The sequence below is a fragment of the Mucisphaera sp. genome, assembly GCF_965279675.1.
Lineage (GTDB): Bacteria > Planctomycetota > Phycisphaerae > Phycisphaerales > Phycisphaeraceae > Mucisphaera.
Map to the genome: position 1 here is coordinate 2,117,241 of NZ_CBDIIJ010000002.1, position 230,686 is coordinate 2,347,926.

Annotated in this window: 184 protein-coding genes, 3 tRNA genes and 1 riboswitch (2 of these 188 only partly in view); of the genes, 88 read left to right on the forward strand and 99 right to left on the reverse strand. The window is 62.5% G+C overall.

Translation table 11 applies throughout. The features are described 5' to 3' along the window. Positions 1 to 1,437: the 5' portion of an RNA polymerase factor sigma-54 gene (gene rpoN / locus ACQZAB_RS09165; protein ID WP_428389131.1), read on the reverse strand. Its footprint begins 117 nt before the window's first position; only the first 1,437 of its 1,554 coding nucleotides appear in the window; the start codon lies at positions 1,435 to 1,437; its stop codon lies off the left edge, out of view. 144 nt (positions 1,438 to 1,581) lie between these two features. Beyond that, positions 1,582 to 2,193 (reverse strand): recombination mediator RecR, encoded by a 612-nt coding sequence (gene recR / locus ACQZAB_RS09170; protein ID WP_428389133.1) that lies wholly within the window; start codon positions 2,191 to 2,193, stop codon positions 1,582 to 1,584. A gap of 40 nt (positions 2,194 to 2,233) precedes the next feature. On the opposite strand from recR, the gene ACQZAB_RS09175 reads away from it, so the two are divergent. Beyond that, complete coding sequence (locus ACQZAB_RS09175) at positions 2,234 to 2,524, forward strand: (2Fe-2S)-binding protein (RefSeq protein ID WP_428389135.1); 291 nt, start codon at positions 2,234 to 2,236, stop codon at positions 2,522 to 2,524. Positions 2,525 to 2,532: 8 nt separating this feature from the next. Here ACQZAB_RS09175 and ACQZAB_RS09180 read toward each other — a convergent pair whose 3' ends face one another. Together ACQZAB_RS09180 and ACQZAB_RS09185 are read right to left on the reverse strand one after the other, a co-directional pair. After that, positions 2,533 to 4,176, reverse strand: a complete 1,644-nt coding sequence (locus ACQZAB_RS09180; protein ID WP_428389137.1) for a methyl-accepting chemotaxis protein — start codon at positions 4,174 to 4,176, stop codon at positions 2,533 to 2,535. Between the two features lie 106 nt (positions 4,177 to 4,282). Beyond that, entirely contained in the window at positions 4,283 to 5,068 is a 786-nt protein-coding gene (locus ACQZAB_RS09185; protein WP_428389139.1) for a phosphoribosylformylglycinamidine synthase subunit PurQ, read from the reverse strand. A gap of 290 nt (positions 5,069 to 5,358) precedes the next feature. Here ACQZAB_RS09185 and ACQZAB_RS09190 point away from each other — a divergent pair, with 290 nt between their 5' ends. Together ACQZAB_RS09190 and ACQZAB_RS09195 are read left to right on the forward strand one after the other, a co-directional pair. Continuing rightward, positions 5,359 to 7,164: a 30S ribosomal protein S1 gene (locus ACQZAB_RS09190; protein ID WP_428389141.1), complete on the forward strand. Its 1,806-nt coding sequence runs from the start codon at positions 5,359 to 5,361 to the stop codon at positions 7,162 to 7,164. Between the two features lie 208 nt (positions 7,165 to 7,372). Continuing rightward, the gene (locus ACQZAB_RS09195; protein WP_428389143.1) at positions 7,373 to 8,368 is read left to right on the forward strand and encodes a PEP-CTERM sorting domain-containing protein; all 996 of its coding nucleotides are present in this window, start codon (positions 7,373 to 7,375) and stop codon (positions 8,366 to 8,368) included. Between the two features lie 107 nt (positions 8,369 to 8,475). On the opposite strand, the gene ACQZAB_RS09200 is transcribed toward ACQZAB_RS09195, so the two are convergent. From ACQZAB_RS09200 to ACQZAB_RS09230, 7 genes are all read right to left on the reverse strand, one after another. Beyond that, entirely contained in the window at positions 8,476 to 8,733 is a 258-nt protein-coding gene (locus ACQZAB_RS09200; RefSeq protein ID WP_428389145.1) for a zinc ribbon domain-containing protein, read from the reverse strand. 33 nt (positions 8,734 to 8,766) lie between these two features. Beyond that, positions 8,767 to 9,852, reverse strand: coding sequence for a chorismate synthase (gene aroC / locus ACQZAB_RS09205; RefSeq protein WP_428389147.1), 1,086 nt, complete (start codon positions 9,850 to 9,852; stop codon positions 8,767 to 8,769). 59 nt (positions 9,853 to 9,911) lie between these two features. Next, positions 9,912 to 12,104, reverse strand: a complete 2,193-nt coding sequence (locus ACQZAB_RS09210; RefSeq protein WP_428389149.1) for a S41 family peptidase — start codon at positions 12,102 to 12,104, stop codon at positions 9,912 to 9,914. A 23-nt stretch (positions 12,105 to 12,127) separates the two neighbouring features. After that, the gene (gene clpX, locus ACQZAB_RS09215) at positions 12,128 to 13,456 is read right to left on the reverse strand and encodes an ATP-dependent Clp protease ATP-binding subunit ClpX (RefSeq protein WP_428389151.1); all 1,329 of its coding nucleotides are present in this window, start codon (positions 13,454 to 13,456) and stop codon (positions 12,128 to 12,130) included. Positions 13,457 to 13,727: 271 nt separating this feature from the next. Beyond that, positions 13,728 to 14,066, reverse strand: a complete 339-nt coding sequence (locus ACQZAB_RS09220) for an SHOCT domain-containing protein (RefSeq protein WP_428389153.1) — start codon at positions 14,064 to 14,066, stop codon at positions 13,728 to 13,730. 98 nt (positions 14,067 to 14,164) lie between these two features. After that, positions 14,165 to 15,637, reverse strand: a complete 1,473-nt coding sequence (gene tig / locus ACQZAB_RS09225; RefSeq protein ID WP_428389155.1) for a trigger factor — start codon at positions 15,635 to 15,637, stop codon at positions 14,165 to 14,167. 183 nt (positions 15,638 to 15,820) lie between these two features. Further along, entirely contained in the window at positions 15,821 to 16,771 is a 951-nt protein-coding gene (locus tag ACQZAB_RS09230) for a putative 2-dehydropantoate 2-reductase (RefSeq protein ID WP_428389157.1), read from the reverse strand. 150 nt (positions 16,772 to 16,921) lie between these two features. Here ACQZAB_RS09230 and ACQZAB_RS09235 point away from each other — a divergent pair, with 150 nt between their 5' ends. The 4 genes from ACQZAB_RS09235 (at position 16,922) to ACQZAB_RS09250 (ending at position 22,057) form a co-directional block, all read left to right on the forward strand. Next, positions 16,922 to 18,121 carry a porin gene (locus ACQZAB_RS09235; RefSeq protein ID WP_428389159.1) on the forward strand — a complete coding sequence of 400 codons (1,200 nt, stop codon included), beginning with the start codon at positions 16,922 to 16,924 and terminating at the stop codon, positions 18,119 to 18,121. 180 nt (positions 18,122 to 18,301) lie between these two features. Next, on the forward strand, positions 18,302 to 19,789 hold the full coding sequence (locus ACQZAB_RS09240) for a hypothetical protein (protein WP_428389161.1): 1,488 nt from the start codon (positions 18,302 to 18,304) through the stop codon (positions 19,787 to 19,789). A gap of 442 nt (positions 19,790 to 20,231) precedes the next feature. Continuing rightward, positions 20,232 to 20,543, forward strand: a complete 312-nt coding sequence (locus tag ACQZAB_RS09245; protein ID WP_428389163.1) for a ComEA family DNA-binding protein — start codon at positions 20,232 to 20,234, stop codon at positions 20,541 to 20,543. 182 nt (positions 20,544 to 20,725) lie between these two features. Further along, entirely contained in the window at positions 20,726 to 22,057 is a 1,332-nt protein-coding gene (locus ACQZAB_RS09250; RefSeq protein WP_428389165.1) for a hypothetical protein, read from the forward strand. Between the two features lie 4 nt (positions 22,058 to 22,061). Here ACQZAB_RS09250 and ACQZAB_RS09255 read toward each other — a convergent pair whose 3' ends face one another. Further along, positions 22,062 to 22,595, reverse strand: coding sequence for a polymer-forming cytoskeletal protein (locus tag ACQZAB_RS09255; protein WP_428389167.1), 534 nt, complete (start codon positions 22,593 to 22,595; stop codon positions 22,062 to 22,064). Between the two features lie 3 nt (positions 22,596 to 22,598). Next, on the reverse strand, positions 22,599 to 23,126 hold the full coding sequence (locus ACQZAB_RS09260) for a bactofilin family protein (protein WP_428389169.1): 528 nt from the start codon (positions 23,124 to 23,126) through the stop codon (positions 22,599 to 22,601). Positions 23,127 to 23,310: 184 nt separating this feature from the next. Here ACQZAB_RS09260 and ACQZAB_RS09265 point away from each other — a divergent pair, with 184 nt between their 5' ends. Beyond that, a complete protein-coding gene (locus ACQZAB_RS09265; protein WP_428389171.1) occupies positions 23,311 to 24,156 on the forward strand; it encodes a uracil-DNA glycosylase in 846 nt (281 codons plus the stop codon). Positions 24,157 to 24,158: 2 nt separating this feature from the next. Here the strand turns inward: ACQZAB_RS09265 and ACQZAB_RS09270 are convergent, their stop codons facing one another. Continuing rightward, the gene (locus ACQZAB_RS09270; protein WP_428389172.1) at positions 24,159 to 25,049 is read right to left on the reverse strand and encodes a hypothetical protein; all 891 of its coding nucleotides are present in this window, start codon (positions 25,047 to 25,049) and stop codon (positions 24,159 to 24,161) included. Positions 25,050 to 25,164: 115 nt separating this feature from the next. On the opposite strand from ACQZAB_RS09270, the gene fliD reads away from it, so the two are divergent. Both fliD and fliS read left to right on the forward strand, forming a co-directional pair. Further along, positions 25,165 to 28,344, forward strand: a complete 3,180-nt coding sequence (gene fliD, locus ACQZAB_RS09275; protein ID WP_428389174.1) for a flagellar filament capping protein FliD — start codon at positions 25,165 to 25,167, stop codon at positions 28,342 to 28,344. Positions 28,345 to 28,460: 116 nt separating this feature from the next. Next, positions 28,461 to 28,913, forward strand: coding sequence for a flagellar export chaperone FliS (gene fliS / locus ACQZAB_RS09280; RefSeq protein ID WP_428389176.1), 453 nt, complete (start codon positions 28,461 to 28,463; stop codon positions 28,911 to 28,913). Between the two features lie 148 nt (positions 28,914 to 29,061). Here the strand turns inward: fliS and trpS are convergent, their stop codons facing one another. The 4 genes from trpS to ACQZAB_RS09300 form a co-directional block, all read right to left on the reverse strand. Beyond that, positions 29,062 to 30,048 carry a tryptophan--tRNA ligase gene (gene trpS, locus ACQZAB_RS09285; protein WP_428389178.1) on the reverse strand — a complete coding sequence of 329 codons (987 nt, stop codon included), beginning with the start codon at positions 30,046 to 30,048 and terminating at the stop codon, positions 29,062 to 29,064. 12 nt (positions 30,049 to 30,060) lie between these two features. Next, entirely contained in the window at positions 30,061 to 30,726 is a 666-nt protein-coding gene (locus ACQZAB_RS09290) for a phosphoribosylanthranilate isomerase (RefSeq protein ID WP_428389180.1), read from the reverse strand. A gap of 26 nt (positions 30,727 to 30,752) precedes the next feature. Then, positions 30,753 to 33,008, reverse strand: a complete 2,256-nt coding sequence (locus tag ACQZAB_RS09295; RefSeq protein ID WP_428389181.1) for an ATP-dependent helicase — start codon at positions 33,006 to 33,008, stop codon at positions 30,753 to 30,755. Between the two features lie 288 nt (positions 33,009 to 33,296). Next, complete coding sequence (locus ACQZAB_RS09300) at positions 33,297 to 34,193, reverse strand: NAD-dependent epimerase/dehydratase family protein (protein ID WP_428389183.1); 897 nt, start codon at positions 34,191 to 34,193, stop codon at positions 33,297 to 33,299. 150 nt (positions 34,194 to 34,343) lie between these two features. Here ACQZAB_RS09300 and ACQZAB_RS09305 point away from each other — a divergent pair, with 150 nt between their 5' ends. Then, entirely contained in the window at positions 34,344 to 34,643 is a 300-nt protein-coding gene (locus tag ACQZAB_RS09305) for a hypothetical protein (protein WP_428389184.1), read from the forward strand. A 287-nt stretch (positions 34,644 to 34,930) separates the two neighbouring features. On the opposite strand, the gene ACQZAB_RS09310 is transcribed toward ACQZAB_RS09305, so the two are convergent. Beyond that, the gene (locus tag ACQZAB_RS09310) at positions 34,931 to 35,833 is read right to left on the reverse strand and encodes a hypothetical protein (protein WP_428389186.1); all 903 of its coding nucleotides are present in this window, start codon (positions 35,831 to 35,833) and stop codon (positions 34,931 to 34,933) included. A gap of 121 nt (positions 35,834 to 35,954) precedes the next feature. Beyond that, a complete protein-coding gene (locus tag ACQZAB_RS09315) occupies positions 35,955 to 36,521 on the reverse strand; it encodes a YceI family protein (RefSeq protein WP_428389188.1) in 567 nt (188 codons plus the stop codon). Between the two features lie 151 nt (positions 36,522 to 36,672). Here ACQZAB_RS09315 and ACQZAB_RS09320 point away from each other — a divergent pair, with 151 nt between their 5' ends. Further along, complete coding sequence (locus ACQZAB_RS09320) at positions 36,673 to 37,350, forward strand: DUF4328 domain-containing protein (RefSeq protein WP_428389190.1); 678 nt, start codon at positions 36,673 to 36,675, stop codon at positions 37,348 to 37,350. Positions 37,351 to 37,408: 58 nt separating this feature from the next. Here the strand turns inward: ACQZAB_RS09320 and metH are convergent, their stop codons facing one another. Next, a complete protein-coding gene (metH, locus tag ACQZAB_RS09325; RefSeq protein WP_428389192.1) occupies positions 37,409 to 40,969 on the reverse strand; it encodes a methionine synthase in 3,561 nt (1,186 codons plus the stop codon). A 158-nt stretch (positions 40,970 to 41,127) separates the two neighbouring features. On the opposite strand from metH, the gene ACQZAB_RS09330 reads away from it, so the two are divergent. Together ACQZAB_RS09330 and ACQZAB_RS09335 are read left to right on the forward strand one after the other, a co-directional pair. After that, positions 41,128 to 41,979 (forward strand): undecaprenyl-diphosphate phosphatase, encoded by an 852-nt coding sequence (locus ACQZAB_RS09330; RefSeq protein WP_428389193.1) that lies wholly within the window; start codon positions 41,128 to 41,130, stop codon positions 41,977 to 41,979. 90 nt (positions 41,980 to 42,069) lie between these two features. Next, complete coding sequence (locus tag ACQZAB_RS09335; RefSeq protein WP_428389195.1) at positions 42,070 to 42,459, forward strand: hypothetical protein; 390 nt, start codon at positions 42,070 to 42,072, stop codon at positions 42,457 to 42,459. Between the two features lie 9 nt (positions 42,460 to 42,468). On the opposite strand, the gene ACQZAB_RS09340 is transcribed toward ACQZAB_RS09335, so the two are convergent. Next, positions 42,469 to 43,113 (reverse strand): hypothetical protein, encoded by a 645-nt coding sequence (locus ACQZAB_RS09340; RefSeq protein ID WP_428389197.1) that lies wholly within the window; start codon positions 43,111 to 43,113, stop codon positions 42,469 to 42,471. A gap of 271 nt (positions 43,114 to 43,384) precedes the next feature. Here ACQZAB_RS09340 and ACQZAB_RS09345 point away from each other — a divergent pair, with 271 nt between their 5' ends. Beyond that, positions 43,385 to 44,206, forward strand: a complete 822-nt coding sequence (locus ACQZAB_RS09345; protein ID WP_428389199.1) for a hypothetical protein — start codon at positions 43,385 to 43,387, stop codon at positions 44,204 to 44,206. Between the two features lie 12 nt (positions 44,207 to 44,218). Here the strand turns inward: ACQZAB_RS09345 and ACQZAB_RS09350 are convergent, their stop codons facing one another. Then, entirely contained in the window at positions 44,219 to 45,199 is a 981-nt protein-coding gene (locus tag ACQZAB_RS09350; protein ID WP_428389201.1) for an MDR/zinc-dependent alcohol dehydrogenase-like family protein, read from the reverse strand. Between the two features lie 80 nt (positions 45,200 to 45,279). On the opposite strand from ACQZAB_RS09350, the gene ACQZAB_RS09355 reads away from it, so the two are divergent. The 3 genes from ACQZAB_RS09355 to ACQZAB_RS09365 all read left to right on the forward strand — a co-directional run bounded on the left by ACQZAB_RS09355 (position 45,280) and on the right by ACQZAB_RS09365 (position 47,945). Further along, positions 45,280 to 46,245 (forward strand): NAD(+)/NADH kinase, encoded by a 966-nt coding sequence (locus tag ACQZAB_RS09355; protein WP_428389203.1) that lies wholly within the window; start codon positions 45,280 to 45,282, stop codon positions 46,243 to 46,245. A gap of 78 nt (positions 46,246 to 46,323) precedes the next feature. Continuing rightward, positions 46,324 to 47,097 (forward strand): hypothetical protein, encoded by a 774-nt coding sequence (locus ACQZAB_RS09360; protein ID WP_428389205.1) that lies wholly within the window; start codon positions 46,324 to 46,326, stop codon positions 47,095 to 47,097. 194 nt (positions 47,098 to 47,291) lie between these two features. Then, positions 47,292 to 47,945, forward strand: coding sequence for a hypothetical protein (locus ACQZAB_RS09365; protein WP_428389207.1), 654 nt, complete (start codon positions 47,292 to 47,294; stop codon positions 47,943 to 47,945). Between the two features lie 142 nt (positions 47,946 to 48,087). Here the strand turns inward: ACQZAB_RS09365 and ACQZAB_RS09370 are convergent, their stop codons facing one another. Then, the gene (locus ACQZAB_RS09370) at positions 48,088 to 48,894 is read right to left on the reverse strand and encodes a hypothetical protein (RefSeq protein ID WP_428389209.1); all 807 of its coding nucleotides are present in this window, start codon (positions 48,892 to 48,894) and stop codon (positions 48,088 to 48,090) included. A gap of 82 nt (positions 48,895 to 48,976) precedes the next feature. Between ACQZAB_RS09370 and sppA (ACQZAB_RS09375) the strand changes: the two genes are divergently transcribed. Together sppA (ACQZAB_RS09375) and ACQZAB_RS09380 are read left to right on the forward strand one after the other, a co-directional pair. Further along, the gene (gene sppA / locus ACQZAB_RS09375; RefSeq protein ID WP_428389210.1) at positions 48,977 to 50,761 is read left to right on the forward strand and encodes a signal peptide peptidase SppA; all 1,785 of its coding nucleotides are present in this window, start codon (positions 48,977 to 48,979) and stop codon (positions 50,759 to 50,761) included. Positions 50,762 to 50,772: 11 nt separating this feature from the next. Beyond that, positions 50,773 to 51,489, forward strand: a complete 717-nt coding sequence (locus ACQZAB_RS09380) for an IspD/TarI family cytidylyltransferase (RefSeq protein WP_428390153.1) — start codon at positions 50,773 to 50,775, stop codon at positions 51,487 to 51,489. A 57-nt stretch (positions 51,490 to 51,546) separates the two neighbouring features. On the opposite strand, the gene ACQZAB_RS09385 is transcribed toward ACQZAB_RS09380, so the two are convergent. Then, positions 51,547 to 52,362 carry a histone H1-like repetitive region-containing protein gene (locus ACQZAB_RS09385; RefSeq protein ID WP_428389212.1) on the reverse strand — a complete coding sequence of 272 codons (816 nt, stop codon included), beginning with the start codon at positions 52,360 to 52,362 and terminating at the stop codon, positions 51,547 to 51,549. A gap of 233 nt (positions 52,363 to 52,595) precedes the next feature. On the opposite strand from ACQZAB_RS09385, the gene ACQZAB_RS09390 reads away from it, so the two are divergent. Beyond that, positions 52,596 to 53,741, forward strand: a complete 1,146-nt coding sequence (locus tag ACQZAB_RS09390; protein ID WP_428389214.1) for an aminotransferase class V-fold PLP-dependent enzyme — start codon at positions 52,596 to 52,598, stop codon at positions 53,739 to 53,741. Here the strand turns inward: ACQZAB_RS09390 and ACQZAB_RS09395 are convergent. From ACQZAB_RS09395 to ACQZAB_RS09405, 3 genes are all read right to left on the reverse strand, one after another. Further along, positions 53,738 to 54,514, reverse strand: coding sequence for a LolA family protein (locus ACQZAB_RS09395; protein WP_428389216.1), 777 nt, complete (start codon positions 54,512 to 54,514; stop codon positions 53,738 to 53,740). The genes ACQZAB_RS09390 and ACQZAB_RS09395 overlap by 4 nt on opposite strands. A 45-nt stretch (positions 54,515 to 54,559) precedes the next feature. After that, entirely contained in the window at positions 54,560 to 55,336 is a 777-nt protein-coding gene (locus tag ACQZAB_RS09400) for a hypothetical protein (RefSeq protein WP_428389218.1), read from the reverse strand. Positions 55,337 to 55,510: 174 nt separating this feature from the next. Next, positions 55,511 to 55,816 (reverse strand): hypothetical protein, encoded by a 306-nt coding sequence (locus tag ACQZAB_RS09405; RefSeq protein WP_428389220.1) that lies wholly within the window; start codon positions 55,814 to 55,816, stop codon positions 55,511 to 55,513. A 309-nt stretch (positions 55,817 to 56,125) separates the two neighbouring features. Between ACQZAB_RS09405 and ACQZAB_RS09410 the strand changes: the two genes are divergently transcribed. Further along, positions 56,126 to 56,893: a type II secretion system protein gene (locus ACQZAB_RS09410; RefSeq protein ID WP_428389222.1), complete on the forward strand. Its 768-nt coding sequence runs from the start codon at positions 56,126 to 56,128 to the stop codon at positions 56,891 to 56,893. 35 nt (positions 56,894 to 56,928) lie between these two features. Here the strand turns inward: ACQZAB_RS09410 and sdhB are convergent, their stop codons facing one another. From sdhB to ACQZAB_RS09430, 4 genes are all read right to left on the reverse strand, one after another. Further along, on the reverse strand, positions 56,929 to 57,705 hold the full coding sequence (gene sdhB, locus ACQZAB_RS09415; RefSeq protein WP_428389224.1) for a succinate dehydrogenase iron-sulfur subunit: 777 nt from the start codon (positions 57,703 to 57,705) through the stop codon (positions 56,929 to 56,931). Positions 57,706 to 57,756: 51 nt separating this feature from the next. Further along, positions 57,757 to 59,688, reverse strand: coding sequence for an FAD-binding protein (locus tag ACQZAB_RS09420; protein WP_428389226.1), 1,932 nt, complete (start codon positions 59,686 to 59,688; stop codon positions 57,757 to 57,759). A 119-nt stretch (positions 59,689 to 59,807) separates the two neighbouring features. Next, positions 59,808 to 60,659 carry a hypothetical protein gene (locus tag ACQZAB_RS09425; RefSeq protein WP_428389227.1) on the reverse strand — a complete coding sequence of 284 codons (852 nt, stop codon included), beginning with the start codon at positions 60,657 to 60,659 and terminating at the stop codon, positions 59,808 to 59,810. A gap of 101 nt (positions 60,660 to 60,760) precedes the next feature. Next, entirely contained in the window at positions 60,761 to 61,264 is a 504-nt protein-coding gene (locus ACQZAB_RS09430; protein ID WP_428389229.1) for a DUF1844 domain-containing protein, read from the reverse strand. A gap of 138 nt (positions 61,265 to 61,402) precedes the next feature. Here ACQZAB_RS09430 and hisI point away from each other — a divergent pair, with 138 nt between their 5' ends. From hisI to ACQZAB_RS09455, 5 genes are all read left to right on the forward strand, one after another. Further along, positions 61,403 to 61,807: a phosphoribosyl-AMP cyclohydrolase gene (gene hisI, locus ACQZAB_RS09435; protein ID WP_428389231.1), complete on the forward strand. Its 405-nt coding sequence runs from the start codon at positions 61,403 to 61,405 to the stop codon at positions 61,805 to 61,807. Positions 61,808 to 61,815: 8 nt separating this feature from the next. Continuing rightward, positions 61,816 to 62,925: a M24 family metallopeptidase gene (locus tag ACQZAB_RS09440; RefSeq protein ID WP_428389233.1), complete on the forward strand. Its 1,110-nt coding sequence runs from the start codon at positions 61,816 to 61,818 to the stop codon at positions 62,923 to 62,925. 58 nt (positions 62,926 to 62,983) lie between these two features. Next, complete coding sequence (gene accB / locus ACQZAB_RS09445; RefSeq protein WP_428389235.1) at positions 62,984 to 63,463, forward strand: acetyl-CoA carboxylase biotin carboxyl carrier protein; 480 nt, start codon at positions 62,984 to 62,986, stop codon at positions 63,461 to 63,463. Between the two features lie 98 nt (positions 63,464 to 63,561). Further along, entirely contained in the window at positions 63,562 to 64,905 is a 1,344-nt protein-coding gene (accC, locus tag ACQZAB_RS09450; protein WP_428389237.1) for an acetyl-CoA carboxylase biotin carboxylase subunit, read from the forward strand. Between the two features lie 17 nt (positions 64,906 to 64,922). After that, positions 64,923 to 65,786: an alpha/beta hydrolase gene (locus tag ACQZAB_RS09455; RefSeq protein WP_428389239.1), complete on the forward strand. Its 864-nt coding sequence runs from the start codon at positions 64,923 to 64,925 to the stop codon at positions 65,784 to 65,786. Here the strand turns inward: ACQZAB_RS09455 and ACQZAB_RS09460 are convergent. The 4 genes from ACQZAB_RS09460 to ACQZAB_RS09475 form a co-directional block, all read right to left on the reverse strand. After that, complete coding sequence (locus ACQZAB_RS09460; protein WP_428389241.1) at positions 65,769 to 66,194, reverse strand: hypothetical protein; 426 nt, start codon at positions 66,192 to 66,194, stop codon at positions 65,769 to 65,771. The two genes, ACQZAB_RS09455 and ACQZAB_RS09460, sit on opposite strands and share 18 nt — an antisense overlap. A 125-nt stretch (positions 66,195 to 66,319) precedes the next feature. Continuing rightward, entirely contained in the window at positions 66,320 to 67,201 is an 882-nt protein-coding gene (gene dapF / locus ACQZAB_RS09465) for a diaminopimelate epimerase (RefSeq protein WP_428389243.1), read from the reverse strand. Between the two features lie 154 nt (positions 67,202 to 67,355). Further along, on the reverse strand, positions 67,356 to 68,759 hold the full coding sequence (locus tag ACQZAB_RS09470) for a M48 family metallopeptidase (RefSeq protein WP_428389245.1): 1,404 nt from the start codon (positions 68,757 to 68,759) through the stop codon (positions 67,356 to 67,358). A 21-nt stretch (positions 68,760 to 68,780) separates the two neighbouring features. Further along, positions 68,781 to 69,644, reverse strand: coding sequence for a LarC family nickel insertion protein (locus ACQZAB_RS09475; protein WP_428389247.1), 864 nt, complete (start codon positions 69,642 to 69,644; stop codon positions 68,781 to 68,783). A 74-nt stretch (positions 69,645 to 69,718) separates the two neighbouring features. Here ACQZAB_RS09475 and sppA (ACQZAB_RS09480) point away from each other — a divergent pair, with 74 nt between their 5' ends. Continuing rightward, positions 69,719 to 70,795, forward strand: a complete 1,077-nt coding sequence (sppA, locus tag ACQZAB_RS09480) for a signal peptide peptidase SppA (RefSeq protein WP_428389248.1) — start codon at positions 69,719 to 69,721, stop codon at positions 70,793 to 70,795. Positions 70,796 to 70,807: 12 nt separating this feature from the next. On the opposite strand, the gene ACQZAB_RS09485 is transcribed toward sppA (ACQZAB_RS09480), so the two are convergent. Further along, entirely contained in the window at positions 70,808 to 71,863 is a 1,056-nt protein-coding gene (locus ACQZAB_RS09485) for a hypothetical protein (protein WP_428389250.1), read from the reverse strand. Positions 71,864 to 71,970: 107 nt separating this feature from the next. On the opposite strand from ACQZAB_RS09485, the gene ACQZAB_RS09490 reads away from it, so the two are divergent. Continuing rightward, a complete protein-coding gene (locus tag ACQZAB_RS09490) occupies positions 71,971 to 72,888 on the forward strand; it encodes a lysylphosphatidylglycerol synthase domain-containing protein (protein ID WP_428389252.1) in 918 nt (305 codons plus the stop codon). Here the strand turns inward: ACQZAB_RS09490 and ACQZAB_RS09495 are convergent. Both ACQZAB_RS09495 and ACQZAB_RS09500 read right to left on the reverse strand, forming a co-directional pair. After that, a complete protein-coding gene (locus tag ACQZAB_RS09495) occupies positions 72,853 to 73,518 on the reverse strand; it encodes a ribonuclease HI family protein (RefSeq protein WP_428389254.1) in 666 nt (221 codons plus the stop codon). The two genes, ACQZAB_RS09490 and ACQZAB_RS09495, sit on opposite strands and share 36 nt — an antisense overlap. A gap of 55 nt (positions 73,519 to 73,573) precedes the next feature. Next, entirely contained in the window at positions 73,574 to 74,329 is a 756-nt protein-coding gene (locus ACQZAB_RS09500) for a zinc ribbon domain-containing protein (protein ID WP_428389256.1), read from the reverse strand. A 204-nt stretch (positions 74,330 to 74,533) separates the two neighbouring features. On the opposite strand from ACQZAB_RS09500, the gene ACQZAB_RS09505 reads away from it, so the two are divergent. After that, positions 74,534 to 74,606 (forward strand) — tRNA-Ala (locus ACQZAB_RS09505). A gap of 14 nt (positions 74,607 to 74,620) precedes the next feature. Here ACQZAB_RS09505 and ACQZAB_RS09510 read toward each other — a convergent pair. Further along, entirely contained in the window at positions 74,621 to 75,895 is a 1,275-nt protein-coding gene (locus ACQZAB_RS09510; RefSeq protein ID WP_428389258.1) for a DNA polymerase Y family protein, read from the reverse strand. Between the two features lie 121 nt (positions 75,896 to 76,016). Here ACQZAB_RS09510 and ACQZAB_RS09515 point away from each other — a divergent pair, with 121 nt between their 5' ends. Further along, entirely contained in the window at positions 76,017 to 77,228 is a 1,212-nt protein-coding gene (locus tag ACQZAB_RS09515) for a hypothetical protein (protein WP_428389260.1), read from the forward strand. A gap of 24 nt (positions 77,229 to 77,252) precedes the next feature. On the opposite strand, the gene ACQZAB_RS09520 is transcribed toward ACQZAB_RS09515, so the two are convergent. Continuing rightward, positions 77,253 to 78,323, reverse strand: a complete 1,071-nt coding sequence (locus tag ACQZAB_RS09520) for a phosphotransferase (protein WP_428389262.1) — start codon at positions 78,321 to 78,323, stop codon at positions 77,253 to 77,255. Positions 78,324 to 78,443: 120 nt separating this feature from the next. Between ACQZAB_RS09520 and ACQZAB_RS09525 the strand changes: the two genes are divergently transcribed. Together ACQZAB_RS09525 and ACQZAB_RS09530 are read left to right on the forward strand one after the other, a co-directional pair. Further along, entirely contained in the window at positions 78,444 to 80,762 is a 2,319-nt protein-coding gene (locus tag ACQZAB_RS09525) for a thioredoxin domain-containing protein (RefSeq protein WP_428389264.1), read from the forward strand. Then, positions 80,759 to 81,553, forward strand: a complete 795-nt coding sequence (locus ACQZAB_RS09530) for a TatD family hydrolase (RefSeq protein WP_428389266.1) — start codon at positions 80,759 to 80,761, stop codon at positions 81,551 to 81,553. The genes ACQZAB_RS09525 and ACQZAB_RS09530 overlap by 4 nt, the downstream gene beginning before the upstream one ends. On the opposite strand, the gene ACQZAB_RS09535 is transcribed toward ACQZAB_RS09530, so the two are convergent. From ACQZAB_RS09535 to ACQZAB_RS09545, 3 genes are all read right to left on the reverse strand, one after another. Continuing rightward, positions 81,546 to 82,100, reverse strand: a complete 555-nt coding sequence (locus ACQZAB_RS09535; protein WP_428389268.1) for a YqgE/AlgH family protein — start codon at positions 82,098 to 82,100, stop codon at positions 81,546 to 81,548. The genes ACQZAB_RS09530 and ACQZAB_RS09535 overlap by 8 nt on opposite strands. Positions 82,101 to 82,185: 85 nt before the next feature. Beyond that, entirely contained in the window at positions 82,186 to 82,995 is an 810-nt protein-coding gene (locus ACQZAB_RS09540; protein ID WP_428389270.1) for a GNAT family N-acetyltransferase, read from the reverse strand. A gap of 136 nt (positions 82,996 to 83,131) precedes the next feature. Next, positions 83,132 to 83,533: a PilZ domain-containing protein gene (locus tag ACQZAB_RS09545; RefSeq protein WP_428389272.1), complete on the reverse strand. Its 402-nt coding sequence runs from the start codon at positions 83,531 to 83,533 to the stop codon at positions 83,132 to 83,134. A 210-nt stretch (positions 83,534 to 83,743) separates the two neighbouring features. Here ACQZAB_RS09545 and ACQZAB_RS09550 point away from each other — a divergent pair, with 210 nt between their 5' ends. Then, complete coding sequence (locus ACQZAB_RS09550) at positions 83,744 to 85,165, forward strand: polysaccharide biosynthesis protein (protein WP_428389274.1); 1,422 nt, start codon at positions 83,744 to 83,746, stop codon at positions 85,163 to 85,165. A gap of 107 nt (positions 85,166 to 85,272) precedes the next feature. On the opposite strand, the gene ACQZAB_RS09555 is transcribed toward ACQZAB_RS09550, so the two are convergent. Continuing rightward, complete coding sequence (locus ACQZAB_RS09555; protein WP_428389276.1) at positions 85,273 to 87,555, reverse strand: methyl-accepting chemotaxis protein; 2,283 nt, start codon at positions 87,553 to 87,555, stop codon at positions 85,273 to 85,275. Between the two features lie 597 nt (positions 87,556 to 88,152). On the opposite strand from ACQZAB_RS09555, the gene ACQZAB_RS09560 reads away from it, so the two are divergent. The 3 genes from ACQZAB_RS09560 (at position 88,153) to rho (ending at position 91,876) form a co-directional block, all read left to right on the forward strand. Next, complete coding sequence (locus ACQZAB_RS09560) at positions 88,153 to 89,502, forward strand: hypothetical protein (RefSeq protein WP_428389278.1); 1,350 nt, start codon at positions 88,153 to 88,155, stop codon at positions 89,500 to 89,502. After that, on the forward strand, positions 89,499 to 90,134 hold the full coding sequence (gene coaE / locus ACQZAB_RS09565; protein ID WP_428389280.1) for a dephospho-CoA kinase: 636 nt from the start codon (positions 89,499 to 89,501) through the stop codon (positions 90,132 to 90,134). The genes ACQZAB_RS09560 and coaE overlap by 4 nt, the downstream gene beginning before the upstream one ends. A gap of 188 nt (positions 90,135 to 90,322) precedes the next feature. Beyond that, a complete protein-coding gene (gene rho, locus ACQZAB_RS09570) occupies positions 90,323 to 91,876 on the forward strand; it encodes a transcription termination factor Rho (RefSeq protein WP_428389282.1) in 1,554 nt (517 codons plus the stop codon). Here the strand turns inward: rho and ACQZAB_RS09575 are convergent. The 5 genes from ACQZAB_RS09575 to cdaA all read right to left on the reverse strand — a co-directional run bounded on the left by ACQZAB_RS09575 (position 91,873) and on the right by cdaA (position 96,660). Further along, positions 91,873 to 92,730 (reverse strand): hypothetical protein, encoded by an 858-nt coding sequence (locus ACQZAB_RS09575; RefSeq protein ID WP_428389284.1) that lies wholly within the window; start codon positions 92,728 to 92,730, stop codon positions 91,873 to 91,875. The two genes, rho and ACQZAB_RS09575, sit on opposite strands and share 4 nt — an antisense overlap. Positions 92,731 to 92,762: 32 nt before the next feature. Then, positions 92,763 to 93,392, reverse strand: a complete 630-nt coding sequence (locus tag ACQZAB_RS09580) for a hypothetical protein (RefSeq protein WP_428389286.1) — start codon at positions 93,390 to 93,392, stop codon at positions 92,763 to 92,765. Beyond that, the gene (locus ACQZAB_RS09585) at positions 93,389 to 94,669 is read right to left on the reverse strand and encodes a glutamate-5-semialdehyde dehydrogenase (protein ID WP_428389288.1); all 1,281 of its coding nucleotides are present in this window, start codon (positions 94,667 to 94,669) and stop codon (positions 93,389 to 93,391) included. Before ACQZAB_RS09585 ends, ACQZAB_RS09580 begins: the two co-directional genes overlap by 4 nt. 96 nt (positions 94,670 to 94,765) lie before the next feature. Next, positions 94,766 to 95,773: a hypothetical protein gene (locus ACQZAB_RS09590; RefSeq protein ID WP_428389289.1), complete on the reverse strand. Its 1,008-nt coding sequence runs from the start codon at positions 95,771 to 95,773 to the stop codon at positions 94,766 to 94,768. Positions 95,774 to 95,790: 17 nt separating this feature from the next. After that, complete coding sequence (gene cdaA, locus ACQZAB_RS09595; RefSeq protein ID WP_428389291.1) at positions 95,791 to 96,660, reverse strand: diadenylate cyclase CdaA; 870 nt, start codon at positions 96,658 to 96,660, stop codon at positions 95,791 to 95,793. Between the two features lie 151 nt (positions 96,661 to 96,811). On the opposite strand from cdaA, the gene ACQZAB_RS09600 reads away from it, so the two are divergent. Together ACQZAB_RS09600 and ACQZAB_RS09605 are read left to right on the forward strand one after the other, a co-directional pair. Then, entirely contained in the window at positions 96,812 to 97,762 is a 951-nt protein-coding gene (locus tag ACQZAB_RS09600; RefSeq protein WP_428389293.1) for an AAA family ATPase, read from the forward strand. 56 nt (positions 97,763 to 97,818) lie between these two features. Beyond that, positions 97,819 to 98,517 (forward strand): ABC transporter ATP-binding protein, encoded by a 699-nt coding sequence (locus ACQZAB_RS09605; protein ID WP_428390154.1) that lies wholly within the window; start codon positions 97,819 to 97,821, stop codon positions 98,515 to 98,517. On the opposite strand, the gene pgsA is transcribed toward ACQZAB_RS09605, so the two are convergent. The 7 genes from pgsA to ACQZAB_RS09640 form a co-directional block, all read right to left on the reverse strand. Next, positions 98,506 to 99,117, reverse strand: a complete 612-nt coding sequence (gene pgsA, locus ACQZAB_RS09610) for a CDP-diacylglycerol--glycerol-3-phosphate 3-phosphatidyltransferase (protein ID WP_428389295.1) — start codon at positions 99,115 to 99,117, stop codon at positions 98,506 to 98,508. The genes ACQZAB_RS09605 and pgsA overlap by 12 nt on opposite strands. Beyond that, positions 99,114 to 100,424, reverse strand: a complete 1,311-nt coding sequence (locus ACQZAB_RS09615) for an NAD(P)/FAD-dependent oxidoreductase (protein ID WP_428389297.1) — start codon at positions 100,422 to 100,424, stop codon at positions 99,114 to 99,116. Before ACQZAB_RS09615 ends, pgsA begins: the two co-directional genes overlap by 4 nt. 13 nt (positions 100,425 to 100,437) lie before the next feature. After that, positions 100,438 to 102,117: a S1 RNA-binding domain-containing protein gene (locus tag ACQZAB_RS09620; RefSeq protein WP_428389299.1), complete on the reverse strand. Its 1,680-nt coding sequence runs from the start codon at positions 102,115 to 102,117 to the stop codon at positions 100,438 to 100,440. 102 nt (positions 102,118 to 102,219) lie between these two features. Next, positions 102,220 to 102,972 carry a hypothetical protein gene (locus ACQZAB_RS09625; protein WP_428389300.1) on the reverse strand — a complete coding sequence of 251 codons (753 nt, stop codon included), beginning with the start codon at positions 102,970 to 102,972 and terminating at the stop codon, positions 102,220 to 102,222. Between the two features lie 4 nt (positions 102,973 to 102,976). Continuing rightward, on the reverse strand, positions 102,977 to 103,579 hold the full coding sequence (locus ACQZAB_RS09630) for a DNA-3-methyladenine glycosylase (protein ID WP_428389301.1): 603 nt from the start codon (positions 103,577 to 103,579) through the stop codon (positions 102,977 to 102,979). After that, positions 103,572 to 105,392 carry a cytochrome c biogenesis protein gene (locus tag ACQZAB_RS09635; RefSeq protein ID WP_428389302.1) on the reverse strand — a complete coding sequence of 607 codons (1,821 nt, stop codon included), beginning with the start codon at positions 105,390 to 105,392 and terminating at the stop codon, positions 103,572 to 103,574. The genes ACQZAB_RS09630 and ACQZAB_RS09635 overlap by 8 nt, the downstream gene beginning before the upstream one ends. 6 nt (positions 105,393 to 105,398) lie before the next feature. After that, entirely contained in the window at positions 105,399 to 107,738 is a 2,340-nt protein-coding gene (locus ACQZAB_RS09640) for a hypothetical protein (protein ID WP_428389303.1), read from the reverse strand. Positions 107,739 to 107,961: 223 nt separating this feature from the next. Between ACQZAB_RS09640 and ACQZAB_RS09645 the strand changes: the two genes are divergently transcribed. The 6 genes from ACQZAB_RS09645 (at position 107,962) to pgl (ending at position 115,888) form a co-directional block, all read left to right on the forward strand. Next, positions 107,962 to 108,366, forward strand: coding sequence for a fluoride efflux transporter FluC (locus ACQZAB_RS09645; RefSeq protein ID WP_428389304.1), 405 nt, complete (start codon positions 107,962 to 107,964; stop codon positions 108,364 to 108,366). 150 nt (positions 108,367 to 108,516) lie between these two features. After that, positions 108,517 to 110,460, forward strand: a complete 1,944-nt coding sequence (locus ACQZAB_RS09650) for a 2-oxoacid:acceptor oxidoreductase subunit alpha (protein WP_428389305.1) — start codon at positions 108,517 to 108,519, stop codon at positions 110,458 to 110,460. Between the two features lie 54 nt (positions 110,461 to 110,514). After that, entirely contained in the window at positions 110,515 to 111,552 is a 1,038-nt protein-coding gene (locus ACQZAB_RS09655; RefSeq protein WP_428389306.1) for a 2-oxoacid:ferredoxin oxidoreductase subunit beta, read from the forward strand. Between the two features lie 16 nt (positions 111,553 to 111,568). Continuing rightward, positions 111,569 to 113,506 (forward strand): tRNA uridine-5-carboxymethylaminomethyl(34) synthesis enzyme MnmG, encoded by a 1,938-nt coding sequence (gene mnmG, locus ACQZAB_RS09660; RefSeq protein WP_428389307.1) that lies wholly within the window; start codon positions 111,569 to 111,571, stop codon positions 113,504 to 113,506. 41 nt (positions 113,507 to 113,547) lie between these two features. Beyond that, positions 113,548 to 115,065 (forward strand): glucose-6-phosphate dehydrogenase, encoded by a 1,518-nt coding sequence (zwf, locus tag ACQZAB_RS09665; protein WP_428389308.1) that lies wholly within the window; start codon positions 113,548 to 113,550, stop codon positions 115,063 to 115,065. 19 nt (positions 115,066 to 115,084) lie between these two features. After that, complete coding sequence (pgl, locus tag ACQZAB_RS09670; RefSeq protein ID WP_428389309.1) at positions 115,085 to 115,888, forward strand: 6-phosphogluconolactonase; 804 nt, start codon at positions 115,085 to 115,087, stop codon at positions 115,886 to 115,888. Between the two features lie 9 nt (positions 115,889 to 115,897). Here pgl and glnA read toward each other — a convergent pair whose 3' ends face one another. Next, entirely contained in the window at positions 115,898 to 117,310 is a 1,413-nt protein-coding gene (glnA, locus tag ACQZAB_RS09675) for a type I glutamate--ammonia ligase (RefSeq protein ID WP_428389310.1), read from the reverse strand. A 47-nt stretch (positions 117,311 to 117,357) separates the two neighbouring features. Beyond that, the gene (locus ACQZAB_RS09680; RefSeq protein WP_428389311.1) at positions 117,358 to 118,770 is read right to left on the reverse strand and encodes a phosphomannomutase/phosphoglucomutase; all 1,413 of its coding nucleotides are present in this window, start codon (positions 118,768 to 118,770) and stop codon (positions 117,358 to 117,360) included. 65 nt (positions 118,771 to 118,835) lie between these two features. Between ACQZAB_RS09680 and ACQZAB_RS09685 the strand changes: the two genes are divergently transcribed. Next, a complete protein-coding gene (locus ACQZAB_RS09685) occupies positions 118,836 to 121,871 on the forward strand; it encodes a hypothetical protein (RefSeq protein ID WP_428389312.1) in 3,036 nt (1,011 codons plus the stop codon). Positions 121,872 to 121,875: 4 nt separating this feature from the next. On the opposite strand, the gene ACQZAB_RS09690 is transcribed toward ACQZAB_RS09685, so the two are convergent. Continuing rightward, the gene (locus tag ACQZAB_RS09690; RefSeq protein ID WP_428389313.1) at positions 121,876 to 123,267 is read right to left on the reverse strand and encodes a M20/M25/M40 family metallo-hydrolase; all 1,392 of its coding nucleotides are present in this window, start codon (positions 123,265 to 123,267) and stop codon (positions 121,876 to 121,878) included. A 69-nt stretch (positions 123,268 to 123,336) separates the two neighbouring features. Further along, complete coding sequence (locus ACQZAB_RS09695) at positions 123,337 to 123,666, reverse strand: Rieske (2Fe-2S) protein (RefSeq protein ID WP_428389314.1); 330 nt, start codon at positions 123,664 to 123,666, stop codon at positions 123,337 to 123,339. A 27-nt stretch (positions 123,667 to 123,693) separates the two neighbouring features. Between ACQZAB_RS09695 and ACQZAB_RS09700 the strand changes: the two genes are divergently transcribed. From ACQZAB_RS09700 to ACQZAB_RS09720, 5 genes are all read left to right on the forward strand, one after another. Beyond that, positions 123,694 to 124,512: a hypothetical protein gene (locus ACQZAB_RS09700; protein ID WP_428389315.1), complete on the forward strand. Its 819-nt coding sequence runs from the start codon at positions 123,694 to 123,696 to the stop codon at positions 124,510 to 124,512. 122 nt (positions 124,513 to 124,634) lie between these two features. Next, complete coding sequence (locus ACQZAB_RS09705; RefSeq protein WP_428389316.1) at positions 124,635 to 125,744, forward strand: hypothetical protein; 1,110 nt, start codon at positions 124,635 to 124,637, stop codon at positions 125,742 to 125,744. A gap of 168 nt (positions 125,745 to 125,912) precedes the next feature. Beyond that, entirely contained in the window at positions 125,913 to 127,751 is a 1,839-nt protein-coding gene (locus ACQZAB_RS09710; RefSeq protein ID WP_428389317.1) for a phosphoenolpyruvate carboxykinase (GTP), read from the forward strand. 115 nt (positions 127,752 to 127,866) lie between these two features. Then, a complete protein-coding gene (locus ACQZAB_RS09715; RefSeq protein WP_428389318.1) occupies positions 127,867 to 129,936 on the forward strand; it encodes a M3 family metallopeptidase in 2,070 nt (689 codons plus the stop codon). A 131-nt stretch (positions 129,937 to 130,067) separates the two neighbouring features. Further along, positions 130,068 to 130,967: a DUF1559 domain-containing protein gene (locus tag ACQZAB_RS09720; protein ID WP_428389319.1), complete on the forward strand. Its 900-nt coding sequence runs from the start codon at positions 130,068 to 130,070 to the stop codon at positions 130,965 to 130,967. A 17-nt stretch (positions 130,968 to 130,984) separates the two neighbouring features. Here ACQZAB_RS09720 and ACQZAB_RS09725 read toward each other — a convergent pair whose 3' ends face one another. The 3 genes from ACQZAB_RS09725 to ACQZAB_RS09735 form a co-directional block, all read right to left on the reverse strand. Beyond that, the gene (locus tag ACQZAB_RS09725) at positions 130,985 to 132,265 is read right to left on the reverse strand and encodes a serine hydrolase (RefSeq protein WP_428389320.1); all 1,281 of its coding nucleotides are present in this window, start codon (positions 132,263 to 132,265) and stop codon (positions 130,985 to 130,987) included. Positions 132,266 to 132,349: 84 nt separating this feature from the next. Then, positions 132,350 to 133,738: a hypothetical protein gene (locus tag ACQZAB_RS09730; RefSeq protein ID WP_428389321.1), complete on the reverse strand. Its 1,389-nt coding sequence runs from the start codon at positions 133,736 to 133,738 to the stop codon at positions 132,350 to 132,352. A 110-nt stretch (positions 133,739 to 133,848) separates the two neighbouring features. Then, complete coding sequence (locus ACQZAB_RS09735; protein ID WP_428389322.1) at positions 133,849 to 134,502, reverse strand: Fe(2+)-trafficking protein; 654 nt, start codon at positions 134,500 to 134,502, stop codon at positions 133,849 to 133,851. Positions 134,503 to 134,592: 90 nt separating this feature from the next. On the opposite strand from ACQZAB_RS09735, the gene ACQZAB_RS09740 reads away from it, so the two are divergent. Together ACQZAB_RS09740 and ACQZAB_RS09745 are read left to right on the forward strand one after the other, a co-directional pair. Continuing rightward, positions 134,593 to 137,412, forward strand: coding sequence for a PD-(D/E)XK nuclease family protein (locus ACQZAB_RS09740; protein WP_428389323.1), 2,820 nt, complete (start codon positions 134,593 to 134,595; stop codon positions 137,410 to 137,412). Next, positions 137,405 to 140,692, forward strand: a complete 3,288-nt coding sequence (locus ACQZAB_RS09745; RefSeq protein WP_428389324.1) for a UvrD-helicase domain-containing protein — start codon at positions 137,405 to 137,407, stop codon at positions 140,690 to 140,692. Before ACQZAB_RS09740 ends, ACQZAB_RS09745 begins: the two co-directional genes overlap by 8 nt. A 63-nt stretch (positions 140,693 to 140,755) precedes the next feature. On the opposite strand, the gene phoU is transcribed toward ACQZAB_RS09745, so the two are convergent. The 4 genes from phoU to ACQZAB_RS09765 all read right to left on the reverse strand — a co-directional run bounded on the left by phoU (position 140,756) and on the right by ACQZAB_RS09765 (position 144,094). After that, on the reverse strand, positions 140,756 to 141,439 hold the full coding sequence (gene phoU / locus ACQZAB_RS09750) for a phosphate signaling complex protein PhoU (RefSeq protein ID WP_428389325.1): 684 nt from the start codon (positions 141,437 to 141,439) through the stop codon (positions 140,756 to 140,758). A gap of 71 nt (positions 141,440 to 141,510) precedes the next feature. Next, positions 141,511 to 142,875, reverse strand: coding sequence for a sensor histidine kinase (locus ACQZAB_RS09755; RefSeq protein WP_428389326.1), 1,365 nt, complete (start codon positions 142,873 to 142,875; stop codon positions 141,511 to 141,513). A 35-nt stretch (positions 142,876 to 142,910) separates the two neighbouring features. Beyond that, a complete protein-coding gene (locus ACQZAB_RS09760) occupies positions 142,911 to 143,639 on the reverse strand; it encodes a response regulator (protein WP_428389327.1) in 729 nt (242 codons plus the stop codon). 83 nt (positions 143,640 to 143,722) lie between these two features. Next, positions 143,723 to 144,094: a gamma-butyrobetaine hydroxylase-like domain-containing protein gene (locus ACQZAB_RS09765; protein WP_428389328.1), complete on the reverse strand. Its 372-nt coding sequence runs from the start codon at positions 144,092 to 144,094 to the stop codon at positions 143,723 to 143,725. 82 nt (positions 144,095 to 144,176) lie between these two features. On the opposite strand from ACQZAB_RS09765, the gene ACQZAB_RS09770 reads away from it, so the two are divergent. Both ACQZAB_RS09770 and ACQZAB_RS09775 read left to right on the forward strand, forming a co-directional pair. Beyond that, on the forward strand, positions 144,177 to 145,757 hold the full coding sequence (locus ACQZAB_RS09770) for an ArnT family glycosyltransferase (protein ID WP_428389329.1): 1,581 nt from the start codon (positions 144,177 to 144,179) through the stop codon (positions 145,755 to 145,757). After that, positions 145,754 to 146,473: a phosphatase PAP2 family protein gene (locus tag ACQZAB_RS09775; protein ID WP_428389330.1), complete on the forward strand. Its 720-nt coding sequence runs from the start codon at positions 145,754 to 145,756 to the stop codon at positions 146,471 to 146,473. The genes ACQZAB_RS09770 and ACQZAB_RS09775 overlap by 4 nt, the downstream gene beginning before the upstream one ends. Here the strand turns inward: ACQZAB_RS09775 and ACQZAB_RS09780 are convergent. Continuing rightward, positions 146,470 to 146,877 carry a PEGA domain-containing protein gene (locus ACQZAB_RS09780; protein WP_428389331.1) on the reverse strand — a complete coding sequence of 136 codons (408 nt, stop codon included), beginning with the start codon at positions 146,875 to 146,877 and terminating at the stop codon, positions 146,470 to 146,472. The genes ACQZAB_RS09775 and ACQZAB_RS09780 overlap by 4 nt on opposite strands. 40 nt (positions 146,878 to 146,917) lie before the next feature. Then, positions 146,918 to 147,574 carry a regulatory protein RecX gene (locus ACQZAB_RS09785; RefSeq protein WP_428389332.1) on the reverse strand — a complete coding sequence of 219 codons (657 nt, stop codon included), beginning with the start codon at positions 147,572 to 147,574 and terminating at the stop codon, positions 146,918 to 146,920. Positions 147,575 to 147,633: 59 nt separating this feature from the next. Here ACQZAB_RS09785 and ACQZAB_RS09790 point away from each other — a divergent pair, with 59 nt between their 5' ends. The 3 genes from ACQZAB_RS09790 to ACQZAB_RS09800 all read left to right on the forward strand — a co-directional run bounded on the left by ACQZAB_RS09790 (position 147,634) and on the right by ACQZAB_RS09800 (position 149,873). After that, positions 147,634 to 148,407 carry an alpha/beta hydrolase gene (locus ACQZAB_RS09790; protein ID WP_428389333.1) on the forward strand — a complete coding sequence of 258 codons (774 nt, stop codon included), beginning with the start codon at positions 147,634 to 147,636 and terminating at the stop codon, positions 148,405 to 148,407. Positions 148,408 to 148,468: 61 nt separating this feature from the next. Further along, entirely contained in the window at positions 148,469 to 149,011 is a 543-nt protein-coding gene (locus ACQZAB_RS09795; RefSeq protein WP_428389334.1) for a DUF1572 family protein, read from the forward strand. A gap of 82 nt (positions 149,012 to 149,093) precedes the next feature. Continuing rightward, the gene (locus ACQZAB_RS09800) at positions 149,094 to 149,873 is read left to right on the forward strand and encodes a sugar phosphate isomerase/epimerase family protein (protein WP_428389335.1); all 780 of its coding nucleotides are present in this window, start codon (positions 149,094 to 149,096) and stop codon (positions 149,871 to 149,873) included. Positions 149,874 to 149,880: 7 nt separating this feature from the next. Here ACQZAB_RS09800 and ACQZAB_RS09805 read toward each other — a convergent pair whose 3' ends face one another. After that, the gene (locus ACQZAB_RS09805) at positions 149,881 to 150,378 is read right to left on the reverse strand and encodes a prepilin-type N-terminal cleavage/methylation domain-containing protein (protein ID WP_428389336.1); all 498 of its coding nucleotides are present in this window, start codon (positions 150,376 to 150,378) and stop codon (positions 149,881 to 149,883) included. 137 nt (positions 150,379 to 150,515) lie between these two features. After that, positions 150,516 to 150,613: riboswitch (TPP riboswitch) on the forward strand. Positions 150,614 to 150,717: 104 nt separating this feature from the next. Here ACQZAB_RS09805 and thiC point away from each other — a divergent pair. From thiC to ACQZAB_RS09820, 3 genes are all read left to right on the forward strand, one after another. After that, positions 150,718 to 152,613: a phosphomethylpyrimidine synthase ThiC gene (thiC, locus tag ACQZAB_RS09810; protein WP_428389337.1), complete on the forward strand. Its 1,896-nt coding sequence runs from the start codon at positions 150,718 to 150,720 to the stop codon at positions 152,611 to 152,613. 302 nt (positions 152,614 to 152,915) lie between these two features. Continuing rightward, the gene (locus ACQZAB_RS09815) at positions 152,916 to 155,789 is read left to right on the forward strand and encodes a beta strand repeat-containing protein (protein WP_428389338.1); all 2,874 of its coding nucleotides are present in this window, start codon (positions 152,916 to 152,918) and stop codon (positions 155,787 to 155,789) included. Positions 155,790 to 155,801: 12 nt separating this feature from the next. Further along, positions 155,802 to 157,115, forward strand: coding sequence for an AGE family epimerase/isomerase (locus tag ACQZAB_RS09820; RefSeq protein ID WP_428389339.1), 1,314 nt, complete (start codon positions 155,802 to 155,804; stop codon positions 157,113 to 157,115). 110 nt (positions 157,116 to 157,225) lie between these two features. Here the strand turns inward: ACQZAB_RS09820 and ACQZAB_RS09825 are convergent, their stop codons facing one another. After that, positions 157,226 to 157,564 carry a hypothetical protein gene (locus ACQZAB_RS09825; RefSeq protein WP_428389340.1) on the reverse strand — a complete coding sequence of 113 codons (339 nt, stop codon included), beginning with the start codon at positions 157,562 to 157,564 and terminating at the stop codon, positions 157,226 to 157,228. A 288-nt stretch (positions 157,565 to 157,852) separates the two neighbouring features. Between ACQZAB_RS09825 and rpoB the strand changes: the two genes are divergently transcribed. Then, positions 157,853 to 161,650, forward strand: a complete 3,798-nt coding sequence (gene rpoB, locus ACQZAB_RS09830; RefSeq protein WP_428389341.1) for a DNA-directed RNA polymerase subunit beta — start codon at positions 157,853 to 157,855, stop codon at positions 161,648 to 161,650. A gap of 72 nt (positions 161,651 to 161,722) precedes the next feature. Then, positions 161,723 to 166,189: a DNA-directed RNA polymerase subunit beta' gene (gene rpoC, locus ACQZAB_RS09835; protein WP_428389342.1), complete on the forward strand. Its 4,467-nt coding sequence runs from the start codon at positions 161,723 to 161,725 to the stop codon at positions 166,187 to 166,189. 87 nt (positions 166,190 to 166,276) lie between these two features. On the opposite strand, the gene ACQZAB_RS09840 is transcribed toward rpoC, so the two are convergent. The 4 genes from ACQZAB_RS09840 to rlmN all read right to left on the reverse strand — a co-directional run bounded on the left by ACQZAB_RS09840 (position 166,277) and on the right by rlmN (position 169,617). Next, positions 166,277 to 167,224, reverse strand: a complete 948-nt coding sequence (locus ACQZAB_RS09840; protein ID WP_428389343.1) for a D-2-hydroxyacid dehydrogenase — start codon at positions 167,222 to 167,224, stop codon at positions 166,277 to 166,279. A 43-nt stretch (positions 167,225 to 167,267) separates the two neighbouring features. Beyond that, positions 167,268 to 168,308 (reverse strand): serine hydrolase domain-containing protein, encoded by a 1,041-nt coding sequence (locus ACQZAB_RS09845; RefSeq protein ID WP_428389344.1) that lies wholly within the window; start codon positions 168,306 to 168,308, stop codon positions 167,268 to 167,270. A gap of 32 nt (positions 168,309 to 168,340) precedes the next feature. Beyond that, positions 168,341 to 168,414 (reverse strand) — tRNA-Arg (locus tag ACQZAB_RS09850). Between the two features lie 54 nt (positions 168,415 to 168,468). After that, the gene (gene rlmN / locus ACQZAB_RS09855) at positions 168,469 to 169,617 is read right to left on the reverse strand and encodes a 23S rRNA (adenine(2503)-C(2))-methyltransferase RlmN (protein ID WP_428389345.1); all 1,149 of its coding nucleotides are present in this window, start codon (positions 169,615 to 169,617) and stop codon (positions 168,469 to 168,471) included. Positions 169,618 to 169,675: 58 nt separating this feature from the next. Here rlmN and ACQZAB_RS09860 point away from each other — a divergent pair, with 58 nt between their 5' ends. Next, positions 169,676 to 170,095 (forward strand): metallopeptidase family protein, encoded by a 420-nt coding sequence (locus tag ACQZAB_RS09860; RefSeq protein ID WP_428389346.1) that lies wholly within the window; start codon positions 169,676 to 169,678, stop codon positions 170,093 to 170,095. Positions 170,096 to 170,252: 157 nt separating this feature from the next. After that, positions 170,253 to 171,905 carry a hypothetical protein gene (locus tag ACQZAB_RS09865; RefSeq protein ID WP_428389347.1) on the forward strand — a complete coding sequence of 551 codons (1,653 nt, stop codon included), beginning with the start codon at positions 170,253 to 170,255 and terminating at the stop codon, positions 171,903 to 171,905. A gap of 249 nt (positions 171,906 to 172,154) precedes the next feature. Here the strand turns inward: ACQZAB_RS09865 and polA are convergent, their stop codons facing one another. From polA to ACQZAB_RS09895, 6 genes are all read right to left on the reverse strand, one after another. Then, complete coding sequence (polA, locus tag ACQZAB_RS09870) at positions 172,155 to 175,064, reverse strand: DNA polymerase I (RefSeq protein WP_428389348.1); 2,910 nt, start codon at positions 175,062 to 175,064, stop codon at positions 172,155 to 172,157. Positions 175,065 to 175,119: 55 nt separating this feature from the next. Then, positions 175,120 to 178,209 (reverse strand): phosphoribosylformylglycinamidine synthase subunit PurS, encoded by a 3,090-nt coding sequence (locus ACQZAB_RS09875; protein WP_428389349.1) that lies wholly within the window; start codon positions 178,207 to 178,209, stop codon positions 175,120 to 175,122. Positions 178,210 to 178,487: 278 nt separating this feature from the next. Continuing rightward, positions 178,488 to 181,451 carry a hypothetical protein gene (locus tag ACQZAB_RS09880; protein WP_428389350.1) on the reverse strand — a complete coding sequence of 988 codons (2,964 nt, stop codon included), beginning with the start codon at positions 181,449 to 181,451 and terminating at the stop codon, positions 178,488 to 178,490. Between the two features lie 141 nt (positions 181,452 to 181,592). Beyond that, positions 181,593 to 183,887: a hypothetical protein gene (locus tag ACQZAB_RS09885; protein WP_428389351.1), complete on the reverse strand. Its 2,295-nt coding sequence runs from the start codon at positions 183,885 to 183,887 to the stop codon at positions 181,593 to 181,595. A 371-nt stretch (positions 183,888 to 184,258) separates the two neighbouring features. Then, positions 184,259 to 185,044, reverse strand: coding sequence for an SDR family oxidoreductase (locus ACQZAB_RS09890; protein ID WP_428389352.1), 786 nt, complete (start codon positions 185,042 to 185,044; stop codon positions 184,259 to 184,261). Further along, a complete protein-coding gene (locus tag ACQZAB_RS09895) occupies positions 185,037 to 186,059 on the reverse strand; it encodes a zinc-binding alcohol dehydrogenase family protein (RefSeq protein ID WP_428389353.1) in 1,023 nt (340 codons plus the stop codon). Before ACQZAB_RS09895 ends, ACQZAB_RS09890 begins: the two co-directional genes overlap by 8 nt. A 165-nt stretch (positions 186,060 to 186,224) precedes the next feature. Between ACQZAB_RS09895 and ACQZAB_RS09900 the strand changes: the two genes are divergently transcribed. After that, positions 186,225 to 187,073 carry a DUF1559 domain-containing protein gene (locus ACQZAB_RS09900; protein WP_428389354.1) on the forward strand — a complete coding sequence of 283 codons (849 nt, stop codon included), beginning with the start codon at positions 186,225 to 186,227 and terminating at the stop codon, positions 187,071 to 187,073. A 50-nt stretch (positions 187,074 to 187,123) separates the two neighbouring features. Here ACQZAB_RS09900 and ACQZAB_RS09905 read toward each other — a convergent pair whose 3' ends face one another. Continuing rightward, positions 187,124 to 188,149 (reverse strand): amidohydrolase family protein, encoded by a 1,026-nt coding sequence (locus ACQZAB_RS09905; RefSeq protein WP_428389355.1) that lies wholly within the window; start codon positions 188,147 to 188,149, stop codon positions 187,124 to 187,126. A gap of 43 nt (positions 188,150 to 188,192) precedes the next feature. Here ACQZAB_RS09905 and ACQZAB_RS09910 point away from each other — a divergent pair, with 43 nt between their 5' ends. After that, entirely contained in the window at positions 188,193 to 188,999 is an 807-nt protein-coding gene (locus ACQZAB_RS09910) for a Cof-type HAD-IIB family hydrolase (RefSeq protein WP_428389356.1), read from the forward strand. 408 nt (positions 189,000 to 189,407) lie between these two features. On the opposite strand, the gene ACQZAB_RS09915 is transcribed toward ACQZAB_RS09910, so the two are convergent. Next, the gene (locus ACQZAB_RS09915; protein WP_428389357.1) at positions 189,408 to 189,887 is read right to left on the reverse strand and encodes an Hsp20/alpha crystallin family protein; all 480 of its coding nucleotides are present in this window, start codon (positions 189,885 to 189,887) and stop codon (positions 189,408 to 189,410) included. A 232-nt stretch (positions 189,888 to 190,119) separates the two neighbouring features. Here ACQZAB_RS09915 and argC point away from each other — a divergent pair, with 232 nt between their 5' ends. From argC to ACQZAB_RS09930, 3 genes are all read left to right on the forward strand, one after another. Further along, positions 190,120 to 191,166 carry an N-acetyl-gamma-glutamyl-phosphate reductase gene (gene argC / locus ACQZAB_RS09920; RefSeq protein WP_428389358.1) on the forward strand — a complete coding sequence of 349 codons (1,047 nt, stop codon included), beginning with the start codon at positions 190,120 to 190,122 and terminating at the stop codon, positions 191,164 to 191,166. Positions 191,167 to 191,256: 90 nt separating this feature from the next. Then, positions 191,257 to 191,496 (forward strand): type II toxin-antitoxin system Phd/YefM family antitoxin, encoded by a 240-nt coding sequence (locus ACQZAB_RS09925; RefSeq protein WP_428389359.1) that lies wholly within the window; start codon positions 191,257 to 191,259, stop codon positions 191,494 to 191,496. Next, positions 191,493 to 191,909, forward strand: a complete 417-nt coding sequence (locus tag ACQZAB_RS09930) for a type II toxin-antitoxin system VapC family toxin (RefSeq protein ID WP_428389360.1) — start codon at positions 191,493 to 191,495, stop codon at positions 191,907 to 191,909. The genes ACQZAB_RS09925 and ACQZAB_RS09930 overlap by 4 nt, the downstream gene beginning before the upstream one ends. Here ACQZAB_RS09930 and nth read toward each other — a convergent pair whose 3' ends face one another. The 3 genes from nth to mutS are packed head-to-tail and all read right to left on the reverse strand — an operon-like array spanning position 191,910 to position 195,922. Continuing rightward, positions 191,910 to 192,593 (reverse strand): endonuclease III, encoded by a 684-nt coding sequence (gene nth, locus ACQZAB_RS09935; RefSeq protein WP_428389361.1) that lies wholly within the window; start codon positions 192,591 to 192,593, stop codon positions 191,910 to 191,912. Then, positions 192,590 to 193,186: a hypothetical protein gene (locus ACQZAB_RS09940; protein ID WP_428389362.1), complete on the reverse strand. Its 597-nt coding sequence runs from the start codon at positions 193,184 to 193,186 to the stop codon at positions 192,590 to 192,592. The genes nth and ACQZAB_RS09940 overlap by 4 nt, the downstream gene beginning before the upstream one ends. Positions 193,187 to 193,195: 9 nt before the next feature. Further along, positions 193,196 to 195,922, reverse strand: coding sequence for a DNA mismatch repair protein MutS (gene mutS, locus ACQZAB_RS09945; RefSeq protein ID WP_428389363.1), 2,727 nt, complete (start codon positions 195,920 to 195,922; stop codon positions 193,196 to 193,198). A gap of 84 nt (positions 195,923 to 196,006) precedes the next feature. On the opposite strand from mutS, the gene priA reads away from it, so the two are divergent. After that, positions 196,007 to 198,343, forward strand: coding sequence for a replication restart helicase PriA (gene priA / locus ACQZAB_RS09950; protein WP_428389364.1), 2,337 nt, complete (start codon positions 196,007 to 196,009; stop codon positions 198,341 to 198,343). 15 nt (positions 198,344 to 198,358) lie between these two features. Here the strand turns inward: priA and ACQZAB_RS09955 are convergent, their stop codons facing one another. The 3 genes from ACQZAB_RS09955 to ACQZAB_RS09965 all read right to left on the reverse strand — a co-directional run bounded on the left by ACQZAB_RS09955 (position 198,359) and on the right by ACQZAB_RS09965 (position 201,224). Continuing rightward, positions 198,359 to 199,165 (reverse strand): YggS family pyridoxal phosphate-dependent enzyme, encoded by an 807-nt coding sequence (locus tag ACQZAB_RS09955; RefSeq protein ID WP_428389365.1) that lies wholly within the window; start codon positions 199,163 to 199,165, stop codon positions 198,359 to 198,361. Between the two features lie 84 nt (positions 199,166 to 199,249). Then, complete coding sequence (locus ACQZAB_RS09960; protein WP_428389366.1) at positions 199,250 to 199,870, reverse strand: DedA family protein; 621 nt, start codon at positions 199,868 to 199,870, stop codon at positions 199,250 to 199,252. Positions 199,871 to 199,931: 61 nt separating this feature from the next. Continuing rightward, a complete protein-coding gene (locus tag ACQZAB_RS09965; RefSeq protein WP_428389367.1) occupies positions 199,932 to 201,224 on the reverse strand; it encodes a CCA tRNA nucleotidyltransferase in 1,293 nt (430 codons plus the stop codon). Positions 201,225 to 201,280: 56 nt separating this feature from the next. Here ACQZAB_RS09965 and ACQZAB_RS09970 point away from each other — a divergent pair, with 56 nt between their 5' ends. The 4 genes from ACQZAB_RS09970 (at position 201,281) to ACQZAB_RS09985 (ending at position 205,882) form a co-directional block, all read left to right on the forward strand. Then, positions 201,281 to 201,517: a hypothetical protein gene (locus tag ACQZAB_RS09970; protein WP_428389368.1), complete on the forward strand. Its 237-nt coding sequence runs from the start codon at positions 201,281 to 201,283 to the stop codon at positions 201,515 to 201,517. Between the two features lie 162 nt (positions 201,518 to 201,679). Next, positions 201,680 to 202,312 (forward strand): peptidoglycan recognition protein family protein, encoded by a 633-nt coding sequence (locus ACQZAB_RS09975; RefSeq protein WP_428389369.1) that lies wholly within the window; start codon positions 201,680 to 201,682, stop codon positions 202,310 to 202,312. Between the two features lie 211 nt (positions 202,313 to 202,523). Continuing rightward, positions 202,524 to 203,366 (forward strand): serine/threonine-protein kinase, encoded by an 843-nt coding sequence (locus ACQZAB_RS09980; RefSeq protein WP_428389370.1) that lies wholly within the window; start codon positions 202,524 to 202,526, stop codon positions 203,364 to 203,366. Positions 203,367 to 203,422: 56 nt separating this feature from the next. Beyond that, the gene (locus ACQZAB_RS09985) at positions 203,423 to 205,882 is read left to right on the forward strand and encodes a ComEC/Rec2 family competence protein (protein ID WP_428389371.1); all 2,460 of its coding nucleotides are present in this window, start codon (positions 203,423 to 203,425) and stop codon (positions 205,880 to 205,882) included. Between the two features lie 258 nt (positions 205,883 to 206,140). Here the strand turns inward: ACQZAB_RS09985 and ACQZAB_RS09990 are convergent, their stop codons facing one another. Next, the gene (locus ACQZAB_RS09990; RefSeq protein WP_428389372.1) at positions 206,141 to 207,523 is read right to left on the reverse strand and encodes a hypothetical protein; all 1,383 of its coding nucleotides are present in this window, start codon (positions 207,521 to 207,523) and stop codon (positions 206,141 to 206,143) included. Next, the gene (locus ACQZAB_RS09995; RefSeq protein ID WP_428389373.1) at positions 207,516 to 208,112 is read right to left on the reverse strand and encodes a sigma-70 family RNA polymerase sigma factor; all 597 of its coding nucleotides are present in this window, start codon (positions 208,110 to 208,112) and stop codon (positions 207,516 to 207,518) included. Before ACQZAB_RS09995 ends, ACQZAB_RS09990 begins: the two co-directional genes overlap by 8 nt. Positions 208,113 to 208,230: 118 nt before the next feature. On the opposite strand from ACQZAB_RS09995, the gene purB reads away from it, so the two are divergent. Further along, positions 208,231 to 209,691, forward strand: coding sequence for an adenylosuccinate lyase (gene purB, locus ACQZAB_RS10000; RefSeq protein ID WP_428389374.1), 1,461 nt, complete (start codon positions 208,231 to 208,233; stop codon positions 209,689 to 209,691). 6 nt (positions 209,692 to 209,697) lie between these two features. On the opposite strand, the gene lpxA is transcribed toward purB, so the two are convergent. Next, positions 209,698 to 210,495, reverse strand: coding sequence for an acyl-ACP--UDP-N-acetylglucosamine O-acyltransferase (lpxA, locus tag ACQZAB_RS10005; RefSeq protein ID WP_428389375.1), 798 nt, complete (start codon positions 210,493 to 210,495; stop codon positions 209,698 to 209,700). Positions 210,496 to 210,548: 53 nt separating this feature from the next. Between lpxA and lipB the strand changes: the two genes are divergently transcribed. Together lipB and ACQZAB_RS10015 are read left to right on the forward strand one after the other, a co-directional pair. Further along, a complete protein-coding gene (gene lipB, locus ACQZAB_RS10010; protein ID WP_428389376.1) occupies positions 210,549 to 211,238 on the forward strand; it encodes a lipoyl(octanoyl) transferase LipB in 690 nt (229 codons plus the stop codon). Beyond that, complete coding sequence (locus tag ACQZAB_RS10015; protein WP_428389377.1) at positions 211,195 to 212,628, forward strand: hypothetical protein; 1,434 nt, start codon at positions 211,195 to 211,197, stop codon at positions 212,626 to 212,628. Before lipB ends, ACQZAB_RS10015 begins: the two co-directional genes overlap by 44 nt. A 15-nt stretch (positions 212,629 to 212,643) precedes the next feature. Here ACQZAB_RS10015 and ACQZAB_RS10020 read toward each other — a convergent pair whose 3' ends face one another. After that, entirely contained in the window at positions 212,644 to 213,447 is an 804-nt protein-coding gene (locus ACQZAB_RS10020) for a hypothetical protein (protein WP_428389378.1), read from the reverse strand. A 143-nt stretch (positions 213,448 to 213,590) separates the two neighbouring features. On the opposite strand from ACQZAB_RS10020, the gene ACQZAB_RS10025 reads away from it, so the two are divergent. Continuing rightward, positions 213,591 to 214,538: an ArsR/SmtB family transcription factor gene (locus tag ACQZAB_RS10025; protein WP_428389379.1), complete on the forward strand. Its 948-nt coding sequence runs from the start codon at positions 213,591 to 213,593 to the stop codon at positions 214,536 to 214,538. A 96-nt stretch (positions 214,539 to 214,634) separates the two neighbouring features. Beyond that, positions 214,635 to 216,122 (forward strand): adenosylhomocysteinase, encoded by a 1,488-nt coding sequence (ahcY, locus tag ACQZAB_RS10030; RefSeq protein ID WP_428389380.1) that lies wholly within the window; start codon positions 214,635 to 214,637, stop codon positions 216,120 to 216,122. Between the two features lie 40 nt (positions 216,123 to 216,162). On the opposite strand, the gene ACQZAB_RS10035 is transcribed toward ahcY, so the two are convergent. From ACQZAB_RS10035 to ACQZAB_RS10045, 3 genes are all read right to left on the reverse strand, one after another. Further along, the gene (locus ACQZAB_RS10035; RefSeq protein WP_428389381.1) at positions 216,163 to 217,539 is read right to left on the reverse strand and encodes an HD domain-containing phosphohydrolase; all 1,377 of its coding nucleotides are present in this window, start codon (positions 217,537 to 217,539) and stop codon (positions 216,163 to 216,165) included. A 65-nt stretch (positions 217,540 to 217,604) separates the two neighbouring features. After that, a complete protein-coding gene (gene infC, locus ACQZAB_RS10040; RefSeq protein WP_428390155.1) occupies positions 217,605 to 218,318 on the reverse strand; it encodes a translation initiation factor IF-3 in 714 nt (237 codons plus the stop codon). 124 nt (positions 218,319 to 218,442) lie between these two features. Next, positions 218,443 to 219,423 (reverse strand): phosphatidate cytidylyltransferase, encoded by a 981-nt coding sequence (locus ACQZAB_RS10045; protein ID WP_428389382.1) that lies wholly within the window; start codon positions 219,421 to 219,423, stop codon positions 218,443 to 218,445. A gap of 65 nt (positions 219,424 to 219,488) precedes the next feature. Here ACQZAB_RS10045 and ACQZAB_RS10050 point away from each other — a divergent pair, with 65 nt between their 5' ends. From ACQZAB_RS10050 to ACQZAB_RS10075, 6 genes are all read left to right on the forward strand, one after another. Next, positions 219,489 to 221,279 carry an RDD family protein gene (locus ACQZAB_RS10050; protein ID WP_428389383.1) on the forward strand — a complete coding sequence of 597 codons (1,791 nt, stop codon included), beginning with the start codon at positions 219,489 to 219,491 and terminating at the stop codon, positions 221,277 to 221,279. Then, complete coding sequence (gene queC, locus ACQZAB_RS10055; protein ID WP_428389384.1) at positions 221,266 to 221,988, forward strand: 7-cyano-7-deazaguanine synthase QueC; 723 nt, start codon at positions 221,266 to 221,268, stop codon at positions 221,986 to 221,988. Before ACQZAB_RS10050 ends, queC begins: the two co-directional genes overlap by 14 nt. A 64-nt stretch (positions 221,989 to 222,052) precedes the next feature. Then, on the forward strand, positions 222,053 to 223,606 hold the full coding sequence (gene gatB / locus ACQZAB_RS10060; protein WP_428389385.1) for an Asp-tRNA(Asn)/Glu-tRNA(Gln) amidotransferase subunit GatB: 1,554 nt from the start codon (positions 222,053 to 222,055) through the stop codon (positions 223,604 to 223,606). A 185-nt stretch (positions 223,607 to 223,791) separates the two neighbouring features. Then, on the forward strand, positions 223,792 to 225,243 hold the full coding sequence (locus tag ACQZAB_RS10065) for a PEP-CTERM sorting domain-containing protein (RefSeq protein ID WP_428389386.1): 1,452 nt from the start codon (positions 223,792 to 223,794) through the stop codon (positions 225,241 to 225,243). 222 nt (positions 225,244 to 225,465) lie between these two features. Beyond that, positions 225,466 to 227,421 carry a translational GTPase TypA gene (gene typA / locus ACQZAB_RS10070; protein ID WP_428389387.1) on the forward strand — a complete coding sequence of 652 codons (1,956 nt, stop codon included), beginning with the start codon at positions 225,466 to 225,468 and terminating at the stop codon, positions 227,419 to 227,421. Positions 227,422 to 227,566: 145 nt separating this feature from the next. After that, positions 227,567 to 228,109 carry a PEP-CTERM sorting domain-containing protein gene (locus ACQZAB_RS10075; RefSeq protein ID WP_428389388.1) on the forward strand — a complete coding sequence of 181 codons (543 nt, stop codon included), beginning with the start codon at positions 227,567 to 227,569 and terminating at the stop codon, positions 228,107 to 228,109. 16 nt (positions 228,110 to 228,125) lie between these two features. Here the strand turns inward: ACQZAB_RS10075 and ACQZAB_RS10080 are convergent, their stop codons facing one another. Beyond that, complete coding sequence (locus ACQZAB_RS10080) at positions 228,126 to 228,956, reverse strand: glycoside hydrolase family 16 protein (RefSeq protein WP_428389389.1); 831 nt, start codon at positions 228,954 to 228,956, stop codon at positions 228,126 to 228,128. 278 nt (positions 228,957 to 229,234) lie between these two features. Then, positions 229,235 to 229,307 (reverse strand) — tRNA-Lys (locus ACQZAB_RS10085). A gap of 189 nt (positions 229,308 to 229,496) precedes the next feature. Here ACQZAB_RS10085 and bamD point away from each other — a divergent pair. Next, complete coding sequence (gene bamD, locus ACQZAB_RS10090; protein ID WP_428389390.1) at positions 229,497 to 230,390, forward strand: outer membrane protein assembly factor BamD; 894 nt, start codon at positions 229,497 to 229,499, stop codon at positions 230,388 to 230,390. Between the two features lie 32 nt (positions 230,391 to 230,422). Further along, positions 230,423 to 230,686, forward strand: the 5' portion of a protein-coding gene (lptE, locus tag ACQZAB_RS10095; protein WP_428389391.1) for an LPS assembly lipoprotein LptE. The gene runs 213 nt beyond the window's last position; the window shows 264 of its 477 coding nt (coding positions 1-264); the start codon lies at positions 230,423 to 230,425; its stop codon lies off the right edge, out of view.

Sequence of the window (230,686 nt, forward strand, 5' to 3'; positions counted from 1 at the left end):
CGACAGCGGCTTCGCCTTGTCCTCCCCATCCACCACCTCCTTGAGCTTCGCCTGCACCGCCGTCCAGCTCATCGCCTCCCCCTCCTCCGTCTCCGTCCCACCCGAGAAGAACATCCGTAACGGAAAAATCCCCCGAGGCGTCTGCAGGTATTTCTCCGACACCGCACGACTCACCGTCGCCACGTGAATCCCCAACTGATCCGCCACCAGCGTCATCGGCAGCGGCTTCAACCCCGCCTCTCCCTGCTCAAAGAAGTCCGCCTGCGCCAACACCACCACATTGATCACCCGCAGCAACGTGTTCTGCCGCTGCTGAATCGCATCCAGCAACCACGACGCCTCACGCAGATTGTTCCCCACAAAATCCCGCGTCCGCTTCTCAACCGACCTGTCCTTCGCCAGATCCTGATAACTCGGACTGATCTGCAGCGCCGGCAGCCGGCTGTTCGTCAGCGTCGCCGTGTACGTATCCGTTTCCTCGTCGTATTCAATCACCGCATCAGGCGTGATCGATCGCGGACCATCATCCGCCAGTTGACGACCCGGATGCGGATGAAAATGACGAAGCGCCGCCAACCCCTCCTTGATCTCATCAAGCGTCAACCCCGATTCCTTCGCGATCTTCGGCAGCCGATTCCCCTCAATATCCTCTAAGTGCTCATCCACCAGCACCTCCGCATGATCCAGCGCCGTCGCACCCCCCGGATCATCACGCTCCTGATTCACCCGAAACGCCTCGATCTGTAGCAACAAACACTCCCGCAGATCACGCGCCCCCAAACCCGCCGGATCAAGCGTCCGCTGCAACAACAACAGCGTCTTCCGCAGCAACGCCTCACTCCGCTCCTCAGGCGACTGCTCCACCAGCTCCGGCAGGGGGGTACGCAGATACCCGTCCGCATCGATATGGCTGATCAGATACTCACCCGCCGAAAACACCTCCGGATCCGCCTCCACCAATCGCCACTGATCCATCAACTGCTCATACAACGACAAGCCACGCGACGCCGTGTTCGCCATCGCGTCCATCTTCGCGTCCCGCTCCCCCGTGTTGAACGGCCGACGCGGCGCCCAGTCATCATTCCCCTGCGTATTCGCCGCCCACGACTCCGAGTACTCACTGCTCAGACTCTCCAGCCGCTCAAAATCACTCCCCGCCTCCGCCGTCGCCGAACCCTCAGCCCCCGGCTCATTCACCACCAGCTCCCGCTCGCCCTCCCGATCCTCACGCTCCCGCTCCACCCGATCCCGCTCCACATCAAACTCCGCCACCCCCGGCTCCGCCAGCTCCAGCGTCGGATTCGACGCCAGCTCCTGCTCGATCCGCTCCTCCAACGCCGCCAACGGCATCTGCAGGATCTCCATCGACTGGATCATCCGCGGTGCCAGCTTCATCCGCTGGTCAATCCGCATGTGCTGGCCGGTCGAAATCCTCATACCACCATTATCGGCCCCAAACCCCCTCCAGGTCACACAGACACCACCTTTGGCACGAGATTTGTAGCCACCGAATCCCCCAAAAACCCAAAAATCTATCTAAGTATATGCCAAAAATAGTGTTACGAGAAAAGCCGCGGGCCCTCACCCACCCATCGTCGTCCGCCCCTGAATCGCATCCGACAACACCGCCTTCGACACATTCGCAAAGTTCGACCCCGTCGGCATCCCCCGAGCCAGCCGAGTCACCCTCACCCCCAGCTTCTCAAGCCCCTCCATGAGATACAACGCCGTCCCGTCACCCTCCAGCGTCGGCGTCGTCGCCAGCACCACCTCCTGGATCTCACCAGCCTTCACCCGCTCCAGCAAAGGCGTCGCATTGATCTCACCCGCACCCACCCCATCCAACGGCGCCAACCGCCCCAGCAGCACGTGATACCTCCCTCGATACGTCCCCAGCTGCTCGATCGCCACAATGTCCGAAGGCCGCTCCACCACCATCACCACCGACCCATCCCGTCGCGGATTCGCACAGATCCCACAAGGATCCGATTCCGTCAGGTTCCCGCACACACCGCAGATCTTCAGGTCCGTCACCAACGCCCGCAACGCCGCCGCCAGCTCCTCTGTCTCCGAAGCCGGCTGCCGAATCAGGTGAAACGCCATCCGCTCCGCCGACCGCTTGCCAACCCCAGGCAGCCGCGTCAGCCGATCAATCAGTCGGGCCCAGGCAGAATCCGGTTCGTTCGATCTCATCCCCCCATGCTATTCCCTCAGAACCCGCTAGGCTGACACCATGGACCCCGACGACCACGTCTGCCTCTGCTTCCGCGTCTCCCAACGCAAAATCGTCAACTACTGCAAACGTGAAAAGCCCCCCGTCGCCTCACTCATCTCCGAGTGCCTATCGGCCGGAACCGGCTGCGGATGGTGCGTCCCCTTCCTCAAATCCCTCCACAAACAAGCCGTCCGAGGCGACGAAAACCCCGACCTTCCCTTCTCACCCGAAGAATACGCCCGCCGAAGAACCGTCTACCGCGCCACCGGCGAAAGAGACGAAACCCCGTCCGAAGAAACCGACGCCTAACCTCAGCCCTACACCGCCTCAGCCTTCACCGTTCCACCCGTCCGAAGGTTGAACTTCTCAATCAGCGTCTTCAACTCACTCGTCTTCTCCGCCACCGCAGCGATCCCCTCCGCCGTCGTTTCCGCCGCCGTGATCGACTCCGTCAGCACCGTCGAAATACTCGTGATGCTCTGGCTCACGCTGTCGCTCGCCACCCGCTGCTCACTGCTCGCCTGCGCAATACCCGCCACCAGCTCATCCACTTCCTGGTTCGCCTCCAGAATGCTCGCCAGGCTCTCATCCGCGTTCGACGCGCGACCCACGCCCTGCTGCACCAACTGCTTACCCTGATTCATCTCCGTCACCGCGAGCCCCGTGCCCTGTCGGATCGACTCGATCGACCCACCAATCTCCTCGGTGGCCTTCGTCGTCCGATCCGCGAGCTTCCGCACCTCGTCCGCCACCACCGCAAAACCCCGGCCGTGCTCACCAGCACGCGCCGCCTCAATAGCCGCATTCAGCGCCAGCAGGTTCGTCTGATCAGCGATCTCATTGATCACCGTGATGACCTCACCAATCTGCGTCCCAAGCTCACCCAGCCGCTCAACGCTCTCCGAAGAACGACCCACCGTCTCCGCAATCTGCGTCATGTCGTTGATGGTTTCCGATACCACAGCTCGACCCTTCTCCGCCTCGCTGCCCGCCTGCGAAGCCGCCTGCTGAGCCGTCGCCGACTTGTCCGCCACCTCATGCCCAGACGCACTCATCTCCTCCGCCGCCGCCGCAATCTGCGATGTCTGCGAACCCTGTTGCTTCAGATTCTCAACAACCGAATACGTCTGCGCCACAAGCTGACTGCTCGTCGTGTACGTATCCCCCGCCGCCTGCTCGATCGCTTCCACCAGATGCTCAATCTTGTCGATCAGCACGTTGAACGACTGGCTCAGTTCCCCAACCTCATCCTTAGATGTCACAGCGATCCGTTTCGTCAGATCCCCATCACCCTCGCTGATCCGGATCACCTCATTCCGGATCCGCTGAATCGGACGAATCAGCGACACCCGCGTGTACCAGAACGAAAATCCGAAGATCACCAGCCCCACACTGATCGCCGCGATGTCCATGTACTCAAGCAGATGAATCCCCGCCGTCGCTCGCTTCTGCAGCTTCACCGTCGCCTCATTCATCAGCTTCAGCAAAGCCAGATTCTCGGCCTGAAGCGCTTCCAAGGCCTCACGCTCCGCATCAGAGCCAGCCACCAACGCAGGATCGAGCAGCGCCTCAATCGCAGGCGTCAAGCCCACCCACAACGACCGACCCGCCTCCAGCTTCTCAAGCGCCCCCGCATCATCAATCGCCTCGAACAACACCGGTTGCCCCGCGATCTCCAACTCCCCACCCTCGAGCAACACGCCCAACGAACGATCAAACAAATCCGTCGTCCCGGCCAACGACGCGCGATGAGCCGACCGACGAACCTCATCCGTCTCGATCGCCAGCAGCAATGCCTCCTTGGTCATCCGCTGACTCAGCATCCGCTGACGACCCGCCACGTTGATCAACGGGGCGTTCGATTCCTGCTGATAAAGCACCACCCCATTGATCCCGAGCACCGTGACCAGCGTCAGCGTCACGAGCAGCAACGGAAACATCATCTTGTACGTATAGCTCACGGTTCATCTGCCTTTCAGGAAAAACCCCTAGAAGACATCGGACCGTTACAACCTCGTCTGAGCCACACCCCGAACGAGCATCTCAAATCAAGGCCGGGCTAGCCATCTAACCCGTCACCGCACCCACCCGGGCCCGCTCCACCGCATTCTCAAGCATCCGAAGACCTTCAGGCACCTCCGATAAAAACCCCTCTCCCATCCGCGTCCAGTACGGATGCTGGAGCGCATCCGTGAACCGCTCCGGATGAGGCATCAGCCCCAGCACCAGACCCGTTGGATCACACAAACCCGCCACCCGCCCCGCCGAACCATTCACATCCTCCGCATACCGAAGCGGGACCTGCCCGCCAGCCTCCAACGCCCCCAACAGCCCCTCATCCGATAACGCCAGCCGGCCCTCGCCATGCGCAATGGGCAGCAAAAACCGCTCCGTCAGCCCCGCCGTCCACACACACACCGACGACGGCTCAGGCTCCATCTCCACCCACCGATCCACAAACCGCCCCGACGTGTTCTCCGATAGTGTCACCGACTGACCCCCGCCATGCGGGTCAGGCAGCAAGCCCGCCTTCACCAGCACCTGAAACCCATTGCAGATCCCGATCACCGGCACCCCACGATCAATCGCCGCCGTCAGCGGGCCATGCAGATGCCGCCGCAACCGATCCGCAAACACACGCCCCGCCGCGATGTCATCCCCATAGCTAAAGCCCCCCGGAAACCCGATCAGGTCCGCCTCGGCCAGACGCTCCGGCTCCCCGATCAACGCATCCAGATGCACAAACCCCGGCTCAGCCCCCGCCAGCCGGAAACCCTCAGCCAACTCACGATCACAATTCGTACCCGGAGCACGCAAGATCAAAGCAGCAGGGCGGTCAGAAGACGTCATCATCCCCCCAGTCTACGAACTTACCGGCCCAAACGACCACCCGCAGCACGCCCGCAACCCCGACCACCCGATCAACCGACAACACCCCCGGACAACCCCCACCCCGTTTGACACAACCACCCCAGACTGGGTTACACTGTTCGGTTCGAGACGGCTCGAACTGAACGCGGATCGATGGACGGTCCATCACCGCGATCAACCTTCACCAGGCGTCCCAAACTGATCTACAACAGCCTTGGGCGCGACCCCGCAAAACGCAGGGTAAGACACCGGTATCGGGAAACACACACAACATGGTCGATCGCAATCTGATCGCATCACTGGGCCTAGAAGACGACATGGCGCAGGAGATGATCACAGAGGCCCTGGGCGCTGACGTCGCACAGGGAAACATGGAAGGACTCCTGGAGGACACCATCGGCGACTTCAAGCCGGGAACCATCCTCAAGGGCAAAATCATCGGACACGCCGGCGACGACTTCCTCGTCGAACTCGGACTCAAGTCCGAAGGCATCCTCGATAAAACCGAATTCGAATCGCCCGCCGATGTCGAAATCGGCGACGTCGTCGAAGTCCTCCTCGAAGAAGTCGAAACCGACGACGGTCACGTCTCCATCTCCAAGAGAAAAGCCGACCGCATCCGCGGCTGGGAACGCATCATCTCCGAGAACGACGAAGGCGACACCATCGAAGGCCGCGTCATGCGGAAGATCAAAGGCGGGCTCCTCGTCGACATCGGCGTCCCCGTCTTCCTCCCAGCGTCCCAGGTCGACATCCGCCGGCCTCCAGACATCGGCATCTTCATCGGCCAGACCATCGAAGCCCAGATCCTCAAGATCGACACCGAGCGGCGAAACATCGTCATCTCACGTCGCAAACTCATCGAGGACCGACGCTCCGAGCAACGCTCCAAGCTCCTTGAGAAAATCAAGGAAGGCGACATGGTCAACGGCACCGTCAAGAACATCGCCGACTTCGGCGCGTTCGTCGACCTCGGCGGCATCGACGGCCTCCTCCACATCACCGACATGTCATGGGGCAGGGTCAATCACCCCTCCGATATGCTCAAGATCGATCAGAAGGTCGAAGTCAAGATCCTCAACATCGATTACGAAAAAGAGAAGATCGCCCTCGGTCTCAAGCAGCTCGAGGACTCCCCCTGGAAGGACATCGAGCAGAAGTACCCGCCGCACACCCGCGTGTCCGGCGAAGTCACCAACATCATGTCCTACGGAGCCTTCGTGAAGCTCGAAGAAGGCGTCGAAGGCCTCGTCCACATCTCCGAGATGTCCTGGACCAAACGCATCAACCATCCCTCCGAGATGGTCTCCGTCGGCGACGAAGTCGATGTCGTCATCCTCGACTTCAACAAGGACAAGCAGGAAATCTCGCTCGGCATGAAGCAGGTCGAGGTCAACCCCTGGGAACTCGTCGCCGAGAAATACCCCCCCGGCACCGTCATCGAAGGCGATGTCCGCAACCTCGCCTCCTACGGCGCCTTCATCGAGATCGAGCCCGGCATCGATGGCCTCCTTCACGTCTCGGACCTCTCCTGGACCAAGAAGATCAGCCACCCCAACGAGCTCCTCAAGAAGGGCGACCCCGTCAAGTGCGTCGTCCTCGAAGTCGACCAGTCCAAGCAAAGGGTCGCCCTCGGCCTCAAGCAGATGACCGAAGACCCCTGGCACGAAGCCATCCCCGGCGCCTACCAGCCCGGCATGATCGTCCAGGGCAAGGTCACCAAGATCACCAACTTCGGCGTCTTCGTCGAACTCGAAGACGACCTCGAAGGCCTCCTCCACATCTCCGAGCTCTCCGATCACAAGATCGAGAACCCACAGGAAGTCGTCCAGCCCGACCAGGAAATCGAAGTCAAGATCCTCCGCGTCGACCTCGACGACCGCAAGATCGGCCTCTCCCTCAAGAGAGCCCAGTGGACCGCCGACCAGGAACAGGCCGCGGCCAAGGCCGAAGGCGCATCCTCCGGCGGCTCAGGCACTACCCCAGCCGGCGGCGGACTCGGCGGCCTCGGCGGCGGCGACCACCTCGGCACCGACAAAATCACCTTCGGCCAGGGCGGAGCAAAAACCCAGGACTAAACCCCAGGGTTACAACCCAAAACTCAAACGGCTCCGGCACCACGCCGGGGCCGTTTTTCTTTGGATGGGTAGTGTCTCGTGGTTTGACACTAAATGATATCGTTTTATCATTCTCATAAAGGCGCGGTAGAGCGTCAGGAAGAAGCAAGACAGCCCGCTAGTCAGAAAACCTGGCTCATTCACAGACTAATGCAATCCGGAGAAACAAATGCAGCTTGCTCAATACGATCGAGGATTGAAACTATTTCTCATGTCTAGACGCACACGAAGCACACTCATAGCTGCGGTTTCATGCCTGCTTCTGCCGTTTTCTGCACAAGCCATTGAGATTCTGGAGACAATCGACTTTCCCGAAGCCTCAGTCGTCCAGGTGCGTGACGTCAACAGTGATGGCGATATCGTTGGCTACAGAACGGTCAATGGGCTCACAGAGTCGTTTATCAGGACAGAAGGGGGGACAGAGTTCTTCCAGATTGATGGCGCCAACACACTCGCGATCGCAATCAACGACGCAGGGGATACCGTCGGTGGCGTGAATACCGATATCCCCGGACAGGATGCCTTCGCGCGTCTGGCAGATACCACCGTGCTCCGCTTCAATCCAAACGGGAACACGGACGCCAGTGCAAACGGCATCAACAACCTGGGTGTCATCGTCGGTTCTGGAAATGCCTTCGGCACAGGCGGTTTTCTCCGACAATCAGATGGCACCGTCACAGACATCAACTATCCCGGTGCCGTCGGAGAAGCCATCCTCAAAACGAACGCCACGGATATCAACGAAGCCGGTCTCATTGTCGGCCACACAATCGGACAAAGCACCGACATCTTCGCCCGCGGTTGGTATACGGATAACGCTGGCCTGACCTTTACCGATGTCAGCGCACCCGGCCAACAGATCACCTATGTCTGGGCAGCGAACAACAACGGACTGCTCGTTGGCGACTACAGCAGCAGCCTGGTGGGCGAGCGCCTTGGGTTCGTTTTTGAGATTGCCTCAGGAAACTTCTCGCCATTCTCCGTGCCAAACGCAGACTGGACGGTCCCTACTGGCATCAACGACGCTGGCCAAATCGTCGGTTTCTCTCGCGACGCTGCCTCTGGACGAATCACTGGATTTGTTGCCGTCGTTCCCGAGCCAACGTCATTGGGACTCATGGTCATGACGGCCGCCGGGCTACTTTCAAGAAGAAGCTCACGCTAAACACAGAGACTCTGTGATCAAACCAGCACCGACGGCCTCGGCATCAGCCGGGGCCGTTTTTAATGCGCTATCAACTTGTAAAGTGCCCCGTCAACCCTCTCCCAACCTCAGTGCTGGCAACCACCCGCCGGATGCCCACACCCGCAAGACCCACCCCCCGAAAACGGCAGCGACACCGAATCCTTCGACGCCTTGATCTGGCTCGTCGTCAGCCCACGCTCAACAGGCGTATCCGCAGGTGTCTCCCCCAGATCCGCCTCATTCAACGTACACAGCTCGCCCCACGTCGTCACCGTGTGAGACATCGGGTGCATCACCTCAACCGTCCGACCGTTACTGGGGCAGTGATATTCGTAAAGTGGCATACCCAAATCCTAGCATCACCCCGCCCAAACGGCTCAACCCAGCGCCCGATGCCGAAGCATGTGATCCGCCAGCGTGATCGCCATCATCGCCTCACCCATCGGCACGAACCGTGGTAGCAGACATGGATCATGACGCCCCTTGGTCGCGATCGTCGTCGCCTCCCCATCCCGCGTCACCGTCCGCTGCTCCTGACTCAAGCTCGACGTCGGCTTGATCGCACAACGCATCACAATCGGCATCCCCGACGAAATCCCCCCCAGCATCCCCCCATGCCGATTCGACTCCGTCACGATCCGACCCTCCCCATCCGTCGTCAGCACGTCGTTGTTCTCCGTGCCCCGCATCCGAGCCACCCCAAACCCCGCCCCATACTCCACCCCCAGCACCGCCGGCAGCGAGAACATCGCCTTCCCCAGATCCGCCTTCAGCTTGTCAAACACCGGCTCCCCCCAACCCGCCGGCACACCCGTCGCCACCAGCTCCGACACCCCACCAATCGAATCCTGATCCCGCCGCACCTCATCAATCAATTCAATCATCCGCTCCGCCATCGCCGGATCCGGACACCGCACCGCCGTCGCCTCCACCTGCTCCAGAGTCACCCCCTCTGGCTCCGCCACCTCCGCCACCAGGTCTCCAATCTGCTTCACGTACCCCAGCACCCGAATCCCGTGACGCTCCGCCAGCAGCTTCTTCGCAATCGCCCCCGCCGCCACCCGCGCTGTCGTCTCCCGCGCCGATGACCGCCCCCCACCCCGGTAATCCCGAAACCCATACTTCGCATCAAACGTGTGGTCCGCATGTCCCGGCCGATACTTGTCCTTGATGTCGTTGTAATCCCGCGAACGCTGATCCTCATTCCGAATCAGAATCGCAATCGACGTCCCCGTCGTCTTCCCCTCAAACACCCCCGACAGAATCTCAGGCCTGTCCGATTCCTTCCGCTGCGTCACGATCTTCGACTGCCCCGGCCGCCGACGATTCAGATCCGGCTGCAAGTCATCCACCGACAACGCCAGCCCCGACGGCACCCCATCCACAATCACCACGTTCCCCGGACCGTGGCTCTCGCCAGCCGTCGTGATCCGAAATGCCTGTCCGTAGGTATTACCAGCCATCAGCGAAGATTAAGCGAGAACCCGCCCTTTGTGGAACAGCCAGACCGAAAACCCCGCACTCACTGACGACTCGCCACCGTCAGCTGGTCCGCCAGCTGATGCGTCCGCAGCCAGAATAACGCCGCCTCCAGCTGAGGATCAAGACCTTCCTCCAGAATGCGAGCCGCCGTCGCCGCCTCCTCGCCCTCAGCCGACGCCTCCTCCGGATCACGAAGCACATCCGCCGCCTGACGAGCCAGCAGCGACTCGCTCACCTCAGCGTCCGTCATCACGATCTCCAGATCCGGCTCAATCCCCCACGTCTCCGCATCCGGCAGCCGGTGAATGATCCGACCCGAAGGAATCACGTAGTACTGCGTCGTCAGCTTCAAAAACGCCCGACCGCGCGACAACGGGAACAGGTCCTGAACCGACCCCTTACCAAAACTCCGCGTCCCCACAATCAGCGCCCGGTCATACGACTGCAACGCACCCGCCACAATCTCCGAAGCCGACGCCGAACCCTGATTCACCAGCACCACCACTGGGAAGTTGTCATACGTCCGCCGACGCTTGGCCTTCGCCTCGCCCGACTGATCCCCATCGCCATCCACCGTCCAGACCAGCTTACCCTCCTCGATAAACCGGTCCGACACCTCAATCGCCGCCGTCAGCAGACCACCCGGATTAAACCGCAGGTCCAGGATCAACCCGCCCACATCGCCCGAAGCCGAAATCTGCTGCACCGCCGCATCCAGATCCGCCGCCGTATCCGGGATGAAACTCGACATCCGCACATACCCGATCCGGGCCTCCGGATCGATCATGTAATCCCAGCCGCCACCCGGCCGATGCTCCCAACCCTTGATCGACTCGATCGCAATCCGCGAACGACGAAGCACAAAGTCCAGATCCTCCGCCTCGCCCTCACGGGCGATCGTCAGCTCAACGTTCGATCCCTCCGGTCCCGTGATCTCATCAACCGCACGCGTCAGCGTCCACGCCGTCGTCGGCTTCCCATCCACACGAATGATCCGATCGCCCGCCTTGATCCCCGCCCGCTGAGCAGGGGTGTTCTCCAGCGGACTCACCACCACCAGCTCGTTCTCCTGACGGCTGATCTGAATACCCACCCCAGAGAACGTCCCCTGCGTGCTCCGCATCAGAGCCGGCACATCCGAAGGCCAGATCACCGACGAATAATCATCAAGACGACCCGTGATCCCCTCCGTCAACTCATACAACACCACACGACGCGGCAACCGCACCGTCTGATCGTTCATCCCGATGATCCGGTCAGCCAGCGAGATCGCGTCCACAAACGCCATCTCGTAGTTCTGCCGGTCAAGCGTCGCCCCAAGGTCCTTTAGATAGGCGATATAAGCCTCACGCTTCTGCGAATCCGCCATCCCCTCAAACGTCGCCGTCAGATCGTCCGTCTCCAACAGACGCAGCATCCCCACCACCGCATCCTGCATCAGCTCCCGATACCCAAGCGACGCCACATGATCAAAAGCTGCCTGCCGAAGCGTCTGCCTCAGCATCGCCAGATCAATCCCATCCACCCGCTCCTCCCACTTATCAAACTCAACGCCACTCTCTTCTTCAGGCTCCTCACCCAGCGCAATCGCACGCTCACGCGTCATCTCACGCAAACGCTCAGGCGCATAAATCTGCACCAGACGAATGTGCGCCGCCGCCGCCTTCGCCTCTTCCCGATAAAGACCCCGATCCTCATAAAGAAGCTTCAGCCGGTGATAAAGCGTCAACGCCTCCAGCCAGTCCTGCTCCGCCACCGCCCGCTCAGCATCAGCCACCACCCGCCCGATCAGTTCCACATGCTCCGGCTCGGCGAGCAACGCCTCCGGGTCCGTCGCCAGGCCATGAGCCTCAATCAGCGACGCCATCGCCTTGTCCAGACGATCCTTCGCCAGCCACTCACGCTTCTCAGCAAGCGCCGCTTCCAACGCCTCCGCACGTGCCGCCAGCCGCTGCGTCTCCAACGCATGCCGCTGCTCAAGCTGATCGATCAGCGTCGCCGCCCGATCATTGGCTTGATAAGGCACCAGCGCATTCCGCAACGCGTCATAACGACCGTCCGCCGCCAGACCCGTTAACTGCTGAACCAGACGGTTGTCAGAAACCGGAGCCGCCGCCGTCACCGACCTCGGGCCAAGCGACGCCGCCGCGATCAGCAAACCCGCTCCCACCGCCGCCACGGCGAGCCACGCCGGAATCGTCCCGCGCAGGCGACCACGTACTGACTCACTCATCTCTGGCACCCCTTCGTGCTGGCTCAGGCCGATTCCTTATGCGCTACTCGCAGCTCACCAAGGCTCTTGCCACGGTTCACCGCATCGGCGTCAATCACATAACGCCCGCCCTTGTGCGCAGGTTCGGGCAATTCGTACATCAACTCCAACATGATCTCTTCAAGCACACCGCGAAGGGCACGAGCACCCGTGTCACGAGAGATCGCCTTGTCCGCAATCGCGAACAACGCATCGTCCGTGAACTCCAGCTCCGCATCCTCCATCCGGAAGAAGTGCTGATACTGACGGATCAACGCGTTCTTCGGCTCCGTCAGGATCTTCACCAAAGTCTCAGGCGTCAGCGGCATCAGAGGCGTCACGATCGGCAAACGACCAATCAGCTCCGGAATCATCCCGAACTCAAGGATGTCCTCAGGCGTCACCTGAGCCAGAATACGCTCACGCTCGTTCGTGTCGTCAACCATGTTCTGCTCAGAGGCAAAACCGATCGCCTTCCGACCCAGACGCTTGCGAATGATGTCCTCAAGACCCACGAACGTCCCCGCACAGATAAACAGAATGTTCGACGTATCAATCTGAATGTACTGCTGCTCCGGATGCTTGCGACCACCCTGAGGCGGAACGTTTGCCACCGTGCCTTCAAGCATCTTCAACAGCGCCTGCTGCACGCCCTCACCCGAAACATCACGCGTGATGCTCACGTTCTGAGAAGTCTTGCCGATCTTGTCGATCTCATCGATATAAACAATCCCGCGCTGAGCCGCCTCCAGATCGTAGTCCGCCGCTTGCAGCAGCTTCAGCATAAGGTTCTCAACGTCCTCACCCACATACCCCGCCTCCGTCAATGTCGTCGCATCGCCGATCGCAAACGGCACGTTCAGCGTCCGCGCCAGCGTCTTCGCCAACAGCGTCTTGCCCGAACCCGTCGGACCGATCAGCAGCACGTTCGACTTATCCAGCTCAACCTGCGGCTCCTTCTCCACCGCGTTCAGCCGCTTGTAATGATTGTGCACCGTCACAGCCAGCGCCCGCTTCGCCATCTGCTGATCGATCACATACTGATCCAGGAACTCCTTCAGCTGCCGCGGACTCGGAATCGCCGTCAACGCAGGACGACCTGCCGAAACCCGCTTCCGCTCCTGCTTGAAGATGTTCTGACACAACTCCGTGCAGTTCGCGCAGATGTAAACATCCCCGGGACCCTCGACCATCGGCCCAACCTCACGCGAACTCTTCCCGCAGAAAGAGCACGTTGTCACCCGACGCCCCTTGAAGCCGGAGTCGTTCCCGTCTCCACCGTCGCCGCCGCCAGTGCCGGTCGGTCCGTTCTTACCCTTGGTCGTGTTGGCCATAAGTCAATGTCGTCCAGATAGTTTGGGAACCTCATGGTCCGGCAGCCATGCCGATGAGGTATGGATCGTCGGTTCGATGGCCCGCCGTTAGCCGTTCCTGGCTCTGGCAGCCCTTCGCGTCAGTCGCGCACGCAAACTCACGCTGTTTTCACTATACGCCCCGCCCTGCCCATTGCCTACGTCCGAAGCACGGTTATCGATCGACCTTTTTTTGCAGACGTTGCCCCCAGAATCCCCCCAGAAAAAGCGGTCGCACGCGACAGAGCCCCCCTCAGCCCCGATCCTGTGAATCTGGGGGGCTTGGCAGGTTCGAATCCCCCTCCTCCCCCCCATCAACAGCCCCCGCTCCCCCCTCAGGCTCCGCCCCCAGCCCGCCATCCAGCCGGATCCCCGTCAGACCCGTGTACATCGCGTTGAACTCCTCATCCGAAATCTCTCCCCGCTCATGCAACGCCCGCAGCTCCCGGAGCGTGAACCCGCCCGCAGGACCCCTCGGCCCCGATCTCGGCTTCCGACTCAGATAAACCCGCAGCACCGCCAGCACCACACCCAGCAGCAGAAAACTACCCGCCAGCACCACAAACGCTCGGATCAGATCTGACGAATTCATAACCGCGGCCCGACCTCAAATCAGGTGAGCAGAAAAACAGCAGAGGTCTGCACCGACGGCCGCGGGGCGGAGGGGGGTGGAGCGGGGGGGTAGGGGGGTTACTCGCCCTTGTCCTCAGCCTTCTTCTTGGTCGTCTTCTTCTTCGAGGACTTCTTCTTCGGCTTGTCAGCCGCCTCGTCCTTCGCCTCGACCTCGGTCACCTGAGCCTGCTCGATGATCTTCTCTAGCGTCTTCTGCTCCCGGATCTGCAGGAACAGCTGCTCGATCTCACCCCGCTGCTGCATCTCCGCACGCAGCTTCTCCGGACGTCGACCCTGCTGCATCGCCAGCATCGCGATCCGGCCATTCAGCTCCTGATCGCTCACATCGATGTCCAGGTCCTTCGACGCCTTGTCAATCAGGAAGAACTGCTTCAGCTGATGCTTCGACTCCGCATCCGAAGCCTCACGAAGCTCCGCCAGCCGACCCTGGATCTCCTCCTGCGGGACACCCCGGTAAGCCAGCTCCATCGCCCGACGCTGCAGCAAACGCACCGCCTGACGACCACTGATCTTCTCAGGCAGAGCCATCTCCACCTGCTCATGCAGCTGATCCAGAATCTGCTGGTTCTGCGCCTGCTGCGCCTCAGCCGCAATCCGCTGCTCCGCCGCCTGACGCACCTTCGCACGCAGATCAGCCTCATCCGTCGCCCCCGCCTGCATCATCACCGTCTCAACCGGAGCCGGCTGCATCTGCTCCACACGCTCGATCTTCAGATCAATCGTGATCGGCTTCTCGCGGATCTTCTCATCCTCGTGAGACGCAGGCCCCGTCATCTCGATCCGCTCAGCGTCACCCGTCTTCTTGCCCGCCAGACGCTTGCCCAGATCCTGCACCACGATCCCCGCCACATGCCCCTTATATTCCTGCTTCTCGCCATTGACCATCACATAGGTCCCGGGCAGATGCTGAACCGGCTCGGCGTCCTCCGCAGGACCATGCCCCTCAAACACCTTCGCCTCCACCCACGCAAAGTCGCCCGGCTCAAGCTCCTTACCCGAAGGCACCATCTGACCAAAACGCTGCTGGAGACTCTCGATCTCCTGAGTCACATCCTCATCAGTCACCTCACGCTTCACCTTCTCAACCTTCAGCGAGTCAAACGCCGGCAGCGTGATGTCAGGCGTCACCTCCACCTCAGCCGTGAACGTCAGCGGCCCCGCCTCCGGAATCTCCAAATCCTCAATCCCCGGAACCTCAGGATCACCCAGCACATCCAGCTCGTTGTCAGCAATCGCCTGCTGATAAGCCTGCGCCAGCAACTGATTCTTCACATCCCCCTTGATGTCACTCGCAAACCGACGCTCGATTAGCTTCCGCGGAGCCTTGCCCTTACGGAAACCAGGCAGCACCGCCTCCTCCGTCAACTGATCGAACGATGTCTGAATCCGATCCTTGATCGCCTCCTCAGGGATCTCGATCGTCAGCTTCTTCAGCGCCGGACCCGCGTCTTCACACGTGACCTTCTGCTCGAGGCGGTTCTCAGTGTCGAGCTCTTCAGTCGCGGTCGCAGTCTGCTGTTCGTCGGACATCGTCATCTTCCTTTGAAGGCGGTCAGGGAGCCTCAAACCAGAGGCAGTCGTAAGCACAAGCGGGAATCACCCGCAAAAGTGGCGAGCCACGTAGTATCGCGGAGGGGCCCGCGGCCGTCAAAAGACCCAAGCTACAACCCATCCCTGCCTCTATCTCGGCTCAACAACCCCTCCCCAACACTCTCACGACGCCCCAATCCGCATCCCGTCCGCAATCAGCCGCAACTGAGCCGTTAACAAGGCCAGCCCAGCCGTGTCACACCCCGCCGCCACCGCCTCAGCCAGCGGAGCCTCGAAAATCGCCCCCACCTCCAACGGCCGACCCGCCTCAAAATCCACCAGCATGCTCGGCCGGTAAGGACGCATCCGATCCGTCCGATCCAGCATCTCCTCAATGAACGAACGCTCAATCACCCGCCCGCTCGCCGCATGAGCCGCCGCCGCCACCTCATCCATCAACGATGCCACCGCCCCCCGCATCGCCGGATGACCCATCAGCCGATCCGTCGTCGCCCGCATCACCACCGACAACCCGTTGTAAGGCACATTCCAAACCAGCTTCTGCCACCGAGCCAGCGTCAAGTCCTCCACCAGATTCGCCGTGATCCCCGCCGCCTCAAAATCCGCCGCAATCCCCCTCATCTCTTCATCCACCCCGCCCGCCGACCCATCCGCCCGATACCGCCCCAGCCGGATGTCCCCGTAATCCAGATGATGAATCTCCGCCGGCCCCGTCTTCGTCGAACACAGAAAACAAAGCGCCCCCAGCAGCCGCTCCGCCCCGATCACCGCCGCCGCCTGCGCCTCCACCCCCAGCCCGTTCTGCATCACCACCGCCGTCGTCCCCTCCCGAACCGCAGCCGGCAGCAACTCCCCAAACCGATCATTCGAAGTCGACTTGAAACACACCAGCGCCACATCGCAGTCAGGCAGGTCCGCCGGATCCTCATACACATGCGCCGGCTCAACCCTGAACCTGCCATGCGACGCCGAGTCCACCAGCAACCCCCGCTCCCGCGCCGCCGCCGCATCCGACCGCATCAGAAAATGAACCTCGAAACCCGCCTTCGCCAGGCACCCCCCATAAAACCCGCCCAACGCCCCCGTCCCAAGGACCGCATAACGACGACGCATCTACATCCTCCTAACCTGTTTGGTAGCCAATAACCACGCTTATATCCGGAAGCCAAAAATCTCATCACGCCAGCGGTCTTTTTCCGTCGATCCTCTCTGCCGAAACGTTCGAAACGTTAAGGCTCACGCACGAGCACGAGAGGAATCGATATGAAAACCCTAAAAATCGCCACCTGCGTCGCACTCGCCGCTTCCCTCACCAGCCAGACCCTCCTCGCCGAAACCACCCAGGCCGAACTCGAAGAGCGCGTCACCATCCTCGAGGAAATGCTCGCCGAGAGACAGGCCGCAGACGACAACGCCCCCGACGGCAGCGTCAACCTCCTCACCGGCTACGACAAGGGCTTCTTCATCGCCACCCCCGATGACGACTTCAAACTCAAGCTCAACGGCATGACCCAGCTCCGCTACACCTTCGGGTCACGCGATACCACCACCACCGCCAAGGAAGAAGTCTCCGAGTTCGACCTCCACCGAACCCGACTCGGCGTCTCCGGAAACGTCTACGACCCCAAACTCTTCTTCAAAGTCGAAGGCGACTTCGGACGCAGCGGCGGAACCTTCAAACTCACCGACGCTTACGTCGGCTACAAAGTCAACGACAACGTCAAAGTCCGCGTCGGCCAGTTCAAGGAACAACTCCAACGAGAAACCCTCCTCAGCATCAAGAAGCTCAGCGCCGTCGACAAGTCACTCGTCAACGGCGGCATCTTCCCCGCCAGCCTCGGACGCGTGCAGGGCGCCGACGTCGAATACAAACTCGACGAACACCGCTTCGTCATCACCCTCTCCGAGGGCTACCAAAGCCGCAACACCGGCATTGGCGACGAGAACGCCGACGCCGCCATCGCCGGCCGCTACGAGTTCAAGCCCTTCGGCGACTGGAAGAAACTTGCCGACTTCACCTCCTCGCCCGGCGACCCCAACGGACTGCTCTTCGGCATCGCCGGACACGCCGAGGAAGGCAAGGCCTTCTTCGCCACCACCGACCTAACCATCCAGCTCGACACCGGCACCAACATCTTCATCTCCTTCGACTGGCAGGAGATCGACGACATGGAAGCCCACGGGCTCGTCATCCAACTCGCTCAGTTCATTGCCGAGAAGGTCGAGCCCTTCCTTCGCTACGAGTACGGCGGCTCCGACGCCTCCACCGCCGACCTCAACCTCCTCACCGCCGGTGCCAACTATTACATCAAGGGCCACGACATCAAACTCACCGGCGACGTCGGTATCGCCTTCGACTCCATCGACGGCACCTTCGACAAATCCTCCATCGGCTGGCAACAGGACGAGGCCGGGCAGGACGGCCAGATCGTCGCCCGCATCCAGCTCCAACTCGCTTTCTAAGTTCAACCACCCGGCAACCCCCCACCAAAACCCCCTGCCTGCCCTTCACAATGGGCAAGCAGGGGGTTTTTCCGTCCAATATTTGACCGCCGTCAACCTTGCTTAGAGCCTTTGAGGGATTAGACTTGTGAAACGGATATCAGTCCGCCACTATCAAACCATCCTGGTTGGAGAAGAAAGATGAATCGCTCGACGCACGCCCTCTGTACCGCCGCATGCCTCGCCCTCGCCACCTCCGCCCAGGCCCAGACCAGCGTCGACCTCAACACCTGGACCCAGCAGGGCCCCTCAGGCAACGGCAACTGGCTCGTCGAAAACGCCGGCGACTCGGTCTTCCAGACCATCAACGGCCAGCCCACCTACTTCGTCAGCCCCAACGACTTCTTCAACACCACCATCCAGGGCTCCTTCCTCCGCAACCGCAACCGCCAGGCCGGATTCAACGACAACGACTTCATCGGCTTCGTCTTCGGCTTCAACTCCCCCCCAGGTGAGTTCAACACCGATGCCACCTTCTACCTCCTCGACTGGAAACGCGGAAACCAGTCCGGCACCGAAGAAGGCTTCCGGCTCTCACGCGTCAACGGCACCGACACCCCGCCCTTCGGCAACGCAGAAAACGACAACCTCCCCAACTACGACGTCCTCGCCACCAACACCGGCTCAACCCTCGGCTGGGAAAACAACATCGTCTACGACTTCGAACTCCTCTACACCGCCGACCGCATCAAGATCGATATCACCGGCGGCACCGGCGACTTCGAAAACGGCCTCACCGTCTTCGACCTCTCCAAGGAAGTCATCGGCGTCCCCGCCTTCGAAACCGGACGGTTCGGCTTCTACAACCACTCCCAGCAAGGCGTCGAATACCGCTCCTTCACCCTCACCGAACCCGTCCTCGGAACCACTCCAGGCGACACCGGCACCCTCGAGTTCCTCGCCCGCGTCGGCACCACCGATACCCAGGACATCCTGGTAACCAACGCCGGTGGCCCGGGAACCCTTATCACCGGCAACGCAGGACTACCCGCTGTCGCCGAGTTCGCCGGCCCCGTCGATACCGCCTTCTCCCTCACCGACGGACAGGAACAGGGCTTTAGCTACACCTTCTCACCCGCCGCACGAACCGCAGGCACCCCTGTCACCGACAGCGTCGATATCGCCTCCAACCAAGACGGCACCCACCTCATCAACCTCTCCGGAACCGCCGTCGGCCCCGTCGCCGAGTTCGAATTCGAAAGCGAGCCCCTCCTCGCCGGAGACACCCTCGACTTCGGCTCCATCGTCGCCGACGAAACCACCACCATCGACCTAAACATCCTCAACACATCGACCGACGCCGTCGGCCGCAACCTCGCGCTCAGCAACCTCACGATCCTCGATATCACTATCACCGGCGACGACGCCGACCACTTCGAATTGGTCAACGACCTCATCGGAAACGAGTTATTCAGAGGCAGCAGCCAGGATCTCACCCTCCTCTTCGACCCCGCTCTCATCGTCGGCGATTTCAACGCCACCCTCACCATCTTCACCGACGAAGACGCACCCCTCGCCGGCGACGGCACCACCTTCACCTTCAACCTCGTCGGCAACGCCACCGAAATCCCCGAGCCCGCCCTCAGCGGCCTCCTCGGCCTCGCCCTCCTCGCCCGTCGACGCAAATAACCAAACTCCCAACAAGCAAACACCATCTCCACCACGAGCCCTCGACGGAAGTCGAGGGGCCTCTCCCTCAATAACCCGGTCGCGACGCGGCCGGGCTCTGACGCAAAAAAAACACCCCTCCCCTACGGCTGCCACGCCCTTTCCAGGGGCGTACCGACCACCAACAACCACGGGTGGCTGTGGGCACGTGGTACATCCGCCGAAGGAGGGCCGCATGCCCACAGAACCAGAAACCACGACCGACGAGCCCCCGGCGCAACCCGAAGGCCCCCTCCAAGCCGGGCCGCGACGCGGCCTCGGTCTTCCACCTCTAACCCCCAACCCAACCGCGACGCGGCCGGGCTCTCAGACATAAGACACCCCCGTCACCCCACGCAACCACACCCCTCACGAACCCCAATCCCAGCTACCACAAGAATCCACCATCATCTACAATCCGCCCATGCCCCGCCTCCCCCTCATCCTCCTCCTCCTCACCGCCAACCTCGCCATCGCTCTCCACTGGCACCACCACCCCCAACCCCTCGCCACCCTCGACCCCATCCCCGCCGGCCTCCGCCTCAACCCCAACACCGCCACCCACGCCGACCTCCAGCTCCTCCCAGGCGTCGGCCCCACCCTCGCCACCTACATCACCAACCACCGCCAACAACACGGCCCCTTCACCCACCTCACCCAACTCGACAACGTCCCCAGAATCGGCCCCAAAACCCTCCAAAACCTCACCCCCTGGCTCACCCTGAAAGACGAATAAAAAAACCACCTCACCCCATCACCCGCACCACGAGCCCCGGACGGAAGTCCGGGGTGCCGCCCCAACCACCTTGCCCTGTTCGAGCCGCGGTGTGTCACCGCGGCAGTGCAAAAGGCCACCAACTTGCCAAAGCCTGACCATCGATAACATGAGTCCCACGAACACCACAACGAGAAACACCCATGCCCACGACCCAAAGAAAACAACGCAGAATACTTCTTAGCACGGTCTTAGGGCTATTAGTGTTTCTGCCATTAAGCGCTTACTTCGTCAACAGCTTCCTGATCGCAAGAGCACTCGAAGAAGCAAAACAACGAGCCATCGCATCAGGCGACCCGATTACAGCCGCAGACCTCAACAACCGGCAATTGCTGCCAGACGATCAGAACAGCGCACTCGGATTCGCCGAAGTCTACACATTGCTGGAGAACCAACGAGAGACTCAACCCGAGTTCGAGAAGGCCAATGACGAGTTTCAGATACTCTTGCACGAGCACGATGCAGCCAGGCAACTAGGCCAAACGTATCCAGCGGATGTTTACCAAGAAATACAAACCCACCTCACCAGGAACCAGCAGATCATTCAGGCCGCGCTCGATGTGTCGATTACCGAATCAGGCCGCATGCCGGTTGACTACACCTCGGAGTTTCCGGTCAATGCAGTACTAATGCCCTGGCTCGGACAGGCCAGAGACCTAGCACGCCTGCTCGGCTTACAGGCAATCGCAAATGCCCAGACAAACCAAAGAGAAAAAGCTGTCGACACCTTGATCGCACAGCAGAACCTCGCGCGCAGCCTACGGAACGATCCCAGTCTGCTTAGTCAACTCATTGGCATCAGCATCGATGCAGAAGCAAAGCAAGCCATCGAGGAGGTGCTGGCAACGTTGCCTCTGGATAGCCAGGCTTTATCGAGAATCCGAGAAAACGTGATCGGTGGCGATCCCGTACGCAGAATGACACGAGCAATAACCGCAGAGAGGGTCTTTAGCCTTCAGGCCATCGATATGCATCCGAACACCTGGGACGCTCTCTTAAATGAGCCATTTACGAGAACGGCTTATTTTCTGCTCGGTGGTCACAATAAATCTCGCTTAGACATACACGAGAAATACGAAACACTGAAGGCCATGGACCCTATGAACTTTCATCAGGTAATCGAAAGCTCTTCAAAGCACCTGAGTATCGGGCCCAGTGCTGTCGCAGAAATGCTCGACAGCTCATACGTCGGAGCCATGAAGATTGCCGTTGCCATCCACCATTCCTACACCATCACCGACACAGCCCTCGCGATCCATCTCTACATCAATGACAACGGGTCACTGCCGAAATCACTGGAATCGCTAGTGCCGGATTACCTCCCAGAGATCCCGCCGGATCACCTCAACCCCGGCAGCAATCTCCTGATGGAAACCACCGACAGCGGCCTCCGACTTCACTCAGCGGGTAACCCCGAGATCTATACCAGTGAAGATCAGTCCCCCATCGAGTTCCACATCATCTACCCCCGCTAACGACTCACCCCGCCACCTTCAAAACCCCACGCCTTCTCAGCCGCGTCGGCACCACCGCCCGCGTCATCACCCGGTTCGCCGGCTCGCTCTCGACCTCCCCATAGGTTGCCGGGTCGTCCTCCAGCATCGCCCCGATATGCGCCCGCCCCACGAAACAGGTGCCCTCCGGCACCATCAGGCTCCGCGCCCGAACCACGCCTCGACAATCCCCCTCTTCCGCCAGAATGGCTTCCCCAAACACCGTCGCGTCGCCGTCGTAACGGCCCGCGATACTTAGCATCCCGCACACGACCCGCCCAATCATCCCGCTCCCCGGCTCGACCCGCACATGCCCCATCGTCGACACGTCACGATGCGTGTCACGACGAATCAGCACGTCGTCGAACGTGAAGTGGCGGGTGCACGTCGGGCACGTCGCCGAGATCGCACGACCCGACACCTCGAACCCACGCCCACACGTCGGGCAGCTCACCCATCGACGCGAGCGCGGCTCGGGCTGCCGGGTCGTCGATCGACCCAGGGCCGGCTTGATCGGCATGACTTACGCCGCCTGGGCGTCGCCCGCCGCTTCTTGCTGCTGCTGTTGCTGACGACGACGCTCGAGCAACGTCGCCACCGCCGAAGGCATCGTCCGCACGCCACCCTCGTCACCGCCCGACTCACGCATCGAAGCACGCGGAGCCGACGCCGGCTGCTTTCGACCATTCATAAACGCCTCGGCCGATTCCATCGCCGTCGGGCTCACGCAGAGATCGCCATCGAAGATCGCGCCCTCTTCCACCTGAAGCTGCGGCGCGAAAATCCGGCCCTTCACACGGCAACCCGGCAGCAGGTGCACGGCGTGCTCAGCCACGATCACCGCTTCGACCTCTCCGGCCATCAGCACGGTCCCCGCCACCACGGTCCCGCGAACCCGTGCGCTCTCACCAACCTCGATCGAGCGAGTCACCCGCAACTCGCCCTCGAACTGACCGAGGAGGGTCGCGTCGTTATCAATCGTCAGGTCGCCGGCGATATGACAGTCGGCTCCAAGCACGGTACGGCTCTGGTTCTGGGCATCAGAAGGCATCAGATCACACTCCAAAAGGACAAACGATCCGGAGCGCCACGGCTCCGGCGACTCCCCACGTATCGGACACCCCCCAACCCGCACACCCCTCACAAACCCACCCCCACTTCTCGGACCTTCGCGTTGTCAGGCGCACAATCCGACCCAGAACCCCGCGCACACCACAACCCTCTATCCTGTGCGCATGGACCCGCGCACCCGACGCACGCTCCGACAGCATCTGCACACCGATGCCCTCCTCGGCGTCGACGCCGTGCCGATCGCGATCACGGGTGATCCCGCAGACCCCACACCCGAATCGCCCCTTGAGCGGCCAAAATCACCGGTCCAAAATGCGCCCAAACGGCCTCAAACCGAGTCAAAACAGCCGAATCTGCTCGAAAACGAGCCCGCAACCCTGCTTAAAGAACAGGCAGTCAAACCCCTGAAAACCGACGCCAAGCTACGTATTCTCAACGACTTAAGTGCCAAAGTCGCCGGCTGCACAGATTGTGGGCTCGCCGCCGGCCGGACCCAGACCGTCTTCGGCGAAGGCAACCCCGACGCCGAGATCATGTTCATCGGCGAGGGCCCCGGCCAGAACGAAGATGAGCAGGGGCGCCCGTTCGTCGGCCGGGCAGGGGGGTTGCTCGATAAACAAATTGCTGCCATGGGCTTAGAGCGATCCGACGTCTACATCGCCAACGTCGTTAAATGCCGCCCGCCCGGCAACCGCAACCCCGCCGCCGATGAGGTTGCCGCTTGTTCCAAGTATCTTCAGGAACAGATCTTAACGATCCAGCCCAAGGTCATCATCACCCTTGGCGGGCCCGCCGCCAAGCTCGTGCTGGAGACCTCCGAGGGCATCACCCGGCTCCGCGGGACCTGGCACGAATACCGGGGCGTCAACCCGCCCGTCCCGGTGATGCCGACTTTCCACCCGGCGTATCTCCTGCGTGCATATACAGTCGAGAACCGCAAGCTCGTCTGGAGCGACCTCCTCGCCGCCCTCGAACGCGTCGGACGGACCCCGCCGACGTCCAAGAAATAGCGTTACTCAATGCCCCGTGCGCGGAGGGAGCGTTCGAGCCAACTCACGGTCTCGTTGTGGTTGCTGAGCCGACTGTGAACGAAGACTCGGGTCGGCCAGGGGCGATCGGGGAGAGTTTCGTGCTCGTCGCCAAGTAACTTGTAATCAAGCTCTTGCGCTTGCATCGCCGTGATCATGCCGACGTTCGCAGCGGCTAAGTGGTTGGTGAAGATGCTGAAGAGACGGTGCTCTTCGGGGTCTTCTGCGGCCCAGTCGATGAAGGTGTCCCACTCGCCGTAGCTGGCGTCGAGGAGGTGGACTTCATCGATGTGCTCACGCACTCCGCCAAAGGCGAGGCATCGTCCGATCGCCCGAAATGCTCCCGAGTGGCCCGAGAGCACGACCTTTCCAAGTGCAGGTGCAGCCTGATCTTGTGTGCTGATTGATTGGCGGACCTCATCCAGCAGATCGCGCAGCCCATTTTGATCTGCGAGTTTGCCGCAGCCGGAATCAGGGGCGTTGTAGGGGCCCTGAGGGAAGACGAGCACGAGCGGTCGGCCGCTTGCTTCGAGCTGTTCGCGGATCCTGAATTCATCGACGGCTTTTCGGACGTGGTTCCGATGGCCGTGGAAGTAGACCAGCACATCAATCGTGTCGCTGATGGAGACGCTCGCGGGGATGTAGATGAGGACGGTGTTGTCCTCGTAGTGGTCTTCGGCTGGATAGAGGATGTTGTTGCGGGTGTAGCCGGCTTGGCGGCTGGCGTGGGGATAGGGGGCCGAATCGAGGTTCAGCCAGAGGGTTCTGCCGGGCAGCGGCAGGGGTGCTTCAGCGGGTGTGTTGGCGTGTGTTGCCGATAACCCGGTGATCAGGCATAGCCATACGCTTAACAGGTGTAATTGACTGATTGGCATGGTTTTACACTCTCATATCGATTGTTGAGTGGAAGGTTGGGGGAGCGGTTCAAGCCGGGGTTTTGCGCGACCCGATCTATAGAGGTACGGCTCGTTGCGCCGCGAGAGGTATGCCATGGGACAGATCACATCCAGCGTTGGCCTGATCAGCGGGATCGATACGGGCAGTCTGATCGATCAGCTGATCGATATCCAGACGGGCCCGCGGCGTCAGCTGGAGCAGCGGAACGCGGTGTTGCAGGCGCAGCAGGTGGCGTTTCAGGATATCAACGCGCGGTTGCTGAACTTCAAGCTCAATGCGTCGTCGCTGTCGCGGTCGACGATCTTCCGGAACACGACGGGGAGTTCGAGCAACGAGAGTGTGGCGACGGTATCGACGACGGCGGGGGCGGCACAGGGGTCGTACAGCTTCACGGTGTCGCGGCTGGTTCGGTCGCAGCAGACGATCACAGAGGGCTTTCGGGATGCGGATCAGACGCCTTTGCAGGGCGGCACGATCAGTTTCGATCGGGCGGAGTCGCGGCTGACGACCTCGACGCGGCTGAGTGTGCTTAATGGCGGGGAGGGTGTGCAGCGAGGGACGTTGACGCTGACGGACCGGGCGGGTCGGACGGCGGATATCGATCTGAGCACGGCGGTGCAGCTGGAGGATGTGGTTGAGGCCATCAACAGCACGACGAGTATCGGGGTGCGGGCATCGATCGAGGGGGACGGGCTGACGCTAACAGATATCTCGGGTGGGGCGGGCACGCTGTCGGCGCTGGAGTCGGATACGGCGGCGAGTCTGGGGTTGTCGACGGCTGGGGGTGTGGATGACAGCACGGTGGGGGTGCTGGTGTCGTCGCGGCTGAATGAGCTTGGGGGTGGGACGTCGCTGAGCGACATCAACGATGGCAACGGCGTGCGTGTGAGCAACGGCGGGCCGGACCTGGTGATCACGGCGCGGGATGGCTCGTCGTTCAACGTCGTGCTGGAAGAGGCGCAGACGCTTGACGATGTGATTGACGCGATCAACAGCGCGTCTGGCGGCAGTGTGACGGCTCGGATCTCGAACGGCGGGGTGCGGGATGGGTCGAGCCTGACGCTTGAGGACAACACCGGTGGGGGCGGGAATCTGACGATTGCGAATGGTTCGGGCAGTCAAGCGGCGACCGATCTCGGTTTGGTGGCGGATGTCGCGAGCGATGAATTGGTTGGGGGGCGGATCTTGGCGGAGTTGGGGTCGAAGCTGGTGAAGAACCTGCGTGGCGGGCAGGGGCTGTCGGTCGGTGACACGCTCGAGGTGACGAATTCGCTGGGCAGCACGGCGTCGTTCAGTCTGGCGGGTGCGGAGTCGATCACCGATCTGGTGGAGCAGTTCAACGCGGGTGCGGCGGGCATCGGGGTGGTGGCGTCGATCAACAACACGGGCAACGGGATCAGCCTGCGGGATCATTCGGGCGGGTCGGGCAGCCTGACGGTGGCGACGATTGATGGGGGGACTTTGTCGGAAGAGTTGGGGATCGATGGGTCGTTCAGCACGGGTCGGACCGACGGCACGAATCTGCAGCTTCGTTATCTGTCGGAGGCGACGCGTCTGGACAAGCTGGGGATCACGCGGGGTCAGTTCACGATCACGGATGCGTTGGGGGACTCGGCGGTGGTGGACCTGACGCAGGGGAACGAGGAGACGCTGGCCGATGTGATTGGCGAGATCAACTCGAAGGGGTTGAACATCAACGCGCGGATCAACGACACGGGGGACGGGATTCTGCTGGAGGACACGACGCCTGACGGCACGGCGGCGATCCAGGCGATCACGGTGGAGGAGCGAGGTTCGAGCACGGCGGGCGATCTGGGGATTCTCGGATCGGCGGCTGATCCGGGTGCGGATCTCGACGGCTCGTTCGAGACGCGGATCAGTTTTTCGAGTGAGTCGCTGACTCTTGGTACGGATGTGTCGACGCTGAATGACGGCGAGGGGCTGGGCAGTGTGGCGGGTCAGAATGATCTGCGGATCACGCTGAAGGACGGGACGGAGATCGAGCTGGATTATTCGGATGTGGACGCGTCGTTTGATGGCGATGCGAGCACGACGAGTCTGCGGGACGTGATCGAGTTCATTGAGGCGGGTGTGGAGGCGGTGACGGGGAATCGTGACGTGACGATCGCGATCAACGACGCGGAGACGGGGCTGGTGGTGACCGATGGGACCGGCGGTCTGGGGGCGTTTCGGATTGAGGGGATCAACGATTCGACGCTGGCCGAGGACCTGGGGATTGAAGGTTCGACCGATCCGGCGCTGAACGAGATCAACGGTGAGACGATTGTCGATGTGACGACGCTTCAGGACCTGTCAACGCGGATCAATGACGCGGGGGCTCCGGCGATCGCGACGATTATCAATGACGGGAATCCGAACGGGGGTTTCCGTTTGAATATGACGGCGCGTGGTCCTGGTGAGGCTGGGGCGTTTGTGTTTGATGATGGCGGGCTGGGGTTCAATGCTCGGACGCTGACCGAGGCGCAGGACGCGGCGGTGTTTCTGGGGGACTCGAAGGATTTGTTGATCACGTCGAGCACGAACTCGCTTGATTCGCTGATTCCCGGGGCGTCGATCAGCCTGACGGGTGTGAGTGACAACCCCGTGACGATCAGCATCAACGAGGACCTGGGTCAGGTGACGACGACGATCGAGTCGTTCGTGACGAGTTTCAACGATGTGATTTCGACGATTGATCAGTACGACGCGTTTGATGCGGAGACGGAGACGCGCGGGCTGCTGCTGGGTGACAGCACGGTGGCGCAGATACGGAGTCGGCTATTCAACTCGGTGACTTCGGCGAGCAGTGAACTGAGCGGGACGTTTCGGACGTTGTCTCAGGTTGGGATTCGGATCGAGGCGGGGGGCGTGCTGGGGTTTGACGCGGAGCGTTTCAACGAGGCACTGGAGCGGGATCGGCAGGGGGTGATCAACCTGTTCACGCAGCGTCGGACGGAGACGGTCGAGGGCGAGTTCGGTGCGGAGGACGAGACGAATGTGATCGCGGTGGGGATCATGGCGGAGGTGGATGATCTGCTGGCGAACCTGACGGATTCGTTCGACGGGACGATCAAGCGGCGGGACGACCTGTTCAATGAGCAGGTGGAGAACAACAACGATCGGATTGCTCAGCTCAATGAGAATCTGGATCGTGAGCGGGCGAAGCTGGAGGCGGAGTTCATCGCGATGGAGCGGGCGTTAGCGCAGCTGCAGGGTCAGAGTTCGGCCCTGGCTCAGATCCAGCAAATTGCACCGCTTAGCTTCGGGAACTGATGATGGGTGAAGCGTTATCGGTCCTGAGCGAGTCGGTGTCTGGTGTGAGCGGGCAGATGCCCCCGATAGGTGTGAGGTCGGAATTGTTGTTTTTGACCTTGGGGAGCGTTTAAGTGATGCAGCAGGCCCAGCCCAGTACCAACCCGTACCTTCGGACGAAGGTGATGACCGCGAGCAAGGACGAGCTTCGTCTGATGCTTTACGACGGTTGTGTGCGTTTTTGTCATCAGGCGAAGGCTGGCATCGAGGCGAAGAACTTCGAGCAGAGCTACGAAAATCTGGTGAAGGCGCAGAAGATCGTGCTGGAGTTGTCGACGAGTCTGAATCGTGAGGCGGCTCCGGACATCTGCGACAAGCTGACGGCGCTCTACAACTACGTGTTCAAGCTGCTGGTGGATGCGAGCATGAACCGTGACGCGGCAAAGATTGATGAGGCGGTTCGTCTGGTGACCTACGAGCGCGAGACGTGGCAGCTGCTGATCGAGAAGAACGCGGGGTTGGATGGGGATGGCCCGGCGAGCGACCAGGCTCAGCAGACGATGCTGAGTGGGCTTTCGAAGAGTGCGTGAGGGTGGGGGCTCACATTGATCTTCGATCTTTGTGGCTTCGCAACACAACGAAAAATCAGGGCGTGAAAGCGTCTGGTTCTGTGGACACGCGGTCCTCCTTCGGCGGATGTACCACGTGCCCACAGCCACCCACAATTATTGGTAGGGGTTAGAGGCCGACGGCATGTCGGGCTTTGTCGAGGACTTTGCGGGCTTCGGCGCGGGCTTTTTTGGCGCCGTCGGTGAGGATGGCTTCGACCTGGCCGGGGTCTTTCATGAGTTCGGCGCGTCTTTGTCGTGCGGGGGCGAAGGTTTCGAGGATGAGCTCGAAGAGTTCCTGTTTGGCGTGGCCGTAGCCGAGGCCGCCGGCGCGGTAGCGGTTGGCGAGGTCGGTGGTGGCGGGGTGGTTTTCGCCGGCGATGGCCTGGAAGATCTGGAAGGTGGTGTCGGTTTCGGGGTCTTTGGGTTCTTCGAGGGTTTTGGTGTCGGAGACGATCTTCATGATGCGTTTGCGGAGCGGCTTCTCGTCCATGAAGGGGTCGATGGTGTTGTCGTAGCTCTTGCTCATCTTCTGACCGTCGACGCCTGGGAGGAGGGCGGCGTCGGCACGGACGCGGTAGTCGGGGAGTCGGAAGACGGTCTGGTCGTCGGGAGTGAAGTGGTGGTTGAACTTTTGGGCGAGGTCGCGGGTGATCTCGCAGTGCTGGACCTGGTCTTTGCCGACGGGGACGAGGTCGGGGTCGACGGAGAGGATGTCGGCGGCCTGGAGGACGGGATAGGTGTAGAGGCCGATGGAGGCGGAGAGGCCTTTGGCGGTTTTGTCCTTGAAGCTGGTGGCCTTGTCCATCATGTGTTTGGGGCAGACGCAGGCGAGCAGCCAGGCGAGCTCGGTGACTTCGGGGACATCCTGTTGGCGGTAGAGGTTGACGTGGGGGGAGCTGGGGTCGAGTCCGAAGGCGATGTAATCGATGGCGACCTGGCGGATGTTGTCGCGGAGGGCCTGGGGGTCGCGGACGGAGGTGAGGGCGTGGTAGGAGGCGATGAAGATGAACATCTCGTGGTCGGCCTGGAGCTCGACGAACTGCTTGATGGCTCCGGCGTAGTTGCCGAGGTGGAGCTGACCCGAGGGTTGGATGCCTGAGAGAACGCGTTTCATGGGATGGGGAGTTTAGCGGGTTGTGTCGGCTTTGCGGACGGCTCGGCAGAAGGCGACGATGCGTTGGATGTCTTTGACGCCTCGGTTGGCTTCGACGCCTGTGGAGACATCGACGGCGTAGGGTTTGGTGGTGCGGATGGCCTCGGCGACGTTGGCGGGGTTGAGCCCGCCGGCGAGGATGGGCAGTGGCCAGCCGGCGGCGGCCGGCGCGTGGATGGTGAGGGAGAAGGGTTCCCAGGGGAAGGATTTGCCGGTTCCGCCCCAGGTGTTGTTGGCATCGGGTGGGGTGTCCCAGAGGATGGCGCGGGTGCGCGGGTGGTAAAGCCAGTCGGTGTATCGGGTGGCGGCGTCGGGTATGAAGGGGAGGGCTTTGATGATGGGTAGGTTGGGGAGGTTGTCGATGAGCTGGGTGGGCTCGCTGCCGTGGAGTTGGAGGGTGCGGATGCCGGTGATTACGACGATCTGGTGGATCTGCTCGGCGGTGTGGTCGGCGAAGAGGCCGACGATATCGATGAAGGCGGGGATGGCCTGGACGATCTCGTGGGCCTGCTCGGGGGTGACGTGGCGGGGGGACTGCTCGGCGAAGACGAGGCCGATGGCGTCGGCGCCGGCGGCGACGGCGGCGCGGGCATGGTCGGGTTCGCGGATGCCGCAGATTTTGATGCGGGTGCGGAGCATGGGGTGAGTGTAGCGGGCGGTGGGGGTTAGATATCTTCGACGCGTTCGAGGCGGGCGTACTGGAGGATGAGGGTGCGGGTGCCGGCGGTGTTGAACTCGACGCGGGCCTTGGTGTGCGCACCGGAGGGGGCGATGTCGAGGACGCGGCCGAGGCCGAACTGGGGGTGGCGGACGAGGGTGCCTTCGGGGAACTCGTGGGCCTGTTTGGCGGCGGAGCGTCGTTGGAGTCGGGCGGAGGCGGCGGAGAGGAAGTCGTCGATCTCGATGGATTCGGGTTCGACCTGGATGAGGTCGTCGGCGGGGAGTTCCTGGAGGAAGCGGCTGGGGATGGTCGCGATGGCCTGGCCGTAGGTGGTTCGGTGGCGGGCGTGGGTGAGGAAGAGGCGTTTCATGGCTCGGGTGATGCCGACGAAGCAGAGGCGTCGTTCTTCTTCGACTTCGCGGTCGGAGGCCTGGGAGCGGTCGTGGGGGAGGAGGCCGTCTTCGAGTCCGACGATGGCGACGACGGGGTATTCGAGGCCTTTGGCGGCGTGGAGGGTCATCATGGTGACGGCACCCTGGTCGGAGGCGACGGCGTCGACGTCGGAGACGAGGGCGATGCGTTCGAGGAGGGCGAGGAGTCGGGTGCCGAGGTCGGGGGTGGGCTGGCCGAGTTCTTCGACGGTTTCGAGGATGAACTGGTCTTCGAACTGCTGTGCGAAGGTGACGAGTTCGGCGAGGTTGGCGAGGCGTTCGCGATCGGGGTCGGACTTGTCTTCGGCGTAGTGTCGGTGGAGGCCGGACTCGCGGAGGATCTGGTCGACGAGGTCGCGGAGGCTGGCGGGTCGTTGTTCGTCGGTGTTGTTGGGGGCGATCCATTGCCGCCAGCGGGTGAGGAGTTTGCTGAAGTCTTCGACGGAGCCTACGGCACGTGTGCCGAGTTCGGGGGCGTCTCTGGGTCGTTTGAGGAGGTCGGCTAGGGGGGCGTCGGCTTGGGTGGCGGCGGCCTGCAGGGCTTTGACGGTTTTGTCGGAGATGCCGCGGGTGGGTGTATTGATGATGCGGAGGAGGGCGACTTCGTCGGCGGGGTTGACGATGGCCTGGAGGTAGCCGACGGCGTTTTTGATTTCGGCGCGGTCGTAGAAGGCGGTTCCGCGGGCGATCTGATAGGGGACACCGGCTTCTCGGAGAGCTTCTTCGAGGACGCGGGAGAGGGCGTTCATGCGGTAGAAGATGGCCATCTGTCCCCAGGGGGTGCCTTCTTCGTTGAGTTCCCTGAAGCGGTCGATGATCCACTTGGCTTCGTGGTGTTCGTCGCGGGTTTTGGCGATGGTGACGGGTTCGCCCTGGTTGTTGTCTGTCCAGAGGGCTTTGTGTTTGCGGGCGCGGTTGTTCTGGATGAGGGCATCGGCGACGCGGAGGATGGCGGCGGTGGAGCGGTAGTTTTGTTCGAGCCGGACGGTGGTGGCGTTGGGGAAGTGGGATTCGAAGTCGAGGATGTTCTGGATGTTGGCGCCGCGCCAGCCGTAGATGGACTGGTCGGGGTCGCCGGTGACGCAGAGGTTCTTGTGGGCTTCTGCGAGTCGTTCGGCGATGCGGAACTGGGCGCTGTTGGTGTCCTGGTATTCGTCGACGAGGATGTACTGGTAGCGCTGCTGGAGTTCGGCGGCGACTTCGGGTTCGCCTTCGAGGAGGTCGACGGCGCGCATGAGCAGGTCGTCGAAGTCGAGGGCATGGTTTCGTTTGAGGATGCGGGTGTAGCTGGTGTAGACGCGGGCGACGGTTTTTTTGTAGAAGTCGGTGGCCTGTTTGCTGAAGGCTTCGGCGTCGAGGAGGTTGTTTTTGGCGTCGGAGATGGCGGCGAGCATGGAGGCGGGCGGGAAGTTTTTGGTGCTGATTTCGAGGTTGCTCAGGGCTTCTTTGATGGCGCGTTTCTGGTCGGCGGTGTCGTAGATGGAGTAGGCGGGGGGGAGGCCGAGTTTGTCGGCGTAGATGCGGATGAGTCGGGCGCAGAGGCTGTGGAAAGTGGCGATGGTGACGGCGCGGGACTGTTTTTCGGTGAGGATTTGGGCAACGCGTTCGCGCATTTCGCCGGCGGCTTTGTTGGTGAAGGTGATGGCGAGGATGTTCCAGGGGGCGATGCCGATGCGGTCGACGAGGTGGGCGACGCGTCGGGTGATGACGCGGGTTTTGCCGGAGCCGGGGCCGGCGAGGACGAGGAGGGGGCCGTCGACGTGGGTGACGGCTTCTTTCTGGGGTTCGGTGAGGCCGTCGAGGAGGGGGTCTAGATCGGTGTGGGGCATGAGGTGAGTTTACGCGGAGCGGCGGGGGGTTTGGGGAGGGCCGGGATTGTTGCGATTGGGTTCCTGGGTGTTTCGTTCCTGGTTCTGTGCAGCAGCTGCCCACAGCCAGCCGTGTTTGATGGAGGTCGGCACACCTTGTCCTGCGGAACAAGGTGTGGCACCTGGAAGGGTGTCGTTTTGTGAAGACCGGGGCCGCGTCGCGGCCCGGCTCGGGTACGCGATGGATTTTCAGGGGGGTTTGTGGGCTGGGTTTTGGGTGTTTTAGAGCCCGGCTGTGTCACAGCCGGGTTATTGGGCGAGGGCGTGGTCGAGGCCGGCTTTGTAGGTGGGGTACTGGGGTTGCCAGCCGGTGCGGTTGATGGTGTCGGAGGGGTCGATGTGTTTGGAGCCGGCGCGGCGGAGGGCTTTGGGGTTGATGTTGAGTTCGGCTTGGGCTTGTTCGGGGGAGAGGATACGGGGTGGCGGGGAGCCTAGACGGTTGGCGAGGTGGGTGTAGTAGTCGATGCGGGTTGGGGGGTGGCCGTCGGCGGCGAGGTCGGTGGCGGGGGGGAGGCTCTTGTTGGTGAGGAGGGTTTGGAGGAGGGCGGCGGCGTCATCGACGTGGATGAGGTTGAGGAGGGCGTTGGGGTCGCCCAGGAGGGGGGCTGCGGTGCGGATGGCGTCGAGGCCGATGATGCGGTCGGGTCCGTAGAGTCCGGCGAGGCGGAGGATGGCGTGGGCGTTGGGGTTGGCTGATTGCCAGATGTGTTCGCCTTCGAGGAGGAGCTTGCCTCGGTCGTGGGCGGGGTTGGCTGGGGTGGCGGCGGTGATGCGGCTGTTGTCGGTCTGTCCGTAGACGGCGGTGGAGGAGGTGAGGATGGCGCGGGTGATGGTTGTGTTGCGCAGGGCGCGGGCGGTGTTGGCGATGCCTTCGCGGACGGTGGTTTCGGGTCCGGGGTGGGCGCGGCCTGGCGGGACGAGGTAGGCGACGGCGAGTTCGGGGAGGTCGAGGGCGGGCTGTATGGCGGTGAGGGTGAGGGGCTGGGTGACGTTGGTGATGCAGGGGTGGAGGCCGAGGCGGGCGAGCTCGCGGGCTTTGGCTTCGGTGCGGGCGGTGGCGTAGACGGTGTGTCCGGCGTCTCGGAGTCGGGCGGCGAGACGGCGGCCGAGGTATCCGCAGCCGATGATGAGGACGGGGGTTGGCATGGGGCTAGGGTAGGGGTTTTTGGTGGTGGTGCGGGTGTGGCGAGTCTTTCATCTCATGGTGGTCATCGCGACTTATCCGCATGTGGCGGACAAAGTCGTGGCGCTCGACGAGAATGGAAGAGAATTGGCGTCATTGAGAGAGGATATGCCATGGCGTTCGATGATCTTTATTACCTGATGCGGATCCGAGACGACTTGCTGTCCATCGAGCCTATGGATGCATCAACTTCCAAGCTCGTTCATGACGTCTTGGCTTGCCGGAGCGAGCTGGGCTTCGATGACAAGAGCTGGTTTGGTGAACTCACATCACATCTTGTGACGATCGAATCATCGTGTATTGACAGTGGATGGAGCGAGCAAGAGAGAGAACTAGTCAGGCAGGCGGTGATTCATGCAGTGCAATCGATTCAGAAGCTCATTGATGACAAGATCGAGCAGTTGTATCGGTAGCTCTGGATTTTTTGGTTCTGTGGCCAGCGTAGCTGACCACAGCCACCCGAGTTGGTTGCAGGTTCCGGTGAGGGTTTGGGTGTCGTTTGTTTGCGAGCCCGGCCGTGTCACGGCCGGGTTAGGGGGTGTTGATCGATACACGACTGGTGCGTATCGGGCCGGGGCCGTGTCACGGCCCGGCTCAGTCAGGTGTTGGATTTTCGGTGGGTGTTGGTGGGCTGGATTTTGGGCGTTATAGAGCCCGGCCGTGTCACGGCCGGGTTGGGGGTTGGTGGTACTTGGTCGGGTTAGTTGGTGTAGGTGTCGTCGTATTCGGTGATGAAGGTGATGGCGGCTTCGGTGACGGGCCAGGCGAGGAGGGCGAGGAGGGCCGTCCAGCGGGTGAGGAGGGTGGTGAGGGGGTGGTTGTTGAGGACGGGGATGAGGGGGATGGCGGTCCAGGCGGTGTAGGCGAGGGCGAGGGTGAGGGCGTGTCGGGGTTGGAGGCCGGCGAAGTGGAGGGCGGAGAGGGTGAGGAGTGCGAGGAGGGGGAGGGTGAGGTCTTCGAGTTGGAGCTGGCGTTTGGTGGAGCGTATGAGGAGGGAGGCGACGGCGACAGCGGTGAGGATGCCGGTGAGAGCGATGGCGAGTTGGCCGACGCCTGCTGCTTCGGAGAAGAGGCCGAGGAGGCCGGTGGCGAGGGCGGTGGTGGCGAGGACGGCGGCGCGGTGTCGGGGGGTGTCGGTCTGGGTGCGGAAGGCGGTGAGGATGCGGGGGATGAAGATGAGGGCGGCGGGGAGGGCGAGGTAGAGCAGCTGGCCGGCGGTGTCCCAGGCGCGCGAGGATTCGGGGTTGAGGAAGGGGCTGCCCCAGACGGCGAGGAGGGGGACGGCGATGGCGAGCGCGAGTCGGGCGGGCCAGAGGAGGAGGGGGAGCTTGAAGAAGGTGCCGAGGAGGGCGATGGCGGTGGCGGCGGGGAGGATGGTGATGAGGAGGTGGTCGCGTTCGACTTTGGGGGGAAGGTTGGGGAGGCCGAAGAGGATGAGGAAGGAGGTGGTGAAGGCGGCGGTGATGATGAGTGTGACGGCGGCGGAGGTGGGCCTGGGGGCGAGGCGGCACAGATAGCGGGCGGAGACAAGGGCGATGAGGCCGGTGAGGATGGCCTGGGGGAGGACGGCGAGGAGGATCCATTGGGGGTTGTCGGGTGACATGGGCGAGCTCGTGGGGCACAGGCGTTTGTTGGCGTGAGGTGATGGTCCCCGGGCTTGCGCCCGGGGCTCGTGAAGGCATCACCGTTGATGGTTCGTGCGTCGTGTACGGGTGAGCTATGTGTTAGCGGGCGCCTTCGAAGCTGACGTGGAGGTTGACGTCGTCGCCTATGCCGGCGAGGCCGTAGGTCATACCGAAGTCGGATCGTTGGATGGTGAGTTGGGTGTCGTAGCCGACGTAGAACTGCCCGCGTTGCTCGCCTTCGCCCATTTTGGTGAGGTCGAAGGTGACTTCGCGGGTTTCGCCGAGGAGGGTGAGGTCGGCGGTGACGCGGAGGCCGTCTTCGATGGGTTCGACGGCGGTGGAGTTGAGGGTGATTTCGGGGAAGCGGTTGACGTTGAAGAAGTCGGCGGAGCGGAGGTGTCCGTCGCGTCGGCGGTTGTTGGTGTCGATGGATTCGGCCTGGACGGTGAAGGAGAAGGAGGAGTTTTCGGGGTTTTCCTCGTCGATGGTAAACTCGCCGGCGATGTCGTTGAAGCGTCCCCAGGTGAAGCTGCGGCCGGCGTGGTCGACGTTGAAGACGATGGCGGTGTGGGCGGTGTCGAGCTCGTAGGTGTCGGCGGCGAGGGCGGGGGTGGTGAAGGTGGCGAGTGCGAGGGCGGCGGCGGTGGTGAAGAGGGTGCGGTGCATGGGTCGGTCTCCTATGGGGTTGATGGAGGTTAGGGGTTGTGGGTGTAACGGGCTGGGTGGCGGGGGTATTCCTTGTTGGAACGAGTTTTTTTGAGGTCAGCGGGGATGAATCGATCCTGTTATCTTTCGATTGTTTCTTGAGGAGCGGTTCATGGCGCGTGTGTACGGGATTGAGGATTACAAATCGCCCGTGCGGCTGGCGGAGAAGGTGATCTGGTCGACACAGGTTTACTTCTGGACGTTGTGCATTATTTTTGTGGTGCAGGTTTGGTTTTTGTCGGGCGGATCACCTTCTGGTAATCATCCGTTCTTCACGCCCATGGTTATGACGGTTGGCTTCGTGCATCTTCTTGCGTCGCTGGTGTCGGGTTGGTTCTACCTGGCATGGTTCCGGCGTGGGATTATTAACGTGCGGGCACTAGGTGTTCGTGGTGTGAGAGCGAGCGCGACGGGTGCCTGGCTTTGGCACTTCGTGCCGTTAGCGAATCTTGTGATGCCCTTTAGGGTCATGAAGCAGATTGCGATTGGCAGTCAGCCCGGTGTGTGGGAGATGGACCATGTGAAGAAGCACCCCAACCCGAAGGGCCTGGGCTGGTGGTGGGGGCTCCTGTTATTGGGGAGCTTGGGGGTCGAAGTGGATGCCCTCAACTTGTCGGCGCAGACCTTGGACTACCTTCGGTGGGTCTGGGTGTTTCAGATGAGTTTGCAGGGTGCTTCTTCGTGGATTTGTATGAGCCTGATCCAGAGTTACTCGTACCTTCAGGATGAGAAGGCGGAAGAGATTCTGGATGTCATGGATGAGGTTGGTGAAGAGCCAAGCCCGGGCTGACACAGCCCGGCTCACCAGAGCGTTTGGGGAGGATGCTTTAGCAAAGCGAAGTCTGTTCTTAGATATTGAAGTACTTGGCTTCGGGGTGGTGGACGATGATGGCGGAGGTGGATTGTTCGGGGTCGATCTGCCAGTTTTCGGTGAGTTCGCAGCCGATTCGCTGGGGTTCTAGGAGTCGGAAGAGTTTTTCCTGGTCGGACATTTCCGGGCAGGCGGGGTATCCGAAGGAGTAGCGTGAGCCGCGGTACTTCTGGGTGAAGAGGTCGCGGATTTTGGAGGAGTCGTCGTTGCCGATGCCGAGTTCGGCGCGCATGCGTTTGTGCCAGAGTTCGGCGAGGGCTTCGGCGGTTTCGACGCCGAAGCCGTGGAGGTAGAGGTATTGCTGGTAGTCGTCGGCCTCGAAGTATTTGCGGGCGATGTTGGAGGCTTCGTGTCCGACGGTGACGCAGTGGAGGCCGAGGACGTCTTTTTCGCCTGAGTCGACCGAGCGGAAAAAATCGGCGATGCAGAGGCGTTTGCGCGAGGGCTGGCGTGGGAAGGAGAAGCGTTCGATCTCGCGGTCGTGGTCTTCGGGGTCGAAGACGATGAGGTCGTCGCCATCTGACTGGACGGGGTAGAAGCCGTAGACGACTTTGGGTGTGAGGAAGCCTTCGTCCTTGGCTCGCTGGCGGAGGTCCTGGAAGATGGGTTCGACTTCGTTGTCGAGCTGATCCTGGAACTGTTCGTCGGTGAGCTTGCCCTTTTTGAATTGCCATTGGCCGCGGTAGAGGGCGACCTTGTTGACGTAGGGGAGGACTTGGTCGAGGGGGAGGTCTTCGACGATGCGGGAGCCGTAGAAGGGGGCGGTGGGCACGGCGACATCGGTGGCGACGTCGGAGCGTGCGGGTGCGGTGAGGGTGGCAGTCGCGGTGCCGTTGGCTTCGGACTCGGCGGCTTTGCGTTCGGCCATGGCGGCGAGTTTTTCGTCGGTGTCGGCGCGTTTAGCGAGTCGGTTTTCGATCTCTTCGTCGAGTTCGTTGGCGCGGCCGGTGGTGAGGCGGTCCATGAGTCGGAGGCCTTCGAAGGCGTCGGTGCCGTGGTAGACGTTGCCGTTGTAGACGGAGCGGAGGTGTGACTCGCAGTAGTGTCGTGAGAGGGCTGCGCCGCCGAGGATCATGGGGACGTCGATGCCGTTGGCGTTGAGTTCCTTGAGGTTCTCCTCCATGACGTTGACGGATTTGACCAGGAGGCCGGAGAGGCCGATGGCGTCGGCGTTGGTTTCGCGGTACTTGGCGATGATCTCGTTGACGGGGACCTTGATGCCGATGTTGTGGACGGTGTATCCGTTGTTGGTGAGGATGATGTCGACGAGGTTCTTGCCGATGTCATGGACGTCGCCACGGACGGTGGCGAGGACCATGGTGCCTTTGGTCTGTCCTTCGACGCGTTCCATGTGGGGTTCGAGGTGTGCGACGGCTTTTTTCATGACCTGCGCGGACTGGAGGACGAAGGGGAGCTGCATCTGTCCTGAACCGAAGAGGTCGCCGACGACGCGCATGCCGTCGAGGAGGTGGTCGTTGATGATGTCGAGGGGCGGGTATTTTTTCATGGCCTCGTCGAGGGATTCGTCGAGGTGTTTCTGTTCGCCATCGATGATGTGCTGGCGGAGTCGTTCTTCGATGGTGAGGTCGGCCAGGTCGACCTTGGTGGTCTGGACGGAGGCATCGGCGAAGAGGTCGATGAAGATCTGAAGGGGGTCGGTGGTAGCAGAGCCGTCGGCGAGTTCGACGGGGGATTCGGCGGGTCGGTCGTAGAGGACGTTGAGGGCAGCGTCCCACTGGTCTTCGGGGATGCGGTTCTTGGGGAGAATTTTGGAGACGTGGAGGATGGCGGAGGTCATGCCGGCTTCGACGAGTTCGAAGAGGAAGACGGAGTTGAGGACCTGGCGCGCGGCGGGGTTGAGGCCGAAGCTGATGTTGCTGAGGCCGCAGGTGATCTGGCAGTCGGGGAAGCGCTGGCTGATGAGGCGTGTGCCTTCGATGGTTTCGAGGCCGGAGCGCTTGTCCTGTTCCATGCCGGTTGAGACGGGCAGGACCAGGGGGTCGAACATCAGGTCTTCGGATTTGAGGCCGTACTTGTTGACGGCGAGGTCGTGCATGCGTTCGGCGATGGCGAGTTTGCGTTCTCGGGTTCGCGCCATGGCGTTTTCGGGGTCTTCGTCGATGGTTCCGAGGACGAGTCCGGCGCCGTAGGTTTTGGCGAGCTGGCACATGTGGGCGAATTTTTCTTCACCGTCCTCGAGGTTGGCGGAGTTGATGAGGCACTTGCCGCCTGCGACTTTGAGTCCGGCCTCGATGGTGGCGGGCTGGGTGGAGTCGAGCATGAGCGGGGCGTTGACCTGGTTGACGAGCTTGCCGACGATGGTCTGCATGTCTGAGGCGTTGTCGCGGCCGGCGTAGTCGACGTTGACGTCGATGACGTGCGAGCCTTCGCGGACCATCTCTTTGGCGAGGGACATGATTTCGTCCCAGTTTTCCTCTTCGAGGAGGCGTTTGAACTTTCGGGAGCCGGAGGCGTTGGTACGCTCGCCGATGTTGAGGATGGTGTTGTCCTGGCGGTAGTCGACGGAGCCCATGAGTGAGGAGACGGCGGGCTTCCAGGGGTCTTTCTTGACGTTGGCGGGTGCGTGGTCGGTGCCGATGGCGTCGACGAGGGCGGTGATGTGTGCGGGGGTGGTTCCGCAGCAGCCGCCGACGATGTTGAGGCCGATGGTGTCGACGTACTCGGCCATTTTTTCGGCGAAGGGTTCGGGCTGGAGGGGGAAGACGGTTTTGCCGGCGACGAGGGTGGGGAGTCCGGCGTTGGGGAGGAGTGAGAGTTGGCCGCGCCAGTTTTTGCCGAGGTACTGGAGGTGTTCTCCCATCTCGACCGGTCCGGTGGCGCAGTTCATGCCGAGGGAGTAGATGGGGAAGTCGGCGAGGGCTGCGGCGACGCCCTGGATATCGGTTCCGATGAGGGTGGTGCCGAACTGTTCGATGGTGACCTGGACCATGATGGGGATGTCGCCATCGTTGGAACCGGTGTCGGGTTTGAGTCCGGCTTCGTCGAGTGCGGCGAGGGCTGCGTTGATGACGCACTTGACCTGAAGGATGTCCTGGGCGGTTTCGATGAGGAGGACGTCGGCGCCGCCGGCGAGGAGGCCTCGGACCTGTTCCTTGTAGGAGGCGAACATGGTGTCCCAGTCGATCTGGCCGAGGGTGATGAGCTTGGTGCCGGGTCCCATGGAGCCGATGACGAATCGGGGTCGTTCGGGTGTGGCGAATTTTTCGCAGGCGGCTCGGGCGACTTCGGCTGAGGACTTGTTGAGTTCGAAGACGCGGTCCTGGAGGTCCTGGTCTTCCATGGTGTGGACGGAGGCGTTGAAGGAGTCGGTTTCGACGGCGTCGGCGCCGGCCTGGAGGAAGGACTCGTGGATGTTCTGGATGAGCTCAGGTCGGGTGAGGAGGAGGGCCTCGGTGCAGTTCTCGCGGCCGAGGTAGTCGCGATCGATGTCGAGGTCTTCGATGTTGTGGATGGAGGTGCCCATGGCTCCGTCGAAGAAGAGGACGCGTCGGGCGGCATGGTCTGCAAATCGGCTCATGGGTGTTATTCCACGGTCTTTGTTGTTGAATGGTCGATGTCGTTGTTGTGTGATGATATATCGGCGAGCGGCATTTATCCATTCATCCGGATGAAAGGATGAATTGAGGGCCGACGGGTCGATTTGGCTGTAAATTCATACTGATAAAGGTTTTGTGTATGGAATGGTGGCAGGCTGTGATTCTGGGGATTGTTGAAGGGCTGACGGAGTACCTGCCGGTGAGCTCGACGGGGCACCTGATTCTGGCCCAGCGGGCGATGGGGCTGGATGGCGAGGCGGCGAACGCATATGCGATCTGTATTCAGGCAGGGGCGATTATCGCGGTGCTGGGGCTGTATGCGGCGCGGGTGCGGCAGGGGGTGCTTGGGTCGTTGGGCGCGGTGGGGGTGCTGAAGGCGAAGGATCCGGCGGGGGCTCGGCTGACGATGAATTTGGTGGTGGCTTTTCTGCCGGCGGCGGTGCTGGGGCTGCTGTTTGATGATCTGATCGAGAGCTATCTGTTTGGTTTGTGGCCGATCGTGGCGGCGTGGCTGGTGGGAGGGGTGGCGATTTTGGCGGTGGACTTGTGGCGTCGGCGGCGGGCGACGGGCGAGGAGCGCGTGGGGCTGGGGATCGATGACATGACGTGGCGGATGGCTTTGGCGATCGGGTTGCTGCAGTGCGTGGCGATGTGGCCGGGGACGAGTCGGTCGCTGATGACCATCGTGGCGGGGGTGCTGGTGGGGATGACGCTGGTGGCGGCGGTGGAGTTTTCTTTTCTGATCGGGGTGGTGACGCTTCTGGCGGCGACGGTCTACAAGGCGATCGATGCGGGGCCGGTGATGCTGGAGGCTTATGGGTGGACGGCGATGCTGATTGGGGCGCTGGCGGCGTGGGTGTCGGCGGTGATCGCGGTGAAGTGGATGGTGGATTATCTGAAGAAGCACGGGCTGGCGGTGTTTGGCTGGTATCGGGTGGCGTTGGCGGTGGTGGTGGGGGCTTTGATTCTGGGGGGGATGTTGGAGGGGTGAGTTTATGAGTGAGTGGGTGTTGTAGGTGGGAACTCTCCGCGTGCTTCTGCGTCAGATGACATAGCCGTGGTGGCTAGAAGGCGTCTGGCGATGCGATATCTGTGGATGCTGGTGGTGGCGGGGGTGCTGGTTGGGTGTGGGGAGCGGTCGGACGACGGAGCGGTGGTGCCGGTACCCGAGGCGGTCATCGTGGAGCCGGCGTGGCGGTGGATTGCGAATGACGGGCAGGGGGCGTTGACGGAGGAGCAGGAGCTTGTGTTGGCGGCGGTGCGGCGGTTGGTTGAGGAGCGGCGGGAGGCGAACTGGCGGCCGGTGGATTATCTGTATGAGCTTGAGCGGGGTGAGGATGGGAATTACCGGGTGTTTCTGAGGCACCTGGTGGCGTATCGGCATGGGGTGGGGTTGCAGACGCCTGGTGGGCACGAGATGTATTGGATGGATGCGGAGGGATCGCTGGTGGATTACATCCCCGGGCGATGAGTTAGCGGTTCAGCGGGTGCGGCGGCGGAGCAGGACCATACCGAGGAGGGGCAGGGCGGCCGTGGCGGCGGTGGGCAGGGGGATGATGGGCATGGGTGGGCCGGAGGTGATGTTGGTGACGGTGCCCATGAGTGACGCACCGGAGAGGGTGAAGGAGAGGTTGCGGTTGGTGTAGGTGGGGTCGATGGTGAGTGGGTCGGGGAAGTCGGTGATGGCGAGGGTGTCGGGTGGGAAGCTGTCGTTGGGCAGGAGGGTGTCGGCGGCTGCGAGGTCGATGTTGAGGATGTTGTCGGGGCCGCGGTCGGACTCGAAGGTGATGCGGTCGAGGGTGGCGGTGCCGGTGTTGAAGTTGTTGCGGACGACGAGTTCGAGGCTGCCCTGGATGAAGGGTGAGAGGTCGCTGTTGTTGGCGGAGAAGCTGGCGACGTCGACGGTGTAGCGGCCGATGGCGTTATCGGGGTTGGTGTCGATGGGGGTGTTGGTGAATTCGGCGATGAGTTCCCAGGTGCTGCCGACGGGAACTGCGGTGGCGAAGAAGCTGGTGCTTGTATCGACGACACCTGTCCAGGTGACGATGACGGCCTCGGCGCTCGCTGCGGGCGCAGCCAGGGCGACGGTGAGGAGGCATGCTGTTTTGGGTATCCACCGACCCATGTGAGGTCTCCCGGTCCCTGAGCGCGGGCGATGGTGCTCGCGCTGCATTTGCCTAGTGGCTATCGGCATTTGGGGGTGTTGGTTTAGTTGGGGTGGGGTGGCTGATAATTCGTGGTATCAGCGCTTGGGAGTGGGGTTTTCACGTGCCAGGACTCATGCGCTTTGCGACTCTATCGGGACTTTTGGCTGGTCAGGATTCGACTGGTCTGTTGGCTGTGCTAGTCTTTTGTGCGGGTTGTCTGGTTTGATCATTTGCAGAGAGGACGTGGGCATGTCCGTGAGACCTGATTGGTTAATGATGTCGGTGGTGGTGTTGCTCGGCGGTGTATTGATGTCTCAGAGAGGGTCTGCGATGGATGAGGTGGGCGTGGTCGATCAGTGGCATGATTTCCCGACGGGTCGGACGATTGAATTCAGCGGGTATACCTGGCGGGTGAAGGGGCTGGACGCGGAGACGACGTATGGGCCGGGCGGGTTTCCATTCGGGCCGACGGAGGAGAGTGTGTGGGTTGATGAGCAGGGGCGGTTGCATCTTCAGGTGGTGGAGATTGACGGGGTGTGGTACTCGGCGGAGGTGCGGCTGACGGAGGCGCTGGGTTATGGGGATTACCGGTTTACGACGCGTGGCCGTGTGGATGACCTGGACCCGAATCTGATTTTTGGGTTGTTCATCTGGGAGTATCAGGCGAGCTATGAAGGGATCGAGGACTCGAACGTTGCCAATGAGTTTGATATCGAGTTTGGGACGTGGAAGGACCCTGATCGCGCGCCGGCTCAGTTTGTGTGTCAGCCGTGGCAGCGGAAGGAGAATCTGCATCCTTACTGGTTCAGTTTGAAGGATGATGAGGCATTGAGCACGCATGCTTTTCGCTGGCGGCCGGATGGCGTGGACTGCCGGTCGTGGCGGGGTGGTGCTGAGTCAGAGACGGATGCGGAGGCGCGGCTGACGACGTGGACGTATGAGGGGCCGGATATTCCGACGGGTTCCCCGCAGGTGCACCTGAATCTCTGGTGTCTGAATGAGCCGCCGGCGCGGGGTGCGTCTCAGACGGTCGTGATTGAGCGTTTTGAGTTTGTGCCCTACGAGAAGTAAGTGGGTTGAGCTTCAGGGTTGGACGAGGACTTTGAGGGTGTTGGGTTGTTTGGCGGCGGTGAGGATGTCGGGTCCGGCGGCGAGTTTCATGCGTTTGGAGATGAGGGGTGTGACGTCGATGGCGGAGCGGGCGAGGGCGTCGAGGGCGGTGGCGAAGGGCCCGCAGCGGCTGCCGACGAGGGTGATCTCGTCGACGACGATCCTGGCGAGGTCGGGGTGGGCTTGTTGGTTGGGTGCGGGTGCGGTGGTGGTTTTGAGGGCGATGGTTCCGCGGGGTCGGACCATGCCGAGGGCGGTGGTGATGCCAGAGGGTGAGCCGGTGGCATCGACGACGATGTCCTGATCCTGACGGAGTCCGACGTCTTCGAGGAGTCGGTGTTTGATGCCCCATTTTTCGGCGACTGCGAGTTTATCGGGGTGCTTGCCGACGATGCGGACGGTGGCGTTGAGTTGGGCGAGGACCTGGGCGCAGAGGAGTCCGAGTCGGCCGTCGCCTAAGACGGTGACATAGGGGCGGCCTTCGAAGGTGAGTTGGCGGACGAGTTGGAAGGCTGCGGCGAGGGGTTCGGTGAAGACGGCCTGGTCGTCGTCGACGTGGTTGGGTACTTCGTGGAGGTTGGCGACGGGGAGGGTGAATCGGTCGGCGAAGACGCCATCGCGGTTGAGGATGCCGAGGACGGTTCGTTGGCGGCAGTGTTCGCGGAGGCCTTTGAGGCAGAGATCGCAGGCTCCGCAGACGGCGTTGATTTCGCCGACGACGCGTTTGCCGATGAGGTGGTTGTCTTTGGTGTCGGCCGTTTGGGTGACGGTGCCGACGAATTCGTGGCCGAGGACGCCCTGGAAGTGCATGTAGCCGTTGGCGAGCTGGATATCAGTGGAGCAGACGCCTGTGAGGGTGGGTTGGATGAGTGCTTCGCCTGGGCGGAGGTGGGGTTCGGGGTGGTCCTGGCGGAGGCTGAGTTGGGTGTTTTCATCGAGGACGAGTGCTTGCATGGGGTGAGTATCGGCTTGGCGTGGGTGCGGGCTGTGCGATCGGCGCGGGACGGGCTGGTTTGAATCCGTACACTGTGGGCATGAATCAGGTGCAGGACCCGATGAGTGACACGGAAGAGAGCCGGCGGCTGCCGGAGCGTCCGCGTGTGCTGATTCTGGCGAATCTGGCGAAGGAAGAGGTGGTTGAGGCGCTGGCGGACTTTCGGCCGTGGCTGGTTGAGCGTGCGGAGATTGTGGCAGAGCCCGATATCTGTGAGCTGACTTCGGAGCGAGCGGCGGAGCTGCCTGAGGCGGATCTGGCGATTGTTTTGGGGGGTGACGGGACGATGCTGGCGCAGGCGAGGAAGATGGTGGCTTTGGGTGTTCCGTTGTTGGGGATCAATTTCGGGAAGCTAGGTTTTCTGGCTGAGTTCACGATCGATGACGTGAAGCTGCACTGGGACGAGGTGTTGTGCGGTGGTTGTCGGGTGAGTGAGCGTTTGATGCTGGAGGCGATGGTGTTTCCTGCGGGGGCGCCGCGGTGGGGAGAGGGGGCGGGCGATGATTTGTCGGGGATGCCTGAGCCGGTGTTCCGGTCGATCGCGATGAACGATGCGGTGATCACGGCGGGGCCGCCTTACCGGATGATTGATCTGGATCTGGCGATCGAGCCGCGGCGGTCGTTGCACTCGTCGGTGCAGTTTGCGGGTGATGGGGTGATTATTGCGACGCCTTCGGGTTCGACGGCTTACAACCTGTCGGCGGGCGGGCCGATTCTGTCGCCTGGAATTGATGGCGTGGTGATTTCTGCATTGGCTCCGCAGTCGCTGGCGTTTCGTCCGATTGTGTTTCATGCACGATGCGAGGCGTGGCTGACGGTTCTGCGGGCGAATGCGGGGACGACGCTGGTGATTGATGGTCAGGATTCGGCGACGATTGCGGAGGGTCAGCAGTTGCTGGTTCGTCAGCACGGATCACGGGTGCGTTTGATCCACAACCCGGATCACAATTATTGGACGATGCTGTCGTACAAGATGCGTTGGGCGGCTCAGCCGAGACGGCGGTAAAGGGGCGGGTTTGGTCGGTCGATCTTCTCAGGGGACCTGTGCGTTTTCGCGCGGTGGTTCCGAGGAAGGCTGGCCGTTATGGCAACGGGTGGATGGCAATGTGCGGCGGTGGGGGTGTTGGCGGCTTTCGGTCTGCTCGCCGGCGAGGCAGGTGCGCGGACGGTGGCGATTTATGCGCCGCCCAGTGTGTCGGAAGCAGAGGTGTTGGCGTCGCCTGTGAGTCAGCTGCTGGCTGGGGCGGGTGACGAGCTGGTTGTGTTTGACAGTCTTTCGGCGGAGGTGTTGGGGCTGGTGTTGGGGGAGGCGGACCTGCTGGTGCTGGATCAGCACGCGGGCGGGCGTTTGATTACGAGCATTTCGGGGTCGGCGGTGGAGACTGTTCGGGGTTACGTGGATGAGGGTGGGGGTTTGCTGGCGATCGGTAATCGGCTGGGTCGGGGCGCGACGGCGATCAATCTGTTTTTTGGTAGTGGCCTGCGGAACGTGGCGGATACGGGGATCGATCAGACGGAGCTTCGATATCCCTTTGGGGTTTTTGAGGGTGGGCCGGAGACGGTTCTGAATGATACTGGAGCGCTGGTGAATCCGGGGACACTGGCTGCGAATGAGCTGACGATTTACGGGGTGGATGGGGCGTCGAGTGTGGTGGGTGGTTTCTTTGGTGCGGGTGCGTATATGTATCTGGGGATCGATGGCCAGTCGCCTTTGGCTCTGGATGCGCCGGTGTCGGATGTGATTCTTCGGTCGGCGGACTTTGCGGTGGATGCGACGGTGATTCCGTTGCCGGTTTCGGCGTGGGCGGGGTTGTGTCTGCTCAGCGGGATGGTGTATCTGCGTCGGACGCGCGGCTAGCGGCGGGGTTGTGTATCGATGCTGGGGGCTGTTGCCTGGATGTGTTTATCGCTGCGCTGTCCGGGTGGTTGTCGGCATCGATCGTGGTGTTGTTTTTAAGGTTTTTATGGGCTTTGTGAATTAGGGCGGGTTGGATGAATTGTGGGTTGTGGATGGTCGATGCTGGTTGTGTCAGCGTGACAGGAGAAAGACGCATGATTAGAGAGATGGTGAAGACAACGGGGGTTGCTGCGGCTCGTTACGCGGTGGGTGCGGGTCTGGAAGATTTTCGGTCGTGGTGGTGGTGGATGCAGAAGGGTCAGCGGAACCCGCCACCTGCGATCGTGAAGTGGATGGTGATTCGTGAGTATGCGAATCGGTTTGGCTTGAAGGAACTGATCGAGACGGGGACTCATGAGGGGAACACGCTGGCTGCGGTGGCTGAGCAGTTTGAGCGGCTGACGTCGATCGAGTTGAGCGATCACTACTACGACCTTGCGTGTCGCCGGTTTGATGGTGATGCGAAGGTGCGGCTGCTGCATGGTGATTCGGGGAAGGTGCTGCCTGAGGTGGTGCGTTTGCTGGATCGGCCGGCGCTGTTCTGGCTGGACGGGCATTACTCGCAGGGCCTGACGGCTCGGGGCGAGTTGGATACGCCGATTAGTGCCGAGCTGGAAGCGGTGCTTGGGGATGAGCGGTTTGAGCACGTGGCGTTGATCGATGATGCGCGGCTGTTTGTGGGCAAGGATGGGTATCCGACGCTTGATGCGTTGTACGAGCGGATTCGGGCGTTGCGGCCTGGGTACACGATGTCGGTCCGTGAGGATGTGATTCGGGTGCATCGTGAGTTGCCGGTTTATTTGCGTTAGCAGACGCGAGCCTGTTGAAACTCTGGAGGCCGTGGCTCTTTTGAGCTGCGGCCTTTCTTTTGTGTCATCGCCTGGTTCTGTGGGCTCCCGTTCGGGTACCCACAGCCCACCCGGGTTTTTTGAGTGATCGCGTCGTAGCTTCTCAGGTATCGGTGGTGGGCCAGGTGGTCAGGAAGGTTTCCTGGTGGGCTTCCTGGTTGATGACTTTGACCATCTGGAGGTCGAGGGGGTCCTGGTTGGGGAGGGCTTCGAGGATGCCGTCGTGGATGGCCCAGCTTCTTCCTCTGGGGCTGCGGGCGAAGCGGGTGTGTCGGAAGGTGGTGTTGTCGAGGGCTTTGTAGAGGGCTCCATCGCGTGCGAAGGCGCGGTCGATTTCGAGCATGCGTTTGCGGCCGGAGATGTAGGCGAAGCCGTGGTTTTCGTACCAGATAGCGTTGTGGTAGGTGAGTGGCTCGAGGATGATCCCGTAGTAGGCGTTGGCTTTGGCAAAGGTTTCGAGTCGGGGGAGGAGTTCGGCGAAGAGGCCGAGTCCTTTTCGGACCTGGGAGGGGCCGAGTCCGGCTTTGAGGGCTGCTGTTTCCTGTTCGAGGTTGCGGCCGGCGGTGCCGAGGAGGGTCATTCTTCCTTCGGGGTCGTTGTCGATGTTGAAGCGTGGGGCGGTGAGGTCGTTGATGACGAGGAAGCCGATTTCGAGCTGTCCGCCGCCTGCGTCGGCGAGGTCGAGGCTGAGGAGGTGGTCGCCATCGATGCGGTGGGCGGGGATGCGGAGGCGGGCCTCGTAGGAGCCGGGTCGGGCGTCGAGGAGGAAGGATTCTTCGTTGATGTCGGGGGTTGGGAAGCGGTCGGGGTGGGCGTCGGTGAGGTGCTGAAAGGTGCGTGGGGGGATGATGGAGGCGTAGAGCCGCCTTTTCTCGGCGTCGGAGCAATGATTGAGTTTCTGGATCGACATACCCGAAAGATCTTTGGTCGGGGCGGGTTTTTGGTCTGTCAGTGCTATCCTAAGAGGCAAGTCCTTTGAGGGGTTATCGACCATGGCAAGTTCGCGGATTCTGATGTGTGTGTTGTTTGTTCTGGGACTTAGCGTGCTGCCGGCGGTGGCTCAGCCTGCGGATGATTCGTCGCGGGTGGCCTGGCTGGAGTTGACGGGGACGCTTCGTGAGGGGCCGGTGCCTTTTGCGTGGGTGACGGAGGCGGAGGCGGGGCCGTCGCTATCGGGTGTGGTGGAGGCGCTGGATGACGTGGCGGCCTCGGAGAAGCATTTGGGGGTGGTGCTGTATCTGAACGCGCCGCGGCTGGGTCTCTCGCAGATTGAGGTGCTGGGGCAGGCGATCGATCGTGTGAAGGCTGCTGGCAAGCGGGTGATTGCGTTTTCGGAGTCTTACGAGACGGGGACGTATCTGCTGGCGGGTTATGCGGACACGGTGGTGCTGCAGCGGAACGGGATGTTCATGCTGCGTGGGCTTCTGGTGGAGGAGATGTATCTGGCGGGGCTGATGGAGAAGCTGGGTCTGGAGGCTGACTTCATGCAGGTGGGTCGGTTCAAGGGTGCGGATGAGGCGCTGACGCGGGAGCATCCGACGCCTTTCTGGGACGAGAACATCGGCGCGTTGCTGGATGATCTGTATGCGCAGATCGTTGGGCGGATCGGCGAGCATCGGGAGATGTCGGTCGAGCAGGTCGAGGCGGTGATGCGTGACAGCTGGCTGCTGAGTGATGAACAGTTGCTGCGTCGGGGTGTGGTGGACGCGGTGACGGATCGGGGGATGACGGCGTTGTTTGAGGAGGCATTTGGCGGGGATTTTGTTTGGGAGGATCTGGCGGATCGGGGTCGGATGCAGACGCCTAACAATCCGTTTGCGTTGTTCCAGATGCTGTTTCGGCCGCCTGCCCCGCGAGCGGATGGTCCGAGTATCGCGGTGATCCATGCGCGTGGGCCGATCTACATGGGTGAGTCGACGGTGGGTGACGGGGCGTTCACGGATGACAGCATCGGGCATCGGACGATGATTGATGCGCTTCGGGATTCGGCGTCGGATGAGGACATCAAGGGTGTGGTGGTGCGGATTGATTCGCCTGGCGGTTCGGCGCTGGCGAGTGAGGTGATCTGGCAGGCGGTTCGGGAGACGGCGGAGACGAAGCCGGTCTACATGAGCGTGGGTCGGATGGCGGCGTCGGGTGGGTATTACATCGCGTGTGCGGGTGATGAGATCTTTGTTGAGGGGCCGTCGGTGGTGGGTTCGATCGGGGTGGTGTCGGGCAAGATTCATCTGGAGGGGCTTTATGAGAAGCTGGATCTGGGTGTGACGGTGCGGACGCGTGGCCCGATGTCGGACATGTTTGCGAGCGACCGGCCGTTCACGCCTGCTCAGCGGCACACGATGCTGGCGTTCATGGAGCGGATTTACGACCAGTTTGTGGATCGGATTCGGGAGGGGCGGGGTGATCGTCTACCGCGTGTGGATGAGGTGGCGGAGGGGCGTTTGTTCACGGGTCGTCAGGCGGTTGCGAACGGTATGGCGGATGAGATTGGTGGTTTGGAGGAGGCGGTGGCGTCGCTGGCGGAGGCGCTTGATCTGGAGGAGGGTGCCTACGAGGTGATTGATCTGCCTGAGCCGATGTCGTTCCAGGATTTCATGCAGGATGCGTTTGGGGTGCGGTCGGCGGGGATGGGTGTGTCGCTTGGCATGATCGCGAAGCCGGTTCTGGGTGATCGGTGGGAGGTTTTGCGGCCGGTGGTGGAGGGGGCGTTGCAGCTGCGTCGGGAGCCGGCGCTGGTGCTGATGCCAGTGGTGCTTGATATCCGTGTGAGTCCGTGAGCGGGGGCGTGATGCGGCTAGGTTTGATTCTGCTGGCGGCGGGTCGTGGGACGCGGTTCGGGCGGAGCAAGGTTGATCTGCCGATTCTGGGGCGGCCTGTGATCGCGCATGCGTTGGACTGTTTTGCGGGTGTGGCGGGGCTTGAGCAGCGGCTGGTGGTGGTAGCGCCTGATGATGTGGAGGCGGCGAGGGAGCGGTGGGCGGAGGTACTGGAAGCCTCCGGGGCTCAGGTGTGTGCTGGGGGTCTGGAGGATCGTTGGGCGTCGGTGGTGGCTGCGTTGGAGGCGTTGGATGAGGGGATCACGCATGTGCTGATTCACGATGCGGCGCGGCCTTGCGTGTCGACAGAGACGGTGGGACGGGTGGTTTCGGCGTTGGGTCAGGATGGGGCGGTGATTCCTGGTGTGGCGGTATCGAGCACGCTGAAGCGGGTGGGTGATGCGGTGCGTGAGGGGGTGCGCGTGATGGGCGAGGGTGTGGAGCGGGATGGGCTGATTGAGGTGCAGACGCCTCAGGGGTTTGAGGTGGCATTGCTGCGGCGCGGGTTTGTGGGGGTGCTAGAGGATTTGAGGTCGGGGCGTGCGCACGTGACGGATGATGCGTCGGTGGTGGAGCGGTTGGGCGAGCGGGTGGTGGTGGTTGAGGGTGATACAGGGAACGTGAAGATCACGCGTCCTGGCGATGAGTTGGTGGCGGAGGCGATTCTCAGGGCACGCGGGGTTGAATGAAGAACGGCGACCCTCTTTCGAGGATCGCCGTCGAGTTAATCAGCATTTGACCGTTGTTTAGGCGGCCTTGCGGATGGTGCGGCCGGTGGCCTTGCCGATCCGACGGATGACGCCTGACCGGGTGCCGGTCTTGCGTGCGGTGGTCTTGCGAGCGGTGCTCTTGGCTGTGGTCTTGCGGGCGACGGGCTTGCGCGCGGTCGTCTTGCGTGCCGTGGTCTTGCGAGCGGTGCTCTTCGCTGCGGTCTTGCGGGCGACAGGCTTGCGCGCGGTCGTCTTGCGTGCCGTGGTCTTGCGAGCGGTGCTCTTCGCTGCGGTCTTGCGGGCGACAGGCTTGCGTGCGGTCGTCTTACGTGCCGTGGTCTTGCGAGCGGTGCTCTTGGCTGCGGTCTTGCGGGCGACAGGCTTGCGCGCGGTCGTCTTGCGTGCCGTGGTCTTGCGAGCGGTGCTCTTCGCTGCGGTCTTGCGGGCGACAGGCTTGCGTGCGGTCGTCTTGCGTGCCGTGGTCTTGCGAGCGGTGCTCTTGGCTGCGGTCTTGCGGGCGACAGGCTTACGCGCGGTCGTCTTGCGTGCCGTGGTCTTGCGAGCGGTGCTCTTGGCTGCGGTCTTGCGGGCGACAGGCTTGCGTGCGGTCGTCTTACGTGCCGTGGTCTTGCGTACTGTGGTCTTACGCGTCGTGCTCTTAGCTGTTGTCTTCCGAGCAGCGGTCTTGCGAGCCGGGCTCTTGGTCGCGTTGGACTTGCGAGCGGTCGTCTTGCGAGTCTTGGTGGCGGTGGTCTTGCGAGCGACCGAGGTGGTCTTGCGCTTCGAGGCGGTGGTGGCGGTCTTACGCGCCTTGGGTTTGGCCTTCGAGGCTGTGGTCTTGCGTGCGGGCATGATTCTGCTCCATGTCTAGGGTTGCCCATCGTTGGGCGTAGCGGGTGGCGCTACCGATGCGCAGCACCCATGAATGAACGTTGTGCGATTTTGGTATCGGCCCTGACATCGGGGTCCATCATCTCGTGATGAAGAAATATGCTTATGGGACGTTAAGTCGGTCGGTTGTTGGGCAGGGGCTGGTTTGGCCGGTGGTTTGTGACCGGGTGTGCGGGTGTGGGTAGGCTTTGGGGATGGATGCAGCTAAGGGATTACCTGGTGCGGACGCGTTCCCGGCGCTTGAGGGCATGATTCATCTGAATCATGCGGGGGTGGCACCGATCTGCGGGGCGGCGGCGCGGGCGCTTGAGGCTTATGCGGCCGAGTCGACGAGCCGGGCGTATACGCAGACGGGCTGGTATCGGAAGGTGAATGAGCTGCGGGGGATGCTGGCTTCGCTCATTGGGGCGCGGGGCGGTCATGAGATTGCGATGATGCCGAACACGTCGACGGGGCTGGCGACGGTGGCACGTGGGCTGGACTGGCGTCGGGGCGACAGTGTTGTGATTACGGATGTGGAGTATCCGGCGAACCGGTATCCGTGGGAGGATCTGCAGCGGTTTGGGGTGAAGCTGATCGAGGTGAAGCAGGGGCGTGATGGTCGTGTAGCGGCGGAGGATGTGTGTGCGGCGGTGGAGGATCGGACGCGGGTGGTGGCGATTTCGCACGTGCAGTATGCGTCGGGGTATAGGATTGACCTTGTGCCGATCGCGGAGACGGTGCATCGAGCGGGTGGGTATCTGTGTGTGGATGGGATTCAGTCGGTGGGGATGTTGCCGGTGGATGTGCGAGCGATGGGTGTGGATTTTCTGGCGGCGGATGGTCACAAGTGGTTGCTGGGGCCAGAGGGAGCGGGGTTTTTGTATGTGAAGGAGGATTTGTGTGAGGTGTTGCACCCGCCTGTCGTGGGGTGGCTGAACATGGTGAATGCGGAGGATTATGGGCGGTACGAGTATCGGTTTCAGAAGGATGCTCGGCGGTTTGAGCCGGGGTCTTACAATATCCCGGGTTTGCTGGCGCTGCGGGGTGCCGTGGGGATGCTGATGGAGGTGGGGATCGAGGAGGTTTGGCGGCGGGTGGAGGCGTTGACGGGGTTTGCGGAGACGGGGCTGCGGGAGCGGGGGTTTCGGGTGTTTTCGCCTCGGCGGCTGGCGGGGGAGCGGAGCGGGATTGTGATGTTTGAGCCCAAAGAGGGGCAGGAGGCTGGGAAGGTGGTGCGGGGGTTGGCGGAGCGGGGGATGCACCTGGCGGTCAGGAGTGGGCGGCTGCGGATGAGCCCGCACTTCTACAACACGGAAGGGCAGATTGAGGCGGTGCTTGGGGCGCTTGCCGAGGCTTAGTCGTTGTTGTCGGGGAGGGGGTGTTCTTCGACGCGGTATCCGCGGGCTGGGGGCTCGGTGCTGTAGTCGCGGTCGCGGACGGGGACGCTGGTTTCGGGGCGGAGGAGGTCGATGATGGATTCGTTCTCGGAGCTATCGAGTGTTCGGACGCGTCGGGGGAGGGCGGTGTCGTTGTCGTACCAGAGTTCGATGAGGGTCTGTTCGATGTCGAGGTGTTCGCGGGGCGTGAGGCGGAGGAGGAAGGTGTTTTCGGGGTCGTCGTTGGAGGTGGGGGCGGTTTCGACGTGGAAGCGGGTGAGGACTTCGTTTTTCCTGAGGTTGAGGGGGAGGCTAAAGGGGCCGGAGCCGAAGCGGAGGGGGTCGGCTTCGGCGACGTTCTGGTTTTCGTCGATGATTTCGCGTCGGATGAAAAGCTGTTCGTCTTCGAGTTTCTCGGCGAGGTAGCGGCCATCGAAGATGTACCAGCGGTTCTGGTTGTCGCGGCGTCCGTCGACGATGAGGTATTCGAAGTGGACGGCGAAGCGGGCGGGTGGTCCGGCGGCGTAGCGGAGTTCGCCGAAGCGTCGTTGTTCGTCGCCGAGGAGGCCCTGGATGCGGTCGTAGCGGAGGCGTGCGCGGAGGGAGGTGAGGTTATCGGAGGCCTGCTCGACGCGTTCGAGGAGCGCGACGGCCTCGGCGGAGGCTTCCGGGTCGGCGGGAGCCTCTTCCTGAGCGATTGCCAGGGCGGTGAGGGTGAGGAGCAGGATGCAGGCGAGGAGGGGGGTTCGGCTCATACCGCTGTTATACGTTTTGGGCGCGGGTTGGGTTTGGCGATTGTGTCAGGCGGCCCAGGTGTTGGCGGGTTGGCGGATGATCTGGTGGGTGGGGTCGAGGCGTGTGAGCTGCTGGGCGATGGTGTCTGAGAGGTCGCCTAAGTGTCCAACGTACCAGCCGGCGAGGCAGGGGTGTCCGGCGATGCGGTCGATCTGCTGGCGGATGGTGTCTTCGACACGGGCTTCGGCGTCGAGTGGGATGGACTGGAGGAGGAGGATGCCGGCGCGGTCGGCGGCTTCGTAGAGCAGTTCGGTGCCGAAGTGGTCGCGGACAAAGAGCAGGGACTGGCCGGTGGCGGGTAGGAGTTTCTGCTCGGCGATGCGGTCGATGGTCAGGACGTTATCGAAATGGAAGGGTTTGCCGTTGACGAGGAAGCTTGGGGAGCCGGCGGTGTTCTGCTCGGGTTCCTGGCGGACGGAGGTGAGGCCGATGGTTGTGGTTTGTTCGTCGAGGGGTTCGTCGTTTTCGAGGAGGGTGAGCTTGAGTTCGTAGAGATTCTGATGGCCCATGCCTGCGGGCCACCACCGCTCGGGTTCGACGAGGTCGAAGCGGATGCGGCCGTTGTGGTTTTCATCGAGCGGGGTTCGGGTCTGGCCTTCGTCGTGGAAGCCGTCGAGGCTGTTGATCTCGACGTAGACGTCGACGGCGGCGGGAGGTGTGAGGTTGACGCCATCGGTGGGTACGGGTGGCAGGGTCTGGAACTGTGTGTCGATGACGGCCTGGTGCTGGTCGACGTAGCGGATGAGTGGGCGTATGGATCCGAGTCGGAGTCTGCTGGACATGTTTTGGGCCTCCCGTAAGGGCGGATGGGACGACAGGCGTTCTTCATCCATACCTCATTTAGGCACAAAGTCCAGATCGGATCTGCATAGGGCGGGAAGTTGATAAATGGGGAGGACCCAAACATGCGTGTTTGGGGCGTTGGGGGAGGGTCTTATATATGACTTCGGGTTAGATCAGGCGTCAGCTGTTTGCGGGCAGGTGGCTTCGATGAGATGGACGATCTGGTCGTAGCCCGGGATGAGCCGGTCGATTTTGGCGTAGCCGTTGGCCTGGCAGGTGACGAGGCAGGTGTCGTGGTTGATGATCCAGCGGGCGGCGAGCTTGGGCTTCTCGAACTCGAACCAGACGTTGACGGATTCGGGTTCGGGGATGCGTTGTTCAGCTGCCAATTGGTAGAGGCCCTCTGCGACGTCCTGGATCGCCTGGATGCTGCGTGTGACTTCCTGGATGCGTTGGACTTCTGTCTGGAGGGGTGTCATGGTTTGCTTTCTGATCGCGGCCTGGCGATCACGTGGCTGACTACTTCTTTTATTCTGTCTTTGGAAGGGTGGTCGGCAAGGGCTGCTTGTGGTGGTGTCAACCCCCTGAACAGGTTGTTTAAGGGGTTTGGAGCCGATGAGGCGTGATTCTGCCCATTTATTTTTTAGGATTCTTTTGGGATTTGATCGTTTATTGGGTTGATCTGATCCCGTTTGGTGTCGATTGAGTGTTGTTGCGTCTTGGTGGCGGGCTTGAGGGGTATGGGGCTTTCGATTGGCTTTGGGTCTTTGGAGGGCTACTCTTTGTTTATGCGTGAGAAGCGAAGGTCAGGCTTTACGCTGATCGAGTTGCTGGTGGTGTTGAGCATCGTGGCGCTGCTGATGGGGCTGCTTCTGCCGGTGTTGAGTCGGGCGCGGCCGGCGGCTCAGGCGGTGCAGTGCATGAGTCATCTGCGGCAGCTGGCGGTGGCTCAGCAGGCTTATCACATCGAGCACGATCGGTTCGCGCGGTTGTGGGCGGGTTCGATGAGCGATGGCGAGGCGGTGAATGTGACGGTGATCACGCCGTTGCAGGAGATGCTGGGGCTGGATGTGGATGGGGCGCGTCGGCTGACGGAGGCGGGGTCGGTTATGCATTGTCCGACGGTGCAGGCGGAGGACTTCGATGAGCTGAGGGGTAAGGGCTTGAGGCCTTTTCCGGGCGAGCAGTTTTCGTCGTATGGGATTAACGGGGCGATGTACTTTGATCGGTGGGGTTTTTCGGCGTCGGTGATTCCTTCGCCTAGTTCGATCATCATTCTGGGCGAGCAGGCTCTGGAGCCGTTCGAGCGGATGGTGACCTCGGACGGGATATATGTGACGCCTGGGTTTGTGAGGTGGACGCCTCTAGCAAACCATGATCCGGACCGCGGGTATCGGCATGATGCTCGGGGCGGGAACATGGCTTATGCGGACGGGCACGTGGCCATGACGATGCACGAGGCGTTGCCGCTTGATGGTGGGCGGTGGCACTGGTGGGATGCGTCGGGGGATCCATTCGACATGAACGAGCCCGAACGGTGCGGGTGCGACGAGTAGCTTGATGCGAGTGCGAAGTCCGGGAGGCTGTCAGCTTATTTCTTGCCCATGAAGAACTTCTTGACCGAGTGGACGGTGATCTGCCGGCCGATACGCGCGATGGCTTCGGTGAGGGGCACGCCTTTGGGGCAGACCTTGACGCAGTTCTGGGCGTTGCCGCAGTCGCTGACGCCACCTGGGCCCATGAGGGCTTCGAGGCGGTCGGCTTTGAGCTGCTTGCCGGTCTCGTGCTCGTTGAAGTAGAGGGCCTGTGCGATGGCCTGCGGGCCGATGAACTCGTTGTCTTTTTCGAACTGCGGGCAGGCTTCGAGGCAGCATCCGCAGGTCATGCAGCGGGAGAGGGCGTAGCGGAACTCCTGGGATTCCTGGGATTCCTGCGGGCCTTCGCCGAGGTCGTGGGTGCCGTCGATGGGGACCCAGCCCTTGACCTTCTTGAGGTTGTCGAACATGCGCTGGCGGTCGACGAAGAGGTCGCGGACGACGGGGAACTTGGTCATGGGCTCGACGGTGATGGTGTCGCCTTCGGGCAGCATCTCGTCGACAAGGGTCGAGCAGGACTGCTTGACCTTGCCGTTGATGTTCATGGTGCAGGAGCCGCAGACTTCTTCTAGGCAGCCGGAGTCCCAGACGGGTGAGGTGGTTGGCTTGCCCTCAACGGTCACCGGGTTGGCGGCGACGTACTGGAGGACGGAGATGATGTTCTGTCCGGGCCGGTAGGGGACTTCGAAGGTCTCGTAGTAAGCGGGCTGGGAGGGAGCGTCCTGGCGCTTGATCCTGACCTTGTATTTTTCGGGCTTGTTTTGGGCGATCATGTTTGGCTCGCTGGTTGCTGCGATGTTTACCTGATAGTGCGGCGGGGCGGATTACTTGGCGGCCGCGGCTTCTTTCTTCTCGTCTTGTTTCTTATCGACGGAGCCGTAGGTACGGGCTCGGGGCTCAACCATGGGCTGTGGCACGTCTTCGTACCAGACCTCGCATTTATCGAGGTTGGCGTCGTACTTGACCATGGAGGTCTTGAGGAACGGATCGTCGATGCGTTCGGGGTAGTCGGGTCGGTAGTGGGAGCCGCGGGATTCCTTGCGGAGGATGGCGGATTCGATGACGGCGTCGGCGTAGATGAGCATGTCCCCTACGGCCCGGGTGAAGAGCAGGTTCTGGTTGGTCCAGTGTCCTGTGTCGGAGAGCTTGAGGGAGCTGAACTGCTCCTTGAGTTCGGCGACCTTCTCGCGGGCCTGGATCATGCGCTGCTCTTCGCGGATGACGGTGCAGGCGTCGGTCATTTCTTCGCCAAGTACGCGGTGGATCTCGTAGGGGTTGTGCTGGCCGTCGTTGGCCTCGAACTTGGCGATGAGGTCTTTTTCCTGCTGAATCTGATCGTTGATGAGGTTCTCAGAGAGGTCGGCGGCTCGGGTGCCGGTGTGGTCCTTGGCGTGGTTGGCGACGGAGAGGCCGCAATAGAGGCCGTCGAAGATGCAGGAGAGGAGTGCGTTGGCGCCGAGGCGTGTCCCGCCGTGGTACTGGTAGTTGACTTCACCGAAGGCGTAGAGGCCTTCGAGGTTGGTCATCATGTTTTTGGGGTCGCCGTATTTGAGCCCGCAGATCTTGCCATCGGGGGCGATGGTTTTGCGGTCGTTGGGGTCGGCGTCGTCGTCGGCTTCGCGCCATTCTTCGGTGTAGGTGGTCCAGAGCCCGCCCATGGAGTAGTGGACGGCGGGGAAGATCTTCATGGGGACTTCGGTCGGGTCGTCGCCGGTGAACTTCTCGTAGATCTCGAGGATGGATTTGAGCTTGTTCTTGGTGGTTTGTGGGAGGTGTGAGACGTCGAGGTAGACCATGCGTCCGCCGCCGATGCCATAGCCTTCCTGGCACTTCCAGAAGATCTCGCGAGTGGCGATGTCACGGGGGACGAGGTTGCCGTAGGCGGGGTATTTTTCTTCGAGGAAGTACATGCGTTCTTCCTCGGGGATATCGAGTGGGTGGCGGTTATCGCCTTTTTTGCGGGGGACCCAGACCCGGCCGCCTTCGCCACGGGCGGACTCGGACATGAGTCGGCATTTGTCTTCGCCTGGGATGGCGGTGGGGTGGACCTGGATGAACTCGGGGTTGCCGAGGTACGCGCCGTGTCGATAGGCACGCGCAGCGGCGGCGCCGGTGCAGATGACGGACATGGTGGACTTGCCGAAGAGCAGTCCGTTGCCGCCTGTGGCCAGGACGACGGCGTCGGCGGGGAAGGCCTTGATTTCCATGGTTCGGACGTCCTGGGCGATGATGCCCTTGACGTCGCCGGCCTCGTCCTTGAGTGGTCGGAGGAACTCCCAGAACTCGTACTTGGTGACTTTGCCTTCGGCTTCGTAGCGTCGGGTTTGTTCGTCGAGGGCGTAGAGTAGTTGCTGTCCGGTGGAGGCTCCTGCGAAGTGGGTTCGCTTGAAGAGGGATCCGCCGAAGAGCCGGAGATCGCGTTCGCCTTCGAAGGTTCGGTTGAAGGGAACGCCCATGCGGTCGAGTAGGTCGATGACCTTGGGTGCCCAGTGGGCCATTTCGTAGACGGGCGGCTGGTGGTTGAGGAAGTCGCCGCCGTAGAGCGTCTCATCCATGTGCTGCCACTCGGAGTAGCCCTGCTGGCGGGCGACCTTGTTGCAGGCGTTGATGCCGCCTTGTGCGCAGACGGAGTGTGAGCGTTTGACGGGTACGACGGAGAAGAGGTCGACGGGCGTACCGGCTTCGGCGACGCGGACGGCGGCTGCGAGTCCGGCGAGTCCTCCGCCTACGACGATGACTCGGGGTTGGGTGCTCACGGGTTGCTTCCTTTGCTGCCAGTGCTTGTGATTTCGGTTCCGGCCGAGACTAAGGGTTTGCCCTAAGTTTATGCATCGGCTGGTTCGGGAGCGACCTTTTCAGGTCATTTTCTGAGGTTTTATGGGTTGTAGACGGCGGGTTCGGCGACGGGTGTCGCTGACTCGACGAGTGCGGGATCGGTGCCTTCGATGAGGATCTGCATGGCTTCGAGTTCGGCGGGGGAGAGTTCGTACGCCCAGGAGCCCCAGAGGGCAAAGGCCGTGAAGATGCTCAGGCTGACACCGACGGCGGCACAGACGTATCCCCAGCGTCTCATGGACTGGACGCTGGTGGTGACACCCCAGGTGATGGCTGAGGTCCAGAGGCCGTTGGCCCAGTGGAAGACGGCGGAGTAGGCCCCGAGGATGTAGAGGATGGAGACGAGGATGGCGAGGGTGAGGTTCTGCTGGAGGCCGCCTTGGAGGGCCAGGGCGAGGCTGGCGGAGGAGAGGGGGACTTCGGTGCCGTCGGCGGTGTGGCCGTAGACGTAGAAGGGGGTGTACCAGCCGAAGATGTCCCATCCCCAGCGGAGGGTGGCGACGTGTAGGAAGACGAAGATGAGGGCGATGATGCCGGTGACGCGTTGGGCGACGTAGCGGACGTTGCCGTAGTAGCGGTAGGACTTGACGTTGTTCTTGCCGGTGAAGGTGTAGAGGATGCCGAGTCCGGCGTGGAAGGCGATGGGCAGCCAGAGGCCGAAGATCTCGACGAAGATCATGGCGGGGATGGTGCCGTGGATCCATTCGACTTCGTGCTGGAAGGCGTCTTCCATGCCGAGAGGCTTGGCGGCCATCTGCATGTTGGTGAAGAGGTGGAACATCAGGAACATGCCGATGGGCACGATGCCTGTGAGGGAGTGGAGCCTCCTCAGGAGGAAGTGGTGTTTGTCGAGGAATCCCTGAGGTTCGGGTGAGGCGGTAGCAGTCGACACTGGGAGTTTCCTTGGATCGGGTTCGCCGGGGTGTTGCGTGGTTCCGGGGCTATCAGGATACAGATAAGTCTCTTGTGTGGCCAGTGGTCCGTTTCATCGGATCAGAGGGCGTGCTCGGTTCCGGGCGGAATGGGCGGGGTGCCCGGTGCGCCGGGTTGACCGGGTGGGGTCTGGGCCTGGGGGGAGGCCATGTAGACGAATTGTGTTCTCAATTCCTGAAGGGTGAGTTTGATGGTTTGGGCCTCTTCGTCTGAGAGGTTGCCGCGGGTTTTCTCTTCGAGGACGCCGAGGAGATCGATGTGGAACTTGGCGAGTTCGAGGTCGGGCGGGATGGGCTGGCCGGTGCGTCGGTCGGCGAAGGCGCCGAGTGACATGAGGGCCTGGGTGGCGATGGAGGAGAGGAGGGTTTCGAAGGAGGCGGCGGGGATGCCGTTGGGGCCTGGGGTTCCGGCTTCGCCTGCGGGGCCTGCTTTGGCGGCGGCTTCGGCTTCGCGGGCTTTGGCCTGTTCGGCGAGCTTCTGTTTTTCGGCCTGAGCCTGTGATTTCCAGTCGGAGTCGACGATGATCTTGGGCGGGTCCTGGGGGGCGTCTTCGCCTGGGGGCATGGGGAGGGCCTTTCGGGGAGTGAGGTGTCTGGAGTATAGCCCGGAATTGGGCGGCGTTTGGTGGTGGTGGGGGTGTGGAATCGGCTATGGTGCGGGGCTTGAGATATGAGGCGTATGGACGCCAGAAAGTGAATGGTGATGTCGGATAGCGATCGCGAGACGGGCACGGTGCTGGACGTGAAGATGAATGATCAGGGGCTGGTGCCAGCGATTGTTCAGGATTACGAGACGGGGGAGGTGCTGATGATGGCGTGGATGAATGAGGCGGCGCTTAAGGCAACGCTAGAGAACAAGAAGGCGACGTTCTATTCGCGGTCGCGTGACAAGATGTGGGTGAAGGGCGAGTCTTCGGGGCATGTGCAGGAGGTGGTGGAGGCGCGGGTCGATTGCGATCAGGACACGGTGCTGCTTCGGTGTCGGTCGCAAGGGCCGGCGTGTCACGTGGGGTATCGGAGCTGCTTCTACCGGTCGGTCGAGGGTTCTGAGGGGTTGAAGACGGTGGAGGAGCGGGTTTTCGATCCGAAGAGCGTTTACGGAAAGTGAGCTGACGGATGGCTGCAAGGAAGCAGGGCGTCGATCTGTTCAAGCCGAGGGTGGCGGCGCTTCGGCGGCGGTTGAAGGCGAAGCAGCTGGATGCGTTGCTGCTGACGCGTGCGGTGGATGTGCGTTATCTGACGGGGTTTTGCGGGGAGGACTCGTGGGTACTGGTGCCGATGAGCCGTGGCAGGGTGGTGGTGATTTCGGACAAGCGGTTTGAGGAGGAGATCGCGGAGACGGCGCCGGGTGTGACGGCGGTGATGCGGGAGGGAGCGATCGGGCCGGCGGCGGGTGGCGTGATCGCGAAGCGTGGGTTTGAGCGGGTGGGTTTTGATGCGGCGGAGCTGACGGTGGCGGAGAAGGCGTCGCTGGCCAAGGCTTGCAGGCCGGCGAAGCTGGTGTCGGTGCCGGTTGACATGACGGGGCAGCGGTCGGTCAAGGATGAGCATGAGCTCAAGATGATTCGGCGGGCGGTTGCGATTCAGCAGAAGGCGTTTGTGGACACGGTGGGCTGGATGTCGGCGGGGATGACCGAGGTGGAGGTGGCTGCTTACCTGGAGTACCGGATTCGTGCGCATGGTGGGGAGGGTGTGAGCTTTCCGACGATTGTGGCGGCGGGGGAGCGGTCGAGTTTGCCGCATGCGATGCCGACGTCGAAGAAGCTGAAGCGGAACGGGGTGGTGTTGTTTGACTGGGGGGCGAAGTATGGCGGGTATTGTTCGGACATGACGAGGGTGGTGTCGCTGGGGCGGATGCCGAAGCAGATGGCGGAGGTTTATGAGGTGGTGTTGCAGGCGCAGCTGGCGGGGATTGCGGCGATCGCTCCGGGCGTGCGGCTGAGCGATGTGGATGGGGCGTCGCGGGCGGTGATTGAGAAGGCGGGGTATGGGGATCGGTTTATTCACAGCCTTGGTCATGGGATTGGCCTGGAGATTCATGAGGAACCGCGTTTGTGGGGCAAGGCGAAGGGGGTTCTGGAGCCGGGGCAGGTGGTGACGGTGGAGCCTGGGGTGTATCTGCCGGGCGTGGGTGGGGTTCGGATTGAGGATGATGTGCTGGTGACCGGAAGAGGTCACGAGGTGTTGTGCGACTTGCCCAAAGACCTGGCATCCGCGAGTCTGTAGGGTCTTAATTTCGTGTATCAGGCTGGACGGTGGGGCTGGCCGCTGGAACTTAATCAACATGACTGATCTGAAAACGCTGAAACAGCTCATCAAGATGATGGTCGACAACGACCTGACCGAGGTCGATCTCGAGGGTGAGGATGGCAAGGTGAAACTCAAGCGTGGGGCGGGTGAAGGGGCTGCTCCGGCGATGGTGTATGCCCCGCCGGCTGCTCCGGCGTCCCCTGCGGCTCCGGCTGCTGCAGCGGCTCCCGCGGCTGCGTCGGGTGGTGATGCTCCGGCGACGGAAGAGGCGGGCCTGATTACGGTCAAGAGTCCGATGGTGGGGACGTACTACGCTTCGTCGAGTCCGGATGCGGCGCCTTATGTGCAGGTGGGCGACAAGGTGACGGCGGACTCGGTGGTCTGCCTGATCGAGGCGATGAAGGTGTTCAACGAGATCAAGGCCGAGGCGAGCGGGACGGTCGCTGAGGTGCTGGTGAACAACGGCGACACGGTGGAGTTTGGCCAGCCGCTGGTGAAGATCCGTCCGGCTTAGGTCGGTTGTGCGGGCGGGTGTGTGTTGTTTGATCCAGACTGATCCTTGTCGCTTGGGCCTTTTGATGGGTCGTGCGGCGATTTGCTGAGAGTGCCTGCATGTTTTCGAGGATTCTGATTGCGAACCGGGGTGAGATCGCGCTACGGATTATCCGGGCTGCCCGCGAGTTGGGTGTGGAGACGGTGGCGGTCTATTCGGAAGTAGATCGTGACTCGATGCACGTGAAGCTGGCGGATCACTCGGTTTGTATTGGTCCGGCGGCGGCGGGTGAGTCGTATTTGAATATCCCGAGGATCATTGCGGCGGCGGAGGTGATGAACGTTGACGCGATTCATCCGGGGTATGGGTTTCTGGCGGAGAACTCGCACTTTGCAGAGGTGTGTCGGAGCTGCAACATCGAGTTTATTGGCCCGCCGGTGGATGCGATGCAGACGCTTGGCGACAAGGTGAAGTGCAAGCAGCTGGCGATCAAGAACAAGGTGCCGACGTCGCCTGGCTCGAAGGGGAAGATCGAGGATGAGGCGACGGCGCTGAAGGTGGCCAAGGAGATTGGCTACCCGGTCATGATCAAGGCGGCGGCGGGCGGTGGCGGCCGGGGGATGCGGGTGGCGAATAACGATATTTCGTTGCAGAGTGGGCTGAAGGCGGCGCGGGCCGAGGCAGAGGCTGCGTTTGGGGATGGGACGGTGTACATCGAGAAGTTCATCGATCGGGCGCGGCACGTTGAGGTGCAGGTGATCGGGGACACGCATGGGAATGTGGTGCACCTGTGGGAGCGCGACTGCACGATGCAGCGGCGGAAGCAGAAGCTGATCGAGGAGGCGCCGTGTCCGGTGCTGGATCGGCCGGCGGCGGACAAGCTGTGCAAGGCGGCGGCCCGGCTGGTGGCGGCGGCGGGTTATTACTCGGCGGCGACGGTTGAGTTTCTCATGGACTCGAAGGGCGAGTTCTATCTGATGGAGGTGAACACGCGGGTGCAGGTGGAGCATCCGGTGACGGAGATGATCACCGGGATCGATATCGTGAAGACGCAGATCCGGGTGGCGGCGGGTGAGAAGCTGGGGTTCAACCAGAAGGACGTGAAGGTGAACGGGCACGCGATCGAGGCGCGGATCAATGCGGAGGATCCGGATCGCGGGTTTGCGCCGTGTGCCGGGCCGATCGATGAGCTGTTTCTGCCGGGCGGGCCTGGGGTGCGGGTGGATACGCACGTGCAGGCTGGGTATCGGGTCCCGCCTAATTACGATTCGATGATCGCGAAGTTGATTGTGCACGCGGAGGATCGGTCGGCGGCGATCACGCGGCTAAGCCGGGCGTTGGTGGAGTTTCAGGTGTCGCCTATTGCGACGACGGTGGGGCTGCACAGCCGGCTGATGAAGAACGGGAACTTCCGGAAGTCGGATGTGGACATCAACTTTGTGGAGCGGTTGCTGGGGATGTAGGCGGGTATGCTGGGGGGATGGTTTTCCGGAACTTGCTTGTGGCGCTGCTGGTGGTGGGGGGGCTGTGTCTGAGTGGGTGTGGGATCGGGCGGATCGGGATTTATCCGGGGGTGGGTCGGGTGGTGGACTGGGCGGCGGTGCCAGCGGATGCGCGGGAGGTGTGGCTGGAGATTGAGGGGGGTGATCGGGTGCCGGGGTGGTTGTTGCTGGGTGAGGGGCGAACGGCGGAGACGCCGGGTGCGGCGGTGGTTTACATGCATGGGAATGCGGAGGTGATCGGGGATTGTGTGGAGCGTGTGCGGCCTTACCGGGAGATGGGGGTGTCGGTGTTGCTGGTGGAGTATCGGGGGTTTGGGAGGGCGGGTGGGTCGCCCAGCCAGGCGGGGATCGGGGCGGATATGGATCGGTTTGTGGATTGGCTGGTTGAGCAGCCGGAGGTGGACCCGGCGCGGATGATTTATCACGGGCGGTCGCTCGGGGGCGGGGTGGCGTTGGATCTGACGCTACGGAAGCCGCCAGCGGCGTTGGTGTTGTCGGCGACGTTCACGTCGATGCCGGACATGTTCGAGCGGATGGGGTGGCCGGGGTGGCTGGCGACGGATCGGTACGACAACCTGGCGGCGATCAGGCAGTACGACGGGCCGGTGCTGATTCTGCACGGGGATGCGGATGCGCTAATTCCGTTAGCGCAGGGGTATGCGCTGGCGGAGGCGGCGGAGCGGGGGTCGATCGTGGTGGTGCCGGGGGTGGGGCATCACGGGATCGGGCGTGAGGCGGGCGGGGTGTTTTGGCGGGGGGTGGGAGCGTTTATACAGCTGATCGTTCTGAACCAATCACAGACGCATCCCGTCGAGACGAGTAGTTCAAAGATTTTCTTGTGAATTACTCTTATTAATATATAAAATATATACCAAGAAAATAAATAGATTTAATGCAGACAATGTAACTATGGGAAATCGGCCACCATTTAGTATTTGATCCCATGCAATTATCAATACTGTTGAATTCCCGGAGAAAGCCATGATAATTAGAGGTGCAATCATGGGAGCGTTCTTTGATTTATCTGAGCCTAATTTAGTGGGAATTGCGAGTAATTCGTTATCTTCTTGCTTAAATCGTTCTGTAGGCTTGGCTAGATATGTATAAGAAGCTATTGATATCCAAGATACGATTAACGAGATGTTTATTACTATAATGGTCTTATTGTAATTTTCTAATAATCCACTGACGATAAAAAAATAGCTTGCTATCATTAGGGGTATTATTGCTGATAGGTAGCTGTCATGCATGGCATTTTGCCATGTTGACTTACTGCGGCCAGTGCTAGTATTAGGAAATTCGTTCTTCGAAAACATTATGGGCTATGTCATTTGCCATGATTGTGATATTTGATATCTGAAAGTGAGGGGCCATCTCATGTATTTGGGGTGAGGTAGCTGCCAGTGAATGATAGAACAGCTTCCCCAGTCATCTTCGCACTGCCTGATTTCCATTCGATTTGGAGGGGGCCGCCGGGGAGTTTGGTGGTGACTTTGGTTTCGGTGAGGTTGAGGTGGATGGCGGCGACGGCGGCGGCGGTGGCGCCGGTGCCGCAGGCCTGGGTGGGGCCGGAGCCGCGTTCCCAGTGGATGACTTTGAGGGTGTGGCGGTCGAGGACCTGGGCCCAGTGGATGTTGGCTCGGGCGGGGAAGGCGGGGTGGTGTTCGAGTTGGGGGCCGAGTCGGCGGAGGTCGATGGCGGTGAGGTCGTCGGTGAAGATAACGGCGTGGGGGTTGCCGGTGTTGACGGCGACGAAGGTGATGGGCTCGCCGTCGAGGTCGAGGGTCCAGGTAGCGGGGTGGTCGGTGGGCTGGGCGTGGTCGAGGTTGAGGGGGACGGCTTCGGCCTCGAAGCGGGGCGGTCCCATGTCGACGGTGGCGGTGCTTAGTTGGCCGTGGGTGTCGGTCGTGTAGTCGACGGTGAGGACGCCGTTGCCGGTCTCGATGAGGAGGGGTTTGGCGCGGGCGATCTTCTGGTCGTGGACGAGTTTGGCGAGGCAGCGGAGGCCGTTGCCGCACATGTCGCCTTCGGAGCCGTCGACGTTGAACATGCGCATGCGGGCGTGGGCCTGGGGGGCGGCGGGTGTGGGCGGGACGGCGAGGATGAGGCCGTCGGAGCCGATGCCGCGGTGGCGGTCGGAGAGGTTCCGGGCGAGCTGGTGGAGGTCGAGGTCGTCGGGAAGGGGGTGGGCGATGGCGTTGATGTAGACGTAGTCGTTGCCTAGGCCGTGCATCTTGGTGAAGGGGAGGGTGGGCATGGGGGTGTTTTAGCTTGTTGTGGGATTGGAGGTTCTGGGCATGTCCTTGAGGGGGTTGGTACTCGATTTTGGATGCTTGGTTCTGTGGGCACGCAACGTGCCCACAGCCACCCTTGGTCTTTGGTGATCGGGGCCAGAATCCCTTGAGAAAGGTCTACCAGAGGTCGAAGGCGAACCAGGTGGCGGTGGTGATGGCGGCGGTGAGGAGGATGAGGAGGCGGAGGGTTTGGACGCGTTGGTCGATGGGGAAGCGGTTGAGGGGGGTGTGGATGAGGGAGCGGAGGTGGTCCTGGCGTTCGCGGATGGAGCCGTGTCGCCACATGAATCGGGTGGTGCTCATGTTGTTGAGTTCGGCGACGGCGTTGAGGGCGGCGTTCATGTCGTTGGCGGCCTGCTCGGAGGCGGTGTTGGCTTGCGGGTCGTTGTGGAGGGAGAGGGCGCGGACGGCGGCGGCGTCGGCCTGGCGTTCGAAGCGGCGGGATAGGTAGCCCATGGCGAGGAGCCAGGGGATGGCGACGGCGGCGGTGGCGAGGGAGAGGGTGACGACGGCGGTGGTTTCGTCGGTCTGGCCGTAGGCGGCGGCGGTGAGGAGGTCGGCCCAGGGTGAGAGTCGGAGGGCGGTTTCGCCGGCCCAGGCGACGGCGAGGGTGCCGAGTCCGAGCCAGAGGGCGTGTCGCTGGCGGACGTGGGCGACTTCGTGGGCGAGGACGCCGAGGATCTGGGGTTTGGGGAGGTGGTCGAGGAGGGTGTCGGTGATGAGGACGTAGCGGAAGGGCCAGAGGATGCCGAGGACGGCGGCGTTGGCGAGTCGTCCTTCGGTGATCCAGAGGCGGAAGTGTCCGGGTCGGACGCGCTGGGTTTGGCAAAGGCCGGTGAGATCGTCGCGGAGTTCGCCGGGTGGGACGGAGCGGGTGCGCCAGCTGGCGATGATGAGGGGGGCGCTGAGGGCAAGGATGGCGATGAGGCCGGCGAAGAGGAGGAGGCCTTTGTTGGTGGTGGTTGTGTCGATGAGGTTGAGGGTTTCGAGCCATGCGACGATGAGGAGCATCGGCATGAGGACGGGGGCGAGCTGGTGCCGGGTCTGATCGAGGACGTAGGTGGCGAGGGTGGTGGGGGGGTAGACGGGTTTGCCTTCCATCATGCGGCGCATGGTTCCGGCTTCGCGGGCCCAGCGGTCGATGGGGAAGTAGGGGACCCAGCGCCAGGTCAGGAGGAGGAAGGTGGGGAGGAGGGTGATGAGTTCGTCGAGGAGGATGGGGTCGCCGAGGGTGCTGCGGACCGAGGCGAGGGTGCCGAGGTAGAGGTCGAGGGCGAAGAGGATGAGGGCGAGGGGGCCGTAGTTGTCGGCGAAGCGGTAGAGGGTGGGTAGTTTTCGGTGGGCGGTGCTTGAGGACCAGCTGCGTGAGACGCGGAGGCAGGTCATCGACCAGGCGAGGGCGAGGACGGCTTTGGCGAGGAGGCTGAGGGCCCAGTCGGTGGCGTCGGCGGGAGGTGTATCGAGGGCGAGGCTGTCGTAGCCCAGCAGCAGGGCGAAGAGTGCCATGGCGTAGATGGGCATGGTTGGATCGCTCTGTTTGGGTCAGGTGGTGCCGAGGTAGATGCGTAGGAGGTTGGGGACTTTGGGGTCTTCGCGGTCGCCGGCTCCGTAGCCGACGGCGGTGACGGTCATGGGCGGGGTGGGGCCGAAGTGGGTGCAGAGGGCGGCGGCGATGGCGGCGCCGGTGGGCGTGATGAGTTCGCCGGTGCGGTCGACGCCCAGAGTGGGTAGTCCTTCGAGGAGGTAGGCGGTGGCGGGTGCGGGGACGGGCATGAGGCCGTGGGCGCAGCGGACGTAGCCGCGGGAGATCGGGAGGGGCCCGCAGGAGAGGGTGTCGATATCGAGGGCTTCGAGGGCGAGTGCGACGCCGAGCATATCGACGATGGAGTCGACGGCTCCGACTTCGTGGAAGTGGACGTCTTCGGGTGTCATGCCGTGGACGCGGGCTTCGGCTTCGGCGAGTTTTCGGGTGATGGCGCGAGCGCGGTCTTTGGCGCGGTTGGGGGCGTCGAGGTGGTCGATGAGGTGGAGGATGTCTTTGGCGGTGCGGTGGTGGTGTTCGTGTGTGTGGCTATGGCTGTGTTGGTGGTCGTGATCGTGCGCATGAGTGTGGTCGTGGCTGTGCGAATGGCCGTGGCTGTGGCTGTGGGCGTGTTCGTGCGTGTGCGTGTGTTCGTGTTTGTGCTCGTGGGCAGCGGCGGTTTGCTCGATGTGGACCTTGAGGTCGATGGCTCCAATGCCGTGGCGGCTGACGGTCTGGGTGGTGAGCTTGTAACCGGGCTCGAATCCGAGTTTCTGTAGGGGTTCGTCGATGACTTTGGGATCGACGCCAAGGTGGATGAGGGCGCCGAGGGCCATGTCGCCTGCGATGCCGGAGAAGGGGTCGAGGTGGAGGTGTTTGGGCATGGAGGAGATGATAGACCGATCGAACGGTTAGTATTGGGGGCGAACCGTGGGGCGATTTCAGGAGTAATCATCGCATGACAGATCATCCAGCCAGTTCGGGTCCTGCCCAGCGTCCGCCTCTGCCGCCTCGTCGTCCGGCCCCGCCTGCGGGTGGGTATGCCCCGGAGCCTCGGCGTGGGAGTGGTATTTTTGCGAAGGTGCTGACGTCGCTGGCGGCGTCGATCCTGATTCTGTCGGTGATCCTGAACTTCTATCTCGGGGCGATTGTGTACTCGGTTTACAGCGGGCCGAGTGAAGAGGTTTACGCTGCGGGTGATCCGATGCATCGGATCGTGGTGGTGCCGATTGATGGAGCGATCGGTGAGGACACGGCGCGGTCGTTTCGGAACAGCATGAATGCGTTAGAAGGCAATCTGCCCAAGGCGATTGTGCTGCGGGTCAACTCGCCCGGCGGGGGGATCACGGCGTCGGACCAGGTGTGGTACCGGCTCTCGCAGTTCAAGGAGGAGCACCCTGATGTTCCGGTGATTGCGAGTTTTGGTTCGGTGGCGGCGAGCGGGGGGTATTACATTTCGGCCCCGGCTGATTTCATCATGGCTGAGACGACGACGATCACGGGCAGCATCGGTGTGATCGCGACGGGGTTCACGATTTCGGACATGCTGGAGAAGATCGGTGTGACGCCTGAGGTGATTACCTCCACGGACTCTGTGAACAAGGATACTGGGAGCATGTACCGGCCGTGGACGGAGCAGGATCGTGAGGTGATCAAGGGGCTGCTCGATAGCGGCTACGAGCGGTTTGTGACAGTGGTCAAGGAGGGGCGCAGAGCTGTGCTTACGGAAGAAGAGGTGCGTGGGGTGGCGACGGGCGAGATCTTCACGGCGGCCGAGGCTCAGGAGGCCGGTTTGATCGATGGCATCGGTTATCTCGATGATGCTTTGGACAAGGCGGTTGAGTTGGCGGGGATTCCGGCGGATGTGACGCCTCATATCACGGTGATCCGCGAGCCCGAGCCCTTCAACCCTTTTGCGCTGGTCTCATCGGGTGTGGGCGGGATGGAAGCTTTGACCGCGCAGCGGCTGCGCGCGTTGGCGCTGGAGTTGGGCTTGCCGGCCGTGAGTTACCGGGCACCGATTTCGATGCCTTGAGGCTTGTCTAAATCAGACGGAACGGGCGGCGGCGGCGAGTTGGGCCTGTGAGCGTTCGCGGAGGACGTCGAGCATGCCGCGGACTTCGTCGGCCATTCGGCTGTTGGGGAATTCCTGGATGATCTGCTCACCGACCTGGGTAGCTCGGACCCATTCGCGGTCCTGGACGGCCATCTTGAACTGGACGCCGAGGTTGTCACGTTTCTTGCCGATGACGCCTCGTGCGGTTTCACGGTAGGGCTCGGCTTCGTGTTCAGTGAAGTGCTTATCGATTTCCTTGAGGAGTTCCATCGCGCGGTCGTTGTCGTCATTGCCGGCAGCTTCGAGGAAGCGGCGTTCGAGGTCGCGTTTGTACTGGTCTTTTGCCTGTGAGAGGCGGCGGGGCAGCCCTTTGATGCGCTGGGATTCGGGGTAGAGACGCTGGAGCTTGGCGGCTTCTTTCTGAGCGGCGTCGAAGTCGTGGCGGGCGACGGTCTCGTCGAGTTTGGCGAGGGCGCGGGTGATCTTGGCTTCGGTTTCGGCGTTTCGGGCGGCGTGGATCTGGTCGCGGTATTCCTCGGCTTCCTCGCGGTAGCCGTAGACCTTGGCGAGGTCTTCAACGAGGACGACGGCGGCCCCAAACTCGCCTTCGGTGATGTCGGTTTTGATGGTTTCGCGGAGGAGTTGGATGTCGGCGTCGCGGTAGGCCACGCGTTTGGCGGTTTCACTGATGAGCAGGCGATCGTTGATGGAGCGCAGGAGTTCGAGCGACTCGGCGAGGCTGGCGGTTCCGCCGATGCCTTTGCCTGAGAGGCCGTGGAGGGCCCAGCGGATGGAGCCTGCGGTGATCATGGCGACGCTGAGAAGTCCCATGAGGACGGAGGGCAGGTAGGCGAGGTAGCTGACAAAGACGCGGGTCTGTTCGGCGAGGATTTCTTCGGGGTCGAAGGCTGTTCTGGCGACGGCAGCGAGCACGATGGAGAGGACCATCAGCAGGAGTCCGAGGGCGATCATCAGCAGGGGGCTTGTGCCTCTGCGGGGTGCGGCTGGTGTGGTGTTGGGGTTTTCGTTGCTGGTGTCTTGAGCCATGCATCGGTCCTAGGAGATGAAGGGAAAGGATGATACCTGTGGCGGCCTGGCCATCTGCCCGGGCTCTTCGTGTTGAGATCAGTTTAACCGGCCCTTAGGCTGCGCGCATGGATCGCTTGTGGAAGCTGGTGCGAGGCGTTGGGGTTTGGCTGCTGGCCGTTGGGCTGTTGGCATGGGTGGTGGTGCTGGCCTGGCCGACGCTGACGGAGGCGTTGGCGCGGGCGGATGCGCCGTGGTGGCTGTGGGCGGTGGGCGGCTTGATGGTGCTCGGGAATCTGGTTTTGACGGGGGTTTTGTGGTGGCTGATCCATCTGCCGTTGCCTGCGGAACCGAGGTTGGGTTGTGTACGGATGACGGGGCTGATGGCGGCGAGCGGCCTGCTGAACATGATTCCTGGTCCGCGGTTGGGTCTGGTGGGTCGGTCGCTTTATCTCAAGCGTGTGCATGGGATTCTGCTCAGGGATTCAAGCCTGATCATCCTTTGTATGGTGGTGGCAACGGCGGTGGTTTTTCCCTTGGCCGTGCTGCCGCTTTGGCTGGGAGGGGTGCTGGGTGGTTTGGGGTGGGGTGTGATTCTGCTGTTGGTGGCTTATCCGGCGTCGCGGTGGGTTACGTATCTGCATGTGCCGGCGAGTTTCTCGGGCATGTATGTGGTGCTGGTGTTGCGGAGTCTGGAGGTGGTGGTTCAGGCGTTACGGCTGGTGGTGGCGGGGCGGCTGATGGGTTTGGAGGTTGATCTGCGGATGGGTTTGGCTTTGGGGGTGGTGGGGATGCTTGGGCGGTTGGTGGCGCTGACGCCTAATGGTTTGGGGATCACTGAAGCGGCGATGGCTGCGGCGGGCGTGTGGCTGAAGTCGCTGGATGCGTCGAGTGCGGCGGCGTTGTCGCTGATTGATCGCGCGATCGAGACGGTGGTGGTGATGGTGGTGGGGGGGCTGAGTCTGATTCCGCTTCGGACGGCGTGGCGGGAAGCGGGTGGGGCCGAGCGGTTAGCTGAGGAGACGGATACGGGCCCCGCAGCGTGAGCAGGTGGCTGAGGTGGTGGCGTCGGTGTGGTTTAGGATGGCGCTTAAGGCATCGGGGCACCAGCCGGCGGCGGTCAGCGGGGCGATGCGGAGTGATGCGCCGGCGGTTTGTCCCGCGGGACAGGCGGGGCCATCGGGATCGATTTCGCCAGCGAGTTCGGCTGGGTGATCGGGTTGCATTTGGGACGCGGGTGTCGGTTTGGGGTCGCTGTTGGCTTCGGGATGGACATCGGCTCTGTGGTCCATGGCCATGTTGGCGAGTTGATCGGCGCGTTCGTTGGCTTCGCGGCGGACGTGTTCGGCGGCCCAGGTGTTGAAGCGTTCGAGCAGCTGTGAGGCTTCGAGGTAGAGGGGTTTGAGGTCGGGTGATTTGACCCGGTATTCCCGGCGGAGCTGTTTGACGATGAGTTCGGAGTCGAGGCGGATGAGGAGATCGGTAACGCCTAGTTTGCTGGCGGTTTCGAGGCCGTGGATCAGTCCGCGGTACTCGGCGACGTTGTTCGTACAGCGGCCGAGGTAGTAGCCGGCTTCGGCGATGACCTGGTTGTTCTCATCGGTGAGGAAGATCCCGGCGCCGGCTGGGCCGGGGTTGCCACGCGATCCGCCGTCGGTCTGGAGGGTGGCTCGCATCGGCTGGCCTCGGGGGGTAGGTGACTGCGGTTCTCGGCGGGCTGGTAGGGGTGGGTTAGCCCTTGGCGCCGATGGCTTCCTTGAGGTCCTGGTGGATGTAGAGGATGCGGCGGCAGCTCGGGCAGGTGATGACTTCGTCGCGACGCATGATCAAGCCGTTGACGGTCTCGACGGGCAGGGACATGTAGCAGCCGCCACAGGTGTATTCCATGCGGCGGCGGTCCTGTTCTTCGATCGAGGCAACGGGTTCGCCGTCGTAGCTGTCGCTGAGCCGGTCGAACATGCGGAGGACATCGGGGGCGATGCCTTCGGCGGCTTTTTCGCGTTCGGCGATGGCCTCATCGAGTTTTTCGCCGACTTCCTCGCGGGCGGCGTTGACGTCGGCGTCGGCCTGATCGACCAGTTTCTTCTGGTTGGTGACCTGTTCGTCGAGTTCGGCAAGTTGGGCTTTGAGTTCTTCGAGGCGTTCCATCTCGGTGATGATCTGCTCTTCGATCTTGGCTTTTTCGACTTTGAGCGTGTTCATCTCGACGAGGAGGGCGGAGTATTCCTTGTTGCTGGTGACCGTGTTCATCTGGTTGCGGTGCTGTTCGACCTTCTGATCGATTTCGGCGACCTGTTTTTCGAGCCCGCTGGTGGTGGCCTGGTGCCGGCGGTGTTCGTCGGCGACTTCGGTCTGCTGCAGGGCGAAGCGATCGAGCTTCTTCTGCTGGGCGTCGCGGCGGCGTTGGTTGGCTTCGAGCCGTCCGCTGAGCCCTTGGACGGCGAGGTCGGCCTGATAAAGATCTCGGATGCGGTCCTGTAGCGACAAGCTGTGTGTCTCCGGTAACAGGGTGATGAGATAGTTTAGCAGAAGCGGCCGTTGGGCCCTATTCGGGTCTGGTGGTGTTTGGCAGGGGGTTTATGGCTGTGTTGGACGTGGTTTTTGGTGATCCGGGCTGGTCCGGGTGATCGGTTTTGCCGATAAAGCGGAGACGGCTATACTGCTGGGCTCCGGCGTGCCGGAGGACAATTTGGGGCAGTAGCTCAGTTGGGAGAGCGTCGCCATGGCATGGCGAAGGTCAGGAGTTCGAGCCTCCTCTGCTCCACTTGGAAGCCCGCTTTAACGAGCGGGCTTTTTTTGTGGGCGTTTGGTGAGTTTGGGGCGGTCTTCGTCGCGGCAGTCGATGAGGTCGGGGATCTGGGTGAAGGCGATGCGTAGGGGGGCGCTGTCCATGGCACCGAGCATGGCTCCGGGGAAGACGGCGTTGTTGCCGAAGCGTTGCTCGATGCGGTCCATGGCGTTGGCGAGGTGGTTGAGTTCCTGTTGCTCGGGGAAGAGCGAGGCGGTGGCGGCGGCGTCGGGGGTGAGGTCGGAGAGGGTGACGGAGACCTTGAGGGGATCGGCGTAGGCCTGCTCTGGCCAGGCTTCGGAACAGAGGCGGACGAGGGTGAGGGTGTCGCGGATGGCGGGCAGTCGGACCTGGTGGTGCCAGCGGGTGCGGTCGATGAAGCGGACGGCGAGGTCCATGCGTCCGGCGTGGTAGCCGAGTCGGCGGAGTCGGCGGGCGGCTTTGTGGATCATGTGGGTCATGACGCGTCGGGCTTTATCGAGGCTGCGGTACTCGGGGGCGAGGACGTGGGAGTGGCCGACGGTTCGGCGGTGGGTGGGGGTTTCGTGGACGTGGTGCCCGCGTAGCTGGTGGTACCAGACGGAGCCGATGAGTTTGCTGGCCCAGATGGTCTGTAGGGCGGATTCGGAGAGTTGGCAGAGTTGTTCGATGGTGGTGACGCCTGCCTGGGCGAGACGGGCGTGCATGCGTCGGCCGATCCCTGGTAGGTCGTCGAGGTCGAGGCTGTAGAGGCGGGTGGGGAGGTCTTCGGGGCGGAGGACGACGAGTCCATCGGGTTTCTGGAGGTCGGTGGCGACCTTGGCGAGCCATTTGTTGGGTCCGACGCCAACGGAGCAGCGGATGTACTGGCCGACGTCGTCGTAGATGGCCTGCTTGACGTTGCGGGCGATACAGGTGGCGCGGTCGTGATCGCGTTCGTTGGCCATGAGCCTGGCGGCCATCTCGTCGATGGAGCAGACCTCGTCGACGTGGATGCAGCGCTCGACGGCTTTGATGATGTCGTGGTGGACGCGGACGTAGAGTTCGTGGCGGGCGAGGACGAAGCGGATGTCGGGGCAGAGGCGCCGGGCCTCGGGGATGGGGGTGCCGGTTTTGATGCCTTTGGCCTTGGCCTCGTAACTGGAGGCGATGCAGCAGGTGGCTTCGGTGTTGACGGGAACAATGGCGACAGGCTTGTGGCGGAGGCGTGGCTGCATCTGCTGTTCGACGGAGGCGAAGTAGCCGTTGATGTCGACGTAGAGGTGTCTGAGGAAGTTAGGCGGCATACCTAATATTATACTAACAGAATTGCGGATGACCAGAGGTTCTGCCGATGTTGGTGGGGAGTGGGGCAGGGATCGCTATAAGTCGTTTTTCTTCATCGTGGTGTAATTGAGGTTATTGAGCATGGTCGCAGGGTCGAAGTGGATCGGGTCTGGTTTACTGCTGGTGTCGGTGCTGTTGTGTGGGTGTCATCCGCATCGGCAGTACAACACCGAGCCGGAGCAGTACCTGCAGGTGTTGTCGGTGCCGGGGCAAGCGGGGGTGTCGTTTGATCTGGGGATTGTGGAGTTCGATGACCATGGCCAGTTCTGGGATGAATCCCAGTTAGATGCGGTGCTGGGCCGTATTGCGGAGCGGAATGCCGAGTCGGAGCGGGGGATTCTGGTGCTGCCGTTTGTGCATGGTTGGAAAAACAATGCGGATCCATCGAAGGCATCTGGCGATCTGGTGGATTTCAAACAGACGCTGGGGGAGATTGCGGTTGATTTGCAGGCGGGAGGGGAGGCGACACCTGAGGCGGTGATAGGGGTTTATCTGGGTTGGCGCGGGGATACATCGATGGTGCCGTTGCAGAAGCAGGCGACTTTCTGGGGGCGTCGTTTTGCGGCGGAGCGGATTGCTTCACTGAATATGCGTGAGACCCTCTTTCGGTTGATGCGGGCGACCAATAAGGATCCGCGATCGAAGGTGTATGTGGTGGGTCATTCGATGGGTGGTCTGATTGTGGGACAGACTCTGTCGCAGGCTCTGACAACGCTGTTGATGGCCAGCGGTGAGGAGGGGCTGCGGGTCCCGGCGAATTTCACGGTGTTGATGAATCCTGCGTTGGACGCCTTGAAGTCCTGGCAGGTGATTGACTACCTCAAGCGAGCGAATGTCCGGCTTGAGCTGCGGCGGCCGGATGGGAGCGTTGAACTGGCACCCGGTCCGATCATCGCTTCGATTACTTCGGAGGCCGACAGGGCTACGGGGATTGCGTATCCCTTCGGTCGGTCTTTCTCAACGGTCTTTACGGAGTTCCGAAACGATCATGAAGAGGGCGAGCCGAGTCAGCGCCATTTATCTTTGCATGCCGAGGGACACGTGGACTATCTCGTCAGCCATCGCGCTTATGTCGAGAATGGCGAAGTGGTTCTTGAGCGTGTCGAGGGGGCGTATAACGACACGCCATTTTGGGTGATACGTGTGACCAAGGATATCTGTGCGGATCACAACGACACACGTAACCCGATGCTTGGCAGGTTGATCGAGCAGGTTTCGGGCCTGAACAGTCTTTACGAGAGTGATGTGAGCACCTGGCTGGTAGCTGATTACGATCTGATTTCGGGTCGGTGAAGTTGGTGCCGGGACGGCTTGGCTTCAGGCCCAGAGGGCTTCGTAGCGGCCGGTGGTGGCTGCGGCTCGGGCGGCGAGGAGGAGGTCGGCGCGGCTGCCGTGGCTGGGGGTGGGCAGTGGGAGTTGGGCGACGCCGATGATGCGGCGGATGGTTTCACAGGCGGCGTAGCGGGCGAGGAGGATGGGATCGACTTCGGGGGCGTTGTCGGTGGCGAGGTAGGCGTCGAGGAAGACTTCTGCGGTGTACTGGGGCTGGCTGGCCAGGGCGAGGTGGGCGACGAACACGGCGAGGTCGAAAGAGGGGTCGCCCAGGAAGCCGAATTCGGGGTCGATGACGAAGATGCCACGGTCCGGGGTTCGGAGGAAGCTGCCCGGGAAGTAGTCGCCATGGACGAGTCGGGGGCCGTCAGCGAGGTATCGGTCGCCGGTTCTCAGGGCGATGTCGAGCAACTTGTCGTCGGCCTGGGTGAGGGCGGCTGCGGCGGCGAGGCCGGGTTCGAGGGCGTCGAGATCGAGTCCCATGCCGGCGACGGCCCCCGGCTGTAGCGGGATGATGAAGATGTGCTGGTGGTTGAGCCGTCTCATCTCGCGGTTGGCGAACGCGTCGGTGTCGCTGGGTGGGTCCTGAGCGTGGAGGCTGGCGGCGAAGGTGCCGAGTTGGCGGAGTTCGTCGTCGTCGATGGGGATGCCGTGGTAGACATCGGTGAGGTCGGTGGCTTCGGGGATATCTTCGAGGACGAGGATGCGGGCTTCTGCGTCGGCGGCGAGGAGGTCGGGCATGCGCTGGTGGACGCCTGGGATGTGGGCGGCGGTGGTGTAGAAGCGTTGTTCGGCGAGGGCGCGATCCCAGGGGGCTTCGATCTGGGGGTACTTCTCGACCCAGGGGCGTGATTGTTTGAGGATGACCGAGTCGTTGTCGGTTGTGACGCGGAGGGTGAGATTCATGTTGCCTTCGCCGGCTTTCTCGACGGATAGCAGGCTGGCGTCGCGGTCGATGACGTCGAGCCGGGAGAGGATGCGCGCGATGAACTCGGGATCCGAGGCGGAGAGCCAGGGGAAGTCGGGATGGGAGGTTCGCCAGGGTTCGGGGATCATTGCTGGATGATAACGATCCTTGAAGGTGTGCTTTTCTACGTCGCATATAACGGGGCCGGCCGGGGCCTAGGATGTGATTCCCGGATCGCTTGCTTGTCCTTTTATTGAGAGTTGATGCTTATGAGTTCTTCGCAGCCCAATCGCCTGGCCGAGGCGACGAGCCCGTATTTGCTTCAGCATGCTTACAACCCGGTGGACTGGTATCCGTGGGGTGAGGAGGCGTTTGAGGCAGCGCGGGCATCGGGGCGGCCGATTTTCCTGTCGGTGGGGTATTCGACGTGTTACTGGTGTCACGTGATGGAGCGGGAGATTTTTGAGAAGCCGGTGATGGCTGCTTTGATGAACGAGCTGTTTATCAACGTGAAGGTGGATCGTGAGGAACTGCCGGATGTCGACGATGTGTATATGACGGCGGTGCAGGCGATGACGCGTCGGGGTGGGTGGCCGATGAGTGTGTTCCTGACCCCGCCCGGTGCTGAAGGCGAGGATGATCCGGGGTTGAGGCCGTTCTGGGCGGCGACGTATCTCCCGCCAGAGCCGGCTCACGGGATGCCGAGTTTTCCGCAGGTGCTGCAGTCTTTGGCCAAGGCCTGGCGGGAGCAGCGTCAGGAGGTTTTGGATCAGGCGCGTCAGCTAGCGGAGGTCGTGAAGGGGCAGCTCGAGCATCGGGAGGAGTCGGGCGAGCCGGGTGAATCGGTGGTTCAGGAGGCGACGGATCAGCTGGTTCGGCAGGCGGATGGTCGTCATGGCGGGTATGGCGGAGCGCCGAAGTTCCCGCAGGTATCCATGTTGAGTTTCGAGCTCACGGTGGCGGCGGCGACCGAGAACGAAGAACTGCTGAGACACCTCCATCAGACGCTGGATCGGATGGCAAGGGGCGGGATTTATGACCAGATTGGTGGTGGTTTTCACCGATACAGCGTGGATGAGCGCTGGCTGGTTCCGCACTTCGAGAAGATGCTGTACGACAATGGGCAGTTGCTGGCCTTGTACGCCGATGCGGTGCTGCTGCAGCCTGAGCATCCCTCGGCGGAGCATTACCGGCTGGTGCTCCGAGAGACGGCGGAGTATCTGCGACGGGAGATGCTGGATGAGACGGGGGCTTTCTGGTCGGCGCAGGATGCGGAGGTGGATTCGCGTGAGGGGAAGAACTATCTCTGGCGATCGGAAGAGCTGCCGGGGGTGATTGAGGATGTGGCATTGCGGGGGCTGGCTGAACGGATGTTTGGCCTGGACATCGGGACGAATTTTCAGGACCCGCATCATTCGGAGGATCCTCCGGCGAATGTTCTGTTTCTGCCGGTTTCTCTCGACGAACTCGCGCAGCGTGAGGGGGTTCCCATGGCGGGTTTATTGGAGCGGCGAGATTCGGCGCGCGCGTTGATGCTCGCTGCGCGGCAGCGGCGGGAGCAGCCATCGACCGATGACAAGGTGCTGGTGGCCTGGAATGGGATGGCGATTGCCGGCCTGGCGCGAGCGGGGCGAGCACTGGAAGATGCGGGGATGGTCGACCTGGCTGCGGGTGCTGCCGATGCGATACTGATGCATCTGTCGCGAGAGGGTGGTGGTCTTTGGCGGACGATGCGTCGGGGGCAGAAGCAGATTGCGGGCTATCTGGATGATTACGCGTTCTTTGTTGCCGGGTTGATTGAGTTGGCTCGGTCGCTGGAGGGAGATCGGGCGCGTCGTTATCTGGATGAGGCGTTGCGGCTGATGGCTTATGTGGCCACGAAGTTTTCTGCACCGGGCGGCGGCTATCTTGACTCTGAGGAGGGAGCAAGCGTGTTGTTTGTCCGCACACGCTCTCGGCATGATGGCGCGGTGGCATCGGGTAATGCTCAGATGGCTCACAATCTGCTGGATCTCTACGAATTGACTGGTGAGTCACGCTGGCTGGCTGCCGCGGAGGCTTTGTTCAATGGCTTCGCGGAGTCGCTGGCTGCATTAGGTGCGGCGATGGTGCATATGCAGCATGCGTTGCTGCGTTTGATGGGGCATCGGGCTGGTCTGCAGCAACGGGAGCGGGTGTCCTCGGAGGCGTCTTCCGGGCCCATTCGGGTGTTGGTTGAGCGTGTGCGGGTCGATGAGGGTGCTGTCAGGGTTTCCGGGCTGTTGGTGCTTGAGATTGAGGATGGCTATCACGTAAACGCCCCGGGTGCGGTGGAAGGCTTGACGGGACTGGCGTTGTCTACTGATCGTGGACGACTTGACGCAGAGTGGCCGGAGCCGATGACGCGGAAGCTGGCGTTTTCGGAAGAGAAGCTGGCTTTGTACGAGGGTCGGCTGGAGCTACCGTTTGTGCTTGAGATGGATGGTGATTTGGAGGCGGGGGTAAACCTGCTGGTCAGGGTTCAGGCCTGTGGTGAGACGGCCTGCCTGTCACCGGTTGAGCTGCGGGTGTCGGTTCTGGCGAGCACGGATTCGGGAGTGCATGGATGATCGATACCCACTGTCATCTGACCTATCGCGGGCTGGCGGAGCGCGTGGATGAGGTTCTGGAAGGGGCTCGGGAGGCCGGTGTTGATCGGATGGTGTCGATCGGTACGGGGATTGCAGATAGCGAGAAAGCGGCGGTCTTGGCAGGCGAGCGTGAAGGGGTCTATGCGACGGTGGGGCTGCATCCGCATCACGCCGGGGAGTTGGTGGATGAGTCGAGCTTTAGTCAATCGGTTTGGCGTCTGGCTGGGTTGCCGGGTGTGGTGGGGCTGGGTGAGATGGGTCTCGACGATCACTACGACGACCCGCCCGGTGTTGTGCAGGAGCGGGCATTTGCCGTTCAGCTCGGTTTGGCGGGTGAGGCGGGCTTAGCGCATCTGCCGGTCGTTGTGCACAACCGGGAGGCGACTGAGCGGACGGTTGGGATGGTTCGTGAGAGTGGTTTGGACGTCGGACGTTTTGTTTTTCACTGCTTTACGGGGACGGCGGATGAGCTTGACGTGATTCTTGATCTCGGTGTGTGGGTTGGGCTGACGGGGATCGTGACGTTCAACTCGGCGCGGGATGTAGCCGAGGCATCGGACCGGATCCCGATCGACCGGTTGCTGGTGGAGACGGATGCGCCTTACCTGACGCCTGCCCCGCATCGGAAAGTGCGTCCCAATGAGCCGAAGTACGTGGTGGAGGTGGCACGGTTTCTGGCTGAGCGCAGGGGGATGTCATACGAGGCTCTTGTGGAGCGGGTCGACCGGAATGCGGAGCGGTTTTACGGGCTGGATGCGGTGGCTAGTTGACCGAGGGGTCTGCGGGGAGGTGATCGGTGGGCACGGGGATCTGCCCGGAACGCGAGAGGGCGATCTGGTGGTGCAGGCGGAGCCAGTGGCGTTCGTCTTCGAGGAAGACGTGGTCGGCGTTGGCGGCGGCGTGCAGCCAGGAGCCGGCGGCGAGTTCGCGTTCAAGCTGTCCGGGCGACCAGCCGGCGTAGCCGACGAAGTAGCGGCTACGGCCGGAGGGGGAGGTGACGAGGCTGGTAACGGCTTCTTCTTCGGTGGTGAAGTAGATGCCGGGCAGCACGTTCTGTTCGGCCAGCGCGGGCTGGGTGTGAAGGACCATCAGCGGGCCGTCGCAGGGGCCGCCTTGGTAGAGCACGTCGTTGATCCCGCAGGGGGTGTCGGAGACCTGTTCCCAGACATCGCAGAGTTCGGTTTCGGTGGGGCGGTTGAGAGTGATGCCCATGGCTCCGTCTTCGTTGTGTTCGATCATGAGGGTGATCGTGCGCACGAAGTGAGGGTCCCGGAGGTCGGATGAAGCGACGAGAAGAGCGCCTTTGAGTGAAGTCATGGTTCCCCTTCCAGTTGCCGGATGGTAACCGGAACAGGTGCCCCTAGCTAGCGACTTATGAACCTGATTCGAGTTGTTTTCTTGCTCAGGCTGTGATTGGGTTTTGCTGTGCGATGGTTTCGAAATGATCGTGCTGCGCGGCGCCGTAGACTCTGAGTTCGTAGGGCTGTTCTTCGGTGAGTCCGACCTTGTGTGAAAGCTGACGAAGGCTGGCATTCTGGGTGTAGCAGGTGGTGTAGGTATCCAGTCCGCGTTCTTCGCAGAGTTCGATCAGGTGCCGTGCGGTCAGCAGGCCATAGCCTTTCCCACGGTGTTCGGGCTGGGTGACGACCCCGATTTCGGCTTTCCCGGCTCCCCAGAAGCACATGTAGGCCTCGCTGAGGATTTCGTCTTCTTTGACAAGGCAGACGCCCAAGCCATAGGTCAGGAAGCGATCCACGGAACCCATCGCGCGGACCACCTGCTCGTGCCATTGGCATCTGGGGACGAGGCCGGAATCCATCGGTGTCAGCATGCAGCCGGGCGGCACACGGATTTCGTTGAGTGGGGATGCCGAGATATCGAAGCCGTAGAGGGCAACGCGGTCCAGCAGTCGGTCGGCGGGCGGTGGGACAATGGGCTGGTCACGGGCTGGCCAGACGAGCATGACCGGCCCATCGGCTAGCAGGCTGGTCACGGCGGCCTCGAGAAAGCCCTGCTGGACCGCGTGACTGGCGAAGGTGAAGCCATAGTAGTCGGCCTGGACGAGGGCGCAGGTGGGCTGTTCGGGATGATCAACGATCACTCTGCCTGGCACCCTGCGGTCGAGGGTGGCGAAGAGCATGGCTGCATTGGGGCTCTCTTCGAGGAACAGCGTCGCGATATCCGCGAAGCGATTGGGGGGTAACGCGTCCATTTGAGCAGCGAGGGAACTTCTGTTTGGAGACGGTGAATCTTGGCGTGCGACGTCAGGCTGGATGCAGCATAGCGATCCGGGTCGCTGGCATGAGCGGTTCAGGGAAATCTCACACTTCAATCTTCAGGCGTGGGTCTCAGGCGGCGGCGCGGGCGGTGGCCTTGCGGTCGAGATATTCGGCGAGACGACGCCTGTCGATCTGGGATTCGAAGTTCTCGAAGGCGATCGCCATACGAGCTGGTCCCGGCTCGTTGTCCTCGGCACCGTGGAGCCGGACGACCTTGCCAGCGGCCCTGAACGTCGTGTGGTGCTCGCCTGGCAGCATGCCACGGATTTCGAGCTGCTGGCCGTGGGGGAGGGGGCTGTCGAGTTCGAATCTCATGCCTGAGATGCTGATGTCGTAGATGTGTCCGGTCCAGCGGTAGCGTTTCTCACCGGTGGTACGAGCCCGCAGCAGGGTATACATGGCGGGGACTTCGAAGCGAGGTTCCCGGCGTGCTTCATTCTGGTGGGTTCCGGCGATGCTGGGGTTGGACACGTGGGTACCTCTCGACGCGGGCTTGGTGAAAATGAAGAACCTTGACAGAGTGTTTATCGACCGGGTTCGGGTGCCTGCTTAACGGGCCTTGAGCGGGCTGGCGGGCAGGCGTGCAGCCTGAAGCGTGGCTGAGCCGATAAGTTGTGGGTGACGGTGAATCAGCGGCAAAAACAGGGTTTTTCCAGTCAGCGAACTCTGATCGCGGGGTCCTTGCTGGCTGTTCGTCAGACTTTGGCGTCGCTGGCGTTATCGGGTCCTGAGGCGGGGTTCCGGGTGGTTGGGGCGCTCCTTAGTGGCGTGGAAGAACCGGGTCTGGATATCGAGGTGCCCGTGCTGGGCGGGCTCGATAACCTCGCCGATGTGGCTCGGCGTCATGACATCGAGCAACTTCTGGTGGTTCTGCCTGCTTCGATGCGTGGCCGGACGTCCGAGATCGGTGTGATGGCTGATCGCATTGGCCTGGCCTGGCGGTCGCTGCCGACGCTCAATGACCAACTGCTTCACAGGTCGGCAACGGCTTCTGGTGGTTCGGCGGGCCTGGATCTGCAGGCTCTGATTGGGCGGGAAGTGCGTCCGCTGGACGAAGGGTCGCTGCGCTCGACGCTTACTGACAAGGTGGTGCTGGTGACGGGCGCCGCGGGGTCGATTGGATCGGAGTTGGCTCGTCTGGCGGCGGGCTACGGTCCTTCGATGCTGGTGCTGGCCGACCGATCTGAGAATGGTCTGTTTCAGATCGACGGGGAGTTGGCTCGTTCGCATCCGGGGGTTCTGCGTCGGGCGCAGATCCACGATGTCACGCATCGGACGGCGACACGGACCTTGTTTGGTACTTATCAGCCCGATGTGGTTCTTCACGCGGCGGCGCACAAGCACGTCCCCTTGATGGAAGATCATCCCAGTGCGGCTGTCGAGAACAATTTCTACGGGACGCGTTGGGTGGTGGATGCCGCGATCGACGCCGGTGTTGACCGGATGGTGATGATCTCGACGGACAAAGCGGTCAATCCCTCCTCGGTGATGGGCGCGAGCAAGCGTTTGGCCGAACTCTACATCCAGCATCGCTCTGCTGATTCGCCGACCACGCTCGCCATGGTGCGATTTGGCAACGTGCTTGGATCGGCGTGCTCGGTGTTGCCGATCTGGGCGGAGCAGTTGTCTCGTGGTGGGCCTCTGACCGTGACGCATCCCGAGATGACGCGTTACTTCATGACGATTCCAGAGGCTGCCGGACTGGTGCTACAGGCGGCGGGTTATGCGCAGGGGGGTGAAGTGTTTCTACTGGACATGGGCGAGCCGATCAGGGTGCTCGATCTCGCCAAACGCTACCTTCAGCAGCAGGGTCTTGAGGCTGACGTGGATGTGCCAATTCGGATCACGGGTCCGCGTCCTGGTGAGAAGCTATTCGAGGAACTGGCTTACGACAGCGAGGCCATGACGCCTACGGAGCACGAGCGGATCAGGATCTGGCAGACGACGCCACCTGATGCGGCATCGATGTCTCAGGTTTTTCGCACCTTCGACAGGCTGCGTGACGGTTCCGGGGCAGGGCCCTGGGACGGCACCTCGCAGGAGGCTGTAGCGACGGCGTTGCGGCAGGCGATTCCTGAGATGGTTCGAGCGATCGCAGGGTAGTTGGAAAGCCTAGGTTGCGGGGGTGATCTAAGACCTAAGAGAACCGCCCGATCGGTCGTCTTGGACGTCTCGGGCGGTCAGCGGGTTGTTTATCTGTTGTCTTCGGTCTAGATCTTGAACTGGCCCACGAGCTGCTGCAGTTGATCGGCTTTGCCGGCGAGGCTGGTGGAGACTTCGGCCGAGCCTCTCGCGGCCTCGGTTGATTCCTGGCCGATGACGGTGATGGCTTCGACGTTGCGTGAAACCTCTTCGCTGGCCGTGGACTGCTCCCGGCTGGCAGCGGCGATGGACTGGATCATGGAGCCGACCTGGAGGGTGTTGTCGACGATCTGGCGTAGGCTTTCGCCGGCTTCTTCGGCCTGGCTCACGCCCCGGCTCACGCGTTCGTTGCCGACATTCATGCCGCGGACGGCTTCGTCTGTCTCGGACTGGATGGCACGTATTGATTCGGCGATCTCTTCGGTGGCCTTGGTCGTTCGGTCGGCCAGCTTGCGGACCTCGTCGGCGACGACGGCGAAGCCTCGTCCGTGTTCGCCGGCCCGTGCGGCTTCGATGGCGGCGTTGAGGGCGAGGAGGTTGGTCTGATCGGCGATGTCGTTGATGACCGCGATGACCTCACCGATCTGCTCACCCCGCTGGCCGAGTGCCTGGACGCGTTGCGAGCCGGCGGCGACGACTTCGCTGATTTCACGCATGGCCGTGACCATCTCGTTAACGGTCTTTCCGCCGGTTTCTGCGACTTCGCCGGCCTGCTTGGAAGAGGAGGTGGCTTCTTCGGCTTTGCGTGCGACTTCGATGATGGAGGCAGACATCTCTTCCGCTGCGGCGCTGATCTGAGCAGCCTGATCGTTCTGGTTCTTGAAGCCGGTGGCGAGCTCTTCGCTGGCGGCGGCGATCTGTGCGGCAGAGGATGCCACTTCGTGGCTGGCTCCGGCGATCTCGGTGATGATGCCGTGGACACGGGCAACGAATTTGTTGAAGCCCTTGCCGAGTTGGGCGAGTTCGTCGGACCCCTGTTCGTTGACACGCACGGTCAGATCGCCTTCGCCTTCGGCGATATCGTTGACCCGCTCGACCAGCTTGCGGATCGGTGCGGTGAGCATACTTCCGAAGATGAGGGCCGCGAGCATGGTCAGTGCGAGGATGACCCCGGCGGTCAACATCAACTGGCCTTGCAGTGTGGTGGCTTGTGAGGTGGCTTCATCCAGGTCGATCTCGGCGACCATGGCCCATTTGGTGTCAAGGACAGAGACGGGACCGTAGCTGACGAGTTTCTGCACGCCATTACTGTCGGTCAGGATGGTTGTCAGGCGCTCGCCTTGAATAGCTTCGGGGATAAAGTCCCATTCAGACTTTGCGGTCAGGATGGTGTTGTCTTCGACCAGGCGGTTCTGGCTGCGGAGTGTGCCGTCGGCCGCGACCAGGTAGCCGATGCCTGATTCGCCTAGCCCGATCGGATTGCTGGCAATCGTGTTGATGCGATCGACCGGCATCTGGAAGACGGCGACGCCTACTTTCTCATCGCCATCGAAGACCGGACTGGCGATAAAGCTGGCCGGTGCGCCGTAGCTGGGTTCGTAGGCCTTGAAATCGACGAAGGCGTAAGCGTTCGGACTAGCGAGGCCTCTGGCCTGTCGGTAGGCATCGGCAAAGTTGGTGTTGCGATAGGGTCCACTCAGGAAGTTGGTGGCATAGTCCGTTTCCTTGAAGACCGAGTAGACGAGGTTGCCATCGAGATCGAAGAGGAAGATGTCGTAGTAGCCGAAGGCTTCCAGGTATTGCTTGATGACGGGGTGGTGCTTGGCGTGGATCTCGTGATAGCGGGCTGCCCCCTCGGCCCTGGTCAGTTCGTGCTTCGAGCCGACGGGGTTTGGGTTGTCTGACAGGTACGCGGCCTGGAGGATTCGTCCAGCAGGAGAGGCGGGGATGTAGGTGGAGGCTCCACGGAAATTGACGCCTGCTTCTTCCAGTCTGGGTTGGAATTCACCGGTGTAATAGGCCGTTAGTGAGTTCAGGTGGTCATTGGCCTGTGTTTCGCTTTCTGCTGCGATCCGGTCGAAAGCCTCAGTGAAGGCAACGGTGGCCTCGATGATCTCGTGGTTGTTCGAGAACGTGAGCATCTGGTTTTCGATGAACTGGAAGTAGTGCTGGATTTCGGCGGTGTGGAGTTCCTGCAGTGACGCGAGTTTGTCCTGGCTGGCAAGGATGAGTGCCTGGCGGCTCTTCTGGACGGCCAGGAAGCCCACGGCCAGCGTGCTGGTGAGCCCGATGGCTGCGGCCAGTGCGATGATCCGATGCCGGATGGTCAGGCGGTTTCTGTAGAGCCAGAGCAGGAAGATCAGGCCGACAGCAGTTGCGATGATGGCTACGAACATGAGCGAGTTGAGCATGACAGCCTTCCGTTGGTTGCGATGGCCGCGCTGGCAGGCGGCCTAACCCAAGGGTCGGATGATTTCATGTCGAAGATAAATGCGTCTCTTTGAATCGTTCAAATCAGTCGGCAGAAAGTGGAGCACCTCATCGTTGTCTCCGAACTCACGAGCAAGATGAACGCTTTGGACGTTTGCTCCCTTTGACGAAACGATGGCATCGTCCATGGCCTTCCGCGACTGATCGGTCATCCGTGGCTTTGGTTTTCTGGCTCCTGAGGCCGGCCGGGATAGTCGGGGTGAACGTGGGGCTAGTGTAGGAGGAGCATCCGAACATCTGAAGGCAGCCCTTGGCGGGCTCCGTGTCCAGACGTCAGAGAAGCACGTGGTCCGTAGGTTTGGTATGGCCCCGAGGCGGATGTTCAAGAACTCATCGGGACGGGTGGCTCTGCTGCTTCTATCTATCCGTGCCTGCGAATCGGGAGCCGTCGCTGGGCCGCTGGCGACCCGATCGATTCTCGGGTTCTGTTTATGGCCAAGCTCTTTGCGCAGCTTCTCGCGGGCAGGCTTGTTGCTGCTTAGGATGTAGCTTGTTGGGGTTGAGGCCGGGAGTTCATTTTGAGTCGACGGACCAGTCACTTTCTGATCACCGCTTGCTGGACGGCGTTCTTCCTGCTGGTTGTCGACATGCCCGCGCGTGCTCAGTGGGTGGAGGTTGACCCGCCCCGATCGCTGGCGGTGCAACTGCAGGGTGGTGAGCGGCTTAGAGGCCGGATGGTGGGATATGACGAGCAACATTTCAGGTTGCAGCTGGGTGGAGATGAGGTCAGAGAGATCCGCTGGGATGCGTTGTCAGCTGCCAAGGTCTTGACGATTCATCGGAGTCTGCTCAGGGATGTCGGTGCCGAGCCCTGGCTGCGTCTCGGGGCGTTGCTGGGTTCGATGGAGGACGGGGCGGCTTCGATGGAAACGGCGCTGGCTCGTGCTGAGAGGCTTGATGAATCGGTGGCTGATCGGGCTCAGGCCATCCGCGAGGGGGAGGGTTACGAGCCGCCCGGGGATCTGACTGAGGGTGATGAGCGCACTGGCGTGGGAGGAGGCCACGAACACGGGCAGCAGGGCCCGGTCATGGTTGGTGGTACCGAGGCCAGCTTCTGGGGCAATTTGTCTCCTGAGTTGATGGCGGCCTCAGTCGATGAATTGAAAGCCTACGGCGAGGCGGTTTCCACTCAGCTTTCGAAGCCTCTGGCTTTGCAGGAGACGGAGTACTTTCTGTTCTACTCCGACCTTCCAGCGGCCGAAGCCCGTCGATGGGCCAGTCTGCTGGATCGGATGTATCGACGGCTGTGCGGTTTGTTTGAGGTGCCTCGGAATCAGAATGTGTTCCGTGGCAAGGCGTTCATCGTGGTGTTCAGTCAGCCGGAGGATTACTACCGGTATCACGCTGAGCTTTATGGCTTCAATGCTACGCAGACCGCTGGGCTGTGCCGGGCATTCGGCAACGGTTACGCCAAGGTGTCGTTCTATCGACAGCGGGATATGGATGACTTTGCCTACATTCTGGTGCACGAGACGGTGCACGCCTTTCTCCACCGGTTTGAATCGCCAGAGCGGATCCCGAGTTGGGTCAACGAAGGCCTGGCAGAGTTGATTGCGTCTGAGATGGTTGAGAAGAGCAGGCTTGACGACATCCGCTGGGTGCGTAGCAGCCTCCCCGGTTTGCGTCAGCTTCGGGGGATGGGCGGGATGACGTACTCGGAGCCGATTGCCGGCTGGCAGTATGGCGTCGCGCACCGGTTGACCGCATTCATGATCGAACAGGATCGTGGACGGTATCGTGCTTTCGTGATGGGCATCAAGGAGGGACTCTCCTGGCAGGAGGCTCTGGAGGATCGCTACGGCATTTCGCTTGAGCGTCTGGTGGCCGCGTGGGGGGAGACGCTTGGGATTCAGGGGATGCGGCCGTGAAGTCTGAGACGCGTGGTCGGCCTCCTGTGGTCATCGGCCTGATGGGTGGTCCGGGTTCCGGCAAGAGTCTGGTGGCGTCCATCTTTGCCGAGCTGGGCTGCCGTGTGATTGATGCCGATCGGCTTGCTCGTGAGGCGATCGAGGACGCTGAGGTCAAGGAGCGGTTGCGGGATTGGTGGGGAACTGACGTGATCGACGATGATGGGCGGGTCAACAGAAAACGCGTGGGTGAGATTGTCTTCGCTGACAGCCGTGCGAAGGCGCAGCTCGAGCAGTTGATTCATCCCCGAGTTCATGCCGAGCGCGCTCGCCTGCGGGCACTGGCCACACAAGACTCAGACGTGCAGGCTGTGGTCGAGGACTGCCCGCTGCTCCTGGAGGTGGGCCTTGATCGAGACTGCGATGTCCTGATTTTCGTAGATGCCCCCCTGAGCCTGCGGCAGGAGCGTGTGGCCGCGGGTCGGGGCTGGTCGGCCGAGGAGCTATCCCGCAGGGATGCCAGCCAGTTGCCGCTTGACAGCAAGCGGGATCGTGCCGACTATATTCTCATCAATGACGCGGATCCCGATCATGCTCGGGTCCAATCAAGCCGCGTTCTTTCCCTGATCCTTAAGCAGCATGCCGATCGGTAGCTGGTCTCCGGCCCTTCCGATCCACGCCTTTTGCTTCGATGCGAAGTAAAAGGCCTCCCGGGAGCCTGCCCGGTGTGCTGAAGTCGGATCGTTTCCCACGATGCCGGTTGAATTCTGGCACGTATCACGTTTTGTTTTCCCCCAGCAACATCAGCGTGCGTTACATCGCGCCCCGAGGACTCAGACCGATGGCCAGTCAAGACAGTTCGGTAGAAGAGAAGAAAAAGAAGCAGGACGCGGGCCCCGAGGACGAAACAGCCCCGAAGACGTCCGGGCAGGGGGGTGGCGGACAGCGGAAGAAGCGAACCGCTCGCCGGACCAAGAGCAAGAGCGGCGGATCGAGCGGCGGCAACGGAGGCAGCGGCGGTGGACGGCGCCCCCGCAAGAGCGAGCATCCACAGGGTCCGGATGGCCACAAGACCGATGAGTTGCTCGAAGCGGAAACCCAGGCTCGCTACGACGACGCCAAACAATCCGGGATCACCGTCTCGGATCTTCAGGCGTTGACCGCAGAAGAACTTCACGAACTGGCTAAGAAAGAAGAGATTCCTGACCACGCGAAACGCACCCGTCAGGAGCTGATCTTTGAGATCCTCCGGAAGAAGATCTCTGGTCAGGGGCTGATGTATGGCGAGGGCGTCCTGGAAATCCTGCCGGATGGCTTTGGATTCCTGCGAAGCCCGGAATACTCCTACCTCGCCTGCCCAGACGATATCTACGTCAGTCCCTCGCAGATCAGGCGGTTCGGGCTGAAGGTCGGGCATGTGGTCCAGGGGACGATCCGGCCGCCGAAGGAGTCGGAACGCTACTTTGCCCTGTTGCGGGTTGATGCCATCAACGGCCACTCGCCCGACAAGCTCAACGACATCGTTCCCTACGAAGACCTGACGCCTCTGCATCCCTACGAGCGCCTCGTGATGGAGACGCCCAGCAATCCCGACAACGTCGAGATGCGGATCGTCGATCTGGTGGCACCGGTTGGCCGTGGTCAGCGCGGATTGATTGTCGCCCCGCCACGTACCGGTAAGACGGTGCTCCTGCAGAAGATGGCGAACTCGGTCATCAAAAACTTCCCGGAAGTTCGTGTGTTTGTGCTTCTGATCGATGAGCGGCCTGAGGAAGTGACCGACTTCAAGAACAACACCCCCAAGGATGTCGAGGTGATCGCTTCGACGTTCGATGAGAACACGACCCGTCACGTGCAGGTCTGCGAGATGGTGATGGAGAAGGCACGCCGTATGGTCGAGTATGGCGAGCACGTCGTGATCCTGATGGATTCGATCACCCGAATGGCTCGTGCTTACAACGCCGAGATGCCGCACTCCGGGAAGATCCTGACGGGTGGTCTGGATTCGAATGCGCTGCAGCGTCCGAAGAAGTTCTTTGGCTCGGCCCGAGCCATTGAGGGTGGCGGTTCGCTCACGATCCTGGCGACCGCACTGGTGGACACGGGTTCCAAGATGGATGACATCATCTTCGAGGAGTTCAAAGGCACCGGTAACTCCGAGTTGCACCTCGATCGGCGTCTCGTCGAGAAGCGTGTTTACCCTGCCATCGACATCGCGGCTTCGGGCACCCGGCGTGAAGAGCTGCTGATGGACGAGAACGAACTGAAGCTGGTCTACCGGCTTCGCAAGGTGCTCGCCGACATGAACGTCGTGGAGGCGATGGAACTGCTCAAGGGCCGACTCAAGAAGGTGGCGACGAACGCGGAGTTCCTGCTGACGATGTCGCTGGACTAATCGCTCACGGTCCAGTTGAGGGTTTCGTGAAGTTCACGAACATCGCCAGGAATCCGGCCGACCTGGCCCGGGAAGACAAACCAGGCCGGTGGTCGCTCGGGGTTGATGAGGTCAGCACGTTCCACCGAGGCCGCTGGGTCACGAAAGCGGAAGATAGATTTGTAGAGGGGGTATACCCGAACGCCTTCGGCCAGCTCAGGTGCCGGTGGCAGCCAGAGTACCAGGGAGGTATCCACGGTGTCCTGCTTAACCCGATCAAAGGTGAGCAGGAGCGGCGAGGTGGGTGTGCCCTCGTATCTCGGCTGGACCAGCACAGCGGGGGCTTCTGAGAGCGCCCGCTCGAGTTGCTGCTGGTCCTTGCTCCATACGGCGAGCAGATAGCGGGTATAGAAATGCTCGCCGTACTGATTGGTCAGTGCCTGAAGAGCCTCGATATCGGCTGGCGTCGGGTTGCGAACTTCGGCGTAGGGTTGCTGAGCGATCTTCGCGGCGGCTCGTACCAGTAGTTCTTCTTCGGTCGGGATATCGAAGGGGATCGGTTTGAAGATCTCGTTGTTGCGAGCGGACGAAACCGTCCCGCGTCTGAGCGTCGTCTCGCGCACGTTGAGTGCGGTCTGCTGCCAGACCCTCAGTCGTTCGTCGAAAGTAATGGTGGTATCACCGTCGGCCTGGGGTTGCGTGTTGAGCAGCTGATCGGTGGGCGACCAGGTGGCAATCATGATGCGATAGCTGAGAATGGTGATCGCGGGCACGAGGATGAACAGCGATAAGGTGGCGAGGACGGCGATCTTGCCAGCCGTGAGTCCTTTCGGCGCTGGTGCGTCGAGTTCAGTTTGAGCTCTTTCATCGGTCATGGCGGATCGTAGGTGGTTTGCTCTCGCCTGTGTCAGCCCTGTCGGCCTTCGATGGCACATAGCAGGATCGCGGCGGCGATACCCAATCGGCGATCCAGTCGTACCTGGTCATCGGCGGTGAAATCGAGATCGATCTTGGCGATGAAGGGGTTGAACCGCTGTTTGAAAATGGCGACCGTAACGTTGTCGATCGTGGCGTGAAAGGCCTGGGGCATGAAGAAGCTGACATCGACGATGCGCCTGACGATGGCTTTGAGCGCCGAGTCTTCCTGGATGATGCCGTACTCGTTGCCGTCGGGATCGAGGATGGCCCACTCGTCTCGAAAAAAACTCGTGAAGCCTTTACGGCGCAGGGCCCCGATAGGCTCGCCGGAGACAGAGTCGGTGACGTCATAGGTTGTGCCAAAATCCAGCACGGTGCGTGCCTTGATCGACATGAGCTCGCGCGTCTGTTCCCGATCGGCGAAGATGCGGATGTCCTCTCGGAGGCGAAGGGCTTTGAGCCGGGCGTAGAAGGCGAGATCGCCCTCTGGATCAAAGATCGAGAAGTCGTCGCCAAAGACACGCAGCACCTTCTTGCGGAGGAGGTACTGCGTGTGCGCGAATCGATCGAGGTCTGCCTCCTGCTGGGTTGTCGAAGCGTCGATCGCCTGGCTGTTCAAGGTCGTATCTGTCCTTGTCCGTAGGCCACCCACTGGGTGGTGGTCAGGTCATCGGCGCCCATCGGGCCCCGCGCGTGGAGTTTGTCGGTCGAGATGCCGATCTCGGCTCCCAGACCGTACTGGAAGCCATCTGAGAAACGGGTCGAGCAGTTCACAAAGGCGTTCGCCGTATCGACCTCGTTGGTAAACCGATCGGCCGCTTGAAGGTCTGAAGTGACGATGGCGTCGGTGTGCCTGGAGCCGTAGCGATTGATGTGATCGATCGCCTGATCGAGGTCCTCCACCACCCGCACGGCCAGGATTCTATCGAGATACTCGGTTGCCCAGTCCAGATCGGTGGCGGGCTTGACCGAATCCGCGAGTGACTGGATCGGGACATCGCCGCGGATCTCCACCTGCTCGGCCAGCAGGGCTTCGATGATGCGTTTGCCGATCCCACGATCGAAGGCCTGCTGATGGATCAGGAGGGTCTCCGTCGCATTGCAGACACCTGTTCGGTGGGTTTTAGCGTTGATCGCGATCTCGACAGCCATGTCCGGGTCGGCGGATGCGTCGATGTAGAGGTGGCAGTTGCCGGTGTAGTGCTTGATGACAGGAATCCGTGACTGCTCGACGACGGCTCGGATGAGCGATTCGCCGCCACGGGGTATGCAGACGTCGATCAGCCCTTCCTTCGACAGGAGCTCGCCGACGGCCGCACGGTCGCTGACTTCGACGAGCTGGACGGCATCTATGGGAAGGCCTGCGGCTGTCAGTCCCTGTCGGACACAGCTGGCGATGATGGCGTTCGAATGGCGTGCTTCCTTGCCGCCTCGCAGAATGGCAGCGTTGCCGGCTTTCAGACACAGGGAAGCAGCGTCAGAGGTCACGTTCGGTCGGGACTCAAAAATAATGAGCACCACGCCGATCGGCACCCTGCGTTTCTGGAGGCGGATGCCATTGGGCAGGACTTTACCAGACTCGATTCTGCCGACCGGATCAGGTTGACTGGCGACTTGACGCAGCGATTCGGCAATGAGATCGATGCGGGCATCGGTCAGCGCCAGTCGATCCAGCATGGCTGATGAGAGTTGGTTCTCTTGGCCGGCTTCGAGGTCGAGGGCGTTTTCTGCCTGCAGCTGCTTGCGGTGGTCAAGAATGGCCTGGGCCATCTCGCGCAGGGCCTGATCGCGCTCGGCACCCGTGTGCCGGGTCAGCGCGCGTGAGGCGGCCTGGGCTTTGGAGGCAAGCTGATCGCAGTAGAGGGCCAGTTCGGTATCGGGATTAGCTGTGGTCATGGGCTGTTTTCGTGGGATCTGATGGATAAATACACATTCTAGCCCGCCCGCTCGATCAAGCGGGTAGCGGCCAGTCGTCTCAAGATGGATCGCCGGCTACCGGGGGAGGGCGGTGGTGCGGCGGGAAACCGTGATCGTGACGGGGAGCAGACTCTCAGCATCCGCCGTGAGGTTCTCCGGGGCCACAAGCACCGGCATGAGAACGAGGATCGGCGGCTGCGCGTCTGCCGCGGCCTCTAACTGATCTCTGGTGGGCCGTAACTCCACGTAGACCGACTGCTCCCCCGCTCTGGCTTCGGCGATGGCGTCGATCGGACCAGTCAGCGTGATGCTGGGCAGGAACCGATCGCTTTCGGGCACCGACAGGGCAAAATCTTCGGCCAGCCCTATTGGCAGACTGAGCCGGAGGGGTACGGCGGTCAGTTGCAATGAATCATTGGCCTGTCGATAACTGAAGGTCACACGGGCATTCTGGGGTTCGATCGCCGTGAACCGGGATGCCGTAGCAGGGGATGGGAGCAGTCGAACAGTCTGGGTGCGCTCCTCGCCCTCAGCCAGCCCGGCGATGTCGGCCGCTCCCAGTTCGGCTAAGGCATAGGCCTGATCTTCGGTGATAGAAAGCGACACGGGATAGGTCAGCGTGGCACTAGCGGGCTCTACGATGGTGGCGCTGCTCAGTTCGAAATCCAGTGTCGTGACCCGTATCGGCACCGTGATGGTTTCAAGGCGGATCACCTCGATATCTGCGGTCGCGGGATTGCTGTCCTGGATGGCGATACCGAGATCGAACAGTTCAGTTCTTGCCAGTTCCTCATCGAGGAGCAGCACCTGACTGTCTCGAAAACCGGGAACAGTGTCGTCGATGGTCAAAACCAGCGGTTGCTCCGCTAGTTGATCAAACTCGCGCTTGATGGCTGGCGAGGCCTTGAAGCTGACAGAAATCCGATCAGGTCCCTGGTAGTCAATAGGGGCGCCGGAACGCGTCTCGAACCGGATGCCGATCTGCTGATCGGTATAGACCGAAACAACCCGCCCCTCGGCGTAAAGCCAGACCAGCACTGTAACCAGAATGACGGTCAGGATGGTTTCGATACGTTCGCGCACGCTGTCGCAGCCTTCCGTTACTTGCCTGAGAGGGTTGTTCGCGTTGCGGTCCCGTTCGACCCGTTGTCGCTGGCAGAGAGGCTTAGCTCACCAAAGACCTTGTTCAACTCGGGACGGATGTCATCTGCCGTCAGGTTTCGTCTGAGAACGCCCCGCTCTGCGATCGAGATGATCCCGGTTTCCTCAGAGACAACGATGATGAGCGCGTCGGCTTCTTCCGAGAGCCCGATCGCGGCTCGGTGTCGGGACCCCAGTTCCTTGGGCAGGTCTTCTCGCTCGGAAAGCGGGAACTGAGCCCCAGCGGCCACGATCCGATCCCCTTGAACAACGACGCCGAGGTCGTGGAGGGCCGAGCCCGGCCAGAAGATGGTGTTGAGCAGTTCCTTGCTGATTTCGGCATCCAGCCGGGTGCCGACTTCGACGATCCCGCGAAGCCCAACCTGGCGTTCAATCGCGATCAGGGCACCGATCTTGTTGCGAGCCAGATACTGGATGGAGGAGGCGATCTCTTCAACAACCCGTGCTCGACGCACGCCGCCCTGGGTGAAGAAGCTGGCTTCACCCAGACGCATGAAGGCTCTGCGCAGTTCGGGCGCGAAGACAACCACGAGCATGACCGAGACGAGTGTCAGAAAACTGTCGTAGAGTAGTTTGAGGCGGCTAAGACTCTCGTCGCCTGCAAGCAGTTGGATCCCGACCGTCCCGACCACCAGCACCAGAGCCAGCCCCTTCACGACACGCGCGCCACGTGTGCCTCGCAGGAAGCGCAGAATCAGTGTGACGACGAAGGCGATCACCAGAAGTTCGAAGCCAACCTGCAACGGCTCGGTTTCTAGGTAACCGAGTAACCTGCGTAGTAGATTGAGCAGTCCGAAATCTGTGTCCACAGCTGAGGGTCGTCTGAGTGATGAAGATGGGTGACAGTGCTTCTCTCTATTCTATCGACACTTACAGTCCAGAAGGTCCAGATAACAGCCGGCTTGCTTCCGCCGGGACGAGCGGCTACCCGGGCTGAGGCAAGCTGTATACTCGCCGGCAATGCCTGAGCTCCCCGACCACGTCATGCCCGCCATTGAAAGGCTCCGCGGGAACATACGCGAGTGCTTTCTGGGCCACTCAGAAGCGATTGATCGGGTGCTCGTCTGCCTGCTGGCAAGGGGGCACGTATTGATAGAGGACGTGCCGGGCGTCGGAAAAACCACGCTCGCCACGGCCGTGGCCAGGAGCATCGATGGCTCGGTGGTCCGGCTTCAGATGACCCCTGACATGGTCCCGAGTGACATCCTTGGCGTCACGCTCTGGGATCAGCACAAGGGCGAGTTCACCTTCAAACCTGGCCCCATTTTCTGCAACGTGCTAGTCGCTGATGAGATAAACCGCACGACGCCAAGGACACAATCCGCGCTACTCGAGGCCATGAGCGAGTACCAGGTCTCTATCGATGGGCAGACCCGCAAGCTCCTGGAGCCTTTTCTGGTGGTCGCGACCCAGAACCCCTATGAGTTCGAGGGAACGTATTTCCTGCCAGAGTCGCAGCTCGACCGATTCCTGATGCGCATCCGTTTGGGTTATCCGCAGCCCGAGGACGAAGCCCGTGTCTTGGTCGCCGATCCTACCCGGACGGCCATGTCAGGGCTCAAGCCCGTGATGACCGCCGAGGAGGTTGTCCGGCTGCAGCGGCTCGCTGACGAGGTGACGTTTGATGCGAGATTCGCCCGGTACATCGTGGCTCTGGCCAATGCGACCCGGCAGCATCCACGGCTGCAGATAGGGCTGTCCACGCGTGGCTCACTCGCGCTGGTGCATGCGGCCAAGGCTACGGCTTTGCTGGACGGACGAACCTATGCCGTCCCCGATGACGTGCTGGTCAACATCGTGCCTGTGTTGGCACACAGGGTGGTGGTTCGTGGCCGTCTTCGTGAGGAGGATGGCGAATCGATCGAGGGCCTGATCCAGCGGATCATCGAGTCGGTCCCGTCGCCGGTCTAAGCGACTTCTGAATCGTCCGGAGCTAGGCTCTATGAAGGAGTTTCGCGGTGCCTGACATGGTCGCAGAGTTTCGCGGGGTGACCAAGGTGTACAACGAGGGTACCAGTGCGCCTGTGGTCCGTGCCCTTCGTGGCATTGAATTGGATATTCCCAGGGGGCAGTACCTCGCGATCATGGGCCCGTCGGGCAGCGGCAAGAGCACCCTCATGAACATTCTGGGATGTCTCGACCGGCCGAGTTCCGGCGACTACTTCATCGATGGCGAGAACGTGGCCGAGTTTTCAGACGAGGACCTGTCCCGTGTCCGAGGTAAGCGGCTCGGTTTTGTGTTTCAGGCCTTCAACCTGATCACGCAGCTCACGATCGAGGACAATGTGCAGGTGCCGCTGTTTTATTCTGGGGTTTCACCATCTCTAAGAAGAGAGCGCGCTGCGGCTGCTTTGGAGCGCGTCGGCCTCCATGACAGGATGGGGCATCGGCCGACTGAGTTGTCTGGCGGTCAGCAGCAGCGTGTGGCCATAGCGCGGGCTCTGGTGAACGAGCCGAGCCTGCTGCTGGCCGATGAACCGACCGGGAATCTGGATTCCTCCACCGGTCAGGCCATCCTTGAGATGTTCGACCAGCTGCATCAGCAGGGTCTCACCATCGTGATGGTCACACACGACGAGGCGGTAGCCGAGCGTTGTCAACGCGTCGTACGAGTGCTCGATGGGCTGATCGATAAGGACGAACTGGTCGCCGGCCTAACGGCCTGAACCAACGGGATCTTCCTGTTGCCTGAGCATCACCGCTGCGCCACGCACGTACGGCCAGCCGGAAATGAGCGTGGCGGCCGCCATGCCGATCAGCAGTCCATCTCGCAGCAGAAAGAAGCCTGAGGGATTTTCAGCGGCTGGGTCCAGGGCCATGCCGAGGATCGCGATAGGCAGCGCCACCGATTGAAGAATCATCTTCAGCTTGCCGGACCATCGGGCCGAGAAATCACCGCCGGATGACTCGACCACGCCCCGCAGGCCCGTGACGAGCAACTCGCGTAGCAGCAGTGTGGCCAGGATCCATGCCGCGACGCCGGTTTCGTAGTGATCCAGGGCCGCGAGATAACCAGCCGTGCCCAGAATCAGGAGCTTGTCAGCCAGAGGATCCACGATTCTTCCGAATTGGGAGATGGCCTTCCAGCGCCTGGCCAGATAGCCGTCGAGGGCATCGGTCAACGCGGCCAGGACAAAGAGCACGAGGGCGACCCAGATAGCGGCATCCTGCTGGTAACGATCGGCCAGGTCGAGACTCACCAGAACCATGAGTGTCATCACCAGCCTGGCGATGGATAGGGCGTTGGGTATCTGGCGGTGGTTCAAACGGCGTCTCGATTTACGGGTGCTGCCAGCGAAGGTTCGAGCAGAGAACGGGCCGCGTGCTGCCCGGCGAGGTGTCCGGATGCCCAGGCCCACTGGAAGTTGTACCCGCCGATGCGGCCATCGACATTGAGAATCTCGCCACAGAGGCTGAGGCTGTCGCAGACCTTCGAGGCCATGGACTTGAGATGAACTTCGGAAAGCGGCACGCCTCCAGCCGTTACCTCGGCGAACAGATAGCCGCGATCCCGCACGACCGGGATCGGCAACTCTGTCAGCGTTCGGATCAGGAGATGCCGGGTTTCTTTCGTGAGCTGGGCCATCACACGCCTTGGATCGCAGGCAAGCACGTGTGCAATGATGGCTCGGGCCAGGCTGTCGGGCAGATTACGCCGGAGCATCGTCAGGATGGTCGATCCGGCATCGCTGGTAATCGCCTGGCGCAGGCGACGGTCGGCGTCTTCGAAGCTGGCACCGTCCAGGAGATTGAGCGTCATCGAGGCGGCGGCATCGTCCTGACGGGCCTGCGTCAGATGACGGCTGAGATTCATCGGGATCGGCCCGCTGAGCCCGAAATGGGTGAACAGGCAGGGGCCATGCTCCCGGTGCAGGATCCTCCCGTTGCCTGCGTGCACCCGAAGCTCGGCCTCGACAGCCAGCCCGGACAGCGTGGTCAGCCAGTGAGACTCGGGCAGGACCAGCGGGACCAGAGCCGGCCAGGTCGGATCGATGGTGTGCCCGAGTGCGCTAACTAGTTCGTAACCCTTACCGTCTGAGCCCGTCTTTGGCAGACTCTTGCCGCCCGTGGCGATCACGACATGCCCGGCCTCGAAGCATCCCGCAGAGGTATCGATCTCGAAACCACGCATTTGCTGCTTGATGCTCAGTACGCGGGTTTCGGTGCAGATATCGACGCCCGCCTGTTTCGTCGCCCCGATCAATGCATCCAGCACGGTTCGTGCCGAATCGGTGGTCGGGAACAGCTTGCCGGTTTCTTCCCGCTTGAGATGGACATTGAGCTCACGGAAGAAAGTGACTGTCTGTTCAACCGTGAATGCCTTGAGCACCTTGTTGATCGCCGGTCGGGAAGCACCCGCGTAGTCCTCGGGCTTCACAACGTCGTGTGTGACGTTACAGCGACCGCCGCCGGCCACCAGGATCTTGGCCCCGAGTTTCTTGGCACCATCGAGCGCAGCGATCCGGAGCCGCCCGTGGCTTTCACGGCCCGCGGCGATCGACGCCATCAGTCCGGCCGCCCCCGCGCCCACAACGACGAGGTCGTAACGCCGTCTGTCGGTAGCGTCTGTCACTCGCGGCCATCCATCAGGGCTTGAGGTCGTCCAGACTCAGGCTGCCGAGCCCCATGCCCATACCGCCGGCGTTGCCCAGTCCGCTCTTGAGGTCCTTGGGAGCCTGTCGTTTGGCTTTCCCAAGATCACGGGGCTGATGCTCGGGCTCCTTGCTGGCCTCGATCGGTTTATCCACACGCTTCAGCGAGAGCTTGATCTTCCGCTCGCCTTCGTTGATTTCGATCACCCGGAACTGTTTCGACTCGCCCACCTTCAGGACTTCATCGACTTGATTCACCCGTCGATCAGCGAGCTCCGAGATGTGCACAAGCCCTTCGACCCCTGTTTCGAGTTCGATGAAGGCTCCAAAATCGGTCGTGCCGATGACCGTGCCCTCGACCACGGCGTTCTGCGGGTACTTCAAGCCCGCACCCTGCCAGGGATCGCTGCTGGCGGCTTTGATGCTCAGGGACATCCGCTTCTTGGCAGCATCGATGCTGATGACTGAGAGCTTGATGGTGTCGCCAACACGCACCACATCTTCGGCCTTGCCGATGCGCTTCCAGCTCATCTCGCTGATCGGCAGCAGGCCTTCGACGCCTTCGCTGACTTCGACAAAGGCCCCGAAGTTGGCGGTGCGCGTCACACGCCCGGTCACTTCTTCGCCGACAGAGAATCGCTCGGCGACGCCTTCCCAGGGATCGGGCTCGATCTGCTTCAGCCCGAGACCGATACGAAGCCCCTTCTCGCCTTCCTGAATCTTCAGGACCTTGACCTTGACCACATCGCCAACCTTGGCCACATCCGAAGCCTTCTCGACCCGGGTGTAAGTCATGTCGGAGACGTGTACCAGCCCGTCTACACCGCCAAGATCGACGAACGCCCCGTAGTCCGCGACGCTGGAGACCGTGCCCTCCCGGATCTGGCCGACTTCCAATTCAGCCAGCAGCTTGGTCTTTGCGGCTTCGCGTTTCTGCTGGAGGTACTGACGGCGACTCAGCAGCACCTTTTTGGACTTGCGATCGATCTCCTGGACCATCGCTTCGAGCTTCTCGCCGACCAGGGCTTCAAGATCATCGACGTGGTGAAGGTCGATCTGGCTGGCCGGCATGAAGGCGCGGATGCCGCCCACCATTTCAAGCTCGAGGCCACCCTTGTTCGTGGACGTCACGCGAGCTTCCACCGCAGAACCGGGCGTGAGCTGCTCCCAGGTCGATCGGCTGATTGCGCCCTCTCGTGAGAGGTAGATCAACCCCTCGTTCTCATCGACGCGGTCGACCACGAAGTCCATGACGGACCCGAGCCTCGGGGCGCGCTCAAACTGGGGTAGCGGCACCAGGCCCTGCATCTTGCCGAGTTCGCCGCTGAGTTCGACGAAGACATCCTCGCCACGGATCGCAGCGATGCGTCCGCGGCGGATCTCGTGGTGCACGGCCTCGGGTTCGGCCTTGGGGGCCTGCGCTTCCGAGATGGAGGCTTCCATCATCGCATCGACTTCGGCGTCAGAGACGGCTTCGAGGTCTTCGGCATTTGGTGCCTGCGAACCGCTGCCGATCTGGTCATCGGGTGCCGCTGACGCCTCAACCGCTTCTGTGGGCGTGGCCGTAGCCTGTTCTGCCGCTGGGGAAGGGGTCGCTGGCGGGGTATGAGCCGGTTCGGTCGTTGCTGCTTCGTCGCGGTCTGCGTTGGACAGGCCACTGGGCTGATCGTTCACGTGGGAGCTTCTCCTGGCTGAGGGCGTGGGATCACGTCGATCCCCTGTGCAGATTAAACCGAGCCGGCTTTCAAGGCCACTGGTTTCTGGTTTGAATGGCTGTTAACCAGTGCTGGCGGGTGGTCGGCCGCGGGGCAACTTCTCGGGTTCCGGGTGCTTCAGGGCATAACTTGCCCAGGCCTCATCACAATCTTCAGGCGACATCGGTTTGATCCCCGCAGGCAGTAAGCGCGTTCGTATCGGGAGTGCTTTCGCAGCCTGTGCCAGGGCAAAGGCGGTCGCTCGAGGGTCCGCCTGTAAGCCTTCGGGCCCGGACTCCGAAATCACAGCCATCCCGTATTCACTCGCGGTCGCCAGAGCACGGTACGCTGCGGTCTGATTCTCCAAACCGTAAGAGGTCATCACAAATCTGCCGGAGGTGTTCAGGGCCAGCCATTCGGCGTCGTTCGCGGTTTCGCCGACAAAGCCATACGCACCGATCTCACCCCTTGCCCTCGCATCCACCAGGGGCTGGACCAGACCGCCTGCTTTCAGGTCACGGATCTCATCGAGTTCGAGAGCGACCAGATCAATGCTTGAGCGTCCAAGTGCCGAGAGCCAGTCCTTGATGCTGGCTGTCAGGTATCTGGCGAAAGCCGGTTCCCTGAGCACGACAAGCACGGGCAGCCCGGTGAGTTCTTTGGTTACGCGTGCCGCGTCATCAGGTGTCATCTCCGCTCGTTGATCGAAAACGATCAGGCTTGGACGACGATGAATCTCTTCCGCTGCATCGGTGAGCAGCCCGGCCGACCAGGCGCAGGGGCCGGTTTGGATCCCGGTTTCACCTAGCGGTTGTAGAGGCCAATCGTTTGACATGCGTTCACTTGCGGCTCAAACAGGGGTGGTCACGAACGCAGAATCGTAACGGCCGATCGACCCAGTCGCCTGCGTAATCGATGCCGATCCGGGGCGTGCGCATGATTGCATCGTCCAAATACGACTCAGCCTCTTCCAGCCAGAGCCCCTTATAGGTGGTCAGATCGATGCCATTGAGGTCTCGGCCGATCGCCAGTGCCGAGCAGAGCTTGGCGGGGCCGGAGGTCAGGTCACGGTCAACGCGTGCGGCGCGACGGCGTGAGCGCATGTCGGCAAGGCCTTCCGAGGGTTCCAGGGCACGGATCAGAACAGCCTGTGGGTCGTCAACTGTGGCCGCCACGATGTTGAAGCAGTGGTGCATGCCGTAGGTGAAGTAGACATAGGCGTGTCCTGCGTCGGCATACATCGCTTCGTTACGAGCCGTTCTTCTGCCCTCGTAGGTGTGCGCTGCGGCATCGATCACGCCGAGGTAGGCCTCTGTCTCAACAATCACACCGCTCAACCGGTGTTGACCATCGGTGGACCGCACGAGTCGTTGGCCTATCAGCTCGCGGGCCAGGCGTTCAGCGGGCTGTTGATAAAACGCCCGTGGCAGCCGATCAGGCATAGCTGTGCAGACCGGCAAGCAGCATGTTCACGCCCCAGTAGCACCAGAGCATGACCACAAAGCCCAGACAACTCAGCCACGCCGTGGTGAGCCCGCGGTCCTTGACGCCAAACCTTGCATGGATCGCGATCAGGTAGATGATCCATGTGATCAGCGCCCAGGTTTCCTTCGGGTCCCAGGCCCACCAGCGCCCCCACGCATGATCGGCCCAGTAGGCACCGAGCAGAATGCCGACGCCCAGCAGCCAGAAAGCCAGCTGCAGCACCACCATCTGAGCTCGATCCAGATCGCGGAGCAGGCCCTGACGGCCCTTGGCGGGCGGGTCGTCCGAACTACCGCTGGAGCCACCTGCGATATCAATGGCGCCGACCCCGGCTGCAGCCATGCGCATGGATGCCGGGCCACGGAGGTAATGCGTCGAGAGGTAGAACAGGCTGACGAAGAAACCGAGTGCGATGAGCCCGTAGCTGATGAGCACGATGTTGACGTGGATATAGAGGATCCGGCTGGTGGCCAGGATCCCGGCCACCTTGCCCGGCTCGGCCGAAGGGATGTCGAAGGTGTTGGCCACCATGAGCGAGACGGCACCAAGGGCTGTCGCCGCGGCACCGAACATCCAGGCTCGCTGTGTCCACATAAAGAACAGACCGACCAGGACCGCGAACCAGGTCACGGCGATGAACGACTCAAACTGATTATGGATCGGCCAGCGACCTGTCAGGGCAACCCGAGCGAGAATGCCGAGAGTGTGGATGACAAAGCCCAGCCCCCCAAACACCGCACCGGTCGCGACCAGCCAGGGCCGGCCGGTGGCAAAGGCCAGCAGCAGACAGACGGCACCCACGAGATAACCGATGTAACCGATCGTAAAACGCGAGGTCGCGTTATAGAGGTGTTCCACGTCCAGCGTCCACTGAGCCGGGTAGGTTTCGGGTCGGATCAGCGGGATCTTGTACGTCAGCGCACCGATGACCTCGTTCACGGTCGCGGCATCACCCAGACGCCAGTTGTCGCCCAGCTGCCGCCACAGATCGGACACCAGCAGCGCACGCTCGGCTGTTTCAGCCTGAGCCAGCGGGCTACCATGCACATGCGCTTCGAGAGCGTCCAGAGGGTTGTGCCACTCGTTGTCCGCAGGGAGAGGGCTCACCAGCAGCAGACGCCGTTCAACGCTGTTGAGTGCGTCGATGGCGTTGTAGATCTGGTCGAGCCCCTTCTGCAGCCGGAGATCAGACCCGCGGCCCGAGATGATGGCGATAACCTCCGGGCTGCTCATCAGATTCTTCGAGAGTCGGCCGCGTTTGAGCCACGCTTCCTGCTCATCGACGGGCAGGTGTGCCACCAGCTGCCGACGCAGCGGCAACACCTCGACGTAAAGCAGCGGGAGATCGACGTAGGTGTCCCGCATGAAGAGGATGTCCAAGTAGGTGAACACCGGGTCCTCATAACCGGTCTCGGGGTGCTTGAACCGGTGCTTGCCGTAGAGCCGTTCGAGCTGCTCGCGGGCCAACGTGTCGAGAATCTTGACACGCCCCCCATCGAACACGGCTAGTCGCCGAAAACCATCCAGATTCAGGGCTTCTTCGAAGGCCTTGCGCTGTTCAGCGGTGCGCGGACGCGGGCTGATATCCAGCCATCCCTCGATGCCGTGACCGTGAGAGGAATGGTCTTCGAGCATCTCACTTGGCGTTCCGGTTGGCGCATACTCAGGCAGGCTGTTGCCATCCACGTTCGGACGCACCTGGGCGAGCGATCCGGACGACAACAGAGCGACAAAAAAAGCTGCAAGGGCAATCCAGCGGGCGAGCATCATGCGTCATCAAACTCCGGTCGAAGCCATTTCCGGCTTGTTCTTCTGCTCATCGGCAGGGGGGTGGTGAGAAGCATCGGTCACGACAGCGGGTGATTCAGCCGCATCGGGGCTCTGGCCGCCATCACGCTCACTGGCAAGGGCTTCCTGCAGTTGACGTTTACGACGCTGAACCATCCATGGCTTGACGTAGAAGGCCCAGGGCACACCCGCCACCATCAGGCAGGAACCGATGAAAATGATCTGAATCCCGACGTTGTTGCCGACGCCGATGATGGAAAAACGTTGCTGATTGATGAAGCGACCCTCTTCATCCCGCGCCTCAATGGCGGGATCGGTGGTGTCGCCCGGGTCCCAACCCACCTGGCTGAGTTTTAGCTTGCTCATCACCCAGCCCACGCCCTCCGTCGACGTACGGTAGATCACAGGGTTGTTCAGGCTCGGCGTGTAGATCTCGGGAGCACGCATCAGCGTGCGGTCCTGCGGGTGCAGGTCGCCAATGAGCAGGTCCGATGAGAAATCGCGTGGGACTGGCGGGTGGGTATCCGGATAAGGCACCATCTCGAAGTCATCGAGGGCGATGCTGAACGGCAGTTCGTGCTGCTGTCGGGCAAAAGCCAGTGTGATCTCGCCCACACCCGGGATCGCCACCGTCTCCGGCTGGTTCTTGCCCGCCGGGTAACGCGGGTACCGCATGTGATGCAGCATCACCAGTTCTCGAAACGGTGAGCCGTCCGGCAGTTCCGCCGTGACCTCAACCACCATCAGCGCAGCCGTGTAGCCGCCGATGTCTTTCGGGTCACGCTGCGGCCTGGGCGTGATGGCAGGCTGACGGACCTTCGCAGCCTGCTGGCTGGCTTCGAGCAGGTGAACCCAGAGCATCCGCCCGATCGGAAAGCGATCTTCAACCAGGGGCGCACGAAGCGGGGCCGAGTTGGGCAGGTGCGCCAGCAACTCGAAAGGCTGCTCAGGCGTTTCGGGGTCCCAGAGGATCCGGAACTGCGGCTTCGAACGGTCCAGATAAACCAGCCGGATGGAAGGATCGGGATCGCGTCGCTGGCCGAGCGGCCCGACGTTGGGGTTATCTGGCTGAGGCACGAAGTCCTGGGAGCGCTCGGGGAATCGGTGCATGGTGATCCTGCGGAACACCTCGTCGCCCAGCTCGACCCGGACCACAGCACGCGTGTCTGTTGCCTCCTCGTAGCCGGGCGTCACAAATGGCAGGCCGTAGGGCCCGATCTCTTCGATCGCGAGCCTGTAACCGGTCTCGCCGAGATTGAGCAGCTGACCCTCTTGAATCGAGAAAACTTCGCGATACCCGGTGCCGGGAATCTCGACGATCAGCCCGTGATCGCCTGCGAACTCCTCCATGAGATCACGCACGCGTCGCTCGGAAACACGGGTCAGCAGCTCGATATCCGCGTGGTGTGTTGTCTCGTAGCGCTCGCCCGGCACATCCGCAGCCAGGAGCAGCAACTGCTCAGGCTTCAGCGTCGATGTGTCTGGTGTCTCCCGGGTTGCCAGCGCGATCTTCACCGCTGGGCTGGTCATCAGGACCTCGGCATCCGGAGCGTCTGCCGGCTCCATCGCCCAGGTCTGCTCGATCTCTGCGTCGGGATAGAAGCCAACGACCCGGATCCCCACGTGCTCGGGCAGCAGCCCCTGAATCTCGTAGCGATCGGTCAGGGACATGTCCAGCATGCCCACGTGGTAGTCGTTGTAGCGAGGCAGGTCTGGCACCGGCAGCATCGCGTTGCCATAGCCCTCCAGCGTCACAAACACCGCAGGGTTGACCGCGTCGTAGAAGACCTTCTCGAAGCCGCCGCCCAGGTCCCTGCGGAAGAGGATCGTGTCGCCTTCCACCTTGAAACTGCTGTAGAGAATCGAACCCACTGCCAGCGTCACGATGCCGGTGTGAACCGTGAGCACGCCAAGGTTCTGCAGGTTGAATTCGATCCGGCGAATCGTCGCCCAGACCATGTTGACCACAAAGAGCATCAACACCAGTTGCAACGGCCACCAGCTGTAAAACTGCAGCTCCGTCATCTCGAAAGCAGGCAGCTGGTAGATGATGGTTCGCCCGTAGTAATTCCAGGACTTCGTGTGCGTGATCCAGTCGTAGGCGTAAAAGCTGCCGAGATAGGTCAGGTACCCGCCGAAGATCACAATCGCGATCCATCCGAGTACCGAAAGCCACCGCGGCAGCCCTCCCTGGATGAAAGCCAGGAACAAGGCCGGTGGCCCATAGACGCCAAGGCCAATCAGCCCATAAATCAGACCGAGTGCCAGGAAGCCGACAGGCACGGAGGCGACCGTGCCGTAGAGGGCGATAAACGTCAACAGGATCACGGCCAGGCGGATTGAGCTAAAGGCTCGGGTCAGCCAGCGCAGCGGGGCTGGTAGTGCCAGGTCATACTGCTTTACACGTTGGTATTTAAGGCTCACAGCGTGTCGTCGGAATAGCGGGGATGGTTGGGGATCACCACGAGGGAACTGGCCCACGTGCTAAAGTAAAGCACTATAGCCCGGATTGGGGCTATCGGGCCCGAATATCGCAACAGCGAGAATCGTTTTGAGCCTTTGGTTGAAAGTGCTACTGATCGGCGTCGCCGGGGCTCTCGGGGCTCTGGCCCGCTACGGAACCCATCAGCTCTGTACCTGGGCGCTGCGCGGCTACACCCCCGAGGGCTGGGTCTGGAGCACCCTGCTGGCCAACACCCTCGGTTGCTTCCTGTTTGGAATCGTCTGGGCCCTGACCGAGGGCCGCTGGTCAGGGGCGGTCGAGATCCGCCACGTGGTGCTGGTAGGCTTCCTGGGGTCCTTTACCACGTTCTCAACCTTCGCCTTCGAACTCGTCGGTTTCGGACAGAATCAGCGATATCTCATGCTCTGCTTGCACCTATCAGCTCACCTTTCGCTCGGTGTCGCTGGCGTCGTCCTCGGTCTATGGCTGGGTCACCGGCTGGTTGGGACCTGAGAATCAGACGCAACACCTGTAAATACAGACACGAACATCTTTTGCATAGGCTTTCGTCGACCACCGGCCCTAGCCAAACCCTTGCAGAAGACTAGAATGCTACGGATAATCCATCCCCTTAACAGGCCACCCGTAGAGAGTCATAATTCAATGAGTTCTGGTGAAAGTCTGGTTGCGCCGTCGAAGCCCAGCGAGCGCCTTACATCCGCCGTCATCCGGTTCGCAGGCGACTCCGGCGACGGCATGCAGCTTGCCGGCACGCAGTTCACCGACACCTCCGCGCTCTTCGGCAACGATGTCGCCACGCTGCCCGACTTCCCCGCCGAGATCCGCGCTCCCGCCGGAACCGTCGCCGGGGTCTCCGGCTTCCAGATCAACTTCGCGTCTGAGGACATCCACACACCCGGCGACCGCGTCAACGCACTCATCGCCATGAACCCCGCTGCCCTCAAAGCGCACCTCAGCGACGTCGAGCCCGGCGGGCTCGTCATCGTCAACGAGTCGGAGTTTGACAAAGTCAACCTCCGCAAAGCCAAGTACGAAGACGGCTACAACCCTCTCGACGACCAGGATCTCATGGGCCAGTACCAGCTGGTCCGCGTGCCGATCTCACGGCTCAACAGCGAGGCACTCGCCGACACCGGCCTCGGTGCCAAAGACTGTGGCCGCTGCAAGAACATGTACGCCCTCGGCGTCGTCTACTGGCTCTACGATCGGCCGCTCGACACCACGGTTCAGTTCCTGCAGGACTACTTCGTCAAGAAGAAGAACAAACCGGAAGTCGCCGAAGCCAACATCAAAGCCCTTAAAGCAGGCTTCTATTTCGGCGAAACCGCTGAGATCTTCCCGACACGCTACGAGATCGCCAAGGCGACCATCGCGCCCGGCACCTACCGCAAAATCACAGGTAACGATGCCCTCTCAATCGGTCTGATCGCCGCATCCCAGTTGGCGCAGAAAGAGCTTGTCTACTGCTCCTACCCCATCACGCCAGCGAGCACGATCCTCCACGCGCTTTCTGCACAGAAGCACTTCGGCATCAAGACCTTCCAGGCCGAGGACGAGATCGCCGCCTGCTGTGCCGCCATCGGTGTTTCCTTTACCGGTCGTATCGGCGTGACCGGGACGTCCGGCCCCGGTCTCGCGCTCAAGGCCGAAGCGATGAACCTCGCTTTCATCACCGAGTTGCCGCTTGTCGTGGTCAACGTGCAACGAGGCGGACCCTCGACCGGCCTGCCGACGAAGACCGAGCAGGCCGACCTTCTGCAGGCCATGTACGGCCGCAACTCCGACTCGCCGGTTGTTATTCTCGCGCCCTCGTCGCCTGGCGACTGCTTCGACATAGGCATCGAGGCCGTCCGCATCGCCCTCCAGCACATGACGCCCGTCGTCATCCTTACCGATGGCTACCTCGCCAACGGCGCCGAGCCCTGGGCCATCCCCGATGTCGAAGGCCTTGATCCCATCGAGGTCCATCACGCCACCGATGGTGAAACCTACCAGCCCTACGCCCGCGACAAGAAGGCCGTCCGCCCATGGGCCATCCCGGGTAACCCAGGCACAGAGCACCGCGTTGGTGGTCTTGAAAAAGAGCACATCACCGGCAACGTCTCCTACGACCCCGACAACCACCAGCTGATGACGCTGCTGCGTCACCAGAAGATCGAGAAGATCGCCGACCAGATTCCCCCCATCGAGCCCTACGGCGACGCCGATGCCGACCTCCTGGTCCTCGGCTGGGGCGGGCCCTGCGGGTCCATCTACACCGCCGTCCAGCGTGTCCGAGAGCAGGGTCACAAAGTCGCAGGGGCTCACCTTCGCCACCTCTGCCCGATGCCAAGCAACCTCGGCGACGTCCTCAAGCGCTACCCCAAGATCCTCATCCCCGAGATTAACATGGGTCAGCTGCGCTCGGTGATTCGTGCCAAGTATCTCGTCGATGCTCGCGGGCTCAACAAGGTCCAGGGTCGACCGTTCCTCGTCGAAGAAATGACCCAGGCCATCCACAAGATGCTAGACGGTAGCTGGGGCGAGGCCGAAGCCTACATGCCCCGACAGGGCGAGTTGATTGAACCCAAGCCCTGGACCGACTGATTCATTACATCACGACCGTCAAACCAGCCATTAAGCCCACAAGGCCACCAGAAGATGATTACCCCCAACAAGACCGAAAACACCCCGCTCGCCGTCCTGAAAGCCAAGGACTTCGCTTCCGATCAGGATGTGCGTTGGTGCCCGGGCTGCGGCGACTACGCCATCCTCAAGCAGACCCAGAAGGTGCTCGCCAACCTCGGCGCCCGGCGAGAGAACACCGTCTTTGTTGCCGGCATCGGCTGCTCATCCCGCTTCCCCTACTACATGAGCACCTACGGCTTCCATACGATCCATGGCCGCGGGCCAGCGGTCGCCTCAGGCGTCAAGATCGCCAACCCGGAACTCGATGTCTGGCTCGTCACCGGCGATGGCGACGGACTGTCCATCGGCGGCAACCACCTCATGCACGCCCTTCGACGCAACGTCGGCCTGAACATCATGCTGTTCAATAATCGCATCTACGGCCTGACGAAGGGCCAGTACTCACCCACATCAGAAACCGGCAAGCGCACCCCTTCAACCCCGCTCGGGTCGATCGATCCCCCCTTGGCCCCGTTGTCCATCGCCGTGGCCGCCGAGGCCTCGTTCGTCGCCCGTTCCGTCGATATTGATAAGAATCTCACCGACGTCCTTGAAGCCGCAGCAAAACATCACGGCACCTCTTTTGTCGAGATCTACCAGGACTGCAACGTCTTCAACCACGAGGCCTTCGCCCACGCAACCGGTCGGCAAGGCCTGGACAAGGAAGAACACCTGCTCCGGCTTGAAGCCGGCAAGCCGATGGTCTTCGGCAAGAACCGCGACCGAGGGATCCGCCTCAACGGCATCAAACCCGAGGTCGTCGAGCTCCAGGACGGCATCACCGAGGACGATCTGCTCATCCACGACCCCACGGACCAGAGCCTCGCTTTCCTGCTCAGCCGAATGAGCTATCCCGACTTCCCCGAACCCGTCGGTATTCTTTACGCACAGGAAAAGGCCACCTATGAAGACCTCGTGGAGCAGCAGGTCGCCGGTGCCAAGGCTAAGCGTCCCAACGCTAGCCTCCACGAACTCCTACACGCCGGCGAGACCTTCACCGTCGAAGCCTGACGAGACCCGCTAATACATGCCCGGCACACCCAGCACCAGCTATGACGTCATCGTCATCGGCGGCGGACACGCCGGCGCTGAGGCCGCATGGGCAGCCGCCAACCTGCTCCGCGAACGCTTCGAGGAATCCAATGGCCGAGAAGGCCGTGTAGCACTGGTCACGATTGATCCGCACAAAACCGGCGTCATGTCCTGCAACCCGGCCATTGGCGGTCTCGCCAAAGGCCAGATCGTCCGCGAGATCGACGCCCTAGGCGGGCTCATGCCCCTCGCCGCCGACGCCACCGGCATCCAGTTCCGGGTCCTGAATCAATCTAAAGGTCCCGCCGTCCGCGGCCCCAGATGTCAGAGCGACAAGTACGCCTACGCCCGTGAAGTCCAGCGGCTCCTGAGCACCCGCCCCAACATCCAAACGATCCTCGGCACGGTTGAAGACCTGCTCATCGAAGAGAGCCGTTGTGTCGGCATCAGCCTCACCAACGGCGATCGGCTGCTGGCACCCGCTGTCGTCCTTACCACCGGCACCTTCATGCGTGGGCTCATGCACACCGGCCAGAGCCAGACATCCGGCGGCCGCGTCGGCGAAAAACCCGCTGTTGGCATCTCCCTGACGCTTCAGCGCCTCGGTTTCGAACTCGCTCGCCTCAAGACCGGGACCCCGCCGAGACTCCATGCCGATTCCATCGATCTCGCCGGCCTCGAACGCCAGCCGGGCAACGACAACCCCGAGCCCTTCTCGGATCTCACCAGGCATCCGCTCGCAGATCGTTTGGGCCTTGGCAACCACCCAACCTATGTACGGGTTGCCGCCCGATTCCCGGTGATCGAGCAGCGCGTGTGTTGGATCACCCAGACGACCCCTCAGGTTCACGACGCCATCCGAGCCAATCTCGATCGTGCTCCGATGTACAACGGCCAGATCGAAACGGCCGGCCCGCGTTATTGCCCGTCCATCGAGGACAAGGTCGTGCGTTTCGCCGATCGCACTTCACACCACGTCTTCCTCGAGCCCGAGTCGCTGGAGTCTGACGAGATCTACTGCAATGGTATCTCGACCTCACTCCCAGCAGACGTTCAGGAGCAGGTGGTTCGCGGGATGCCCGGCTGCGAGCACGCGAAGATCATCCGACACGGCTACGCCGTCGAGTACGACATGGTGCCCCCGCATCAGATCGATGCCACCACGATGACCAAACGCTACCCCGGTCTCTTCCTCGCCGGGCAGATCAACGGGACCTCGGGCTACGAGGAAGCCGCCGGCCAGGGATTGATCGCCGGTCTCAACGCCGTCCGCTACAGCCGAGGCGACGACCTCGTGCGTCTCCGCCGAGATCAGGCCTACATCGGCGTGCTCATGGATGACCTGGTCACCAAAACCCCGCGCGAGCCGTATCGGATGTTCACCTCCCGCGCCGAGCATCGCCTGCTGCTCCGCGCCGACAACGCCTGGGACCGGCTCGCCCCGCTGGCCAGAGACTGGGGCCTGCTCGACAAGATCCATCAGAAAGCTGCCGACCTGCGTGACCTTGCGAAACAGGAAGCCGCAGAGCTGATCAACCAGAACAGACACAACCGTATCCCTTTCAACCAGTGGATCCGCCGGCCGGAAATCAACCTCGATCAGGTCGTCGCGGCGATGCAGGAAATATCGGCATCACCGCTGAGTTCAGACCGGCGTATTCTGGCTTCCATCGTGGCCGACAGCCGCTACGCCGGCTATATCGCCCGCCAGCAACGCGAGATCGAGCAACTCATGGAAGACGAGGCCGCTCAACTCCCCACCGACCTCGACTACACCGCCGTGGGTGGCCTCCGCACCGAAGCCGCCCTTGCCCTGAACAAGTTCAAGCCCGCCACCATCGGCCAGGCGACCCGAATCGAAGGCGTCAACCCCGCCGACCTCATGCTGGTCCGCATCTCACTTACCCGTGGTGGTGCACGCCAGGCGAGCTGACCGCTGGCGAGCGCGACTGCGTTTTGACTTATAGTTTGGCCATGCCCAATCCGTCCAGCCAGAACTGTCTGCTTGTGATATTCGGCGCCTCAGGCGACCTCACCAAGCGCAAGCTCATCCCCGCGCTGTTTACGCTCTGGCAAAACGGCAATCTCCCTGAACGCTTCGCCGTAGTCGGTATCGCCAGAACCGACTATTCCGACCAGGCCTATCGCGACGAGCTCTACGACTTCGATCCAAAGGCCTACGGCGAAGACCGAGCCAAATGGCAGGAGTTCTCCTCCCGAGTCCGCTATATCGCGGCTGACTCCACACAGGACGAAGCCTGGTCCGAAATCGAAAGAAGCCTCTGCCAGCTCGCGCAGGAAGTCGGCACCGGCGACAACATCCTCTTCTACCTATCACTGGCTCCCCAGTTCTTCGAGCCGGTCATCAAGAACATCGGCCGCTCAGGCCTCGTCACCGAGGGCCGCCGTTACTGCTCCCTCGGTGCCGACAAGCCCTGGCAGCGCATCGTGATCGAGAAGCCCTTCGGCTCCGATCCATCCTCCGCCGCCAGCCTGAACCAGACACTCGCCGAAGTCTTCGACGAATCAGTCATCTACCGCATCGATCATTACCTCGGCAAAGAGCTGGTCCAGAACATGCTGGTTCTCCGATTTGCCAACTCGCTCTTCGAGCCCATCTGGAACCAGCAATACGTCGATCACGTCCAGATCACCGCCTCCGAGACCGTCGGTGTCGAGGGTCGCGGCTCCTACTACGACTCCCCAGCAGGCGGGGCCATGCGCGACATGGTCCAGAGCCACCTGCTCCAGGTGCTCTCGGTCATCGCGATGGAACCGCCTGTGAGCCTCGATGCCGCAGACATCCGTACCGAGAAGATCAAGATCTTCAAAGCCCTCCGCGTGCCCAAGGCCGACGATATCCCCAACATCGCTGTCCGCGGCCAGTACGGAGCCGGTCAGGTCAACGGCAAGTCGGTCATCGCCTACCGAGATGAGAAAGGCGTCGATCCCGAAAGCCAGACCGATACCTTCGCCGCGATGAACGTCTCGGTCGATACCTGGCGCTGGGGTGGCGTGCCCTTCTACCTCCGTTCCGGCAAGGCCATGGCTCGCAAGCAGACCGAGATCGCCATCTACCTCAAGCCCACGCCCCACGTCCTGTTCCGTGAACAGGCCCGCAAGCTCAAGGCCAATCAGATCCTGATCTCGATTCAGCCCAATGAAGGCATCCGCCTGCGTTTCGAGGGCAAGGTCCCGGGGCTGGGTCTCCAGATCAAAGACGTCGTCATGGACTTCGACTACGTCAAACAGTGGGAGGCCTCCCCGCCCGATGGCTACGCCACCCTGCTGCACGACTGCATCCGAGGCGACCAGACCCTCTTTAAGCACCGCGACGAGATCGAGTGCGCCTGGGACGCCGTCCAGCCCGTCCTCGACTACTGGTCGGAAAATCCTCAGGACGACCTGCCCAACTACAACGCCGGTACCTGGGGACCCTCCAGCGCCGACATCATGATGGCCAAAGACGGCCGCTACTGGCACAACCTCTAGCACCGAACCGGAACCCAACGTGAGCGCGACCGAACTCCAACTTCCAGGCGACCTCTGCATCGCACCCGATACCGACACCCTGTTCGAGCACCTCGGCAGGGCCCTGATCGCCAGTGCCGAACGCGCTATCGACCAGCGAGGTGTCTTCCACCTCGCTCTCTCAGGCGGGTCCACCCCCGAACCCTTCTACATCCGGCTGATGACCGACCCGACCTTCCGCGGGTTCCCCTGGGAGAAGACCCACATCTGGCTGGTCGATGACCGCCGCGTGCCCTTCCACGACGACAAGAGCAACTGGAAGATGATCCGCGAAGCCCTCGCCGATCACGTCCCTATGCGCGCCAGCCAGAAGCACCCCATGCCCGTGATGGATCAGGACCCCGCCGCTGCCTACGAAGCCGAACTCGCAGAAGTCTTTGGCATCGACCCGAGTCCCGGCAAGGCTCCCATCCCTCGCATCGACTTCATTCTCCTCGGCATGGGCGGTGACGCCCACACCGCCTCACTCTTCCCCGAGTCCGATGCCATCCAGGTCGACAACCGCTGGATCGTGGTCAACGAGGGCCCCAAAGTCACGCCTCCCGACCGCGTCACGATGACCTTCCCACTGATCAACGCCGCACGAGCAGTTGCTGTGCTGCTCGCCGGGGCTGGAAAAGCCGAGAAGCTGCAAGAAGTCGCCAACGCCATCAACAACGGCCGAGTCGACCTGAACCTCCTGCCGATCACAGGCATCCATCCGGAACGATTCGTCCCCGATACCCTCGAAGGCGAACCCGGCAACCTCACCTGGTTCCTCGACGAGCCCGCGGCAGGGCGGTAGCCGATTGACTCAGACGTCGAAGTACATGCAGAACTCGTACGGGTGAGGTCGCTGTCGCAGCGCATCGATTTCATTCTCCCGCTTGTAACGGATCCAGTAACGGATCGTGCTCTCGGTGAACACACCCTCGGGTAGCAGATACTCATGGTCCTTCTCGAGCGCTACCAGGGCCGATTCAAGGTCTGCCGGTGCCCGCTCCAGCCCCGCCGTCGTCTCTGGTTCGAGGTCGTATACGTTCCGATCCAGCGGTTCACCCGGATCGATCTTGTTCTTGATCCCGTCGATCGCCGCCATGAGGATCGCCGCGAAGGCCAGGTAGGGATTCGCCGAAGAATCCGGACACCGAAACTCGATCCGCTTCGACTTCGGATTCTGGTGATACACCGGTATCCGGATCGCCGCCGAGCGATTCCGCGAGGAATAGCACAGGTGTACCGGTGCCTCGAAGCCCGGCACCAGCCGTTTAAAAGAATTGGTCGTCGGGTTGGTGAATGCCAGCAGCGACGGCGCGTGCTTCAGGATGCCACCGATCGCATACAACCCCAGCTGCGAAAGCCCCGCGTAGTGATTGCCGGCAAAAAGCGGCTTACCCTGCTTCCACAACGAAAAATGCGTGTGCATCCCAGAGCCGTTGTCACCCCAAAGCGGTTTCGGCATAAACGTCGCCACACGCCCGTGCCGCGCCGCCACCTGCTTCACCGCGTACTTGTACATCATGCACATGTCCGCCATCCGCAGCAGCGGGGCGTAAAGCAGGTCGATCTCCGCCTGCCCGCCCGTCGCAACCTCATGATGATGCGCCTCAACCGGCAGCCCCATCTCTTTCATCACGGCGCACATCTCCGACCGCAGGTCCGTCATCGAATCGACTGGCGGGATCGGGAAATACCCCTCCCGCTGACGCACCTGATGCCCGAGATTCGTGGGCTCCCGCTTCCCACGATTCCAGATGCCCTCAGGCGAATCCACCGCATAGCTCGCCGCGTTCACCGTCTGGTCGTAGTGCACACTGTCGAAAACGAAAAACTCCAACTCGGGACCAAAAACCGCCTGGTCCGCGATCTTCGTCTTCTTGAGGTAAGCCTCGGCCTTCTTGGCGATCGATCGCGGGTCTCGCGAGTACTGCTTCTTCGTCACCGGGTCCTTGACGTCACAGATGATCGCCAGAGTCGGCCTCTCAAGAAAAGGGTCGCGATGCGCCGTGCCCGCCACCGGCATCAGCAGCATGTCCGACTCGTTGATCGCCTGCCACCCCCTGATCGAAGAACCGTCGAAGCCAAAACCTTTCGTGAAGGCCTCCTCCACCAGGTGCGTCGCCTCATACGTCACGTGCTGCCAGAGACCCGGAAAGTCCATGAACCGGCAATCGACGTACTCGATCCGCTCTTTCTTGATGAGGGCAATCACCTGCTTAGGCGTCATAGCAGCTCCATATCCGTAAAAGGCCAGCGATCCGCAGGCTTCGCAACTCAGTGACCCACCGCCACCTCGCCCAACCGGGGCTTGAGTTCACCAAGAAGCGTTTCGAGAGTCTCTGCATCTTTCGCTTCCGCATTCAGCCGCAGCAGCGGCTCGGTGTTGGACGCACGAACGTTGAACCACCAGCCCCTGGTCTTGAAGCAGTCGATGGTCACGCCGTCCAGTTCATCAATCTCGGCCCCGTCCGCGTGATCCCTCTTTAAACCGGCCAGCACAGCATCCTTGTCTTCCGTGCGGAAGTTGATCTCGCCCGACTGCGGGTACTTCTGATAGGGCTTGATCAGGCTGCTCAGGGGCTGATCGTTCTCGGCCAGAACACCGAGCGCGACCGCCAACAGGATCGCTCCCGAGTCCGCGAAGTTGTTGCCCTTGAAGTAGAAGTGACCCGAAAGCTCACCGCCGAACACGCCATCTGTCTCACGCAGAAGAGCTTTCATAAAGACATGCCCAACCCGCGACTTTGCCGGCGTCCCGCCAGCACTCTCGATCGCCTCCTGCACCGACTTGCTCGACCGCAAATCGTAGATGATCGTCGACCCCGGATGACTCTTGAGAAAATGGCCGGCCAGCCAGGCCGTCAGGTGATCGCAGCCGATCGTCGCCCCGTTCTCATCGACCAGCATGCAACGGTCGGCGTCGCCATCGAAGCAGGCCCCCAGATGCGCACCATGCTCACGCACCCCCTCTTGGGTCGGCACCATGTTCTCTGCAACCAGCGGGTTCGGATCGTGAACGAACGAACCAGTGATCTCAAAGTTCAGCTTAATGATCTCGAGATTCTCCACCCCATCAAAAACCTGCGGCACCAGCTTCCCCGCCATCCCATTCGAGGCATCCACAAAGAGCTTGAGCGGACGCTTGAGCTTCGGCAGAAAGCTCTGCACGTGCTCCCGGTACTCGACCCACAGGTCCATCTCCTCCAAGGAACCAACCGGCTCCGAAGTGCTGCCATGGGCCTCGGCCGCATAGCCCTCGATCGTCTTGAGCCCCGTATCGGCACCGATCGGCTTGGCCTGGGCCCCCGAAATCTTGAATCCGTTGTATTCAACCGGATTGTGAGAGGCCGTCGTCTGCACGCCACCCACCGCGTCCAGATGCGGGATCGCGAAATACAGAAACGACGTGTCCGCCATGCCCAGATCCACCACGTCCATCCCGGTCGTGCGGATCCCGTGGATCAGAGCCGCCGCCAGCTTAGGCGAGTGTGGCCTCATATCCCGCGTTACCAGCACCCGACCCGGTCCGCCATGCTGCTCCTTGAGAAACCGCCCGGCCCCCACACCCACCGCATAGGCCTCCTTCTCTCCAAGGGGATCCGGGTGGAGGGCACGCACGTCATAAGCCTTGAATATCTTTGGAAACATCACTTCTCTCGGTATCTGAAGGTCAAAAGGGGTCTGCAAACCTCAAATCATATCGCCTGCCCCCATTCACGCAGGTCCATCGCCCCGGCAGGTAGACTTGTGGCATGCAGCGTGTTCTCACCATCGCAGCCGCCTCGATCGTGGCCGCCCTGATTCTCTGGTTCGCCCTCACCACAGGTCCGGTCATTACCGAAGACGACCGCCCCAGAACGACCGGCCCCATCGAGCTGCCGGACGCCTTCGACGGCACGAACCTCCAGGAACTCGACGCCATCACCCCACCCCTCTCCGATCAGGGCACAATCTTTCTGGCTGAACAGCGAACCTGGCTCACCTGGACCACGCTGAAGCCCGAGCCCGATGGCATCTTCGAGATCCAGGGTCCCGTTGCTCGCACGGCCCTCGCCGACGGCAGCGTCCTGGAGATCGTTGCCAACGAAGGCAGCTTCTTCGCCCCCCAGCGACAACCGCGGCATGGCGAATTCAGAGGCGAAGTCGTCATCAACCTCTACCGCACCGAGGCCGGCGAACCTCCGAAATATGGAGCCGATGACGACGTGCTCGCTCGCGCTTACCTCGACGAGGTACGCTTCGACCTGGAGATTGGCCTGCTCGAAGCCATCGGCCCGCTGCACCTCACTGGCCCCGCCTTCGACTTCAAGGGCCAGCGCCTGCTGGTCCGCTACAACCAGCTGCTCGATCGACTCGAAGAATTACGGATCGACGAGAGCCAGAGCCTGCGCATCAAGTCCGATCAGCTGCTCGCCGATGCGGAAACGTCTTCCGCTTCACCCCCCACAACGACCCCAGACACCGCACCCGCCTCCACGAACGCAGAACCGACGCAGTCCTATCAATTGACCCTGACCGACATGATTCAGGCGCAAATCATGGGCGATCGTGCCATTTTAACCGGGCAGACCCTCCAGGCCCTCTTCAGCTTCGAGCGGATCGCGGCCAGCACACCAACCAGCGATCTCTCCGCTTCGCCCACGGCAGCTGAGCAGACACCTCAGCCAGCCGAAACCACCGTCGCTTTCAACCCTGAAGAAGTCCAGACAGCAGACCGAACCCCAACCGACCGCTCTCTCTGCCCAGTCGAACCCACCGACACGATCATCTCCTGGCGAGGACCCCTTACGGTCGCGCCAGCAGAAGTCATACCCGGTTTGCCCATGCCCGAGCCCGGTCAGGTCATCGGCCGGTTGCTTGGCAGCAACCCGCAGGACCCCGCGCTGCTGGTCACCGACAACGCCCGCGTCGCCGCCGACGCCATCGGCTACGACAGCCTGAATCAGACCTTCTGGGCCGAAGCCCTGACCGAAGCCATCCCCGCCGTGCTCAGAACCGCCGAAGCCGGCACGGTACAAGCCGACCGGCTGGCCTACAGCCTCGAGCTGCGCACCGCAGAACTCGACGGCCCGGGTGCCTGGGAGGCTGGGCCATCGATCGCAGACGAGCACCCCCACGCCCGCGACATGACTTGGCAAAACCGCCTCACTTTCCAGCTCACAGACACACCGCAAGGCATCGGCCCGATCGCACAACTGCAGTCCGCTCAGGCAACCGGCTCAGTCAGCCTCAGCCTGGATGAGGGGTATGTCGATACCGAATCGCTGGCCTTCGTCCGCCAGGAGAACAACCAAGCCCTTTTGATCGCCAGCGAAGGCGTCAACGCCATCTACGCCCCAGCCGACACCAACGAACCCTCAGAGCCCCCGCTGACCCTCATGGCCGATTCCGCTCAGATAAGGATTCAGGAGACGGACACCATCCAGCCGCTGGAAGTCGCCGCACAAGGGGCCGCTCGACTCACCCAGGGCACCCAGTCAGCAAGAGCCGAATCACTCCGCGCTACCCTCCTCCAGGACCCCTCCAATCCCAATCAGCCCGTGCTCGATCGCATCCTTGCCGCCGGCGATATCGTCCTGAGTGACACCGAGGACCGGGTCGAAGCCACCGGCCAGAACCTGACCATCTTCGCCCAGCAGCGAGAGGCCATCCTCCAAGGCGGACAAAATCCGGAAGACGAATGGGCGTCACTCAGCCGCGCCAACAGCAAACTGGAAGGTCTCTCCATTTCCGGCTGGCAGGATCAGGGGCTACTCGCTGTCGATGGCCCAGGCCGCGTGACACACACCATCACGCCGCCGCCGTCGACGCAGGCAACACCCGCCTTGCCACCATTGCCGGGACTCGAACCCCGCCAGCCACGCTCGGCCACTGAGATCACCCCGCTAACGGACATCCAGGTGAACTGGTCGCAAGGCATGACCTACAACCAGCAAGCCGGACTGGTGCGCGCGCAAGGCGACGTAAGAGGCCGTCTCGAACGAGGCGACGAGACCGCCACCCTCGCCGTCGATGAAGTCCGCATCGGCCTTGATCCAAATGGCTCACCATCCGCAGACCCGGGTGCCAACCCACAGGCGATCCGCACGATCCTGGCAACCGGCAACGCCGAGCTCGCCTACGCCCGCCACAATCCGCTGGACGACCGCACCATCCGCACCACACTCCACGGGCCAACCATCGCCTACGACCGCGACGCAGCCTCCGCCGAAGTCCTTGGCGACGGCTGGCTGCTCTACGAAGCCTTCGGCACACCAGAAAACCTAAACGCGACTGACGCCGGCCCGGGTGTCTTCCCGATCGACCTGCAAGCCGGCAACGCCCAGCGAGGGCTCCTCATCTGGAACGACCTGATGACCCTCGATCTCGAATCACAACAGGCTCAGGCCGATGGCGGGGTCGAGTTGATGTACGAGGCCAGCAACGAACAACCGATCTTCATCGATGCTCGCAGCATGACAGCTCAGTTCGTTGGCCTTGCCGCTCAAGATCGAAACGCCTCGCCTGATCTCCGCGAAATCCGAGCCCTGCAGGACGTCCAGATCGTCAACGACCAGCGGCTGATCACGGCCGATGGCCTAAGCTTCGACACCGCCCTGAGAACCGTCGTGCTCTGGGCCGAAGAAGATGGACTGGTCCGCGAAGCCAGCCCCGACCAGCCAGCAGGGTTTGCCGCAAAACGGGTTCGCTGGGTCCTCGATCGCGACGAAGTCGATGTGCTCGAACCCGCACCCGTCACCCTGCCTGTCGGCGATCTGGATCGCCGCCCCAGCAGATTCCGCCGCTAGTACACTAACTCGCAGCCATCTCCGCGAGCAAAGCAATATGCGTCCGGATCCCCAGCTTGAAACGCTCGATCCCGAAGTGCTCATTAGGCGAATGGATGGCATCGGTCTCAAGACCGAAACCCAGCAGCATGCTGTCCAGACCGAGTTGCGTCTTGAACTCAGCCACGACCGGAATCGTCGCGCCCTCTCGAACCAGAGCAGGGGGGTTGCCTGTTGTCCGTTTCACCGCACGTGAGGCCGCCTCGATGTAAGGCGAGTCGGTGGGAGTAGCCACGGAAGCCGCCTTGCCCAGGCAGTCGATGCGCTCCCACGTACACGGCCCGATGTCGCGCCCGCGCAACCACGCTTCGAACTGGCTGGCCACCTTCTCTGGGTCCATCGCCGCCGGTATCCGGAAACTCACCTTCGCCTTCGCCACGGCCGGCAGCACCGTTTTCGCCCCTTCACCCGTATAGCCGCTGCAGAGCCCATTGATATCGCAGCTCGGCCGCGCCCAACGACGCGTCAGCGTGTCCAGCCCCGCCTCGCCGTAAGCAGACCCGCCCACCGGCCCGAGATAATCCGACTCCTCAAAATCGAGTTCCGCCCACCGCTTACGCTCATCCTCCGTGACCTCGGCCACATCGTCGTAAAAGCCCGGAATCGCAATCCGATGGTTCTCGTCGAAAAGCTGCCCAAGCACACGCGTCAGAATCGTGGCGGGATTGGCCGTGGTGCCGCCAAACACGCCCGAGTGCAGATCAATCCGAGGACCACGCAGCGCAAGATCGAAATACACCAAACCCCGCAGGGCATAGCAGATCGCCGGCAAACCCGGCTTCCACATGCTCGTATCCGAAATCACCACGATGTCCGCTGCCAGCCGCTCCTTCTCGCGCGCTAGAAACGCAGGCAGGTTCTCGCTGCCATGCTCCTCCTCGCCTTCGATCAGCACCGTGACAGGACAAGGCAGCTTCTCGCCCGCTTCGTGATAAGCACGGAGCGCCTCAAGAAACGTCATCACCTGCCCCTTGTCGTCGCAGGCACCCCTCGCGAACACCGCCGGCCCGTCACGACCCTCTGCAATCGTCGGCTCGAACGCAGGCGTCTTCCATTCATCCAGAGGATCAGGCGGCTGGACGTCATAGTGCCCATAAAACAGTACCCGTGGGGCACCAGGGTTAACCACAAGCGCATCCGGCGCCTTCGCCACCACCGCTGGATGCCCACCGGTCTCCAACACCTCCACCTCAAGACCGGAGCCACGCAGGTGTTCAGCCACCCACTCAGCGCCCTTACGGCAATCCTCCGCGTGCTTCGGATCGGTACTCACCGAAGGAATCCGAAGCAACGCCATCATCCGTTCGAGTGCGGCATCTTCCAGGTTTTCAGCCGACTTCAGCACATCATCAAGCATCTCAATCAATCACTTTCTTGTTGAAAATCAAAGCGAGCATGCACCAACAGACACGTCAGCCCGAAACTCTCAGCTCTCCATGCCCTCACGATCCAGATCAACCTCCACCACCCCATCACGCTCACGCACCGGAAACACCTTTACCGGCTCATCCATCGGATCATCAACATTCTGGCCGTTTCGTAGATTAAACGTGTAAGCATGGTACGGACAGGTAATCACCAGCCCCTGCCGCTCGCCCTGATCAAGAGGCAATCCGGCATGGGGGCAGATGTTCTCGATCGCGTGCAGCTTGCCATCGATCCGGAAAACCACCACAGGCGTTTCCGCCACCCGGCACGCAGACTGGCAGGATTCTGGATAATCCGCCGCAGGTCCCACCTCGGTCCAGTTGGCCATCTCGCATATCCTCCGTAGGATCCAGGCGTGTCATCCATCCCAAAAAGCCGCCAGCAAGACAGCCACAACGACAGCCAGTGTACGCGCTGCCTGCCCCTCGTTCGCGAACTTACCGAGCGAGCACTCGCCATGGCTATCGACGCATCCCCGCACGCACCCCGCGCTCGAGAAGGCGAATCCATCAGATCCCTCGCTTCAATCCTGCCTCTGGCCAGGCAGGCCGTCGGCCTCCCACACGATTCGGCTTTCGAGGCCCCACCACCAGGCATCGTCCGCTGGACCGATGGCCTCGGACACAGCCGCCCCAGCTACGGCTACCTCGCCAGCCGCCTCCTCCAACGAGCAGGCCGGCCGGTACCCGATCTCCCGCCAACCAAAGCCGAACCAGAATCGCCCGAGGCCCATGTCCACGACCTCTGGAACGAGTTGCTCCAGGTGCCCGCGGAATCCGAGCCCTCCATCGTCCATCCGGATCAAGCCAGCCCGGAGCCGCTGTTCACCCAGCAACCCGACGACTCCCCCGATGAGTGGACCTACCGCGAACTCGTCGGCCTCCACGGCCTGATGACACTGGCAAGGATCAAGGCCGACCCGAAACTCGCTGACCAGGCGGCCCGCGTTGCCCTCCACCACGTTGAGCACACCCAGCCCGACTACACCACCTACCAGCCCTGGGCACTCTATTGGTTCATCCGCTGGCAACCCACCGCCACCTTCGGCGAGCAGCAGCTCCACGATGTCGCCACACACCTCGCCGTTGAAGGCCCCCCAGGAGCACTCGTCCCCGCACTCCTACTCGCCGACGCCCTGATCGATCTCGAGCACGAGGCCAAACACCAGGCATGATCCTACGAGCCACCTTCTGCATCTGCCTTCTAACGCTGCCCGCTCTCGCACAGCCGCTGATCCCCCCTCTGGAACCGGAAGAGCCAACAAGTACCGACGCAGTTGTCGACACATCGACGAACATGAACCCGGCGACGCCCACCGAACAACCGGACACACAGCAAACCCTCCAGTCACTCACTCAGCAAGCCCACCAGCTACTGACAGCGAAGCAGACACAAGCCAACCTACTCATCGAACTCGCTAATCAGGCCGACGACCTGATCGATGGCCTCACCAACCCGCAGGACCAGCTCACCGCTGAGATCATCCGACTCGGTGCCTACGCCCACCTGGCCGAGCAGGCCCGCCAGTCTGGACTGCAGACCGTAGCCGCCTTCCGTTACGCCCAGGTCCGTGGCGTCGCCTCTCGCGTAGCACCCATCGACCACCCGCTCGCCAACCGCATAGCCATCACCTGGCAACTGCTCGCCGATCTGGGCGAAGTCCACGCGCTCGACGCCCCACGCGGTGATCTCCTCGCAGCCGTTCTGACCTACCTTTCACAGGCCACGGAGCAGGCCAGCAAAGCCACCAGTGAGCTACGCTGGAACGCCATTCGCAAGCTGGTGCTTGAACGTACGATCGCCCTCCAACTCGAACAGGGCAACGCTAGAGCCGCCACAGCGCTGGCCGAACCCTTGCTCGCTGGAGGCGACGATTCCCCCCATACGCAGCAGGCGATCGATCTCGCAGCCAGACTCGACCAACCCGTCCCGCCCGTGCTGATTCGAGCCCTAGACCGCCGGGCAGGCGCAGAAACCGAACGTCTCCAGGCAGTTGCCCTCGTCGCCTGGGGCCAGCCCCTCGATCCCCAGATCGCTTCCGAACTCGAAACCCTCCGCGATACCCGCGGCCTCATCCCGATCGAGCCCCGCCTCGTCGTCGTCGGCGGGTCCCAACGCCCACCCCTCCTGCCCGGTTGGGATGGAGCCTCGTCATGGATCCCCGCCGATGACGCGATCCGCCTGACCGAAGCCGGTATCACCCAACTACCCGCCTACATCGTCGTCGATGAATCGGGCCGACTGGCCGCCGCCGGACACGGCCCCACCACGCTCCGCCGAGCTCGACTGCTGGCCGCGGTCATCGAGGCCCAGACACCCCCACCTCCCCCTTTAGACCTTTTAAACCCTCCCCTCAACGGAGATCTAGGCGAAAACAGAAATCTAAACCTCCCCCTTGCTGATTAAAGGATTGATTGGTATTTTAGAAGGTACCGTTAGGCTCAGACTAAAACAGTCGGCCTGCGTACCGAGCCCCGGATACGGCGTTCGGGGCCCATCTCGATTCACTGTTTCGACAAGACGGGAGCACCCATGACTACCTTCGCCTCTCCGACGTTCAAACAAGGAAACGCCATGACCAGCAACGAGAAACTCAAGGCATGGGTCGAAGATGTCGCCGAACTCACCACGCCAGAAGACACCGTCTGGTGCGACGGCTCCAAAGACGAATACCAGCGCATGCTCGACCTGATGGTCGAAGGCGGAACCGCCCAGTGGCTCAACCAAGGCAAGCGCCCCAATTCCATCCTCGTCCGGTCCGACCCCGCCGACGTCGCACGTGTCGAAGACCGAACCTTCATCTGCTCCAAAAGCAAAGCCGATGCCGGTCCCACCAACAACTGGAAAGACCCCGAGGAAATGAAGGCCATCCTCATGCCCCTCTTCAAGGGCTGCATGCGAGGACGAACCCTCTACGTCATCCCCTTCAGCATGGGGCCCGTCGGCTCGCCCATCGCTCACATCGGCGTCGAACTCACCGATTCCCCCTACGTCGTCGCCAACATGCACATCATGACCCGCGTCGGCAAGCCCGTGCTCGATGTCCTCGGCGACGACGGCGACTACGTCCCCTGTGTCCACTCCGTCGGAATGCCACTCATTGACGAAAACGGCCACAAAATCGACGACGTCCCATGGCCCTGCAACGCTGACAACAAGTACATCACCCACTTCCCCGAAACCAAGGAAATCTGGTCCTTCGGCTCGGGTTACGGCGGCAACGCGCTGCTCGGCAAGAAGTGCTTCGCCCTCCGCATCGCCTCCGTGATGGCCAAAGAGCAGGGCTGGCTCGCCGAGCACATGCTCATCCTCAAACTTACCGGCCCCAACGGCATCAAGAAGTACATCGCCGCCGCCTTCCCCTCCGCATGCGGCAAAACCAACCTCGCGATGCTCAACCCGACCATCCCCGGCTGGAAAGCCGAGTGCGTCGGCGACGACATCGCATGGATGAAGTTTGGCGAAGCCTCCAAAGGACAGGAAGAAGGCCGCCTCTACGCCATCAACCCCGAAGCCGGTTTCTTCGGCGTAGCGCCAGGCACGTCCGACCAGTCCAACCCCAACGCCATGCGTTCCATCGAAGCCAACTCGGTCTTCACCAACTGCGGACTCACCGATGATGGCGACGTCTGGTGGGAAGACATGACCGAAGAACCACCCAAGCACCTCATCGACTGGCATGGCGAGGACTGGCGACCCTACTCCGAGAAAACCGCCGCCCACCCCAACGCACGCTTCACCGCCCCCGCCGCCCAATGCCCGGTCATCGCCGAGGAATGGCAGGACCCCAAGGGCGTTCCCATCGATGCCATCCTCTTCGGAGGACGCCGTGCCTCCGTCGTTCCGCTCGTCACCGAAGCCATCTCCTGGCAGCACGGCACCTTCCTCGGATCGGTCATGTCCAGCGAAAAAACCGCCGCCGCCGCCGGCAAGGTCGGTGTCCTCCGCAGAGACCCCATGGCCATGCTCCCATTCTGCGGATACCACATGGCCGACTACTGGCAGCACTGGATCGATCTCGGAAAGAAAGTCAACGGATCCCTGCCCGAAGGCAAAATGCCCAAGATCTTCTACGTCAACTGGTTCCGAAAGAGCCCCGAAGGCAAGTGGCTCTGGCCCGGCTTCGGCGACAACAGCCGCGTCCTCAAATGGGTCGCCGAACGCTGCGACAACTCGGCCGAAGCCATCGACACACCCCTCGGCAGGATGCCCACCCGCCAGGCCCTCGACCTCTCCGGCCTCGACCTCCCCGAAGACGACTTCGAGGAACTCATGAGCGTCGACGTCGACGGCTGGCTCGCAGAAATGGACTCGATGAGAGAACACTTCGCCCAGTTCGGCGACAAACTCCCCGCCGAACTCACCCAGGAACTCAACGACCTCGAAACCAGACTCAAGGCCGCCAAAGCCTGAGCCCTTCGCTCCGCCCACACAAACTTCTCTCTTCTCTCAGGCCCCGCCAGTCAACAGGCGGGGCTTTTTCTATGCTTTCACTATCTATCCAACCCACGCAGGAAGTTTCAGTTCCATGACCACATCAGCCGACAACCCCCTACTGATCACCACCGGACTCCCCGCCTTCGACCGCATCGAGCCCGCCCACGTCGAGCCGGGCGTCCGCGCCGCCCTCGCCGCCGTCACCGAGCAGTTCGAGGCCATCGAAGCCAACGCAGGACCCACCTGGGACGCCGTCATGGCACCCCTCGAACGCCTCGAAGCCCGCTTCCCCTACTTCTGGTCGCCCGTCGGCCACCTCATGTCCGTCAAAGACTCCGACGACCTCCGCGCCGCCTACGAAGCTATCCAGCCAGAGGTCGTCGCTTTCGGCCTCCGCGCCGGCCAGAGCAAGCCCATCTACGAAGCCCTCGTCGGCCTCCGCGACGGGCCCCACTGGCCCTCACTCACCCCCGCACAGCAGCGAGCCGTCACCCTCCGCATCCAGGCCGTCGAACGCTCAGGCGTCGCCCTCGAAGGCCAAGCCAAAGAGCGCTTCGAGGAGATCGCCAAGACCCTCTCCAAACTCGCCACCGACTTCTCCAACCACGTCCTCGACGCCACCAAGGCCTTCGAGCTCATCATCACCAACCCCGCCGACACCGAAGGCTGGCCCACCAGCCTCCGCCAACTCGCCGCCGCCTCTCACCGCGACGCCAACGAAGGCTCCGAAGCCACGCCCGATAACGGGCCCTGGCGAATCACCCTCGACTACCCCAGCCTCGGCCCCTTCATGGAGCACAGCCGCAACCGCGCCCAGCGAGAACTGGTCTACAGAGCCTCCAACACCAAAGCCTCCTCAGGCGATCTCGACAACACCCCGCTCATCGATCAGATCCTCGAAAACCGCCGCGATAAAATCCAGCTCCTCGGTTTCGACACCTACGCCGACTACAGCCTCGATGCCAAAATGGCCCCAAGCGTCGACAAAGTCCGCGACATGCTCCATCAACTCGCTGACGCAGCCAAACCCATTGCCGAGAAAGAACTCGAAGAACTCCGCGCCCACGCCAAAACGCTCGGCCACGAAGACGAACTCAAGCACTGGGACATCGCCTTCTACCGCGAGCGCCTCCGCGAGCAGAAGTTCGACTTCACCGACGAGCAACTCCGCCCCTACTTCCCGCTGCCACGCGTACTCGACGGCCTCTTCTCACTCTGCACGCGTCTCTTCGGCATCACCTTCGAGCAGGCCGACGCCGACGCCCCGCGCTGGCACGACGATGTTCGCTACTACCGCGTCCTGAACGAGCAATCCGAGCAGGTTGCAGGCTTCTACCTCGACCCCTACGCCCGACCCGCCGACAAGCGGGGCGGCGCCTGGATGGACCAGTGCCTCGGCCGCATGCGTCGCGAATCCGGCCTCCAACTCCCCATTGTTCACCTCGTCTGCAACGGTACCCCGCCCGTCGATGGCAAACCCTCACTCATGAGCTTCCGCGAGGTCGAAACCCTCTTCCACGAATTCGGCCACGGCCTTCAGGGCATGCTCACCACCGTCGACGTTGCAGACGTCGCCGGTATCAATGGCGTCGAGTGGGACGCCGTTGAACTCGCCAGCCAGTTCATGGAAAACTGGTGTTACCACAAACCCACCCTCCTCGGCATGACCGCTCACGTCGACACCGGCGAACCCCTCCCTGATGACCTCTTCAACAAGATCGTCGCCGCACGAACCTTTATGACCGGCTGGATGACCCTCCGCCAGGTCGAGTTCGCCCTCACCGACCTCGCCCTCCACCACGACCCCACCAACGGCCGCACCCCCTCCGAGATCCACCGCGAGATCAGCGAGCAGATCTCCCCCATGCCCGCGCTCCCGGAAGACCGCTTCCTCTGCGCCTTCTCGCACATCTTCGCCGGAGGCTACGCCGCCGGCTATTACAGCTACAAGTGGGCAGAAGTCCTCTCCGCCGACGCCTTCGCCGCCTTCGAAGAAGCCGATCTCGACGACGAGACCGCCGTCACCAAGCTCGGCCACCGATTCCGTGACACCGTCCTCGCCCTGGGCGGCGGCCGCCACCCCATGGACGTCTTCCGCGACTTCCGCGGCCGCGAACCCCAGATCGACGCCCTCCTCCGCCACACCGGCCTGAAAGGCTAGCCTGACCGGTCGCGCGAGCCACGTAAATCTTTCATAAGACCATTGACCAGCGGCCATCCGGGCCGGTACGATTCTTTTCAGGCCTGTCTGATTCGACCAAAACGTTCATCCCGCGACACCCGGAGCCAACCATGCGCCGATCCCAAGGTTTCACCCTGATCGAACTCCTCGTCGTCATCTCAATCATCGCGCTGCTCATCGGCATCCTCCTCCCCGCCCTCGTCTCAGCTCGCGAGTCGGCCCGCAACATCGCCTGCAAATCCAACATGCGCCAACTCCAACTCGCCTGGCAGGTCTACGCCGACGAGCACGACAGCTTCGACACAGGCTTCGTCATGCCCGTGCCAACGCCTATCAGCACCGGCGGCCAGCGAGGCGGTGCCTCCACCGTCAGAGTCGATGCCTGGGTCGGCGAATACGGCAACAACCCATCCATCGACTTCGACCGACGCCAGATCGCCATCGAAGAAGGCCAACTCTTCAGCTACGCCGCCAGCGTCGACCTCTACCGCTGCCCCGCCGAACCAGAACGATCACCCGTCGACTTTCTCCGCAGCTACTCCATCAATGATTACCTCAATGGCGGCCAGTTCTTCCAGTTCTTCGATGTCCTCGCAGACACACCCGAAGACTTCTTCAGACAGGCCATCAAGCGAACCGCCGAAATACGTGCCCCATCCAGCACCTTCACCTTTGTCGACGACGGCGACGACCGTGGCGGAAAACTCGGATCCTTCTTTGTAACAGGCGGCACCGCCAACAGCCCGGCCCCCAATGCTTGGGGTGACCGCCCAGGCATCTGGCATCCCAACAACGGGGCCAACATCGCCTTCGCCGATGGCCGAGTCGATTCGCGCAACCACACCGATCAGGCCCTCATCGACAACCCCGGCCATAACAACCAGGCACTCCCCGCCCAGGACCCCGAAAAAGACCTTCGCTTCTACCAGTCCATCACCGCCCCCACCAATGAAGTCATGGACAACGTCCAGCAAGGCCAGACCGGAGGCAATGGCGGACAACGCGGCTAAACAGCTAGTCCCAGCCCCTACTGCCGCTCCGCCGCCCGCCAAAGCTTCCGAGCCACCCGCTCACCCAGCGTCTCGTGGAAACGATTCGCCGCCTCATACCCATACGTGTCGTCGTTGATCGTCCCATTCGGGTTGTTGTAAACCGCCACCGTCAGATAGAACGACGCCCCCGTCGACCGATCCAGGTAGTACCCCGTATCGAGTCGATACCCATACGCCGTCCCACTCTTGTCAAACGCCACCACCGCCGGCCGCGGCACCACCTTCGCAATCCCATCCACCACATAGCTATCAAACGACCCCGGCGCATACCGGCTGGATGAATACACCGGGTTGCTCGATTCCAATGGGTCCTGCGACATCGCCGACAACATCAGCGTCCGATGCTGACCCGACAGCCCCAGCCCCGGCTTGCCCAACTCGATCTCCGGCCGCGTGACCATCACCACCAGATCCTGCAGGTCCTCCATCGATACCCAGTTCTTGTCCGAAAAATCAAACGGCTCCTCAACCAACGCACCCGCCTCGTTGACGTGACGCTCCCCCAACAACAACCCACCCCGTACCCCCGCCAACGGCAAGCTCACCACCGCCGTCCTGGGCCCCACCGAGTACGCCCGCTGATCCAGCACCATGTCCACCTGAGGCGTAAACCGGTGATAAGCCTCATCCCCCGGGTCCGACAGCCGGTGATGCAGCCGAAAACTCTCCAGACCCGCCTCCCACAAAATCTGATTCAATCGATCCCGCCCCACAAAGTCATACAGCCGGTTGTAAGCCTCATTCGACGATACAAAACACGTCTTCCGAATCTCCTGCCGAAGCGTGATCGTCCCATTGTCCACGTTGCTGTCGTCCCGGACCCTCACCATCCCATCCTCCCGCCGCGGATACAGCACCAGAGGCGTATCCGCCGTCAAAGCCAGCCCCGACTCGGCCTGAAGCCGCTGTAACTCAATCAACGCCGCCACACAACCCGCCAGCTTGATCGTGCTCGCCGGATACACGTACTCCGCATCCACCCGATACCGGTACCGCCGAAGCGTTGGCGGGCCCTCCGGGTCCTCAATCACCTCCGACACCAAAATCTGCACCCGATGCCCCGTCGGGTCCCGCAGCAACCCACCCCACATCGCCGCCGATCCATCCAGCACATCCCTGAACCAGGCATCCCCCAGCCGAGCCGCCGCCGCGCTCTCATCCTCACCACCCCCGCGCCCACCCGGCGACACGGTACACCCCACCTGCAATACAACCAGCAACACACACACCATCCAGACCGCGATGCTTCTGTTCATCCCCGCATGCTACCGCGTCGGCCAAGCCCAAGAAAAAAAGCCCGCATCGCTGCGGGCTCTTAAAGACCAGGTTCAGCCGGAGGCTCACCGCCGCCGCCGAAGCGCCGCAAAGGCCGCAGGCACTAGCACAGCCGCCGTCCCAGGCGTCGGCAGGGGGGTAGTCCCGTCATAACCAAAGTTTGTCGCCAGGATCGACAGGTCAATCAGGTCCACCACGAAATCACCATTGAAATCACCGCTGCCCCACAGCCCGCCGTCCCCAAACGCACTCGCAAGCAGCGACAGATCGATCAGATCCACGCTCCCGTCCAGATTCGCATCACCCCGGACCGTGTTGAAAACCTGCAGCAGCAGCGAATCAACGTCATCGTCATCCACATCGCCATCCAGATCGATGTCCGTCAGCGAATCACCGAAACCAAAGCTGTTAAAAAGCTGCTCAATGTCTAACTCGTCCACATCATCATCGAAATCAAAATCGCCGAGCATCGCATAGACGAGGTCGTAGAAACCATTTGAATCGTGGTTGCCATCCAAAAAATCATCCGGGTAAGCACTCACACCCAGCGTGAAATTGCTGTCCAACGGGATGAAGTCCACCACCGGCTCGCCGTAAGCACTGTCATCATCAAACGCCACCTGATTCCCAAAGGCATCGTAAGCCGCCATCACCGCATCAAACTCGCTGTACTGAAGCGTCGCCCGATAAGGCACGCCCGGCACGGGCGTCTCGAAGTTGAAGAAGTCCGTATCTCCAAACAACCCCGCCGGAATAAACTCGCTTAACGCATCAAACGGATCCGTCTGATCGAAAATCACATACATGTAGTAGTCACCGAACTGACCGTGACCCTCCAGCAGCCCATCGCCAATATCTACAAATCCATCGAATGGCGTCGGGTCCCCATCCAGGCCATCCGGGTAACCACTCACCGCAATGTTGATCTCGCCCGACGCACTCACCTGCCCATAAATGGCAGAAGCCAGGCCATCACCCAGCGGGCTGTCATCATCATCCGTATCGATCAGGAACGAACCCTCATACAGCCCAAGCGTCGTATCCGGCGCGCCGAAGCCATACCCGAAGCCCGTCCCCGCGATGTCGTCCTCATCTGCTGAAGAGGCCCCCGCCAATGAGAAGTAGCCGTAACCCGACCCGCTCGATCCAAACGGATCGTTGTCGATGATCACCACAAAGTCACGGAAAGGCGTCAACCCGCCATAGCTCCAGAAATCAAACGTATCCCCATCCAGGAAGCTCGACTCGTAGAAGTCATCCACCCCGAACATCTCCGGCTCGACGAAAAACCCGCCATTGCCAAGCTGGCCGGAAACAAACCGATCCTCCACGAACTCCGACTCGAAAAACGAGTCATTCGGCTCAAAGTCCTGACCCAATGCCGCCCCGGCCAGGCCGAGAGACAGCGAAGCAGACAGCAGACAACGCGTGGCAACACCGGTGCGTAGCGACATAACTCTTCTCCAGTTCGTGAGCGCAAGTACAGAGGGGCAAGCCTTACCGAATGTAAAGATTACCACGTCTCCAACGACCGGCAAGAAAAACCACCCCCGGATCGACCCGCTCAGGAAGATTCCGCCGCAGCCTTCTCCTTGTCGTAAGCCTCTATCTCCTCACGAGATACCTGAAGCCACTCCAGCATGTGCTGCTCATACAGGTCCTGATGGGCCACGTTCCCGAAGTCCAGCCGCAGCTCATTGATCACCTTCGTCCCCTGCCCGATCCACTCATTCCAGGTCACCTGACCAAAGTGGTCGTAGATGAACCGCCCGATCGGACCACGCATAGGCGGGTCCGCCAGCCGCGGCTGACCCTGACCCGTCCGCCGATCCAGGACCATCTTCCCGGACGCCTCCACCTCCGCCTTCTTCGCGCCCGCATCCTTCACATCAGGAATCTCCGCCCCGATCTGCTCCAGCAGCGACCCCATCGCACGCTGCGGCATCACATCCCCACGCTCCGCCGAGATCTTGTAACCCTTGGTCAGAGTCGTTTTTGCCTCATCCTTCTGATCCAGCTTGATTTGCACATGCCCCAACTGCTGATAAGCCCGCGACATCCCCGAGTTCAGATCAATCGCCTTCTGAAACGCCCCGGCCGCATCCGCCCACCGCTCCGCCTCTTTGTAAGCGTTGCCGAGACTCAGAAAAGCCATGTCGTCCGGGGCTTCCGCCGCCATCCGTTCCCACTGCGCGATACGTTCGTCAAGGTTGCTCATGCCCCTAGCATAGCGCCTCGATCCCAGCCCCGCACCCCACCTTCATCTCTAAGGCTTGCAACACGCACGCGCTACCGTCACGATGCCGGCATGCCCCCTCAACGACGCTTTCTGGGGACCGGACAACCCCTCCTCCACCTGGCCGTCCAGGCCCTGATCGATCTCTACCCACCCGCCGAAGCCGGCTGGCAGGCCTGGGACCTCTCCCACCTCACCGTCGTGATCCCCAGCCAGCGGGCCCGCCGACAACTCATCCATCACCTCGCCGCCCACGCCGACGCCCAGAACCGCATCCTCCTCCCACCCGACACCCTCGCCCCCGACCAGTTCCTCGTCCGCATCACCCCACCCGATGAAACCATCGCCACCCCACGGCAGAGCCTCGCCCTCCGCGAAGTCGCTCTCCGCCAAACCGACCCGAAACGCCTCCAACCCCTCCTACCTCAGCAGGCAGATCACCAGCCCCACCTCGCCTCTCTCGCCCGCCGGCTCGCCCGCCTTAGCGAAGACCTCCTTCTCGAGAACCTCCCCCTCGAAGACCTGCCCGATCGACTCGCCCATGCCAACATCGATCCACCCGCGGCCGACCGCTACACCATGATCGCCGAGCTGGAAACCAACTACCTCCGACAACTCGCCCAATACCAACTCAACGACCGCTGGCGCGCCTGCCGACAAACCATCCAGCAGGGCCCACCCACCCTCAGCACCCACGTCCTGCTCCTCGGCCTCACCGACCTCCGCCCCCTCTTCGCTCAGTACCTCCACGCCTCGCCCGACCCCGTCACCGCCCTTGTCGCCGCAGACCCCGCCGACCGCAGTCACTTCGGCCCCATGGGTGAAGCCCTCCACGAAGCCTGGGCCAGCAAGCCCCTGCCCATCACCGAAGACAGCCTCATCTGGGTCGAAGACGAGCACGAGCAAAACCTCGCCGTCGCCGAAGCGCTCGCCGACCACCAACCACTCAGCCCCGGCAGCGCCGCCATCGTCACGACCAAAGCCGCTCTCAACGAACCCATCCGCGCCGCCATCTCGCTCGCCGAGGTCGATGCCGCCATCATCGAGTCCCGCCCACTCAGCCAGTCAGCGCCCGCCTTATGCCTCCAACTGCTGGCCAGCTTCCACACCAGTTCCACCTACGACGACCTTGCCGCCCTCATCCGCCACTCCGATATCGACAGCCACCTCCGCCGCAGCCTCAACCCCAATAGCACCGCCGCCATCGAAAACTGGGTCACCCTGCTCGACGACTACGCCTCCCGCTACCTCGCCGCCGTCGTCTCCGACCAATGGCTCGGTAAAAAAGCCCCCGCCCTTAGCCAGGTCTATGCGGCCATCAAGTCACTCCTCCCGCAAGACACATCATCCAGACCCCTCAACGCATGGACCGAATCCCTCCGCAGCGTCCTCCAGAAGATCTACGCCCAGGCACCCGCCACCCCCGGCGATCCCGACAACCGGCAACGAGCCCTCCAGGCCTTCCTCCAGGAAATCGACGACCTCGACCACCTCCAGGCCATCAAGGACCATCTCCCCGATATCACCTTTGCACAGGCCGTCGATCAGCTGCTCAACCCACCTTCACCCAGAGTCATCCCGATCCCCGCAGACGATAGCAAACTCCCGATCCTTGGCGTCATCGAACTCGCCTTCGATACCTCACCCCAACTCATCGTCGCCGGCCTCAACGAAGGAGCCTTCCCGAGCCGACCCAAACCCGACGCGCTGCTCCCGCCATCCGTCCGTCAGCGCCTCGGCCTCAACGACGCCAAACGAAGAGAAGCCCGCGACCGCTGGGCACTCCACACCGCACTCACTTCACGACAGAACACCACACTCATCGCCGCCGCCCGCTCCGCCACCAACGACCCACTCCTGCCGAGCCTACCCCTCCTCGGACACAACCACGACACCCAGACCCGCCGGCTCCACCGCTTCCTCATCCAAAGAGATCGACCGTCGCAACGGATCCAACTCGGCACGCCGGGCATGCGAAACAACTTCCGACTCGTCCCGCCATCCACACCCATCGCTCCACCTCTCAGGCTTTCCATCACCGCCTTGAAGAGCTATCTCGCCTGCCCCTATCGCTTCTACCTCAGGCACGTCTTGAAACTAAACGTCGTCGAGGATGCCTTCGCCGAACTGGATGCAGCTAGCTTCGGCACCCTCCTCCACAACAGCCTGGCAAGGCTCAGCCAGGCACCCAAGCAGGCACGCGTCAACGCCGGTCAACTCACCGCCTACCTCATCGAAGGCCTCCACGAAGAAGCCCGCAGGACCCTGGGCGATCAGCCCAACGTACCCACCCGCGTCCAGCTCCGAACCGCCACCGAGCGCCTCCAGGCCTTCGCGCCACTGCAGATCCAACGCTGGAACGAAGGATGGGAGATCACCCACACCGAAGTCAAAACCAGCCAGGCGATCTCAATCGACCAGACCACTTTCACGCTCACCGGACGCATCGACCGCATCGATCAGCACCCCGATGGCCGCACACAGATCATCGATTACAAGTCCTTCGATAAACCCAAAAAACCCCGGCCCGAACACCACACCAAGAAACGCGGATGGATCGACCTCCAACTCCCGCTCTACCTCGACCTCATCGCGCAGCCCGCCATCCAACTCAACCTACCGCACCGCCTGCTCGACGCCGGCTACTGGGTCTTGCCCGCCAAGCCGGCCTCCCGCCTCGCTGATCACCTCTTGTTCTGCGGATGGACCGAGCAGGAACGCCAGGAAGCCAGAGACACCCGCGATCACATCCTGAGCCAGATCAGCCAGTCGATCTACTGGCCTCCAGGCGATCCCGCCCACTTCCCCGACGGCTTCGAAGCCCTCTGCGCCGACCTCGCACCCGACCGCGACGAACTGATCAACCATTCGGAGCCCAACCGCCATGGCTGAGCTCGAGCCCAACAACAGCTCCATGCTCGATCACCGCCTCATCCGCGCCTCCGCCGGCTCCGGGAAAACCTTCCAACTCGCCTGCCGATACCTCACCCTGCTCCACGCCGGCGCCAAACCCCAGGAGATTCTCGCCACCACCTTCACCCGAGCCGCAGCCGGCGAGATCCGCGACCGCATCCTCCGCTGGCTCGTCGAAGCCACCCTCAACCCCGAAAAACTCAACCAACTCCGCGCCGAGACCGCACTGCCACTCACCCAGACACGCACCCGCGAACTCTTCGACCAACTCCTGCCCGCTCTCCCACATCTGCCCATCGGCACCATCGACAGCACCTTCCACCGCATCGCCAGCGCCTTCAGCGACGAACTCGGTATCCCCGACGAACCGCTGCTCATCGACGATCGCTCCGCCCTCGCCGAAGACCTGCGACTCCGATCCGTCGAACGACTCCTCGCCCGAAGCGCCGCCGACAACGATTTCGAAACCCTCATCGCTTGGCTCCGCCAACTCGGCGCGGGCGACGCCACCCGCTCCGTCATCGAAGCCATCGAAAGACTCGTCAAAGACCTCACACCCACCTGGACCGAAGCCCCCAACCCCGATCTCTGGCACTTCCCAATCGAGGGCAAGAAGCTCACCGAGACACAGCGCAGCCAGTTCATCGACCAACTCGCGAGCCTCGAAGAGGACCTACCAAAGAAGAAGAACAGCGAAGACCCCGATAAGAGATTTTGCAACGCCTGGCTGGCAACCCTTGACGACCTCCGCACCAACAACTGGGAAGCCTTCCTCACCAGAGGCCTGGCCCCGAAAGCCTGGGCACAGGAGCTTTATCAGGGAAAGCACATCCCGCCTTCATTCCAACAGTCACTCGCCCCACTCATCGACCATGCCCGTGCCCTCATCAGCCACGAAACCAGTCTGCGAACCAAAGCCACCGCCCACTTCCTTCAGGCCTTCGACCACGCCTGGCAGGAAATCGCCGACGAGCGGCAGGCCATACGCTATAGCGACCTCACCACCCTCCTCGCTCAGACCATCGATAGCAACCAGGCCGACTGGCTTGACGATCTCTACTTCCGACTCGATGCCAGCGTCCAGCACCTGCTCCTCGACGAGTTCCAGGACACCAGCCGCCAGCAATGGGCCGTACTCCAGCCGCTCATCGATGAACTACTCGCCCACGGACACACGACCCACTCCGGCCGCTCCCTCTTCTGTGTCGGCGACACCAAGCAAGCCATCTACGGCTGGCGAGGCGGCGACGTCCGACTCTTCGATAACGTCGCCGACAAGCTGCAGGCACTCGACATCAACGAGGAGGTCTTCAGCACCATCTACCGCTGTGCCCAACCCGTCCTCGACCTCGTCAACAACGTCTATAACAACCTCACACTAGCAGACATCTTCGACACCACCGAAGAACGAGCCGCCGCAAATCACTGGCAGGACCTGTTCCCGAATCACCAGGCCGCCAACCCCGACCAGCCCGGCCACGCGCTCATCATGCGCACAGCCCCACCGCTGGCAGAAGAACCCGACACCCCCGCACCCCCCGACACCGAAGACGACGACACCCAGACCACACCCGCCCAGACCGCCCACCTCCGCGCCGTCGCCGAACACACCGCCAGCCTCCACAAGCAGCTCACCGGCCGCTCCATCGCCATCCTCGTCGCGCGCAACCAGATCGTCGCCGACCTACTCCTCGAACTCCGCGCCCTCGGCATCGAGGCCTCAGGAGAAGGCGGGGTCCCCATCCACGGCGATCCCGCCGTCGAAGCCGTCCTCGCCGCTCTCACCCTGATCGATCACCCCGCAGACGAAGCCGCCCACCTCTACGTCACCAACAGCCCGCTCGGTCAGGAACTCCGAGTACCCAGCGACATCGACCGCTGCCCCGGCTGGGCCGCACGCCAACGCCAACACCTTCTCACCCGAGGATTCGGCCGCACCGTCGCCGACTGGACCCACCCCCTCCAGCCCCACTGCGACCCCAAACGCTGGCACCGACTCAGGCAACTCCAGACCCTCGCCCATCAGTACGATCTCCAGCAGCACGCCGAACCTGATCCACCCGCGCTCCGTCCCACACGCTTCGTCAACTACATCCGCACCACGCGCATCGAAGACCCCAGCAGCGCTCCCATCCGCGTGATGACCGTCCACGCAGCCAAAGGCCTCGAGTTCGACACTGTCATCCTCCCCGACCTCCTCCAGGTCTGGAAGTCACGCAGCAACCTCATCATCACCCGAGATCCCCAAACCGGCACCCCGATACAAATCGCTAAACAACCCGACGCTAGGCTCCTCGACTACTTCCCCGCAGCAGCCCAGCAAGCCAGGCAGACTCAGGCAGAAGACCTCGCCGAACGCTTCTCCAGCCTTTATGTCGCCATGACCCGCGCCCGCCACGCTCTCCACATCCTCCTGCAACCACTCGCGACCACCAGGTCCGGAACCAGCTCCGTCGGCTCTACCAACAAAACCCACGCCGCCCTCATCCGCCAAACCCTCGCTCTGCCCCTGCAGGCCAGGGAAGAAGCCGACCTCACCACACTCACCGAGACCGGAAACCCCAACTGGACCAGTCAGCTGTCAAAGCCCGATCCGCAACCCGTACGACCCACGCCATCACCACTGACCATCTCACAAACCAACACGCCACAACCAAAACCCAGGCCGCAACCCACAACACAGACCCTCGCCGACTGCTTCGACACGCAGGATCAGCGACAAGCCAAAGCCCGCGGGCTCGCCGTCCACAACCTCCTCGAACACACCGCCTTCATCGACGAAGCACCACCCCCCTGGCTGACCAGCGACAGCTCTGCCCGCGCCCTCTTAATCGAAGCCGGCGTCGTGACAGCCAGCAACAACCACCTCAGCCAATACCTCGACGAAGCAAGAGCCATTCTCCAGCAACCCGAGATCCAGGAGGCCCTCAGCCGCAGAGGAGCCGCCAGCCTCCACACCGAGCTGCCCTTCACACAAATCGACGAAGACCAAACCTCAGTCACAGGCCGCATCGACCGACTTGTGGTCTGGACCAACAACGAGCAACCCACCCACGCCGAGATCATCGACTACAAAACCGACCGGATCGCCAACACCCCCGAAGACACCGCCGCCACCATCGAAAGACACCGCCAGCAGATCAACCACTACCGCCAGGCCGCCGCCCGAATGCTCAACCTCCCCATCAACAAGATCCACGGCCGCCTCGTCATGACCCACACCGCCACCATTATCGATCTACCACCAGAAGCCATTTGAACCCACTGCAACAAACACAGTGATACGGGTCGCAGAGATGAGACCGAGACGAAGTAGGGGGGGTTAAGCGCTCTGGTCGCGGCGTTCCTGAATCTTCCGATGCCGAACGATGTCTCCCTCCGCCATGTAGATGACATCCTTCGCCACGTTCACCGCGTGGTCCGCCATCCGCTCAAGCTGACGCGACACATTGATCAGGTGGATCATCTGCTCGATCTGCTCCGGATTCTCCCGCATCGTCTCCGTGATCCGGTCGTACATCCCCCGATGAATCCCATCCACCACGTCATCCAGCGACCGAACCTCTCGCGCCAGCGCCGGGTCCAGATTCACCAGCGCATCCAGACTCTTCTTCAGCATCTCCTGAACCAGCCCGCTCATCCGCCCCAGATCAAACGGCATCTGGTCCACCATGCTGCACGAAGCCAGGAACCGCGCCTGCTGCGCGACGTTCACCGCGAGATCCCCGATCCGCTCCAGGTCGTTGTTGATCTTCAGAACCGCCACCACAAACCGCAGATCAAATGCCACCGGCTGGTGTAGCGCCAGCGTGTGCAGGCACTCCTCCTCCACGTCGAGTTCCAGTTCATCAATCGACGCATCCCCCGCGATCACCTCGTCCGCCAGACCCACATCACGCGTCTGGATCGCCACGATCGCCTTGTCCACACCCTCCTCTACCAGAGTGCCCAGCGACAGCAGCGAACGCTTCAGCTTGTCCAGTTGTCGTTGCAGGTGAGTAGCCATTATCGTCTCCAGACGGGGTCCCGCGGCACCTCCCTGTGCCGCTTACTCTTTGACCATAGCCGTTTTACGCGTTAATGCGAGACCGAACCGTTGCTTTCTTCCGAACTTACGGGTTTTCCCCGTGCACGCAGATGAATCCGCATCGTCGTGCCCGACCGCGGAACCGAATCCACCGTCACCCGACCGCCGTGCGCCTCCGCCACGTGCTTCACGATCGACAACCCCAGCCCCGTCCCCCCCAACTCCCGGCTGCGCGATCGATCCGTTCGGTAGAACCGCTCGAAAATCCTCGGCAGATGCTCCGCCTCGATCCCCCGACCCCGATCTTCCACCTCAATCACCACCTCCCGCTCCCGTTCCAGCACCCGAACCGACACCTCACCCCCCTCCGGCCCGTATTTAATCGCGTTATCGATCAGATTCACCACCGCCTGTTCCAGAAGCCTCGGATTGATCCGCGCCGTCGCTTCCATCGCCCCTGACAACACGATCCGCACCCCACGCTCCTCCGCCTTCACCACCAGTGCCTCCCGCGCCGCCGACAGCACAGGCCCGACCTCGAGCACTTCCAGATCGCTCAGCACCTGCCGACGCTCCTGCTCGATCCGTGCCAGACTCAACAGATCCTCGACAATCGTCTCCAGCCGCACCGCCTGCCTCGCCACGATCCGCAAAAACCGATCCCGACCCGCCGCATCGATCTCCGGATCATCCAGCAGCGTCTCCGTCGCCGCCTTGATCGCGCTCACCGGCGTCTTCACCTCGTGAGACACATTCGCCACAAACTCCCGACGAACCTTCTCCAGCCTTCGCAGCTGGGTGACGTCATGCAACACAATCACCGCCCCCAATCGCTCCCCATGCGCATCACGCAGCATCTCACTGTGAATCTGGAAATACCGTCGTTGCCCGGACTCCGAACCCGACACCCGCACCGTCATCTCCGCACTCTTGCCCTCGCCCTCATCAAGCGTCTGCGTCACAAACTTCTGCAGCGACGCATTCCGAATCACCTCCTGAATCGGCCGCCCGATGGTCCCGATCGGGTCCAGCCGCAGCAGCTCCGCTCCCGCACGATTAAGACTCAACACCCGCTCATCCAGATCGATCGCCAGCACCCCCTCATTCATCGACGACAACACCGCCCCCAGCTCGTTCCGCTGCTGAATCACATCCGTCAGCCGGCTCTGCAGCTGCGCCCCCATCTCATCCAGCGTGTCCGCCAAACCGACCAGCCGAAGCGTCCCACTCGCCCGCGCCGGCTTCTTCAGATCACCACTGGCCAGCCGCAGCGCCTCCTCCCGAAACACCCGCAAAGCCACGACCACCCGGTAGCACACCCCCAGCACCACCACGCCCAGAACAATCGCCAGAGCCAGAAACAGGCCCGCCGCCGACGATTCCATCAGTTGCCCAGCCGAGTAAATCAAGGCCATCGCCGGCGGTCCGGCGCCGGCCTCCACATCAAGGTTCAGTCACGAAAACGATAGCCCACACCACGAACCGTCTCGATCGACGCCCCCGCGTCACCCAGCTTACGCCGAAGCGACACCACCTGGACATCCACCGACCGATCCGTCACCGCCGCAAACCCCTCGTGAATCGACTCAATGATCTGCTGACGCGTGAACACCCGCCCACGACGACCCGCCAGCAAACTCAGCAGCTTGAACTCCGTCGCCGTCAGATCCACCAGCTCACCCTCCGCCCGCACCTCGTGACGATCCAGATCGATCGTCACCGAATCCGCCGTGATCGTCCTCACCTCGCCCTCGCCCGCACCCGAACTATCCGCCGACCGCCTCAGCATCGCCTTGATCCGCGCCATCAGCACCCGCGGGCTAAACGGCTTAGTGATGTAATCATCCGCCCCCAACTCCAGCCCACGAACGATATCCGTCTCCTCACCCTTCGCCGTCAGCATGATGATCGGCACCTCCGACGTCACCTCGCGACCCTTTAGCGTCCGACAAACCTCAAGCCCGTCCATCCCAGGAAGCATCAGATCCAGCAGAATCAGGTCCAGCTTCCCCGACCGCGCGAGCTTCAAACCGTCCTCGCCAGTACCAGCCGCCTGCACCCGATACCCCTCTCGCTCCAGGTTGTACTGAAGCAGATCCTGAAGATCCTGCTCGTCCTCAACCAGCAGAATGCTCGCCTGCTCGCTCTCGTCACCACCCCAGGTCGATCCATCGCCCATCACATGGCTCCGCGTACGCGTGAAGGTGAAACGACAATCCCACAGCCCGCAAGAATACCCTCACCCCAAATGTGTCGATTGTGTTAAGAAGCAGCCGTCCCCTCACCACCCGTCCCACCCGCTTGCTCCGGCCGATTCGGGTCGATCTCACGCAGATACACCCACGAAAACAACCCCGTGTCATGCCCATCCGAAAACCGGATCCGGATCGCGTAATTCCCCACCATCTCCGCATCCACCGCCACCAACGGCCCACTCCCGCCAGAACTCGGCAGCACCGTTAGCGGGTTCGCCTCCATCGCTTTCCGCATCTCGCGAGCATCCGCCGAAGGCGACATCTTCCGCAAATACGCAATCGGATAAATCGACACCCGCCCGTCGCTCCACGTCACCGTCAGTGCACGATCCTTCTTCAGATCCAGATGCCGAGGCACCAGCGGGGTTGACTTATCCATAAATCACAATCTCCAGAACCAGCCAGCCCTCCAGCCGGTAAAACACCCCTGAGCCCCGACCACACAGTCTACGAACTCAAGCATGCACGAGACCAACCCCAGCTCAGCCAGCACGCCAATCCCGGCCACCAGCCAGACCGACTGGTTCCGCCCAGTGCTCACCCTCACCCTCGCCGTACTCACTGCCCGCATCCTCTACCTGCTCTTGCTCAATCCCTACGAGCTCGCCGGCGACGAAGCCCAGTACTGGGACTGGTCCCGACGACTCGACTGGTCCTACTACAGCAAAGGTCCTGGCATCGCCTGGCTCATCGCCGCCTCCACCGCCATCTTCGGCCACGACGCCTGGGCCGTCCGCCTCCCCGCAGCCGTCTCCGCAGCCGTCACCATGCTCGCCGCCGCCGCCATCGCCGCCCGACTCTCAACCAAACCCCGCGCCGCCGCGCTCACCGCCGCCGTCATCGCCGCCCTCGTACCCATCCTCTTCGCCACCGCTCAGTTCATCACCATCGACGCACCCTTCTTCGCCGCATGGGCCGTCACCGCAGCCCTCGCCGTCGAGATCCTCCGAAGCCCACGCCCGAACCCCACCCTCTGGCTTCTACTCGGAATCACCTTCGGCCTTGGCGTCCTCCTCAAATACACCATGCTCCTCATCGCTCCCGGCCTCCTACTCGGCTTCATCTTCGCCGCCCGCGCAAGGCCAACGACAGCCCTCCGCCTCACCGGGCCCATCCTCGCCGCCGCCGCCGCACTCATCATGATGGCACCCATCGCTATCTGGAACCAGCAAAACGGCTGGCCGACCCTCGCCCACCTCCTCGGACACCTCAACGCCCCGGGCGGCGACCTCCAACCCGCCGAAAGCTGGACCTACAACCCCCTCTGGACCCTCGAAGCCATCGCCGTCCAGATCCTCGTCATCGCCCCCGGTCTCTCCCTGATCGCATGGTTCGCATGCCGCCGTCTGCCTCCCAGAAGTGATCCCAACCGAGACGCCCACCTCCTCCTGATCCACACCGCCTGGCCCGTCTACGCCTTCTACCTGCTCGTCTCCCTCGCCAAGAACATCGAAGCCAACTGGCCCGCCGCCGGCTGGATCACCCTCATCCCCCTCGCCGCCGTCCTCATCACCCAAACACCCACCCCCGCGATCCGCTTCGGCGACCGGGTCATCCTCGTCGTCGGACTCATCGCAGGACCGCACATCCTCTTTGGCCCCTACCTCATCCAAACCCAAGGCGTCGATCGCCTGCCTTTCGGCCCCGCCCTCCAGCGAGGCCTCAACCGCGTCCAGGGCATGCAGGCCAAAGCCCTCACTGTCCACGAGATCGCCCTGCAAATCACCGCTGAAACCGGCACCGAACCCTGGTTCCTCACCAATCACTACGGCCAAACCGCGCTGCTCGCCTACTACCTGCCCGACCAGCCCACCGTCTTCAGCGCCTCCTCTGCCCTCGGCGACAGAGAATCTTCCTACGATTACTTCATCGATACCAGCCTGCACCGACCCGACCTCATCGGAAAACCCGCTGTCATGATCGGCACCAAGCCAAGAGGATGGCAGCGAGGACTCCAATTCGAGCACATCGAAATCAGGTCCGAAACCCCACTCATCTGCGTCGGCTACGGCTACCAGGGCGTCAAGGAGAAGACACCGTGAGTGTGATCCCCTCCGACTCCGCAAGACTCGCAGACGCCAACAAAACCCGACGTCCCAGACCGAACCTGGCCGTCAGAGGCGGCATCACCCCCGGCTGGACACCCGTCGCCGGCCTCCTCTGCCTCGCCATCCTCGCATTCGCCGCCATCACCCCTTTCGACAGATTCATCTACGACCACTTCACCTACAAACGCACCGAGATCGAAGACTGGCACCGCCTCTTCCGCATCGCCGGCTACATCCCAACATGGCTCCTCGTCGCCGCCGTCCTCTACATCCAACTCGGCCGCCGCGCACGCATCGGCCTCTGGCACCCCGCCAAGATCCTCTTCATCCCCATCCTCGCCGCTGCCGCGCTCTCAGAAGTCCTCAAGGTCATCTCCAAACGCCACCGACCCGAAGTCGGCGAGGGGGCCTACACCTGGCGACCTTGGGCCGACGACTTCCTCTCCACCTCTGGCATCGGCCTCCCCTCAGGGCACGCAGCCACCGCCTTCGCCGCCGCCTTCATCCTCACCCGCCTCTACCCCAAATCACTCCCCATCTGGGCCATCCTCGGCCTCGGCTGTGCCGCCACCCGACTGCTCACCGGATCCCACTTCACCACCGACCTCGTCGTCTCCGCCACCATCGGCTACGCCATCGCCCGCACCGTCTGGTACTACGCACACCCACCCCAGTCACCAACTGCCTCCCCAGTATCCAAAAACAGCTAAGGCAGCGGACGCGCCAGATTCGATCGCATCTGCCGAGCCCGATCATTCACCGCATCAATATCTTCATCCGCCGGATCAGCCGCCGCCGTCATCCGGAAGTGCCACACCACCTCATCCTCAAGACCCGGCACAAACTCCGCCACGAAATCCGGACCCGGGTAAGCCCACCAAGGCGGGTCAGCCTGACCCGTCGTCCACAAAGGCTCATAACCATCCGCCTCTAACCGAACGTCATAAACCCCGTAGTACGTAAACGGCAGCGTCATAGGCGTTCGCCCCACCTCCTGGTCATTCAGATAAACCAGCGCCCCCGCCGGCGACGACGTGATCGTCATTGTCCGACGCACACAACCCGTCGACAAACTCACAGCTAACAACAACACAACCAGAAGCAGATGCCGCATCGCCTAAGGATAACCGTCCGAACGCTCCCCCGCTGACGCCTCAGTCCGACAACGTCTCGCCACCCAACAGCCGCTCCACCACCTCCCGAATCACCGAAGTGTCGTACCCCCGCCGAGCCATCCGGCCATACAGCCGCCGCTTCGCCGCCTCCGGCTCCAGCCGCCGCAAACCACCGAGCTGGCTCTCCGCATAAGCCATCGCCCGCTCCGGCTCACTCAGCTCGTCCCCATGCCCCTGCGACATCAGCTCATCCACCGTCTTCCCATCCACCCCCGCCGCCGCCAGCTTGCTCCGCACCAGCCGTGGCCCCGCGCCCTTCCGCTGCTTGAGCTCCTCGATCAGCCGCTCCGCATAAGCCCGATCATCAATCAGCCCCGCACGATCCAGCCGCTCCAGAGCCTCCCGCCGAGCCTTCGCCTCAAACCCCGCCTGATTCAGCTTCAGATCCAATTGCCGATGCGTATGCGGCCGACGCGACAGATAACCACGCGCCTTATGAACCGCCAGATCCGCACGCTCACTCTCAGCCACCGCCTCCGCCAGATCCGCCGTCCACGCCCGACCCACCACCACCCCCAACTCCGTCACCGAACGCACCGACAGCGTCGCCACCCGCTTCGCCCCCACCATCACACGCACCCGATCCTCATGACGAGGATCAGGACGCAACGCAGTCACCACAGCAGCATCTTCCACCCCCGTATGCTAACGACCACGCTCCCATCCCAACCGCCTGTCCCCATCAGGAATCCGTCATGGCCCTCCTAAGCCTCCGCTACGCCTCCGAAGTCCTCGGCATGAGCCGCAACCTCACCGCGATCGTCCCGGACGCGCTCCCCGTGCCGGAAGGGGGGTTCCCGATCCTCTGGCTCCTCCACGGGCTCTATGGCGACGACGCCGACTGGACCCGCTTCAGCGCCATCGAACGCTACACCCAGAACCTGCCCCTCGTCACCATCATGCCCTCCACCGACCGAGCCTGGTACACCAACATGGCCGAGGGCTACCCCTACTGGACCCACCTCACCGAAGAACTACCCGCCCTCGCCGCCCGCCTCCTTCCCGTCACCAACGACCCACGCAGCACCTACGTCGCCGGCCTCTCCATGGGAGGCTACGGCGCCTTCAAATGGGCCCTCACCCACCCCGACCGCTTCGCCGCCGCCGCCTCTCTCTCGGGCGCCCTCGACCGGGCCAACGACATGGACCCCGATAGCCGCAACGAAGTCTGGCTCCAGGAACAAACCAGAATCTTCGGCGATCTCGACGCCTTCCCCGACTCCGAGAACGACACCGTCGCCCTCGCCAAACGCCTCGCCGCCTCCGGACGCCACCAGCCACGCCTCTACCAGGCCTGCGGAACGAAAGACTTCCTCTACCAGCAGAACCTCCGCTTCCGAGACGCCGCCCAGGCCGCCGGCCTCAACCTCCTCTACGAAGAGCACCCAGGCGAAGACCACACCTGGGCATACTGGGACCGCATGATCGCCCGAGTCCTCGATTGGCTCGAACTCCCAGCTCCGAACTGACCGCAACCCCCCTCAGAATGGGTACACTCAGCGGACCGGCGACACCGGAATGGAGACCGCTATGTCGGCATCTGCACAAGAACTCGGACGCGTCGTGATCGACGCCGCCATCGAGATGTTCCGCTCACAAAAACGCATGGCCGACCGCGCCATCGAGCAGGTCACCTTCGACCAACTCCGGGAAGCGCCCGATGACGCCACCAACTCCGCCGCCATCATCATGAAGCACATGGCCGGCAACATGCGATCACGCTGGACCGACTTCCTCACCACCGACGGCGAAAAACCCTGGCGAGACCGCGACGACGAATTCATCGACCGCTACAAGGACGAAAAGGAACTCTTCCGCGACTGGGAAGCCGGCTGGTCCATCCTCTTCCAGGCCCTCGACAGCCTCCACCCCGACGACCTCACCCGAACCATCACCATCCGCGACGAGCCCGACACCGTCGTCGGTGCGATCCACCGCCAGCTCTCCCACTACGGCTACCACACCGGCCAACTCGTCTGGCTCTGCCGCTGGCAGGCCGCCGACAGCTGGTCCGTCCTCACCATCCCCAAAGGCGGGTCCGACGACCCACCCGTTAACACACAACAAGCCTGAGCCCAAACCCCCGGCCAGCATCAAACGCATTCGTTCTTCTGTTCCACCTTCAACAACCCGTTCGAGAATCGGAGCCCCACTGATGTCCGCCATCCCCGTCGCCCTCCAGCTCTACTCCATCCGTGAACTCGCCAGGCAGGACATCGTCGAAGCCATCAAGAAAACCGCCTCATGGGGATACCAGGGCATCGAGTTCGCCGGGTTCCATGGCGTCGCGCCAACCGAACTCAAAAAACTCGTCGATGACCTCGGCCTTGGCGTCGCCGGCAGCCACGTCAGCCCCGAGATGCTCGAATCCGACCAGCTCAGCAAAACCCTCGACGACCACCTCGCCGTCGGCTGCACCAACCTCATCGTCCCCTGGATCGAAGAAGCCATGCGCGACACCGAGGACGCCTGTTACAAAACCGCCGAACGCTTCGCCAAAATCGCCGAAACCCTCAAGGCCCACGGCTGCCGCACCGGCTACCACAACCACTGGTTCGAGTTCACCCCCTTCGACTCCGGCAAAACCTGCTGGCAGATCATCGGCGAGAACACCCCCGAAGACTTCATCCTCCAGTACGACACCGGCAACGGACAGGCCGGAGGCGTCGACCCCGTTAAAACCATCTCCGCCTTCCCCGGCCGAGGCACCACCCTCCACCTCAAGGAATACGCCGGCGAACTCGGAGCCGAAGGCCCCGACGGACTCGGCAAAGCCGTCGTCGGCAAAGGCTCCACCGACTGGAAAGCCGTCCTCGACGCCGCCAAAAACGTCGCCAGGGCTCAGTGGGTCATCGTCGAACAGGAAGGCCACGAAACCCTCGACGAACTCGAAGCCGCCAAACAGTGCGCCGAGAACATCAAGGCGATGATCTGAGACCGACCTACGGCATGTCCTGACGGATATCCGTCAGCTGCAAACCGTTGATCTTGTTGAACAGCGCCAGCGTATCCGCGTCGTTGCCCTGATCCGGCACCCGCAGATAAACATCCCCCGTGTTCGCGTTGTAGAAATACGGCCGCGCCCAGTTCGTATTCGGATTCAGCGTCTTCGACTCAGGAATCCGCCGCTCCAGATCGTTACCCGCATACACCTGCACCGTGTCCCCCTCCCAGTCCGCCGCCCAGGGATTCGGTGGCAGCTTGTCGCCCACAAACCATTCCGCCTCGATCGTCGCCGGATACTCCGCGTGATCCTTGAAGTAATTCAGAATCGCCGCGTGGATCGCACGGCGATTCGCCATCGCCGCACCCGCCTTCGCCTCGTCCGTCGCCGAACTCATCTGCGGAATCACCATCGCCGCCAGAATCCCGATGATCACAACCACAATCAGGATCTCAACCAGCGTGAATCCGCCCAAACCACGTCGCTGTATGCTCATAACGGCTGCCTCCGACTATCTGCATCGGCTCATCTCCCGCCCCGATCAACCCCACCCCGCACGCCTCCCCTACCCCAAAAAGCTCAATCCGTTCCGGTCATACCGTTTGAACCGTCTGCGCCACCCCTCTATGCTCAATACATCGCTAGGGGTGCCCGACACGTACGCGGGCTGAGACACACCCTTGGAACCTGACCCGGTTTGCACCGGCGTAGGGAAGCGCTCGCGAAGCCGGATCGACACGACTCAAACCCAACCGTCGATCAGCTCAAACCACGCGATGCCAACTCCGCCGGACCACGCAGGCCCTCTCCGCCCGAGACTCGCTGGAGGCCTCCCATGATCCGCTCAAACAACAACCCCGCAAACAACCCCACCGGCCTCGAAAACACCGACTGCACCCTCCCGCCCGTTGGCCACAACCCCGGCACCGAACCCAACGCCACCACCCCCGGCTCCTTCGCCCACGAGCCCCGCGTCGGCACCCCCTGGTCCTTCGCCTCCCGCGACACCACCGGCATGCCCGCTCCCTCAAGCAAAACCGCCTGGGACTTCCTCCCCGACGGCTGGACCCTCGAAGCCTCCCCCGATCACCAAACCGGCTGCGCCGGCCACAACCACACCGATATCGGCACCCACCTCCGCGCTGTCGCACCCGAAGGCTTTCAGCCCATCACCCAACTCGAGCACGCGCGCCTCGGCACCATCACCCCGCAGATGCAACGCGTCGCCGAACGCGAACCCCACCTCACCCCCGCCCAGGTCCGGGATGAAGTCGCCGCTGGACGCATGGTCATCCCCGCCAACACCACCCACCTCAAACACAAGCTCGACCCGATGTGCATCGGCCGCGCCAGCAAAACCAAGATCAACGCCAACATGGGAGCCTCCCCAGTCTCCTCCGGCACCGATGAGGAAGTCGAAAAACTCCACTGGGCAGAACGCTGGGGCGCCGACACCGTCATGGACCTCTCAACAGGCGGCGACCTCGACGCCTGCCGCGAAGCCCTCATCCACAACAGCACCACCCCCATCGGCACGGTCCCCATCTACTCCATGATCATCGGCAAGAAGATCGAAGACCTCGACGAAGCCATGATCCTCGACACCGTCACCCACCAGGCCCGCCAAGGCGTCGACTACTTCACCATCCACGCAGGCCTCCTCAAGGAGCACCTCCCCCTCGCCAAAAACCGACTCATCGGACTCGTCTCCCGGGGCGGGTCCCTCCTCGCCAAATGGATGCTCACCCACAACGCCGAAAACCCCATGAACACCGCATGGGAAAAGATCTGCCAGATCATGCGCGAGCACGATGTCACCTTTTCCATCGGCGACGGCTGCCGCCCAGGCGGACTCGCCGACGCCACCGACGCCCTCCAGCTCGCCGAACTCGTCGAAATCGGCAGGCTCACCGAACGCGCCTGGAAGCAAGGCGTCCAGGTCATGGTCGAAGGCCCCGGACACGTCCCCTTCGATCAGATCGAGTTCAACATGAAGGCCCAGCGAACCCTCTGCCACGGCGCGCCCTTCTACGTCCTCGGCCCCCTCGTCACCGACATCTTCCCCGGCTACGACCACATCACCTCCTGCATCGGAGCCACCGCCGCCGCCTTCCACGGCGCCTCCATGCTCTGCTACGTCACCCCCAAAGAACACCTCGGCCTGCCCAAGAAAGACGACGTCAAGCAAGGCTGCATCGCCTACAAGATCGCCGCCCACGCCGCCGACGTCGCCCTCGGCATCCCCGGCAGCCGAACCCCGGACGACGAACTCACCAAGGCCCGCGCCGCCCTCAACTGGGAAAAACACTTCGAACTCAGTTTCGACCCCGACACCGCCCGCGCCTACCACGACGAAGACCTCGACGTCGACACCGACTTCTGCGCCATGTGCGGGCACGACTGGTGCTCCGTCCGCATCTCCAAGGAAATCCAGGACTGGGCCTCAGGCAAAGCCGAAGGCTTCGAGCGCGAGAAGGTCATCAAGTCCGCCGCCCTCACCGACGAACAACGCCAGATCCTCGAACAACGAGGCGTCCTCTCCCCCGAAGAAATCCACAAACTCGCCTCCAAAACCAAGAAGGCCGTCCCTACTGCCGATGAAGACGGCAAAGCCGCATGCCACTCCGACTACGTCGACCCCGAAACCGCCAAAAAACTCCAGGACGAAAAACTCGTCCAGGTCGACGTCCGCCCCGCTCTCGGCCTATCCAAAAACGACTCGGTGATCTGAGAGCGATTGACCTCTCGACCAAGAATGTGACTGGAACCAGGAAAACTCTGTTCCTGTGTAGTCTCCACAGGTACGCTAGAGGTGCATGATCGTACATTTATCTCTGGAGAAGCCATGATGTCTCCGAGCAGTCAATAGGCTCGAGATGAGCGTACTGAGACAGCTATGGCGTCAAAGTACGGCTTCACCAGGTGCTCTACGTTGGAGGAGGCAGAATGCGTAAAGGGTCAATCAGTCTCATCAAGAAAACCGCGCTCGGGTCATACTTTGCCACAAGTGCGACAATAAGCCTGGCCCTGGCCTTGGCCACACCCTGCAAGGCTGCGGAGCGCTACTTCATCGACGTGTCGGGCAGCGGGGTCTGGAGCACGGCCTCGGACTGGTCGCCAGCCGGCGTGCCGACAGCAGCGGACGATGTTGTGTTCAACAACGCTTCGACATACGCCTTAGGACCGGGTGTGACCGACATGTTCACTCGCAACCTGACGGTGACTAACGGCGACGTCACGCTGTTCGGCTTCGGAGGCGGTGGCTTCACCGACCTGACCATCACAGAGACGCTCACGGTCGCGGGATTCGGAACGAGCCCGCGCTTGACGGTGGGTTCCGCGTCGTGGCGAGGCCTCGCACAAGCGAATGTCATCAACGTGGGTTCGGGGTTCGGGGGCACTGCCGAGCTGGCGATCGGCGTACCGGGCGTGCTGACAGCTGGGACAGTCACGGTCGGCGGAGGGGCTTCGTCGGGTCGGATCGTCTTGGACATCGTAGGGGCCGACGGGTCGTTGCCGCCGGAGAGCCTGGTCGCGACGGACCTCACGGTGGGCAGTGCGTCCGGGACGGGGGTGTCCGGTGAGTTCCTGAGTTCGACCCGGTCGTTGGGCAGGTACTCTGCGGATGTGACGAACCATCTGCTCATCGACACGACAGGGCGGGTGGCGATTGACGGGTTCATCACGGCGAGCACGGCCACGGTCAAGGGCGCTTTTGATCGCGGAGCGTCGTCGTTCGATCGGGCACGTCTGGAAGTGGCGAACACGCTGACGTGGGACACGGCCAACACGGTCGCCACGAACGAGAAGCTGGACGCGGGGACAGTGCAACTGGCGTCGAATCTGCTCCTGGGGAACGGTTCGGTGCGAGCGGGGTCCCTCGCGGGGACGGGTCTGGTGCAGTTCACCGGCGGCGCGGGCATCCTGTCCCTGGCCGGTGACCTCCCCATCGACGGGAGCGTTAACGCTCGGCTTGGGTCGAGCTTCTCAGGCTCGCTGAGCCGGCGTCTGTTCGTCGCGGGAACGCTGAGTGTGGGTGGAAACGGAGGTGGGATGCTGACCGGCGCCAGCGAGGTACCGGTTACGTCAGGTGCGGGAGCGATTGGCAGCGGAGCTAACTCGGACGGGTTTACGGCATCGACCTTTTTCGCCGGCGCTAACGGCGGTTGGGATCTCGAAGGTGATCTGGTCCTCGCCGACGACGTTTCAGCTAGCCTGACGGTCTCGCAAGGCAGCGAAGTGGGGGCGGGGGTCGAGGGTTTTGATTTATTCGAGGGCCCCACGTCCATCCCGACCTTCAACGGCTCACCCAATGCCGACATTGTGATAGGGGATGTCGGGGCGGGGACGCACACGGTGCTCGTGACAAACGCTGGTAGCAGGCTGTCTGCGGCGGACGACATCTTCATTGGTGGCACGAAGTCCGGGTCGGGTGGCAGCTCTCAAGTGACTGTGACTAATGGCGGCGAGTTGTCGGCGGGCGATACGATCACTGTGTGGGCCGGCGGGACGCTGGATGTGTCGCAGAATGGCACGGCGACCTTCGCTGCGCTCGACGTCCGAGGCACCGCCGACTTCGGCGCGCAGACGCTGAACCCTGAAATGGGCGGCTACGCCATCGCCATGAACGGCGGGACCCTCGGGGCCGGTGTCGTCGACTTCGGCAACCTCCCACTCAACGGTTCCGGCAACGTCGAAGCGGTCTTCACCACCCAGACCGACGTCACCGCCAAAGGCGACCTAACCCTTGGCGACGCCTCCGACTTCAACGGGGTGTCCATCGGGGGCACCCTCAACGTCGGGCCAAACACCGTCACGCTCAGGAAGGCCGGCTTCTTCACCCTCGGTAACGCCAACGTCGCCACCGAACCGGGCAGCCGCGTCGTCGCCGACAACGGCTTCCAACTCCCCGCTGGCGCCGCCTTCTTCGGGCAGGGCAATCTCCAGGGCCGCCTCGCCTCCAGCACCGGCTCGATCATCAGCCTCACCGGCGGCCTCGCAATCGGCGACGCAACCAACCCCGCCGGTGTTTTCCTTGACGGCGAACTCGACATCAAAGCCAACACCATCACCCTCAACGACAGCAACGACGCCGTCCTCGGCTCGCTCAGCACCCTGGGCGACGGCGCGGGCGCCGCCGGCGTCGTCATCGCTCAGAACGGCATCACCCTCGGATTCGGCCGCAACCTCGTCGGCCACGGCACTGTCCTGACACCCAATGACCCCTTCAAGCCCTTCATCAACAACGGCAACATCATCGGCGACGCACCGACCAACCCCATCACGCTCACCGGATACGTCAAGGGCGTCGGCACCCTCGACAACGTCGTCATCACCGGCACCGACGCCCCCGGCTTCAGCCCCGCCACCGTCTATCGCGGCTCGGTCAGCTACCTGGGCACCCTCGAGATCGAACTCGGCGGCACCTCGCCCGGTTCCTTCGATCGTGTGGTTCACAGCGCAACCGCGGACATAGGCGGCACCCTCGACCTCGCCCTGATCAACGGTTTCACACCCGACCTCGGCGACGCCTTCGAGATCATCACCGCCGCCGCTGTCGTCGACACCTTCGATCACGTCTCGGGCGTCTCCGGCCCGGGCCTGCCCAGCGGCGCGGGCCTTGCAGTCACCTACACCTCGACCAGCATCCTCGTGACCGCAGCCCTTCTCGGCGACGCCAACCTCGATGGGACGGTCGATCTGATCGATCTCTCAGCGCTGGCCTCAAACTTTGGAGCAACAGCAGGCTGGGCGGGCGGCAGCTTCAACGGGGACAACACCGTCGACCTCATCGACCTCTCGCTCCTCGCCTCTAACTTCGGCAACACCAACACCATCCCCGAACCCACCGCCGCCCTCATCCTCCTCGCTCTCGCCGCCACCCCTACACGCCCTCGCCACCTCTGACATAATCCCCCCATGCACCCAGGGCTCCTGCTAAGCCTCCTCGCCTTGGCCTGCCTCACCGCCTGCACCCACACCGCGCCCACCCCAACCCCAAACACAACCACCGTGCCCCAAGACCCCAACGCTCAAGCGATCACCGCAAGCATCGACCGCACCCTCGCCTTCTGGCACGAGACCATTGATCACCACCAAGGCGGCTACAACACCACCGCCCCCAACCTCCCCGAAACCAAACGCCTCACCCTCAGCCAGGCCCGACTCGTCTGGACCTTCGCCACCGCCCACCTCGAAGGCCACTCCACCCCCGACCGCGACTACCTCGCCGCCGCCAGACACGGCTACCGCTACCTCAATCAAAACCTCCGCGACCCCACCACCCACACCCACCCCTGGTCCGTCACCCCCGCTGGCGAAACCATCGAGTCCGGCCGCGACCTCTACAGCCTCGCCTTCACCATCTACGCCTATTCAGCCTACGCCCGAGCCGCCAACGACCCCGAGCCCCTCAACCAGGCCCGCCACCTCCTCCACTGGATCGAAGAACACCTCCACGATCCCACCGCCATCAGCTGGCACGAACTCGCCGAACCCGATGGCACCCCCATCCTGACCCAGGAAGACGCCGAAGGCCTAGGCGGCATCGCCCGCCCACCTTACCGATCCGCCAACGCCATCCTCCACCTCCTCGAAGCCCTCAACGAATACCTCCTCGCCCGACCCAACGACCCCCTCGCCCGCGACATGGTCGCCCGCGCCCACGACATCCTCACCACGTACATCTACCCCCTGAACCCCGAAGACGCTGCCGAGTGGACCCTCCCCGACGGCCAGCACGTCCCCGACGAACCCCGCATCCTCTCCCTCGGCCACAACGTCGAAGCCGCCTGGCTCCTCGCCGAAACCGACGAACGCCTCGGCCGCACACCCAACCTGGCCATAATCGATACCTACCTCCGCCACGCCGACCGCTTCGCCACCACCTTCATCCCCACCGCCGTCCACGCTCAATCACAAGAGACCCCGAAATCGCCAGCCGAAAGAATCGTGCAACCCAGCAGGGCGGTCTGGTGGGTCCAGGCCGAATACCTCGCCGCCGTCGCCTTCGGAGCCGAACGCCAGGCCTGGCCGATCGATCGCGCCGTTCCCATCCTCGACTGGTACCAGAACCACCAAATCGATCTCGAAACCGCCGTCCCCTACACCCTCGTCAACACCGACGGCGAGCCAGCCGAAGGCGTCGGCCCCTCCATCTGGAAAGCCGCCTACCACGACCTCCGCATGCGCTGGATGCTCCGCCGAGCCCTCAACCAGCAACCTCAGCCCTGAGTCACGAAGATCTTTCAACACCATCAGGAGCGCAGCTGACATAAGCAACGGCTGGCCGCGGTTCAAAATCATGTATTCAAAGTCTGGAAGCAGGGGGGGTAAAGGGGTGCTTAGCGCAACTCTCGCTCAGCCAAGAGCTTAGCAAGCTGCTCCTTAGCCAGACCCTCAAGCGTCTCCAGACGCTTCAGGTGCCCCTCCGTCTCCTTCAGCAGCTCGGCCGGAATCGGATCTTTAGCCCGAAGCTTCTCCAGCTTCGCATGCAAAGGCGGCTGATCCGCCTGAAGACTCGAAATCTTCTTCTGAAGCTCCGGAACCGTCATCCGCTTAATCTTCGCCAGCGAAGGCGACGGCTCGCCTAACAACATCGGATACCGCGGCATCGACGCACGCTCAGTGCGTGGCGGAGCCGAAGTCTGCGTTCGATTCAGACGAAAACGCCTGCGTTCCATAAAGTCATCTCGTTTCCGGGGACAAGCCCGCATCCTACACACAAAACCCTCTGCCGTCCCACATAACCTTAGCCGCACCGCAGACAATTCCTACGGGGGTTTTCATCCAATCCGAGCCGCTGCCACCAAGCCCGATAACCCACGGCCCAACCAAACTTTCAACCCGTCCGCTTGCAACCTGCTACAGTCTTCACTACACTACTTCGTTCGGCGTGGAAGGGCTATGATCGCGACCCGGCTGCAACCCTGTCCATCCTATATCACTCTACCCGAAGATCGAGGGCCTCGATGCTTCAGATGACCTCCGTGCGCAACTTCGCAAAGCGCGGCGACGCGCTTCCCATCCCTCACCTTGTCGAGGTGCAAATCAAGGCATACGAAAGGTTTATCCAACTCGATAAACCCTTCGACCAGCGAGATGCACAGGAAGGACTCGAGTCCCTCCTCCGAGAGGTGTTCCCCATCGTCTCCTACGACGGGAACATGCAACTCGAGTACCTCTACTACAAACTCGACGAGCCCCGCTACACCCCGCAGGAATGTAAAGAGCTCCGCCTGACCTACGGCATGCCGTTCCGCATCGGCGTCCGTCTGGTCCGCAAGGACGTGCCCGAGATCCCCGAGGAAGAAATCTACCTCGGCGAAATCCCCGTTCTCATGGGTGGCGGCGAGTACATCATCAACGGCGCCGAACGCGTCATCGTGAACCAGCTTCACCGGTCGCCGGGCGTCGATTTCTCCATCGCCTCAGCCGAGGCCGACCGCCCCCTCCACTCAGCACGCATCATCCCCGAGCGCGGCTCCTGGATCGAACTCGAGGTGTCCAAAAAGGACGTCCTCCAGATGCGCATCGACCAGTCCACCAAGATCCCCGCGACAACCTTCCTACGCGCGATCGATGAGGACTACTCCGCCACCGAAACCCTCCTCCGACTCTTCTACGACGTCGCCGAGGTCAAGGTCGTTGACCTCCGCCCCGAGTACTACTCCGCCGCACCCATCGTCGACACCGACACCGGCGAAGAACTCGTGCCCGTCGGTGCCCAGATCGGCGAGAACGTCGACCGCATCATCGGCTCCGCCCTCAAGACCGTCCTAGTCATCCCCAACCCGGGCGACATGCTCATCCTCAACACCCTCGCCGACGAAAAACAGGTTGACCTCGAGGGCATGAAGGTCAACGAGCACGAGGCCGCACTCCTCGCCCTCTACGCCCGACTCCGCCCTGGCAACCCGCCGCAGGTCGAGAAGGCCCGCCAGCTCTTCGCCGAAAAATTCTTCGACGAAAACCGCTACCGCCTCGGCAAGGTCGGACGCTTCCGCATCAACCGCAAGTTCGATCTCGAAGTCCCCGAAGAGGAAATGGCCCTCCGCGCCGAAGACTTCCTCAAAGTCATCGGCTACATGCTCGACCTCCGCTCGAGCCGCAACAAGGCCCACATCGACGACATCGACCACCTCGGCAACCGCCGGCTCCGCACCCTCGACGAACTGGCCATCGAGGAGCTCCGCAAGGGCTTCCTCAAGCTCCGCCGCACCGTCCAGGAACGCATGTCCGTCAAGGACCCGGACGAACTCGCCAAGGTCGCCGATCTCATCAACTCCAAGTCCATCAGCTCCGCCGTCGAGCACTTCTTCGGCCGGGGCGAGCTCTCGCAGGTCGTCGACCAGACCAACCCGCTCTCGCAGCTCACCCACGAACGACGGCTCTCTGCCCTCGGCCCGGGCGGTCTCAACCGCAAACGCGCCGGCTTCGAAGTCCGCGACGTCCACATCAGCCACTACGGCCGTGTCTGTCCCATCGAGACGCCCGAAGGCACCAACATCGGCCTCATCTGCTCACTCGGCATCTACTCCCAGATCGACGAGTACGGCTTCCTCCTCACGCCCTACCGCAAGGTCGAAAACGGCAAGGTTATCGATGGCGTCACCTACCTCCGCGCCGACGAGGAAATGAAACTCACCCTCGGCCCCGCCGACTGCCTCGACACCGCCGGCAAGCTCAACAAGGGCCAGGTCCTCGCCCGCGTCGATGGCGACCTCGCACAGGTCGCCTCCAACCAGCTCGACTATGTCGACATCAGCCCCAAGCAGATCGTCGGCGTCTCCGCCGCCATGATCCCCTTCCTCGAGCACGACGACGCCAACCGCGCCCTCATGGGCTCCAACATGCAGCGGCAGGCCGTCCCCCTCATCAAAGTCCAGCCGCCCTGCGTCGGCACCGGCATGGAAAAGGAAATCCCCAAGTACTCCGGCATGGTCGTCCGGGCCAAGAACCCCGGCATCGTCACCTACGTCGATGCCCAGCGGATCGTTGTCGATAATGCCGACGAGTACATCCTCCGCAAGTTCTCCGGCCTCAACGAACGCACCTGCCAGAACCAGAAGCCCACGGTCTCCCTCGGCGAGCACGTCGAGAAAGACCAGATCATCGCCGACGGCGCCGCCACCCAGAAGGGCGAACTCGCACTCGGCAAGAACGTCCTCGTCGCCTTCAACACCTTCGACGGCTACAACTTCGAAGACGCCATCGTCATCTCCGAACGACTCGTCACCGAAGACACCTTCACCTCGATCCACATCGAGGAGTTCGATGTCGAAATCCGCGAGACCAAGCTCGGCCGCGAAGAGTTCACCCGCGACATCCCCAACGTCTCCGAGAAGATGCTCGGCAAGCTCGACGATCAGGGCATCATCAGCATCGGCTCCTACGTCAAGCCAGGCGACATCCTCGTCGGCAAGGTCTCGCCCAAGAGCAAGTCCGAACTGACCCCCGAAGAAAAACTCCTCCACGCCATCTTCGGCCGAGCCGGCGAAGACGTGAAGAACGACTCGCTCGAAGTGCCCGCCGGCACCGAAGGCATCGTCATCGGAGCCAAACGCTTCAGCCGACGCATGCACCTCAACGAAGAGCAGAAAAAACAGCTCCGCCGCGAGATGCGCGAGTACGAAGCCGAAATGGACGCCCGGGCCGCTGAACTGTTCCGCCAGATGGTCGATCAGGTCAACGAAATCACCGGCACCCCCATGGTCGACCCCTCCACACGCCAGAAAGTCGGTGCCTCCGATATAACAGAAGTTGTCCTCGAACAGATCAACGACTTCGACAGCAAGTGGATCAAGGGCTCCAAGGAAACCCGCGAAGAAGCCATCAAGGCCTATGAAGCCTTCTGGCCACGAATCGCCGCCATCGAAAAAGAAAAGCAGCGCCGCCTCGCACACATGAAGCGTGGCGACGAACTGCCCTCCGGCGTCCTCGAAATGGTCAAGATCTACTTGGCCACCAAGCGAGCCCTCTCCGTCGGCGACAAGATGGCCGGACGACACGGCAACAAGGGTGTCATCTCCCGCATCGTCCCCGTTGAAGATATGCCCTTCCTCGACGACGGAACCCCCGTCGACGTCCTGCTCAACCCCCTCGGCGTCGGCAAGCGCATGAACGTCGGGCAGATCCTCGAAACCCACCTCGGCTGGGCCTGTGCCGTCCTCGGCTTCCAGGCCGTCACCCCCGTCTTCGATGGGGCCACCGAAGAGGAAATCGCCGCTGCCATCGACGAGGCCAACGCCCACGTCGACGAACGCACGCGAGCCCTCGAGGAAGACAAAAAGCACCCGGGCGACCGCGAACTGCTCGCCAAGATGCCGCCCAACTACAAGATCCAACTCTATGACGGACGCACGGGCGAACCCTTCGACCAGCGAACCACCGTGGGCTACATGTACCTCATCAAGCTCCACCACCTGGTCGACGACAAAATCCACGCCCGGGCCACCGGACCCTACTCCCTCATCACACAGCAGCCCCTCGGCGGCAAAGCCCGCACCGGCGGGCAACGCTTCGGGGAGATGGAAGTCTGGGCCCTCGAAGCCTACGGCGCCGCCTACATCCTTCAGGAATTGCTCACCGTCAAGAGCGACGACGTCGAAGGACGAACCAAAATCTACGAGTCCATGGTCAAGGGCACCAACACCCTCGAAGCCGGCATGCCCGTCGCCTTCGACGTCCTCTGCAACGAGGTCAAGGGACTGGGTCTGAACATCACACTCGAAAAAGACGACGTCGACGGCATCGCGGCCATCCTCTAACACCGCAACGCCCGAAACGTCACCACACGGACCGAAACTTTCACGCTCAAACCTCACGGAGCGTCTCAGAACATGGCTGAACAACTCTTCGATCGCGTTAACGACTTCTCCAAGGTCAAAATCAACCTCGCCAGCCCCAACGACATCCGCTCGTGGTCGTTCGGCGAAGTCAAGAAGCCCGAGACCATCAACTACAGAACCTACCGCCCCGAAAAGGACGGCCTGTTCTGTGAACGCATCTTCGGCCCGGAACGCGACTACGAATGCGCCTGCGGCAAGTACAAAGGCACCAAGTTCAAAGGCATCATCTGCGACCGCTGTGGCGTCAAAGTCACCCACTCCCGCGTCCGCCGCAAACGTATGGGCCATATCAACCTCGCCGCCCCTATCATCCACATCTGGTTCTTCAAGGCCATCCCCTCACACCTCGGCAACCTCCTGGGCATGAAGACGTCCGACCTCGAGAAGGTCATCTACTTCCAGGACTACGTCGTTGTCGAGCCGGGCGACACCCCCCTCAAGGAAAAGCAGATCCTCACCGAGGACGACTACCGCCACGCCATCTCCGAGTACGGCCGCGGCTTCACCGCCATGATGGGCGCCGAAGCCATCAAGGAACTCCTCGCCCGACTCGACCTCGGACCCCTCGCCGCCGAACTCCGTGAAGAACTCAACGCGACCAAATCCAAGCAGAAGATCAAGGACCTCTCCAAACGACTCAAGATCGTCGAGCAGATCCGCCACTCCGAGAACGACCCCAGCTGGATGGTCATGGATGTCACCCCCGTCATCCCGCCCGACCTCCGCCCCCTCGTCCTCCTCGACTCCGGCAACTTCGCCACCTCCGACCTCAACGACCTCTACCGCCGGATCATCAACCGCAACAACCGCCTCAAGAAGCTGATGGACCTCAACGCCCCCGAGGTCATCATCCGCAACGAGAAGCGAATGCTCCAGCAGTCCGTCGATGCCCTCTTCGACAACGGCCGCTGCCGCCGACCCGTCCTCGGCTCTTCCAACCGCCCACTCAAGTCACTCACCGACATGATCAAGGGCAAGCAGGGTCGCTTCCGCGAAAACCTCCTCGGCAAACGCGTCGACTACTCCGCGCGTTCCGTCATCGTCGTCGGACCCGAACTCAAGCTCCACCAGTGCGGTCTCCCCAAAAAGATCGCACTCGAGCTCTACCAGCCCTTCATCATCCGCAAGCTCAAAGAGCACGGACTGGTCGACACCATCAAGTCCGCCAAGAAAATGCTCGAGCGCCGCGACCCCGAAGTCTGGGACATCCTCGAGGAAGTCATCGACCAGCACCCGGTGCTCCTCAACCGCGCCCCAACCCTGCACCGCATGGGTATCCAGGCCTTCGAACCCGTCCTCGTCGAGGGCAACGCCATCCGCATCCACCCGCTCGTCTGCTCCGGCTTCAACGCCGACTTCGACGGTGACCAGATGGCCGTTCACCTGCCCCTCTCCGTCGAGGCCCAGGCCGAAGCCCACATCCTCATGCTCTCCCCGCACAACATCTTCTCCCCCGCACACGGCGGCCCCATCATCTCCGCCGGCCAGGACATCGTCTACGGCATCTACTACATGACCCTGATGCCCGATACGCTCTCCGAAGAGATCATCCACGAACTCGTCACCCGCTCCGGAAACCTCTCCGATGAGCAGGTCGAGATCATGCGCAACATCCCCGACTTCCGAAACGAAGCCGAAGCCTTCATGGCCTACGACCTCCGGAAGATCACTCTCCACGATCCCATCGTCGTACGCCTCGACCCCGAGCGATACACCGGCCAGGTCACTAACGAGAAAGACCAGCCAGAACCCCTCCCCGAAACCAACCGCATCGTCACCTCCGTCGGCCGACTCATCTTCAACGAGATGCTCGCCGACCAGATGCCCTACTACAACTGCGCACTCGGCAAGCGTGGCTGCAGCCGCGTGATCGACGAGACCTACGCCAGCAACGGCCGCCCCGCCACCATCGACCTGCTCGATGCCATGAAGTCCATGGGCTTCCGCTCAGCGACCACCGCCGGCCTCTCCCTCGCCATCACCGACCTCCGCATCCCCGAGCGCAAGCAGGACATCCTCGACGCCACCCAGAAGAAGGTCGACCGCGTCGAAAAGGCCTACAACGCCGGTGCCCTCACCGAGCGCGAACGCTACAACCAGCTCGTTGACCTCTGGACGCACTGCCGCGAAGAGATCACCAAGCAGGTCGTCGAAGAAATGAAACGCGACCGCCGCGACGAAGAAGGCCGTCACGTCTCCATCGACGACCCCGCCGGCCAGATCTACCTCAACCCAGCATGGGTCGAAGTCGAATCCGGCGCCCGCGGCAAGATCGGCCAGCTCCAGCAGCTCGCCGGCATGCGTGGTCTCATGGCCAAGCCCTCAGGCGAAATCATCGAGACCCCCATCCGCGCCAACGCCCGTGAAGGCCTCTCCGTCCTCGAGTACTTCTCCTCGACACACGGCGCCCGTAAGGGTCTGGCCGACACCGCCCTCAAGACCGCCGACTCCGGCTACCTCACCCGCAAGCTCTGCGACGTCGCCCAGAACATGTTCATCACCCAGAACGACTGCGGCACCCGCAACGGCATCACCAAACGAGCCCTCTACAAGGGCGAGGAAATCGACATCCCGCTCCGCGATCAGGTCGTCGGACGATCCGCCCGCGAAACCATCCGAAACCCCATCACCGACGAACTCATCGTCGAGGAAAACCAGAACATCACCGAGGAAATCGCCCGCAAGATCGAGGCCCTCGGCATCGACACCGTCAACGTCCGCTCGCCCCTCACCTGTGAGGCCCGCGAAGGCATCTGCTCCACGTGCTACGGCATCGACATGTCCACCGGCAAGACCGTCGAACGCGGGCTCGCCGTCGGCATCATCGCCGCCGAATCCATCGGCGAGCCCGGCACCCAGCTGACGATGCGGACCTTCCACACCGGTGGCGTCGCCACCACCTCCGCCGTCGAGACGTCCAACGTCGCCAACCAGGCCGGAACCATCGAAATCCGCGATGCCAACGAGGTCACCACCACCAACGAAGACGGCGACGAACTCCTCGTCGCCCTCAAACGCAACGGCGAAGTCGCCGTCCTCGACGACAAGGGCCGCGAACTCGAGAAGTTCAAACTCCAGTACGGCTCCTACATCCACGTCAAGCCAGGCGACAAGGTCAAGAAGGGCACCCTCCTCGTCAGCTGGGACCCCCACCGAACCACCATCCTCGCCGAGAAGGGCGGCAAAGTCCGCTACGAAGACATCATCGAAGGCGAAACCGTCCGACCCGAGAAAACCTCGGCCAAGGGCGCCGGCGCCGCCGGACTCGTCGTCATCGAACACAAGGGCGAACTCCACCCCCGCATCGTCATCGAAGACAACGACGGCAAGATCCTCGACTTCCACTACCTGCCCGCCAAGGCACGTATCGACGTCAAGGAGGGCGATGTCGTCACCGCAGGACACATGCTCGCCCGACAGCCCCGCGAAGCTACCGGCACCGCGGACATCGTCGGCGGTCTGCCCCGCGTCACCGAGATCTTCGAGGCTCGCAAGCCCAAAGACGCAGCCATCATGGCCGAAATCTCCGGCGCCGTGGAACTCCGCTCCGACAAACGCCGCGGCAAGATGACCGTGATCATCCGCTCCGAGTCCGGGCTCGAAGTCGATCACCACGTCCCCCAGGACCGACACCTGCTCGTCCACACCGGCGACTACGTCGAGGCCGGCGACCAGCTCATCGAAGGCCCCCTCGTCCCGCAGGACATCCTCCGCGTCAAGGGTGAAGAAGCCCTCTTCTCCTACCTCCTCAACGAGGTCCAGAACGTCTACCGCGCTCAGGGCGTGCCCATCAACGACAAGCACATCGAGATCATCATCAACCAGATGCTCCGCAAGGTCCGCATCGACAACCCAGGCGACACCAAGGTCCTCCCCAACGAGGTCATCGACAAGTGGCGCTTCCGCGAAGCCAACGAGTCCGTCGCCGCCATGGGCAAGATCAAAGACCCAGGCGACTCCCAACTCCCCATCGGAGCCAAGGTCACCAAGGCCGAGCTCAAGGAAATCAACGCCCAGCTCGAAGCCGATGGCAAAGCCACCGCCAAGGCCACCAAGTGCAAGCCCGCCATGGGCAAGACACTCCTCCTCGGCATCACCAAGGCCTCCCTCCAGTCCGAGTCCTTCCTCTCAGGCGCTTCCTTCCAGGAAACCACCAAGGTCCTCACCGAAGCCGCCCTCGCAGGAAAGACCGACGACCTCCAGGGACTCAAGGAAAACGTCCTGCTCGGACATCTCATCCCCGTCGGCACCGGCTTCAAGGACTACCAGAACCTCACCGTCGTCAAACTCGCCGAGCCGCCCGCCTCCGAACTCCTCTCCCACGAAGAGGAAATCGAAGCCGCAGCCGCCATCGCCGAAGCCGCCGGCGCCGAAGCCCCCGAAGAGATCGGCACCACCGTCGGCGAATCCCGACTCGTCGCCCAACTCCTCGGCGAAGACACCTCCAACAAAAGCTGACCCCAACCCCCAGCCAACCTAAGCCTCCACAACCGCCCCACAAGGGGCGGTTTTTTTGGCATATACCTCAACGACTACTCATCCCCCTCAATACCCCCAAACCCGATCCACCCGATTCCGCATCGCCCCCACCCGCCCCTCCAGATAACAACCAAGGTTGTAGACCACCAGCTCCCCAAACTTCTCCGGATAAGCCCCCGTCTGCCCGCCATAGTGCGCCGTGATCAGCGTGTTCGGTGCACCCCACAACGCATGCCCGTCAGGCAGCGGTTCCGGGTCCGTCACATCCAGCCCCGCTCCTCCCAGCCGCCCGCTCTCCAGCGCCCCAATCAACGCCTCCGTCCGAATCGCCGAACCCCGCCCCACGTTCACCACCAGCGCCCCCTCAGGCAGCAACCCCAGCGCCCGCTCATCCAGAAGCCCACGCGTGTGCTCCGTCCCAGGCAGAATCACCACCAGCACCTGACTCCGCTCAAGCACCCGATCCAGATCCTCCATCCCCACAACCTCATCCGCCAACCCATCCGCCTCAGGCCGACGCCGAAGCCCAACCACCCGCATCCCAAACGCCTTCGCCCGCCGCGCCACCCCACGCCCAATGCTCCCATACCCCAGAATCCCCGTCGTCTTCCCCGCCAATTCCAGCTTCCGCCCCACACCCCGCCAACGTCCCTCACGCTGATGATCCCGCGCCTCCCCCATCCCACGCGTCAACCCAAGCAACAACGCAAACACGTGATCCGCCACCACCTCATCAAACACACCCACCGCCGTCGTCAGAATCACCGACTCAGGCACGAACGGAATCCACGAATTCACCCCCGCCGACCCCATCTGCAACCACTTCAAACACCCCGCCTCCCCGATCAGTTCCTTAGGCAGCGACCCCACCACCATCTCCGCCTCCGCCAGCTCCGCCGTCCCCCGCAACGCCTCAAAATCCGCCACCTCCATCACCCCCGAACCCAACCGCTCCCGCATAAAAGTCATCGCAGAATCCGACACACTCCCCGATTTCACCAGCAACCGCCTCATGCCCCAGCCTCCTAATGATGATTAAACAACACCTGATGCGATCCTAGTCAGCACGAGACCGCTTAACGATGCCGATGATCCGATCGTAGCTGAGCTCGGACAGCCCCCACGTATACCCACTGAAGTTCGTTGTGCTAACAAACTGAACCACAACCGTGTCGATATCCGCATGGTACCTCGCGATACTCTGATAACCCGGAATCAGGCCGGTGTGGTTGTACACGTAGATCGATGAGTAGACCTCCTGCTCGCCCTCATCAAAAACCGATCCGTCATTAAGAGCTCGCAGAAAGACAGCCACATCTGAAGCCGTTGCCACCATCGAGCCGTCTTCATTCGCTTTCAGATCCTCGTCGAAACCCACGTAGTAACCACTCATCAGATCATCTGGATCGACATCATGCATCGAACCATGAGTCGATGAGAGACCTAGCGGATCAAGCACCCTTTCCTCGATGAAATAGTGCTTATCATGCCCCGTAATTCTCTTGATCAACTCGGATAGAAGAAAGTAGTTCGTATTCGAATAGGAATACCCCTCCCCAGGCTCAAATAACGCGGGCTGATCGAGTGCCAATGCCAAAGCCGCCTCCGCACTCTCTGGTGGGTTCGCCCAGAAGCCAGGAGCATCCGTAAAGTTGGGAATACCACTACGGTGCTGGACCATCTGCCTCAGCGTGATCCGGTCCGCATATTCAATCCTCCCCGTAAGCTCAGGAAAATGTGAGGCGAGCGTATCATCGAGCGAGATACGCTCATCACTCACCAGTTTGGTGATCGCTACGGCGTCATAGAGCTTGCTGATGCTCGCAATCTTGAAAAACGCATCACCTCTTGCAGGAATCGCAAGCTCTCGATCATGCCAACCCGCCGTGAAGACTCGCGGCGCCTGACCCGCTTCATCCACATATACGACCACCCCATCAAAGCCATAATCAAGCGATCGATCGACCTGTTCTTGAACCGTAGCTGGCAGGGGAGGCATCCATGCCAAAACCATAGGCCATGGCACAAACCAGAGAGAGACGAGCGTGCCAACAAACAATAAAGCTCGCAGCACCCATACTCGTTGTTGCTTGGTCATAGAACCAAATCGCCATGAGACAAGAGTCGAATTGACCCTGAGAGGATTCGAACCTCTGACCTGCTGCTCCGGAGGCAGCCGCTCTATCCAGCTGAGCTACAGGGCCTAAGAACCCAACACCTTAGCCGACCCCATCAAACCCGTAAACCGAAAACCACCCTTACCCCTTCCCCGCCGCCTCATACTTCAGCTGCCCGCACGCCGCCGCAATGTCCCGCCCCCGCGACGCCCGGATGTGCACGTTCAACCCCGCCTCACGCAGCACCCGCTGAAACCCCAGCACATCACCCTTCTCAGGCCGTTCATAAGGCAGGCTCTCCACCTCGTTGTACCGGATCAGATTCACGTTGCTCCGCAGCCGCTTTGCCACCCGCGCCAACTCCCGCGCATGCTCCTGCCGATCATTCACCCCACCCAGCAGGATGTACTCAAGCGTCACCTCCCGCCCCGTCTTCTCAAAGAAAAACCGACCCGCCTCAATCAGCTGATCCACCGTCACATACTCCGCCCACGGAATCAACTCCCGCCGCAACGCATCATTTGGCGCATGCAGGCTGATCGCCAGCGTGATCGGCAGATCCAAAGCCGCCAACCGACGAATCTGCGCCGGCAACCCCACCGTCGACACCGTGATCCGCCGTGCCCCGATCCCCAACCCCCACTCCGCACTAAGCGTCCGAATCGCCCCCGTCACCGCCGGCAGATTCGCGAGCGGCTCCCCCATCCCCATAAACACCACGTTGCTGATCCGACCCACCCCAGGCAGCACACCCAGCCGCCAAACCTGCTCCACGATCTGACCCGTTGTCAGATTCCCCTCCAGCCCCTCCATCCCCGACGCACAAAACCGACACCCCACCGGACACCCCGCCTGCGACGAAATACACGCCGTCTTCCGCATCCCCCCACCCTCATTCTCCGACGGAATCATCACGCACTCCGTCTGCAACCCCCCACCCCCACTTCCAGCCACCGGCAGCGACAACGAACCACCCACCTCAGCAACCTCTGCATCCATGCGGGGGGCACTGGGTGGGGCAGTAGGGGGGGACCACTCAACTAATAGCTTCTGCACCCCATCCGTCGCCCGCTGATGCCGTACCAGCATCCCCCGCTCAAACACCAGCTTCCGACCCAGCACTTCCCGATCCCCCTTCCCCAGATCCGTCATCGCCGGCAGATTAGACACACCCTTCCCATACACCCACCCCAGCACCTGCTTCGCCCGATACCCCGGCAGCCCCCACGCCACAAAACGCTCCGCAAGCGACTCAGGCGTCTCACCAAACACATGCACCAACTCAGACATCCAGCAGTTCCTCAAGCAACCCCGGAAACCGGCCCGGCCGGGCGGTACGCTAAGCCCCATGCAACGAGTCACCCAGACCATGCGCGACCGCTTCGACCGAATCCTCGATCATATCCTCGACGGCCTCCCCGAACACATCCTCGCCCGCCTCGACGAAATCCCCCTCATCGTCGAAGACGAACCCGACCCCGACCTCCTCGCCGAACTCGACATGGAACCCGACGACGAACTCTTTGGCCTCCACTCAGGCATCGGCCTCACCGAACGCTCCATCGAAGACGACATGGTCCTCCCCGACCAGATCCACCTCTTCCGCGGGCCCATCATCCGCCACGCCCTCGAACTCAAAGACGCCGACAACCCCAAAGACCGCCAGAAAGCCCGACTCGACACCCAGATCCGCATCACCCTCCTCCATGAAATAGGACACCACTACGGCCTCGACGAAGACGACCTCGACCGCCTCGGCTACGCCTGATCACCCACCAGCCCCCACACAAGCCCGGTCGCGACGCGACCGGGTATCACCACGCTTCCTTCAAGCAGAGTGTGCTTAACAATATGACCCACACCCGGTGAGCCGGGCCGTGTCGGCCCGGGCCAAAACCCCACCACCCCCAGCTATCATGCCCCACATGCTCAAACTCGCCACCATCCTCGACAACCCAGGCGAACCACCCGTCCAGACCCGCTACCGAGACCCCAACGAACTCGCACAACTCGGCTACAACGGCACCGTGCTCTACGAAACCACAGCCCTCTCAGGCGTCCCATCACCCGACGCCATCAAAGACCCCGAAATACGAAGCTGGCTCAACCAGACCTGGTCCAAACTCGACCAGCAGATCGAAGCCAACACCCACGCCGGACTCCAAACCTACCTCTTCTACGACCTCCTCACCCTCGCCGCCGACACCGTCGAAGGCAACGCCTCCAACCTCTGCTGCCGAGGACACGCCGACACCCTCTGCCCCGCCAGCAACGAAGCCTGGGACCGCATCACCCACGCACTCAACGCCCTCATCGAACGCTACCCAAACATCGCTGGCATCGTCCTACGCTTCGGCGACAACGACGCCCAGCGACTCCCCCACCTCCTCGGTAACGATCTCTACACCCCCCACTGCTCACGCTGCGCCGACGCCACCCCCGCCGACCGCATCGTCCACGCCGCCGAACGCTGCTACAACGTCATCACCAATAAACACAACAAGACCACCATCCTCCGCGCCTGGAACGTCCGACCCAACGGACTCCACGACACCGCCGAACTCGCCGCCGCCGTCGTCCCCCGACTCCCCCAGGCCAACGACAACAAGCTCATCCTCTCCTTCAAGTTCACCCAGACCGACTTCTGGCGCTACCAGGCATGGAACCCCGCCTCACTCGCCTGCGGGGCCGTCCCCATCCTCTACGAACTCCAGTGCCAAAGAGAGTTCGAAGCCAAAGGCGCCACCCCCAACGCCCAGACCGCCCTCTGGCGCGACGGCTACCCCGAAACCCAAAACCCCAACCAGCCCCAGGGACTCGCCCAGGTCGCTCAACGCATCCCCCTCGCCGGCCTCTGGGCCTGGGTCCGAGGCGGCGGTTGGGGCGGACCCTTCATCAAAGACGAAACCTGGATCGACGCCAACGCCTACGCCGTACCCAAACTCGCCGACCAACCCGACGCAGACCCCCACCAACTCGCCCTCGACTGGGCCACTCAGCGACTCGACCTCAAAGATAGCGACCCCCTCATCCCCATCCTCGCCGACATCCTCAACCGCTCCCCCGAGATGATCCGCCAGGCCTTTTACATCGGCCCCTTCGCCCGACTCAAACCCTCACCCTGGCACCCCAACGCCGACTGGATCGAAGACGATGCCATCGACGCCCAGGCCGCTTGGCGACTCATCCAGCGACTCCCCCTCACCGACCTCGACGCCGTCCTCGACGAAAAAACCGCCGCCGCCGACACCGCCTCAAAACTCCTCGCACAGCTCAAGGAAGCCCTACGCGACCGCGACCACCAAACCATCGAACCCCTCCTCGGCTCACTCGTCTACACCGAATCCCTCATCGAAACCATCCGCGACCTCTTCGCCGGACTCATCGCCTACCGACGCTACAACCACTCGAAATCCCCCAAGGACGCCGAAGCCACCCGCAAAGCCCTCTACCACGCCCAGAGCCACTGGAACCACCATACCCAACGCCTCAACGCCTACCGACAAATCCCCACACCCTTCCGCGAAACCGGCTTCTGGGACCTCACCCAGGAAATCCTCACCAACCTCCACCAGTAAGCCCGGTCGCCGAGTGCCACACCTTGTCCCAAAGGGCAAGGTGTGCCCGACCCCCAACAACCACCCCATCCTAAGCCCGGTCGCGACGCGACCGCGGTCTTCACACATCAGCCCGGTCGCGACGCGACCCCGGCCGTCCGGGTGCCACGACCCTTCAGGGTCGTGCCCGATCACCAACAACCTGCCTGCGTTCGAGCCGCGGTGTGTCACCGCGGCTATGCCCCATCTGTCCAAAACGCGACCACGCTGCTACTTCGCCTCAAACCAATCCCTCCCCATCCCAACCTCCACCTCCAACGGCACCCGCATCGCAATCGCTCCCTCCATCTCCTCACGCATCACCCCCGCCGCCCGATCCACCAAACCCTCATCCACCTCCACCACCAATTCATCATGAATCTGCAGCAGCATCCGCGCCCCAAACGCCTCCGCCGCCAACCGCCGATGCAGCCGCACCATCGCCAGCTTGATCAGATCCGCCGCCGACCCCTGCACCACACTGTTGATCGCAAGCCGCTCACCCAGCGCCCGCACATTCGGCTGCCTCGCCTCAATCTGCGGGATCGCCCGCCGCCGCCCCAGAATCGTCGACACATACCCCTGCGCCTTCGCCTGATCCACACACGCAGCCAGAAACCGATCGATCCCCGCAAACCGCTCCTTGTACGCATCAATCAGCGCCTGCGCCGACGTCCGATCCAGATCCCCGATCCGCCGCGCCAACCCGAACGCCGTGATCCCGTAAATGATCCCGAAGTTGATCGTTTTGGCATGACCTCTCTGCTCAGCCGTGACACCTTCCGGCGAAACGCCGAACACCTCCGCCGCCACCGCCCGGTGAATATCCTCACCCCCCTTGAACGCCTCGATCAGCGCCGGGTCCTCCGACAGATGCGCCAGCACCCGCAGCTCGATCTGCGAGTAGTCCGCCACCACCAGCACCTTCCCGGGCTCCGCCACGAACGCCCGCCGAACCTCACGACCCACCGCCGTCCGAATCGGGATGTTCTGCAGATTCGGATCACTCGACGACAACCGACCCGTCGCCGCCCCCGTTTGATTGAACGTCGCATGCACCCGCCCCGTCTCCGCATCGATCGCTTCCTTTAGCGAAACCAGATACGTCCCCACAAGCTTCGTCAGCATCCGATACTCACTCAGCAGCGCCGGCACCTCCGCCGCCGGACCCGTCAGATCCTCCCGCTCCGCCAACCGCTCCAACACCTCCGCATCCGTCGACGGCCCCGTCTTCGTCCGCTTCACCACCGGCAGCTTCAACTGTGTGAACAACACCTCCCCCAACTGCTTAGGCGAGTCCAGATTAAACGGCACCGTCGCCCCCGCCTGCTCCGCCTTCTCCAAAGTCAGATCCCGCAGCTCGACAATCCGCTTCTCCAACATCTCCCGCTGACGATCCAGCTCCCCCGCATCCACCCGAATCCCCGCCTCCTCCATGTCCGCCAGCACCTCGACCAAAGGCGTCTCCACATCCGCCATCAGCCCAGCCATCGACCGCTCATCCACCTCACCTTTCAGCTTCTCGTAAAGCCGCAAGGTGATATCCGCATCCTCCGCCGAATAGACGGCCACCCGATCCAAAGGCACCTGATCCATCGTCTTCTGCGCCGCATCCGACTTCCGCCGCGGCTTCGGCCCAATCAACTCCTCAATCGGAATCATCCGATGTCCCAGCATCGATAGCGCCAGATCATCCAGCTTCAACCCCGGCGCCCCCGTCAACGCCGCCGCAATCATCGTGTCGAAGCAAACCCCTCCCACCTCAAAACCCGCCCGCCGCAGCACATGCAGATCAAACTTGAAGTGATGCCCCACCTTTCGAATCGAAGCATCCGCCATCACCCCCCGCAAACCCTCCAGCACCTCTTCCTTCGAAAGAACCGGATCGCCCTCAGGCGGCGGAGGGGCCATCGTCGGAACATACACACCGCTCCCCGCCTCCCAACTCAGACACACCCCGCACATCTCCGCCTTCCACCCCAGCCCCGTTGTCTCCGTATCCACCGCCAGCACCCGATCCGTCCCCGCCAGCTTCTCAATCTCCTTCACCACCTCCGCCAGCCGCTCTGCCGTCGTCACCGCCTCATACTGATCCGACGACGCCGTCGAATAAGCATCCACCTCCACCGTCTCCGCCAATTCCCCACCAAACAGCGCCCCCTGATTCGGATCCGCCGCCGCCTTCCGCTTCGACGCCCCACCCGCCTTCGCCGCCGGTTCCTCTTCCACCGTCCCACCCTCACCCCGCTCGCGCATCAGCCGCTTCAGATCCTCCGCATGCCGATTGAACCCCAGCTCCCGAAACCGCGTCGCCAACGTCTCCTCATCAATCGACCCCAGCTTCATCCGCTCCAGTCCGAAATCCAGATCCACATCATCCTTCAACGTCACCAACCGACGAGCCACGTCAAAAAACGGAATCGCCGCCTCGATCTTCTCCCGCCGCTTCCCCTTCACCTCGTCTAACCGCTCCACCAGCGCCGCCACGCTCCCAAACTCCTCCAGCAGCTTCGCCGCCGTCTTGTTCCCGATCCCCGCCACCCCCGGCACGTTGTCCACCGTATCCCCCGTCAACACCTGCAGATCAATCGCCTGCTCAGGCGTGATCCCCTTCTTCTCCTTCAGATAGTCCAGATCAATCGTTGTGTCCGTATGAATGTCATACATCGACACCCGATCGCTCAGCAGTTGCTCCAGATCCTTATCCTTCGACACCAGCATCACCCGCGCACCCGCATACGCCGGATCCGCCACAATCCGCCGCGCAAGCGTCGCCATGATGTCGTCCGCCTCCGCCCCCACCTGACCCAGCACCGGAATCCCAAACAGCTCCGTCAATTCCAGTATGCGCGGGATCTGCGCCGGCAATTCCTCAGGCGGCTCGCTCCGCGTCCCCTTGTAATCCGGATAAAGCTCATGCCGAAACGTATCCCCCTTGCTGTCTACCGCCATCACCACATGCGTCGGCGAACACTGCAGAAACAGCTTCAACAACATCCCCACAAAACCAAACGTCGCGTTCGTCGGCTCACCCGTCACAGGCGACGTCATCGCCCCCCGTATCGCGAAAAACGACCGAAAAATCTGCGCATGACCATCAATCAGATACACCGTCTCAACCGACTCACGTGCTTCACTCATCGCCCGAGTATAGATCCAACCCAGCCGTAGGAATGATCACAACAAGCCCCAACCCCTACCAATCCAACGTCCCCAACCAAATCCCCTTAAGCACCCCCATCTCCCGCTCTACCAACCCCTCCACCACGAACCGCTCCGACGCCCTCAGCCGCCCAACCACACAAGCCTCCACCCCCGCCGCCACAAACAACGCCAGCACCTCCTCCACCCGCGCCTCCTCCACCTCCAGCACATACCGCGACGCCCCCTCCCCAAACAACGCCGCCGCCCAGGGCAACTCACCCAGTCCCGAGAGATCCAGCTCAACCCCCAACCCACCCCCCATCGCCATCTCAAACGCAGCCACCGCCAACCCGCCATCCGACACATCATGCGCCGACCGCACCAACCCCCGGCCAATCACCTCCGCCACCGCCTTCGCCGCCAACGGACCCGCATCCAGATCCACCTTCGGCACCGCGCCCTTCAAGCCCGCCAGCTCCGCCAGATGACTCCCACCCAGCTCCGCCGACAATGGACCCGCCTGAATCAGCACGTTCCCCGCCGCCTTCCCATCACTGGTTAGACACCGGCTCGCATCATCCACCATCCCCATCGCCGTGATCAGCATCGTCGACGGAATCGTGATCACCCGCCCGTCATCCGTCGTCAGCTGGTTGTGAAGCGAGTCCTTCCCCGACACAAAAGGCGTCCGGTACGCCATCGCCCCGTGATAGCACGCCGCCGCCGCCCGCGCCAACGAAGCCATCGACGCCGGATCATCACACGACGGCCAGCAGAAATTATCCAGAATCGCCACCCGACTCGGATCCGCCCCCACACAAACCACATTCCGCACCGCCTCATCAATCGCCGCCAGCACCGCGTAATACGCATCCCCATCCGTCGACGTTCCCCGCTCCAAAGACTTCTCCGACAGCTCAGGCGACAACCCGCACCCCAGCGCTACCGCCTTCCGACTCCCCGCCTTCGGCCGCACCACCGAAGCATCCGACGGCCCCTCGCCCGCCACACCCACCAACGGCTTCACCACCGTCCCCGCCTGAACCTCATGGTCATACTGCCGCACAATCCAGTGCTTCGACGCAATCGTCGGATGACCCAGCAACCCCTCCAACAACGCCCCGGCTTGTTCGCGATCCACCTCAACCGCTTCGGCCTCCGCCACACGCTCCTCCGCATGCGCCACCCGATGCGTTCTAGGCAACCCATCGTGCATGAACCGCATGTCCAGCCGCCCGACCTCATGACCCTCATACCGCAGCACCAGCTCAGGACGCTCCGCCTCCCCCTCACCAAACACCCCCAGATCACACCAGTCCGCACCCTCCGCCTCGCATAACGCCCCAAACGCTTCCACATCCGCCGCCGGCACCGACAGCACCATCCGCTCCTGCGCCTCGCTGATCCACACCTCCGTGTAACTCAAACCCTCGTACTTAAGCGGGGCCCTCTCCAACTCAACCCTCGCCCCGACCTTCTCCGCCATCTCTCCGATCGCCGAGGAAAATCCGCCCGCCCCACAATCCGTGATCGCGCTGTACAGACAACGCCTCTCACCCGTCGCCGGATCCACCCAGTCCCGCGCTGCCACGATCGCATCCATCAGCTTCTTCTGCGTGATCGGGTTCCCGATCTGCACCGCATGCGAAAACTCCTCCGCATGGCCCTCCGTCAACTCCGCCGACGAAAACGTCGCCCCATGAATCCCATCCCGACCCGTTGCCCCACCCACCGCGATGATCCGATCGCCAACCCTAGGCGTACCCTCCACCCGATCCAACGGGATCAACCCCACACATCCCGCAAACACCAACGGATTCCCGACGTAATCCCTGTCAAACGCCACCGCGCCATTCACCGTCGGGATCCCCATCCGATTCCCATAATCCCGCACCCCCTCCACCACCCGACGCAGCACCCGCTCCGGCGCAATCACCCCGGACGGCACTTCATAGCTGTAGGTACCTGAGTCGCTGGGCGGGGGGGCGACACAAAACACATTGGTGTTCGCGATCGGCCGCGCCGCCAGACCCGTCCCGATGATGTCCCGGATACACCCGCCGATCCCCGTCGCCGCACCCCCGTAAGGCTCCAGCGCCGAAGGATGGTTATGCGTTTCTACCTTGATGCACACCCCATCCGTCTCGTCAAACTTCACGATGCCCGAGTTGTCGTGGAACACACTCACGCACCAGTCCCCGATCCCCTCATCCTCCATCAACTCAAACGTCGCCGCCGCCACCGAGTACTTCAGCAGATTCGGCACCACCACCGCGTCCCCCTCCACCTCAGCCCCAGGCAGCGCAGCCAGCCATTCCCTGCCAAACCCCGTGTAACGCACCGCGCTCTTAAGCGTCTTGTGCACACAATGCTCACTCCACGTCTGTGCCAGCGTCTCCAATTCGATGTCCGTCGGCTCCCGATCCAGCCCCGCAAAGTGAGCCTGAATCGTCCGCATCTCCTCCAGACTCAAAAACAGATGCCGCTCCCGCGACAACACCTTCAGCGCCTCATCATCCAACCCCGACAACCCCACCCGACCCAGCTCTAAGGCATAAGCCTTCCCCAAAGCCAAGGTGGGGGGGTGCTCCTCCGCCAGAACCACCCGCTCGATCACCGGGTTCGCCACCGACCGCTCCGCCGCCGCCACCAGCGACGCCTCATCAGGCGATCCACCCGCCCCAAACGCCAGATCAATCCGACGCCCAGTCCGCACCCGCACCGCCTCCAACCCCACCCCCAGCCGCTCCGCAATCGCCCCCCGAGCCGTCTCCGCCGCCGGGTCCATCACCCCAGGCAGATCATGCACCTCCACCCGCACTCCATCCCCGAACCCAAACCCATCCGCACCCCCAGCCGATCCCCCGGCACCATCCCCAGAACCCGCAGAACCAATGCCTCCGCCACCTTCGCAAAGCACCGCCACCTGATCCACAGGATCCGCCAGCAGTGCCTCCGCCACCCCCTTCACCCCCGCCTCATCCAGATCAGCCTCCACCAGATACACCCGCGCCTCCCGCACCCCCGACACCGCCCGCCCAACCCCCGCCAACCCCTCCACCAACGCATGCAGATCCCCAGTCACCCCCGCCGGATCCCCACTCGCCAACCGGTCCCAAACCTCAATCCGGTACACCGCCATCACTAGCTCCTACCACGACAACCTCGCCGCAGAAGCACACCATACCACCCCCCACAAACACCCATCTCCCTCCCTTGGGCACCCACCCCCCCATGAGCCCGGTCGCGACGCGACCGGGAGCCACGCCTGGTCCCTAAGACCAAGGTCGGTCCGACCACAAGTAATCATGGGTGGCTGTGGTCAGCTCTGCTGGCCACAGAACCAGGAACCACCCCACCCCTTTCACGCACCTAAGGCACGAGCAATGGGACAATCACCACCAAGCCCTGATTACGCCCTCAGCCTCTCCGCCGCCGAAGCCCCAACACCCCCAACCCCAACAACACCCCCACCCCAGGTTCCGGCACAGCATCCGTCGCCCCAAAATTCCCCGCCAAAAGCGACAAATCAATCAGATCCACCAACCCATCCCCATTCAGATCACCCTCGCCACGCAACTTCCCCTCACCCCCGAAGTGCGTCGCCAGGATCGACAGGTCAATCAGATCCACCGTCCCCGACAGGTCCACGTCACCCATCATCGGCAGCACCCGGAACCGCAGGTACTCCAGCGCATCCACGTTCCCATCCCCATTCCCCCCCGGCACCTGACTCACCAGCGACCCACCGTCCGCCGTCTCAAACGCCACCGCCGCCAGATACACAAACTCCGGGATCTCGCCGAACGAAGCCAGCAGATCCACCACCCCCTCGAGCACACCCGATCCATTACCCGATGCGATCAACAGCGCCCCATCCAGATCGAACCAGCCCGAATACCCGTTGTCGTTCTCATCCGCCAGGAACCCGTCCCACGACGCAACCTGGCCAGACTTGCCCCACATCGCATCCTGCAAACCACCAGGCGACAGCGAGATCAGCAAAAACACATCCTCACCCTCACCCGCATCATCCGTCGCCAGATACAACTGCCCATCAACCACCCGGGCATACAACGCCCGCCCGCCCTCACTCGCGATGCTCTCCACGCCCGCATCCAGCAGACCATCCATCTCAAACGACGGCCCACCCCCGCCGCTGCCACCGGTCACATCGAAGTGCCAGTCCGCACCCCCGTTGTTATCCCAAACTCCAGCCCCGTTGTTGAACACCACATCCAACTGACTCACCGCCGGATTCACCAGCAGATCAACCGACCAGACCTCCTCCACCGGGTCCCAATCCATCAGCACGTCAGGCGACGTCAACGCCCACCCATCAAACCCATAATGCACAAACACATCCGAAGCACCCCCCAACGGCCCGCCACTCGGGTCGTAAAAAAGCGACACCAGATCGCCCGCCGCAGGCGTCTCCGGATCCACCCACACCCGATCCACACCCGCCGTGGCACCCGCACCCACATACACATGCTGGATATCCGTCCGCGTCAGATTGCCCAGCCCATCCTCCGCTTCCACGTAGTAATCCAACAACACATCCTCGAAGCCTTCGAGCATCGCCGCGTAACGATCCGCCCGATACGTCGCCGGAAGTATCCCAGCCGGTGGCGTCGGCATCGCCTCGCCCAGCATCGGGAACGTCAACCACTCACCCACCTCATCGCCGCCCGCAAACGTCTCGTTCTGGATCGAATCCAGCGGATTAAAACCATCCCCATCCACACGCACCTTCAGATCCACCCGGGTCAGCCCACTCACGTCATAAGCCAGCGTCCAGATCTCAAAGTCACTCGGCTCCGCACCCGGACCCCACTCCATCCCACCCGGGTTATACGACTCACGCTGCGGGACAAACACCGTCGGCGGGGTCGTCTCCTCACCCACACCACCCGCTAGCACCTGATCCGCATACCAGGCAGCCTCGTTACTCCCAAGCGTCACGTTGCTGTCCCAAACCTCGGTCCCATCCCAGTACCAATGGTCCGAAGCCTGCGCCTGCAAAAGCGTGTGCCAGGCCCGCTCCGTCGCACTCCCCGTCCCGTTGATGATGTGATCCAGGCTCGCCGCCGGCACCTTGTCATCCGCCGTGTACACACGGTTCTTCGCCGCCGTCAGCACCGCCCACGAGTTCCGATCCGGGCTCCACCCGTCCGGCCCCGGATCACCCAGCCACTTCTTGAACTCCGGATCACCATTGTCCGCACCCGCCCACGAGCCATTCGCGATATGCACCACGTCATCCGCAGGCACCGGATACTTATCCAGATAATCCTGAATCGTGCTGACGTTGTAATTCGGATTAGACGACACCCAGTTCACCATGTTCTGGAAGTTGCCGTTGTAGTAAGCCTCCGACCCACCTCCGAAGTTGTCCCCGTCGTGATGCAGCACCGCGAACATCGGCCGATCCGGATCGGTGTTGTAAGGCCGCAGCTGATCAAACACATGCTCGTACTGCAGCGCCCCGAAACCACCCCGCCCATCCTCATTCCCCTCATACCGCGCCGCCGGCACCGCCACGATCTGGCTGATCGCACCCGTCGCCGGATCCACGTGCTGCACGTGATGAGGCGTATACGCAAACGGAGCCCCCACCCGACTCGGCGCCCACAACCCGTTGAGTTGCACCCACGCACCCCCATCCGCCGTGATGTCCGGATTCACCTGATCCGCCCGGTTCGGCGCATACAGGTTCGACGCATTCGTATGCGGATACCCGATCGTCGCCCGCTCGATATGGATGCTGTCAACGATCGCCCACTCGATCCCCTCCGCCTTCAACGCCGGAATGATCCGCGTCGAGAACGCCGTCTCAGGCGGGAAAATCCCCTTCGAAAACGGCACACTCGATCCCCACGTCTGCTGATGAATGTGCTTCTGCAACCGCACCTGCATCCGGATATCCCGCTCATCCAGAAGCGGCATCAACGGGTGATTGAACCCGAAGTTCACCAGGTCCAGACGCGCATTCCCCTCCGCCGTCTGCCAACCCGCCGCCTGCCGATACGCACCCTCCCAGTTGTTCCACTGCCCATACCCCGCACCCTCCAGCTCGTTCAGGTTCCGGATCAGCGACCCCGAAAACGACACCGACGCCCCCAGATTCGGCTGCCCCAGACCCGCCTGGATCGCGTTCCTCGGCCACGCCGTATAAGGCCCCAACCGCGTGTTGTGCACCTCCGCGATGCTGAACGAAAAATCCCCCGACCCCTCCGTCTCCAGCAAGCTCTGCCCCGGCCGGTACGTCGGCTGATGCATGTGCCACAGAAACCCGATCTGAAACGGCTCCGCCGCCAAACCAGCCGAACCCATCAAACCCACCAAAGCCGCCGTAGCACCCAAATTGAACCGGTTAACCATGCTGATACTCATCTAAAACAACGAAGATCCCAGAAACCTACCCGACCACCCGGAAAAGGCCAACCGCCACCAACAAAAAAAAGCAGGCAGCCCCTCCCCAGGACCGCCTGCCCACAACCAAAGTAAGCGAAAGCAAACGACTTACGCAACCCGACGCCGAAGCACCCCCGCCGCCCCCAACCCCAGCAAAACCGCTCCCGACGGCTCAGGCAGCATCCCCAGATCCGTCCCGAAATTCGTCGCCAAAAGCGACAAATCAATCAGATCCACCACATCATCCCCGTTGAAGTTCGCATCCGTCCACGTCCCACCCTCCTCAAAGTTCGACGCGAGGATCGACAGGTCCACCAGGTCCACATCCCCATCCAGGTCCGCATCCCCGGGCAGGGCCACGATCGCCCACACCGCGTCCTCCGGATACACCACCGCCAACGCAAAGTCCGAAGCCACCACCTGACCGACCACTTCATCAAATTCGCCCACCCGACTCAGCCCATCGATCAACGGGATCACCGTCCCGTACGTCAGAAACCCAGCCCCAGGCACCTGCAACTCAAGCACCCCCGCCACCTCCACCTCACCCTGAACAAACAAACGATCAAACGCATTCTCACCCGATCCAAAAACCTGCATCTTCAGAACAGCATCCGCCTCCTGCACAAAGCCCGCAGTCGACACCTGCCCCACCCCGCTACCAACCCGCATCACGCCCTCGTTCTCCAGCGACGAATCCCCAAAATCCATCCCAGGCTCGATCACCATCTCGCCATCCACACCGTTGACCAGCGTCCCCCCGCCGATGAAATTAGCACCCGCCATAACCTCCGTCTTACCCTGCATCCGCAGCCGCGTGAACGCAGAACGCCACGAGGTCAGGCTCCCTCCCAGAAAGTTGAAATCCGCCGTGATCTGCGAGTTGAATGACGGAAACAGATCACCCGTCAGATCCACCTCCGAGCCCGCCAGCCGCGTCACAAAGCCCAACTGATTCCCAATCAGCGCAAGCTCACCATCCATCCGCCACGAGTCCGACGGATCCGACAGATTGATCGTCGCCCGCGACGACAAGCCCCCACCAATCTCGATCCGACCATCAAACTTCTGGTCAAGCACATCAATCCGATCCGCGTTGACCACGAATTCGCTCGTGACAACCCACTCGGTGATGCTGAAGCCGTCCATATCAATGACCCCCGCGTCGATCGTCGTCGGCAGCAACACCGCTGCGTCATCCAGTTGCAGAACCGCACCTCCAGAAAAAGTGGCGTCCCCCTGCCAACTCGTGACATCATGAAAGGCCACACGATTCTCAAACTCGCTCGAGAACGCCTCCATGTTGAACTGCCCACCGGAGATGGTCGTCGGCCCATCAAACGTCAGACGAGCCCCCTCCGCCAGGCTGTATGTTCCGCCCCGAATGTCTGCTTCGCCATCAAACTCCAGATCATCATCAATCCCCACGTTCAGGAACACCCCGGGCTCGATCACCGCATCAGCCGTGACCACCGCTCGGCCATCATTGCCCGTCACCTCAAGCGTCCCACCCTCCAGGGTCCACAGACCCCCGGCAATCTCCGCCGGATCAGCACTCGAGCCCCCACCTGTCACCCGCACCAGCGAACCGCTGCCCGTCGTCCACCCATTCGTCAGATTCATGTCCAGTAACGACCCACGCGTCAACCGGATCTCACCGTTGAACCAGTCCCAAAGCCCGGTACCGTTCACAGTCACCTTCCCCGCCTCGCCGCTCCCGTTCGAGACATTCGCGAAAATCTCCCCCTGACCCGAAACACCATCCAAGTCGATCAGACCCGTACCCAACTGCGTAATCGTCAGGCCCTCGGGCCGCGCCGTGATCGCACCATCATTGATGAGGCTCCTGCTCCCGTTACCACGCAACCTGATCAGACCCTTCCCGCCAACCCCAGACGTTGATTTCACATCCAGAAGCACATCCACCTCCAGCAGCCCCAACTCATCCCCAATCGGGTTCCCGATGCTCACCGAGGCCTCGTCCTCAATCACCAGCACATCCGTATCCAGACCCGGCAAACCCCCAGCCACCGGCCGCACCTGAATCCGCGACGGCCACACCGTGTTGTTGATCGGCCCGTTCTCGCCCGACACCGTCGTCGTCCCCGACACCAACAGCCGATGCCCATCCGTATTAAGCGCGATCCCATCCGTGATCGTCAGGCTCGCCACCGTGTCATCCACATCTAGCGTCACAAACTGATTCTCAACCCCCGCCAGATTGCCAATAAACACGTCATCCCCACTCAGCGGCAAACCAAAAGGCGTCCAGTTCCCCGCCTCGCCCCAAACGTCACTTACCGAGCCATCGAAGCTCTTGACCGCACCACCCGCCGACGCCCCCATCGCACCCGCCAGATAAGCACTCACCAACACACCACAACGCAGACCCGAAGACTTCATCACAATCCCTCTCTCACAATCAACCAGTTCAGAACAGTCGAGCTTCTCTCACGGCGGCACACGCTCAAGCCCCGATGCGTGGCACCCTGTCTACGCCAACCCGACCCGGCCCTTGTGCCATCCTGCCCATCTGATCTAAAAAGCAAGCTGGGATAAACCCCTAGACCCTTCCGCGTGCGCACCGATCGCGACCCACCGCCCCAACACCACCCCACCCACCCACGCCCAAACCGTGCGCCACGCATAGGCCAACCCATGCGCGACCCCTCCCACCCCGCGCCGCAAACGTGCGCGCCAAAACCCCTCAAAACCGCCTCAAAACGAACCCGAAACGACAAAAACCGCCCCAAAACCGACCGCTTTCCCCCCGATTAAACCCCCGCCAACAACCCACCATCCACATAAATCAACTGCCCGTTCACAAAGTCCGACGCCGACGACGCCAGAAACACCGCCGTCCCCACCAACTCCTCCGGCCGCCCCCAACGCCCAGCAGGCGTCCGCCCGCAAATCCAGCGATTGAACTCTGGATCAGCCACCAGCCCCTTCGTCAGCTCCGTCTCAAAATACCCAGGCCCGATCCCATTGATCTGTACGTTGTGCTTCGCCCACTCCACCGCCATCGCACGCGTCAACATCTTCAGCCCACCCTTCGCCGCCGCGTAGTTCCCCGTCGTCGGCCGACTCACCTCGCTCATCAACGAGCACGTATGGATGATCTTCCCGCCGCCGCGATCGATCATCCCCGGCGCTACAAACCGCGACACCAGAAACGCACTCGTCAGGTTCACCTCGATCACCCGCCGCCACTGCTCCGCCGTCATCTCCGCCAACGGCGCCCGATCATGAATCCCGACGTTATTCACCAGCACATCAATCGGAAACCGTCCGGCCAGCTCAGCCAGCGCCGGCTCTAAGGCCTTCTCATCCGTCACATCCACCACCAACGCCTCCGCCACCAACCCCGCATCCCGAAGCGACTTCACCGTCTCCGCCACCGCTGACTCACCCCGCCCGTTGATCACCACCCGCGCCCCGCTCTCCGCCAGCCCCCGAGCCATCGCCAGCCCCAACCCACGCGTTGACCCCGTCACCAACGCCGTCTTCCCCGACAGATCAAACAGACCCGATCCCTTCTTGCGATCCGCCTCAGTCATCGAAACTCACCACACCCTTCAGCAGCCCCGCCCCGGGCCGCAACCAGTCCTCGAACACATCCACAAACCCCGCCACCGACGCCCGATGAGTCACCCACGCCTCCACATCGATCCGCCCCGCCTCCAGATGCTCGATGATCTCCCGGAAGTCCGCCGCCACGGAGTTCCGGCTCGCCAGAAGCGTCATCTCCTTCCGATGAAACTCCGGATCGTCAAACCCGATCTCCCCCAGCAACAGCCCCACAAACGTCAGCGTCCCGCCCTGACCCGTCAACCCGAACGACCCCTGCATCGACCCCCGATGCCCCGTCGCATCCAGCACCTTGAAAGGCAGCTCACCGAATTTTGCTTGCCACTGTTCTGCCGCAGGCGCCGAAGGATCGATTACCAGCGTCCGGATACCCAACAACCGCTCCGCCGCCTGCGCCCGCTCCGCCGAGACATCCAGACCCACCACATCGGCTCCCGCCAGCTTCGCGAAAAGCGCCGCCGTCAGACCGATCGGCCCCAGCCCCACCACCGCGACACTCTCCCCCTCACCCACCGCCGCCCGCGACACCGCATGCTTGCCGATGCCAAGCGTCTCCACCAACGCCAACGCATCCAGCCCAAGCGACCTCGACACATGCAGCTTGCTCGCCGGCAGCACGATCCGATCCCGCATCCCCCCGTCCGTGTGCACCCCCAGACACTTCAGCTCGACACAACAATTCGTCCGACCAAGCCGACAGACCCGACAAACCCCGCAGTTCAGATAAGGCTCCACCGCACACCGATCGCCGACAGAAACGCCGGTCACGCCCTCACCCACCGCCTCGATCTCCACCCCCAACTCGTGCCCCAGAATACGCGGGTACTCGAAAAACGGCTGCTCCCCCTTGAACGCATGGATATCCGTCCCGCAGACCCCGACCCGCCGAACCCGCACCACCGCCTCACCTGCCCCAGGCGACGCCGGCTCCGCCGTCTCCGCCATCCGCCACGACCCCGGCCGCTCTAACACCAATGTCCGCATGAATCTGACTCCTGACACCATTAAACAACGAGCCACACCTACGGGAACACCCTCTGATCGCCAGATCCCTGCGCCTTCCACGCCATCGCTTTTTAAGAATGATCCGTGACCCCAGGCCAAACGCAGGGTATCGTGAAGACAGTCACCATCCACGGGAGACACGGGATGCCCTCAACGCGCCGCCACGGTTTCACCCTCATCGAACTGCTTGTCACGATCTCGGTTATCGCCCTGCTGATCGGCATCCTCCTGCCATCCCTCTCCACCGCGCGTGCCAGCGCCAAGCAGACGCAGTGCATGTCCAACCTCCGCCAGATCGGCATCGCCCTCGCCAGCTACGAGGTTGATCACTTCAGCTACCCAACCGTCTGGTCCTACAGCGAGCCTAAGGGCTGGAAGTCCCGCATCGACGAATACCTCAGTGCTCAGGCCCTCGAACTCGACGAGACCGTGATGCAGTGCCCGGAGGTCGATCAGGACGAGCTCTACGCCGCGCCCTCCGACGTCAGCCGCGGCTTTGTCGCCGCCAGCTACGGACTCAACGGCGCGATCCAGTTCCCCCAATGGTCCTTCCGCTCGGCCGTGGTCCCGAACCCATCAAAGATCATCCTCGCCGGCGAACAGCCCGTCGAGATCCTCGAAGCCATGATCACCGCCGACGGCTATGGCGTGATCCAGACGCCCGGCGTCACCGGCTGGTTCGGTGCTTCCAACCACCGGGCCGACCGCGCTTTCCGCCATCTCCCCGACGACGCCTGCCTCTTTACCTTCGTCGACGGCCACGTCGACTGGCTCAACCGCACCCAGCAGAAACGCGAGAGCGGCCACTGGTTCTGGTGGGGCGAGGACGAGAACCCCTTCTTCGCCGGCGAAATGCTCGACGACCTGTTCCCCGACCTGCCCGGCGGCGGCGAAGCCGGTGGCGGTGGCGGCGGCGGCAGTGGCAACAATCCCTTCACCGGCGGCAACAAGGGCCCCACCAGCTCTCCGGCCACCCCAGGCTGCGGCTGCTGATCTGCTCTAGCGACGCCCTCAATCCGACAACTCGCTTACGTGCCAGATCTTCACGAGGAGCCGGCTGGCAGATCATCCGCGTAGAAGCGCCTCGGGGCCTCGACGTAAACCTGTCTGAGCAGCTCATCGTCAAAGCCCGCCCCGCTTAGCAGGGCGGTGCTGTGTTCGGGCACCGAAGGGTCCACCATGTGCAGATCGGGATCGACGATCGGGCTCGGCCCGTCGTAGTCGGTCTCCATCAGCGTCCGCAGCGCCCAGAACCGGCTGGCGTAGAGGTCGTAGTCGATGTTCTCGTCGTTCGTCACGATGTCGGTGCCAAACAGAACACGCCCGGGATTCCGTCGGCAGAAGTCGGCGAATTCGCCGGGATGCTTGCTCAGCTCGCGCACCATCCACTTGGTCGCAGAGGTGTCCACGACGTAATTCGGATAGTCATCGAGCAGGCCCTGCAGCAACTCCAGGTCCTCTGGCGTTCCGCCCATGTGAGCCCCGAGCCAGGGCACGTCGCCATACTGATCGAGCACTCTACGAAACCGGTCGAAGTGCTCCCGTTTCGTGCCGTACTTCGAGCTATCCCTGTACATCGTCGCGAACCAGGTATCCGGGTCGCCGACGTGGCTCATCATCTTCATGCCCAGCGACGTCGCGAGCTCGATCGCCTCATACCGGATCGGGTCGTCGATCCAGAAGTGCTCGGCCAGATCCAGCCCCCGCGGCGCGGCCCAGAGCTTGCAGCACGTCGCCCCACGCTCGGCGAACTGCTCGATCCGCTTCAACCATTCGGACGTGAACGTCTCCGGCTCATCACGCTTCTCATAGTCTGGCACGGCGATGAATCCAATCCGATCCCCAAACCGCTCGATCAGCCCATCGACCTCGTGCATCCGATTCGTCATGGACCAGGCCTTGACGACGCCATAGTCCTCCGCGGCCTCAAAGAAAACCTCCGCGGACTTCACCGTCCCGATATGCGTATGCACGTCGTAGATTAGGCCGTTGTATCGGAACTTTTCGGCTTCGGCTTTGTAGTCGAGGCCAAGGGTGTTGGCGGGATTGGGGGTGGTTTGCTGGGTCATGGTGTGGTCATGGTAGGCTTGGACTTGTGAATGTGAGGTGCGGATGTGCGCTAGGATTGGGTTGGTGGCGTGTGATGTGGATGGGACGCTGATTGACCGGGAAGGGCGGGTGCCGGAGGCCAATTTGTGTGCGATCCGGGCGGCGGTGGCGAAGGGGGTGCGGGTGGTGATTGCTTCGGCGCGTCCGCCTCGGATGGCGAAGCCGATTTATGAGGCGCTGGGGCTGGATACGTATCAGGTGAATTACAACGGGGCGGTGATTCAGCGGCCGGGGGATGAGGGTTACGCGGTGCATCGTCCGATGGAGCCGGGGCTGGTGCGGCGGCTGATCGGGGTGGCGCGGCATGTGGATCCCGAGTTGGCGGTGAGTCTGGAGATCAAGGATCGGTGGTTGACGGATGGCGTGGTGGATGGGTTGGAGACAGCGACGTCCTTGAATCTGAAGCCGGATTATGTGGGCCCGCTGGACGCGGTGTTGACGGAGCCGGTGACGAAGGTGTTGTTGCTGACGCCTGCGGAGCGGATGGGGCGGCTGCGGCAGGGGATCGAGGCGGTGTTTCGGAAGCGGGTGCGGTTGCAGGTGAGTGATGCGCATCTGATTCAGGTGGTGCATCCGCAGGCGGATAAGGCGCATGGGCTGAAGTGGATGGCGGCTGAGTATGGCGTGTCGGTGGATGAGATTCTGGCGATCGGGGATGCGCCGAACGATGCGGGGATGCTGCGGCTGGCGGGTGTGGGGGTGGCGGTGAAGGGGGCGTGGGCTGAGGCGGTGGCGGCGGCGGATCATGTGGCGGAGGTGGATGCGGCGGGTGGGGCGGTGGCGTGGGCGTTGGAGCGGTTTGTGTTGTGAGGGGGAGGTCATGATTTATCTGTCTTTGGAGGACAAAGTCGTGGCACTCGGTGGTTTTGTTGCGTGAAGCACGGCTTTTCCGCCTGCGACGGAAGAAAACCTTGGCACCCGAGGAGGGGTTGTGGTTCTTTTGGGTTGAGCCCTAGGGGTGGTCCCGGTCGCGTCGCGACCGGGTTAGTAGGAGGAGATTTCTGGTTCTGTGGGTCCGCCTTCGGCGGAACCACAGCCACCCATGTGAGATGGTGGTCGGCACACCTTGCTCCGACTGGCGTCGGGACAAGGTGTGGCACCCGTCACCCGTGTGTGTTGGTGGCCAGATTGAACAAAAGCTCCCCGGCGCGCGGGGCGCGTCGGGGAGTGGAGGGGGATGGGAGTTTGTCTGGCTCGGCTGTCGCCGAGGGTTATGGGTTACCTGATTTCGATCTGCCGTGGCAGGGTCTGCTCGTGCTTGGGGAGGGTGAGGGTGAGCAGGCCATTTTCGAGTCTGGCCTCGATGCGGTCGGCGTCGAGTTCGGAGGGCATCCGGAATCGTCGGAGGACGCGTTGGGCGCGGCGCTCGTGGAGGTGGATGCTCGGGGTGGTGACCTCGGGCTGCGTTTCGGTGGCGGGTTCGTCGGCGGGCGTGGTCGCCTGGTTTTCGACCGCTTTGGTTTCGGTCCGGGTGGTTGTGCGGTCGGCTTCGATGGTGAGGACGCCTTCTTCGAGGGTGACCTTGACCTGGTCGCGGGTGTAGCCGGGGAGTTCGGCTTCGACAACGTAGGCGGTGTCGTTCTCGGTGACGTCGACGGGGTACCAGCCGTTGGCCGGGTTCTGGCTGCGGGCGGTTCGCTGGAAGGCGCGGTCGAGGTCGTCGAACAGGTCGAACGGGTTGGATCGGGTCAGTAGCATGGTGAGCCTCCTTTGGCTTTTGTGGCCCTGCTTGTCTTTCTTTGCGTCGCGGGGCCGGTGCTTGTCGTTCACGTTGCCTCACTAGATGCACGGGGCGTGCCAAAGCCGCTTTTACCCACAAGTTTAATCTTTACAAGGGTTTACAGATACTCAGCGTGCCGCCAGATTCTGCCATAATGGCAGTTTGCTGGGTTGGGGTGTGTTGTGGCTGGCTTGTTGTCACAATGCGGGCATGACACTTCGAGCTGCCATTGTGGGGCCCACGGGTTACGCCGGGGCGGAGCTGATTCGGTTGCTGCTGGGGCATCCCGGTGTGGCTTTGACGTATCTGGCGTCGCACCGTGAGGAGCTGCCGGACCTGCGGGTGGAGCTGCCGCGTTTTGCGGGGGTGCTGCCTGAGGAGGTGGCGGTGGCGCGGCCGATTGATTACGGGGCGATGGCGGAGGCGGCGGATGTGGTGTTTCTGGGGTTGCCGCATACGGCGTCGATGGCGCACGTGCCGGGGCTTTTGGCGGCGGGTCTGCGGGTGGTGGATTTGTCGGCGGATTACCGGTTGCCGTCGGCGGCGGATTACGAGGCGGTGTACGGGGTGACGCACACGGATGGGGATCGGCTGGCGGGGACGGTGTATGGGCTGCCGGAGCTGTTTCGGGATCGGATCACGGGGGCGACGGATCTGGTGGCGTCGCCTGGGTGTTATCCGACAGCGGCACTGCTGGGGTTGACACCTTTGGTGAGGGGTGGGCTGATTGAGACGGATGATGTGGTGATCAACGCGGCGTCGGGGACGACGGGGGCGGGACGTTCGCCGAAGGTGGGTTTGCTGCATGCGGAGGCGAACGAGGGGTATGCGGCGTATGGGAAGATTGGGGGGCATCGGCATCAGCCGGAGATCGGTTTGACGCTTGGGAGTCTGGGGTTTGAGGGTGTGGATCCGTTGTTTGTGCCGCATCTGCTGCCGGTGGATCGGGGGATCCTGGAAACGATCTACTGCACGCCCGCTGAGGGGGTGACGGAGGCGGATGTGGCGGGGGCGTATGCGGCGGCTTACGGGGAGGAGTTGTTCGTGGATGTGGTGGAGCACCTGCCGAGCGTGAAGCATGTCGCGGGGACGAACCGGGTGCAGATCGCGTTTCGGTGGGCCGAGACGCAGCGGTCGCGGAAGCTGGTGGTGTTTGTGACGGAGGACAACATTGTGAAGGGGGCTTCGGGTCAGGCTGTTCAGGCGATGAATCTGATGTTTGGGCTGGAGGAGGGGGAGGGGTTGTTGGGGCTGTAGGTTTTTCGGGGATTTATCTTTACTTATGGGCTGCTCGGGTCGACAATGACTAGTCAGACTAGTCAGACTAGTCAGAAGGAGATTGAGGTTATGGAGTGGCCGATTACCGAAGCGAAAAGCCGGCTGAGTGAATTGATTACTCGGGTTTCTGAGGATGGCCCGCAGACGATTCGTCGTCGGAACGAGGGATTCGTGGTGCTCCCGGAGCGGATGTACGAGGAATTGGTGGGCAAGCGGTTAAGCTTTAAGGATTGGCTGCTTGAGGGGCCGAGTCTCGAGGGGCTGGATCTGAAGCGCGAGCGCGGTGGTGATCGGCCGGTGGATCTGTGAAGTATCTGATCGATACCAACGTGCTTTCGGAGTTACAGCGTGCCGGTGGTAGTGAGCGTGTTCGGGAGCGACTGGCTTCTCTGGAAGCGGATTCCTTGTTCGTCAGTGCGATTACGGTTGGCGAGTTGACGCGAGGCGTTGCTCTCTTGCGGGCGAGCAAGCGGAAGCGGGCGTTGGTGTCGTGGTTGTCGGCGACAGAGTCTTCGTTTCGGGATCGGGTGCTGGCGGTGGATCGCGACGTGGCGGCGGTCTGGGGGACGTTGAGTGCTCGGTTGAGTAAGTCTGGTCAGACGATGGGTGTTGCGGATGGGTTGATCGCGGCGACTGCGATGCGTCATGGATTGACTTTGATGACTCGGAACGTGAAAGACTTCGAAGCGAGTGGTGTGGTTTTGTTGAATCCGTGGGGCTGATTACTTGATCTGCTGGGGGTCGACGCCGAGTTGTGGGCACGAGCGTTTGAGGGTGCAGACCGAGCATGCGGGTCGGCGGGCGTCGCAGATGGCTCGGCCGTGTTCGATGAGGAGGTGGGCGAGCATGGTCCAGTTTTTGGAGGGGAAGCGGGCGGCGAGGTCGCGTTCGACTTTGACGGGGTCGTTGTGCTGCGAGAAGCCGAGGCGTCGGGAGAGGCGGCCGATGTGGGTGTCGACGACGACGCCGACGTTGATGTTGAAGGCGTTGCCGAGGACGACGTTGGCGGTTTTTCGGGCGACCCCCGGGAGTGTGAGGAGTTCGTCCATGGTCTGGGGGACTTCGCCTTGAAAGGTATCGACGACTTCGAGGGCGGCGCCGTGGATGTTCCTGGCTTTGTTTCGGAAGAAGCCGCAGGTTTTGACGTAGGGCTCGATCTTTTTGGGGGTGGCGTCGGCGAAGGCCTGGGGGGTGGGGAAGGCTTTAAAGAGGGCAGGGGTGACTTTGTTGACGCGGGCGTCGGTGCACTGGGCGGAGAGGATGGTGGCGACGACGAGTTCCCAGGCTGAGTTGTGGTGGAGGGCGCAGTGGGCGTCGGGGTAGAGGGCGAGGAGTTTTTTGTAGAGGCGTGCGCAGCGGCGTCTTTCGGAGGAGTCGACCTGTGGGAGGGAGGTGGCTTTGCTCACGCTTGGATGTCCGGCGGAGTGGTTTGTGATGTTGCTGTGGTGGGTTTGGGGCGTGGTTTGATGTGGGTCCAGGGGACGGCGGCGAGGGCGAGGAGGGCGAGGAGGGCTTCGGTGCCGACGAGGCGTTCGGCGGTTTTGTGGAGGGGTTGGAAAGCGTCTTTGGCGGCGCCGCGTTCGATTTCGGAGAGGGCTGGGTTGTAGATGTCGGCTCGGAGGTCGTTCATCTGCGGGAGGAGGTTGTTCTGTTCGTAGAGGAGGACGCCGAGGGCGATGAGGAGGACGGCGAGTTGGGAGCGGGAGAGGCGTCCGCCGGCCCAGGGGATGAGGATGAGGGTGGCGAGGGCGGTGCCTGCGGCGGTGTAGCGGATGGTGGCGTGCTGCTCGAAGAGTTTGATGGCGATGACGCCTGCGAGGCGGTCGGGGTCGGTGGGTCGGAGGAGGACGTGGTCGTGCTGGGCGGCGGTGATCATGGGCTGGTATTCGCGCATCGTCCAGAAGATATGGGGCGCGCCGAGGCCCATCATCAGGGTGGAGCCGACCCAGGCGGCGAGGGCGAGGAGCTGGAGGGTGAGGAGGGCGCGTAGGGCGAGCATGGGGTGATCCTAGGGCTGCTTGTCTTTGTTGTTGGCCTGGTCGACGAGTTGGCGGAGGAGGTCGAAGGCCTGCATAGGGGTGAGTTGGTTGAGGTCGGTCTGGCGGAGCTGGTCGACGACGGGGTGTTCGAGGACTTTGGTGAACAGGGGGAGGTCGGGTTCGGGGAGGGTGGTGGTGGTTTGGGGTTTGGCGATGCCGGCGAGGTTCTGGGCGGCGTGCTGGTTGGAGAGGGTGGTGAGGAGTTCGGCGGCGCGGTCGATGACGGGCTGGGGCATGCCGGCGAGTTTGGCAACGTGGATGCCGTAGGAGCGGTCGGTGGCTCCGGGTTCGATGCGGTGGAGGAAGACGACCTGGTCGTTCCACTCGCGGACTTTGACGTGGAGGTTCAGGACGTGGTCGGGGAGCTGATCGGCGAGTTGGGTGAGTTCGTGGTAGTGGGTCGCCATGAGGACGCGGGGCGGGTCGGGTCGGGTGGCGAAGTGTTCGGCGATGGCCCAGGCGAGGGAGAGGCCGTCGAGGGTGGAGGTGCCGCGGCCGATCTCGTCGAGGATGATGAGGGATCGGCTGGTGGCGTGGTGGGCCATGCGGGCGGTTTCGGACATCTCGACCATGAAGGTGGACTGTCCGGTGTGGAGTTCGTCGGAGGCTCCGATGCGGGTGAAGATGCGGTCGGTGAGGCCGATGGTGGCGGACCTGGCGGGGACGAAGGAGCCGGCGTGGGCGAGGAGGGTGAGCAGGGCGGCCTGGCGGATGAAGGTGGACTTGCCGGCCATGTTGGGGCCGGTGATCAGAGCCAATCCCCCTCGCCCGCCATGGCTGACTGATTCGTCATTGTCTGACGTATTGAGGTGGATGTCGTTGGGGACGAAGCGTTCGGCGAGGAGGGTGTCGAGGACGGGATGGCGGGCTTCGGTGATCTGGAGGGTGGGGGTGTTGGTGAGGGCGGGTTGGGTCCAGCGTCGGCGGAGGGCGGTTCGGGCAAAGGCGAGGAGGGTGTCGAGTTCGGCGACGACAGTGGCGAAGCCGCGGAGGGCGTCGGCCTGGTCGATGATCTCGCGGCAGAGGGTTTCGAAGAGGGCTTTTTCGCGGGCGATGGCTTCGGTTTCGGCGTGGAGGACGCGGGTTTCGTAGCCCTTGAGTTCGGCGGTGATGAAGCGTTCGGCGTTTTTGAGGGTCTGTTTGCGGGTCCAGCTTTCGGGGGCTTTGTCGCGATGGGCGGCGGTGAGTTCGATGTAGTAGCCGAAGACTTTGTTGAAGCCGACCTTGAGGGAGTTGACGTTGATCTCGTCGATGAGTTTTTTCTGGTAGCGAGCGAGCCAGGCCTGGGAGTCTCTTTGGAGGCCGCGGGCTTCGTCGAGTTGGGGGTCGATGCCGTCGCGGATGAGGCCGCCTTCACGGAGGTGAGCGGGTGGTGTGTCGACGCATCGGGTGGTGATGGTGTTGGCGATCTGATCGAGTGCGTTCTGGTGGGCTTCAAGCTGGCTGGCGAGGGGCTTGAGGGCGTCGTGTTCGGCGAGGTGGGTTGTGAGGGATTGGGCTTTGGTGGTGCTGGAGCCGAGGGCGACGATGTCGCGGGGGTTGGCGCGGCCGAGGGTGAGTCGTGCGAGGATGCGTTCGATGTCCTGGACGTCGGCGAGTTGGTTCTTGAGGGCGTCGAGGAGGCGGGGTGCCTGGGTGAGGGCGTGGACGATGTGGTGGCGTTGCTCGATGGGTTGTTGCTGGTTGAGGGGGTAGGTGAGCCAGCGGCGGAGGGTTCGGCGGCCGAGGGCGGTGGCGGGTTTTTCGAAGACGGAGAGGAGGGAGCCTTCTTCGGATTCGGAGCGGGTGGTACGGACGATTTCGAGGCTGCGGAAGGCGGCTTCGTCGAGGACGAGGTGGTTGTGTCGGGGAAAGGGGCGTGGGGGTTGGAGGTGCGAGAGGGCGGTGTGGGCGTTTTCGGTATTGTCGGTTTGCTGGGTTTCTTTGAGGTAGTGGAGGATGGCGGCTGCGGGGAGGAGTTCGGGGGCATCGTCGGCGAGGCCGAAGGCGGTGAAGGCGGCGACCTGATAGTGCTTGCGGAGGAGGTCGATGGCTTCGTCGCGGTGGAACTGCCAGCCGGGGCGGCCGGTGCCTATGGCGGTGGTGCGGTCGAGGAGGGCCTGGGCTCGGGGGGCGATCTGGCCGGTGGAGGTCTGGCTGTAGAGGAGTTCGGAGGGGCTGAGGCGGGCGAGTTCGTCGGGGAGCTGGTCTTCGGGGAGGGTGGCGACCCAGAAGGTGCCGGTGCTGAGTTCGGCCCATGCGAGAGCGGTCTGGTGGTTGTCGAGGAAGGCGACGGCGGCAAGTGGGTTGTCTTTGCCTTCGTCGAGGAGGGAGGATTCGGTGAGGGTGCCGGGGGTGACGACGCGGGTGACGTCTCGTTTGACGACGCCTTTGGCCTGAGCGGGGTCTTCGACTTGGTCGCAGACGGCGACGCGGTGTCCGGCCTGGATCATTCGTCGGAGGTAGCCGTCGACGGCGTGGTAGGGCACGCCGGCCATGTCGATGCCTTTGGTTCGTTGGGTGAGGGTGACGCCGAGGACGCGGTGGGCGAGTTTGGCGTCGTGGTAGAAGAGTTCGTAGAAGTCGCCCATGCGGAAGAAGAGGACGCAGTCGGGGTAGCGTTCTTTGAAGCCGTGGAACTGGCGCATGGCGGGGGTGAGGTGCTGGGCGCCTTCGGGGATGGCGGGCTTGGTTGAGCTGGCGGCGGCTTCGGGCATGGGGTGAGTTTAGTGGTTGGGGATCATGAGGTTGATGGTGGTGGTTTTTTACGGCGGTCGAGGGGGCGGCGTAGACTCGGGAGCATGGATGGTCTGTTTCAGGACAAGGCTGCGGCAGCAGTGGATGGGGAAGGCGGTGCTGCGCGGCGGTACGTGCGGGTGGCGATCGAGCAGGGGGTGGATGTATCGAGTGAAGGGCTGACTTATGGCGTGCCAGAAGGGCTGGGGTTGTCGATGGGGCAGCGGGTGAGGGTCCCGCTTGGTCGGGGGAACAAGGCGGTGTCGGGTTATGTGATCGAGGTGGGTGTGGATTCGGGTGGGTTGGCGGCGGGGAAGATCAAGGATGTGGTGGGTGTGGATGGGAAGGCGCCGGTGCTGCCTGAGGCGTTGGTGGAGCTGGGTCGGTGGATGGCGCGGTATTACGTTTGCCCGCTTGGGATGGTGTTTTCATCGATGACGCCTGCGGCTGTGTCGAAGGGGATCGGCTTGTCGACGCGTGTTGAGGTGCGACTGAGTCCTTCATTGGATGAGGGTCAGAAGCTGACGAAGCTGCAGCGGGCGTTGGTGGGTGCGGCGACGGAGGCTGAGGAACCTGATGGATGGGTGGAGCGTCTTGTCTTGGCGGAGCGTGGGGGCGCGAAGACGGCGGGGCCGGTTAAGAAGCTGGTGGAGCTTGGCGTTTTCGAAGAGCGGCGGGTGGAGACGATTCTGGCAGATGCGGTGGAGGCGCGGGGTGCTGGTGATACGTCTTCGATCGTGTTGACGGAAGAGCAGCGGGTCGCGCTCGAGCGTTTAGAGGCGATGGCGAGGGAGGGGTTTGGGGTGGGTCTGTTGCATGGGGTGACGGGGTCGGGGAAGACGGAGGTTTACCTGCGACTGATTGAATCGGTGCGGGCTGGGGATTCGGAGGCGGGTGTGATTGTGTTGGTGCCGGAGATTGCGTTGACGCCTCAGACGGTGGGGCGGTTCATGGCGCGGTTCGGAGACGTGGCGGTGCTGCATTCGGGGTTGACGGCGGCGCAGCGGAATGCGCAGTGGCATCGTGTGCGAACGGGTGCGGCGAAGGTGGTGGTGGGGGCGCGGTCGGCGGTGTTTGCGCCTGTGGAGCGGTTGCGGCTGGTGATCGTGGATGAGGAGCACGACAGCAGCTACAAGCAGGATCAGCTGCCGAGGTATCAGGCGCGGGACGTGGCGATTCGTCGGGCGCAGCGGGCGGGCGCGTTGGTGTTGCTGGGTTCGGCGACGCCTAGTTTGGAGTCGCTTCATAACGCGCTGTCCCGGGACAACTTTGAGCTGCTGCGGCTGACGGAGCGCCCTGCGGGGATGCGGATGCCTCAGGCGGAGGTGGTGGATCTGGTGGCGGAGCGGCGGAGTCGTCGTGGGATTCATCTGATCGGTCAGCGGATGGAGGCTGAGCTGCGTCGGCTGGTGGAGGGAGAAGCCTCGGAGCGTGGGCAGGCGATCGTGCTGCTGAACCGTCGTGGGTATGCGAGTCATATTTCGTGTCCGAGTGATGCGTGTGGGTGGATCAAGTCCTGCGATCACTGCGATGCGACGATGGTCTTTCACAAGCAGGAGCGGTTGCCAAGGGGTGGACTGGCGCGGTGTCATCACTGTGAGGCGGAGCAACTGGTTCCGGAGCACTGTCCCGATTGTGGGAGGCGGGTGACGCTATTTGGTTGGGGGACGCAGCGGGTGGAGGATGAGTTGGCGGACAAGATTCCCGGGCTGCGATTGATACGGATGGACTCGGACACGATGCGTGGGCATCGGGACTATCTGGATTCGCTGGAGGCGTTTGGGCGGGGTGAGGCGGACGTGCTGTTAGGGACGCAGCTGGTGGCGAAGGGGTTGGATTTCCCCGGGGTGCGTCTGGTGGGGATCGTGTCAGCGGATACGGGTATGCATCTGCCGGACTTTCGGGCGGCGGAGCGGACGTTTCAGTTGGTGGCGCAGGTGGCCGGGCGTGCGGGTCGGAGTGCGACGCGTGGGCGGGTGATTGTGCAGACGCTGAATCCGATGGACCCGACGCTGGAGCTGGCGATGCGTGGGGATTACGACGGTTTTGCGGAGCGGGAGCTGACGCTGCGGAAGAAGCTAAAGCTGCCGCCGGTGGCGAAGATGGTTCGGCTGGTGGTGAGGCATCGTGATCTGGCGGCGTGTCATCGTCTGGCGGCGGAGTTGGCGGGGGAGCTGGTGGCGGCGCGGGATTCGCTGGGTGTGGATGTGCGGGTGCGTGGGCCGATGGTGCCGGCGATGGCGCGGCTGGCGGATCATCATCGGCAGCAGATCGAGTTGCTGGGGTCGGCGGATGGTCGGGCGGAGGGGTTGCAGCGGGTGATGGCGGCGCTGCGGAATCGGGGGCGATTGATTTCGAACGCGACGATCGCGGTGGATGTGGACCCGGTGAGTTTGTTGTGACTTAAGTGACGATGGTTATTCGTCGTGGTCGTCTTCTTCGTTGGTTTTTTCGTTGTTGCCGAAGAGTCCCCGGCCGATGCGGATGACGTTAGCGCCTTCTTCGATGGCGACTTCGAAGTCGCCTGACATGCCCATGGAGAGGACGGTGAAGTCGGGGCCGCCGATGCCTTCCTTGCGGATGTCGTGGAAGATGCCGGCGGCTCTTGCGAAGGTGGGTCGTGCGTCTTCGGGTCGGTCGGAGTATGGGGCCATGGTCATGATGCCTCGGAGTCGGAGGTGCATCATGGTGTCGATCTGTTCGGCGACGTGGAGGGCGGCGGGTGAGGCGACACCGTGCTTGGAGATTTCGCCAGAGACGTTGACCTGTAGGAGGATGTCGATGACCTGATCGGTGCGAGCGCCGTAGGCGTGGAGTTCCTCGGCGAGTCGGAGGGAGTCGATGCCGTGGATGAGGTCGACGATGGGGACGGCCTGCTTGACCTTGTTGCGTTGGAGGTGGCCGATCATGTGCCAGCGGATGCGGTCGGGAACGATGGTGGGCTCGCCTTCGACGGCGTTGCCGAGGGACCGTCGCCGGGAGAGGTATTCCTCGAGTTGCGCGGCACGCTGGGTGAGTTGCTGGACGCGGTTTTCGCCGAGGTCGGTGTGTCCGAGGTCGACGAGGGTTCTGATCTGATCGGGGCTGGCGTTCTTGGTGACGGCGACCATGAGGACATCTTCGGGCCGTCGTCCGCTTTTGAGGGCGGCGGCGGCGATGCGCTCGTTGATGCGTTGATAGCTCTGCCTGACCTCTGTCGGGCCCACCATGGGTTCAGTCGTCATAGCAGAAGCCTAGAAGGGGCTTGGCTTTGCTGCAAGCGAATTGCGTGTGTTTGGGGTGACGCTCGGTGCGGTGGTGATCGTTGCTCAGTTTGTGTTCTGATGGGCCTGAGCGCGGTTTCTTCGGCGTTGTTTCCAGCGGAGGAAGAGGACGCCGGCGACGATGAGGGCGACGAGGCCGACGAGGATCTGTCCTTCGAGAATCCAGAGGCGTGCGGCTTCAAGGTGGTCGGCGAAGTAGAAGCCAAGGAAGAAGAAGAGGGGCGCGGAGATGGCGGCGGCGCTGCCGTCGAAGAGGGCGAATTTCCAGTAGGGGACCTTGAGGGCGCCGGCGCCGAACATGGCGGGTGCGCGGACGCCGGGGATGAAGCGACCGACGAAGATGAACTTGCCGCCGTGGCGTTCGAGCATGCCCTCGGCGCGGAGGACGCGTTGCTCGGTGAGGACGCGGTTGAGCAGGGGGAGTCTGGGGATGTGATGACCGTAGGTTCTTCCGAGCCAGAAGAGGGTGGCGTCGGCGAAGAGGATGGCGGCGAAGCAGAAGAAGAAGAGGGTGAAGGGTTCGGCGTAGCCGTGTCCGGCGAGGTAGCCGCCTATGAGCAGGGGGATGTCTTCGGGGACAGGCAGGCCGAAACCGCTGGCGAGCAGGACGGCCACCAGAACGACGTAGGGTGCGTTGACCGCGAGCTGTTCGAGCCAGGTTTCCATGGGGGTTAGGAGTGTATCGGGCTTACGCGGGGGGTTTTGTGAGATAAGGGTTGAGGGTTGGCTAGCTGGCGGGTGTGTGTTCAGCGAGCCATTTCCTGGCTGAGGCTTCGTCGTGGATGAGGCCTTCGAGTTGGGCGTCGTAGGCGTGGGTGAGGAGCTGGCCGAGTTTCGGGCTGGGTTTGATGCCGGCGGCGATGAGGTCTTCGCCGGTGATGAGTGGTTTGGGGTCGACGCCCTGGGCGATAAGCGGGGGTGCTTCTGCGGCAATGAGGGGGGTGATGTGTGGGTCGTTGATGGCCTGCAGGAGCGTCCAGGTGTCGGGCCATTGGGGTTCGGCGAGGAGTCGTTTGCGTCCGGCGGTGGTGAGTCTGGGCCAGTCGTGGGCTCGGGGGATGAGTTGGAGGATGCGTTGGAGGGCCTGGTGATTGTCGTTGCTGAGGCAGAGTGCTTTGCGCCAGCGGTCGGCGTCGGCTTTGGCGGTGGCGAGGCAGGCGTGGGTGATGGCTTCGAGTTGCTGGGGCAGTCGGCGGCGGGTGATCCACCATGCGGCGAGGGCGAGGCTGGCGGGGAGTGGTTTGTCGGGTAGGGCGGCGAGCGGTTGTTGGGTTTCGGAGGGGTTGAGGTGGTCTTCGTTGAGGGTGACGCCGTCGAGGTGGAGGTTTTCGAGGAGATGCGTGGCGTGAGCACGTGTGGGGTGCGTGAGCATCTTGAGGGTTTCGGTGCCGATGCGTTCGCGGCTGATCTGGCCGAGGTGTTTGGCGAGTGGGCGGATGGAGGCAGCGGTTTGCGGGTCGAGCTGGAAGCCGAGTCGTGCGGCGAAGCGGACGGCGCGGAGCATGCGGAGGTAGTCCTCGGCGAAGCGCTCGTTGGGGTCGCCGATGGCTCGGATGATTTTGTTATCGATGTCCTGCTGACCGTTGACGTAATCGATGATTTGGTCGCGGCCGGTTTGGGGGTCTGGCTTGAGTGGGTCGGCGAAGAGGCCGTTGATGGTGAAGTCGCGGCGGAGGGCGTCCTGTTCGGCTGTGGTGAACTCGACGTGGTCGGGTCGTCGGTGGTCGGTGTAGTCGGCTTCCTTGCGGAAGGTGGCGACTTCGACGGGGCATTTGTTCTCGCGGACGAGAGCGACGCCAAAGGCTTCTCCGACCATCTGGCATCTGGGGAAAAGAGCCTTGACGTGTGTGGGTGTGGCGTCGGTGGCGACGTCGTAGTCTTTGGGTAGGAGGCCGAGGAGGGCGTCGCGGACGCAGCCGCCTGCGAGGTAGGCGGTGTGGCCGTGGTCGCGGAGTCGCTGGATGATGGCGACGGCGGCTTTTCGAGCCGGTGGGGTGGTGGTGGAGAGCTTGTGGGGCATTTGGTGGTGAGTGTAAGTCTTGGTGCGTGCGGGTGAGGGTTGTTAAGCTGGAGGGCATGAGCAAGGAGGCGTGGCATCTGGTTGTGGGGGTTGTGTTGCTTGCGATGGTTGTGCCGGTTTTGCCGGGCTGCGACAACTCCCGGAACGCGCTTTTCCCGCCTAACACGCCGAGATCGCCTTATGAGCGGTATTTGACGCTACGGGACCGTGATCCGTCGGCGACGGTGAAGGACGCTTTTGGGCGTGATCAGCCGAATCTGCGGGAGCGTTTGCGGCCGCTGGACCTGCCTTGATGGGTGATGGCATTTGGGGTTGAGGGGGTAAGTTTTGATGGTCATGGTGGCTGGTGACGATAGAATTAGGGTTAACTGTTTGAGGGCACGCGTTTATAGCCCGATAACTTCCAGGGACAGTGTCGGTTTGGCCGGCGGCCCGGTTCGGAGTTGATTGAGACGATGCCGGAACAGCGGACGATTACGGTGCTTGGTGTGCTGCTTGTGGCGATGACGCTGACGAGCAGCCTGCTGTTGCTGCTTGAGCCGGCTCCGGTGGCCCCGGTTCAGGCGGTGGCGATGCGGCTGGATACGGCGGAGCTTTCGTCGTCGGAATCGGCTTTGGATTACGCGCTGCTGGACGTAGCCGAGCCTGCGTTATGGCAGGCGATCATCGTGCATGACAGCGGTACGGCGACGGGGGATGCGGAGTCGTTGAATCGGTCGCACGAGCGGGATGGCCGTGGGGGTCTTGGGTATCACTTTGTGATCGGGAACGGGACGGATTCGGGGGATGGTGAGATCGAGGCAGGCTTCCGTTGGCGGTTGCAGTCGCAGGGGCGTTTTCTGGCGGGTGCGGAGGCGGATCGCTGGCACCGTATTGCGATCGGGATTTTGGTAGTGGGTGATGCGGATGCTTCGGCGATGACCGAGGCTCAGCGGGCGTCGTTGGTTGAGTTGGTGTCTTCGATTCAGCGTCGGTTTGGGATTCGGTCCGATTCGGTGCATGCCCATTTCGGGGCAGATGGCGTGGGGGCTCTTGAGGGTTTCTCGGTAGAGCGTTTTCGTTCTGAGTTGTCAGCGATGGCTGAGTAACCTGTATTTCTGTTGTGGTTTGCGCAGATTTCCGGGCCTTTGTGCGTAATCATGTGGGGTTTGCTGTCGGCAAGTCCAAGCTCGGCCGATGCTTGTGGTGAGAATCACCGGACGGTAAGGTTGAGACCATTCGTTATTCGCTTGTTTAGACATCCCGTTGAGAGTGTGCTGGTCCGCGTTTGGGCTTGGATCGTGACCGGCACAGCATGGCATGGCCGACTGGCATGAAATCGCCGGCTACCAGGTGTTGGGCACCCTTGGACAGGGTGCCAAGAGCACGATTTATGAGGTCCGGGGACCTGATGGCAAGCGTTATGCGCTGAAGCGGGTGGTGAAGGACTCGCCGAGCGATCAGCGGTTCATTGATCAGGCGGTGAGTGAGTATGAGGTGGCGCGGAGGTTTGACAGCGATCTCTTGCGTAAGGGGATCAAGCTGATTCGGCTCCGGAAGGTGATCCGCACGAGCGAGGTCATCGTGATTATGGAGTTGATCGAGGGGCTGCCGTTGGAGCAGTACCAGCCGGGGAATCTGCTGGAGTTGAATGAGATCGTGGCGCATGCGGCGCAGGGTCTGCATGTGATGCATATGGCGGGGTACGTGCATGCGGACATGAAGCCGACGAATATCATGGTGACGCCTCGGCGGGATGTGAAGCTGATCGACTTTGGTCAAAGCTGTCCGATCGGGACGGTGAAGGAGCGGATTCAGGGGACGCCTGACTACATTGCTCCTGAGCAGGTTCGTCGGAAGACGATCACGCCGCAGACGGATGTGTTCAACCTGGGTGCGACGATCTACTGGCTGCTGACGAAGAAGCATGTTCCGACGCTGATTCCGAAGCAGCGGGCGGGGACGGGTGTTTCGCTGAAGTCGGTTGAGCGTTGTGCGCCGCCTATTGAGTTGAACCCGAAGGTGCCGCCGGCGTTGTCGAGTCTGGTGATGGATTGTGTGCAGACGGAGCCGGAGGATCGTCCGCGGTCGATGCCGGCGGTGATCGATCGGCTTCAGATTGCGCAGTCGCAGTTGAAGCGTGGGGCGAGCGGGGCGGCCTGACTTTTTTTATTTCATTCTGATATCTTGCTGTCGTGGAATCGGCAGGTGCTGTGAGCGTGCGCGGGGCTGGCCCGTTGGCTTGGGCGGGTGTTTGTGCGGTCAGTGGTTCGCTGCTGGGTATGGGGCCTGGTCTTTCCGAGTTGTGGCTGCTCGCGGCGGGTGTGCTGGTGGGTTTGTTGGGGGTCATTCCCGAGCGGTGGTTGGGTGTTGTGCTGGGGTTGGCGGTGGTCGCGACGTTTGCGGGTTGGGCCTCGGTGCGTTCGGGGTGGGTGGGGCCTGCTGATCTGAGGGGTTATGTGGTCGCAGAGCGGCGGCTGGTGGAAGTGGTGGGTGTGGTGGTGCGCGAGCCGATGGCGCGGAGGCGGTCGGAGGCGGTGTTGGGCGGGTTTTCGTTTCGTCCGGAGCGGCGGACGGGGGTGATTTCGGCTGAGAACTTGACCGTCGATGGTGAGGCGGTGGCGGTTGAAGGGCGGTTGCTGCTGGCGTTGGGTGGGGAGGGGGCGTCGCCCGGCGTGGGCGAGCGGATTCGGGCGCGGGGCTGGCTGATGGGGATGCAGGGGCGGATGAATCCGGGTGGGTTCGATGCACGCCGGGTTTATGGGCAGCAGGGGGTCTACGGCCGGTTGTGGGTGCCGGCGGCGGAGAACTGGGAGGGGGTTGAGCATGAGGCCAACTGGTCGTGGTCGGCTTGGCGGGCGGGTTGGAGCGATCAGTTGTCGGAGGGTTTGCTCGCGGGGATGGGGCAGGAGGGAGAGGCGGCGGCCCTGGTGGACGCGGTGGTGTTGGGTCGGCGGTCGGAGGTGTTGTCGGGGCTGGCTGAGGCTTACCGGCAGAGCGGCCTGGCGCATCTGCTGGCGATCAGCGGGACGCACGTGGGTATTGTGGGGTTGTTGGCCTGGGGGTGTGCGGGCTTGTTTGTGCGGCACCCGGGGCGGCGGCGGCTGTGGGTGCTGGCGGGTTTGCTGCTCTATCTGCTTGTGCTTCCGGCGCGTCCGTCGGTGGTGCGGTCGGGGATCATGGCGGGGTGTCTGCTGCTGGCGGGTTGGAGCGGCCGGCGTCTGAGCGGGTTGGACGGGTTGGGGCTCGCGGCGGTGCTGGTGCTTGCTATGGATCCTCGGCAGGTGGCGGATCCGGGGTTTCAGATGAGTTTTGCGGCGGTGCTGGGGATTCTGTTGCATCTTGGCTGGCGTGCTCGGAGAGAGCCGGGTGCGGCGGAGTTGCTGGCGGGTCCACTGACGCCTGCTGACCGGGTGCGGCGGTGGGCGGTGATGCTGCTGGAGGCGGGTCTGGCAGCGTGGGCGGCAACGCTGCCATTGGTGGCGTATCACTTCGGGCTGATTGCGCTTGCAGGTCCGGTGTGGACGCTTGTTGCGACGCCTGTGTTGTTCGTGCTGATCGGTTTGGGCTTGGTGAAGATGCTGCTGGGGCTGGTCTGGCTGGGAGGTTCGGCGATGCTGGGCGGGGTGCTCTCGTTGGTGGCGGATGGATTGAATGGGCTGGCGGCGCTTGGTGGGTCGATGGGGTGGCTGTGGTTACTGTTGCCAACGGGGGCGTCGGTGGTTGTGGCGGTTGGGTTGGCGGTGGCCGTTGGTGGGTGGCTGATGCGGGTGAGGCCTCCGTTGATGCTGCTGGTTGCAGCGTTGAGTGGTTTCGTGGTGATGGCTGGGCTGGTTGTGGATCGGGCCTGGCGGTCGAATGGGGATGCGCTGCGGGTGACGTTTCTGTCGGTGGGGCATGGCAATGCGTATGTGGTTGAGCTGCCTGACGGTGGTGGGGTGTGGATGGTGGATGCGGGAGGGTTTGTGGGGTCGGCGGAGTTGGTGGTGCTGCCGGCGTTGCGGGCATTGGGTGTGTCTCAGCTGGCTGGCGTGGTGGTCACGCACGCGGATCTGGATCACTACTCGGGTGTGCCGGAGTTGCTGGCTGGGATCGTGGTTGATCGGGTGGTGGTGCCGGAGGGTTTTGTGGATGAGGCGACGTTGTCGGCCAGCAGTGCGGTGGGTGTGATGCTGAAGTGTGTGGAGGAGGCGGGTCTGGCGGTTGAGCGGGTCGGGCGTGGGTGTCTGCTTTGGGAGGAGCGTGGTGGTGGGGTGGCGGTGAGGGTGTTGTGGCCGGAGGCGGGGTGGGGTGCGGAGGGGGAGGGGGTGTCGGACAATGATCGGTCGCTGGTGCTGGAGCTGGTTTATGGGCGGCGTCGGTTGCTGCTCACGGGGGATATTGACGAGCCGGCGGTGGCTGGGGTGGCGCGGCTGGAGCCTGGTCTGGCGGTGGATGTGATGGACCTGCCGCATCACGGATCGCGTCGGGCGAAGACGATGGCGTGGGTGGCGGGTTTGTCGCCTGGGTTGGTGGTGCAGTCGTCAGGGTGGCCGAGGGGGTCGGGTGGGAATCCGTGGCGGGAGGTTTTGGCGGAGAGTGAGTTGCTGGAGGTGTATCGGGACGGGGCGGTGACGGTTGAGGTGGGGCCGGATGGTGCGCTTCGCTGGTGTGCGTGGGGTGATGCTTCGGGAAAGTGATCGCTGGATCAGGGCATGAGGGCCTGCTAGATTGCCCTGAAGGGGCTATTTTTTGCTGTTTGGTCGACAGGTTTTTGTGATAGCGGTTAGCCTATGTGTGCAGACAGTTCCTGCGGAAGAAGTGAGGCACGGATGCCGGTTTGGCTACGAAACTATGCGGTTATTGGGGGGTGGCTGACCGTCGGTGCGCTGGCGGTGGGGACGTCGGTGGGTGTGGTGGTGCTGGCCGGGATGAGTGAGGCGGGCGCGAACGAGCGGCTAGCCTTGCCGCTGGGCTCCATCGGGCTGGCTCTGGTTGGTCTCGGGCTGCTGGCTTTCGTCCCGTGGCTCGGTTTGCTGGCGGTGGCTCGGCTGGGGAGAGGGTCCGAGGATGGGGAGGCTCTCCGGGAGGTTCAGCTCGAGCTCGAGTTGGAGGGGCGTGGCCGGGAGGAGGGGGGCTTCCTCGAGCGGTCGATCGGCGGAGGTTGGGGTGGACGACGGGCTTCGGCCTGAGGTGTCGGGAGTGGCAGGCGATGCGGCGGGTGGATGGATTTTTACGATGTTGATCGTCAGCTGATCGGCGGCGAGGCTCTGGGGGTCGATCGGTCGGTTGGGCAGTAGGGGGATGAGGTCGGTGAGTGCCTGCAGGGGGTCCACTGCGTTGAGCAGACTGTCGAGGTCTGTCTGTGCGGAAGCTGTGCTTTCGGCTGCGCGGTCCGGCGTGTTTGGGCTTGTTGGCTTCGTGCGAGCGAAGGCTGGCTCGGGGTTGGCCTGGCTCTGCTGGAACCGTTCTCGCAGGGCTTCGAGGGCGAAGGCGGGGCCGGTGATGGTGAGGGTGACGGTGTCCTGAGCGGTTTGCTGGTTGAGGCTGGTCGGGGTGTTGGCGGCGGCGGGTGATGTGGGTGTGCTGGGGACGCTGCGACGGATGGGGAGGGCTCTCTGGGCCGACCAGTCTTCGATGAGGGCGGCGATACGATCGGGTTGCTCGGAGGTGAGGGTGAGTGGCGGGTGCTGTTGCGCGGGGGTGAGGTTCTCGGCGGCACTGCGGCGGGCAGCGGTGAGGAGGTCGGTGAGCGGGTTGGGTTTTTCGGCTGCGGGCGCTGGCTCGGTTGGTGCTGTCGACGTGCCGCGCATGCCGGCAGCTGGCTGATCGGTGCTTTCGGCTAAGGCGGTGGGAGAAGGGGTGTCGTCGATGGTCGCCTGGGGTGCATCGGGTGTTGCCGTGGAGCTGGGGGGTGTGTCGGTTTGGGGGTCGATGGTGGCGACTTCGAGGCGGTTGATGAGGGAGGAGCCGGTGGTGAGGCTCTGCCAGACGACCCCGCCACAGAGTAGGCAGAGGATGGCTGCGGAGGCGTAGATGAGCGGTCTGGTGTAGGAGCGTTTGGCGACGCGGCTGGGGCGTCGAGCGGGTGGGCCATCGAGGAGCATGGAGCGCTCGACGGCTTCGATGGCGATCTCGGTGAGGTCGCGAGGGGGAGGGGGCGGGGTGAGGCGTGCGAGTTGCTGGCGGTCGGCTTTGAGTCTGCGGGTCAGCTCGGCGAGTTCCGGTCGTTCGTCGAGGATGGTTTCGAAGGCGGCGCGCTGGTCTGCGGAGAGCTCGTCCTCGATGTAGGCGAGCAGCAGTTCGTGTTCGGAGGAGAGTTCGTCGGTGGGTTTAGCCACGGGCGGTCTCCTTGCTGGGCAGGTTGGCGTCGTCGATGGCTTGTCGGAGGGCGAGGCGGGCGCGGAAGATGCGGCTTTTGACGGTGCCGAGGGCGAGGCCGGTGATCTCGGCGATCTCGTCGTAGCTCATGCCTTCGATGTCGCGGAGTACCAGGGCCACGCGGTAGCGCTCCTCGAGGGTTTGGAGGGCGGCGGCGAGTTGCTGCGCCTCTTCCTGGTCTTGGACGCGTTGGTCGGGCGAAGGTTCCCGGTGATCGATGAGGGGGTAGTCGGGTTGGTCGGGTGCGGTGAGGTCGGAGAGGTAGGTGGCGGGTCGGGACTTGCGGCGGCGGAGGAGAGAGATAGCACGATTGATGGCGATTCTGCTCATCCAGGTGGCGAGTGCTGCGCGTCCCTGGAAGGTGTCGAGTTTCTGGATGATCTGGATGAGGGCGTCCTGAGCGGCTTCGGCGGCGTCTTCGGGGTTGCCGAGGATGCGGAGGCAGAGGGCGTAGAGCCGGTTCTGGTGGGCGCGCAGCAGGGGTTCGAGTCGGTTGCGGTCGCCACGGCGGATGGCGTCGAGATGTTGCTTGTCGTCCGCTTGGCTCATGGAGGGAAGGCTTCTTGGGAGGGAGCTACTATGGGGCCCTGAGGGTGGGGGGTCAACGAGCATCGTCTGGCGTGACCGCGTGTGGCGGAGGTGCCGGGTGCCTGGAATCGGGATTCTCATGCAGCCAGAAGATCGGTATGTGTCGCCTTTGTCGTCTCGGAATGCCTCTGCGGAGATGCAGGCGATCTGGTCGCCCCGGAAGAAGTTCACGACCTGGCGGCGGCTGTGGGTGGTGCTGGCGGAGGCGGAGCACGAGCTGGGGCTGGGGGTGACGGCGGAGCAGGTGGCGGCTTTGCGGGCGAAGGTGGATGACCTGGATCTGGGGGCGGCGGCGGCTTACGAGAAGAAGCTGCGGCATGATGTGATGGCGCACGTGCATGCGTATGGGGACGTGGTGCCTGAGGCGCGTGGGATTATTCATCTGGGGGCGACGTCGCAGTACGTGAACTGCAATGCGGAGCTGCTGCTGATTCGGGAGGCACTCGAGTTGGTGGCGGGGAAGCTGGCTTCGGCGATCGATCGGCTGAGCCGGTTTGCGGCGGCGCAGCGCTCGGTGGCGACGCTTGGGTTTACGCACATGCAGCCGGCGCAGCCGACGACGGTGGGCAAGCGGGCCTGTTTGTGGGTTCAGGAGTTGTCGATCGGGTTGGAGGAGGTGGAGCATCGTATTGATCGGCTTCGGCTGCGTGGGGTGAAGGGGACGACGGGCACGCAGGCTTCGTTTCTGGCGTTGTTTCGGGGGCTGGCGGGGGTGGATGAGGCGGAGGCGCATCGTCGGGTGGAGCGGTTGGATGAGCTGGTGGTCGAGAAGCTGGGATGGCCGGCGGATCGGCGGCTGGTGATCTCCGGGCAGACGTACCCGCGGGTGGTGGACGGGCTGGTGGCTTCGAGTCTGGGGGCGGTGGCGGCGGCGGCGCACAAGTGCGCGCTGGACCTGCGGCTGCTGGCTTCTCGGAAGGAGATTGAGGAGCCGTTTGAGAAGGATCAGATCGGGTCATCGGCGATGGCTTACAAGCGTAACCCGATGCGGAGCGAGCGGATCTGCGGGCTTAGCCGGTTTGTGATGGGGATGATTCAGACGCCTTTTGTGACGGCGGCGGAGCAGTGGATGGAGCGGACGCTGGACGATTCATCGACTCGGCGGCTGACGCTGCCGGAGCCGTTTCTGGCGATCGATGGGGTGCTGGATCTGCTGAACAACGTGGCGGAGGGGCTGGTGGTTTATCCGGAGGTGATCCGGAAAAACCTGCAGGCGGAGCTGCCGTTCATGGCGACGGAGGAGATTCTGATGGCGGCGGCGGCGCGGGGCGTGGATCGTCAGGATGCGCACGAGGCGATTCGTCGGCACAGCATGGCGGCGGCGGCGCGGGTGAAGGAGGAGGGCGCGGCGAACGATCTGATCGATCGGCTCAAGACCGACGCGCTGTTTGAGGGGGTCGATCTTGGGTTGGCGTTGGAGGTGGATCGGTTTGTGGGGCGGGCACCGGAGCAGGTGGATGGTTTCATTGCGGAGGTGGTTGAGCCGATTCGGCGTCGGTATGCGGATCGGTTGGGGTATGGGGTGTCGCTGAAGGTTTGAGGGGTATCAGGCTTCGTCGCGGTTGCGTCGGTTGAAGGGCATGATCCCGCGGGTGGTGGTCTCGATGAAGTCGGCCATTTCGAGGCAGGCGGGCTGGTCGGGGAATTCGGTGCGGATGCGGGCGACGGCGGCTTTGTTGCTGAGGCCGGCGTAGCAGGCGAGTTCGAGAGCTTTCTGGAGGGGCTTGATCTGGTCGCGCATGCCGGCTCTGCGGAGGCCGACGAGGTTGAGGCCGATCATTTCGCGGGTGTGGTAGAGGATGGTGAAGGGCAGGACGTCCTGCACAACGCCGATGACGCCGGCGATCATGGCGCGGTTGCCGATGCGGCAATTCTGGTGGACGGCGGCGCCGCCGCCGATGGTCACGTCGTTCTGGACGGTTGCATGGCCGGCGAGGAGGACAGCGTTGGCGAGGTTGCAGCGGTCGCCGACGGTGGCGTCGTGTCCCATGTGGGAGCCGACCATGAGGTAGTTGTCGTCGCCAAGGGTGGTGGGGTGGTTGCCGGTAGCGCGGTGGATGGTGACGGCTTCGCGGAGGATGTTGCGGTGGCCGATGCGGGTGCCGGCGCCTTCGGTGGTGGGTTGGAACTTGCGGTCCTGGGGCGCAAATCCGATGCAGGCGTGGGGGTAGAGGGTGTTGGCTTCGCCGAGGGTGAGGGGGCCCTGGAGGTGGACGTTGGCGAGGAGACGGGTGCCGGGTCCGATGGTGACCTCGCCTTCGATGATGCACCAGGGGCCGATTTCGACGTCGTCGGCGAGGGTGGCGTGGTCGCTGATGATGGCGGTGGGATGGATTTTCGGCACGGCTTGTTTTCTTTCCTCGGGCGTTGGTCTGGCGGGGATCATAGGCTATGGGCGTGGTGATCGAAGCGCAGAGCGAGCGGCTGCTGGTGGAGCGGCTGGGCTTGGTTGGCTATCGCGAGGCGATGGTCTTCCAGGCGCGTGCGCACGCGGAGGTGCTGGAGGGGGGGCGGGAGCGCTTGTTGTTGGTGGAGCATCCTTCGACGGTGACGCTTCCTGACCGGCCGGGTTTGCTTGAGCATGTGTTGGCGAGTGACGTGCAACGGAAGCGGCTGGGGGTGTCGCTGGAGGTGACGGATCGTGGCGGGGATGTGACGTATCACGGGCCGGGTCAGCTGGTGGTGTATCCGATCGTGCGGTTGCGGGATCACGGGTTGAATCTGGGGCGGTACATGCGGCTGCTGGAGACAGTTGTGATTGATGTGCTGGCGGGTTTTGGTGTGGCCGGTTTCAGGCGGGAGGGGGCGACGGGTGTGTGGGTAGGGGAGGCGGACCGGCCGAAGAAGGTCTGCGCGATGGGGGTGCGCATTCGCAAGCACGTGACGATGCACGGGCTGGCTCTGAATGTGGCGACGGACCTGAGCCGGTTCGAGTTGATCGTGCCGTGCGGGCTGGCGGAGCGGGAGGTCACGAGTCTGCGTGCATTGCTTGGTGTTGCGTGTCCGTCGATGGCGGAGGTGGAGCAGGCGCTGGTGAGCGCGTTTGCCGGGTCGCTGGAGCGTGGCGGGGCATCTGGTCATGGATGATCTGCGGGCGCTGCCCTGGTCGAAGCTGGCGAGCGGGAAGGGCGTCGCGCTGTTTGTGTTGTGTCTGGCGGTGATGTCGCTGGGCTGGCCGGGTGAGCTGGATCTGCGGCTGTGGGTGCTGGTGTGGTTGTGGATGGGGTCGGCGATTCTGTGGCTGATGCTTTCGTGGATGTGGTGGGAGCTGCGCGGGGAGCGATCGGATGCGGGGTGTTTCTGGCGGGCGGCTGCGGTGGTTCTGGCGGTGGCGGTGGTGGCGAGGGTGCTGGTCGCGTTGGGGATGCCGACGGTGTTGTCGGACGACATCTGGCGGTACATCCATGATGGGGCGGTGATGGTGGAGGGAGGAAATCCGTATGCGTTGTCGCCGGATGAGATCGCGGTGCGTGATGCGCCGGTGCCGGGGGTGCTGGCGAAGATCAACAACCCGTCGCTGGTGACGATCTATCTGCCGACGAGTCAGTGGGTGTTTGCGGCGACGGGTTTGTTGGCGGAGGTGCTGCCGGCGTGGGTGCGGGAGAGCGATCCGTCGCGAGAGCATCTGTATCGGTTGGTGTTTTCGTTGTTTGATGTGGGCGTGGTGGTGGCGTTGTTGTGGTTGCTTCGTGTGATTGGGGCGTCGGCCTGGTGGGGGGCGTTATATGCGTGGCATCCGCTGGTGCTGGCGGAGGTCGCGGGCACGGGGCATCAGGATCCGATCGGGGTGCTGCTGCTGGTGCTGGCAGCGGTGTTCTGGGTGAAGCTGCTGAAGCAAGTTGGGTCGGGTGCGGGCTCGGCGGTGGGTTTGGGGGTGGCGTTGGCGGCGTCTGTGTTGGTGAAGCCGATTGGCTTTTTGCTGGTGCCGGCGGTGGTGACGACGCTTTGGCCGAGGTGGCGTGAGATCGCTGTGGCTGCGGGTTCGGCGGTGTTGGCGGGGTGCGTGATCGGGTTGCCCTTTGTCTGGATGGAGGGCGGGGTCGAGCGGCTGGTCGAGACGGGTGAGCGGTTCGTAGAGGCGTGGTCGTTTAATGGGTCCGTGCATCCGTTGGTTTGGTGGCTGACAGGCAGCAAGGCGGCGGCGGATGCGGCGGGTGGGGTGCTGCTGACACTGGTGGTTCTGTTGGTGGCGTGGTTGAAGGTGTCGCCTGTGCGGGCAACGGCGTGGGTGGTCTTGGCGGGGTTGCTGGTTACGAGTACGGTGCATCCGTGGTACGTGCTGTGGTTGCTTCCTTTTGCGGTGGCGGGACGGCTGGTGTCGGGATGGGTGCTGAGCCTGACGGTGCTGTGGGGTTATGCGGCGCACATGGAGCCGGGGTATCGGCTGGAGGCGTGGATCGGGTGGGCGGTCTACGTGCCGGTTTACCTGGCGGTGGTCTGGGATCTGGTTTGGGGAGGTCGCGGGCGTGATGCGTAGGCAGTGGGCGTGGGGTCAGGGGACGCGGACCAGAGCGCTGGGCTGGTTGCCGAGGGACTGGCCGTCTTTGGATTCTTCGAGGGTGAGGCCGTTGAGGAGGTTGTAGGGGTAGCGTTGCTGGAGCTGGTGGATGCGTGGGCCGTAGCCGCGGAAGCCCTGGGCATTGGTGACGAAGTCGCGGTCTTCGAAGAGGCCGATGGTGACGAGGGAACGGTGCGGGCCGTGGTAGAAGAAGGCTTCTTCGCCTTCCTCGCGGAGGTTGGCGGCGGCGTCTTCGGCGGCCTGGCGGAAGCGGTCGCCAAAGGCGCGGTCGTAGGCGGCGATCTGGAGGCTGTAGCGGCCGGTGTGGGCGGCGAGGTCGAGCGGGTCGGCGCTGGGGAGGAGTGTGCCGGAGAGGGGCATGAACTGGGCTGAGCTAAAGGGGCGGCCGTCGTGGAGTTCGAAGCGGCGGACGGCACGGAGCGTCTGGCGGGTCTGGCGGTCGTCGATCCGGCGGAACTGGCCGGCGTAGACGTAGGTCATGCCCTGGATGTCCTCGATCCAGGCGTGGTTGAGATCGAGGTCTCTGTTGTTTTGGAGGGCGGTGGCGGCGGTGGTGGCGGCCTCGTGACGGCGGGGCCCCTCGTAGGTGGCGGCGCGGATGGTCCAGGCCCGGACCTGATCGGGGTTGTCGTTGGCGGAGCGGCGGTCGGCCCAGGCGAGCTGCTCGTAGGCGTCCCAGGTCGAGCTGATTTCGCGGGTTTCCCAGGCGCAGCCGGGCAGCAGGGCCAGGGTCAGGATCGTGGCCAGCCTTGTCAGATGATGGCGTAATTCATTCATCATCATGGGTTTACGTGGTTATTAGGTGTGGTTTCGCCGTACAGCGGTGGCTGATCGCTATTCATCATAAAGAACATTTTGAGGCTTATGGAAACCCGGGCGCGAGGACGATATATTACTTCATCCGGATGAAAGGATGAATGGTGTCGGTTGACCATCTGCTCAAAGACTTTGCCACGCTCGCCGAGCCCACGCGGCTGCGGCTGTTGCGTTCGGTGGAGACGGGTGAGCTGGCGGTTTCTGACCTGTGTGCGGTGCTGCAGATGCCGCAGTCGACGGTGAGCCGGCATCTGAAGGTGCTGACGGACGAGGGCTGGGTGCTGAGTCGAAAAGAGGGGACGACGAACTACTACCGGCTGGATGCGGATCGGATCCAGAACGGGGCGGCGGACCTGTGGACACTGGCCTGCACGCGGACCGAGGCGTGGCCGACGCTGAAGCAGGATCGGCTGCGGCTGGCGGAGCGGCTGCGTCAGCGTCGGGGTGCGACGCGTCGGTTTTTTGAGGACACCGCGGCGGCGTGGGACGAGTTGCGTGTCGATTTGTATGGGCAGTTTTTCGGTCATCGTGCGTTGGTCGGTTTGCTGCCTGACGACTGGGTGGTTGGTGATCTGGGGTGTGGAACGGGTCGGGTGGTGGCGGAGTTGGCCCCGCAGGTCAAGCGTGTGATTGGGGTGGATGATTCCGAGCAGATGCTGGATGCGGCTCGGCAGTCGACCGAGGGGCTGGGCAACGTCGATCTGCTGCGGGCACCGATTGAGGCGATCCCTTTGGAGGACCAGTCGCTGGACGCGGCGTTGCTGGTGCTGGCGCTGAGTTACGTCGAATTGGTGGAGCCCGTTCTCGCGGAGGCGCGTCGTCTGCTCAAGTCCGGCGGGCGGGTGGTGATCGTGGATCTGCTTCAGCACGATGACGAAGAGTTTCGGCGTCGATACGGGCAGCAGTGTGCGGGGTTTGAGCCGATGCGTCTGGAAGCGCAGCTATCCGAGGCGGGTTTTGCGGGGGTGCGGACGCGGGCATTGCCGCCTGAGGCCGAAGCGGGCGGTCCTGCGATGCTGCTGATGACCGCTGGTCGGGGAGGTGGGGCATGAGACAAAGTGTTGAGCCGGTGTCTGCCGGCTGTGATGAACTAACTGCTTGTTTACTATTTACTTTTTCACCCTGAGACGACTTTAGGAGTCTGACTGATGAGTGCATCGACGGCTGTGGCCGCCCCGAGTGGCCTTGAATACAAAGTGGCTGACCTCTCGCTGGCCGAGTGGGGACGCAAGGAGCTGATGCTGGCCGAGCAGGAGATGCCCGGCCTGATGGCGTGCCGGGAAGAGTTTGGCCCGAGCAAGCCGCTGGCCGGTTTGAACATTGGCGGCTCGCTGCACATGACCGTGCAGACGGCGGTGCTGATCGAGACGTTGGTTGAGCTTGGCGCGAATGTTCGCTGGTGTTCCTGCAACATCTTCAGCACGCAGGATCATGCGGCGGCTGCGGTGGTGGTGGGCCCGAACGGGACTCCCGAGAACCCGCAGGGTGTTCCCGTATTTGCCTGGAAGGGTGAGACGCTGGAGGAGTACTGGGCGTGCACCGAGCGGATGCTGGACTTCGGCAACGGTCAGGGCCCGGACCAGATCGTGGATGATGGCGGCGATGCGACGCTTCTGATCCACAAGGGTGTTGAATACACCAAGTCCGGCAGCGTGCCCGGCCCGGAGACGACCGACAACGAGGAGTTCAAGGAAGTCCTCAAGGTCCTGGCCAAGACGCTGACCGAGACGCCCGACCGCTGGGTGAAGGCCGCCGAGACCTGCAAGGGTGTCACCGAGGAGACGACCACGGGCATCAAGAACCTGGTGAAGTTCCAGAAGGAAGGCACCCTGCTGTTCCCGGCGATCAACGTGAACGACTCGTGCACCAAGAGCAAGTTCGACAACCTGTATGGCTGTCGTCACTCGCTGGTGGATGGTCTGTTCCGTGCGACGGATGTGATGGTCAGCGGCAAGGTCGCTGTGGTGTGCGGTTACGGCGATGTCGGCAAGGGCTGCTGCCAGTCGCTGCGCGGCCAGGGTGCACGCGTGATCGTGACCGAGATCGACCCGATCTGTGCGTTGCAGGCGGCGATGGAGGGTTACGAAGTCAAGACGCTTGACGACGTTGTCGAGACGGCGGATATCTTCATCACGACCACCGGCAACTACATGATCATCACCGCGGACCACATGTCGCGGATGAAGGACAAGGCGATCGTCGGCAACATCGGTCACTTCGATAACGAGATCGACATGGCCGGTCTGAAGAAGGTGGCTTCGGCGACGAACATCAAGGCTCAGTACGACATGTACACCTTCGCCGATGGCCACAGCGTGCTGATTCTGGCTGAGGGCCGTCTGCTGAACCTCGGTTGCGCGACCGGTCACCCGTCGTTCGTGATGTCGGCATCGTTCACCAATCAGGTGATTGCTCAGATCGATCTGGCTCTGTTCAACAAGGGTCAGGAGACGCTGTCGGGTATCAGCTACGACGAGAACAAGGTGACGCTGCTCTCGAAGAAGCTGGATGAGAAGGTGGCGCGTCTGCACCTGGATCAGCTGGGTGTGAAGCTGACCGAGCTGTCGAAGGATCAGGCGGATTACATCGGCGTGGAGGTTGATGGTCCGTACAAGCCTGAGCACTACCGGTACTAAGCCGGCGTTTTGATGGTGAGTTATTTGCAGCCCGAGGTCGTCAGGCCTCGGGCTGTTTTTGTGGGGAGGGTGGGTCGGTCATCTTCTGAGCGATCTGCTGGATTTCGGCGTCGATGCGGAGGAAGGCTTCGACGACTTCGGGGTCGAAGTGGGCGCCGGCGTTTTCGCGGATGATCTGGCTGGCCTGGTCGTGGGGCATCGCGGGTTTGTAGGGGCGGGCGCTGGTGAGGGCGTCGTAGACGTCGGCGACGGCGACGATGCGTGCGGAGAGGGGGATGTTGGTTTCTTTCAGGCCGTAGGGGTAGCCGGAGCCGTCCCATTTCTCGTGGTGGGCGAAGATGATCTCGCAGGCGGTGTCGAGGAAGGGGCCGTCGGCCCCCCAGCGTTGCTTGATTTCGACGAGGGTGTCGCCGCCGATGTAGGGGTGCCGTTCGATGATAGCTCGTTCTTCATCGGTGAGTGGTCCCGGTTTGAGGAGCACGGCGTCGGGGATGCCGACCTTGCCGATGTCGTGGAGCGGGGCGGTGGTGGTGATGATTTCGACGTCGGTGTCGGAGACGGCTGGGTGTGTTCGCGAGAGTTGGCGGGCGATGGCTTCAGCGTAGAGGCTGATGCGTTCGAGGTGTTGGCCGGTCTGATCGTCTCGTGATTCGGCGAGTCGTGCGAGCCCGAAGACGACGGCGTCGCGGCCGCGTTCGATGTCTTTGGATCGCTGGATGAACTGCTGGTTGAGTTCGCGTTCGAGGCTTTGCTGGCGGGTTTTGAGCTGGTTTTCTGAGCTGCGGACGAACCAGAGGGTGGCCCCGCCGGTGATGAGGAGGATGAGCCCCGCGACGGTGATGGCGAGCAAGCGGAAGGTGCCGAGGATCTGGCTGATCTCGGCGGTGATACTTGCCTGGCTGTGGTGCGCGACCACGGTGAGTCCACGTTGCGGGATGGGTCGGATCGTGACGATCTGCTCCCGGCCGTTGAGAAGGAGCCGGCCGACGGTGGGGCCGGTGATGTCTGAGATGGGGATGAGTGCCTCATCGGTTTGGAGGATGAGGTCGCCTAGTGGGGTGTTGTCTTGCTGGGGGAGGTTGAGGCTGCTGGGAGCGGCGATGACGCGGTGGTTGCTGGCGTCGAGGACGGAGAGGTAGCCAGAGACGGTGAGCGGGAGTCGATCGACGAGTCGCTGTAGTCGGTTTCGAGTGGTTTGGGGGTCGGTGGCGAGTGGTGGCAGGTCGAGTTCATCGATGATCTGCTCGAATCGGTAGGCGTTGTTCTGGCTGAGTTGGCTGACGCGGGATTCGACACGATCGGCGAGGGCCTGTTCTGCCCAGGTATCGAGGGCGATGATGGCCACGATCGAAGCGGCGAGCTGCGACAGGAGCAGCCCGCCAATGATGAGCCAGCGGCGGCTGAACCAGGTCGGCATGGCCATAGCTTAGCCGGTCGGTGGGCGATCTCACCTGACCGGCTTGCTGCTGGCTTATGGCTGGATTATTCCGAGGGCGTGCTGGCGGCTTCCGGGGTGGGCTCGGGGGCCCGTTCCGGAGCGGCTTCGGCTGCGGGGGGTGGTGCGGCCTCGGACTTTTTGGGCTTTGGTTTGCCGGCGGAAGGGCTCTTCTCGGCGGCGAGGACCATGGTTGCCCGGCGGCCCATCATCTTGGGTGTGGCCTCGATTTTTGAGACGTCGGCGAGGCGCTCGCTGATGTCCCGGAGCTGGTCGAGGTGCATGCCCTGGTGGGCCATCTGTCGGCCGCGGAAGAGCATGGTGAACTGGACCTTGTGTCCGTCTTCCAGGAACTCGCGGGCTTTCTTGAGCTTGATCTCGAGGTCGTGGTCGTCGATGTTCGGGCGGAGGCGGATGCCCTTGAGTTCGCTCTGGCTGGCGTGGGCTTTGGCCTTCGACTCTTTCTTTTTCTGAGCGTATTTCCACTTGCCGTAGTCCATGATGCGGCAAACGGGAGGATCAGATTGCGGCGAGACCTCCACCAGATCAAGACCGGCGTCACGGGCGCGGTCTTTGGCGGCGAAGGTGTCGATGACACCGATCTGCTCGTTATTTTCGTCGATGAGCCGAACCTGCGGGACACGGATCATGTCGTTGTGGCGCAGGCCTTTGTCGTTCGGCTTGGGCGGAGGTCTGAAGCGTCCCCTAGCGATGAGCGAATCTCCTTGATGGCGTAACCAGTCAGCGGCGAGCGCCCGAATGCGTCGCCAATTCTGTGTCTATCGGCACAAGCCGTTCTGTTGCGGCTTGTATGTCCCATAAGCAGCCTACTCCGGGCATGATGGGTAGGCAAGGCTAGCGGGTGTGTAAAAGGGTGTTTCCGGGCTAAAAACCTGCCAGCTGGCTGCTGGGCGAGAGATACCAGGCGGTGAACCTGAGGATGGCGTAGCCGGCGGGGGCTGCGAGCAGGAGTGAGTCGACGACATCGAGCATCCCGCCAAAGCCTGGTACAGAGGACCCGGAGTCTTTCACGTGGGCGTCTCGTTTGAAGAGGCTGGCGACGAGGTCGCCGAACTGGCCGACAAGGCCGAGGAAAGCGCCAGCGATGGCGGCGAGCGGCAGGGGGTAGTTGTAGGCGACGAATTCAGGTACTGGCTGATTGGTGATCCAGTGCCCCGAGACGCCGGTGGCGTTGCTGATGGCGGCGAGCGTGACGGCGACCATGGCCGAGAAGAGGAGGCCGCCGACGAGCCCCTCGACGGTCTTCTTGGGGCTGATGAGCGGGATCAGGGGCGTTCGGCCGAACCATCGTCCGGCGAAGTAGGCACCGATGTCGCAGGCTTTGATGATGAGGATGAGAGCGACGATGGTCCAGGCGGGGTGCCACCAGCGGATGGCGAGCAGGAAGCCTGGCATGAGTCCGAGGTAGACGATGCAGAGCATGGCGGCGGCGGCGCTCATGAGGGCGCCTTCGCGTTCGCCGCGTCTCAGTGGCTGGATGAGCGAGAGGAAGAGGACGCCAGCCAGGAGCCCGGCGAGCGGGGTGCTGCCGCCTTGGCCGTTGGGCCCCTGAGGCCAGAAGTAGAGGTAAGCGGCACCGATGGCGGAGCAGGCGTAGGCGAATCCCCAGGAGACGCGGGAGCCGCGGGTGCGCATGAGCCAGGCGAACTCGCGGGTCAGGGGCACGAGGACGATCAGGAGAACGGCGAGGAGGATGATCCCTCGTGGCAGGCGGTCGCCCTCGGGCAGGAGGATGCTCAGCGGCCCGGCGGCGAAGCGCTGGCTGTCGAGCCAGCCGTCGATCGCCATGACGACCAGGAGCATGGCGACGAGCAGCGAGCCAGAGAGGATGCGTTTCCAGAGCATCGGTGCATGGTATCGGGAGGATGCTGACTCGCCGGAGCGACGCTTGGCGACTAGGCTCAGGGCAGATGTTGATCGATGGATCGAAGACCTGGCGACCGGTGCTCAGCCTGACGGCTTTGTTGGTTGTGTTGTGCTGGCCTGGCTGGCTTGGCGCGACCGAGCTGCGGATGGCTGGTTCGCTGGAGCACGGCTGGGTGGTGGCGCGTCCGGATAGCGGTCAGCGGTGGCGGGTCTATCACCTGCCCGCGGTGGAGGGGCTGGAAACGCTTCACCGCGCGGGTGTGTTGGATGAGGCGGTTTCGATTGACGGTCTGGCGGCGCAGGATTCGGTGCTCTGGATCTTCAGCGGTTCGCTGGTGCGTCAGCGGGAGGCGAGCTGGTCGGAGTTGGCGGGCAGGTGGGCCTACGAGGAGCGCGTCGGGCAGCCCCTGCCCGGGCGTGCGCTGAGTGCGGTTGCGAGTGACGGCGGGCCCGTGCTGCTGGTACGGATGGCATCGCCCATACGGCCAGCGGCGGGATCTGCTGTGGGTGGGGGTCGTGAGGGTGACGCTGGCGACCGATCGGCTCTGGCTGTCGCGCTCGGCTTGCCGGAAAGCGCGCTTGCGGAGGAAGGCGAAGTAGGTCTCGAGCTTGATCCGGCGGGACCGATGGAAGGGGCGTTGCCTGAGGATGCGTCATCGGAACCGGCGGCGGGTGAGTCTGTGGTCGAGGCGTCTGCTGCGTCGCTTCACCTGGTTCGTTGGCGTGATTCGGGGTGGGAGGCGACGCCGATTCTGGATGCGCCGGCGGTGGCGATGAGCCTGGTGGGCCTGGACCCGGCCGGGGTGATCTGGGTGGCGCTGGGTGAGCCACGGGTGGAGGCGCTTGATCTGGTGGGCAGCGGTCAGGCTACCGGTCCGGTTGCTTCGGTGGCCCCGCTTGTTGAGACGAGTGAGGGTTTCCAGCTCGGCAGGAGGGATGATCTGGATGGTTTGCTGCCATCTCGGGGACGCGTCGTGATGCGGGGCGGGCGGCCGGCGTTGGTGCGTGCCGAAGCTGGCGGGGATGTGCTGGTGGCGTCGAGTGGCGTCGATCAGCAACGCCTGCGGCTGGGTGATGGTTCGCAGGGCATGGCGCTGGGGGTTGCGACCACGTCTTTTGACGGCGGTTTGCTGGCGGCGTGGGTTTCGGTCTGGCAGGAGGGCCGGCCGTCGCTGGTCTGGTCGTGGGAGCCTTCGGGTCGTGGGACGCCGCGGACCGGGACCCTGGTGGAGGTACCGCCTGCGCCGCCCTGGTCGCGTCCGGATTACGCCATCACGGTGGTGGTCTGGATTACATCTTTCATGTTGTTGCTGTTGACGCTAGAGAGCAGGCGTCGTCCGTTGAAGATGCTGGGGCCGCCTGCGGTTCTGGCCCCGCTGGGCGTTCGTGCGGTGGCAGGTCTGATTGATCTGGTGCCCTGTCTAGCGCTTGCGATGCTGATCACGGGTGTGGGTGGGAACGAGTTGATGGCGGCATGGCCCGGGCAGCCGCTGGCGCACACTTGGGGGCGTGTGGTTCCCGGTTTGGTTGCGATCATTTTGTTTGTGCTGTCCACGGGTATCGCTGAGGCGTGGACGGGACAGACGGCGGGCAAGGCGCTGATGGGGCTGGAGGTGCGGTCGGTGGAAGGGGGGCGACCGAGTCTGTTGCAGATCCTCACGCGTAACCTGCTCAAGTCGTTTGATCTCGTCGCGACGCTGCTGCTGCTGCTGGCGATTTTTGGGCTTCGTCAGCGGCTGGGCGACATGGTGGCGAGAACGGTGGTGGTGATGCGTGGGCCGATCAAGCCGGAGCGGGCGACAGAGGAGAGGGGGCGTCGTGATGGCGAGGGCTGAGCCGGCGGTGGTCTTGTTGTCGGGCGGGCTGGATTCGGCGACGGTCCTGGCGATCGCACAGGAGCAGGGGTATGCGTGCCATACGCTGAGTTTCGATTACGGACAGCGGCATCGCGTGGAGCTCAAGGCGGCGGAACGGCTAGCGCGGGATCGTAACGTGGTATCGCATCGGGTGGCGCAGATCGATCTGCGAGCGTTTGGCGGGTCGGCGCTGACCGCTGATCTCGAGGTGCCCAAAGACCGCGAGCCCGACGAGATGGAGGGCGGGATCCCGATCACGTATGTGCCGGCGCGTAACACGATCTTTCTCAGCTTCGCTCTGGGACTGGCCGAGGTGCTGGAAGCCAGGGACATTTTCCTCGGGGTGAACGCGGTGGACTATTCCGGCTATCCCGATTGCAGACCGGCTTACCTGGAGGCTTATCGAGCCATGGCCAACCTCGCGACCAAGGCGGGGGTGGAGTCTGAGGGCGGCGACTGGCTGCGGATTCACGCGCCGCTGCTGAACCTGAGCAAGGTCGCGATCGTCCAACGGGGGCTGGCGCTGGGCATCGACTACGGTCTGACGCACTCCTGCTACGACCCGGTGCCGGATGAGGGTCATCCGCTGGGGCATCGGCCCTGTGGTCATTGTGATGCCTGCCTGCTGCGGATCCGGGCCTTTGCCGAACTCGGGCAGACAGACCCGTCGCTGGGTTCTGCCGGTTAGTTGGGCCTGCTATGTTGTGCGGTCTGCGTGGCCGGTCTGCTACTGATGTTCGAAGAGGAAGTCGATGAGTCTGTCTGCCGCGGATCGAGAGCGTTTTGCCGAGTTGGGTCTGACCACGAGGCTGGTGGTGGGGATGGAGATCCACGTCGAGTTGGCGACCTTGTCGAAGATGTGGACCTCGGCCCCGAATGTCGCGCACCCGGCTTATGAGGATGCGGATCCGAACACGCTGACCAGCCCGATCGTGATCGGGATGCCGGGCACGCTGCCGATGATGAACCGTCGTGCGGTGGAGATGTCGATCATGGTGGGGTTAGCGCTCGGCTGTCGGATCGCTGAGCGGTGTCACTGGGATCGCAAGAGTTACTACTACCCCGACCTGCCCAAGAATTATCAGATCAGCCAGTATGAGGAGCCGATCTGCGGGCCGGGCGTGATGGAGATCCCGCTGGATCCGGATCAGCCGGTTGGTGGGCCGACCAAGCGGATCGGCATCACACGGGCGCATCTCGAAGAGGATGCTGGCAAGCTGATGCACGAGGCGCCTGGGGGTGGGCTGATCGATCATTCGATCGTCGACCTCAACCGTGCGGGCACGCCGTTGCTGGAGATCGTGACGGAGCCGGATTTTTCGTCGGCGGATGAAGCCGTGACTTTCTCGGTGATGCTGCGTGATCTCTGTCGGCACCTCGGTGTGACTCAGGGGACGATGCAGCGTGGGCACATTCGGTTCGAGCCGAACATCAACGTGGTGATCGAAAAGGGGGGTGAGACGTACAAGACGCCGATTGCCGAGATCAAGAACCTCAATTCGTTCCGCGCGGTGAAGGGTGCGATCGAGCACGAGTACGTCCGTCAGGTGGACGCATGGCTGGAGACCGGTCGGGTGATGTCGCCGGGTGCCAAGTCGACGCGTGGCTGGGACGACAACAAGGAAGTGACCCTTCTGCAGCGCGAAAAGGAAGACGCGCACGACTATCGATACTTCCCGGACCCCGACCTGGTGGATGTGGTGGTGGACGCGTCGTGGCTGGCTGAGATCAAGGCGTCGATGCCCAGGCCGCTACAGGAGCGCAGGGCAGCCTGGGCCGAGGCGGGGATCGGTGCGGCTGAAACGCGTCAGCTGCTGGATGACCCGAGTCTGGCGAGGCTTTTCGATGATGCGGCTGCGTTGGGGGTTCCGGTCAAGCGAGCGCTGGCGTTGCTGCTGAATGCCGGGTTGAAGTGGGCGAATGAATTTAGCGTTGCGTTGGGTGATCGGTTGACTGCGGAGCAGGTGCGATCGATTGATGGGCTGGTTCAGGAAGACAAGCTGGGGTCCTCGGGGGCCGAGCAGCTGGTGCGTGTGCTGGTTGACCCCGGTAGCGAGCACGCGGGGGGTGAGCCCGAGGCGGTTGCTGAGGCCGAGGGCTTGCTACAGGTCAGCGACACGGGTGCGTTGGAGGTGCACGTCGATGAAGTGCTGGCGTTAGCGCACAATTCCAAGGCCGTGGCGGATATCCAAGCGGGCAAGGACAAGGCTGTCGGGGCGCTGCTCGGACAGATCATGAAGAAGACGGGCGGCGCGGCGAACCCGAAAGTTGTGCGGGATTTGATCTTTGGGCGACTTAGGGGATAACCAGGGGCTGGGTTTTTGGGTAGGTCTTGTGGGTTTTTTGGTTTGGTGAGGTATGTTTCGGTCTAGGGGATAGTGGTGATGGGAAGCTGCGCAGTTTTTGTCGCTATCGAGCGTAAAACTGAGTAGTCAGGGATGTTTGGGAAGGGTGGCTCGCGTGGGCCAGCGACCTGGCTGATCCCGCTGTGATGGCAGAAGAGAAAGCAGGAAACATGATGAAGCGTCATGGTCTGGTTGGTTGTGGTTTGCTCGGTTGTTCCTTTGGATTGTTGGGCGCAGGGGATTTGCAGGCGGCCCTCGGGCCGGTTTTCAGTCTCGATGACAATCCCGCATCGCCGATTTCTTCGGCTCCGGGTGTGATTGCCGGGTTCGGAGCGGAAGACCCGTTCGGGTTTTTCCTGTCCCCCGGGCTGTCGCCCTCGCCGACGCTGAGTGGGTTCGGGCCGGGCGGCGATGCCTGGCTGCTCGAACCCGGTCCCAACGCCGATACCGAGCCGTTCTTTGATGCTGGGACCGAGCAACGCTGGTCTTACCTGGATGCCTACAGCAACAACAGCGCCGTGACCGATTCCGGGTCGCTGGAGCTGTCGGCCGACTCGACATTCAACCTTGTCTTCAGCGTGGATCGCGTAACGACGGGCTTGGCGGGTGATGTCACGATTCAGGCGAATACGGGTGAGCAGCCCGCGGACATCTTTGTGAGCAGCAAGACCTTTGTGTCGCCGGCGAAGTTCGCGGGGACGCTGCCTGCCAATGCGGGTTACGTCGGGCCGCTGGGCGGGGCGACATCACCCGGCTTGGGATCCAACCAGTTGCTCTTCGATGAACAGGACGACTTCGGTCTGCAGGAGGGGCTGGGGCAGTTCGAGCCGGAGGCCGACAACATCGACGCTTTCGAGTTCCGGGACATAGATGTCGATGGTGATCTGATCACCGACTCGACGGCTTATCACTCGATCAACCCCGACGAGGCTTTGCTGAAGCAGTTCGCCTCAGGCGGCACGCGGACCTACACGCCTTCGGACATCTATGTCACGCCGGCTGGCTCGAACGTGAGTTTTCTGTATGCCCCTGAGCAGATGATCTTCGGGGCTGCGAACCCGCCTTTCTCTGGGGATCAGGGCGAAGCGACCGGCGAGGATATCGATGCGTTGGTGCTGTGGGATACCGGTGAGGATCAGCAGGTTGAACCGGGCCGTGATTTTGCGTTGTTCAGCCTGGCGCCCGGCTCCTCGATCCTGTTTCTGCTGAATGCCCTCAACCCCGGCAGCGTGGGCCCGGGCGACGTGTTCTTCACCGACTTCACCGGGTCGTTCGGCCTGTTCGCCCGCGGTCCTGAGTTGGGGTTGAGCACCGGTTTTGCCTTCGAAATCGACAATCTGGATGCGTTGGAGGTGGTTCTGACCGGTGACAGCAACCTGGATGGCCGGGTGGACCTGATCGACCTGTCGAATCTGGCGTCCAGCTTTGGCGGACCGGGCAACTGGTTTGGTGGCGATTTCAACGCCGACGGTGTGGTTGATCTGATCGACCTCAGCCTTCTCGCTGGCAATTTCAGCAGCCAGACCGGAGCGGTGCCCGAGCCGGCTTCGGCGGCGCTGCTGGCTCTGAGTCTGGCCGCCTTGGGTCGCCGTCGCTAGGCACTGTTCGATGATTTTGGAACACGGAGCCCTCGGCAGCTTGCCCGGGGGCTTTTTTTATTTTTGCGAGGGGGGGTGATCGGCCCATTCTTCAGGGCTTGAGCTTCTGGGGTACAATCTGCAATACCGCAGTCAGTGCGGTCATCCCAGGTCACAGACCCACGCACCGTGCCTCCGCCGGTTTGACACCGGCTGGCGGTCACCCTTCATGAAGAACGAGCCATGGCCCAGAACCATCTGCGTAATGTCGCGATCATTGCCCACGTCGACCACGGCAAGACGACGCTGACCGATCAGCTGCTTTACCAGTCCGGCATGTTCCGGGCTGAAGAACTCAACAAGCTCGCGGGAGGGCAGCACAACCTGGTCATGGACACCGGCGATATCGAGCGCGAGCGGGGCATCACCATCACGGCCAAGAACTGCGCGGTGAATTACCGACACTCGGATGGGGCGGACTACAAGATCAACATCATCGATACGCCCGGCCACGCCGACTTTGGCGGGGAGGTCGAGCGCGTGCTCAATATGGCGGACGGCTGTCTGCTCGTCGTGGATGCCTTCGAGGGCCCGATGCCTCAGACGCGTTTCGTGCTGAGCAAGGCGCTGGCGATCGGCCTGAAACCGCTGGTGGTCATCAACAAGATCGATAAGCCGAACGCGCGGCCGGAAGACGTCATCAACGAGGTGTTCGATCTGCTGGGTCAGCTCGATGCACCAGACGATGCGTTGGACTTCCCGGTGATCTATGCCTCGGCCAAGAACGGCTGGGCGACCAAGGACCCGGACAAGGTCGGCGATGACCACCCGGACAGCATGGCGGACCTGTACGACGCGATCCTGACGCACATCCCGGCACCGTATGCCGAAGGCTCGTCGCGCGGGGCCAACGCCGGTTTTTCGAGTGGGGTTGAGGCGCTGGCGGCTCCGCTTCAGATGAGCGTGACGACGATCCAGTACAGCGAGTACGTCGGGCGTGTGGCGGTGGGACGGGTGACGGCGGGGCGGATCACGGCGGGTCAGAAGGTGACTGTCATCAACCGTGCGGGTGAGGGCAGTCAGCAGCGGGTGCTCAAGCTCAACGTGTTCGACGGGCTGGGTCAGAAGGAGGCCAGCGAGGTGATCGCCGGGGATGTCTGTGCGGTGGTTGGGCTGGACCCGATCGATATCGGGGACACCATCGCCTGCCCGGATGCGCCCGAGGCGCTGCCGGTGGTGAAGATCGACGAGCCGACGCTGAGCATGATGTTCCGGGTCAACGACTCGCCCTTTGCCAGCAAGGAAGGAACCTATGTCACGAGCCGGCAGATCTGGGACCGGCTGCAGCGGGAGTTGCAGTCGAATGTGGCGCTGTCGGTCGAGCGTGGGGATACCGGCGAGAGCTTCCTGGTGTCAGGTCGGGGGTTGATGCACCTGGGCGTGCTGCTGGAGGAGATGCGCCGAGAGGGCTACGAGCTTCAGGTCGGTCGCCCGCAGGTCATCATGAAGCGGCCGGAGGAGGGCGAGGAGCACGCCGGCAGGCTGTGCGAACCGATCGAGCAGCTGGTGGTGGATTGCCCGAGCGAGTGCCAGAACGACGTGATGTCGCTGGTGATCAACCGGCGGGCCGAGATCGTTCGCATCGATCCCAAAGCGGGTGCCGGGGATTACATCCACATGGAGTTCACGATCCCGGCGCGTGGGCTCATCGGTCTGAGGACGCGGATGCTCACGGCGACGCAGGGGCGGGCGATCATGCACCACAACCTGCTGAGATACGAGCCGACCCGTGGCGAGATGCCCAGAAGGGCGGCTGGGGTGATGATCGCTTCGGACCCGGGGCAGGTCACGGCTTATTCACTGGACCGGTTGTTCGATCGCGGGACCTTCTTCGTGAAGCCAGGCGACGTGATCTATGCCGGGCAGGTGGTCGGCGAGCACTGCAAGGACAACGACATCACCGTCAATCTCGCGATCAACAAGAAGCTGACGAACGTGCGCGCGGCTTCGGCGGACGACCAGACCAAGGTGAAGCCTGCGCGGGAGCTCTCGATGGAGGCCTGTCTGGAGTACATCGCCGAGGACGAGCTGGTGGAAATCACGCCTGAGAGCGTGCGGATGCGTAAGAGGCTGCTTAATGAGTCGGATCGGAAGCGGGTCGATCGGCAGGCGAAGACAGCAGCCAAAGCGGGTGTGTGATTTTTCCTTGGCGCAGCGGCGGTTGTGGATTAGGCTGACTCTAACGCAACGCTCGAAAGCGTGGCGCTTGCAGGGCTGTCAGGATTCACAACAGGAGAAGAGGATCATGAACTATCAGACAACGTTGGCGGTGGCTGCTGTGCTTATGGCCGGTGGACTGGCGGATCGGGCTCAGGCGATTGACCTGAGTGACGATCTGGGCTTCTACGACGGCACCTGGCACAACCTGACGTTCGATTCGATCGGCGACATGGACTTCACCTTCTCGTCGGACGGGACATCGATCACGGTGGCCATCGAGTTGACCGGCAATGTCTTTGGTCTACCGGCTCCGACCGAACCGCTGATCTACAGCTTTCTGCTCCCGACGACGCCCGGCGCGACGAGTATCGATCTCGGGCTGACCGGCGACCCGTTGCTTGGCGATGTGGTCGGCAGCATCAGTGTGCTCGACTGGCAGCTAGACCTGACCGCGACCAATTTCCCGGCCAGTTCGCCCGCGTTCGGGTTTGATGCGTTCAACCTGACCGGCACCATCACCGGCGGGGTCATCGACCTGGCTTACACGATTGACGCCTTTGGCGGTGAGTTTGCCAACGGTGAGATCGATGCCCGTCAGATTCCCGAGCCGGCCACGGCCCTGTTATTGGGTCTGGGTGGGGTGGCCGCGACGCGCCGGCTGCATTAGACCTGCAGGTTCGTCATCAATAGGGTGTGTAGCTGAAGTCCTTGATGACGACGTGGACGGGTTGTCCGTCGGTCGGGGGATCGACCTGACCATCTCGGTTGGTGTCGAGCAGCCAGAGGTTGAATCGGAAGCTCGTGGTCGGGCTGGGCCGAACGACGCCGATCCAGTCGGTGAGTTGTTCGCCGTCGCCTGTTCGCCGAGGCGGATGCAGGCTGCCGTGATACGTCCATGCCGAGAGCAGGCGTTTGGGGTCGGGACCATCGGTGCCGAGATAGCTGGCACAGGTCACACGATCGGGTCGCCAATCGATCACGTGGCTGACCCCCTGTTGTTCGAGGTCGGTGTCATCAGAGGTCGTGCGCTCGGGATGAAGCTCGACGTGTTCGTTTCGAGCCGGGTGCATGGTGTAGTGAAGGTTGGCGCGCTCGGGATTGCCCCAGCGAGCCCACTCGATATCGATTTCGGTATTGGCGTCCGAGAGGTAGGTGTGGTGATCCCAGGTGAAGATGCCCAGGACCACGTTGGGATCGAGCGTATCGACGCCCGGCCCGACGATGATCTCGTAGCGGCCGTAGCCTGCCTGGAAGTCAGAGACGAGTTCCGTGGCGTACCAGTGGCCATCTACAGGCCGGAGGGTGAGATGCAACTGGCCTTCGTCATCGACGTAGATGTCCGAGGGCTTGTCAGAGAATCGATTCGGACCGGGACCAACGGGTGTATCTGAAGACTTGATAGACCATGTATGGCCGGCGAAGCGGAGTTTGCCGGGTTCAAGGGGCGTAGCGTCCGTCATTTTCTGCATCGAACAGCCGAGGGACAAGAGGGCCAGAGCAGCGATGATGAACATGCTGAGCCAGGGGCTCGGCCCTCGCAAGCTACTCTGGTGTAGTTCAGGCACGTGGTGAAAGCGAGTGAGCATAAATATCCTCAATGAATGAGACATTCGTCTGAGCGTATGGCCGGGGAGTTGTGGTGTCAAGCATTTTGGGCAGGCCGTAGCTGACCCATCAGGTCTGAGCACCCGGGCGTGGGGGCTGAGGGCCATCACCGAAGTAAGGGGATCAACCGCTTGGTGGGTGAGTCTGAGGGTTAGGTGGCGATGTGGAGCAAAGCGACAGAAAGGAATGCCTCCCGAAGGACTCGAACCTTCAACCCGCTGATTAAGAGTCAGCTGCTCTGCCGATTGAGCTAGGGAGGCGGTGCGTGTCTCTCACGCTGACCGAATGATACGTGTTTGAATCGCAGACGCCAAGAGCGGGTTGGCTGTTCGTGTCGCCCGCGTTCTCCACGGAGCCGGTAGCATGTCGGTATGACGTTGCTGCCGCTGCGAGCCTACATTTCTTGCTGGATCATCTGCCTCCTTGCGGCAACCAGTACAACCCTGCCGGTGCACGCTCAGACGGTTTATGTGCTGGACGATGAGGGTGAATTGGTGCGTAAGGCCGGTCCCGAGCCGGGCACGCCTGAGGCCGAGCTCGAAGCGATCCGGGCGTTGATTGCCGCGGATGAGGGTAAGAAGGCGGTGCGGGCCGCTAATGACTGGATCGAGGCCTACCCCAACCACCCGCTGGAGGTTGAAGCCCGGCTGCTCCGAGGCGACGCCTGGGTGGCTCGGGAGCGTTACTACAAAGCACTGTTCGATTACGAGTATGTCGCACGGGTCTATCCCGGCACGGAAGCCTTCTTCACGGCCCTCGAACGGGAGTACGACATCGCCAGGCTCTTTGTTTCCGGGGTCAAGCGTCGGCTCTTCGGGCTGCAGCTGCTTCCCGCCGACGGTGAAGGCGAGGAACTGCTCATCAGGATCCAGGAGCGCGTGCCCGGTAGCGAGTTGGGTGAGCGCGCGAGCCTGCTGCTGGCCGATTACTACTACGACGAGGGAGAGATGTTCCTCGCCAGCGAAGCCTACGACATCTTCCTGGAAAACTACCCCGAGTCGCAGCGTCGGGAATGGGCGCTGCTCCGGCTGGTGCTGTCGAATCTCGCACGTTTCAAGGGGCCGCGGTACGACGCCACGGGCCTGCTCGAAGCGCGCGAAAGGCTGCTGGCATACCGGGCCGAGTTTCCCGCGGCGGCTGAGCGTGTCGGGATCGACGCCGTGCTGCTTCGTGTCGAGGAGTCGCTGGCGTCAGCGGATCTGGCATCGGCGCAGTGGTACGAACGCCGGGGTGAAGACCGCAGTGCTGCGACGCTCTACGAAAGATTGATCGAAGAACACCCGCGAACGTCGGCGGCTCAGCAGGCAGCCGAGCGCCTTCGCGAACTGGGAGTCTCCGAGTGAGTCGATGTCCACGTCTCTGCCTCTGGCTGCTCATGCTGCTGGTCCTGCCGATGTTGGTCGGCTGTCAATACTCGGCGGGCGAGGCGTTCGACCCCGAGGTGCGCACGATCGCCGTAGCGACCTTCGAGAACAGGACCTTCCTGCTGGAGATCGAGCAGGAGATCGCCGCGGCGCTGGTCGCGGAGATCCAGAAGCGCACGCCTTACCGCATCGGCCCGCCCGGTACGGCCGACACCATCATTCAGGGAACGGTGGTGAGCGCTGATCGTGTCCAGCTGAGCAGGGTCCGGGAAGTC

Excerpts from the sequence above, each read along its gene's own strand:
- ACQZAB_RS09965 (WP_428389367.1), bottom strand. The coding sequence starts at position 201,224 with ATGCCCCACAAGCTCTCCACCACCACCCCACCGGCTCGAAAAGCCGCC.
- ACQZAB_RS09200 (WP_428389145.1), bottom strand. The coding sequence starts at position 8,733 with ATGCCACTTTACGAATATCACTGCCCCAGTAACGGTCGGACGGTTGAG.
- ACQZAB_RS10065 (WP_428389386.1), top strand. The coding sequence starts at position 223,792 with ATGGCAGAAGAGAAAGCAGGAAACATGATGAAGCGTCATGGTCTGGTT.
- ACQZAB_RS09795 (WP_428389334.1), top strand. The coding sequence starts at position 148,469 with ATGTCGGCATCTGCACAAGAACTCGGACGCGTCGTGATCGACGCCGCC.
- ACQZAB_RS09600 (WP_428389293.1), top strand. The coding sequence starts at position 96,812 with ATGCCTGAGCTCCCCGACCACGTCATGCCCGCCATTGAAAGGCTCCGC.
- rho (WP_428389282.1), top strand. The coding sequence starts at position 90,323 with ATGGCCAGTCAAGACAGTTCGGTAGAAGAGAAGAAAAAGAAGCAGGAC.
- mnmG (WP_428389307.1), top strand. The coding sequence starts at position 111,569 with ATGCCCGGCACACCCAGCACCAGCTATGACGTCATCGTCATCGGCGGC.
- glnA (WP_428389310.1), bottom strand. The coding sequence starts at position 117,310 with ATGACGCCTAAGCAGGTGATTGCCCTCATCAAGAAAGAGCGGATCGAG.
- accC (WP_428389237.1), top strand. The coding sequence starts at position 63,562 with ATGTTTTCGAGGATTCTGATTGCGAACCGGGGTGAGATCGCGCTACGG.
- ACQZAB_RS09510 (WP_428389258.1), bottom strand. The coding sequence starts at position 75,895 with ATGCCGCCTAACTTCCTCAGACACCTCTACGTCGACATCAACGGCTAC.
- trpS (WP_428389178.1), bottom strand. The coding sequence starts at position 30,048 with ATGAAACGCGTTCTCTCAGGCATCCAACCCTCGGGTCAGCTCCACCTC.
- clpX (WP_428389151.1), bottom strand. The coding sequence starts at position 13,456 with ATGGCCAACACGACCAAGGGTAAGAACGGACCGACCGGCACTGGCGGC.
- sdhB (WP_428389224.1), bottom strand. The coding sequence starts at position 57,705 with ATGATCGCCCAAAACAAGCCCGAAAAATACAAGGTCAGGATCAAGCGC.
- ACQZAB_RS09650 (WP_428389305.1), top strand. The coding sequence starts at position 108,517 with ATGAGTTCTGGTGAAAGTCTGGTTGCGCCGTCGAAGCCCAGCGAGCGC.
- ACQZAB_RS09840 (WP_428389343.1), bottom strand. The coding sequence starts at position 167,224 with ATGAGGCGGTTGCTGGTGAAATCGGGGAGTGTGTCGGATTCTGCGATG.
- ACQZAB_RS09380 (WP_428390153.1), top strand. The coding sequence starts at position 50,773 with ATGCGGCTAGGTTTGATTCTGCTGGCGGCGGGTCGTGGGACGCGGTTC.
- ACQZAB_RS09410 (WP_428389222.1), top strand. The coding sequence starts at position 56,126 with ATGCGTGAGAAGCGAAGGTCAGGCTTTACGCTGATCGAGTTGCTGGTG.
- queC (WP_428389384.1), top strand. The coding sequence starts at position 221,266 with ATGGCGAGGGCTGAGCCGGCGGTGGTCTTGTTGTCGGGCGGGCTGGAT.
- ACQZAB_RS09860 (WP_428389346.1), top strand. The coding sequence starts at position 169,676 with ATGCAACGAGTCACCCAGACCATGCGCGACCGCTTCGACCGAATCCTC.
- ACQZAB_RS09250 (WP_428389165.1), top strand. The coding sequence starts at position 20,726 with ATGCCCACGACCCAAAGAAAACAACGCAGAATACTTCTTAGCACGGTC.
- ACQZAB_RS09685 (WP_428389312.1), top strand. The coding sequence starts at position 118,836 with ATGCAGCGTGTTCTCACCATCGCAGCCGCCTCGATCGTGGCCGCCCTG.
- ACQZAB_RS09495 (WP_428389254.1), bottom strand. The coding sequence starts at position 73,518 with ATGCGAGCCACCCTCCAGACCGACGGCGGATCGCGTGGCAACCCCGGC.
- ACQZAB_RS09890 (WP_428389352.1), bottom strand. The coding sequence starts at position 185,044 with ATGACTGAGGCGGATCGCAAGAAGGGATCGGGTCTGTTTGATCTGTCG.
- ACQZAB_RS09185 (WP_428389139.1), bottom strand. The coding sequence starts at position 5,068 with ATGATGACGTCTTCTGACCGCCCTGCTGCTTTGATCTTGCGTGCTCCG.
- phoU (WP_428389325.1), bottom strand. The coding sequence starts at position 141,439 with ATGGCTACTCACCTGCAACGACAACTGGACAAGCTGAAGCGTTCGCTG.
- ACQZAB_RS09515 (WP_428389260.1), top strand. The coding sequence starts at position 76,017 with ATGGTCGCAGGGTCGAAGTGGATCGGGTCTGGTTTACTGCTGGTGTCG.
- ACQZAB_RS09320 (WP_428389190.1), top strand. The coding sequence starts at position 36,673 with ATGGCGCGTGTGTACGGGATTGAGGATTACAAATCGCCCGTGCGGCTG.
- ACQZAB_RS09865 (WP_428389347.1), top strand. The coding sequence starts at position 170,253 with ATGCTCAAACTCGCCACCATCCTCGACAACCCAGGCGAACCACCCGTC.
- ACQZAB_RS09455 (WP_428389239.1), top strand. The coding sequence starts at position 64,923 with ATGGTTTTCCGGAACTTGCTTGTGGCGCTGCTGGTGGTGGGGGGGCTG.
- ACQZAB_RS09900 (WP_428389354.1), top strand. The coding sequence starts at position 186,225 with ATGCCCTCAACGCGCCGCCACGGTTTCACCCTCATCGAACTGCTTGTC.
- ACQZAB_RS09715 (WP_428389318.1), top strand. The coding sequence starts at position 127,867 with ATGACCACATCAGCCGACAACCCCCTACTGATCACCACCGGACTCCCC.
- fliS (WP_428389176.1), top strand. The coding sequence starts at position 28,461 with ATGCAGCAGGCCCAGCCCAGTACCAACCCGTACCTTCGGACGAAGGTG.
- ACQZAB_RS09440 (WP_428389233.1), top strand. The coding sequence starts at position 61,816 with ATGGCTGCAAGGAAGCAGGGCGTCGATCTGTTCAAGCCGAGGGTGGCG.
- ACQZAB_RS09400 (WP_428389218.1), bottom strand. The coding sequence starts at position 55,336 with ATGTCCAGCAGACTCCGACTCGGATCCATACGCCCACTCATCCGCTAC.
- ACQZAB_RS09740 (WP_428389323.1), top strand. The coding sequence starts at position 134,593 with ATGCCCCCTCAACGACGCTTTCTGGGGACCGGACAACCCCTCCTCCAC.
- ACQZAB_RS09995 (WP_428389373.1), bottom strand. The coding sequence starts at position 208,112 with ATGAGCCAAGCGGACGACAAGCAACATCTCGACGCCATCCGCCGTGGC.
- ACQZAB_RS09210 (WP_428389149.1), bottom strand. The coding sequence starts at position 12,104 with ATGAGTGAGTCAGTACGTGGTCGCCTGCGCGGGACGATTCCGGCGTGG.
- thiC (WP_428389337.1), top strand. The coding sequence starts at position 150,718 with ATGATCCGCTCAAACAACAACCCCGCAAACAACCCCACCGGCCTCGAA.
- ACQZAB_RS09780 (WP_428389331.1), bottom strand. The coding sequence starts at position 146,877 with ATGCGGCATCTGCTTCTGGTTGTGTTGTTGTTAGCTGTGAGTTTGTCG.
- ACQZAB_RS09695 (WP_428389314.1), bottom strand. The coding sequence starts at position 123,666 with ATGGCCAACTGGACCGAGGTGGGACCTGCGGCGGATTATCCAGAATCC.
- ACQZAB_RS09875 (WP_428389349.1), bottom strand. The coding sequence starts at position 178,209 with ATGGCGGTGTACCGGATTGAGGTTTGGGACCGGTTGGCGAGTGGGGAT.
- polA (WP_428389348.1), bottom strand. The coding sequence starts at position 175,064 with ATGAGTGAAGCACGTGAGTCGGTTGAGACGGTGTATCTGATTGATGGT.
- ACQZAB_RS09335 (WP_428389195.1), top strand. The coding sequence starts at position 42,070 with ATGCGATATCTGTGGATGCTGGTGGTGGCGGGGGTGCTGGTTGGGTGT.
- ACQZAB_RS09845 (WP_428389344.1), bottom strand. The coding sequence starts at position 168,308 with ATGACCAAGCAACAACGAGTATGGGTGCTGCGAGCTTTATTGTTTGTT.
- ACQZAB_RS09820 (WP_428389339.1), top strand. The coding sequence starts at position 155,802 with ATGCACCCAGGGCTCCTGCTAAGCCTCCTCGCCTTGGCCTGCCTCACC.
- metH (WP_428389192.1), bottom strand. The coding sequence starts at position 40,969 with ATGAGCCGATTTGCAGACCATGCCGCCCGACGCGTCCTCTTCTTCGAC.
- ACQZAB_RS09970 (WP_428389368.1), top strand. The coding sequence starts at position 201,281 with ATGAGCAAGGAGGCGTGGCATCTGGTTGTGGGGGTTGTGTTGCTTGCG.
- ACQZAB_RS09555 (WP_428389276.1), bottom strand. The coding sequence starts at position 87,555 with ATGCTCAACTCGCTCATGTTCGTAGCCATCATCGCAACTGCTGTCGGC.
- ACQZAB_RS09255 (WP_428389167.1), bottom strand. The coding sequence starts at position 22,595 with ATGCCGATCAAGCCGGCCCTGGGTCGATCGACGACCCGGCAGCCCGAG.
- fliD (WP_428389174.1), top strand. The coding sequence starts at position 25,165 with ATGGGACAGATCACATCCAGCGTTGGCCTGATCAGCGGGATCGATACG.
- ACQZAB_RS09240 (WP_428389161.1), top strand. The coding sequence starts at position 18,302 with ATGAATCGCTCGACGCACGCCCTCTGTACCGCCGCATGCCTCGCCCTC.
- ACQZAB_RS09405 (WP_428389220.1), bottom strand. The coding sequence starts at position 55,816 with ATGACACCCCTCCAGACAGAAGTCCAACGCATCCAGGAAGTCACACGC.
- ACQZAB_RS09575 (WP_428389284.1), bottom strand. The coding sequence starts at position 92,730 with ATGACCGATGAAAGAGCTCAAACTGAACTCGACGCACCAGCGCCGAAA.
- ACQZAB_RS09630 (WP_428389301.1), bottom strand. The coding sequence starts at position 103,579 with ATGCCTGATCGGCTGCCACGGGCGTTTTATCAACAGCCCGCTGAACGC.
- accB (WP_428389235.1), top strand. The coding sequence starts at position 62,984 with ATGACTGATCTGAAAACGCTGAAACAGCTCATCAAGATGATGGTCGAC.
- ACQZAB_RS09475 (WP_428389247.1), bottom strand. The coding sequence starts at position 69,644 with ATGCCCAAACACCTCCACCTCGACCCCTTCTCCGGCATCGCAGGCGAC.
- ACQZAB_RS09195 (WP_428389143.1), top strand. The coding sequence starts at position 7,373 with ATGCAGCTTGCTCAATACGATCGAGGATTGAAACTATTTCTCATGTCT.
- sppA (WP_428389248.1), top strand. The coding sequence starts at position 69,719 with ATGACAGATCATCCAGCCAGTTCGGGTCCTGCCCAGCGTCCGCCTCTG.
- ACQZAB_RS09300 (WP_428389183.1), bottom strand. The coding sequence starts at position 34,193 with ATGCCAACCCCCGTCCTCATCATCGGCTGCGGATACCTCGGCCGCCGT.
- ACQZAB_RS09540 (WP_428389270.1), bottom strand. The coding sequence starts at position 82,995 with ATGGACGCGTTACCCCCCAATCGCTTCGCGGATATCGCGACGCTGTTC.
- ACQZAB_RS09535 (WP_428389268.1), bottom strand. The coding sequence starts at position 82,100 with ATGACTTCACTCAAAGGCGCTCTTCTCGTCGCTTCATCCGACCTCCGG.
- ACQZAB_RS09220 (WP_428389153.1), bottom strand. The coding sequence starts at position 14,066 with ATGAATTCGTCAGATCTGATCCGAGCGTTTGTGGTGCTGGCGGGTAGT.
- ACQZAB_RS09175 (WP_428389135.1), top strand. The coding sequence starts at position 2,234 with ATGGACCCCGACGACCACGTCTGCCTCTGCTTCCGCGTCTCCCAACGC.
- ACQZAB_RS10080 (WP_428389389.1), bottom strand. The coding sequence starts at position 228,956 with ATGTTCATCATCGCTGCTCTGGCCCTCTTGTCCCTCGGCTGTTCGATG.
- aroC (WP_428389147.1), bottom strand. The coding sequence starts at position 9,852 with ATGGCTGGTAATACCTACGGACAGGCATTTCGGATCACGACGGCTGGC.
- ACQZAB_RS09345 (WP_428389199.1), top strand. The coding sequence starts at position 43,385 with ATGTCCGTGAGACCTGATTGGTTAATGATGTCGGTGGTGGTGTTGCTC.
- ACQZAB_RS09805 (WP_428389336.1), bottom strand. The coding sequence starts at position 150,378 with ATGAGCATACAGCGACGTGGTTTGGGCGGATTCACGCTGGTTGAGATC.
- ACQZAB_RS09765 (WP_428389328.1), bottom strand. The coding sequence starts at position 144,094 with ATGGATAAGTCAACCCCGCTGGTGCCTCGGCATCTGGATCTGAAGAAG.
- purB (WP_428389374.1), top strand. The coding sequence starts at position 208,231 with ATGCAGCCAGAAGATCGGTATGTGTCGCCTTTGTCGTCTCGGAATGCC.
- ACQZAB_RS09915 (WP_428389357.1), bottom strand. The coding sequence starts at position 189,887 with ATGCTACTGACCCGATCCAACCCGTTCGACCTGTTCGACGACCTCGAC.
- ACQZAB_RS09265 (WP_428389171.1), top strand. The coding sequence starts at position 23,311 with ATGGACCCGCGCACCCGACGCACGCTCCGACAGCATCTGCACACCGAT.
- ACQZAB_RS10035 (WP_428389381.1), bottom strand. The coding sequence starts at position 217,539 with ATGCCGACCTGGTTCAGCCGCCGCTGGCTCATCATTGGCGGGCTGCTC.
- ACQZAB_RS09340 (WP_428389197.1), bottom strand. The coding sequence starts at position 43,113 with ATGGGTCGGTGGATACCCAAAACAGCATGCCTCCTCACCGTCGCCCTG.
- rpoB (WP_428389341.1), top strand. The coding sequence starts at position 157,853 with ATGCTTCAGATGACCTCCGTGCGCAACTTCGCAAAGCGCGGCGACGCG.
- ACQZAB_RS09390 (WP_428389214.1), top strand. The coding sequence starts at position 52,596 with ATGGATGCAGCTAAGGGATTACCTGGTGCGGACGCGTTCCCGGCGCTT.
- ACQZAB_RS09720 (WP_428389319.1), top strand. The coding sequence starts at position 130,068 with ATGCGCCGATCCCAAGGTTTCACCCTGATCGAACTCCTCGTCGTCATC.
- mutS (WP_428389363.1), bottom strand. The coding sequence starts at position 195,922 with ATGCCCGAAGCCGCCGCCAGCTCAACCAAGCCCGCCATCCCCGAAGGC.
- ACQZAB_RS09330 (WP_428389193.1), top strand. The coding sequence starts at position 41,128 with ATGGAATGGTGGCAGGCTGTGATTCTGGGGATTGTTGAAGGGCTGACG.
- ACQZAB_RS10045 (WP_428389382.1), bottom strand. The coding sequence starts at position 219,423 with ATGCTCTGGAAACGCATCCTCTCTGGCTCGCTGCTCGTCGCCATGCTC.
- ACQZAB_RS09490 (WP_428389252.1), top strand. The coding sequence starts at position 71,971 with ATGGATCGCTTGTGGAAGCTGGTGCGAGGCGTTGGGGTTTGGCTGCTG.
- recR (WP_428389133.1), bottom strand. The coding sequence starts at position 2,193 with ATGAGATCGAACGAACCGGATTCTGCCTGGGCCCGACTGATTGATCGG.
- ACQZAB_RS09825 (WP_428389340.1), bottom strand. The coding sequence starts at position 157,564 with ATGGAACGCAGGCGTTTTCGTCTGAATCGAACGCAGACTTCGGCTCCG.
- gatB (WP_428389385.1), top strand. The coding sequence starts at position 222,053 with ATGAGTCTGTCTGCCGCGGATCGAGAGCGTTTTGCCGAGTTGGGTCTG.
- typA (WP_428389387.1), top strand. The coding sequence starts at position 225,466 with ATGGCCCAGAACCATCTGCGTAATGTCGCGATCATTGCCCACGTCGAC.
- ACQZAB_RS09385 (WP_428389212.1), bottom strand. The coding sequence starts at position 52,362 with ATGCCCGCACGCAAGACCACAGCCTCGAAGGCCAAACCCAAGGCGCGT.
- dapF (WP_428389243.1), bottom strand. The coding sequence starts at position 67,201 with ATGCCCACCCTCCCCTTCACCAAGATGCACGGCCTAGGCAACGACTAC.
- ACQZAB_RS09955 (WP_428389365.1), bottom strand. The coding sequence starts at position 199,165 with ATGACGACTGAACCCATGGTGGGCCCGACAGAGGTCAGGCAGAGCTAT.
- ACQZAB_RS09370 (WP_428389209.1), bottom strand. The coding sequence starts at position 48,894 with ATGTCGATCCAGAAACTCAATCATTGCTCCGACGCCGAGAAAAGGCGG.
- ACQZAB_RS09735 (WP_428389322.1), bottom strand. The coding sequence starts at position 134,502 with ATGAGCAACCTTGACGAACGTATCGCGCAGTGGGAACGGATGGCGGCG.
- ACQZAB_RS10050 (WP_428389383.1), top strand. The coding sequence starts at position 219,489 with ATGTTGATCGATGGATCGAAGACCTGGCGACCGGTGCTCAGCCTGACG.
- ACQZAB_RS09430 (WP_428389229.1), bottom strand. The coding sequence starts at position 61,264 with ATGCCCCCAGGCGAAGACGCCCCCCAGGACCCGCCCAAGATCATCGTC.
- sppA (WP_428389210.1), top strand. The coding sequence starts at position 48,977 with ATGGCAAGTTCGCGGATTCTGATGTGTGTGTTGTTTGTTCTGGGACTT.
- ahcY (WP_428389380.1), top strand. The coding sequence starts at position 214,635 with ATGAGTGCATCGACGGCTGTGGCCGCCCCGAGTGGCCTTGAATACAAA.
- ACQZAB_RS09605 (WP_428390154.1), top strand. The coding sequence starts at position 97,819 with ATGGTCGCAGAGTTTCGCGGGGTGACCAAGGTGTACAACGAGGGTACC.
- ACQZAB_RS09395 (WP_428389216.1), bottom strand. The coding sequence starts at position 54,514 with ATGAGCCGAACCCCCCTCCTCGCCTGCATCCTGCTCCTCACCCTCACC.
- ACQZAB_RS09625 (WP_428389300.1), bottom strand. The coding sequence starts at position 102,972 with ATGTCAAACGATTGGCCTCTACAACCGCTAGGTGAAACCGGGATCCAA.
- ACQZAB_RS09770 (WP_428389329.1), top strand. The coding sequence starts at position 144,177 with ATGCACGAGACCAACCCCAGCTCAGCCAGCACGCCAATCCCGGCCACC.
- ACQZAB_RS10075 (WP_428389388.1), top strand. The coding sequence starts at position 227,567 with ATGGCCGGTGGACTGGCGGATCGGGCTCAGGCGATTGACCTGAGTGAC.
- ACQZAB_RS09235 (WP_428389159.1), top strand. The coding sequence starts at position 16,922 with ATGAAAACCCTAAAAATCGCCACCTGCGTCGCACTCGCCGCTTCCCTC.
- ACQZAB_RS09730 (WP_428389321.1), bottom strand. The coding sequence starts at position 133,738 with ATGTCGCTACGCACCGGTGTTGCCACGCGTTGTCTGCTGTCTGCTTCG.
- ACQZAB_RS09355 (WP_428389203.1), top strand. The coding sequence starts at position 45,280 with ATGAATCAGGTGCAGGACCCGATGAGTGACACGGAAGAGAGCCGGCGG.
- ACQZAB_RS09980 (WP_428389370.1), top strand. The coding sequence starts at position 202,524 with ATGGCCGACTGGCATGAAATCGCCGGCTACCAGGTGTTGGGCACCCTT.
- ACQZAB_RS10020 (WP_428389378.1), bottom strand. The coding sequence starts at position 213,447 with ATGAATGAATTACGCCATCATCTGACAAGGCTGGCCACGATCCTGACC.
- ACQZAB_RS09305 (WP_428389184.1), top strand. The coding sequence starts at position 34,344 with ATGGCGTTCGATGATCTTTATTACCTGATGCGGATCCGAGACGACTTG.
- ACQZAB_RS09690 (WP_428389313.1), bottom strand. The coding sequence starts at position 123,267 with ATGCTTGATGATGTGCTGAAGTCGGCTGAAAACCTGGAAGATGCCGCA.
- ACQZAB_RS09655 (WP_428389306.1), top strand. The coding sequence starts at position 110,515 with ATGATTACCCCCAACAAGACCGAAAACACCCCGCTCGCCGTCCTGAAA.
- ACQZAB_RS09705 (WP_428389316.1), top strand. The coding sequence starts at position 124,635 with ATGAACCCGGCGACGCCCACCGAACAACCGGACACACAGCAAACCCTC.
- ACQZAB_RS09905 (WP_428389355.1), bottom strand. The coding sequence starts at position 188,149 with ATGACCCAGCAAACCACCCCCAATCCCGCCAACACCCTTGGCCTCGAC.
- ACQZAB_RS09910 (WP_428389356.1), top strand. The coding sequence starts at position 188,193 with ATGTGCGCTAGGATTGGGTTGGTGGCGTGTGATGTGGATGGGACGCTG.
- ACQZAB_RS09460 (WP_428389241.1), bottom strand. The coding sequence starts at position 66,194 with ATGCATGACAGCTACCTATCAGCAATAATACCCCTAATGATAGCAAGC.
- ACQZAB_RS09710 (WP_428389317.1), top strand. The coding sequence starts at position 125,913 with ATGACCAGCAACGAGAAACTCAAGGCATGGGTCGAAGATGTCGCCGAA.
- rpoC (WP_428389342.1), top strand. The coding sequence starts at position 161,723 with ATGGCTGAACAACTCTTCGATCGCGTTAACGACTTCTCCAAGGTCAAA.
- ACQZAB_RS09190 (WP_428389141.1), top strand. The coding sequence starts at position 5,359 with ATGGTCGATCGCAATCTGATCGCATCACTGGGCCTAGAAGACGACATG.
- ACQZAB_RS09940 (WP_428389362.1), bottom strand. The coding sequence starts at position 193,186 with ATGCTCGCCCTACGCGCCCTCCTCACCCTCCAGCTCCTCGCCCTCGCC.
- ACQZAB_RS09585 (WP_428389288.1), bottom strand. The coding sequence starts at position 94,669 with ATGACCACAGCTAATCCCGATACCGAACTGGCCCTCTACTGCGATCAG.
- ACQZAB_RS09525 (WP_428389264.1), top strand. The coding sequence starts at position 78,444 with ATGAGTTCTTCGCAGCCCAATCGCCTGGCCGAGGCGACGAGCCCGTAT.
- ACQZAB_RS09760 (WP_428389327.1), bottom strand. The coding sequence starts at position 143,639 with ATGGGCGATGGATCGACCTGGGGTGGTGACGAGAGCGAGCAGGCGAGC.
- ACQZAB_RS09290 (WP_428389180.1), bottom strand. The coding sequence starts at position 30,726 with ATGCTCCGCACCCGCATCAAAATCTGCGGCATCCGCGAACCCGACCAT.
- ACQZAB_RS09310 (WP_428389186.1), bottom strand. The coding sequence starts at position 35,833 with ATGTCACCCGACAACCCCCAATGGATCCTCCTCGCCGTCCTCCCCCAG.
- ACQZAB_RS09975 (WP_428389369.1), top strand. The coding sequence starts at position 201,680 with ATGCCGGAACAGCGGACGATTACGGTGCTTGGTGTGCTGCTTGTGGCG.
- ACQZAB_RS09635 (WP_428389302.1), bottom strand. The coding sequence starts at position 105,392 with ATGATGCTCGCCCGCTGGATTGCCCTTGCAGCTTTTTTTGTCGCTCTG.
- ACQZAB_RS09485 (WP_428389250.1), bottom strand. The coding sequence starts at position 71,863 with ATGGCTCAAGACACCAGCAACGAAAACCCCAACACCACACCAGCCGCA.
- ACQZAB_RS09295 (WP_428389181.1), bottom strand. The coding sequence starts at position 33,008 with ATGCCCCACACCGATCTAGACCCCCTCCTCGACGGCCTCACCGAACCC.
- rlmN (WP_428389345.1), bottom strand. The coding sequence starts at position 169,617 with ATGTCTGAGTTGGTGCATGTGTTTGGTGAGACGCCTGAGTCGCTTGCG.
- ACQZAB_RS09790 (WP_428389333.1), top strand. The coding sequence starts at position 147,634 with ATGGCCCTCCTAAGCCTCCGCTACGCCTCCGAAGTCCTCGGCATGAGC.
- ACQZAB_RS09755 (WP_428389326.1), bottom strand. The coding sequence starts at position 142,875 with ATGGCCTTGATTTACTCGGCTGGGCAACTGATGGAATCGTCGGCGGCG.
- ACQZAB_RS09725 (WP_428389320.1), bottom strand. The coding sequence starts at position 132,265 with ATGAACAGAAGCATCGCGGTCTGGATGGTGTGTGTGTTGCTGGTTGTA.
- ACQZAB_RS09960 (WP_428389366.1), bottom strand. The coding sequence starts at position 199,870 with ATGGAAACCTGGCTCGAACAGCTCGCGGTCAACGCACCCTACGTCGTT.
- ACQZAB_RS09270 (WP_428389172.1), bottom strand. The coding sequence starts at position 25,049 with ATGCCAATCAGTCAATTACACCTGTTAAGCGTATGGCTATGCCTGATC.
- hisI (WP_428389231.1), top strand. The coding sequence starts at position 61,403 with ATGTCGGATAGCGATCGCGAGACGGGCACGGTGCTGGACGTGAAGATG.
- ACQZAB_RS09260 (WP_428389169.1), bottom strand. The coding sequence starts at position 23,126 with ATGCCTTCTGATGCCCAGAACCAGAGCCGTACCGTGCTTGGAGCCGAC.
- priA (WP_428389364.1), top strand. The coding sequence starts at position 196,007 with ATGGATGGTCTGTTTCAGGACAAGGCTGCGGCAGCAGTGGATGGGGAA.
- ACQZAB_RS09520 (WP_428389262.1), bottom strand. The coding sequence starts at position 78,323 with ATGATCCCCGAACCCTGGCGAACCTCCCATCCCGACTTCCCCTGGCTC.
- ACQZAB_RS09470 (WP_428389245.1), bottom strand. The coding sequence starts at position 68,759 with ATGCCCATCTACGCCATGGCACTCTTCGCCCTGCTGCTGGGCTACGAC.
- ACQZAB_RS09360 (WP_428389205.1), top strand. The coding sequence starts at position 46,324 with ATGGCAACGGGTGGATGGCAATGTGCGGCGGTGGGGGTGTTGGCGGCT.
- zwf (WP_428389308.1), top strand. The coding sequence starts at position 113,548 with ATGCCCAATCCGTCCAGCCAGAACTGTCTGCTTGTGATATTCGGCGCC.
- ACQZAB_RS09365 (WP_428389207.1), top strand. The coding sequence starts at position 47,292 with ATGATTAGAGAGATGGTGAAGACAACGGGGGTTGCTGCGGCTCGTTAC.
- tig (WP_428389155.1), bottom strand. The coding sequence starts at position 15,637 with ATGTCCGACGAACAGCAGACTGCGACCGCGACTGAAGAGCTCGACACT.
- argC (WP_428389358.1), top strand. The coding sequence starts at position 190,120 with ATGACACTTCGAGCTGCCATTGTGGGGCCCACGGGTTACGCCGGGGCG.
- ACQZAB_RS09530 (WP_428389266.1), top strand. The coding sequence starts at position 80,759 with ATGATCGATACCCACTGTCATCTGACCTATCGCGGGCTGGCGGAGCGC.
- ACQZAB_RS09800 (WP_428389335.1), top strand. The coding sequence starts at position 149,094 with ATGTCCGCCATCCCCGTCGCCCTCCAGCTCTACTCCATCCGTGAACTC.
- ACQZAB_RS09230 (WP_428389157.1), bottom strand. The coding sequence starts at position 16,771 with ATGCGTCGTCGTTATGCGGTCCTTGGGACGGGGGCGTTGGGCGGGTTT.
- ACQZAB_RS09315 (WP_428389188.1), bottom strand. The coding sequence starts at position 36,521 with ATGCACCGCACCCTCTTCACCACCGCCGCCGCCCTCGCACTCGCCACC.
- ACQZAB_RS09895 (WP_428389353.1), bottom strand. The coding sequence starts at position 186,059 with ATGCGGACATTGGTGTTAGAGCGGCCGGGGTCGTGGCGGATGGCGGAG.
- ACQZAB_RS09925 (WP_428389359.1), top strand. The coding sequence starts at position 191,257 with ATGGAGTGGCCGATTACCGAAGCGAAAAGCCGGCTGAGTGAATTGATT.
- ACQZAB_RS09885 (WP_428389351.1), bottom strand. The coding sequence starts at position 183,887 with ATGAAGTCTTCGGGTCTGCGTTGTGGTGTGTTGGTGAGTGCTTATCTG.
- ACQZAB_RS09745 (WP_428389324.1), top strand. The coding sequence starts at position 137,405 with ATGGCTGAGCTCGAGCCCAACAACAGCTCCATGCTCGATCACCGCCTC.
- ACQZAB_RS09880 (WP_428389350.1), bottom strand. The coding sequence starts at position 181,451 with ATGGTTAACCGGTTCAATTTGGGTGCTACGGCGGCTTTGGTGGGTTTG.
- ACQZAB_RS09245 (WP_428389163.1), top strand. The coding sequence starts at position 20,232 with ATGCCCCGCCTCCCCCTCATCCTCCTCCTCCTCACCGCCAACCTCGCC.
- ACQZAB_RS09350 (WP_428389201.1), bottom strand. The coding sequence starts at position 45,199 with ATGCAAGCACTCGTCCTCGATGAAAACACCCAACTCAGCCTCCGCCAG.